The sequence below is a fragment of the Bifidobacterium longum subsp. longum JCM 1217 genome (genome assembly GCF_000196555.1).
In the GTDB taxonomy this organism is placed as follows: Bacteria; Actinomycetota; Actinomycetes; order Actinomycetales; family Bifidobacteriaceae; genus Bifidobacterium; species Bifidobacterium longum.
On record NC_015067.1, the window covers coordinates 1,954,684 to 2,185,369 of the forward strand.

Annotated in this window: 180 protein-coding genes, 7 tRNA genes, 3 rRNA genes and 9 pseudogenes (2 of these 199 running past the window's edge); 56 read left to right on the plus strand and 143 right to left on the minus strand. The window is 60.1% G+C overall.

What is annotated here, in order from left to right; translation table 11 throughout:
• Both BLLJ_RS08435 and BLLJ_RS08440 read left to right on the plus strand, forming a co-directional pair.
• Positions 1-86, plus strand: partial view of an RrF2 family transcriptional regulator gene (locus BLLJ_RS08435; protein WP_007052318.1) — the 3' portion only. The gene continues 337 nt to the left of window position 1, outside the view; only the last 86 of its 423 coding nucleotides appear in the window; its start codon lies off the left edge, out of view; it ends in the stop codon at positions 84-86.
• Between the two features lie 133 nt (positions 87-219).
• Positions 220-1,836 carry an FAD-dependent oxidoreductase gene (locus BLLJ_RS08440; RefSeq protein WP_007055323.1) on the plus strand — a complete coding sequence of 539 codons (1,617 nt, stop codon included), beginning with the start codon at positions 220-222 and terminating at the stop codon, positions 1,834-1,836.
• A 158-nt stretch (positions 1,837-1,994) separates the two neighbouring features.
• On the opposite strand, the gene BLLJ_RS11275 is transcribed toward BLLJ_RS08440, so the two are convergent.
• Complete coding sequence (locus BLLJ_RS11275) at positions 1,995-2,147, minus strand: hypothetical protein (protein ID WP_007056739.1); 153 nt, start codon at positions 2,145-2,147, stop codon at positions 1,995-1,997.
• 375 nt (positions 2,148-2,522) lie between these two features.
• Between BLLJ_RS11275 and BLLJ_RS08450 the strand changes: the two genes are divergently transcribed.
• Together BLLJ_RS08450 and rpiA are read left to right on the plus strand one after the other, a co-directional pair.
• On the plus strand, positions 2,523-3,395 hold the full coding sequence (locus BLLJ_RS08450) for a ribonuclease H family protein (RefSeq protein WP_013582921.1): 873 nt from the start codon (positions 2,523-2,525) through the stop codon (positions 3,393-3,395).
• A gap of 130 nt (positions 3,396-3,525) precedes the next feature.
• Positions 3,526-4,224, plus strand: a complete 699-nt coding sequence (gene rpiA / locus BLLJ_RS08455) for a ribose-5-phosphate isomerase RpiA (protein WP_007052314.1) — start codon at positions 3,526-3,528, stop codon at positions 4,222-4,224.
• Positions 4,225-4,376: 152 nt separating this feature from the next.
• Here the strand turns inward: rpiA and BLLJ_RS10625 are convergent, their stop codons facing one another.
• Together BLLJ_RS10625 and BLLJ_RS08460 are read right to left on the minus strand one after the other, a co-directional pair.
• Complete coding sequence (locus tag BLLJ_RS10625; RefSeq protein ID WP_004268639.1) at positions 4,377-4,466, minus strand: 30S ribosomal protein bS22; 90 nt, start codon at positions 4,464-4,466, stop codon at positions 4,377-4,379.
• Positions 4,467-4,657: 191 nt separating this feature from the next.
• On the minus strand, positions 4,658-5,290 hold the full coding sequence (locus BLLJ_RS08460) for a hypothetical protein (RefSeq protein ID WP_007052313.1): 633 nt from the start codon (positions 5,288-5,290) through the stop codon (positions 4,658-4,660).
• A gap of 127 nt (positions 5,291-5,417) precedes the next feature.
• Here BLLJ_RS08460 and BLLJ_RS08465 point away from each other — a divergent pair, with 127 nt between their 5' ends.
• Complete coding sequence (locus BLLJ_RS08465; protein ID WP_007055359.1) at positions 5,418-6,956, plus strand: DNA repair protein RadA; 1,539 nt, start codon at positions 5,418-5,420, stop codon at positions 6,954-6,956.
• Between the two features lie 14 nt (positions 6,957-6,970).
• Here the strand turns inward: BLLJ_RS08465 and ribF are convergent, their stop codons facing one another.
• The 5 genes from ribF to nusA form a co-directional block, all read right to left on the minus strand.
• On the minus strand, positions 6,971-8,095 hold the full coding sequence (gene ribF / locus BLLJ_RS08470; RefSeq protein ID WP_007055364.1) for a bifunctional riboflavin kinase/FMN adenylyltransferase: 1,125 nt from the start codon (positions 8,093-8,095) through the stop codon (positions 6,971-6,973).
• A 97-nt stretch (positions 8,096-8,192) separates the two neighbouring features.
• Positions 8,193-9,356: a tRNA pseudouridine synthase B gene (locus BLLJ_RS08475; RefSeq protein ID WP_007055328.1), complete on the minus strand. Its 1,164-nt coding sequence runs from the start codon at positions 9,354-9,356 to the stop codon at positions 8,193-8,195.
• 1 nt (position 9,357) lies between these two features.
• The gene (gene rbfA / locus BLLJ_RS08480; protein WP_007052308.1) at positions 9,358-9,831 is read right to left on the minus strand and encodes a 30S ribosome-binding factor RbfA; all 474 of its coding nucleotides are present in this window, start codon (positions 9,829-9,831) and stop codon (positions 9,358-9,360) included.
• Between the two features lie 150 nt (positions 9,832-9,981).
• Positions 9,982-12,909, minus strand: coding sequence for a translation initiation factor IF-2 (infB, locus tag BLLJ_RS08485; protein ID WP_007055370.1), 2,928 nt, complete (start codon positions 12,907-12,909; stop codon positions 9,982-9,984).
• Positions 12,910-13,178: 269 nt separating this feature from the next.
• Positions 13,179-14,246, minus strand: a complete 1,068-nt coding sequence (gene nusA / locus BLLJ_RS08490; protein ID WP_007053813.1) for a transcription termination factor NusA — start codon at positions 14,244-14,246, stop codon at positions 13,179-13,181.
• Between the two features lie 207 nt (positions 14,247-14,453).
• On the opposite strand from nusA, the gene BLLJ_RS08495 reads away from it, so the two are divergent.
• Positions 14,454-15,182, plus strand: a complete 729-nt coding sequence (locus BLLJ_RS08495; RefSeq protein ID WP_013582922.1) for a hypothetical protein — start codon at positions 14,454-14,456, stop codon at positions 15,180-15,182.
• A gap of 40 nt (positions 15,183-15,222) precedes the next feature.
• Here the strand turns inward: BLLJ_RS08495 and BLLJ_RS08500 are convergent, their stop codons facing one another.
• The 5 genes from BLLJ_RS08500 to BLLJ_RS08520 all read right to left on the minus strand — a co-directional run bounded on the left by BLLJ_RS08500 (position 15,223) and on the right by BLLJ_RS08520 (position 22,364).
• Entirely contained in the window at positions 15,223-16,266 is a 1,044-nt protein-coding gene (locus tag BLLJ_RS08500) for a LacI family DNA-binding transcriptional regulator (protein WP_013582923.1), read from the minus strand.
• Between the two features lie 532 nt (positions 16,267-16,798).
• Positions 16,799-18,367, minus strand: coding sequence for an arabinosylfuranosidase ArfA (gene arfA / locus BLLJ_RS08505; protein ID WP_008783615.1), 1,569 nt, complete (start codon positions 18,365-18,367; stop codon positions 16,799-16,801).
• A gap of 327 nt (positions 18,368-18,694) precedes the next feature.
• Positions 18,695-18,779, minus strand: a tRNA-Ser gene (locus BLLJ_RS08510).
• A 397-nt stretch (positions 18,780-19,176) separates the two neighbouring features.
• The gene (locus BLLJ_RS08515) at positions 19,177-19,977 is read right to left on the minus strand and encodes a transglutaminase family protein (protein ID WP_007055304.1); all 801 of its coding nucleotides are present in this window, start codon (positions 19,975-19,977) and stop codon (positions 19,177-19,179) included.
• Positions 19,978-20,183: 206 nt separating this feature from the next.
• A complete protein-coding gene (locus tag BLLJ_RS08520) occupies positions 20,184-22,364 on the minus strand; it encodes a circularly permuted type 2 ATP-grasp protein (protein WP_013582924.1) in 2,181 nt (726 codons plus the stop codon).
• A 135-nt stretch (positions 22,365-22,499) separates the two neighbouring features.
• On the opposite strand from BLLJ_RS08520, the gene BLLJ_RS11465 reads away from it, so the two are divergent.
• Both BLLJ_RS11465 and truA read left to right on the plus strand, forming a co-directional pair.
• Positions 22,500-22,643, plus strand: a complete 144-nt coding sequence (locus BLLJ_RS11465; protein ID WP_230473335.1) for a hypothetical protein — start codon at positions 22,500-22,502, stop codon at positions 22,641-22,643.
• Positions 22,640-23,551, plus strand: coding sequence for a tRNA pseudouridine(38-40) synthase TruA (gene truA, locus BLLJ_RS08525; protein ID WP_013582925.1), 912 nt, complete (start codon positions 22,640-22,642; stop codon positions 23,549-23,551). The genes BLLJ_RS11465 and truA overlap by 4 nt, the downstream gene beginning before the upstream one ends.
• Positions 23,552-23,632: 81 nt before the next feature.
• Here the strand turns inward: truA and rplQ are convergent, their stop codons facing one another.
• The 29 genes from rplQ to rpsJ all read right to left on the minus strand — a co-directional run bounded on the left by rplQ (position 23,633) and on the right by rpsJ (position 38,797).
• Positions 23,633-24,175, minus strand: a complete 543-nt coding sequence (gene rplQ, locus BLLJ_RS08530; protein ID WP_007053049.1) for a 50S ribosomal protein L17 — start codon at positions 24,173-24,175, stop codon at positions 23,633-23,635.
• Positions 24,176-24,274: 99 nt separating this feature from the next.
• Entirely contained in the window at positions 24,275-25,270 is a 996-nt protein-coding gene (locus BLLJ_RS08535; RefSeq protein ID WP_007053048.1) for a DNA-directed RNA polymerase subunit alpha, read from the minus strand.
• Between the two features lie 80 nt (positions 25,271-25,350).
• Positions 25,351-25,749, minus strand: coding sequence for a 30S ribosomal protein S11 (rpsK, locus tag BLLJ_RS08540; protein WP_003829907.1), 399 nt, complete (start codon positions 25,747-25,749; stop codon positions 25,351-25,353).
• 87 nt (positions 25,750-25,836) lie between these two features.
• Positions 25,837-26,214, minus strand: a complete 378-nt coding sequence (gene rpsM, locus BLLJ_RS08545) for a 30S ribosomal protein S13 (RefSeq protein ID WP_007053047.1) — start codon at positions 26,212-26,214, stop codon at positions 25,837-25,839.
• Positions 26,215-26,362: 148 nt separating this feature from the next.
• Entirely contained in the window at positions 26,363-26,476 is a 114-nt protein-coding gene (gene rpmJ, locus BLLJ_RS08550; protein WP_003808136.1) for a 50S ribosomal protein L36, read from the minus strand.
• A gap of 23 nt (positions 26,477-26,499) precedes the next feature.
• Positions 26,500-26,718, minus strand: coding sequence for a translation initiation factor IF-1 (infA, locus tag BLLJ_RS08555; protein WP_003808114.1), 219 nt, complete (start codon positions 26,716-26,718; stop codon positions 26,500-26,502).
• 176 nt (positions 26,719-26,894) lie between these two features.
• Entirely contained in the window at positions 26,895-27,455 is a 561-nt protein-coding gene (locus BLLJ_RS08560; protein WP_013582926.1) for an adenylate kinase, read from the minus strand.
• 169 nt (positions 27,456-27,624) lie between these two features.
• Positions 27,625-28,962, minus strand: a complete 1,338-nt coding sequence (gene secY / locus BLLJ_RS08565; RefSeq protein ID WP_008783621.1) for a preprotein translocase subunit SecY — start codon at positions 28,960-28,962, stop codon at positions 27,625-27,627.
• Between the two features lie 272 nt (positions 28,963-29,234).
• Complete coding sequence (rplO, locus tag BLLJ_RS08570) at positions 29,235-29,687, minus strand: 50S ribosomal protein L15 (protein WP_008783622.1); 453 nt, start codon at positions 29,685-29,687, stop codon at positions 29,235-29,237.
• Between the two features lie 2 nt (positions 29,688-29,689).
• Positions 29,690-29,875 carry a 50S ribosomal protein L30 gene (gene rpmD / locus BLLJ_RS08575; protein ID WP_007053043.1) on the minus strand — a complete coding sequence of 62 codons (186 nt, stop codon included), beginning with the start codon at positions 29,873-29,875 and terminating at the stop codon, positions 29,690-29,692.
• A gap of 5 nt (positions 29,876-29,880) precedes the next feature.
• On the minus strand, positions 29,881-30,612 hold the full coding sequence (gene rpsE / locus BLLJ_RS08580; RefSeq protein ID WP_007053804.1) for a 30S ribosomal protein S5: 732 nt from the start codon (positions 30,610-30,612) through the stop codon (positions 29,881-29,883).
• Positions 30,609-30,980 (minus strand): 50S ribosomal protein L18, encoded by a 372-nt coding sequence (rplR, locus tag BLLJ_RS08585; RefSeq protein ID WP_007053041.1) that lies wholly within the window; start codon positions 30,978-30,980, stop codon positions 30,609-30,611. The genes rpsE and rplR overlap by 4 nt, the downstream gene beginning before the upstream one ends.
• A 1-nt stretch (position 30,981) precedes the next feature.
• Positions 30,982-31,521 (minus strand): 50S ribosomal protein L6, encoded by a 540-nt coding sequence (rplF, locus tag BLLJ_RS08590; protein ID WP_007053040.1) that lies wholly within the window; start codon positions 31,519-31,521, stop codon positions 30,982-30,984.
• Positions 31,522-31,538: 17 nt separating this feature from the next.
• Positions 31,539-31,937, minus strand: a complete 399-nt coding sequence (gene rpsH, locus BLLJ_RS08595) for a 30S ribosomal protein S8 (protein ID WP_003829896.1) — start codon at positions 31,935-31,937, stop codon at positions 31,539-31,541.
• A gap of 89 nt (positions 31,938-32,026) precedes the next feature.
• Entirely contained in the window at positions 32,027-32,212 is a 186-nt protein-coding gene (locus tag BLLJ_RS08600; RefSeq protein ID WP_003814530.1) for a type Z 30S ribosomal protein S14, read from the minus strand.
• 1 nt (position 32,213) lies between these two features.
• Complete coding sequence (gene rplE, locus BLLJ_RS08605) at positions 32,214-32,786, minus strand: 50S ribosomal protein L5 (protein WP_007053039.1); 573 nt, start codon at positions 32,784-32,786, stop codon at positions 32,214-32,216.
• Positions 32,783-33,118, minus strand: a complete 336-nt coding sequence (gene rplX / locus BLLJ_RS08610; RefSeq protein ID WP_007053803.1) for a 50S ribosomal protein L24 — start codon at positions 33,116-33,118, stop codon at positions 32,783-32,785. The genes rplE and rplX overlap by 4 nt, the downstream gene beginning before the upstream one ends.
• Position 33,119: 1 nt before the next feature.
• On the minus strand, positions 33,120-33,488 hold the full coding sequence (gene rplN, locus BLLJ_RS08615; protein WP_003829893.1) for a 50S ribosomal protein L14: 369 nt from the start codon (positions 33,486-33,488) through the stop codon (positions 33,120-33,122).
• A 94-nt stretch (positions 33,489-33,582) separates the two neighbouring features.
• Entirely contained in the window at positions 33,583-33,843 is a 261-nt protein-coding gene (gene rpsQ / locus BLLJ_RS08620) for a 30S ribosomal protein S17 (RefSeq protein WP_007055338.1), read from the minus strand.
• A 2-nt stretch (positions 33,844-33,845) separates the two neighbouring features.
• Positions 33,846-34,097, minus strand: a complete 252-nt coding sequence (gene rpmC / locus BLLJ_RS08625) for a 50S ribosomal protein L29 (protein WP_003829891.1) — start codon at positions 34,095-34,097, stop codon at positions 33,846-33,848.
• On the minus strand, positions 34,097-34,516 hold the full coding sequence (rplP, locus tag BLLJ_RS08630) for a 50S ribosomal protein L16 (protein WP_007053037.1): 420 nt from the start codon (positions 34,514-34,516) through the stop codon (positions 34,097-34,099). Before rplP ends, rpmC begins: the two co-directional genes overlap by 1 nt.
• 6 nt (positions 34,517-34,522) lie before the next feature.
• Positions 34,523-35,326, minus strand: a complete 804-nt coding sequence (gene rpsC / locus BLLJ_RS08635; protein ID WP_007053036.1) for a 30S ribosomal protein S3 — start codon at positions 35,324-35,326, stop codon at positions 34,523-34,525.
• Positions 35,327-35,328: 2 nt separating this feature from the next.
• On the minus strand, positions 35,329-35,688 hold the full coding sequence (gene rplV / locus BLLJ_RS08640; protein WP_007053035.1) for a 50S ribosomal protein L22: 360 nt from the start codon (positions 35,686-35,688) through the stop codon (positions 35,329-35,331).
• A gap of 16 nt (positions 35,689-35,704) precedes the next feature.
• The gene (rpsS, locus tag BLLJ_RS08645) at positions 35,705-35,983 is read right to left on the minus strand and encodes a 30S ribosomal protein S19 (protein WP_003814508.1); all 279 of its coding nucleotides are present in this window, start codon (positions 35,981-35,983) and stop codon (positions 35,705-35,707) included.
• A gap of 15 nt (positions 35,984-35,998) precedes the next feature.
• Complete coding sequence (gene rplB / locus BLLJ_RS08650) at positions 35,999-36,829, minus strand: 50S ribosomal protein L2 (protein WP_007053034.1); 831 nt, start codon at positions 36,827-36,829, stop codon at positions 35,999-36,001.
• Positions 36,830-36,865: 36 nt separating this feature from the next.
• The gene (gene rplW / locus BLLJ_RS08655) at positions 36,866-37,162 is read right to left on the minus strand and encodes a 50S ribosomal protein L23 (protein WP_007053033.1); all 297 of its coding nucleotides are present in this window, start codon (positions 37,160-37,162) and stop codon (positions 36,866-36,868) included.
• A gap of 5 nt (positions 37,163-37,167) precedes the next feature.
• The gene (gene rplD, locus BLLJ_RS08660) at positions 37,168-37,824 is read right to left on the minus strand and encodes a 50S ribosomal protein L4 (RefSeq protein ID WP_007053032.1); all 657 of its coding nucleotides are present in this window, start codon (positions 37,822-37,824) and stop codon (positions 37,168-37,170) included.
• Between the two features lie 6 nt (positions 37,825-37,830).
• Complete coding sequence (gene rplC, locus BLLJ_RS08665; RefSeq protein ID WP_007053031.1) at positions 37,831-38,472, minus strand: 50S ribosomal protein L3; 642 nt, start codon at positions 38,470-38,472, stop codon at positions 37,831-37,833.
• A gap of 16 nt (positions 38,473-38,488) precedes the next feature.
• The gene (gene rpsJ / locus BLLJ_RS08670) at positions 38,489-38,797 is read right to left on the minus strand and encodes a 30S ribosomal protein S10 (protein WP_003827292.1); all 309 of its coding nucleotides are present in this window, start codon (positions 38,795-38,797) and stop codon (positions 38,489-38,491) included.
• A 232-nt stretch (positions 38,798-39,029) separates the two neighbouring features.
• On the opposite strand from rpsJ, the gene BLLJ_RS08675 reads away from it, so the two are divergent.
• Positions 39,030-40,061 (plus strand): YwiC-like family protein, encoded by a 1,032-nt coding sequence (locus BLLJ_RS08675; RefSeq protein WP_013582927.1) that lies wholly within the window; start codon positions 39,030-39,032, stop codon positions 40,059-40,061.
• Between the two features lie 332 nt (positions 40,062-40,393).
• Here the strand turns inward: BLLJ_RS08675 and adhE are convergent, their stop codons facing one another.
• Positions 40,394-43,123 (minus strand): bifunctional acetaldehyde-CoA/alcohol dehydrogenase, encoded by a 2,730-nt coding sequence (gene adhE / locus BLLJ_RS08680; RefSeq protein WP_007055358.1) that lies wholly within the window; start codon positions 43,121-43,123, stop codon positions 40,394-40,396.
• 514 nt (positions 43,124-43,637) lie between these two features.
• On the opposite strand from adhE, the gene BLLJ_RS08685 reads away from it, so the two are divergent.
• A complete protein-coding gene (locus tag BLLJ_RS08685) occupies positions 43,638-44,831 on the plus strand; it encodes an ROK family transcriptional regulator (RefSeq protein ID WP_011068741.1) in 1,194 nt (397 codons plus the stop codon).
• The gene (glgX, locus tag BLLJ_RS08690; RefSeq protein ID WP_007057274.1) at positions 44,828-47,368 is read left to right on the plus strand and encodes a glycogen debranching protein GlgX; all 2,541 of its coding nucleotides are present in this window, start codon (positions 44,828-44,830) and stop codon (positions 47,366-47,368) included. The genes BLLJ_RS08685 and glgX overlap by 4 nt, the downstream gene beginning before the upstream one ends.
• A gap of 90 nt (positions 47,369-47,458) precedes the next feature.
• Here glgX and rpsI read toward each other — a convergent pair whose 3' ends face one another.
• The 9 genes from rpsI to BLLJ_RS08735 all read right to left on the minus strand — a co-directional run bounded on the left by rpsI (position 47,459) and on the right by BLLJ_RS08735 (position 56,520).
• Positions 47,459-47,950, minus strand: a complete 492-nt coding sequence (gene rpsI, locus BLLJ_RS08695) for a 30S ribosomal protein S9 (RefSeq protein WP_003829868.1) — start codon at positions 47,948-47,950, stop codon at positions 47,459-47,461.
• 22 nt (positions 47,951-47,972) lie between these two features.
• The gene (gene rplM, locus BLLJ_RS08700; protein ID WP_007053026.1) at positions 47,973-48,422 is read right to left on the minus strand and encodes a 50S ribosomal protein L13; all 450 of its coding nucleotides are present in this window, start codon (positions 48,420-48,422) and stop codon (positions 47,973-47,975) included.
• A 397-nt stretch (positions 48,423-48,819) separates the two neighbouring features.
• Positions 48,820-50,985, minus strand: coding sequence for a 4-alpha-glucanotransferase (gene malQ / locus BLLJ_RS08705; RefSeq protein ID WP_013582928.1), 2,166 nt, complete (start codon positions 50,983-50,985; stop codon positions 48,820-48,822).
• 167 nt (positions 50,986-51,152) lie between these two features.
• A complete protein-coding gene (locus BLLJ_RS08710) occupies positions 51,153-51,896 on the minus strand; it encodes an AbrB family transcriptional regulator (RefSeq protein ID WP_007053797.1) in 744 nt (247 codons plus the stop codon).
• Between the two features lie 7 nt (positions 51,897-51,903).
• Positions 51,904-52,545 carry an IMPACT family protein gene (locus BLLJ_RS08715; protein WP_007053023.1) on the minus strand — a complete coding sequence of 214 codons (642 nt, stop codon included), beginning with the start codon at positions 52,543-52,545 and terminating at the stop codon, positions 51,904-51,906.
• Between the two features lie 61 nt (positions 52,546-52,606).
• Complete coding sequence (locus tag BLLJ_RS08720) at positions 52,607-53,623, minus strand: D-2-hydroxyacid dehydrogenase family protein (RefSeq protein WP_007053022.1); 1,017 nt, start codon at positions 53,621-53,623, stop codon at positions 52,607-52,609.
• A gap of 73 nt (positions 53,624-53,696) precedes the next feature.
• Positions 53,697-55,040: a CapA family protein gene (locus BLLJ_RS08725; protein WP_013582929.1), complete on the minus strand. Its 1,344-nt coding sequence runs from the start codon at positions 55,038-55,040 to the stop codon at positions 53,697-53,699.
• 374 nt (positions 55,041-55,414) lie between these two features.
• Positions 55,415-55,501: transfer RNA gene (locus tag BLLJ_RS08730), tRNA-Ser, on the minus strand.
• A gap of 71 nt (positions 55,502-55,572) precedes the next feature.
• Entirely contained in the window at positions 55,573-56,520 is a 948-nt protein-coding gene (locus BLLJ_RS08735; protein ID WP_007053020.1) for an EamA family transporter, read from the minus strand.
• 228 nt (positions 56,521-56,748) lie between these two features.
• Between BLLJ_RS08735 and dinB the strand changes: the two genes are divergently transcribed.
• On the plus strand, positions 56,749-58,023 hold the full coding sequence (dinB, locus tag BLLJ_RS08740) for a DNA polymerase IV (RefSeq protein WP_007053794.1): 1,275 nt from the start codon (positions 56,749-56,751) through the stop codon (positions 58,021-58,023).
• A 26-nt stretch (positions 58,024-58,049) separates the two neighbouring features.
• Here dinB and dapC read toward each other — a convergent pair whose 3' ends face one another.
• From dapC to BLLJ_RS08780, 8 genes are all read right to left on the minus strand, one after another.
• Positions 58,050-59,285 carry a succinyldiaminopimelate transaminase gene (gene dapC, locus BLLJ_RS08745; RefSeq protein ID WP_007053017.1) on the minus strand — a complete coding sequence of 412 codons (1,236 nt, stop codon included), beginning with the start codon at positions 59,283-59,285 and terminating at the stop codon, positions 58,050-58,052.
• 114 nt (positions 59,286-59,399) lie between these two features.
• Positions 59,400-59,720, minus strand: a complete 321-nt coding sequence (fdxA, locus tag BLLJ_RS08750; RefSeq protein ID WP_007053016.1) for a ferredoxin — start codon at positions 59,718-59,720, stop codon at positions 59,400-59,402.
• A 60-nt stretch (positions 59,721-59,780) separates the two neighbouring features.
• Positions 59,781-61,307: an amino acid permease gene (locus BLLJ_RS08755; protein ID WP_007053015.1), complete on the minus strand. Its 1,527-nt coding sequence runs from the start codon at positions 61,305-61,307 to the stop codon at positions 59,781-59,783.
• A gap of 151 nt (positions 61,308-61,458) precedes the next feature.
• On the minus strand, positions 61,459-62,682 hold the full coding sequence (locus BLLJ_RS08760) for a UDP-N-acetylmuramate dehydrogenase (protein ID WP_007053014.1): 1,224 nt from the start codon (positions 62,680-62,682) through the stop codon (positions 61,459-61,461).
• Positions 62,683-62,955: 273 nt separating this feature from the next.
• A complete protein-coding gene (gene rpmG, locus BLLJ_RS08765) occupies positions 62,956-63,123 on the minus strand; it encodes a 50S ribosomal protein L33 (RefSeq protein ID WP_007053013.1) in 168 nt (55 codons plus the stop codon).
• 61 nt (positions 63,124-63,184) lie between these two features.
• Positions 63,185-63,258: transfer RNA gene (locus tag BLLJ_RS08770), tRNA-Met, on the minus strand.
• Between the two features lie 4 nt (positions 63,259-63,262).
• A tRNA-Thr gene (locus BLLJ_RS08775) sits at positions 63,263-63,334 on the minus strand.
• 1 nt (position 63,335) lies between these two features.
• Positions 63,336-63,417, minus strand: a tRNA-Tyr gene (locus BLLJ_RS08780).
• A gap of 308 nt (positions 63,418-63,725) precedes the next feature.
• Here BLLJ_RS08780 and BLLJ_RS08785 point away from each other — a divergent pair.
• Positions 63,726-64,277, plus strand: a pseudogene (locus BLLJ_RS08785) (PLP-dependent transferase).
• Between the two features lie 672 nt (positions 64,278-64,949).
• Here BLLJ_RS08785 and groES read toward each other — a convergent pair.
• The 3 genes from groES to BLLJ_RS08800 form a co-directional block, all read right to left on the minus strand.
• A complete protein-coding gene (groES, locus tag BLLJ_RS08790; RefSeq protein WP_007053011.1) occupies positions 64,950-65,243 on the minus strand; it encodes a co-chaperone GroES in 294 nt (97 codons plus the stop codon).
• A gap of 172 nt (positions 65,244-65,415) precedes the next feature.
• Positions 65,416-66,840 (minus strand): hypothetical protein, encoded by a 1,425-nt coding sequence (locus BLLJ_RS08795; protein ID WP_011068733.1) that lies wholly within the window; start codon positions 66,838-66,840, stop codon positions 65,416-65,418.
• Between the two features lie 80 nt (positions 66,841-66,920).
• Positions 66,921-67,586 carry a GNAT family N-acetyltransferase gene (locus tag BLLJ_RS08800; protein WP_007053783.1) on the minus strand — a complete coding sequence of 222 codons (666 nt, stop codon included), beginning with the start codon at positions 67,584-67,586 and terminating at the stop codon, positions 66,921-66,923.
• A 65-nt stretch (positions 67,587-67,651) separates the two neighbouring features.
• On the opposite strand from BLLJ_RS08800, the gene BLLJ_RS08805 reads away from it, so the two are divergent.
• The 3 genes from BLLJ_RS08805 to BLLJ_RS08815 all read left to right on the plus strand — a co-directional run bounded on the left by BLLJ_RS08805 (position 67,652) and on the right by BLLJ_RS08815 (position 69,548).
• Positions 67,652-68,392 carry a 5-formyltetrahydrofolate cyclo-ligase gene (locus tag BLLJ_RS08805; protein ID WP_012472143.1) on the plus strand — a complete coding sequence of 247 codons (741 nt, stop codon included), beginning with the start codon at positions 67,652-67,654 and terminating at the stop codon, positions 68,390-68,392.
• Positions 68,393-68,555: 163 nt separating this feature from the next.
• Positions 68,556-68,741, plus strand: coding sequence for an FmdB family zinc ribbon protein (locus tag BLLJ_RS08810; protein ID WP_007053007.1), 186 nt, complete (start codon positions 68,556-68,558; stop codon positions 68,739-68,741).
• A 237-nt stretch (positions 68,742-68,978) separates the two neighbouring features.
• The gene (locus BLLJ_RS08815; protein ID WP_007057269.1) at positions 68,979-69,548 is read left to right on the plus strand and encodes an SAF domain-containing protein; all 570 of its coding nucleotides are present in this window, start codon (positions 68,979-68,981) and stop codon (positions 69,546-69,548) included.
• A 94-nt stretch (positions 69,549-69,642) separates the two neighbouring features.
• Here the strand turns inward: BLLJ_RS08815 and BLLJ_RS08820 are convergent, their stop codons facing one another.
• The 6 genes from BLLJ_RS08820 to BLLJ_RS08845 all read right to left on the minus strand — a co-directional run bounded on the left by BLLJ_RS08820 (position 69,643) and on the right by BLLJ_RS08845 (position 77,332).
• Positions 69,643-69,843: a hypothetical protein gene (locus BLLJ_RS08820; RefSeq protein ID WP_007053005.1), complete on the minus strand. Its 201-nt coding sequence runs from the start codon at positions 69,841-69,843 to the stop codon at positions 69,643-69,645.
• A 2-nt stretch (positions 69,844-69,845) separates the two neighbouring features.
• Positions 69,846-73,469, minus strand: a complete 3,624-nt coding sequence (locus BLLJ_RS08825; protein ID WP_007055240.1) for a helicase — start codon at positions 73,467-73,469, stop codon at positions 69,846-69,848.
• 8 nt (positions 73,470-73,477) lie between these two features.
• Positions 73,478-74,971: an FHA domain-containing protein gene (locus BLLJ_RS08830; RefSeq protein WP_007053003.1), complete on the minus strand. Its 1,494-nt coding sequence runs from the start codon at positions 74,969-74,971 to the stop codon at positions 73,478-73,480.
• 251 nt (positions 74,972-75,222) lie between these two features.
• Positions 75,223-75,603 carry a 50S ribosomal protein L7/L12 gene (rplL, locus tag BLLJ_RS08835; RefSeq protein WP_007053002.1) on the minus strand — a complete coding sequence of 127 codons (381 nt, stop codon included), beginning with the start codon at positions 75,601-75,603 and terminating at the stop codon, positions 75,223-75,225.
• 108 nt (positions 75,604-75,711) lie between these two features.
• Positions 75,712-76,233, minus strand: coding sequence for a 50S ribosomal protein L10 (gene rplJ / locus BLLJ_RS08840; protein ID WP_007053001.1), 522 nt, complete (start codon positions 76,231-76,233; stop codon positions 75,712-75,714).
• A 268-nt stretch (positions 76,234-76,501) separates the two neighbouring features.
• Positions 76,502-77,332: a hypothetical protein gene (locus BLLJ_RS08845; protein WP_007053000.1), complete on the minus strand. Its 831-nt coding sequence runs from the start codon at positions 77,330-77,332 to the stop codon at positions 76,502-76,504.
• A 255-nt stretch (positions 77,333-77,587) separates the two neighbouring features.
• Between BLLJ_RS08845 and BLLJ_RS08850 the strand changes: the two genes are divergently transcribed.
• On the plus strand, positions 77,588-78,982 hold the full coding sequence (locus BLLJ_RS08850; RefSeq protein ID WP_007052999.1) for an NCS2 family permease: 1,395 nt from the start codon (positions 77,588-77,590) through the stop codon (positions 78,980-78,982).
• 425 nt (positions 78,983-79,407) lie between these two features.
• Here the strand turns inward: BLLJ_RS08850 and BLLJ_RS08855 are convergent, their stop codons facing one another.
• From BLLJ_RS08855 to BLLJ_RS08875, 5 genes and pseudogenes are all read right to left on the minus strand, one after another.
• A complete protein-coding gene (locus BLLJ_RS08855) occupies positions 79,408-82,149 on the minus strand; it encodes a polyribonucleotide nucleotidyltransferase (protein ID WP_007052998.1) in 2,742 nt (913 codons plus the stop codon).
• 275 nt (positions 82,150-82,424) lie between these two features.
• Entirely contained in the window at positions 82,425-82,694 is a 270-nt protein-coding gene (rpsO, locus tag BLLJ_RS08860; protein ID WP_007052997.1) for a 30S ribosomal protein S15, read from the minus strand.
• Between the two features lie 112 nt (positions 82,695-82,806).
• Positions 82,807-83,447: pseudogene (locus BLLJ_RS08865) on the minus strand (teichoic acid transporter).
• Positions 83,448-84,071: 624 nt separating this feature from the next.
• Positions 84,072-86,873 carry a beta-xylosidase family glycoside hydrolase gene (locus BLLJ_RS08870; RefSeq protein WP_013582930.1) on the minus strand — a complete coding sequence of 934 codons (2,802 nt, stop codon included), beginning with the start codon at positions 86,871-86,873 and terminating at the stop codon, positions 84,072-84,074.
• A 297-nt stretch (positions 86,874-87,170) separates the two neighbouring features.
• Positions 87,171-89,723, minus strand: a complete 2,553-nt coding sequence (locus BLLJ_RS08875; protein ID WP_013582931.1) for a family 43 glycosylhydrolase — start codon at positions 89,721-89,723, stop codon at positions 87,171-87,173.
• A 618-nt stretch (positions 89,724-90,341) separates the two neighbouring features.
• On the opposite strand from BLLJ_RS08875, the gene BLLJ_RS08880 reads away from it, so the two are divergent.
• Entirely contained in the window at positions 90,342-91,448 is a 1,107-nt protein-coding gene (locus BLLJ_RS08880) for an IS30 family transposase (RefSeq protein WP_013582932.1), read from the plus strand.
• 83 nt (positions 91,449-91,531) lie between these two features.
• On the opposite strand, the gene BLLJ_RS11470 is transcribed toward BLLJ_RS08880, so the two are convergent.
• Positions 91,532-92,599, minus strand: a complete 1,068-nt coding sequence (locus tag BLLJ_RS11470) for an ATP-binding cassette domain-containing protein (RefSeq protein ID WP_013582933.1) — start codon at positions 92,597-92,599, stop codon at positions 91,532-91,534.
• Here BLLJ_RS11470 and BLLJ_RS08890 point away from each other — a divergent pair.
• Positions 92,549-93,184 (plus strand): annotated as a pseudogene (locus tag BLLJ_RS08890) (IS30 family transposase); the annotation flags it as partial. The gene BLLJ_RS11470 and the pseudogene BLLJ_RS08890 overlap by 51 nt on opposite strands.
• 80 nt (positions 93,185-93,264) lie before the next feature.
• Here the strand turns inward: BLLJ_RS08890 and BLLJ_RS11200 are convergent.
• From BLLJ_RS11200 to BLLJ_RS08925, 8 genes are all read right to left on the minus strand, one after another.
• The gene (locus tag BLLJ_RS11200) at positions 93,265-93,951 is read right to left on the minus strand and encodes a hypothetical protein (RefSeq protein WP_007053774.1); all 687 of its coding nucleotides are present in this window, start codon (positions 93,949-93,951) and stop codon (positions 93,265-93,267) included.
• Positions 93,952-94,084: 133 nt separating this feature from the next.
• Positions 94,085-94,258 (minus strand): hypothetical protein, encoded by a 174-nt coding sequence (locus BLLJ_RS11290; protein ID WP_007055458.1) that lies wholly within the window; start codon positions 94,256-94,258, stop codon positions 94,085-94,087.
• On the minus strand, positions 94,252-94,770 hold the full coding sequence (locus tag BLLJ_RS08900; RefSeq protein ID WP_007058367.1) for a hypothetical protein: 519 nt from the start codon (positions 94,768-94,770) through the stop codon (positions 94,252-94,254). The genes BLLJ_RS11290 and BLLJ_RS08900 overlap by 7 nt, the downstream gene beginning before the upstream one ends.
• Positions 94,771-95,225: 455 nt before the next feature.
• A complete protein-coding gene (locus BLLJ_RS08905; protein ID WP_013582935.1) occupies positions 95,226-96,470 on the minus strand; it encodes a SpaA isopeptide-forming pilin-related protein in 1,245 nt (414 codons plus the stop codon).
• A 196-nt stretch (positions 96,471-96,666) separates the two neighbouring features.
• Positions 96,667-99,051: a DUF7604 domain-containing protein gene (locus BLLJ_RS08910; RefSeq protein ID WP_011068724.1), complete on the minus strand. Its 2,385-nt coding sequence runs from the start codon at positions 99,049-99,051 to the stop codon at positions 96,667-96,669.
• Positions 99,052-99,570: 519 nt separating this feature from the next.
• Positions 99,571-99,644: transfer RNA gene (locus BLLJ_RS08915), tRNA-Gly, on the minus strand.
• Between the two features lie 178 nt (positions 99,645-99,822).
• Positions 99,823-101,874, minus strand: coding sequence for an alpha-amylase family protein (locus BLLJ_RS08920; protein WP_013582936.1), 2,052 nt, complete (start codon positions 101,872-101,874; stop codon positions 99,823-99,825).
• Between the two features lie 112 nt (positions 101,875-101,986).
• Positions 101,987-102,535, minus strand: a complete 549-nt coding sequence (locus tag BLLJ_RS08925; protein WP_007052986.1) for a holo-ACP synthase — start codon at positions 102,533-102,535, stop codon at positions 101,987-101,989.
• Positions 102,536-102,848: 313 nt separating this feature from the next.
• Here BLLJ_RS08925 and BLLJ_RS08930 point away from each other — a divergent pair, with 313 nt between their 5' ends.
• Entirely contained in the window at positions 102,849-103,502 is a 654-nt protein-coding gene (locus BLLJ_RS08930; RefSeq protein ID WP_013582937.1) for a LacI family DNA-binding transcriptional regulator, read from the plus strand.
• Between the two features lie 260 nt (positions 103,503-103,762).
• Here the strand turns inward: BLLJ_RS08930 and BLLJ_RS11630 are convergent.
• From BLLJ_RS11630 to BLLJ_RS08945, 4 genes and pseudogenes are all read right to left on the minus strand, one after another.
• Positions 103,763-109,615, minus strand: a pseudogene (locus tag BLLJ_RS11630) (acyltransferase domain-containing protein); the annotation flags it as partial.
• A gap of 612 nt (positions 109,616-110,227) precedes the next feature.
• Positions 110,228-113,281: pseudogene (locus tag BLLJ_RS11635) on the minus strand (fatty acid synthase subunit beta domain-containing protein); the annotation flags it as partial.
• 38 nt (positions 113,282-113,319) lie between these two features.
• Positions 113,320-114,942, minus strand: coding sequence for an acyl-CoA carboxylase subunit beta (locus BLLJ_RS08940; RefSeq protein ID WP_007052982.1), 1,623 nt, complete (start codon positions 114,940-114,942; stop codon positions 113,320-113,322).
• Complete coding sequence (locus BLLJ_RS08945; RefSeq protein WP_007053766.1) at positions 114,935-116,899, minus strand: ATP-binding protein; 1,965 nt, start codon at positions 116,897-116,899, stop codon at positions 114,935-114,937. Before BLLJ_RS08945 ends, BLLJ_RS08940 begins: the two co-directional genes overlap by 8 nt.
• Before the next feature lie 512 nt (positions 116,900-117,411).
• Here BLLJ_RS08945 and BLLJ_RS08950 point away from each other — a divergent pair.
• The gene (locus BLLJ_RS08950; protein ID WP_007052980.1) at positions 117,412-118,011 is read left to right on the plus strand and encodes a biotin transporter BioY; all 600 of its coding nucleotides are present in this window, start codon (positions 117,412-117,414) and stop codon (positions 118,009-118,011) included.
• A 31-nt stretch (positions 118,012-118,042) separates the two neighbouring features.
• Here BLLJ_RS08950 and BLLJ_RS08955 read toward each other — a convergent pair whose 3' ends face one another.
• Positions 118,043-118,948 (minus strand): biotin--[acetyl-CoA-carboxylase] ligase, encoded by a 906-nt coding sequence (locus tag BLLJ_RS08955; RefSeq protein WP_013582939.1) that lies wholly within the window; start codon positions 118,946-118,948, stop codon positions 118,043-118,045.
• A 232-nt stretch (positions 118,949-119,180) separates the two neighbouring features.
• On the opposite strand from BLLJ_RS08955, the gene BLLJ_RS08960 reads away from it, so the two are divergent.
• Both BLLJ_RS08960 and BLLJ_RS08965 read left to right on the plus strand, forming a co-directional pair.
• The gene (locus tag BLLJ_RS08960) at positions 119,181-121,205 is read left to right on the plus strand and encodes a DUF6020 family protein (RefSeq protein WP_013582940.1); all 2,025 of its coding nucleotides are present in this window, start codon (positions 119,181-119,183) and stop codon (positions 121,203-121,205) included.
• 5 nt (positions 121,206-121,210) lie between these two features.
• Positions 121,211-122,071: a helix-turn-helix domain-containing protein gene (locus BLLJ_RS08965; RefSeq protein ID WP_007053763.1), complete on the plus strand. Its 861-nt coding sequence runs from the start codon at positions 121,211-121,213 to the stop codon at positions 122,069-122,071.
• 106 nt (positions 122,072-122,177) lie between these two features.
• Here the strand turns inward: BLLJ_RS08965 and BLLJ_RS08970 are convergent, their stop codons facing one another.
• The 17 genes from BLLJ_RS08970 to dapE all read right to left on the minus strand — a co-directional run bounded on the left by BLLJ_RS08970 (position 122,178) and on the right by dapE (position 142,271).
• A complete protein-coding gene (locus tag BLLJ_RS08970; protein WP_013582941.1) occupies positions 122,178-122,930 on the minus strand; it encodes an IclR family transcriptional regulator in 753 nt (250 codons plus the stop codon).
• A gap of 43 nt (positions 122,931-122,973) precedes the next feature.
• Positions 122,974-123,807, minus strand: a complete 834-nt coding sequence (locus tag BLLJ_RS08975) for an IclR family transcriptional regulator (protein WP_013582942.1) — start codon at positions 123,805-123,807, stop codon at positions 122,974-122,976.
• Positions 123,808-124,084: 277 nt separating this feature from the next.
• Positions 124,085-124,201 (minus strand): 5S ribosomal RNA (gene rrf, locus BLLJ_RS08980).
• Between the two features lie 169 nt (positions 124,202-124,370).
• Positions 124,371-127,436, minus strand: a 23S ribosomal RNA gene (locus tag BLLJ_RS08985).
• A 433-nt stretch (positions 127,437-127,869) separates the two neighbouring features.
• Positions 127,870-129,394 (minus strand): 16S ribosomal RNA (locus BLLJ_RS08990).
• Together the 16S, 23S and 5S rRNA genes form the textbook arrangement of a ribosomal RNA operon.
• Before the next feature lie 573 nt (positions 129,395-129,967).
• Positions 129,968-130,660 carry a 50S ribosomal protein L1 gene (gene rplA / locus BLLJ_RS08995; protein ID WP_003829786.1) on the minus strand — a complete coding sequence of 231 codons (693 nt, stop codon included), beginning with the start codon at positions 130,658-130,660 and terminating at the stop codon, positions 129,968-129,970.
• 15 nt (positions 130,661-130,675) lie between these two features.
• Entirely contained in the window at positions 130,676-131,107 is a 432-nt protein-coding gene (rplK, locus tag BLLJ_RS09000) for a 50S ribosomal protein L11 (RefSeq protein WP_007053055.1), read from the minus strand.
• A 262-nt stretch (positions 131,108-131,369) separates the two neighbouring features.
• Positions 131,370-132,263, minus strand: coding sequence for a transcription termination/antitermination protein NusG (gene nusG, locus BLLJ_RS09005; protein ID WP_007055071.1), 894 nt, complete (start codon positions 132,261-132,263; stop codon positions 131,370-131,372).
• A gap of 29 nt (positions 132,264-132,292) precedes the next feature.
• A complete protein-coding gene (gene secE / locus BLLJ_RS09010; protein ID WP_007053057.1) occupies positions 132,293-132,520 on the minus strand; it encodes a preprotein translocase subunit SecE in 228 nt (75 codons plus the stop codon).
• A gap of 37 nt (positions 132,521-132,557) precedes the next feature.
• Positions 132,558-132,633 (minus strand) — tRNA-Trp (locus tag BLLJ_RS09015).
• Between the two features lie 130 nt (positions 132,634-132,763).
• Positions 132,764-133,969 (minus strand): pyridoxal phosphate-dependent aminotransferase, encoded by a 1,206-nt coding sequence (locus BLLJ_RS09020; protein WP_007055070.1) that lies wholly within the window; start codon positions 133,967-133,969, stop codon positions 132,764-132,766.
• Between the two features lie 90 nt (positions 133,970-134,059).
• Positions 134,060-135,193 (minus strand): glutamate 5-kinase, encoded by a 1,134-nt coding sequence (gene proB, locus BLLJ_RS09025; RefSeq protein WP_007055074.1) that lies wholly within the window; start codon positions 135,191-135,193, stop codon positions 134,060-134,062.
• A complete protein-coding gene (gene obgE, locus BLLJ_RS09030; protein WP_007053060.1) occupies positions 135,194-136,885 on the minus strand; it encodes a GTPase ObgE in 1,692 nt (563 codons plus the stop codon).
• Positions 136,886-136,953: 68 nt separating this feature from the next.
• On the minus strand, positions 136,954-137,202 hold the full coding sequence (rpmA, locus tag BLLJ_RS09035) for a 50S ribosomal protein L27 (protein WP_007053061.1): 249 nt from the start codon (positions 137,200-137,202) through the stop codon (positions 136,954-136,956).
• Positions 137,203-137,224: 22 nt separating this feature from the next.
• Positions 137,225-137,533, minus strand: a complete 309-nt coding sequence (gene rplU, locus BLLJ_RS09040; RefSeq protein ID WP_007053062.1) for a 50S ribosomal protein L21 — start codon at positions 137,531-137,533, stop codon at positions 137,225-137,227.
• Between the two features lie 151 nt (positions 137,534-137,684).
• On the minus strand, positions 137,685-140,753 hold the full coding sequence (locus BLLJ_RS09045) for an Rne/Rng family ribonuclease (protein WP_013582944.1): 3,069 nt from the start codon (positions 140,751-140,753) through the stop codon (positions 137,685-137,687).
• A gap of 312 nt (positions 140,754-141,065) precedes the next feature.
• Positions 141,066-142,271, minus strand: coding sequence for a succinyl-diaminopimelate desuccinylase (gene dapE, locus BLLJ_RS09050; RefSeq protein WP_007053064.1), 1,206 nt, complete (start codon positions 142,269-142,271; stop codon positions 141,066-141,068).
• 106 nt (positions 142,272-142,377) lie between these two features.
• Here dapE and BLLJ_RS09055 point away from each other — a divergent pair, with 106 nt between their 5' ends.
• Complete coding sequence (locus BLLJ_RS09055) at positions 142,378-143,322, plus strand: AEC family transporter (RefSeq protein ID WP_007053065.1); 945 nt, start codon at positions 142,378-142,380, stop codon at positions 143,320-143,322.
• A 175-nt stretch (positions 143,323-143,497) separates the two neighbouring features.
• Here the strand turns inward: BLLJ_RS09055 and BLLJ_RS09060 are convergent, their stop codons facing one another.
• The 7 genes from BLLJ_RS09060 to argS all read right to left on the minus strand — a co-directional run bounded on the left by BLLJ_RS09060 (position 143,498) and on the right by argS (position 153,938).
• Positions 143,498-144,946, minus strand: a complete 1,449-nt coding sequence (locus tag BLLJ_RS09060) for an FtsX-like permease family protein (protein WP_013582945.1) — start codon at positions 144,944-144,946, stop codon at positions 143,498-143,500.
• Positions 144,943-146,037 (minus strand): ABC transporter ATP-binding protein, encoded by a 1,095-nt coding sequence (locus tag BLLJ_RS09065; RefSeq protein ID WP_007058795.1) that lies wholly within the window; start codon positions 146,035-146,037, stop codon positions 144,943-144,945. The genes BLLJ_RS09060 and BLLJ_RS09065 overlap by 4 nt, the downstream gene beginning before the upstream one ends.
• Before the next feature lie 174 nt (positions 146,038-146,211).
• Entirely contained in the window at positions 146,212-147,660 is a 1,449-nt protein-coding gene (locus tag BLLJ_RS09070) for a Maf family protein (protein WP_013582946.1), read from the minus strand.
• Positions 147,661-147,796: 136 nt separating this feature from the next.
• Positions 147,797-148,909 (minus strand): homoserine kinase, encoded by a 1,113-nt coding sequence (locus BLLJ_RS09075; protein ID WP_007058798.1) that lies wholly within the window; start codon positions 148,907-148,909, stop codon positions 147,797-147,799.
• 94 nt (positions 148,910-149,003) lie between these two features.
• Complete coding sequence (locus BLLJ_RS09080) at positions 149,004-150,320, minus strand: homoserine dehydrogenase (protein ID WP_007056289.1); 1,317 nt, start codon at positions 150,318-150,320, stop codon at positions 149,004-149,006.
• Positions 150,321-150,480: 160 nt separating this feature from the next.
• Positions 150,481-152,073, minus strand: a complete 1,593-nt coding sequence (locus tag BLLJ_RS09085; protein ID WP_032740895.1) for a diaminopimelate decarboxylase family protein — start codon at positions 152,071-152,073, stop codon at positions 150,481-150,483.
• A 2-nt stretch (positions 152,074-152,075) separates the two neighbouring features.
• On the minus strand, positions 152,076-153,938 hold the full coding sequence (argS, locus tag BLLJ_RS09090; RefSeq protein WP_013582948.1) for an arginine--tRNA ligase: 1,863 nt from the start codon (positions 153,936-153,938) through the stop codon (positions 152,076-152,078).
• 213 nt (positions 153,939-154,151) lie between these two features.
• Between argS and BLLJ_RS09095 the strand changes: the two genes are divergently transcribed.
• The 4 genes from BLLJ_RS09095 to BLLJ_RS09110 all read left to right on the plus strand — a co-directional run bounded on the left by BLLJ_RS09095 (position 154,152) and on the right by BLLJ_RS09110 (position 158,457).
• The gene (locus tag BLLJ_RS09095) at positions 154,152-154,817 is read left to right on the plus strand and encodes a TetR/AcrR family transcriptional regulator (protein WP_012472126.1); all 666 of its coding nucleotides are present in this window, start codon (positions 154,152-154,154) and stop codon (positions 154,815-154,817) included.
• An 8-nt stretch (positions 154,818-154,825) separates the two neighbouring features.
• Positions 154,826-156,091: an MFS transporter gene (locus tag BLLJ_RS09100; RefSeq protein WP_007053077.1), complete on the plus strand. Its 1,266-nt coding sequence runs from the start codon at positions 154,826-154,828 to the stop codon at positions 156,089-156,091.
• Between the two features lie 86 nt (positions 156,092-156,177).
• Positions 156,178-157,110, plus strand: coding sequence for a LysR family transcriptional regulator (locus tag BLLJ_RS09105; protein ID WP_007053078.1), 933 nt, complete (start codon positions 156,178-156,180; stop codon positions 157,108-157,110).
• Positions 157,111-157,203: 93 nt separating this feature from the next.
• Positions 157,204-158,457: a MalY/PatB family protein gene (locus tag BLLJ_RS09110; protein ID WP_007056294.1), complete on the plus strand. Its 1,254-nt coding sequence runs from the start codon at positions 157,204-157,206 to the stop codon at positions 158,455-158,457.
• Between the two features lie 48 nt (positions 158,458-158,505).
• Here the strand turns inward: BLLJ_RS09110 and murA are convergent, their stop codons facing one another.
• Positions 158,506-159,831: a UDP-N-acetylglucosamine 1-carboxyvinyltransferase gene (murA, locus tag BLLJ_RS09115; protein WP_013582949.1), complete on the minus strand. Its 1,326-nt coding sequence runs from the start codon at positions 159,829-159,831 to the stop codon at positions 158,506-158,508.
• Positions 159,832-160,080: 249 nt separating this feature from the next.
• On the opposite strand from murA, the gene BLLJ_RS09120 reads away from it, so the two are divergent.
• Positions 160,081-161,427, plus strand: coding sequence for an NAD(P)/FAD-dependent oxidoreductase (locus tag BLLJ_RS09120; protein WP_007053081.1), 1,347 nt, complete (start codon positions 160,081-160,083; stop codon positions 161,425-161,427).
• Positions 161,428-161,636: 209 nt separating this feature from the next.
• On the opposite strand, the gene BLLJ_RS09125 is transcribed toward BLLJ_RS09120, so the two are convergent.
• The 3 genes from BLLJ_RS09125 to leuC all read right to left on the minus strand — a co-directional run bounded on the left by BLLJ_RS09125 (position 161,637) and on the right by leuC (position 165,413).
• Entirely contained in the window at positions 161,637-162,752 is a 1,116-nt protein-coding gene (locus BLLJ_RS09125; protein WP_013582950.1) for a beta/alpha barrel domain-containing protein, read from the minus strand.
• A 482-nt stretch (positions 162,753-163,234) separates the two neighbouring features.
• Positions 163,235-163,927 (minus strand): 3-isopropylmalate dehydratase small subunit, encoded by a 693-nt coding sequence (gene leuD, locus BLLJ_RS09130; RefSeq protein ID WP_007053083.1) that lies wholly within the window; start codon positions 163,925-163,927, stop codon positions 163,235-163,237.
• Positions 163,928-164,009: 82 nt separating this feature from the next.
• The gene (gene leuC / locus BLLJ_RS09135; RefSeq protein ID WP_013582951.1) at positions 164,010-165,413 is read right to left on the minus strand and encodes a 3-isopropylmalate dehydratase large subunit; all 1,404 of its coding nucleotides are present in this window, start codon (positions 165,411-165,413) and stop codon (positions 164,010-164,012) included.
• Positions 165,414-165,706: 293 nt separating this feature from the next.
• Between leuC and BLLJ_RS09140 the strand changes: the two genes are divergently transcribed.
• Positions 165,707-166,507 (plus strand): IclR family transcriptional regulator, encoded by an 801-nt coding sequence (locus tag BLLJ_RS09140; RefSeq protein ID WP_010081262.1) that lies wholly within the window; start codon positions 165,707-165,709, stop codon positions 166,505-166,507.
• A 166-nt stretch (positions 166,508-166,673) separates the two neighbouring features.
• Here BLLJ_RS09140 and BLLJ_RS09145 read toward each other — a convergent pair whose 3' ends face one another.
• Complete coding sequence (locus BLLJ_RS09145; RefSeq protein WP_013582952.1) at positions 166,674-167,969, minus strand: metallophosphoesterase family protein; 1,296 nt, start codon at positions 167,967-167,969, stop codon at positions 166,674-166,676.
• 474 nt (positions 167,970-168,443) lie between these two features.
• Between BLLJ_RS09145 and BLLJ_RS09150 the strand changes: the two genes are divergently transcribed.
• From BLLJ_RS09150 to BLLJ_RS11205, 3 genes are all read left to right on the plus strand, one after another.
• Positions 168,444-170,681: an RNA degradosome polyphosphate kinase gene (locus tag BLLJ_RS09150; protein WP_011068706.1), complete on the plus strand. Its 2,238-nt coding sequence runs from the start codon at positions 168,444-168,446 to the stop codon at positions 170,679-170,681.
• 157 nt (positions 170,682-170,838) lie between these two features.
• Entirely contained in the window at positions 170,839-172,038 is a 1,200-nt protein-coding gene (locus BLLJ_RS09155; protein WP_016507753.1) for an NUDIX hydrolase, read from the plus strand.
• A complete protein-coding gene (locus BLLJ_RS11205) occupies positions 172,028-172,849 on the plus strand; it encodes a hypothetical protein (RefSeq protein ID WP_013582954.1) in 822 nt (273 codons plus the stop codon). The genes BLLJ_RS09155 and BLLJ_RS11205 overlap by 11 nt, the downstream gene beginning before the upstream one ends.
• 258 nt (positions 172,850-173,107) lie before the next feature.
• Here BLLJ_RS11205 and BLLJ_RS09165 read toward each other — a convergent pair whose 3' ends face one another.
• Positions 173,108-174,418, minus strand: a complete 1,311-nt coding sequence (locus tag BLLJ_RS09165) for an ATP-binding protein (RefSeq protein ID WP_013582955.1) — start codon at positions 174,416-174,418, stop codon at positions 173,108-173,110.
• Between the two features lie 303 nt (positions 174,419-174,721).
• Here BLLJ_RS09165 and upp point away from each other — a divergent pair, with 303 nt between their 5' ends.
• Together upp and rlmH are read left to right on the plus strand one after the other, a co-directional pair.
• Positions 174,722-175,363, plus strand: coding sequence for a uracil phosphoribosyltransferase (gene upp / locus BLLJ_RS09170; RefSeq protein WP_007053093.1), 642 nt, complete (start codon positions 174,722-174,724; stop codon positions 175,361-175,363).
• A 47-nt stretch (positions 175,364-175,410) separates the two neighbouring features.
• Complete coding sequence (gene rlmH, locus BLLJ_RS09175) at positions 175,411-175,890, plus strand: 23S rRNA (pseudouridine(1915)-N(3))-methyltransferase RlmH (protein ID WP_007053094.1); 480 nt, start codon at positions 175,411-175,413, stop codon at positions 175,888-175,890.
• Between the two features lie 195 nt (positions 175,891-176,085).
• Here rlmH and BLLJ_RS09180 read toward each other — a convergent pair whose 3' ends face one another.
• The 4 genes from BLLJ_RS09180 to hutH all read right to left on the minus strand — a co-directional run bounded on the left by BLLJ_RS09180 (position 176,086) and on the right by hutH (position 182,918).
• Entirely contained in the window at positions 176,086-177,195 is a 1,110-nt protein-coding gene (locus tag BLLJ_RS09180) for a glycerophosphodiester phosphodiesterase family protein (RefSeq protein WP_007054177.1), read from the minus strand.
• A 25-nt stretch (positions 177,196-177,220) separates the two neighbouring features.
• Positions 177,221-178,330, minus strand: a complete 1,110-nt coding sequence (locus tag BLLJ_RS09185; RefSeq protein WP_007056156.1) for a glutamyl-Q tRNA(Asp) synthetase — start codon at positions 178,328-178,330, stop codon at positions 177,221-177,223.
• A 146-nt stretch (positions 178,331-178,476) separates the two neighbouring features.
• Positions 178,477-181,146 (minus strand): ATP-dependent chaperone ClpB, encoded by a 2,670-nt coding sequence (gene clpB, locus BLLJ_RS09190; protein WP_007057489.1) that lies wholly within the window; start codon positions 181,144-181,146, stop codon positions 178,477-178,479.
• 218 nt (positions 181,147-181,364) lie between these two features.
• Positions 181,365-182,918: a histidine ammonia-lyase gene (gene hutH, locus BLLJ_RS09195; protein WP_007053099.1), complete on the minus strand. Its 1,554-nt coding sequence runs from the start codon at positions 182,916-182,918 to the stop codon at positions 181,365-181,367.
• Positions 182,919-183,163: 245 nt separating this feature from the next.
• Between hutH and BLLJ_RS09200 the strand changes: the two genes are divergently transcribed.
• Both BLLJ_RS09200 and BLLJ_RS11295 read left to right on the plus strand, forming a co-directional pair.
• Positions 183,164-184,039, plus strand: coding sequence for an IclR family transcriptional regulator (locus BLLJ_RS09200; protein ID WP_013582956.1), 876 nt, complete (start codon positions 183,164-183,166; stop codon positions 184,037-184,039).
• Positions 184,036-184,212, plus strand: a complete 177-nt coding sequence (locus BLLJ_RS11295; RefSeq protein ID WP_007053102.1) for a hypothetical protein — start codon at positions 184,036-184,038, stop codon at positions 184,210-184,212. Before BLLJ_RS09200 ends, BLLJ_RS11295 begins: the two co-directional genes overlap by 4 nt.
• Positions 184,213-184,269: 57 nt before the next feature.
• On the opposite strand, the gene BLLJ_RS09205 is transcribed toward BLLJ_RS11295, so the two are convergent.
• The 4 genes from BLLJ_RS09205 to glf form a co-directional block, all read right to left on the minus strand.
• Positions 184,270-185,091 carry a fumarylacetoacetate hydrolase family protein gene (locus BLLJ_RS09205; protein WP_013582957.1) on the minus strand — a complete coding sequence of 274 codons (822 nt, stop codon included), beginning with the start codon at positions 185,089-185,091 and terminating at the stop codon, positions 184,270-184,272.
• A gap of 102 nt (positions 185,092-185,193) precedes the next feature.
• A complete protein-coding gene (locus BLLJ_RS09210) occupies positions 185,194-186,402 on the minus strand; it encodes a DUF4854 domain-containing protein (protein ID WP_013582958.1) in 1,209 nt (402 codons plus the stop codon).
• A 267-nt stretch (positions 186,403-186,669) separates the two neighbouring features.
• Entirely contained in the window at positions 186,670-188,214 is a 1,545-nt protein-coding gene (locus BLLJ_RS09215; protein ID WP_007057474.1) for an RNA-binding domain-containing protein, read from the minus strand.
• Positions 188,215-188,446: 232 nt separating this feature from the next.
• Positions 188,447-189,658 carry a UDP-galactopyranose mutase gene (gene glf / locus BLLJ_RS09220; RefSeq protein WP_013582959.1) on the minus strand — a complete coding sequence of 404 codons (1,212 nt, stop codon included), beginning with the start codon at positions 189,656-189,658 and terminating at the stop codon, positions 188,447-188,449.
• 266 nt (positions 189,659-189,924) lie between these two features.
• Between glf and BLLJ_RS09225 the strand changes: the two genes are divergently transcribed.
• The 3 genes from BLLJ_RS09225 to BLLJ_RS11480 all read left to right on the plus strand — a co-directional run bounded on the left by BLLJ_RS09225 (position 189,925) and on the right by BLLJ_RS11480 (position 192,272).
• Complete coding sequence (locus BLLJ_RS09225; RefSeq protein ID WP_013582960.1) at positions 189,925-190,956, plus strand: glycosyltransferase family 2 protein; 1,032 nt, start codon at positions 189,925-189,927, stop codon at positions 190,954-190,956.
• A 126-nt stretch (positions 190,957-191,082) separates the two neighbouring features.
• Complete coding sequence (locus tag BLLJ_RS11475; protein WP_231837341.1) at positions 191,083-191,604, plus strand: acyltransferase family protein; 522 nt, start codon at positions 191,083-191,085, stop codon at positions 191,602-191,604.
• Positions 191,605-191,636: 32 nt separating this feature from the next.
• Positions 191,637-192,272 (plus strand): hypothetical protein, encoded by a 636-nt coding sequence (locus tag BLLJ_RS11480; protein ID WP_013582961.1) that lies wholly within the window; start codon positions 191,637-191,639, stop codon positions 192,270-192,272.
• Here BLLJ_RS11480 and BLLJ_RS09235 read toward each other — a convergent pair.
• The 4 genes from BLLJ_RS09235 to BLLJ_RS09250 form a co-directional block, all read right to left on the minus strand.
• Entirely contained in the window at positions 192,225-193,811 is a 1,587-nt protein-coding gene (locus BLLJ_RS09235) for a glycosyltransferase family protein (RefSeq protein WP_013582962.1), read from the minus strand. The genes BLLJ_RS11480 and BLLJ_RS09235 overlap by 48 nt on opposite strands.
• A 96-nt stretch (positions 193,812-193,907) precedes the next feature.
• On the minus strand, positions 193,908-194,903 hold the full coding sequence (locus BLLJ_RS09240) for a glycosyltransferase family 2 protein (protein WP_013582963.1): 996 nt from the start codon (positions 194,901-194,903) through the stop codon (positions 193,908-193,910).
• Positions 194,896-195,999 (minus strand): glycosyltransferase family 4 protein, encoded by a 1,104-nt coding sequence (locus BLLJ_RS09245; protein WP_081347137.1) that lies wholly within the window; start codon positions 195,997-195,999, stop codon positions 194,896-194,898. Before BLLJ_RS09245 ends, BLLJ_RS09240 begins: the two co-directional genes overlap by 8 nt.
• Before the next feature lie 143 nt (positions 196,000-196,142).
• Positions 196,143-197,084 (minus strand): glycosyltransferase family 2 protein, encoded by a 942-nt coding sequence (locus BLLJ_RS09250; RefSeq protein ID WP_080557743.1) that lies wholly within the window; start codon positions 197,082-197,084, stop codon positions 196,143-196,145.
• A 147-nt stretch (positions 197,085-197,231) separates the two neighbouring features.
• Between BLLJ_RS09250 and BLLJ_RS09255 the strand changes: the two genes are divergently transcribed.
• From BLLJ_RS09255 to BLLJ_RS10965, 5 genes are all read left to right on the plus strand, one after another.
• Positions 197,232-198,059, plus strand: coding sequence for an ABC transporter permease (locus tag BLLJ_RS09255; protein WP_013582966.1), 828 nt, complete (start codon positions 197,232-197,234; stop codon positions 198,057-198,059).
• Positions 198,059-199,333: an ABC transporter ATP-binding protein gene (locus tag BLLJ_RS09260; protein WP_013582967.1), complete on the plus strand. Its 1,275-nt coding sequence runs from the start codon at positions 198,059-198,061 to the stop codon at positions 199,331-199,333. The genes BLLJ_RS09255 and BLLJ_RS09260 overlap by 1 nt, the downstream gene beginning before the upstream one ends.
• Positions 199,333-200,253 (plus strand): LicD family protein, encoded by a 921-nt coding sequence (locus BLLJ_RS09265; RefSeq protein ID WP_013582968.1) that lies wholly within the window; start codon positions 199,333-199,335, stop codon positions 200,251-200,253. The genes BLLJ_RS09260 and BLLJ_RS09265 overlap by 1 nt, the downstream gene beginning before the upstream one ends.
• Positions 200,254-200,330: 77 nt before the next feature.
• On the plus strand, positions 200,331-201,071 hold the full coding sequence (locus BLLJ_RS09270) for a pentapeptide repeat-containing protein (RefSeq protein ID WP_080557744.1): 741 nt from the start codon (positions 200,331-200,333) through the stop codon (positions 201,069-201,071).
• Between the two features lie 96 nt (positions 201,072-201,167).
• A complete protein-coding gene (locus tag BLLJ_RS10965) occupies positions 201,168-201,437 on the plus strand; it encodes a hypothetical protein (RefSeq protein WP_126623118.1) in 270 nt (89 codons plus the stop codon).
• A gap of 765 nt (positions 201,438-202,202) precedes the next feature.
• Here BLLJ_RS10965 and BLLJ_RS10705 read toward each other — a convergent pair.
• Positions 202,203-202,649 (minus strand): integrase core domain-containing protein, encoded by a 447-nt coding sequence (locus tag BLLJ_RS10705; protein WP_016507756.1) that lies wholly within the window; start codon positions 202,647-202,649, stop codon positions 202,203-202,205.
• 174 nt (positions 202,650-202,823) lie between these two features.
• Here BLLJ_RS10705 and istA point away from each other — a divergent pair, with 174 nt between their 5' ends.
• Both istA and istB read left to right on the plus strand, forming a co-directional pair.
• Positions 202,824-204,281 carry an IS21 family transposase gene (gene istA / locus BLLJ_RS09280; protein ID WP_013582292.1) on the plus strand — a complete coding sequence of 486 codons (1,458 nt, stop codon included), beginning with the start codon at positions 202,824-202,826 and terminating at the stop codon, positions 204,279-204,281.
• Positions 204,278-205,039, plus strand: coding sequence for an IS21-like element helper ATPase IstB (istB, locus tag BLLJ_RS09285; RefSeq protein ID WP_013582291.1), 762 nt, complete (start codon positions 204,278-204,280; stop codon positions 205,037-205,039). The genes istA and istB overlap by 4 nt, the downstream gene beginning before the upstream one ends.
• Before the next feature lie 192 nt (positions 205,040-205,231).
• On the opposite strand, the pseudogene BLLJ_RS11485 reads toward istB, so the two are convergent.
• Positions 205,232-205,778, minus strand: a pseudogene (locus BLLJ_RS11485) (IS3 family transposase); the annotation flags it as partial.
• Between the two features lie 80 nt (positions 205,779-205,858).
• Here BLLJ_RS11485 and BLLJ_RS09300 point away from each other — a divergent pair.
• Positions 205,859-206,340: pseudogene (locus tag BLLJ_RS09300) on the plus strand (IS30 family transposase); the annotation flags it as partial.
• A 36-nt stretch (positions 206,341-206,376) separates the two neighbouring features.
• Here BLLJ_RS09300 and rfbA read toward each other — a convergent pair.
• From rfbA to rfbB, 4 genes are all read right to left on the minus strand, one after another.
• Positions 206,377-207,348 (minus strand): glucose-1-phosphate thymidylyltransferase RfbA, encoded by a 972-nt coding sequence (gene rfbA, locus BLLJ_RS09305; protein ID WP_013582972.1) that lies wholly within the window; start codon positions 207,346-207,348, stop codon positions 206,377-206,379.
• Between the two features lie 156 nt (positions 207,349-207,504).
• Complete coding sequence (locus BLLJ_RS09310) at positions 207,505-208,959, minus strand: sugar nucleotide-binding protein (RefSeq protein ID WP_013582973.1); 1,455 nt, start codon at positions 208,957-208,959, stop codon at positions 207,505-207,507.
• 7 nt (positions 208,960-208,966) lie between these two features.
• Positions 208,967-209,830 carry a hypothetical protein gene (locus tag BLLJ_RS09315; protein ID WP_126623119.1) on the minus strand — a complete coding sequence of 288 codons (864 nt, stop codon included), beginning with the start codon at positions 209,828-209,830 and terminating at the stop codon, positions 208,967-208,969.
• Positions 209,831-209,900: 70 nt separating this feature from the next.
• A complete protein-coding gene (gene rfbB / locus BLLJ_RS09320) occupies positions 209,901-210,923 on the minus strand; it encodes a dTDP-glucose 4,6-dehydratase (protein ID WP_013582975.1) in 1,023 nt (340 codons plus the stop codon).
• Between the two features lie 124 nt (positions 210,924-211,047).
• Between rfbB and BLLJ_RS11665 the strand changes: the two are divergent.
• Together BLLJ_RS11665 and BLLJ_RS09325 are read left to right on the plus strand one after the other, a co-directional pair.
• Positions 211,048-211,122: pseudogene (locus tag BLLJ_RS11665) on the plus strand (hypothetical protein); the annotation flags it as partial.
• Positions 211,123-211,128: 6 nt separating this feature from the next.
• Positions 211,129-211,856: pseudogene (locus BLLJ_RS09325) on the plus strand (IS30 family transposase); the annotation flags it as partial.
• Positions 211,857-211,889: 33 nt separating this feature from the next.
• Here BLLJ_RS09325 and BLLJ_RS09330 read toward each other — a convergent pair.
• Positions 211,890-214,286 (minus strand): GH25 family lysozyme, encoded by a 2,397-nt coding sequence (locus tag BLLJ_RS09330; RefSeq protein ID WP_013582977.1) that lies wholly within the window; start codon positions 214,284-214,286, stop codon positions 211,890-211,892.
• 218 nt (positions 214,287-214,504) lie between these two features.
• Entirely contained in the window at positions 214,505-216,223 is a 1,719-nt protein-coding gene (locus BLLJ_RS09335) for an ATP-binding protein (protein ID WP_032740906.1), read from the minus strand.
• 367 nt (positions 216,224-216,590) lie between these two features.
• Between BLLJ_RS09335 and BLLJ_RS09340 the strand changes: the two genes are divergently transcribed.
• From BLLJ_RS09340 to BLLJ_RS11490, 3 genes are all read left to right on the plus strand, one after another.
• On the plus strand, positions 216,591-217,619 hold the full coding sequence (locus tag BLLJ_RS09340) for a glycosyltransferase family 2 protein (protein WP_013582980.1): 1,029 nt from the start codon (positions 216,591-216,593) through the stop codon (positions 217,617-217,619).
• 131 nt (positions 217,620-217,750) lie between these two features.
• Positions 217,751-218,527 (plus strand): glycosyltransferase, encoded by a 777-nt coding sequence (locus tag BLLJ_RS09345; protein WP_074709944.1) that lies wholly within the window; start codon positions 217,751-217,753, stop codon positions 218,525-218,527.
• 358 nt (positions 218,528-218,885) lie between these two features.
• Entirely contained in the window at positions 218,886-219,065 is a 180-nt protein-coding gene (locus BLLJ_RS11490) for a hypothetical protein (protein WP_124226675.1), read from the plus strand.
• A gap of 415 nt (positions 219,066-219,480) precedes the next feature.
• Here BLLJ_RS11490 and BLLJ_RS10715 read toward each other — a convergent pair whose 3' ends face one another.
• On the minus strand, positions 219,481-220,656 hold the full coding sequence (locus tag BLLJ_RS10715) for an acyltransferase (RefSeq protein WP_016507759.1): 1,176 nt from the start codon (positions 220,654-220,656) through the stop codon (positions 219,481-219,483).
• On the minus strand, positions 220,656-222,761 hold the full coding sequence (locus BLLJ_RS09360; RefSeq protein ID WP_013582983.1) for a DUF4012 domain-containing protein: 2,106 nt from the start codon (positions 222,759-222,761) through the stop codon (positions 220,656-220,658). The genes BLLJ_RS10715 and BLLJ_RS09360 overlap by 1 nt, the downstream gene beginning before the upstream one ends.
• 491 nt (positions 222,762-223,252) lie before the next feature.
• Here BLLJ_RS09360 and BLLJ_RS09365 point away from each other — a divergent pair, with 491 nt between their 5' ends.
• The 3 genes from BLLJ_RS09365 to BLLJ_RS09375 all read left to right on the plus strand — a co-directional run bounded on the left by BLLJ_RS09365 (position 223,253) and on the right by BLLJ_RS09375 (position 226,605).
• Positions 223,253-224,659: an ABC transporter permease gene (locus BLLJ_RS09365; protein WP_013582984.1), complete on the plus strand. Its 1,407-nt coding sequence runs from the start codon at positions 223,253-223,255 to the stop codon at positions 224,657-224,659.
• Positions 224,656-225,777 carry an ATP-binding cassette domain-containing protein gene (locus tag BLLJ_RS09370; protein WP_013582985.1) on the plus strand — a complete coding sequence of 374 codons (1,122 nt, stop codon included), beginning with the start codon at positions 224,656-224,658 and terminating at the stop codon, positions 225,775-225,777. Before BLLJ_RS09365 ends, BLLJ_RS09370 begins: the two co-directional genes overlap by 4 nt.
• 123 nt (positions 225,778-225,900) lie before the next feature.
• Positions 225,901-226,605 (plus strand): HD domain-containing protein, encoded by a 705-nt coding sequence (locus BLLJ_RS09375; RefSeq protein ID WP_007052900.1) that lies wholly within the window; start codon positions 225,901-225,903, stop codon positions 226,603-226,605.
• Positions 226,606-226,679: 74 nt separating this feature from the next.
• Here BLLJ_RS09375 and BLLJ_RS09380 read toward each other — a convergent pair whose 3' ends face one another.
• From BLLJ_RS09380 to BLLJ_RS09390, 3 genes are all read right to left on the minus strand, one after another.
• Entirely contained in the window at positions 226,680-227,540 is an 861-nt protein-coding gene (locus BLLJ_RS09380; protein WP_007058535.1) for a class II glutamine amidotransferase, read from the minus strand.
• 93 nt (positions 227,541-227,633) lie between these two features.
• Entirely contained in the window at positions 227,634-230,147 is a 2,514-nt protein-coding gene (locus tag BLLJ_RS09385; RefSeq protein ID WP_013582986.1) for a KUP/HAK/KT family potassium transporter, read from the minus strand.
• Positions 230,148-230,289: 142 nt separating this feature from the next.
• Positions 230,290-230,686 carry the 3' end of a TatD family hydrolase gene (locus tag BLLJ_RS09390; protein WP_007055571.1) on the minus strand. It continues 563 nt past the right edge of the window, so only the last 397 of its 960 coding nucleotides appear in the window; the start codon falls outside the window, past its right edge; it ends in the stop codon at positions 230,290-230,292.

Sequence of the window (230,686 nt, forward strand, 5' to 3'; positions counted from 1 at the left end):
GGCTCAACCGCACTTGCCTCGAACAACTCGAACACACCACCATCCACGACATCACCGAACAGATATTCAGCGAGCGCAAAGGCTAATAATCCCGCGCGTTTCCCCTAGCCAGCATCAGTCGATAACGCTTCGGCAGTCAAAGAAGAAAACAGACGCCGCACGGCACACAACACATCAGCACAACGCACTCTTATCACTCGAATACGTAAGGAAGTAACCATGTCCATCAGCACACCCAATGCCATCAGCACACCCAGCACCTCCCCCACTATCACCACCGACGCCCTGATCATTGGATTCGGCAAGGGCGGCAAAACCTTGGCTGCCAAGCTCAGTGCAGCCGGCCGCAAGGTCGTCGTCGCCGAGGCAAGCGCCGACATGTACGGCGGCACCTGCATCAATATCGGATGCTTGCCGTCCAAGTCACTGATTTTGTCCGCCGAACAGGCGCGGCGGGATGGCGCGAACAGTACTCCCGAAACCCGCGAAGCAGCGTTCGAGGCTGCTATCAAGGAGAAGCGCCGCGTCACTTCGATGCTGCGCGACAAGAACTATCACAAGCTCGCCGACCAAGACAACATCACCGTAATCACCGGCCGCGCTCACTTCACCGGCCCTCATAGCGTGGAAATCGCCACCGCTGAGGGCCCGGTCGCCGTGACCGCCAGCAAGATCTTCATCAATACCGGTGCCACGCCGCGCATTCCGGATATTCCCGGTATCCACACTACGCCCGGCGTCTACACCAGCACTGGACTGATGGATCTCGACGATATGCCGCAGCGACTGGTGATTATCGGTTCAGGATTCATTGGACTTGAGTTTGCCTCGATGTTTGCCGATTTCGGCACGGCGGTTACCGTGCTGCAGCACAATGCCGAGTTCCTGCCGCGCGAGGATGCGGATGTGGCGGCCGCGATTCGCGCACAGTTGGAAGCGCAGGGCGTCAAGTTCCTGTTCAACGCGGATACCAAGGCCATCGCGCCTGCTGCTGACGGCGGCGTCAGGTTGTCCGTTGCGGTGAAGGGTATGACTCGCGGCGCATCGCAAGCTTGCGATTCCACCCCCGCCGGCACCGGGAACGCTCATACCGATATCACCGGCGCCACCGACACTACAACAACCACCAGCCCCACTAGCAACCCGACCGATCACGCCACGATGTCACACGTTCAAACGAAACCATCAGACGATGGCGAGCCGCGGTTCGCCGAGCCGGCTGAAGCCCGATTCTGCCTGACCACCGACGCGGTACTGGTGGCCACCGGACGTACGCCGAACGTCGAGGGACTGCATCTTGAGGCAGCTGGCGTGGAGCTCACCGAACGCGGTGCCGTGAAAGTCGACGAGCTTCTGCGCACCACAGCAGCCGACATTTGGGCTCTGGGCGATGTGAACGGCGGCCCGCAGCACACGTACATTTCGCTGGATGACTATCGCGTGGTGTGGTCGCAGCTCAATGGTTCCGACCGTCCGTACACGGTGAAGGACCGCAAGCATGTGCCGTCGAGCACATTCCTCGCCACGCCTTACTCGCGCGTGGGATTGAATGAGCGCGAGGCGAAGGCGGCTGGATTGGATTATGTGGTCAAGCGATTGCCGGTGGCCGCTGTGCCGAAGGCCCAGGTAATGCGGCGACCGGATGGTCTGATGAAGGCGATTGTGGAACGCAATACTGGCCGCATTCTGGGTGCGATGCTGCTTTCCGTCGAGTCGCACGAGGTGATCAATATCGTCAAGTTGGCGATGGATCTTGACGCGCCGGCCAGCACGTTGCGCGATATGGTGTTCACGCATCCGACGATTGCCGAGGCACTGAACGACTTGTTCGCGTAGTTTGTTCGCATAGCACGCCCGCGCAGCATGACCCGCGTAGCGCAGCCCGCAACAGACTCCCCTAATGCGCGCGAAGGTCCTCATCGACGTAAACCGATGAGGACCTTCGCGCTGTCGTCATGATCCGTACGTGACAGCAATCACGTCCGAACCAGCCGTTACTTCAAGCCGAGCTTACGGTCCAGAATGTCGGAGGCATCCAATCCTAAGCGGCGTCGGATGAACCAGCCAAGACCGAGCGGCAGGCCGGGAGCCAAGGCCATGCCGCCTGGACCGAGTGCCACGGTTTTGGAGTTGCCTGCGATAAGCATGGTGCCCTTGGATGCGGCCGTGGAGGTCGAACCATCGCTGTCCGCCTCTGGTTTGAGGATTTCGATGTTGCCGTCACTGGTTTTGTACAGTCCCTTATTCTCATTCCAGATACCGGATGCGCCATTGTTGCCGGCCTCACCCGCAGAGAGGAAATGTCTTGTTTTTCTTGTGAGCGCTCACCTATTCACGCGCGATGGCATGTTTTTCAAGCAAAGTCAATAGGTGTGATGTTATTCACACTCTTCACTACGTTGTTTTGCCTCGCACTGGGCAACCCCACTTCAGCAAGAGATTGCACAGCTTGCGTTAGGGTGGAGAACATGACTATCACAGTATCCACAGATGGGTCCGCATTAGGGAATCCAAACGGGCCAATGGGCTGGGCCTGGGCCGATCATGAGCAGAACGCCGGCGGCAAGCCCGGCCATAAGCACGACGACCATGGTTATGATGCGGGCGGCGCGACCAACGGCACCAATCAGATTGGTGAGCTGTGCGCAGTGCTGGAAGCTTTGCGAGCGCACCCGGGCCCTGAGCCATTGCTCATCGAATCGGATTCGCAGTACGCCATCAATTGCTCGACCAAGTGGGTCAAAGGCTGGAAGAAGAACGGCTGGAAAAATTCGCAGAAAAAGCCTGTGAAGAACAAAGAGCTTATTCAGGCGATCGACCGTGAGATCTCACAACGCCCTGGCCCGGTGGATTTCCGATGGGTCAAAGGTCACGCCGGCAACGAGGGCAATGAGTTGGTCGATGAACTGGCACGCACCTATGCGGGCGATTGCCGTTCGGGTGCGCGCGACGGCTATCTACCGATTGAAGGCTGGCAGTCGCTGCTGGGCTCCGAATACGCACATGGCACCGATGTGCCTCCAGACGTGCAATTGGTATTGGACGGCAAAGCGGATGCGGCAAGTTTGCGCAAGCCGGCTGCGGCGACGGATCAGACGGATGCCGCAAGGCCGGAGACCAAGTCTTCGTCACCCTTAGCGGCACAATCAACGCAACCTGTACAATCAACGCAACCTGTACAATCAACGCAACCTGTACAATCAACGCAACCTGTACCCCCCGCAAAGCCCAGCGGGCTGACGGTATCCGGTACGCTGACCTTCTCCCCCGCGCCGAAAACGAGCCCGTATTTCAACGGGCAGCCGATGCCGATCAAAGGCAGCATCGAAATCGAAGGCTATGTGGACGGCGACGGCAACCTGACCATCACCAACGCACCATTCGTACGACACTGACACCCAAACACACGAATATGTACCGCAATCGGACACGATGACACAAAATCGCTCATTCGCGTTAGGATAGGAGATAAGGCTTCACGCCGTTGATCCATGCGGCGGAGGCAAGGATGGCAAAGGAGAAACCATGGATAAGGCACAGCAGGATGCGCTGAAGAAGGCGGCCGGCATCGAAGCCGCCAAGCTCGTTGAAAACGGCATGATCGCAGGCCTCGGCACTGGTTCGACCGTGAAGTTCCTGGTGGACGAGCTCGGCCGCCGTCATCAGGAGGAAGGTCTTGAGTTCACTGGCGTGACCACGTCTCGCCGCACGCAGGCCCAGGCCGAGAGCTACGGCATCAAGATCGTGGACATCGACGACGTGGACCACATCGACGTGACCATTGACGGCGCCGACGAAGTCGACAAGAACTTCAACGGCATCAAGGGCGGCGGCGCTGCTCTGCTGTGGGAGAAGATCGTGGCCACCAACTCCAACCAGATCGTGTGGATCGTGGACGAGTCCAAGGTTGTGGACACCATCGGCAAGTTCCCGCTGCCGGTCGAGGTCATTCCGTTCGGTGCCGGCCAAGTCATCAAGAAGTTCGAGGCCCGCGGCTACAAGCCGGTGCTTCGTCTTGACGCCGACGGCAAGGAAGTGCGCACCGACGAGAACAACTTCGTGGTGGACCTGCACCTGGAGCGCATCGATCACCCGCAGGAGCTGGCCGAAGACCTCATCAACACGGTCGGCGTGGTGGAGCACGGCCTGTTCCTCAACATGGTCGACAAGGTCATCGTCGGCGACCCGAACGGCCCGCGCGTGATGACCAACGCCAACAAGTGATCGTCTCACACCACTAAGCTTTTCCAAGCCCGCATCTGCACATCGCAGGTGCGGGCTTTACTGTTGCCCGAACAAGGCAAAGAGCCAAGCAAAAGAGAAACCCCGCGACCATAACGATCACGGGGTTTCTAATGCCTTGATTGCAGGTAAGACTACTTACGCTGGTGGCGGGTCTTACGCAGCAGTTTGCGGTGCTTCTTCTTGCTCATCCGCTTGCGGCGCTTCTTGATGACAGAACCCATCTGAAGCCTCCATTTCGATTAATCGTAAAAGTTGCAACTCGCACCATAATACACGTGTTGCCAGACAGAGGAAACCAGTATGTTGTCGATAGTCCGCATATGCCCTGAACGCAGTTGGGGCATCCACATCAGCAATGTGGATGCCCCAACGTTCATAAGTTTGTGCAGCAGCTGACAGCCGATACTAGATACTACATCGGGAACTTCTGGTAGAAGCGATCGACCGCTTCCTTGGTGCCGGTAGCTTGGAAGACCACGGTATCGTTCTGCCAGATGGCAACGGCGTTCTTGCTGTTGGAGGCATCGGCCTTCACCACGTACGCGCCCGTGACGTTGCCGGAAACCTTGACGTTGCCGGATGCCGACTCATCGCCGGTCTGCGCAGCGACCAACGCATCGTACTGGGTCTTGGCATTGTCCGCCGACGACCACTGCGCGGCGACCAGCGTGACATCCTTGGCGGCATCACCAGTGGAGTAGGTCAGAGTGTACTCCTCGAGCGGCGACGCGGAATTCCACGTCGTGGAGGCATCCGCCTTGGTACGCGCGTAATTCAGCACGCTGCCCGGCATGGCCTTCAACAGCTCACTGGCATCATCCGGCAAAGCTGTGGCGTCGATGGTCGGCTTGGTCGGCTCGGATGATTCGGTTTTCTGCTGGCTGTTTTGGGTGGTAGTGGAGGTGCCATCATTCTTCTGGATGGCCCAACCCGGCCACACAAAGGCCGAAAGCACTGCCAGGATAATCACAACAGCTGCGGCAACCACCACTGCAATCAACTTGCCATGGGATTGCGTGGTCGAGGAGTTCTCACTATTAGTCATGCCCCGATTCTCTCACAGCCGCGTGACGCTAGGCGGCCGTAATTTTAGTCGTTGTGCGCAAGCCGCGTGAAACTCTTGTGAACGGTAAAAATTTACCGTCCGCTGGTGTTTGGGTTAGGGTGAGACCATGGCGAAATCAAGTGTGCAGTATGTATGTTCCGAATGCGGTTGGAACGGGCCGAAGTGGTACGGCCGTTGCCCCGAGTGTGGTCAGTGGGGCACGGTCGAGGAATTTCACGAGGCTCGGCCGGCGGCAGGCTCTCGCACGGCCGCTCCCGGCCGAACATCACGCACGCAGTCGGTTACGGTTGCCAACAACGCCAGATCTGCAGCCCGTCCGATTACCGAAGTGGGCACGGAAAGCGTCGAGCGGCTCGGTACCGGGTTTTCCGAATTCGACCGTGTGCTCGGCGGTGGCGTGGTGCCGGGTTCAGTAACGCTGATAGCGGGCGAACCGGGTATCGGCAAGTCGACATTGCTGTTGCAGACGGCCGGCAATATCGCGCGCGTTGTGGCGGGAGACAGTACGTTCCGAGGGGCAGGTCAGCGGTCTGCCCAACAGTCGGGCCGGGCGCAGGGCAACGCATCGAACACGGTGCCGATGCGGGGCAACGCATCATCAACACACGCCAACACCGTGCTGTACATTTCCGGCGAGGAATCACAGGCGCAGGTTCGTTTGCGCGCTTCCCGCATCAATGCGGTGGAGCCGAACTTGTTACTGGCCTCCACCACCGACCTGTCCACAGTATTGGGGCTGATCGAACAGAACAAGCCGGCCTTGGCCATTGTGGATTCGGCGCAGACCATCGTCTCGCAGGAGGTCGATGGCATTTCCGGCGGTTCGACTCAGGTGCGCGAAGTGGCAAGCGCGCTGATAGATACCGCTAAGACACTTGACATTCCAGTATTTCTGGTTGGTCATGTGACCAAGGATGGTTCGATTGCAGGCCCGCGCACATTGGAGCATCTGGTCGATGTGGTCTGCCAATTCGAAGGCGACAGCGAGACTGCGCTGAGAATGCTGCGAGCGGTGAAGAATCGTTTTGGCCCGACCGATGAAGTCGGCTGTTTCGACATGAGCGGTGAAGGCATCGAAGAGGTCACCGATCCCGCCGGATTGTTCCTGTCTGGAGACGGCCCTGATGCGGCCAACGCGGCACCCGTGGAAGGCACCTGCGTGACGTTCACATTGGATGGGCATCGCAGTCTGCCTATCGAAGTACAGGCTCTGGTCACCACGTCGGTGCTGCCCACACCCCGTCGTGCGGTCAATGGCGTGGACCCCAGCCGTATCGCCATGCTGGTCGCGGTGCTCTACCGTCACAGCAAGCTCAACCTGCTGTCCAACGACCTGTATATCTCCACTATTGCCGGGGGCCAGGCCAAGGAGCCCGGTTCCGACTTGGCGATAGTGGCGGCACTGGCGAGCGCCGCCACGTCAAAACCCATTGCGCGAGCCACGTGCGCCATTGGTGAGATTTCCCTGACCGGTCAGGTGCGCCCGGTACCGCGTATGGAATATCGCCTTCGCGAGGCCGCACGCCTCGGCTTCACCACGGCGGTCATTCCGCCACTGCGCAAGCCGGTGCATGTCGAGGGACTTCAGCTGGTGGAGTCCAACACATTGTCCGACGCATTAGACGCCTTGGGAGTGCGTAAATAGCCCTGAGATATGCCTCAGGCGGTAAGACGCTTGGTCTCCTCGACGTTGCGCTTGAGTTCGTCGACGAGTTGGTCGGGGCCATCAAACTTGACCTGCGGGCGCAGGAAGCCGACGAATTCGACGCGAACCTTGTGGTCGTACAGGTCGATCCATTCTTCAGTGATGCAGTAGGCCTCCACCACACGTTCGTTGAGCCCTGTTTTCTCGCTGAAGGTGGGTTTGGTGCCAATGGAGATGGCGGCGGGCCAACGGTTTTCACCATCTACCAGCCAACCGGCATAGACGCCGTCGACCGGAATGTAGCCTGCAATGTCGGAGCCAAGATTGGCGGTGGGGAATCCGATGGTGCGGCCACGCTCCTCACCGTGCACCACTTCGCCCTCGATGGAGTGCGGAGCACCCAGAATGGCGTTGGCGTCCTGGATTCGGCCATGAGCCAGCAGGTAGCGCACATTGGTGGAGCTCCATGCGCGCATTGCCTTGGCCTGGTTCTTCTTGCTCCATGCGCGGCGCTCGGCCTTGGTGGCATTGGCCAGCGGGTCGACGGGCTCTCCCCATTCGCTCGGGGCTTCCGGCTTGAAATCGCGCGGAATACGCACTTCACCCGGGCCACGGTCATCGACCACATCAAGTTCGAATACACCGGTGGCGGCGGCAAGATTGGCGATATGCTTCACATCACCTTCTCGACCCTTGCCCATGGCGGCATCCTGCCCAAGGACCAACGTGCGCATACCCAGCTTGCCGGTGAGTCGGCCAAGGAAGAAAATGTATGACATAGCTGCGAAGGCCAGCGTGTAGTGCACCACCAGCACGTGGTCCACGCCGAACTGTTCCATGCGGTGCAGTCGATCATCCACACTGGTCAAGGCTTCGGCATCCACGTTCTGCACCGCGGGTTCTTCGCCATGGTGCGAGATGACCCAGCCGTGCACGAATGCGGGGCGCGGATCAAACAGAATCACCACGGAAAAAGCATCATGCTGGTGCGCGAGTTCCACCACACGCTTGATCACCGCCTGATGACCCAAGTGCATGCCATCAAATGCGCCCAATGTCACCACGGCCTTCTTATCGTTACTGAACGAGGGCCATTCAATCGAACCTTCGGCGTCAGGGGTCAGGTGCGTGATATCCATCAGTGTGCTGTTCCTTTTATCCGTGCGATGTTATTCATGCAATATAGACGTTGTTGTGCGCGGCCTGTATCAAGCTGCACTTTTCACCGCGTCTACTTTACGCGAGGGGGAATACGGTGACCGGCTTGGCCTGATGAGCGTTTGCACGCTCGATAATCGCCGCCACATCATGCGTTTGCGGCACAATGGCGGCAGTGGGCTCGCTGATTGTACGCTCAATACGGCGGCCGAAGCGTAATTCGCTGGCCTCCTCAGGAGTGATGTCAAGCGCCGGCATCGCACCTCGAGCGGCCTGTTCCATGGTAAGGGCATGGTCAAGCAGCCAGTTGCGGCGCTCGTCACCGGCAAGACCTTCAGGAGTGTCCAATACGCACTTGTTGCGCGTGACGGTTTGCCCTTCCCGATTAGTGAACGTCTTCTGATCGGTATGTGCGGTGACGGTATGGGTTCGCGTGTCAAGCATCGCCTCAGGAGCGATAAGTCCGCTGGCATCGTCCGGCAACGCGAATCGGCCGACTCGCGTACGGCGCAAACGGGTCAGGTATCCGCCGACGCCAAGTTCTTTGCCGAGATCGCGGGCGAGCGCGCGGATATAGGTGCCCGATGAACAGCTGATCCGCACGTCAACATCAAGTGCGGGAATCGCTCCCGTGTTCGCGTCTTCCCGCAATGGTTCAGCGGCCTGCTCCCCTGCTACGAATCCGCTGCGGATATCCAGCACGGTGAATTCGCTGATGGTGACCGGGCGGGGTTTGAGTTCCACATCCTTGCCTTCGCGAGCCAAGTCGTAGGCACGCTGGCCGTTGATTTTGATGGCGGAGAACGTATTGGGGACTTGTTCGATATCGCCGGTGAAATTGGTGGCGATGGTGCGTGTGAGCAGGTCTTGCCATGAGGCAGTTGGTAACGCCGTTGGTTCGCCGCTCTGGCCACCCTCAGTCAGCTGCGCTGATAGCGTTTGCCAGCGGGAGCGGGCTTCGTCATCGACAAGCACCTCGCCTTCGGCATCGTCGGTAGTGGTGCGCAGGCCGAGGCGTATGGTAGCCTCGTAGGTTTTGTCATGCGCCACGATGGCGTTGAGCAGTCGTGTGGCGTGGCCGAAGGCGATGACCAGCGTGCCAGTGGCCATGGGGTCAAGGGTGCCGGCGTGACCGACCTTCTTGATGTGCAACGCGCCGCGCACGGCGGCGACGGCGTCGAAACTGGTCACGCCTTGCGGCTTGTCGATGATGAGCAGACCGCTGGGGGTTGTATGAAGCACACTACTCCTCGTCAGAGTCGTCTTCGAAGTCGTCGCTGGGCTCGTCGTCATGCTTGTACGGATCGGCGTCGCCGGCGTACTGGGCGGTGGCGCGAGCACGGGCGAGTTCTTCGTCACGCTTCTTGGCCACGGCGAGAATGTCTTCGATCTCGTGAGCCTCGCCGGGCACTTCATCGAACACGAATTGGAGCTGCGGAGTCAGACGCAGGCCAGCCTTGTGGCCCACCAGAGAACGCAGGTGGCCCTTGGCCTGATCGAGTGCCTGCTGGGCGCGCTTGCGTTCGCCTTCCTCGTGGCCTTCGTGGCCGAGCTGGGTCCAGTAGACCTTGGCGATCTGCAAATCGTTGGTCACACGAACTTCGGTGACGGTGATGCTGGCGAGTCGCTTGTCATGCAGTTCGCGCTCAATGGAGGAGGCGACGACACGCTGAATCAAGGCCGCAATACGTGCGGCGCGCGGGTTGGTTCCTGCCATAGGAATTTCCTTTTCTAGACTTGAGCCCCCTCTGACGAGGGGCTGCCGAACGCAGTGAGGCTGGGGGAGAGAAAATCATGGAACTACCATGTCTCTCCCCCAGTCAGTCTGCGGCTGACAGCCCCCTCGTCAGAGGGGGCTTAACAATGACTACTTGCGCTCGACTTCCCGCATCTCGAAGGTCTCGATGATGTCGCCGAGTTCAATGTCGTTGAAGGTGCCGAGGTTGATACCAGCCTCGTAGCCTTCCTTGACGGACTGAACGTCGTCCTTGAAGCGACGCAGCGAGGAGATCTCGAGGTCGTTGACCGTGGCCACGCCGTTGCGCAGGATACGGCACTTCGTACCACGCTTGACCTCGCCGTCCTGCACCATAACGCCGGCGATGTTGCCGAACTTGGAGGAGCGGAAGATCTCGCGGATCTCGGAGTGAGAGGTGACGACCTCTTCGTATTCCGGCTTGAGCATGCCCTTGAGGGATGCCTCGATGTCTTCGATCGCACGGTAGATGACCGAGTAGTACTTGATCTCCACGCCCTCGCGCTCGGCGAGGTCCGCGACCTGACGGTTCGGACGCACGTTGAAACCGATGATAACGGCCTTGTCGACCGTGGCCAGGTTGACATCATTCTGGGTGATCGCACCGACGCCGCGGTGGATGACCTGGATGCCGACCTCGTCGGATACCTCGATCTTCATCAAGGAATCCTCGAGCGCCTCGACAGAACCGGACGAATCGCCCTTGATGACAATATTGAGCATGTCGATCTCGGACTCGGCGAACTTCTTCTTGAAGTCCTCGAGGGAGACGACCTTGCGACGCTTGGCCAGCTGGGCGGCACGCTCGGTGGCCTGACGCTTCTCGGCAATCTGGCGAGCGGCACGATCATCGGAGGCGACCAGGAAGAGGTCACCGGCGGTGGGCACGGAGGTCAAGCCCAGCACCTGAACAGGTGTGGACGGACCGGCCGCTTCCATCGGCTGACCGTTCTCGTCGAGCATGGCACGCACGCGGCCGTACGAAGTGCCGGCCACGATGGCATCGCCCACGTGGAGCGTACCCTGCTGAACCAGCACAGTGGCCACGGCACCACGACCCTTGTCGAGTCGGGCTTCGACGGTGGCACCACGGGCGTCCATGTCGGGGTTGGCGCGGAGGTCCAGCTCAGCGTCAGCCGTGAGCAGCACGGCTTCGAGCAGCTTGTCGACGTGCAGGTTCTGCTTGGCGGAGATGTCGACGAACATGGTGTCGCCACCATACTCTTCAGGGACCAAGCCGAACTCGGTGAGCTGGCCGCGGACCTTCTCCGGGTTGGCACCGGGCACATCGATCTTGTTGACGGCCACGACGATCGGCACCTTGGCGGCCTGAGCGTGGTTGATGGCCTCAACGGTCTGGGGCATCACACCATCGTCGGCGGCGACCACGAGGATCGCGACGTCAGTGAGCTCGGCACCACGGGCACGCATGGCGGTGAACGCCTCGTGGCCAGGGGTATCGAGGAAGGTGATCTTGCGCGGTTCGCCTTCAAGGTTCACGGTGACCTGGTAGGCACCGATGCGCTGGGTAATGCCGCCGGCCTCACGTGCGATGACGTTGGTCTTGCGGATGGTATCCAGCAGTCGTGTCTTACCGTGGTCGACGTGGCCCATGACGGTAACGACCGGCGGGCGAGGCTTGAGATCCTCGTCATCCTGCAGTTCTTCCTCGTCAAGGTTGATGTCGAACTGCTGGAGCAGTTCCTTGTCTTCCTCTTCTGCGGAGACGAGCTGGATGTTCCAGCCGATCTCTTCGCCCAGAATCTGGAAGGTCTCCTCATCCAAGGACTGGGTGGCGGTAGCCATCTGACCCAGGTGGAAGAGCACGGTGACCAGCGCGGCCTGGTTGACGTTGATCTTCTCCGCAAGATCGGCCAGGGACGCGCCCTGACGCAGACGGATGGTCTGGCCGTTGCCGTTGGGGATGCGAACGCCGCCGATGGTCGGTGCTTTCAGCTCCTCATACTCATGGCGCTTTGCCAGACGGTTCTTACGGGCCTTTGAAGACTTGCCGCCCTGACGTCCGAATGCGCCTGCGGCACCGCCGCGACCGCCGCGACCGCCGCCACGTGCGGGACCGTTGCTCGGTGCACCGCCGCCCTGGAAGTTATTGCCGCCGCCTTGGCCCCCACGGAAGCCGCCGCGTGCGCCGCCCTGACCGGCACCCTGGGAGCCGCCGCCCTGACCCGGACGGTTGTGGCCCCACTGGCCGGGACGCGGACCGCCCTGACCACCTTGGCCCGGACGACCGCCACGGAAGCCGCGGCCCTGCCCCTGGCCTTGGCCGGGACGGCCCGGACGACCGCCACGACCGTTATCAGCAGTCGGACGAGCCATCGGATGCGGACGCGGAATATCACCCGGCGTCGGGGTGTGCATACCCTGCTTGCGGGAGAACGGGTTGTTGCCCGGGCGCGGGCCCTGAGCGTGCGGGCGCGGAATCGCATTTGAAGCGGCATTGCCGCCATTGGCACCGGCGCCGCCCTGAGCGTGCGGGCGCGGAGCCGAAGCATTGCCGCGGTTGTTCTGATGCTGAACCGGCTGGCCATTGTTCGGACGGCCCTGGTTGTTACGACGATCGTTGTTACGGCGATCGTTCGGGCGACTCTGACGACCGTTCTCACGGCCTTCGCGATTATCGCGACCATTCTCACGGTTGTCGTTCTGACCGTGGCGGCCGGGGGTCGGCATGCCGGGGCGTGCGCCGCCCTGCGGACGCGGTGTCGGTGCACCCGGAGTCGGAGCCTGCTGATGTGCCGAGGCAGGCGATGCCTGACGTGCGGGAGCGGCCGGAGTCGGTGCGGAAGATGAAGTGGAAGCCGGGGCCGAAGGTGCGGCCGGGCGGCGCTGCTGCACGGGCTTGGAATCGCCCTTGGCGTTGTCCTTGGCGAACTCTGCCTTCAGACGCCGGGCTACCGGCGGTTCAATCGTAGAAGAAGCGGACTTGACGAATTCTCCCATGTCCTTAAGCTTCTCAAGCACGGTTTTGCTATCGACATTCAAAACCTTAGCCAGTTCGTATACGCGTGGTTTCGCCACTAATTACTCCTATTCTGTGACCACGCGCGTGCATGGGCGTGGTCAGTTGGTGATGACGGCAAGCCTACCCTGTCTCATCGTGCGACCATGATCGTGTTACCTCGTCTCTGGTGTGGGCGATTTCGCGCACACTGCGCCAGCCCACATACGCCAATCAAGCATACTCATAGCGCTGGATAGCGTAGACGCAGCGAGCCGCGCCATTGCTGACGCGGCTCGTATCAGGAAATAATGCGCCCTGAAGATCATTCGCCTTCGAGCCCGGCGGCCTATTCGGCTTCCGGAGCAGCAGCCTCGGCCGCAGCCTGGGCGGCCTTTTCGGCGGCGACTTTCTTGGCATGGGCCTCGGCGGATTCGATGCCGATCTTCCAGCCGGTCAGCTTGGCTGCCAGTCGTGCGTTCTGGCCTTCCTTGCCGATGGCCAAGGACAGCTGGTCGTCGTGGATGAAGGCGATGGCGGTCTTGTTCTTCTCGCTGATCACCTGCACGCCGGTGGCCACAGCCGGGGACAGCGCGGCTGCCACGAACTTGGCCGGATCGTCGGAGTAGTCGACGATGTCGATCTTCTCCGGGCCAAGGTTCTCCATAACGGCACGCACGCGAGCGCCGCCGGGGCCGATCAGCGCGCCCTTCGGGTTCACGCCATCGGTGTTGGCCTTGACCGCGATCTTGGTGCGGGCGCCGGCCTCACGAGCGATGGCCATGATGGACACGGCACCGGAGACCAGTTCCGGCACTTCGCGCTCGAACAGCTTGCGGACCAGCTCCGGGTGGGAGCGGGACACCACGATTTCCGGGCCCTTGATGCCACGGGCCACGTTCACCACGTACACGCGGATGCGTTCGCCGTGGCGGTAACGTTCGCCGGGCACCTGCTCACGGCGAGGCAGAATGGCTTCGACATCGCCCATCGCGACATGCACGTTGGAGGGGTCGGAAGCATCCTGCTGGATGATGCCGGTGATGAGCTTGCCCTTCTGGCCGGAGAACGCACCGAATACCTTCTCATCTTCGGCGCGGCGGAACAGCTGGGTGATGACCTGGCGTGCGGTGGCTGCGGCGAGACGGCCGAAGTCACGCGGGGTGTCATCGTATTCCTCGCCCAGCTTGGGAACGGGGTAAGGGTTGTCTTCGGTGGGTTCGACCGGAATTTCGTCGGCGGCCCACACGGTGAAGTTGCCGGAACGTTCGTCAAGCTCCACGCGCGCGTGCTTGGCGGCGTGCGGGGTCTTGAGGTAGGCGAGGCGCAGGGCCTCTGCCAGCGCATCATCCAGGGTTTCGGGGTCGATTCCTTGCTCGGCGGCGAGCTTGTGTATTCCTGTCAGGTCCAGTTCCATCGATCCGTACCTCCTATGAAGTTATGTGGCGCATGGCCTATGAGTAGTCACAGTTAGCTATTAGTGTATGTTTCCATGCAGACACGCTTCTCTTCAGGACGGTTTACCCGGCGCTTGGCATCCGTACTATGCGCGAGCGCGATGCTGTGTTCGCTTTCGGCGTGTTCGATGCCGCGACTGGCCGGACGGGCCGAGGCGGAAGCTCAAATGACCCCTTGCGAGAAAGCGATGACGTTGGCGAACTACGCCACCCATCCGGCTGAAGGCACACCGTTATTAGAGCAGTATGCCACCGGTCTGGCCGCCCCCCTGGCTTGGATTGACGTTGCCGGGTATTGTTCGGGTCGTTTTGCCGAGGGAACGTTACGTGACGCGCAGACCAAGCAATGGATGGCTTTTCTGGCCGATAAATTCGGGCAGTCCGCGCCTGAGGTGACGCCGGCGCGTCTTGATGGCGTCACGTCCGCCAACGTTGACCGATCGGTATTGGATGCGATGGCCGTGGCCGAGGATCGCGCCGGATTCGCTATCGAGGTCTTGGCCGCACGAGGACAGACCGCTGGGGCTACGTTGGCGTTGAGTGATATGCATAAGACCGCCGGGCAGCAGTTGGTTGCGCTGGCGAACGGCAATTTTGATGATTCCGGCGCACAATCCAGTTCTTCCGGCCAAAGCGACCCCCGCCAAAAGGTCTATGCCATCGACCAACTACTGGCCAACCCCACCACCATCGCCGACAAGGCAAGTGGCCAAACCGTACCGACCGCCGCCGCCATCGAAATGGACTGCGCCCGCGCGCAGATCAAGGCCGTGACCGAATCGAAATCTTCCACCGAGAGCGATATGCTGCTCATCCTCGCCGCACTGGCCGCCAAGCACGCCTACACCGCGTTCCAACTTGGCTACCCAGCGACTGACGCCGAATTGTTCGAGTAGACACACACTCCTCACGAAGCCGATGCGAACTTGTTGGATGCTAGTGGGCAAGTCGAGTTGAGGCACGTTCCACCAATGTGAAATCGGTGGTGTACGTACGGGCCGGGCCTGAGTATCCTTCGATGCGGTCGATAAGCATGTCAACGGCATGCTTGGCATAATCATCGATATGAGGATCGATGGTGGTCAGCGCCGGCACCGAGTACTCGGCTTCCGGCACGTTATCGAAGCCGACCACTTGTACATCGTCAGGTACATGCAAACCACATCGTTGCAATTCATGAATTGCGCCTAAAGCAATGGCATCATTGAGACACACTACAACATCCGGGCATGGGAGCTTGTCTAGCATAGCTTTTGTCACGCGCATACCTTCACGCTGATTCATGCTTTCTGCCGGAATCACATACCGCCAATTTACCGATAATCCGCGCTCTTCAAATGCCTTCACATATCCTTGGGCGCGTAACGCCTGGGTCCCTTCCGTCTGACGACGCAGCACTGCCTCATCCACCAGTTCAGGAAGAACACCCATCAGAGCAACCGTTTGGGCACCTTCATCCAAAAATCTTCCTACAACCGTGGAGATGGATTCAATGTTGGGCATGGTGATCCAATCGCTTTTCCCGTAGGCCAGATGGTCTCCGGTCGTTACAATCGGATATGGCTGCTCCAGAACGGCCCCTTCATCCGCGAGCGGCGACATTACGAACAGAATCCATCCTTCCGTCCCTAAACGATAGAACTCGTCAACGCTGGCAACCAACCCTTCACCGTCGGAACCATATGTGTTGATGACTACACCGTAATGGCGTTCTTTTGCGTATTCAATGACCTTGTCAGTGAAAAAAGGAACGAACGGCTGCGAGAAATCGAAGATGTTGAGTCCAATAAGCTTTGTGCCGCCAGATCGCATTGCACGCGCCGAAATATTGACGGTATATCCAAGCTTACGCATCACCTCTTCCACACGGCGACGTGTATCCGGTCTCATACTGCCAGTGTCATTCAGCACATTGGAAACCGTCTTGATGGAGACGTTCGCCTCACGCGCCACGTCCTTGATAGTTACGCGGTTTCCCATTGTTCGAATCCATTTCTGCTTATTACATGACACACCTTCAACAGCGTCATTATGTTCTTATTATGGTAAGTCACAGTCGGGTCGAGCATCTCCTCCTCATATCGGAATCATCTACCCCTCAACCTCAGAATTCAGCCAAGGAGCTTTCCTCCGTTGGACCCCATGCACCATTAGGCAAATATCCTTCTGACAATACTGCAGGACGATCGAACGTAGAGGTTAAACTTTCTGGTTGAAGAAACGCACGCACGCCATCCGAACAAGGGACTTTCTGACCGCCGGCTTTCAACCTAGCTTTTTACATACCCGTCTTTTCTCCTTATTCCTTTGTTGGGTATCGAATTGTTCCAGTCGATGTGAATGACGGCATTGTCTTCCTTTGACTGGTATGCCACATTACATTAGTGGCGAATCCGAACCTCTCTTTCTGCAATCCGGGCATGTTGATGATTGTTTGGGTATTGCTTGGTGGTTGTACAGGGCACAGCAACCATAAGAGACTGCGCCCTGTCATGCGCCACCGTCACTCGAATCACTTCACGTGCACGGCGGTCCAGGAGACCGGCGGCAAGGTCACACGCACAGTGCCGGTATCGGCGTCGGACGTGATGGTGGTGTTGGGGTGCAGAACGACTCGGTTCTGGTCTTCCAGCGTGTTTTTTGCCAGCAGATCATCCTCGTGCAGGGTTTGCGCCTCGACCGCGGAAAGTGCGAATCCTTCCGGCAGCTTGATGGCAAAGTCATTGGCCGCTTCCATGGAGCGATTGACCACAAACACGCTGATCGTACCGTCCTCACCACGCACGGCTACGGAATTGATCGTCGGCACTTCACCGTATTTGTCGGTTTCATACGTTCCGGAAGCCAGTTTCGGTTCAAGCACCGTGCCGCCCTTGGCGAGCTTTGCGGTCAGCGAGAACGGATAGAACGTGGTCTGACGCCACGCCGGGCCGCCCGGTTCGGTCATAATCGGCGCAATTACGTTGACCAACTGGGCCAGGCTGGCGGCGTGCACGCGGTCGGCGTTCTTGAGCAGGGTAATCATCAAATCACCGAACACCACGGCGTCGGCGGCGCTGTACACATCCTCGAGCAGGCGCGGGGCAACCGGCCAATTGCCGATGCCTTCCGGATTCTTGCTCGGCTCTTCGTTGAGATACCAGACATTCCATTCATCGAACGAGATGAACACGTCGTGCTTGCTCTTCAGCCGGGCCTTGGTTGCATCGATGGCGGCGGCGACATCGTTGATGAAACCGTCCATATCGACGCCCGAGGCAAGGAAGCTCTTCATGTCACGGGTGCCATCAGGCTGAAGTTCCGGATGGTAGTACGCATGGCAGGAGACGAAGTTGACGTTGTCAAACGTCTTCTCAAGTACGGTTTCTTCCCACTTGCCGAAGGTGTCCATCACGTGGCTGGATGAACCACAGACCACCAGTTCAACGTTCGGATCGATGGCGCGCATACCTGCCGCCACCGAGGCCGCCAAGGTGCCGTAATCCTCGGCGGACTTGTGACCGGTCTGCCACGGGCCATCCATCTCATTGCCCAAGCACCACATCTTGATGCCGAACGGCTGATCGGCACCATTGGCGCGACGCTCCTCGGAGAGCTTGGTGCCGCCGGGAATATTCGCGTATTCCAACAGGTCGAGGGCCTCTTCAAGACCACGGGTACCCAGATTTACGGCTTCCATCAGCTCGTTGCCGCCGGTTTTTTCCAGCCATTTCGCCATTTCGTGCAGACCAAACTGATTGGTCTCGGTGGAATGCCATGCCAAGTCCAGGCGACGCGGCCGCTCATCACGAGGACCAACGCCATCCTCCCAGCGATAGCCGGAAACGAAATTGCCGCCAGGATAGCGAATCGTGGTAGCGCCGAGTTCCTTGACCAGTTCGATGACGTCCTTGCGGAAACCGTCTTCATCGGCTTCGGGGTGGCCCGGCTCATAGATGCCGTCGTATACGCAGCGACCCAGATGCTCCACGAACGACCCGAACAGTCTGTCGTTGACCGGAGCTACTTCAAAGTCATTATCGACGACGAGTCGAGATTCCTCCAGCTCCCCCGGTTTATTGTCGTGCGAATGCTCGGACATGTGCTCTCCTTTAATCGTTGTCTTCAATACCGCAAGACAACGTTGTGCTAAATACCAAAAGCAATCGGCCCATCTTCTTGGTTCACCTGTTTTGCGGCATCGCCAATCAGCGGTGAATGTGCGTTCTGGATATTTAATACAACCTTGTACTTCTGTTGATATCGATAATACGATGGTTGTACTTAGTACGCAAGTCCCGCTGAGTACAACGTTATCCTTTTCGCTATTTTCCACCCGACACGCCGTATACGATACAGCACAGGAGCGAATACGGACGTTCGTATCAAAAACAAAAAGGGTTCCGGGACAAACCCGGAACCCTAAAGGCGGATAAGGCGAGATTCGAACTCGCGGAGGCTTTCACCTCACACGCTTTCGAGGCGTGCTCCTTAGACCGCTCGGACACTTATCCATGCTGCCAAAATGGCAACTTGTTCATTATGCCACATTCTGCCGACCTGGCAAATCGGAGTTTCGCTGAGCTCGATTCGGCGTGGGATAATGCGATTTTGTGTGAGATTGCAATGGGTCAGACGATGAGCCGATTAACAGTCCGAATTGATCAACTACCAAAATCCGAATGTTGCAACGACGAAAATCCGAATATTGGTGGTGGTAGAAGCGGTGACGGGGCCACTCTGCATTGAGTGGTCTCTCCCTCGGTCAGCCTTACGGCTGACAGCTCGAACGCAATTAAGGACAGCTTTCCAGCTGCCATTTTATTTGCTCACTGTCGTTCGCCTTCGCCTAAAAACGCCTCCGGCGTTTTCTTCACGGCTCAGCTCATCAGAGGGGGCTTGGAATTTTATTTATGCCACCTGTTCGTGGACGGAGGCGTTGACCCATTGGGACTGCTGGACGTTGTATCCAGAGAAGATGCCGATGTCGAGCATGCAGTCGCGGTAATCGCGGCCGTGGGCGATGGTGATGTAGCTGTCGTCCACCAATCGGTTATGCGTGGGATCCAGTCCGACCCATCGGCCATCCTGATACACCTCGACCCAAGCATGGGTCGCGCCCTCTCCCCCAAGCAAACCGGCAATGTAGCGCGCGGTCAATCCCACATGCCGGCACACGGACAGCATCACGTGCGCATAATCCTGGCATACGCCCTTGCGCTGAGCCAAGGCCTGTTCGGCGGTGGTGCGAATCGTGGTGGAACCGGGCGTATACACAAACGCCTTGTAGACCTCATCCATCACTTCGGCAGCCTGCTGCACCGGAGTGGCGTCGGAAGGCAGCGCCGCCAAGCGTTCGCGGCATACGGCAATCATCGCCTCCACGTTCGGGCCGGGAATGGTGAGCGCTGAATTGAATCGGTACAGCGGTTTATAGGCTTCCTTATGGATATGCGCATTGTCCACGAAGGCGATACCGGTCACCGAGTAGCTGAATATGTCGTGCGGCTCAGGGATGAATCCGGTCATCACCACGGAGTCAAAGGAGTCGATGGTGGTTTCGAGTTCGGTTTCGGGCTGAATCTTCACTTCCACGTCAATCACCTGTTGGCGAGGGCCAGTGGAGGGAATACAGCGAAGCTGGAACCTGTGATCGGTGACCGGTGCGCTGAAGGACAGCCTCATCTCATAGTCGAACACGAGTTTTTTCACAACGTCTCCTGCACTTGCACACGAGCCGGCAACCGGCATATTCTCGGGATAACGACACTACAGCCATGGCTGAGGTATGGTCCGTGCGCTCACAGCCCACGCATATATTCCGGCAATCTGCTGATATGCACAGGCCGGCACTCGGGCGCACGGTTTTTTCGCCATACCACCATAGCATTTGAACCCGTCAGGGTGTCAGGTCGGGATCAGGGACGCTTGGCGTCCATGTTCATGGAGCTCAGTGAGCCCATGTCTTTGATGGCCAGCGCGCTGACACGGCCGGAGTAGTCGTCAAGGTACTTCTTCAGCAGGTCGGCGACTTCCTGATATCCGCGAGACGGCAGCTGACCGACCAGCCAGCTCAGTCCGTCGGCGAAGCAGCTGGGCAGCGGCATGCCGTCCAAGGTCATCGAATAGGCGGCGAGCTTCTTGAGCGGCGCTTCCAGATCCTCCATCGTCAGGCCGAAGCGCGTGTACAGGTCGATGCGTTCCAGATATTTGCCGATGAAGATGAACGCCTTCAGCGTGGGGTCGACCGGCGAATTCTCGATGCCGCCCCAGAAAGCGAGCATGTCATCGGTAATATCGCGCTGCTTGTAGATGTCCTCGGCATCGGCCGCGTATTTGGCGGCATCGGTGATATTGGTCATCGCCAACTCCACGTACTGCAGCAGACGCGAGCTCAATTCCGGGCGCAGAATCACGGCGTTGTTGAATGCGGAAGTTACGGCCGACCGCACCGAATCAGGATTGGACCCGTCGTACAGGAAGCTGTTCACGAACCCGTCGAAGTCCTCGAAATCTTCGGGCAGGTCGAGTGCGTGAGCGAACGGACGGAAGGCGTCCACATCGGTGTCCATCACACGATCGTAGAACGGGAAGAACTGGTTCAGCGTGGTGAAGGCGCGCTCGGTGTATCGACCCAGCCAATACAGGTTGTCTGCCTTGGAAGCGGTAACCAGCGACAACGAATGGTGGCGGGACTGGCTCAGCAGGTTCGCCACCTGCGTTTCGGCACCGTACTCGTGCTCCACGCCGGATTCGGGTGCCAACACCCACGTATCCTTAAATCCGCCACCCTGCGACGAGTTGACAATCATCTGGCCGGGCACCGACGAGTATCGAGTCAAGCCCGAATACCACACGTGCGTATTCTTGCCGGTGACCACGAAGGCACGCAAATCGCACTTGCGCGGCGACATCTCGCCGGTCTTCGGGTCCACCACATCGATATCACGGAACTGAATCACCTCTTGGGCAATGAATCGACGCGGCTCCTCCTTGATCCGGTTGGCGAGCTCCTCACGTGCGGCGGCATCCAGCGACGAACCAAACACCACGCCGTAACCGCCGGCTTCGGCCACATCCTTGATGACCAGCTCGCCCATCCGATTCAGGACTTCCTTGCGGTCGGCCTCGAACATCGGCATGTACGTGGGCGCGTTGTTGAGAATCGGTTCCTCGCCGAGATAGTACTTGATCATCTGCGGCACGAAGTAGTAGATGGCCTTGTCATCGGCCGCGCCGTTGCCCGGCGCGTTGACGATGGCCACGTTGCCCGCGCGGTAGGCGGACAGGATACCGGGCACACCGATCACCGAATCAGGATTGAAGGCGAACGGGTCGAGGAATTCGTCGGACAGGCGGCGGTAGACCACGCCCACACGGTGGCGTTTGCCGGCGTAGTCGAGGAAGTAGACCTTGTTGTCCACCACTTCGAGGTCCTCGGGGAAGGCCAACGCCGCACCGGTTTTCTCCGCCAGATAGGCGTGCTCGAAGAACGCGGAATTGTAGCGGCCGGGAGTCAGTACCACGGCGATGCCCTCGGTGGAGACAAAGTCCATGGCTTTGCGCAACAGGCGCGGGTATTCGCGATTATCGCGAATACGAACGTCGCGGAACAGGCGCGGGGAGATGCGGCGCTCGATGTCGCGCACGAACAGCGGGTAGCTGGCACCCGAGGGAATACGCAGGTTGTCTTCCAGCACCCACCATCGTCCGTCCTCGCCTTGGACCAGGTCCTCGCCGGCGATGTGAGCAAAAATGCCGCCGGGAGGGGTCACGCCGTTGACCTGCGGGAAGTAGCCGGCCGAGGTGTATACGTATTCCTCCGGCACCACGCCGTCATGGATGATGGCCTTGTCGGAGTAGATGTCCTTCAGATAGGCGTTCAGGGCGTTGACGCGCTGCTTCAAGCCCTTCTCCAATTCGTCGTATTCGTCGGATTCGATAATGCGCGGCACAGGGTCGTACGGGAACAGCCGGTCATGGTATTCGCCGTTCTTGTAGATGCCGAAACGCACACCGTTGCGGGACAGCTCTCGATTGATCGCTTCGCGACGGTTTACCAGTTCATGGGCCAGTCTGCGTGCTGCGGATTCGATCATCGTGCCTGCTCCTTGCTGTGGCGGCTTCTGTGGCTTCAAGCGGTTAGGCGTTTTGAGCGCACGCTGACGCCGCAAGCCGTAACCGGGTTTGATGGTTTCAACCTAAGGCGGACCCGTTTCAACAAACGCGCGAGAATGTTACAGGCAGGTCACTTCGCCGGCCGCGTGCATCTTGACGACCGCACTCATCTCGCCGACCACACGCATCTTGCCGACCGCACGCATCTTGACGACCGCACTCGTCTCGCCGACCGCACTCGTTACAATGAATGGCTATGACACGACTGCGCATTGACTTGGCCTACGACGGCGGCGGATTCTATGGCTGGGCCAAACAGCCCAATCTTCGTACGGTGCAAGGCACCATTGAAGATGCGCTGCACAAGGTGCTGCGGGTGCCGGCCGATGACGCGGCCGAACCGTTACGCTTGACGGTGGCTGGACGCACCGACACCGGTGTGCACGCCTCCCACCAAGTGGCGCATCTGGATGTATCCGATGAGGTACTGAATCGCTGCGTAGGTCACATGACCATTCCGGTCACCGAGGCGCTGACTCGCAGACTCAAGGCTGTGCTGCCTTCGGACATCGTCATTCATGGCATTGCCGTAGCTCCGGTCGGCTTCGATGCCAGGTTCTCCGCATTGGAGCGCACTTATGTGTATCGGGTCGCCGATCGTTCGTCTGAGGTCGACCCGCGCCTGCGTGGATGCGTACTTACCGTGGATGAAGCGCTGGATCTGGAGCTTATGAACCGCGCAGCCTCATTGACCATCGGCCTGCACGATTTTGGTTCCTTCGCCACTCCGAATCCGGGAGGCACTACGATCCGTGAAGTCAAGACCGCCTATTGGCGGCGGGTGCCGATCACTCCCCTAGTACCGGATGAGATGGCATCGCATGAAGCATATCGGACTCCGTCGCTGGAGTCCGGCCTGGTAGTGTTCACGATTGTGGCGGACGCCTTTGCCCGCAATATGGTGCGCTCCCTGGTCGGCTCATGCATCAAAGTTGGTTCGGGACGCAAATCACTGGAGTGGTTTGCCGGCAAAATGGCCGAGCCAGTACGTGAAGGCTCAAGCGGGCCGATTGCGCCGCAGGGCCTGACTTTGGAGCATATCGCATATCCCGCCGATGATCAGCTGGCCGCAAGAGCCGAGGCCATTCGGGCCGTACGTACGTTGTAGATTCTATGAAAACAACGCAAAAGGGCTGGAACCCAAACGGATTCCAGCCCTTTCAGCTAGCTTAGCGAAACGCTATTCAGCTCACTCGGCCTTCTCGGCGTCAGCGGCTTCCTCAGCGGGAGCCTCAGCCTCAGCGGCGGCGGTCTCCTCGACCGGAGCCTCAACAGCCTCAGCAGCCTCAGTGGCCTCAGCCTCAACGGCCGGAGCTTCTTCTTCGGCAACCTTGGCGGCGGCTTCAGCTTCCTTCACAACAGCCTTCTTGGCAACCGGCTCGGTGACGAGCTCGATTACAGCGGCCGGAGCGGCATCGCCAACGCGCGGAGCGATCTTGACGATACGGGTGTAGCCACCTTCACGCTGCTCCATCTGCTCGGCAATCTGGGTGAACAGGATGTGCACCACGGACTTGTTGCGGATGACGCGCATCACGCGACGGCGGGAGTGCAGATCACCACGCTTGGCGAAGGTGATCAGGCGCTCTGCCAGCGGACGAAGGCGCTTGGCCTTCGGCAGCGTGGTGGTGATGCGGCCGTTCTGGAACAGGCTGGTCGCCATGTTTGCCAGCATGAGGCGCTCGTGTGCGGGGCTGGAAGCCAGACGCGGGCCCTTCTTAGGTGTAGGCATTGGGTTTACTCCTTATATGTCCGTTCTTCAGGCAAGCAGGTGGGCATATGCCCGAACATCTGCTTGCCTAGTGAACGAACGATTGGTCAAAGAGGCAGATCACTCGTCTTCCGGCGAGAAGAACGTGCCACCTTCGAGATTATTGGTATCGAAGGCCATCGGCGAGGACTTGAGGCTCAGGCCCAAGGTCTGCAGCTTCTCCTTGACCTCATCGATTGACTTCATACCGAAATTGCGGATGTCGAGCAGGTCCTGCTCGGTGTGGGAGACAAGCTCACCGATGGTGTGGATGCCCTCGCGCTTGAGGCAGTTGTAAGAACGCTGCGTCAGGTTGAGGTCCTCAATCGGAACGGCCATCTCGGGGTTGGTCTCCTCGGCCACCGGGGCCGGACCGACCTCGACGCCTTCAGCCTGGGCGTTGAGCTCACGGCACAGGCCGAAGAGCTCCACCAAGGTGGAACCGGCGGAAGCCACCGCGTCACGCGGGGAGATGGCGGGCTTGGTCTCCACGTCCAGGATGAGCTTGTCGAAGTCCGTGCGCTGTTCCACACGGGTGGCCTCGACCTTGTAGCTCACCTTGAGTACCGGGGAGTAGATGGAATCAACCGGAATACGGCCGATCTCATCGTTGTCCTGCTTGTTCATCTGGGCAGGAACATAGCCACGGCCACGCTCGACAGTGAACTCGATCTCGAGTTCGCCATCGTCGGCGAGGGTAGCGATGTGCTGCTCCGGGTTGGCAATGGTGACGCCGGCCGGCGGGGTGATGTCCCCAGCCACGGCTTCGCCCTTGCCGCTCTTGCGCAGATACATGACCACAGGCTCGTCGTATTCGCTGGTGAGCACGATGCCCTTGATGTTCAGCAGGATCTCGGTGACGTCTTCCTGGACACCCGGCAGAGTGGTGAACTCATGCAGGGCACCGGAAATACGCACGGAGGTCACGGCAGCACCCGGGATGGAGCTCAGCAGCGTGCGACGCAGCGAGTTGCCGAGCGTGTAGCCGAAGCCAGGCTCGAGCGGCTCGATGGTGAAGCGGGAGCGCTGCGGATTCAGAGATTCCTCGGTAAGAGTCGGACGCTGTGCAATAAGCACTGTGGTTATCCTTTCAGCTTGAACTCGGTGGTGCACTCACCGGTCAGGCGGTTTTGGATGGATTTGGTATTGCTGAGTGCTCAGACGCGACGACGCTTCGGAGGACGAACGCCGTTGTGGGCTTGCGGGGTGACGTCGGTGATGGAACCAACCTCGAGGCCCGCAGACTGCAGGGAACGGATGGCGGTTTCACGACCGGAACCCGGGCCCTTGACGAACACGTCGACCTTCTTGACGCCGTGTTCCATCGCCTTGCGGGCGGCGGACTCGGCAGCCATACCAGCGGCGTACGGCGTGGACTTACGGGAGCCCTTGAAGCCGACATCGCCACCGGACGCCCAGGACACCACGGCGCCGGACGGATCGGTGATCGAAATGATCGTGTTGTTGAAAGTGGACTTGATGTGAGCCTGGCCGACCGGGACCGACTTGCGGTCGCGACGACGGGGCTTACGAGCGGCTTGCTTAGGCGCTGCCATTGACCCTCGTTTCCTAGTAACGAACTTTGTTGTTGACGTTCGGGCGATGGGATGAAAATCATCCCGTGGCCCGAATCATGCCACCGACTACTTGGTGGCCTTCTTCTTTCCGGCGACCGTGCGCTTCGGGCCCTTGCGGGTACGAGCATTGGTCTTGGTGCGCTGGCCGCGCACAGGAAGTCCCTTACGGTGACGCTGGCCTTGGTAGCAGTTGATCTGAATCTTGCGACGAATATCTGCATCGACTTCACGACGCAGGTCACCCTCGATCTTGTAGTTGGCTTCGAGGTAGTCACGCAGCGTAATCAGCTGCTCGTCGGTGAGATCCTTGACGCGGATGTCCGGACTAATACCGGTCGCGGCAAGCGTTTCCTTGGCACGAGTGCGACCCACACCGAAAATGTAGGTGAGGGCGATCTCGATGCGCTTCTCATTGGGGATGTCGACTCCGGCAAGACGTGCCATTGCGATTCCTTCTTGTTGCCGTAGGTCTTGCACCCGCTCGCCCGGTTACCCGGCACGGGCCTACGTACCCGTGGTTCAGTGTCGTTCCCTTGCGGGAAGCACTGTGAGAGAGTGCCTTATTTACTTAGTGCCGCTGGAGAATCTGCTCTCAGCCCTGACGCTGCTTGTGGCGCGGGTTGACGCAGATCACCATGACGCGGCCGTGACGGCGGATCACGCGGCAGTTTTCGCAGATCCTCTTCACGCTAGGGCTGACCTTCATGGTTATCCTTTTCTTGTGTACCTTTACTTGTAACGGTACGTAATGCGTCCGCGGTTCAGGTCGTAAGGGCTCATTTCGAGCACGACACGATCCTGCGGCAGAATACGAATGTAGTTCTTACGCATTTTGCCGGAAATCGTGGCGAGCACGATGTGCTTGTTTTCGAGTTCAACGCGGAACATCGCGTTAGGCAGTGCTTCCACGACCTGTCCTTCGACTTCAATCACACCGTCTTTTGCCATGTGCCTCTAGTCCTATTCCGTTGGATGATTACTATGGCATATCCGAAGACACACCAACTGTCAACTATATACGCACATACCCCTGTACGAACACTCGGCGTGTCGCACAGGGGTATGGAAACGTTGATGTGGTATTTCGGCATCACTCCGGCTTGTTGCCCGGGCTGCCGAACCTACTACTCGAGGTGGCTGATGATACGGCCGCTGATCTCGTCGATGTCGCCGACGCCGTTGACCACGACGAGCAGGCCACGGGCCTCGTAGATGTCGAGCAGCGGAGCGGTTTCCTTCTCATAGGTCTCCAGGCGCTTGGCGATGGCCTCCGGAGTGTCGTCAGCGCGGCCCTGCTCGGCGGCGCGCTTCTTCATACGCTCCAGCAGCACGTCGCGGGCGGCTTCGAGGGCCACCACGTGGTCGAGCGGAGTGTCAAGGTCGGCGAGCATCTCGTCGAGAGCGATGACCTGGGCGGCGTTACGCGGGTAGCCGTCGAGGATCCAGCCGTTCTTGCAGTCTTCCTTGGCCAGACGATCCTTGACGATCTTGTTGGTCAGGGAGTCCGGAACCAGCTCGCCCTTGTCGGTGTAGCTCATCGCCTCAAGGCCGAGTTCGGTCTTGTTCTTGATGTTGTAGCGGAAGATGTCGCCGGTGGAGATGGTGGGGATGTTGAAGTGTTCGGCGAGCAGAGCAGCCTGGGTGCCCTTGCCCACGCCCTGGGGGCCCATGATGAGCAGACGCATGGTGGTCTCCTTTTATGTCGGTTATTAATACGGTTTTGGCTCCCTTGGTTAAGGGAGCCATTGAGTTATATGCGGAAGAAAGATTGCTCCGTCGTGGAACAGTCCACTGGACTGTTCCACTCCTCGCGCGGCCGCCTGCCCATTGCGGGCGGCCGCTGTCAAGCGGGCGTCAGCCCTCTTTGTGGTCCACGTTTTCGAACAGGAAGCCGGTGTACTGGAACTGTTCGGTCTGGGCCTTGGCCTGGCGCAGGGTGTCGAGGCCCACGCCCGCGATAATCAGGATCGTGGTGCCACCGAACGGCAGCTTGGCGTTGAGGCCGAGGGCCATGATCAGCACGGTCGGGATCAGGGCCACGAACAGCAGGTAGACGGCGCCGACGGTGTTGAGTCGGTTCATCACGTAGGTCAGGTAGCGGCTGGTGGCGTTGCCGGCGCGGATGCCGGGGATGAAGCCGCCGTACTGCTTCATGTTGTCCGCGGTCTCGTCCGGGTTGAACGTGATCGAGGTGTAGAAGAAGCAGAAGAACACGATCATCAGCGCGTACAGGGCGATGTACCACACGGATGTGGTGTTCGCCAGGTTGGCGTTGATCCACTTGACCCACGACTGGTCGGACTTGCCGAACTGGGCGATCAGGGTCGGGATGGCGAGGATCGAGGAGGCGAAGATCGGCGGGATGACGCCGGACATGTTGATCTTCAGCGGCAAGTAGGTGGAGGAGCCGCCGTACATCTTACGGCCGATCATGCGGCGCGTGTACTGGACCGGCACGCGGCGCTGGCACAGTTCGACGAAGTCGACGAAGATGAGGATGACCACGAGCACGCCCACGACGATGCCGAACTTCAGCCAGTCGCCATCGGTGCCGTCGGTGCCGTAGCCGATCTCCCACAGCTGCGGCAGGAAGCCGGAGCAGATGGACATGAAGATCAAGATGGACATGCCCTGGCCGATGCCCTTGTCGGTCACGAGCTCGGCCATCCACATGATCAGGCCGGTGCCGCCGGTCATGATGAGGACCATGACCACGAGGTTGAACACGGAACCGTCCGGGATGACCTGGTCGCACTGGTAATTGAACAGGGCGCCGGAGCGGGCGGTGACCAGGATGGTGGTGGACTGGAGCACGGCCAGGCCGATGGTCAGGTAACGGGTGTACTGGGTGAGCTTGGCCTCGCCGGACTGGCCCTCCTTGTGCAGGGCCTCGAAGCGGGGGATGACCACGCGCAGCAGCTGCACCACGATGGACGCGGTGATGTACGGCATGACGCCCAGCGCGAAGATAGACAGCTGGAGCATGGCGCCACCCGAGAAGAGGTTCACCAGTCCGATGAAGTTCTCCTGGGAGGCGCTGCCGATGGTGGCCATGCACTTGTTCACCACGTTGTAGTCCACGCCAGGGGTCGGAATGAACGAACCGATGCGGTAGACGATGATGATGAACAGGACGAAGAGAATCTTCTTCCTCAACTCTTTGGTTTTCAGGGCCTGGATTAGTGTCCTCACCTAGATTTCCTCCCAATAGCGCGCCAATCGCGCGAAATACACAAACTAACGAACGAGCATAGTCTAAAGTGCCTACTTCGGCCACTTCATGTCTCGCGAATGTTACCTGAATTATGCTCCGTCGTACTGAACGGGGGAAGCATACTCAAAACGATCATTGTGTTGAGACTGCTTCTCTGCACTCAGAACAACAATTTTTTAGAAAAGGGAACCCCCGTCCACCTATTGGCGGGCGGGGGTTGTACAGCCTATTGCGCTCCCCGTAGGACTAATCAGTCCTCGGAAACGGAACCGCCGGCGGCCTCGATCTTGGACTTGGCGGAAGCCGAAGCCTTAACACCCTTGAGGGTGAAAGCCACGGTGGTCTCGCCGTCGCCCAGAACCTTCACCGGAGCGTTGTCACGAACAGCGCCCTTGGCGATCAGGTCGGCCACAGCAACCTCGCCGCCCTCGGGGAAGAGCTCCACGAGACGAGCGATGTTGATGACCTGGAACTCGACCTTGAACGGGTTCTTGAAGCCACGGAGCTTCGGCAGGCGCATGTACAGCGGCAGCTGGCCGCCTTCAAAGCCCGGACGCACGTGGTTGCGCTTCGTCTGGCCCTTGGCGCCACGACCGGAGGTCTTACCCTTGGAGCCTTCACCGCGGCCCACACGGGTGCGGTCCTTCTTGGCACCCGGGGCGGGCTTCAGGTCGTGCATCTGCAGGATTTCGTTATCTGCCATAATCAGTCAACCTCCTCAACGGTGACCAGGTGACGCACGGCGTTCACCAGACCACGGTTGGCCGGGGTGTCCTCGCGGACAACGGTCTTACCGATCTTGTTGAGGCCGAGGGTCTTGACGGTGGCGCGCTGAGCCGGGGTACGGTTCACGATGCCGTGGTGCAGGGTAATCTTCAGGTTCTTAGCCATGAGTATCACTCACCATCCTTCTCTTCGGCGGCCTTAGCGGCAGCAGCCTCTTCGCGAGCCTTGCGAGCCTCGGCAATGCCGGCGGCGCGGGCGCGCAGCAGAGCATCGGGAGCGACCTCGTCGAGCGCCAGGCCACGACGGGCGGCGATCTCCTCGGGCTCTTCGAGCTGCTTGAGGGCGTCGACGGTAGCGCGCACCACGTTAACGGCGGTGGCGGAGCCCATCGACTTGGTCAGGACGTCGGTGATGCCTGCGCATTCCATGACGGCGCGCACGGAGCCACCGGCGATTACACCGGTACCCGGGGCGGCCGGACGCAGCAGGACGGTGCCAGCAGCGTCGTGACCCTGAACCGGGTGGGTGATGGTGCCGCGGACGCGAGGCACAGAGAACATGTGCTTCTTGGCGTCCAGCTGGCCCTTGGCGATGGCGGCCGGGACTTCACGGGACTTGCCGTAGCCGACACCCACGGTGCCGTTGCCGTCGCCGACCACAACCAGTGCGGCGAAGCTGAAGGTACGGCCACCCTTGTGGGTCTTGGACACACGGTTGATGGTCACCACGCGATCGAGCAGCTCGTCGCCGTGGTTTTCTTCACGACGGTTACGACGCTCGCCACGACGGCCTTCACCGCGCTGGCCACGACGACCCTTGCGGTCCTCGTTGTTGGATTCGGTCGCCACAGTGTTCTGAGTTTCTTCAGCCACTTGGGTTTCCTTCGTTTCGTTGTCGCTCACAGTGCAAGACCTCCCTCGCGGGCGCCATCAGCAACGGCTGCGACGCGACCGGTGTACTTGTTGCCACCGCGGTCGAACACGACTGCGGTGATGCCGGCAGCCTTGGCCTTCTCGGCGATCAGCTCGCCGACCTTCTTGGCGGCCTCAGTCTTGGTGCCTTCGAAGCCGGCGAAGTCGGCCTGAAGAGTGGAGGCGGACACCAGGGTAATGCCCTTGGTATCGTCGACCACCTGAGCAACCATGTGACGGTTGGAGCGGGTGACCACCAGGCGCGGACGCTCGGGGGTACCGGAGATGCGCTTGCGGATACGCGCGTGACGGCGCTTGAGAGCTACCTTCTTGCCTTTTCCGAGAATAGCAACGCTCATATCACTTACCAGCCTTTCCAGCCTTGCGCAGGATGCGTTCATCGGAGTACTTGATGCCCTTGCCCTTGTAGGGTTCCGGAGCGCGCAGCTTGCGGATGTTGGCGGCAACCTGGCCCACGACCTGCTTGTCGGTGCCTTCGACAACCACGTGGTTGGCGTCGGTCACCTTCAGGGTGATGCCTTCGGGCGGGTTGACGGTGATGGTGTGGGAGTAGCCGAGGAAGAACTCGATGCCCTGGCCCTTGGCGACGGCGCGGTAACCGGTGCCGACGATCTCAAGAGTCTTGGAGTAGCCATCGTGAACACCCTTGACCATGCCGGCCATGATGGAACGAGCCAGACCGTGCTTGGCACGGGTCGGACGCAGGTCATCAGCGGCGGTCAGGACAATCTCGTTGCCTTCAACGGCAGCGGTGATGCCTTCCGGAACCACGTAGGAGTCAGAACCCTTAGCGCCCTTGGCGGAGAAGTTCTGGCCTTCAATCTTGACTTCAACGCCAGCAGGGATGGCGATGGGGAGCTTACCAATATGCGATGCCATGTTTCAGCTCTCCTTTCTCACCACACGAAGGCGACAATTTCGCCGCCAATGCCTCGGTCGAGGCATTCCTTCTGAGTCAGCAGTCCCGAAGAAGTCGAGATGATGGCGATACCCAGGCCACCGAGCGGCATCGGCAGGGAGTCGGACTTCGCGTAACGACGAAGGCCCGGCTTGGAGATGCGCTTGATACCCTGAATGGAACGCTCACCGTTCGGACCGTACTTGAGGGTGACCTCAAGAGTCTGGCCGACCTTGGCTTCCTTAGCGGTGAAGTCCTTGATGTAGCCTTCACGCTTCAGGATCTCGGCGATGTTCGCCTTGAACTTGGAGTACGGCATATCCACGGTTTCGTGCTTGGCCGCGCTCGCATTACGCAGACGCGTAAGCATGTCTGCGATCGGATCTGTCATTGTCATTTGGGCTTGTTGCCCTTTCTCGCTATGGTTTCCGCCGCCCTCACGCTTCTTCTAGAAGCGTTCGGGCCGCGGACCTTCAGCGTCGATGTTTACCAACTGGACTTCGTAACGCCGGGCAGTTCACCGCGGTGAGCCTTCTCACGAAGGCAGATGCGGCACAGGCCGAACTTGCGGTAGACGGAGTGGGGACGACCGCAGACCTGGCAGCGCGTGTAAGCGCGGACCTTGAACTTCGGCTTGCCGGCCGCCTTGTTCTTAAGAGCGGTTTTTGCCATATCAGTTCTCCTTGAAGGGGAAGCCGAGGTGCTTCAGCAGCGCGTAAGCTTCCTTGTCGTCCTTGGTGGAGGTCACCACAGTGATGTCCATACCGCGCACGTGATCGATCGAATCAGGATCGATCTCGTGGAACATGGACTGCTCGGTGAGACCAAAGTTGTAGTTGCCCTGGCCATCGAACTGGTGGCCGTTGATGCCGCGGAAGTCGCGGATACGGGGCAGCGCGAGGGTCAGCAGACGGTCCAGGAACTCCCACATGCGGTCGCCACGCAGGGTGACGTACGCACCGATGGCCTGGCCTTCACGCAGATGGAACTGCGCGACGGACTTCTTGGCCTTGGTGATCTTCGGCTTCTGGCCGGTGATCAGGGTGAGGTCCTTGACGGCACCTTCGATGAGCTTGGAGTCGCGGGCAGCGGCACCAACACCCATGGAGACGACGACCTTCTGGACACGGGCAACCTGCATCGGGTTGGAGTACTTGAACTCCTTCTCGAGCTCAGGAATGATCTGCTCGTTGTACTTGACCTTCAAGCGCGGGGTGGCCGGCGCTTCGACAGTAGTATCGGTCATGCCAGCTCCTTTCCGGACTTCTTGGCGACGCGCACGCGCACGGTCTTCACCTTGCCGTCACGCGCCTCTTCCTTAACGGTGATGCCAACGCGGGTCGGCTGCTTGGTCTCCGGGTCGATGACCATCACGTTGGAGCGATGGATCGGAGCCTCAGTGGAGACGATGCCAGCCTGCTGGCCCTGCTGCGTTGCACGCACGTGCTTCTTGACGATCTGCACGCCTTCAACGATCAGTCGATCGTTGGAGAGCACCTGCTTGACGGTGCCTTCCTTGCCGCGGTCCTTGCCGCGGATGACCTTGACCAGGTCGCCGCTCTTGATCTTGGCTGCCATGTCAGATCACCTCCGGGGCGAGGGACACGATCTTCATGAACTTGTGCTCACGCAGTTCACGACCGACCGGTCCGAAGATACGAGTGCCCTTCGGTTCACGGCCGGAGCCGAGAATGACGGCGGCGTTCTCGTCGAACTTGATGTAGGAACCATCCGCACGGCGGGATTCCTTGACGGTACGGACGACAACGGCCTTAACCACGTCGCCCTTCTTGACCGACCCGCCAGGAATGGCGTCCTTGACGGAGGCGACGATCACGTCGCCGATGCCGGCATAGCGTCGCTTCGATCCGCCGAGCACGCGGATGGCGAGGAGTTCCTTCGCACCCGTGTTGTCGGCGACATGAAGCCGCGTTTCCTGCTGAATCATTGATTCTCCTTAGCCGAGCTGGTTCTCCCCATTTACCGGGGCATCGTGGTTGCCCATAATGCCCCGGTAAATGGCGAGCCTTGCCGAACTTTACTTACTTGGCGCGCTCGATAATGGATTCGAGACGCCAGCGCTTGGTCTTGCTCAGAGGCCGAGTTTCCATAATACTCACGAGGTCGCCAATGTGGGCGTCGTTGTGTTCATCATGGGCCTTGACCTTGCTGGTGGAACGAACGACCTTGCCGTACAGCGGGTGGGTCGAACGCTGCTCGAGCTCGACGGTAATCGTCTTGTCCATCTTGTCGGACACGACGTAGCCGCGGCGAACCTTACGGAAGTTACGCTCTTCAGCCATAATCACTTCTCCTTGGATTCGGTAGCGGCCGGCTCCTGGCTGATGCCAAGCTCACGCTCGCGAAGCACGGTGTACATGCGGGCGATGTCGCTCTTGACAGCCTTGAGACGGGCGGTGTTCTCGAGCTGACCGGTGGCGTGCTGGAAGCGCAGGTTGAACAGCTCTTCCTTGGACTTCTTCAAGAAGCCTTCGATTTCCGCGTTGGTCTTCTCGTTGAGATTCTTGATGGAGTAATCAGCGGTACCGACTGCCATCAGATATCACCACCTTCACGTGCGATAATGCGGCACTTCATCGGGAGCTTGTCGATAGCGCGGCGGAGGGCTTCCTTAGCGATGTCCTCGGACACACCACCGATTTCGAACATCACGCGACCAGGGCGCACGTTCGCAATCCAGAACTCCGGGGCACCCTTACCGGAACCCATTCGGGCACCGAGCGGGTGCTTGGTCAGCGGACGATCCGGGAAGATCGTGATCCACACGCGGCCACCACGCTTGATGTAGCGGGTCATGGCGATACGCGCGGCTTCGATCTGACGGTTGGTCACGTAGGCCGGGGCGAGGGACTGGATGGCGAAATCACCGAAGTTGATCTCGTTGCCGCCCTTGGACATGCCAGAACGCACAGGGCGGTGCTGCTTGCGGTACTTAGTCCTCTTGGGGATAAGCATTCTTGCTCACTCCTTCGTTTCTGCAGCCGGAGCGGCCTCGGCGGGAGCCTCAGCCTTGGGGGCTTCGGCGGCCTGCGGGGCGGCGGAACGGTTGCCACGGCGCGGGCGGCGATCGCCACCACGACGGCCCGGACGGTTGTTCTGCTGAGCCTGCTGCTCTTCGAACTCGGATTCGGTCATGTCGCCCTTGTAGATCCAGACCTTGACGCCGATACGGCCGTACGTGGTCTTGGCCTCGAAGAAGCCGTAATCGATGAGGGCGCGGAGGGTCTGCAGCGGAACGCGGCCCTCACGGTAGAACTCGGAACGGCTCATTTCCGCACCGCCGAGGCGGCCGGAGAGCTTGATGCGGATACCCTTGGCACCGGCGCGCATGGCGTCCTGCTGGGCCTTACGCATGGCACGACGGAAGGTGACGCGGTTGGTCAGCTGCTCAGCGATGCCCTGAGCGACGAGCTGGGCGTCCAGCGCGGCGTTCTTGACTTCGAAGATGTTGAGCTGGACCTGCTTGCCGGTCAGCTTCTCGAGCTTGGCGCGGACGCGCTCAGCCTCGGCGCCACGACGACCGATCACGATGCCCGGACGGGCGGTGTGAATGTCGACGCGAACGCGGTCGCGGGTGCGCTCGATGACGATGCGGGACACGCCAGCGCGCTCGAGGTCCTTGCTCATCTCCTTGCGGATCTGATCATCCTCAAGCACGAAGTCGCGGTAGCGTTCGCCGGCCTTGTTGGAGTCGGAGAACCACTTGGAGCGGTGGTTCTCAGTGATGCCCAGACGGTAGCCAAACGGATTGATCTTCTGACCCATCTTTAGCGGGCTCCTTCCTTGTTAGCCACGACGACCGTGATGTGGGAGGTGCGCTTGTTGATGCGAGCAGCGCGGCCCTGGGCACGAGCGCGGAAGCGCTTGAGGGTCACACCTTCGTCAACGTAGGTCTCCTTGATGTACAGGTCGTTCTCGCGGAACGGCTCGCCGGCCTTGTCGGCCTTCACACGAGCGTTGGCGATGGCGCTCTCCAGGGTCTTGCGGACCGGCAGGGCCGCAGCCTGAGGGGCGAACTTCAAAATGGTGACGGCTTCGGTCGCCTTCTTGCCGCGGATGAGGTCGACCATGCGGCGAGCCTTGCGCGGCGTCACGCGGACGTGACGAGCGATTGCTTTAGCTTCCATGTTCTATTCCTTATCCTTAGCGACGGGCCTTCTTGTCGTCCTTCACGTGACCCTTGAAGGTCTTCGTGGGGGCGAACTCACCCAGCTTGTGACCAACCATGGCCTCGGTGACGAACACCGGGACATGCTTGCGACCATCATGAACGGCGAAGGTGTGTCCGATGAAATCAGGGGTGATCATCGAACGACGGGACCACGTCTTGATGACGTTCTTGGTGCCCTTCTCGTTCTGCTCGTCGACTTTCTTCTGCAAGTGGGCGTCGACGAAGGGGCCCTTCTTGATGCTACGAGTCATCTTCTCGATACTCCCTTACTTGCGGTTCTTGCCGGACGGACGGCGACGAACAATCATCTTGTTCGAAGCCTTCTTCGGACGACGAGTACGCACCTCGCCCTTGCCCCACGGGGAGACCGGCGGCTTACCACCGCGGGTACGACCGCCGTGCGGGTGGTCGACCGGGTTCATGGACTCACCACGGGTGATCGGACGGCGGCCGATCCAGCGGGCGCGGCCAGCCTTGCCGAGCTGAATGTTGGCGTGGTCCTCGTTGCCGACCTCGCCGACGGTAGCGCGGCAGCGCGCGTCGACGTTGCGGATTTCGCCGGACGGCATACGCAGCTGAGCGTAGGCGCCATCCTTGGCGACGAGCTGAACGGCAGCACCAGCGGAACGAGCGATCTTAGCGCCGCCCAGCGGGCGGAGCTCGATGGCATGAACCACGGTACCGGTCGGGATGTTCTTCAGCGGCAGGTTGTTGCCCGGCTTGATATCAGCCTGAGCACCGGTCTCGATGACGTCGCCCTGCTTGATGCCCTTCGGCGCGATGATGTAGCGCTTCTCGCCATCTGCGAAGTGCAGGAGGGCGATACGGGCGGAGCGGTTCGGATCGTACTCGATCTCGGCAACCTTGGCGGGCACGCCGTCCTTGTCCCAACGCTTGAAATCGATGAGACGGTACTGACGCTTGTGGCCGCCGCCGCGATGACGGGAGGTGATACGGCCGTAAGAGTTACGACCGCCGGTCTTGGACTTCTTGCGAACCAGCGACTTCTCAGGCGTAGAACGAGTCAGCTCGGAGAAATCCGAGACGGACGCGTTGCGGCGGCCTGCGGTCGTCGGCTTATAAACGCGGATAGCCATAATGTAGTTCTTCCTTTAACTTTTCTCGGCTAACCTTCAGTTACCAAAGATGTCGATCGTCTGGCCCTCGGCGACGGTCACGATCGCACGCTTCTGGGAAGCGCGCTGGCCGAAACCGGTGCGAGTGCGCTGCTTCTTGCCAGCGCGGTTGAGGGTGTTGACGTTCGTCACCTTGACCTTGAAGATCTCTTCGATTGCCTGCTTGATCTGCACCTTGTTCGCATCCGGAGCCACCACGAAGGTGTACTGGCCACGGTCGGAAGCGGCGTAGCTCTTCTCGGAGACGACGGGCTTAAGAATCACGTCGTGAGCGGGCTTGTGAATAGCGACCATCTAAATCAGGCCTCCTTCGGCTCGGTCTTGGCAGCCACGAAAGCCTCGAAGGCTTCCTTGGTGAAGACCACGTACTGCGAGGTAATCACGTCGTACGTGTTGAGCTGATCGACGAAAATCGGGTGAACGGTCGGGATGTTGCGCACGGAGAGCCACTCGTTGATGTTGTCGCGAGTGAAGACGACCGTGGTGAACTTGTCCGCGGTAATCGGGGCCAGAGCGGCGACAGCGGCCTTGGTGGACGGCTCGGTGATACCGAACTCCACCACGGCAACGCGACCGGCGTTGGCGCGATCGGACAGGGCGTAGCGCAGAGCTGCGGCCTTCATCTTCTTGGGGGTGCGCTGAGAGTAGTCACGCGGCTGCGGGCCGAACACGGTGCCGCCGTGGTACCACTGCGGTGCACGGATGGAGCCCTGACGAGCACGACCGGTGCCCTTCTGCTTCCACGGCTTCTTGCCGCCGCCGGAAACCATGCCACGAGTCTTGGTGGCGTGGGTGCCCTGACGAGCAGCAGCGAGCTGAGCGGTGACAACCTGGTGGATCAGCGGGATGTGAGCCTGGACATCCTCGGCGGAAACGCCGAAGAGAGCCTCAGGAGCTTCAACGGTGCCGGTGGCCTGGCCCTTGGCGTCGGTGACGTTCAGAGTAACGTTTGCCATGGTTTATCAGGCTCCCTTCACAGCCGAGCGGACGAGAACGATGCCGCCCTTGGGGCCAGGAATGGCGCCCTTGATGGCGAGGATGCCGTTCTCGACATCAGCGGAGACGACGGTCAGGTTCTGGGTAGTGGCGGTCACATGACCCATGCGGCCGGCCATACGCTTGCCCTTGAGAATACGGCTCGGAGTGGCGCATGCGCCCACAGAACCGGGACGGCGCTCGTTCTTGTGAGAACCGTGAGTACGGCGGTAGGACTTGAAGCCCCAACGCTTGATGGTACCGGCGAAGCCCTTACCCTTGGTGGTGCCGGTCACGTCGACCTCAGCACCCTCTTCGAACAGGTCAGCGGCCAGTTCCTGGCCGGCCTCGAACTGATCGACGTCGTCGGTGCGCACCTCGACGAGGTGGCGACGCGGGGTGACACCGGCCTTGGCAAAGTGGCCAGCCAGCGGCTTGGTCACCTTGGTGGGATCGATGGCGCCGTAGCCGAGCTGGACAGCCTTGTAGCCGTCAGATTCCTCGGTCTTCACGGCGGTCACCACGTTGGTGGACACGTCGACAAGAGTGACGGGCACGAAGAAGCCGTTCTCGTCCCACACCTGGGACATGCCGAGCTTCTTGCCCAGCAGAGCCTTGCGATTAGACATAATGCTTCCTCCTCCCTTACAGCTTGATTTCGATGTTGACGTCCGCAGGCAGATCGATGTGCATCAGGGAGTCCACGGCCTTGGGGGTCGGGTCCACGATGTCGATGAGGCGCTTGTGAGTGCGCATCTCGAAGTGCTCGCGAGAATCCTTGTACTTGTGAGGAGAACGGATAACACAGAAGACGTTCTTCTCGGTCGGCAGCGGAACGGGGCCAACAACAGTTGCGCCCGCGTTCGTCACCGTTTCGACGATCTTCTTCGCCGATTGGTCGATGACCTCGTGGTCATAGGACTTAAGCCTGATGCGGATTTTCTGTCCCGCCATTGCCGTCCGCCCTTTCTAGCGATGTTCGTTGTACTGTTTACCAACCTGCTTCTAGGGCACCGGCGCGCATGGCCTCCCTTGGACATACGTCCTCTGGCGGTCATCCGACATCAGTGCGCGGTTTCCGGCTGTCACTTCACTTGAAGTGGCTCCCGGCCCGCGCTCGCTTTTTTAATTCCAATTTGCGAGCCCAAATCAGGCAACTTGTTTATTCAAGCATTGAGGTGGGACAGTGGAGTTCGCGCGTGTCGCGCTCATGCCGTTCGTATTACCTCGCGGCATAGCCGCTCGGCGTCTGTTCGATTGTCGCAATGCAGGTCTCACATCTTTCTTATTGAGAACCATTCGCTGCGATATCATGACAGATATGACTTCCCGCCGCAAGACTCTTAAACGCGATTGGTTCGACAACCAACCTGGCGCATGGGTAATGGTTATGCTGCCCGTTGTGGCTGGCTTCTTTATCGGCGGGCCTAATCTTGATACGCTTTGGCTATTGGCGACGTGGGCCGTGTGCTATTGCGTGCAGTTCAGCGCCGCGCACTGGTTCAAAGCACACTTTTCACGCCGTTATCTGCCGCCGATGCTCACTTATGCCGTAGCGCTCATCGTCATCGGCTTGCCATTCCTGATTACGCATACCGGCATACTGCGTTGGGCTCCCTTATATATAGTGCTGGTTGCGCTGTCGATGCTGTCCTCGTGGCTGAGGAAGGAGCGCTCGCTGTGGGGCAATGCCGTGTCGGTGATTGCCGCGTCGGCCATGGCCACGGTGATCGCGTCGTTTGGCAGCACTGTTGAGACGGCATGTGTTATGCCCATCAACGCAGCACATGCCTCGTGCGCAGCCGCTGATGTCACCGCCGCACGCGCCGCGATTCGGAATATGCCAGATTTGAGCCAGATATTCGACCTTCACGCCTGGTGGCCCGCGGGTTCATTGCCCGTGAGCGGGCTGATTGCCACCGTGCTGTTTGCGCTGACGCAGTATGGGTCGGTTTTAGTGGTCAAAACCATGATCCGGGAACGCGGGAAGCGTTCGTACGTGGCGGCTTCGTGGGTATGGCATGTGGCGCTATTGCTGCTAGCCGCCGTGCCGGCTGGACGCAGCCCGTATCTGATTGCGATGACTGTGCTGCTGTTGGCCCGCGCCGTTGCGTTGCCGGTGGTTACACGGCGCACAACCTTGAAGCCCGTGGTGACCGGCATTACCGAGGCGTTTGCCAGCTTTATTGCTTTTGGCTGCATAATTGCGGCGATTTAGCGACGCTTCAGCGATTCCATGGGGAGGTAATTACCTCATGGGGCGGTAATTGGCCCATGGGGCGGACGGTAAAATTTTACCTTCCGCAGAATAGAGCCGTTTTCGTACACCGCCCCATGGGGGTTTTCACCGCCCCATGGGCAAGTTACCGCCCCATGAGTGGGTTACCACCCCATGGAGGTGTACCTGCTGGCTGAGGGAGCACCACATATGCAAAGGAGCCCGGCCCCTGTAATGGGGTCGGGCTCCTTGTGTCGCGCTATGCAGCCACTAAGCTGCAACACCGCGGTTGGTGGCTACTGATGGTGCCACCAACCACAAACCGCCTGCAATCAACGCTCGGAGGCTTCCTCAGTGGCGGCCTCACCCTCGCGCTCGATGCGCAGCTTGTGGCCTTCCGCCTGGGAGACACCGTAGTAAGCACCGACGGCGATGTCCTTCATGTCGTTGATCAGCGGGATGCGCGGGTTGGCCGGGGTACACTGGTCCTCGTAGGCGCGCATGCCGATCTGATCGAGCACGGACCAGAAGTAGTCCTCGTCCACACCGCAATCCTGGAAGCTCTTGTTCATGCCGAGCTTGTTGTCACGGTAGTCCTCGACGGCCTTCGCCAGGTTCTCCACGGCTTCGGCCGGGGTCTTGCCGGTGTCGATGCCGAGGTTGCGGGCGATGTCCTGGTAGCGCTCCGGGGCGATGTACTTGTTGTACTTCGGCCAAGAGGTGGGCTCCTCAGGAATCTGGCCGTTGTAGCGAATCACGTACGGCAGCAGGATGGAGTTGGTACGGCCGTGGGCGATGTGGCACAGGGCACCGATGGTGTGGGCCATGCCGTGGCACATGCCGAGGAACGCGGAGCCGAATGCCATGCCGGCCATGGTGGCGGCGTTGTGCATCTTCTCCTGAGCGTTGGTCTTGGCCAGGCCGGGCTCGCCATTGACGGACTCAGCCAGGTTGTCCCAGATGAGCTTGGCCGCGTGCAGGGCCATGCCGTCGGTGAAGTCGTTCGCGTACACGGACACGTAGGCTTCCATCGAGTGGGTCAGGGCGTCGAAGCCGGCGTCGGAGGCCAGCTTGCGCGGCTGGGTGCGAGCCAGCACCGGGTCCACGATGGCCACGGACGGGGTCAGCGCGTAGTCGGTGATCGGGTACTTGTAGCCGGTCTTGTGATCGGTGATCACGGCGAACGGGGTGACCTCGGAACCGGTGCCGGAGGAGGTCGGGATGCACACCAGCTTGGCCTTCTTGCCCAGCGGCGGGATCTTGAAGGCGCGCTTACGGATATCGAAGAACTTCTCGCGCACGTCGGAGAAGGCGATTTCCGGGTGCTCGTAGAGCAGCCACATAATCTTGGAGGCATCCATCGGGGAGCCGCCGCCAACCGCGATGATCGTGTCCGGCTCGAACTCCTCGCGCATCATCTCAGCGCCCTTTTCGACGGTCTCGACGGAGGGCTCCGGCTCGACGTAGTCGATGATGCGGAAGGTCACACGGTTGGAGCGGGCGCGCAGCTGGTCGATGATCTTGTCAACAATGCCGAGCTGCTCCATGACCTTATCGCACACGATGACGGCCTTCTCGATGCCGTACATGTCGCGCAGGTACTTGATGGCGTTCGGCTCGAAGTAGGTCTTGGCCGGGATCTTGAACCACTGCATGTTGTTGTTCCTCCGAGCAATGCGCTTGATGTTAACGAGATTCACGGCCTGCACGTTGCCGGACACCGAGTTGCCGCCGTAGGAGCCGCAGCCCAGGGTCAGCGACGGGGCGATGGCGTTGTAGATGTCGCCGATGCCGCCAAGGGAGGAAGGCTGGTTCCAGATGATGCGGCAGGCGTGCATACGGACGCCGTACTCACGCACGAGCTCCTGGTTGTTGGTGTGGATGGCGGCGGTGTGGCCGGCACCCAGCTTGAGCATCTTCTCGCACATCTCGAAGGCCTGCTCCTTGTTGTCGGCCTTGAGCACGGCCTGCACCGGAGCGAGCTTCTCGTGGGTCAGAGGCTCGTCGTCGGAGACTTCCTTGCACTCGGCGGCCAGAATGGTGGCGTCGGACGGAATCTCGAAGCCAGCAGCCTTGGCGATGAACTGCGGGGACTTGCCTGGCACCGCGGAGTTCAGCACGGGCTTGACGCCGGAACCGGCAGTGCAGCCGAACATGTACTGTTCCAGCTTGGCCTTCTCTTCGGCGTTGACGAAGTAGGCCTTACGGACCTTGAGCTCCTTGATGAGCTGGTCGTAGACGTCCTTGTGGGCGATGATGGCCTGCTCGGTGGCGCAGATCATGCCGTAATCGAAGTGCTTGGAGAGCACCAGATCGTTGGCGGCGCGCACGATGTCAACATCGGTGTCAACGTAGGCCGGGGCGTTGCCGGCACCCACGCCGAGGGCGGGCTTGCCGGAGGAGTAAGCGGCCTTGACCATGCCCGGACCACCGGTGGCGAGGATCGTGGCCACGCCCGGATGCTTCATCAGGGCGCCTGTGGCCTGGATGGACGGGTGCTCGATCCACTGGATACAGTTCTCGGGAGCACCGGCTTCGATGGCGGCGTCGCGCACAATCTTGGCGGCCTCGACGGAGCACTTCTGCGCGCCGGGGTGGAAGCCGAAGACGATCGGGCAACGGGTCTTCAGGGCGATGAGGGACTTGAAGATGGCGGTGGAGGTCGGGTTGGTGACCGGGGTGACGCCGGCGACCACGCCGACGGGCTCGGCGACCTCATCGATGCCCATCACATCGTCTTCGCGGATGATGCCGACGGTCTTCTGGCCGGCCAAGTAGTTGGTGACGTGCTCGCAGGCGAAGATGTTCTTGGTGGCCTTGTCTTCCACGAGACCACGGCCGGTCTCGTCGACAGCCATCTTGGCGAGAACGAGGTGCTTGTTCAGAGCGGCGATGGAGGCCTTGGCGACGATACGATCAACTTGCTTCTGGTCGAGGTTCTCGAATTCGACGAGAGCCTTCTTGGCGCGGGCAACCAGCGCGTCAACTTCGGCCTCAGCTGCGGCCTGCTTCTCTTCTGGAGTCGGCTTGGTAGCTTCGACCTTCTTCTTTGCTTCTGCCACTTGGGGTCCTCCTCGATCTTCTTGGGGTATATGGCAAAGTTCTGGGCCATCGCCTCGTCACCTCAGTTGCACCAGCGGGATACCGCCTCAGTAACCGAAAATGACCGGTGATGCGTTGTCACATTGCATATGTGACCTGAGGCACAATATACTGAACGGTCCGGCGCGATGCATACGCACAAAATCGACGGCGTTTCACGTGCGATATTGAACAGTTTTTGTTACGAGTTGTGCGAAATATCGAACAAATCCTCACTCTATCCGGCGATTTGGTACTTTTTGTTCACTTTTTACCGAAAATCACATGCCTGCAAACAACACAATCCGAGAACTTTTTTAAAGTAAGTTTTCAAAAGCAATCATTTTCTCCACATTTCTAGAAAGTTGGTTTAAAAAAGTACCCAAAATCGCCTACAAATATACGATTGTTGCCTCATAACCTCCGCGTCGAGGCACATGAAAGCCACTTTCATAAAGTAAACTTGCATATATCTCATCGCACAAAGGGGTAAACATGAGGGCAATGCCATCGACCGCAGTGAAAGCGCACAACCGCAGTGCCATGGCCCAGTATCTGTATGGCCATAGCCATGTCACCAAGCAGGAACTGGAACGCGAACTCGGCCTCAGCCTGCCCACCATCACCCAAAATCTGCACGCACTAGAAGATGACGGACTCATCCGCAAAGGCGAACTGCAGGATTCCACCGGCGGGCGCAAGGCGCAAAATTATGAGTTCAATCCCGATCATCGCACTGCCATCGGGGTAGTGATGCGGTCCAACGAACTGCGCCTGTGCGCGATTAACCTGTACGGCAACGTCATCGAAAAACGCAACGATGCCCTGCCTTACCGCAACACCAACGTTTACTACCAGCGTATCGGCGGCATCATCAACAACTTCGCCGCCGACGTCGAAAAGAAGCACGGCAAGGTGCTCGGCGTCTCGTTCGCCATCCAAGGCATCCTCTCCCCCGACGCCACCACCATCATCTTCGGCACCATTATGGGCAACACTGGGCTCACGCTCGAAACCATCAGCCAATCGGTCCATTACCCGTGCATGATGATCCACGATTCCGATGCCTCAGCCATGGCCGAACTCTGGTTCGACTCCACGCTCACCGATGCGGTGTGCGTCTATCTGGAGCGACGCCCGGGCGGCGCGGTGATCGCGGGGGGCAAACTGTATCAAGGCCCGAACCAGTGCAACGGCGCCATCGAACACATGACGCTGGTGCCGGGCGGCCGCGAATGCTACTGCGGCCAGCGCGGTTGCATGGACACCTACTGCTCGCCGGAGACCTTGCCCGAGGATTACGAAAGCATTCCCGGCTTCTTCAGCGTGCTTGAGCAGGGCGAACGGCATCATCGCGAGCGCATGGATGAGTGGCTGGATTACGTGGCGCAGGCCATCGTCAACGCGCGATCCATCATCGCGGGCGACGTGATTGTCGGCGGTGAAGCAGCCCAGCATCTTGAAGACAGCGACATCGAGGATCTGAAGACGCGCGTCATCGCACGCAGCCCGTTCGGCACCGACCATTTCAATCTGCGCAAGAGCTACTGCGCCGAAGATCAGAACATCATCGGTGCCGCGTTGCGGTTCGCCGAGAATTATCTCGACGGCATCTGCGGTGCTGCGGAACGCGGCAGGAAATCAAGGGCTTCCACCAAAAGTGACAACACGTCTACAATGGAGGTATGAAAAACCCACCGTTGCATCGTTACGCCACTCGCCCAGGGCTGTACTTCACTGACGACGGTGGGGCTGACGTCGTTGTTCGTTCCGAAACTGCCGATCAGGTTTGGCTATGCGTACTGGAGCCCATTGATGAGCCCAGCGCTTTCTTCCAAGACGCCATCCGCCTGTTCGAGGACCCGAATATCTCCTTTATCCAGCAGATTCATGAGTTCCCGGTATGCACACGCATTATCGAACATTTGTATCTGCGCGAGACCTTGTTCCGCATGACCGGGCCGAACTACGGCCTGTGGTACGTGCACCTGCCCAAAGCATGGGACGGCATGCGTTATGGCTACCGCGTGGACGGCGCATGGGACCCGAAACACGGCGTGCGCTTCAATCCATACAAATTCCTGCTTGACCCGTATGGCAAGGGCATCGACGGCTCCATGGAGCTCACCCCCGCCGCCTTCTCCTATGAATGCGATGTCGTGGACCGCAAGGTAATCGGCTCGGCATACGGTGCCATGAGCACCGTAGACTCGCTCGGCCATATGCCGGTGTCCGTGGCCATCGACGATCGCGATACCCATAAGCATGAGGGCGACCCGCAGCACCCGCATGTGCCGTGGCGCAAAACCGTCATCTATGAGATGCACGTCAAAGGCTTCACCGCCAACGCACCGTGGCTGCCCGAATCATTGCGCGGCACGTACGCCGGACTCGCACACCCCACCACGCTCGCCTATCTGCAGGGTCTAGGCATCACATCCATCGAACTGCTGCCGATTATGGCCAAGCAGGACGAGCTCTTCCTGCAAGAACACGGCCGCAAGAACTACTGGGGCTACTCCACCCTCAGCTACTTCGCCCCCGAACCCTCCTACGCCACTAAAGCCGCCCAGGAGAAGGGCGCGGCCGCCGTGCGCCAAGAAGTCATAGACATGGTGCGCGCACTGCACGAGGCCGGCTTCGAAGTCATCATGGACGTGGTCTACAACCACACATGCGAAGGCGGCGTCGAAGGCCCGACGGTCTGCTGGCGCGGCCTCGACGACCTGGCCTACTATCGCCATCAAAAATCCAATACCGGCCGACTCGAAGACACCACCGGTTGCGGCAATACGCTGGACTTCACCAACACGCATGTGGTCACCTTTGCCATCGACTCATTACGATACTGGGCCAAGCGTATCGGCATAGACGGTTTCCGCTTCGACCTTGGCGTCACGCTGGCCCGCCTGGAAGGCGAATTCACCCATCATCACCCGTTCCTCTACGCCCTGCGTTCCGATCTGCTGCTGGGCAACCTGAAGCTCATTATGGAGCCGTGGGATCTGGGCAACCTCGGCTGGCGCACCGGCCAATTCTCCGTGCCGTTCGCCGAATGGAATGACCGCTTCCGCGATACGGCCCGCACCTTCTGGCTTGAGGATGTGGACGGCGGCTCCGATTTCGGGCGTATCAGTTTGCAGGAGATGGCCACGCGACTCTGCGGCTCGGCCGATCTGTTCGCCACCGAACCAGGGCGTGGCGCTCCGGCCTCCATCAATTTCGTGTCCTGCCACGACGGTTTCACGCTGACGGACCTCACCAGATACCGCTCCAAGCACAATGAAGCCAACGGCGAAAACAATAATGATGGCTCGTCGGTGAACCATTCCGCCAATTTCGGCGTCGAAGGCGTCACCGATGATCCAGACGTCATTGCGGCACGCGAACAGGCGGCCATGAACATGATCGGCATGCTGCTGCTCTCGCTGGGTACGCCGATGATGCTCGCCGGCGACGAATTCCGCAACACGCAGGACGGCAACAACAACGCCTACTGCCAAGACAACGACATCACGTGGCTGAAGTGGGATTGGATGTATTCCACCAACAAGACGCGCGAAATGCGCCGCTTGGAAACCGTGTCTCGACTGGTGGCGCTGCGTAAATCACTGGACCTGTATCACCACGAGGATTTCTTCACCCGACTGACCCAGATCGGCCTACTCAAGCCCTCAAGCCGCGTGCAGTGGTTCCTGCCCGACGGTACCACGCCGATGGAGCGTGACTGGTTCGATCTGGGCGTACGTAGCTTCACCATGCGATTGCTGTCCAACAGTGAGGTGGACGTGTGCATTGTGGTCAACGGCACCGCTGACGACCGCACATTCCGCCTGCCGCCAGACACCCACTGGACGCCTAAATGGTGCTCGGCCGAAATCAACGGCCGCCGAGCCGGGCATGGCACTCAGGTCGAGGAATGCGATTTGAACGGTGACACCACCGTCTGGACGCAGCATGTACCGGACGCCAGCGAGACAGTACTCAAGATGGTCGAAGAAGTGGCCATGCAGCGTACGGAATCCTCGACTGAGAATGAAGCGGATACCATCAAATTCGCGATGCCAGTAACAGATCACGCCGCAAACGGCACCTCGTCCGCGCCTCGGGATGAGGTATCAGCTGATATGCCCGATGCCCCTGTGGATGATACACCGGACACTCCCGTCGACGACAATGTCTGGACCATGCCGGCGCTGAGCATCACGCTGATGAAGCAGGTGTGAGTCACACTCAAGACAGCGCGACACAAACACAAAGGCTCTCCGCGGAATTCCGCGGAGAGCCTTTGTATGCTCGGTACAGGACAAGCGAAATTAACGCTTGGAGAACTGCGGGGCGCGACGTGCCTTGTGCAGACCAGCCTTCTTGCGCTCCACGACGCGAGCGTCGCGGGTCAGGAAGCCAGCCTTCTTCAGGGCGGCGCGGTTGGCATCACGATCGATGGCGTTCAGAGCGCGGGCAACGCCGAGGCGGATGGCGCCGGCCTGGCCGGTGGTGCCGCCGCCGTCAACGAGGACGATAGCGTCGAACTTGCCTTCGAGCTTGAGCAGAACGATCGGGGAGTTGACCTCACGCTGCAGCAGCTTGGAGGGGAAGTACTCCTCCAGAGTGCGGCCGTTGATGGTCCACTTGCCGTCACCCGGAACCAGACGGACACGGGCGACAGCCTCCTTGCGGCGACCGGTGCCGTAGCCCGGCTCAATCGCGGAGGTGCCGGTGCCAGCGCCAGCGTTGGTCTCGGTGGTGTAGTTGGTGAGCTCCTCTTCGGTCTCGACAACCTGGGAGTCGTTGGTGTTTTCAGCCATGATTCTTATCTCCTCTCAGGTTTCACTTGGCCTGCTGCGAGACCTGGGCGATCTCGAAGACCTGGGGCTTCTGCGGGGTGTGCGGGTGCTCGGCGCCACGGAAGATACGCAGGCGGTCGAGCTGCACCTTGGCCAGACGATTCTTCGGCAGCATGCCCTTGACAGCGTTCTTGATGATGCGCTCGGGGTTCTTCTCGAGCAGCTCGGCGTAGGAGTCACGACGCAGACCACCAGGACGGCCGGAGTGCGAGTAGAGTTCCTTGCCCATCTTGTTGCCAGTCAGAGCAATCTTGTCGGCATTGATGATGATCACGTGGTTGCCGGAATCGGCGTGCGGAGCGTAGGTCGGCTTGTTCTTGCCGCGCAGCAGGATTGCAGCCTGGGTGGCGAGACGGCCGAGCACCACGTCGGTGGCGTCGATGACGTACCAGTCATGAGTCAGATCAGCTGGCTTCGGAGTGAAAGTTTTCACTGGATTACCTTTTCTATATTGTGTTCCGGGTCTCAGCTGCTTGGTGTGGCTTGGTCAGGGCCGCATCCAAGAGGCGTCGAACCTCATTATCCGTGGGCTCCCTGAAAGTCCTCGATGGCGAGTGGGATAGCGCTTTGAAGGACCCCTTAGGGAAACACAACAATCCACTAGTATATCGCCGGGCTTGACATAGGGCAACTGGGGACACTCCATTGGGTTTATGGCTTCTCTTCCCCTATTTATGGTTTCTCTCCCACCCACTTCGGCTAACCGACTCACCTACGGTGAGGCAATTCCCTGCCTTCTCTCAGCTATCGCTTCTTTCAGGCCTCGTCTACGGACAGTCCACTGGACTGTCCGCTTAACGACTCGGCTCGTCAGAGGGAGGTAAAGCGGGTCAGGAATTGAAGATTTGGGCGAAGCGTTGGGCACCGGGGGTGTCGAAGAGGGTTTCGAGCGGTACCACGTTGCCCTTGGCGTCGGCCAGTGGGATGCGCCAGTTCGGGTATTCGTTGTTGGTGCCCGGCTGGTTCTGCGCACGCTTCTCCCCCACCGCGTCGGTGATCGAGGCGGCGAGCAGCTTGCACGGCGAACCCTTCAGTGCGTGGTACAGCGCGTCGACGATATCCGCCTCGTGATCCTCACGATGTTCGGCAAAGTCGGCATCAAGATAACCCTGCTCGACCAGCATGGCCAGCATCGCATCCTGCTCGGCCTTGGCGGAGGCTTCGAATTCCTCGGCCGGGCCGGTCAGCAAGCCCAGACGCTCACGAATCTTGACGTGCTCGTATTCCAGGTAACCGGCGGCCGGCGGCAAATCGTGCGTATTCACGGAGGCCAATGCATACGGACGCCACTGGGAGGGGGCGCGGAACACGCCGTCGCACTGCTCGAACCATTCAACGGCGCAACCGAGAATACCGTGGCTCGACAGGGAATCGGCCACATGGTCCGGCACCACGCCGAGGTCCTCACCTACGACCACGCCGCCGGCACGAGAGGCCTCGATGGCCAGAACGCCCAGCATGATGTCTGAGTCGTAGTACACGTAAGCGCCATCCATAGCCGAACGGTTCTCGGGAATCCACCACAGGCGGAACAGACCAAGGATGTGATCGATGCGCACCGCACCGGCACGGGCGAACATGCCATGCACCATATTGCGGTAGGCCTCGTAGCCGGTGGTCTCCAGATTGATCGGGCTCAGCGGCGGCTGGCTCCAGTTCTGGCCTTGCTGGTTGAACATGTCCGGCGGTGCGCCGACCGTGGCTCCCTTGGCGAAGCGCTCGGGATTCCACCACACGTCAGCGCCGGAGGGGTGCACGCCGACGGCCATATCGGACATGATGCCGATATGCATGCCGGCGTCCTTGGCTGCCTGTTGGGCGGAGGACAGCTGCTCGGCGGCAATCCATTCCAGCCAGCGGTAGAAGTCCAAAGTGTCCGGGTACTGCTTGCGCAGATTGGCGATTTCCGGGGAGTTGCGATTGAACTTGCGCTCCCAGTTGCCCTCCTCGCCGTTGGGCGCCCCCCACTTGTCGTAGCACAGGCACCACGTGGCATACGCCTCCAAGTCGGAACCACAGTCCGCCTTGAATTGGTCGAATACGCTTTGGCGTTCGGCGGTACGGCCGGCCTTGAAGATAATCCACAGGGCGTGCATCTTGCTGCGCCACATGGCGTCACGGTCGATGAGCTGGGAATCACCGTTCAGCGGTTCGGTGTCGGCATGCAGTCCGTCGACGGCATTCTTGTCGCCCTCGCTGAGCGTGGCATATTCGGCGATCGCCTCAGGACGGATGTACGTGAAGTTGATCAGGCGACGGCTTACCGGCAGATACGGCGACGGGGTGAGCGGGGACACCGGCTCGGCGGCATGCACCGGATTGATGAGCACGAAGTCGGCACCGGTCTTCTGCTTGGCGTCCACCAGCATGGTCTTCAGATCCTCGTAATCGCCCACGCCCCAGGAGTTGGAGGAGCGAATCGAGTACAGCTGGGCCATCCAGCCCCACAGACTGCCGCCCTTCATCGGGTCAAGCAGATCGACGCGATCAGGTGCACTGATCAAAGTGGCGTCTTGCACACGGTCGGCGACCTTGACGTGCAGCGTATGGTAACCAATCGGCAGATCGGCGGGAATGACCACAGCCGCATTCGAAATGAACGTACCATCCAAGTCGTAGGCCTGGGATCCATCTCCAGGACCAACTTCAATGGTGCCTTGATATGGCTCGCCATTCTCCAGCGTGATGCTCGCCGAAGGCACGTCCAGAATACCGGTGTTCACCAGCACCCGGTCCTCGCTACCGGCGATATGCAGCACGGTGGGTGCCACCAATCGGGCGTAACGCTCGTTCAGAATGCGTCGGATGGCGATGAGTTGGGCGCTCTCGCTGGAGGCGTCGATGCCCAGCGCTGCCAGCACCTCGATCAGGACGTCATCGTCTATCTCGTGGTAGTCATGGCTCATGCCCAAATAACTCGTGCCGACACCGACCAACTTGGCCAGTCGAATCAACGGACGGGCCAGACGCTCTTCACTCTCGGTAATCTCACTCATAGCCCCAGTCTAACGCCGTTTGATTGCGCCACACCGTAAGAAAAATGCCATGATTCCGCCAAATTATGTACTTTTTACCCTCACATAGTGAGATGTGAGCGCTCACAATGGTGGACAGGGGGTGATTGCCGGCCAAATTTGCGCGGCAAAACACAGCAATAGTGTGCTTAGCGGCGGCTTTCCACGGCGTGCCGCACCTCGGCCGAGGGGTCGTTGGCCAATTTGGCAAGCATCGCTTCGGACGTATTGGGGTTCAGTGCCACGGCACGGCGGACCATCGAAGAAAGCACCGCCGGTGCTCCCTCTTCGGATTCGGTGCCAAGTACGCCCAAGAAATCCAATGTCTCCGCATCCGCAGTGGGGTCCTGCGCACCCTCAAGCCGCATCTTCCAGCTGGTGCGCTTGTTTTTCAACGCCGTATCCCGGACCGCAGGCACCGGGTCCTTGGTCAGACGGCCGACCAGCCAATTCTTGTCGTCCCCGTTGGCGGCCACGGCTTGACGCACGGACGGTTCGGGGTCTTCGGAGAGTTTGACCAATACGTTCGGGAACGGCATGGTGTCGGCGAGGAACACACGATCGGCCACCGGGGTGTGCGGGTTGCCGGCCACAGCCTCCAAAAGTGCGGTGGCGCGGGAGAACGCCGCCTGATCGGCACGGTCAGGCAACGGCCGACGGGCGAATTCGGACAGTTCGGCCGGGTCGGTGGAATGGCGCAGACGCTCGTATGTAGCGGTCAGCGGTTCGAAATCCACCGGAGCGGCGGACTCGGCTGCGGACTGCGCGCCTTGGTCCTGCTGCTGGGCGTCCGTGTCGGTTGCAGTCTCGGCCGCGGCCTCGGTTGCGGCCTCGGTGGGCTGGGTCTGCTGGCTGGTGGTGTTCTCGTCGGTCATGATGCCCAGCTTAGTCATACAGGCGTCACGCGAGCGGAACCGGAATGTTGACCATGTCAATCGGAGCCGGCACCACAGCGGCATTGAACGCTTCCCGCACACGCTCCTCGAATCGCGCGCAATCATCCTGCGGCACCACCGCGGTCAACTCGACGTTCACCGCATACGATTCATCCTCCTGACTGCCACCAAGCTGCGCCAGGATCTGCTGGAATCGGGCCAACTGCGGGTATTCGAGGCGAACCCGGTATCGCTTGGCGGTCATGATGCGGGCGGCGCGGGCGGCTTTCATCGCCAATGATGCGGCGGATGAGTACGCGCGGACCAGCCCACCGGAGCCCAGCAGAATACCACCGAAATATCTGGTGACGGCAACCACGCAATCGGTGGTGCCCGACTGCTTGAGTACGTCGAGAATCGGCTTGCCGGCGGTACCGGACGGCTCGCCGTCATCGCTCATGCGTTCGGACAGTCGCCCATCCGCGCCTCCGCACACGGCGGCATACGCCACGTGTCGGGCTTTCGGATGCTGCTCACGGATCGCAGCCACGAACGCGAGCGCCTCGTCGAGCGTATCGACATGGGCGGCGTCGCCGATAAATTCGGACTTTTTTTCGACGAGCGAATCGTGGGCAGGATCGTCGGGCGTGTTGAGAATCGTCTGCATGAGCGTGTTCCGGTGGTCGACTGGCTGGGTGTTCGATTGAGCGCGAGGCTAGGCAGGGCTATCAGCGTTCGGAGACGACGACGTTATAGTCTTCGCCGGCGAAGTAGGCGGTCAGGCAGGCGATCATCTGGCGGGTGAGCTCCTTGAACGCGCCGTCGGCACGCCAGCCGACGTGCGGGGTCAGGACGATGCCGGGCACATGGCAGATGGCGTCGTCGGCGGTCAGCGGCTCATGGTCGAACACGTCGAGTGCGGCGGGAACATCGCCCTTTTGCAGTCGGGCAAGCAGCGCACCGGATTCGATGACTTCGGAGCGGGCGGTGTTGATGAACAGGGTGCCGGGCTTCACATGCGCAAGGTTCTCGGCGGTGACGATGCCGCGCGTGGCGTTGTTCAGCGGCAGATGGACGGAGATGACGTCGCTGGTTTCGATGAGCTTGTTGAGATCGTCGACCGGAGTGGCACCGGAGCGTTCGAAATGCTCGGGCGGCACATGCGAATTCCATGCGGCGACCTCCATGCCGAGGGCGCGGGCGATGCCGGCCACGGTGGAGCCGATGCCGCCCAGTCCGATGATGCCCATGCGACGGCCGGCGAGTTGCAGTCCATCGCCGCTGGCCCACGCCCAGTTGCCGGCCTTGACGTCCTTATCGAGTTGGCCAACGCGGCGGATGAGCTCGAACAGAAGGGCGAAGGTGTGCTCGGCCACGGCGTGATCGCCATAATGTTCGGCGTTGCAGACGCGGATCTTCAGCTCGCGCGCCTTATCGAGATTGAGGTAGCTGGCGACGCCGGTACCGCAGAACACGATGCACTTGACGTGCCCCTGCCCGCTGATGGTGCGCAGCAGATCGTCCGAAATGTGGTAGCCGCCCACCAGCAGGGCGTCGGCATCCTTCAGACGCTCGGCTATGGTCGCCTCGTCGGACGTGAATTCCTCGAACATACGCACGCGGGCAACGTCGTGGAGCGCGGGGAACTGGGCCTTGATGGGCTCGATCATCGAGTCAAGCACGGACGGCATCACGACGAGGGGCAGATCGGTGCGTTCGCTTTGGGTTTCGTAAATCTCGGTCATGGGCTCCACATTAGGAGGCCGGCGGGAAAAGCGTCACCTTGCGGCTTCCCCTCCTTGAGACCAAGCCGAGCAACTATTGCTTTGCCGCCTGCTCCTGCGTGATGTTCCATTCCTTGACGACGTTCTGGTCCGCGCCCATCGAATAGATGACATCCCAGATGCGTTGGCGTATCTGAGCGTCGTAGGCTTCGTCCCAACATGTGACTATGGGATGGTCGCTGGATATCGGGCACCATTGGTAGTTGCCTTGATGCACGTTGGCGGTGGGCACCCAGTCGATGCGGTTGACGCGCCACGACCCCTTGACGCCCTTCTTGCCGGCGAACTGGATGCGTGCGGTCACACCCTGGTTGTTGACCAAGGTTTCCGGCGTGTTCGCCGACTCGGTGACGGCGTTGCCCAGACCGTAGATAATCCACGTGCCGTTATAGTTCTCGATGGGCTGCGCACAATGGCAGCCGGCACCGTAGATAACGTCGAAGGCACCAGTGTCGGCAAGCTCATGGGCTTCCGAAATCTGCCAGGAATCGGCGTAATCAAGGTATTCCTGCACCGAGTGCATGGCGATGGCCACCACATCGGCACCTTGCTCGCGGGCCTTGTTGGCCTTGTCTACCGCGCGCTGGATGTCGCTGCCGTGATTCGGGTCGCCGTCTTCGCGCAGACGATCCACCTGCCAGTCCTCGTCGGCGGTCATGCCGTTGAGGGAGACCGTGCCGGTGACCAGACCCAGCTTGCCGCCGCCGGTCGGGGAATCGATGACTAACGGTTTGGTGGAGTCGGCTTCGGTTTTGTACGAGCCGGTCTGGGCGATGCCATCGGCCTCAAGCGTGTCCCACAGACGGGCGATGCCATCCGCCCCCTGATCCCAGGAATGGTTGGTGGCGTGTGTGCAGGCGTTGTATCCCACGTTGCGGGCGGCATCCGCCACTTCCGGCGGAATGTTGAAGATCGGGTACGCGGCATATGGGCCGCCGCGCTGGGCGATCGGGGTTTCGAATTCGCACACGGCGATGTCCGAAGCCTGAATGTACTGCTTCATCGGCGCGAACAGCGGGTCGAAGTTGAAGGCGGTGCCATCCGTGGCGTTGGGGTTCAGGCCTTGGAAATGGCTCCACAATCCCTCATGGAACAACAAATCGCCGTTGACCAGCATGGCGATGCAGTCCGTATCCGGGCAATCCGGTGAATTGCCGTGATGTTCGGTCACCGGTTTGGGCGTGTTCTTCGCTTTATTCAACGCGACGTCCGACACTCCGGCGCGTGCGGGGCCATTGCCGTCCGTGCGATGGGTTGCGAACCATGCGCCGATGCCCAGCGTAACGGCGAGCGCGATCACGAACACGATAATCAGCGCCGCACGGTTGGTTCGTGTCGAGTTGGAGCGATGTTGCCCCTGCCCAGCGATATGGCTCATCTTTGCCCACCCTTCGGAACTCTTCTTCTCTCTCTAGGGTACCGCCCATCTCAGTCAAACACTGCGGGGAGGAAGGCGATGGGCAAGCGATTGGACAAGCGACATAAACCGGTTAATCTTCAATCACCATTCACGAACACCACGCAAAAGTCTCACTTAGTGGACATTTTTCTTTCGTCGCTCGGACTTTTCCCGACGTGCCGCACTCGTTCGCCCACTAAAATGGCGGTTTGGAGGCGGACGGACAATGGCGTACCTCCGACTCCGCTTACCACAAGCGGAGACCGCCCGTCCTCGGTTATTTCAGGAGTTACTTAACCCGGAGTTTCCGGAAAACAAAAAAGTTCCGAGCTTTCACCCGGAACCTTAATCGGCGGAGTCAGAGGGATTCGAACCCTCGAGCCGTTTACACGACTAACACCTTAGCAGGGTGCCCCTATCGGCCACTCAGGCATGACTCCACGTTACGCAATAATGCGCAACAGCAAATTACTGTACCACGTCCTGCGGATACGGCGTGCCGAACGACACATTATTGAACGTCCGCGGGTGCGGCGTCGCCGGAGAACGTAACGATAACCGCGCAAATCACCAACGCCACACCGACGATTTCACCAACGCTGGGAATCTCGCCGAACGCCAGTCCCACGGCCACCGCCATGGCGGGATTGATGGATTGCATTACCGAAAATGCGCCGGATGTGGTGCGTCGCAGCGTGATCTGCTCCACCACATAGGGAATGAACGAGGCCATCAGGGAAATCACAAACAGCAGAGCCAGCAGCTTCAGCGAGCCGCCGGGCTCAAGCGCCCACGTGGCATCGGCCTTGGGGTGAACCACATGAGCCACAGCCGGCACGCCAAGGAACAGGGACTGGACCAGCCAGCCGATGGTCACGGCGATGCACAGATTATCCAGCGAATTGCCGCCAGCCGCCACGCGCCGGCCGGTGATGATATACATGCCCCACATCGACCCGCCGATCAAAATCGCAATCAGACCATACAAAAACGTGCCATTGCCGGACGGATTGGCCAATGATATGCCAGCTAACAGCACCACACCGACCGCCGCGATACCGATACCGACCCGCTCGCGCCAGCTTTTGCCGGTAATCACCGCCACCGAAAGCGGTCCCAAAAATTCGATAGACACGGCAATGCCCATATCCATATTGCTGATGGCCACATAAAACAGGGTATTCATCAGCACCAGCGAGCAGCCGAGCAGTACGACCAGCCCCCAGCTGCGGGCGTCGCGGTGAAACAGTTGCGCTCGCTTCGCCTTGTTCCAGGGCCTGCGCCACAGCAGCAACAGCACCGCCATGAATCCCACGCGATACCACACCGAGTACAGCGGATCGAGCTGGGTGAACGCAAGTTTGGCGACGGCCGTAGCCAAATAAATCACCAGTGCCTCACCAATCACGATAAGAACCACGGGAACACGGTTGAGGATACCGACCACTGCCTTCTTCATGAGGTTTACGCTACTCGGAGAGCCGGGACAGCGCGCATTGACTTGGAAGGCGTTACGGACAGTGACGCAATGTGGACGATTCCGTGGAATCGCACCCACCATGCGAAACAGCCGCACAGTGCGTAAACCCTTGGAATTCCGGCGATATTCGGCATTATGACAATGAGCGCCGCGTCATGCGCGCCACATAGTGAGCATGACCTCGTTCGGCATTCCTACAATGGTGGCATGAGCACCGCACCGAGACTTGAGGCCGCCAAACGCGATTGGGGCCACGACGAGACCGGATGCACCGTGCTGCATATCGACATGGATGCCTTCTATGCCTCATTGGAGGTGGCGCGCAACCCCGGGCTCAAAGGCAAGCCGGTAATCATCGGCACCGGGCCGCGCGCGGTGGTGTCCGCCGCGAGCTACGAAGCCCGGAAATACGGCATCAATTCGGCGATGCCGGCCGCGCGCGCCCATCGGTTGTGCCCGAACGGCATTTTTCTGCCAGTGGATATGGCGTATTACCGCATGATGTCGCACCGAATCATGCATGAGGTGTTTTTGACCGTCACCGACCGGTTCGAGCAGGTTTCGGTGGACGAGGGCTATATGGATGTGTCCGCCGCACTGCTGGAGTGGGGGCGGCCGAGCGCGATCGGCGCGTGGATTCGCGCTCAGGTGGCCGAGCGCTTCCACGTGACGTGTTCAGTGGGTATCGCCTGTAACAAACTGGTGTCCAAAATGGCCTCGACCAATGCCAAGCCGGACGGCATGCTGCTGATTCCCGCGGCCCGCTCGGCCGAATTCGTGCAGATGATGCCATTGCGTGGTATTCCGGGAATCGGGCCGTCTTTGGAGAAGCGGCTTAATGCTTGGGGCGTGCATTCGGTGGCTGAATTGGCTCAGCTGGATGAGGCTGCATTGACTCGTGCCACTGGCTCCCCGGCTGCGGCACGTGGATTATGGGCGGCCTCGCACGGGTTGGATTCCCGCGAAATTACCACGGTACGCGAGGAGAAATCCATTGGGTCCGAGGAAACCTTGGCCGAGGATACACGCGATATGCGCGTGGTGTGTGGGCTACTGCGTTCGGCCTGCGACGAAGTAACCAGCACGCTGCGGCGCAAGGGGCTGGTGGCGCGCACGCTGACGGTGAAGTTGCGGTTCGCCGACCTGAGCTATCAGACCCGGTCTTTTACGATGGAGCGGCCGACCGATACGGCCGGCGTGCTGTACCCGGAATGCGTGCGGCAGCTGAAAGTCATGCTGGGGCTACCGGCCTCGGCGGAGTCTGCCACTCCCCTGCCCAAAACTATTCGCTTGGCCGGTATGAGCACGTCTTCGCTCAGTAAGGCGGCGGCTACGGCCGTGCAGCCTTCACTGGATGACATGCTCGAAGAGGCCGACAATGCCCGCGGCCAGACCTCACAGGCGCGTTTGCATGATGCCGAGGCCGCACTGGACGCTGTGCGCCGCAAATTCGGCAACAAGGCCGCCCAGTTTGGGGCGTGAACGGCTCAACGCCACTTACGATCTCATTACGCCGTGAGACGTTCGCAGGCGGAACGGATGGCCTCGTCGGTGGCGGTGGCGGAGAAACGCAGGTAGGCGGGAGCGCCGTAGAATTCGCCGGGGCTGGGGATGATGCCGATCTTGGCGAGCTCGGCCATATCGGCCCAGCAGTCGCCGGACTTGGCCTTGACCCATACGTACAGCGCGCCGGAGGGCATTTGTGCCGAATAGCCATATGCCTTCAGTGCGTCAACCAGCGCGGATAGGCGGCGACGGTAACGCCTCCATTGCTCGTGCACAGCGGCTGTGTCCTTCAGGCCTGCGGCCATGGCGGCCTGCACTGGGCCAGGGATAATCTGGCCGATCTGCTTGCGGTATTCGGCCATTTCCTTGACCAGCCGGTAATCGCCGGCAATTAGAGCCGTACGGTAGCCGGCCATGTTGGACTGCTTGGACAGCGAGTAGAGCACCAGGATGCCAGCTGCCGAACCTTCACACACATGTGGATTCAGGGCACATGGCGTGGCGGAGAGACTGAATGCGGTATCGGAGGCGGGCTCGTTGGATTCGGCCACCGGTGCGGCAGGCACAGACGCAGCAGATGCAGACGCGGCAGGCGCAGAGGACGCGGCTGTATTGCGGCGCACCGAACGCCAGTCCATTAACGCATAGCATTCGTCGGAGAGCACCACGGCACCGATGCGACGGGCAGCAGCCACGATGTCGGTCAGCCAGTCAGCGGAGATGACCTCGCCGGAGGGATTACACGGCGAGTTGATCCAGATGGCCTTGACGTTCGGAATATTCACCCAGGAATCGACGTCGGTCACATCATCGACTTTGACCACGGTGGCGCCGGCAAGTTGGGTACCGATTTCGTAAGTCGGGTAGGAGACAGCCGGTTGGACGACCACATCGCCTTCGCCAAGGTGCAGCAGGCTGGCCATCAGCGCCACGGCCTCCTTGGAACCCACGGTGGGTACGGCGGCAGCGTTGATGGATTTCAGATCCACCCCGCGCAGTTCGCGGAACCATGTATCGATAGCGGCCTTAAGGTCGGCGGTGCCGGCGGTGACCGGGTATCCATGGGCGTTGGGGGCGTCTGCGCCGGCAACCAGCGCCTGCTGGACACTGCTCGGCACCGGGTCCACAGGCGAGCCTACGGACAGGTCGATCATGCCACCCGGCACGGTTTTGGCGGTGGCTTTGAAGCCGGCGATACGAGACCAGTCGTATGGCGACGAATATGCGTGGAAGCCCATGAGAACCCCTTTCTTGGACGGTATGTTCCTAAGATACGACGAACCCTCGGCCGTGATAGACCGAGGGTTCAATCCGAACTATGCGCTGTGTGCAGCGCTTATCCGCAAATCAGCTTACTGGTTCTGCGGCGGCAGCGCGGCGACCTGTTCCGGGTCTTTGCCGATTGGACCATTGGCGGAAGCGCCGCCCAAATCGCCGACTTCAGCGAAGAAGTTGACAGCGGCATCCTTGTACCAAGCCCACTCGTCCGGCAGATCATCCTCATAGAAGATGGCCTCGGTGGGACACACCGGTTCGCATGCACCGCAGTCGACGCACTCGTTGGGGTTGATGTACAGCGAGCGGGAACCCTCGTAAATGCAGTCGACGGGGCACTCGTCCACGCAAGCCTTGTCCTTGACATCCACGCAAGGCTGAGCGATTACATATGGCATGGAATCCTCCTTAACAAATACTGATACAAGGGTACGCGCCTGTTGGGACGCTCCTCGCTCTCAGCCGTTAACGGCCTTATCGGTTTCGGCGGACAGCGTTTCGGTCAGGTCGCCCTTGCCGAGGCGCGCATGCCAGTAGCCGTAGCCGAAGTAGATGGCGAAGCCGACCACGAGCCACACCACGAAACGAATCCAGGTGAGCACGGACAGGTTGAGCATCAACCAGAAGTTGGCCACGGCGATGAGGATCGGAATCCACGGGCTGCCGGGCATCTTGAAGGCGCGCGGCAGGTCGGGGCGCTTCTTGCGCATAATCGGGATGGAGATGGCCACCAGCGTGAAGGCGGACAGGGTGCCGATGTTGACCATGTCGGAGAGCACGCCGATGTCGAAGAAGGCGGCCACGAGCGCCACCACCGCGCCGACGACGATCTGCAGAGCGGCCGGGGTGCCATGCTTGCCGGTCTTGGACAGGCCGCGCGGCAGCAGACCATCGCGGCTCATGGCGAAGACGATACGGGTCAGGCCGAGCAACAGCACCATAACCACGGTGGCCAGGCCCAGCACGATGCCGAAGCTGATGATCTTGGCGGCCCAGTCGGCGCCCACCAGTTCGAAGGCGGTGGCCAGCGAGGGGCTGTCTTGCTTGGCGAGATCGGCATAGGAGACCATGCCGGTGGTCACCACGGCCACGAGCATGTACATGACAATGATGAGCAGCATGCCCACGCCGATGCCGAGCGGCACGTTCTTGTGCGGGTTCTTGGTCTCCTCAGAGGCGGTGGCCACCACGTCGAATCCGATGAACGCGAAGAACACGAGCGCCGCGCCCGAGAGGATGCCAGGAACGCCGTACACGGATGGGGTCATGCCGGTGGCGAACTGCCACAACGGCTGGGTCATCACGCCGGTGACGGCGGAGGAGCCTTCCACGGTGGAGGCCGGCTGGCTCGGCGGAATGAACGGGGTGAAGTTGGAGGCCTTGACGTAGAAGAAGCCGACGATCACCACAAAGAACACGATGGCGATCTTGAGCACGGTCATAGCACCGTCCACGCGGGCGCCGATCTTGGTGCCGAATACGAGCAGCGTGGTAAAGAACGCCACGATGATAATCGGGGCGATATCGATGTGGAAGGAGCCGAACGTCAGGTTGGTGTTGGCGTTCCAGCCCATCAGGCGCATGAAATCGTTGAGGTATACGCCCCAATATTTGGAAATCACGGAGCCGGCCATCAGCATTTCCAGGATCAGATCCCAGCCGATGATCCAGGCCATGATCTCGCCGACCGTGGTGTAGGTGAAGGTGTAGGCGGAGCCGGCCACCGGAATCATCGAAGCGAATTCGGCGTAGCACATCACGGCTGCGCCGCACACGATGCCGGCGATCAGGAAGCTGATGATCACGGCCGGGCCGGCGTGGAAGGCGGCGGCCTGCGCGCCCACCGAGAAGATGCCGGCGCCCACGGCTACGGCCACACCCATGATTGACAGATCCCACCAAGTCAGGTTGCGCTTGAGCTTGCGGCCCTCTTCACCGGTTTCGGCAATGGTCTGTTCGACGGATTTTGTACGGAACAGTTGCATAGTGCTCTTCTTTTTTCTCTGTTGTTTGCGCACCGAATGCGCACAATACCGACAATCGAGTATAGAAGAGCCCGCGTGTCTTGTCTATTAATAAGACTCAGAGTCCGCAATATATGGGATTAATAACCCACTCCATCAATCAATAGCGCGATTACAGCACACCGACGCAGACCGGTTCGGGCACCAAGTCCACTCCGAACGCGCTCTTGACTGCCTGCTGAACCGCACGCGCCAAAGCTGCGATATCGGCCGCGCTCGCTCCCCCACGATTGGTCAAGGCCAGCGTGTGCTGCGTGGATAGACTGGCCGGCGCGTCCGCATCGACCTTATATCCCTTATGGCAGCCGGCATGGTCGATGAGCCAGGCGGCGGACGTCTTGGTGCCGGGAGTGCCGTCAGGCAGAGTCGCGTCGAACTTCGGCGCATCTTCGGGCAGGGCCGCCGCTTGGTCGGCGGTCAGAATCGGATTCATAAAGAACGAGCCGCAGCTGTGGCGATTGTAGTCGGGAGCAGGCAGACCGTCATCGCCAACGGGAATGCCGGCGGCCTCATTGAGGGAGGCCAGACGCTCCAGATCGGTCAGGATATTGGCCTCGCGCTTGGCGGTGGCCATGTCAGGCAAGGCGTAGCGAGTAGGGTCCTCGAGCATGCCCTTGGCGGCACGTACTGCGAGCACGGCTTTGCGGATGTCGGCGGTGGCCATACGGTCGCCCACTTCGACGCCAAGCGCTTTGGCAAGCTGTCCGTAACCTACCGTGCCTTCGGCCGAGTGGGTCAGGGCAAAGGTGACGGAAAGCACCACGTAACGTGGCGTCGGGAAGAATCGGCCGGCCGGCCGGCCGGGGCCGGCGTACATGCTGGTCTTCAGTGCGGAGTATCGATAGCCGAATCGAAGATCGGCGGGTGTGAGGTCGCGCGTTGTTTTGGTGTCTCGATCCCAGACTTCCACCGATTCGACCGAAGTGGCGACTTCCTGCCCGTAGGCACCGATGTTCTGCACCACGGAAGCGCCGACTGTGCCGGGAATGCCGGACAGTCCCTCGACGCCCTCGAGCCCGAGCTCTACGGTGAAGGCCACGAAATCATCCCAATTGGCACCGGCCTCGGCATTGACATGCACGGTGCGATCCTCGCCCTCTACCGGTGCAGCCTCGTCCGGCACAGTGATGAGGCGTCGGGCGTCTCGAACCACCACGCCGTCAAAAGGCTTATCGGAAACAAGCAGGTTGGAGCCGCCACCGACGACGACCAAGGGCAGGCCTTTGGAATCGGCTTCCTCCACGGCTTCGATGAGTCCCACGCGCGTGGTCGGCTCGATGAAATGGGCGATGGGGCCGCCCACGCCCATGGTGGTGATGTCTGCAAAGCTTGTCATGGCTTACTATCTTAGTGGCGCAGGTGCGATATCGAGGCAATCATCGGCTGAAACGGCAGAACGCCCGCGTCTGAACGAAGGTGGCGCGGGATTTCTGCCGTTTTGGCGGCCCGAAACGACAGAACGCCCGCGAGGGGTTCGTTCAGACGCGGGATTTCTGCCGTTTCTCACGCGATGCGGATACTGATTCCGCACCCTGCCACTCGCCTCCGGAGGCAATACGCAAAAACCCGGCCGAATGGGCCGGGTTTTGTAAAGCTGTGATACTTGCGATCAACGAGTCTCGCGGTGCACGGTCTGCTTGCCGCAGCGCGGGCAGAACTTCTTGAGCTCAAGACGGTCGGGCGTGTTACGACGGTTCTTAGTCGTAATGTAGTTACGCTCCTTGCACTCGGTGCAGGCCAGCGTGATGCCCGGACGGATGTCGGCGCTCTTAGCCATTGTCATTCACCTCTGTGTTCTTAGGTATAGTGCGCGCCCACCGGTTAGCGGGCGCGATTTGTAGCGAGGAAGAGGCTCGAACTCTTGACCTTACGATTATGAGTCGTACGCTCTAGCCAGCTGAGCTACCCCGCCAGAGAGCCCCGAGTGAGAATTGGACTCACGACCTCTTCCTTACCAAGGAAGTGCTCTACCACTGAGCTATCGGGGCGTGGCGGATAGTGGATTCGAACCACTGAAGCACGAAGCGGCTGATTTACAGTCAGCTCCCTTTGACCGCTTGGGAAATCCGCCAGTCTGTTTCCCGCCGCGGTGTTTGACCTCAACAGGCAACTTGGCTATATAACCACAGATTTTCCAGGTATGCAAATCGGCCCCTACGCGAACCTTGTTTTACCGCGGAATTCTGCGGTTTTATCGGCGTGTCTCACAGCGTGTTTTCAGGGCCCGCTTCGGCCCTGCAAACAGCCCCGACCAAGGCTGCACCCCGCACTTCACCCAATCATTTTTTCTTATATGGTGCTCTAGAACCTTGCAATGGCGCGGTTTTCAAGCGATGTCGCCTGTTTGCGCGGCACGGCGCATGCTGGCATGCTGGGCGCATGGCTTCTGATCTTGTACATCACGGACAATCATTCGACGACCAGCCGCTCGGATTCGGCACGCTGGCCATTCACCTCGGTAACGGGGTCGACGCCGAAACCGGCGCGATCCGTCGCCCCATCACGCTGGCGAACGCCTACGCGCTGCCCTACGACGCCTCGGCCTTGGCGATTGCCAAGCATCTCGAATCGCTGGATGTGGTGCGTTTCGTGGCGTACCCCGGTCTGGAATCGCATCTGCACCACAAGGTGGCGGCCAGCCAGCTGGCCCGCCCGGACTCCGGGTTCGGCGGCGTGCTGTCGTTTGGCCTCGACACCGACCACGACGGGCACACCCGATTCGTTTCCAAGCTCAATGTGATTACGTCTGCCGTCTCGCTCGGCCATGACTAATCGCTGATCGTGTTCCTCGGTGAGGATGACGAGCGCCAGTACCTGTACCCGCCTGAGTTCCACCGCGGCTTCTTCCGTCTGGCCGTGGGTCTGGAGGATACGGACGATTTGATTCGCGACATCGATCACGCGCTGGTGGAGGCCGGATTCGAGGTGTGAGACCGCACCGCGCGCATGATTTCGGCCTCTTCCGCCCTGCTGCCGCCGTCAGTGAGTCACAAGATGGCTCGGTGACGACGATGGCAGGGCTTTTTACGTCAGCACAGGGACAATACCTGGCGGTCTGCCGACGATGACGGCACTTATCGTCGGCAGACCGCCAGTTTTTGGACCGTCGCCGACACAAAACGCCGATTTGCCGTCGGCAATGGTCCAAAAACTGGCCCTATAACGACGCCAACGCGGCTCAGCATCGGCGCATCGCCATTTCGTGGCCCACTGCCGACGCTGGCCTCATGCCACGGCACTCAGCGTCGGTAGAGAGACAACCATTGGCACAGCGACGACACCACGAACCTGCGACACGGAAAAAAACAACATACCGTCGACCTACTGCCGTCTTGTGCAAAATGTCTTAAGCCGCTCGGCCAAGTCGCCAACTGAGCCTCTTCCATAGGGACCCCAATCCGTTACCCAGTGTAGATGCGGTGCAACGCCGAACTCAACTACGTTGCGCGCATGCACCTTTATGCATAGCAGGCATGGCTGGGCGTTTGGTGGGAGCAGCTTTCGGCTCCCCTCTCTGAGGGGGAGCCCCTTTCCGCCTAGCAAGAGAAAACCCCGACTATCCGCGGGAACAGTCGGGGTTGTTGAAGTTCGCTAGGCGACTAATCAGCCGAGGATGGCGAGAATGTCGCGGGCGCCGACGATGAGGTAGTCCTCACCCTCGTAATGGACTTCGGTGCCGCCGTACTTGGAGTACAGCACCTTGTCGCCGACCTTGACATCCATCGGGATGCGCTCGCCCTTGTCGTCACGACGGCCCGGGCCAACGGCCAGGACTTCACCCTGCTGAGGCTTCTCCTTGGCATTGTCCGGAATGTACAGACCGGAAGCGGTCTGGGTCTGGGCCTCGGCCTGCTTGACGATGATCTTGTCTTCCAACGGTGTGAGCTTAATCGACACTGTGGGTCACCTCGTATCTACTTGTAGTTCGATAATGCCGCGCCAGAACGCCTCAAGAGGCTGACGATCACTTGCGTTGTCCCTTTGCGCTAGGACACATCGTAGCGCGATTATTAGCACTCTGCCAACTCGAGTGCTAACGCTGTGAGAGAAAATCGTCGAATCGCAACGCTCAGTTGCCGCGGCGGGCAAGAATGGAGTCCAGGCCTGCGCCCAACGAATCGGTGGTCGCCGCTGGCGCTTCGACGTCGGCACGCTCCTCGGATTCGTGGAATGCGGCTCGCTGGGCGGCGTTTGCAGCCTCGTCATCGGCGTCCGTATCGGCATCATCGCGCTGCTCCGGCTCAGTGTCTACAGCGTTTCCGGCGCTGACAGCCTTGGCGTCGTCCGCGGCCTTGACGGCTCGGGCCTCGTCAATCAACTTTTCCGCCACTGCGGGTTCGACAGGTTCCGCCTTGGACACCTGACGGGTCGACTTGATCTCCAAGCTTTCCGGAGCGTTGTCGGCGTTATGTTCCCCACCCAAAGTGAAGGAGATGAGATCCTGCGAGGTGGACATATCGAAGACGTCCAGTGCTCGGGCAGGGCGTACGCTGACCAGTTCCGACGTGGCATCGGCAGCGGCAGCGGCATCGTCGCGCTCATCGCGCTCGTCACGCACCGTAAGCGATGGTTCAACTCGAGGGGCGACGGACTTGTCCGACTCAATCGACTTGTCTGTGCGAACGGAGGCATCAGGTGTGGCGGAAGATTCGCTGGTTTCGGCAGCGGACTTACGGTCGGCGGATTCATCGACCATAGCAGACGGCTCGGCGGCAGGCTTATCGGCGGCGGACTGTGCAATATCAGACTTCTCAGACTGTTTGGCGTGCTCTTCCGCGGCCTGATATGCGGCGGCGGACTGACGCAACGCCTTGGCCTTGGCCTGCTCAATCTCGGCATCGCGTAACGCGCGGCGAATCTGCCGCTGTTCCATGACCTCGGTGGCAGCATCCTCAATCTGCTCGGCAGGCTTCTCGGCAGGCGCAGTTACGGCCGCAACCGGTTCGGCCTTGTTCACACGCTTGCTGTCCTTGGACTCGGCAGACGGTTTCTTGGACCAGCCCGTACCGCTATGAGCCCGCTCGTAGCGGACCACCTTGCGCTCCCATTGCCGGGCCTGGCGTGAGGCATTGGCTCCCAGCACCAGCACCAGCAGCAACAGCACGAACGGAATAAGAGCAAGCAGCGGACTGAAATGCAGGGGGAACGATACGGCAAACACCAACACGGTTATGGCAAGCAGGCATACGGCGAGAATCTGCCGGCGGCGGATGGCCGCGCGGCGCAGTTCCCGCACATGGGCGATGTGCTCAGATGTCAGCCTCGCTGACGGTGTTGATGCTGGCATTGCTGCCCCTTTCGCCTTATGCGGCTTGATGTCTCCGAATCGTCTGCCGTTCTCTGCATCAACGATATGCAGGGAAGGCGAATAACGATCCTGCCGGTGCTCGTCCACACGTTTCATGCCGTTGGCCGTACGTACGGGCAGCCATACAACGATAATAATCGCCACAATCACCAGCACGACGACAGTGCTCAGTGACTCATAACCCATAGAGTCAAGGATAGGAGACGTGCCGACGAACTGGGGCTTTCCGTCCGGGCGTGTCGGAGCGGAATTCTTCCGGTCGACGCTTATCTGGAACCGGCGGCGGCGAGTCTAGCGGCGAACCCTTGCCCCATATCTTCAGCCAACAGCGCAAACGTTACGTGGTCACGCCACTGGCCATTGACATACATATACCGCTCGCGCAGTCCCTCATGATGGGCTCCGACCTTACGCACCACAGCCAAAGAACGCGCATTATCCGGCAGAATGGCGATTTCCAGCCGATGCAACGCGGGCCCGAATGGGTCTCCGAGCGCCCAATCGGCAAGCATGGCCAGTGCCATTGGCGCGAATCCGCGGCCGGCGCACCGTTGATCGACCCAATAACCAACCACGCCGGTACGCATGGCACCATACACGATGGCTCCCAACGAAATCTGGCCGACGATACGCATCTGGTATTCGATGGCGAAGATCACGCCGACGCCATGCTGCTCGTTACGGCGCTGCCGCTGCACCCATTGATTGAATGTGATGGAGCCGCCATGCATCGGGTCACCGGATTCCCAAGGTGCCAGCCAGTCGTTGTTGCGCCAGCGCACTTCGTTCCAGCCGTCCTCATCATCCATGGTCAGGGGGCGCAGGACTATCGGAAAACCGGGATGGGTGAGACGTGGCGGGCGGATCTGGTGGTCCAGCTTGAACGCCTCTTTAATCGACTGGAAAACTGACACGGCCTTTATTGTAGCCATATGAAGGTCTTGCGCCGCTACCGTGGCCACTTTCGTTTTACGATGGAAACACTAGATTGTGCGGTATGAGCGAAGTGGGCAGTGGCATGAATATCGGCAGCGACTACAGCGGCACAGAGAAAACAGAGAAGACGGATAAAGCGACGCTGCGCCACCATATACTGTCTCGGCGCAAGCGCGTTCCAGCGGAAGAACGCGGAGCGGCCGGTGAATTGCTGGTGCGACGGTTCCCAGCACACATGATTCAGGATGGTCCCACAGTGGCGGCATATGTGTCGATGGGTTCGGAAATCGAAACCCGGCCACTGTTGCGATGGCTGCGGGCTCATGGCTGCCACGTGTTGGTGCCAAGGTTGGGGTCTGGGTTGGAAATTGGCTGGAGTGTGCTGGATTCATTGGAATCATTGCGCTCGATGGATGCAGTGGGTGGCGCGAACAATGCCGGTAGCTGCAGCTCTCCCAGCACCGTCCATCACAGACCCGATGAGCCAACTGGCGCAGTTCTACCGCCCGAAGCGTTGGAGAAGGCCGATCTGGTCATCGCTCCGGCTTTGGCAGTGGACCCGCAGGGCAATCGTCTGGGGCGTGGAGCCGGCTGGTATGACCGGGCCTTGGCTCGCCGCAAGCCCGCATGTCCCCTGATTGCGGTGTGCTGGCCGTGGGAGGTGTTGGACATTGATTTGCCGGCCGAACCACATGATGTGCCGGCCGACGGAGTGCTGACGCCGGAGGGATACCGGCGGCTTAGCTCATCGGGCCTGTTGAGCTGGCCGGCCGGCCAAGATACTCGGCGCAAGCCAGACTGACCAACCAGCCACGCACACTGGCCGATGGAACCAGAGTGGCAACAGCAAGCTGGCTAGTAAGACCGTAACGCCAATGTGTCAGGGCGGCGACTAGGATATGAACGGTTGCGTGGCATGGCGTTTGGGCCATCCGCGAGAAATATGACTTTGTTGGAGGAATCCGTTGCCTACCTATCATTACCGTTGCAAGAACTGCGGCTATGACTTCACCGAACAGCAGTCGTTCAATGACGACCCGATTACCGTGTGCCCCAAGTGCTCGCAGGAGCAGGTGCGCAAGGTGTATTCCGCCGTGCCGATTGAGTTCAAGGGTCACGGCTTCTACCGCACCGACAAATCCGGCAAGTAAGGTCTGTACACCCGCTTTTCCTCTGTAAACGACGGTGTCGACGGCGGTATGCCGCGGATATTGGCACTACGGGCACTGTCTGTTGCACGGGTTTGAAGCGTTGTGGATAACTTGGCAAGCTAGAACCACATAGGTCGATTTGGCTTGCGCTTACGAAAAACTTCAGGTCACCATGGTTGCATGGTGACCTTTTCGTTTATTAAGCCGCCTGCGCGCGGCTCATTGCGGCGACGGCGCATGGCGGATGCCTTGCGCCGACTCACTGCTGCGTTGTGCGTGGGACTCGCAGTGCTGTTTGGGATTGAAGCCGTATTGGCCGTGGTGGAGACCGAGCCGATGGTGGTGGCCGCCCGCTCGATTCGACGGGGTGACATTATTCTGGCCGCCGACGTTCAGTTGGCTGATATGCCGGTATCTGCGGCAGGCCCGTCTTGGACAGGCAATATTGAGGATGTGGTGGGCAAGGTAGCGCAAATCGATATCGAAGCAGCCGATCCCATTTCCACGCATATGGCCAGAGATGCGCCCGTAGCACCGACCGGCACTACGGTGATTGAAGTCCGCTTGGCCAGTAGCGTCGACGATGTATTGGCCGGCGATCAGGTGAGACTGGTTTCCGCCGTCGGTTGCGAAGGCGCTGATTGCACGCTGGCCGAGAACGCCACGGTGATGAATGTCGGCAAACCGGATGCGATTGGTGCATTGGGAGGCAACGACCGACTGGTGTCGTTCGCAATGCCGCCGGAGGCCGCGGCCAAGGTTATGGAGCTGCAACAGGCCGGAGCGATTATGGCCGTTGTGCGGTAGGAAGCGGAATCGGCCTTCGGCCGATACTGTGTTTTCCGCAGCCGACAGGCTGCGGAAAACACAGTGTTGGGGCGCACAGAGTGCGCCCCAACTCCTACTCGCGCTCGTTAAAAACGGCCCAATGCGGCGGCAGTTCGCCGAGGATGCGTTTGTCGTCGTCGGATTGCCGTTGTTGGTCGGTCTGCATGTCTCCGGGCTCGAGTTTGACACCGTCAGCGTCAAACTGCTCAGTGCCCTTCATCACCACGCGCTTGTGCTTGCGCGGTGTGCGCCGTGTAGCCGAGTATTCCGCCATGGTTATTCAACCTCGCGATAGATCTCACCGATACGGCTGACGATACGGTCGACTTCCTTATCGGGGTTTACGAAGGCGGCGACACTCCAGACGGTCATCACATTCCAGCCCAAGGAAATGAGATCCTGTGCCGACAAACGATGACGCCTACGCGTGGATTGCACGGACATAAAGTTCGCGTCATCGGTCTGCACGGCCAAGGCAAACGGCTTGTCCTTCAATCCCACCACGAGCGGAATCTTCACGCCCTTGTCGAATCCATAATCAACAGCAGCGTTCAGTCCTCGCGCGCGCAACCTGTCGGCGATATCGTCGAACAGCACGTTGCCGCCTGCCGCATCACGCAACGGAAGCACCGGACGGTCGTCAAGCTGTTCGGCCCACGTCAACATGGTCTTCAGGAACCGAGGACCGGACTGGTGCAGTCGTTCTTCATCCAAATCTTCGGAACCAAAGGCCGACACAATATCCAAGCTGTGGTCCGCCAATGCCAGGGCATCCAGCAACAGTCCGCGACCGCCTGTGCTTTCGAGCGGACCGAACTGCTGAAGCAGACGTCCGTGCGTGGTTTTCGCATAGCACATCGACAGAATCACGTCAGTGGCACGACCTCCGGCCACGTCACGCAAGGAAACCAACCGCACATGGCGCAGGAATCGGCCCATCGCCTTGGATTTGCCTGCCAACGACTTCAATTCGGCACCCAAGCGTGTGCGGAATGCGTCGGTCAACATCACGACCACAAGTCGATAGCTGGAAGGAACCACGGCAAAACCGGCGGCACGTTGCGTAATCAGACGCACCACTTCATCAATCTCCGGCTGGCTGGATTCCACCAGACCAGAAGACATAACCGGCACACCGCTCGCTTCCACACGGTGGAATCGCACCTCACCGGCAGCCGGCTCGGTGGCCACATCATAGCGAACAGGACCATATCCCTCGGATTCAAGGAATGCGGACAGGCGCGGCGCACGGCGAGACGGGGCAGCATCCACCTCGATATGAGGCAACGTGTCGATCAGCTGCTTGACGCTTTCGCTGGTTACCGTCGCGCAGTGGGCGATCACCACCACCTGCTGCACGCGGCCGATGATGGACAGCAACTCGATAGCGGGAATGTGCGCGCACGCATCGAGAATCGCCACATCAGCCAGCACACCCGGCTCGGTGAGTGCGGCGAGCGTACCCGGCGCGGCCACCAGAATCGGCTTGGCCGCGGCCAGAATCTCCGGATGATCACGGCGAATCCTGCTCAGCGACACACTGGCGCGCCCTGCCAGCACGGTGTGCATCTGGTTGGCTTCCTGAGTGCGGGAGAACAGCATGTCGCACAGGCGGCGCATGGATTCCTGCGACACCATCGGTCCGATGGAGCGCACGTGCTCCACATCGACCTGCGCAAAGCGGTCGGATGCGGCCTGCAGCGCGGCACCATCCTGGTTGGAGATGATGGCGGACGAACGCACAATGTCCTCAAACACGGTGGTCCACCAGGCCAGCTGCACTTCGCCGCGCACCTGCTCCACGCTCACTCGGCGAGCGTTGAGATCGGCGACCAGTTCGTTCAGTCCGGCAGAGGCGAATTCCTGCTCCAGCAGGCAACGCTCCGGCAAGGTGTCCAGTGCCTTGCGATCATCCAGCAGTGCTTTCAGGCGTGCTTCCACCTTCTCGAAATCGGCGGTTTCCAGATTGCCACCAGCGGGTGTGGTGGAAAGCACGGTATCCAGCGCGGTCATATTGCTGACCAGCGCCTCTTGGGTGGAGATGATCTCGTCGAGCTTGCTGGGCAGCACCGGCCAACCGCCGTGAGGCACGAACTGATGCCACTGCTCCCCTTGCTTGGCGACTACCTTCAACGCTTCGTGCAAGTCCTCGACCTGCGCGCCGACGCGCAGCAGATCCTTGGCTTCCTTGATGTGGCGGCGGCGCTCCCAGAATCCCATCGACGTGCCCTCGGCCTTGCGCTGGCTCTTCGGCTTGGTGGCCTCGATCATGGAGCTGATGTCTCGCTCGAAAATCTCCGGCTGGAACACGTCAAGCACTCGTCGCAGATTCTTCAAAACCGTAACCTGACGCTCCCACTCGCGGGTGGTGGGAGGAACCGGGAATCCGCAGGTCTGCACGGTGCGTGCCACCTGCTCACGGGTGGCGGGCAGGAAGCGACGCAGCAAATCGTCCACGCGCTGGTAGGCGGTTACTGCCTGTTCTTCAGTGGTGATGGACGCCTTGTACCATGCGGTGTCTTCCGGGCCGATGGTGTATTCGCCGAGCTCGCCGGCGCGTTCCATCTTGCCGATCCATGTGTCAATATCGTTGGCGATGCTCAGGGCACTTGACTCGTCAAGTCGAACGTGGGTGGCAGGGTGCGTCGGGAGCACGGAGATACGGGCCAGATTCTGAATGGTCTCGTATGCGGACACATTCCACTTATCATTGCCCCCGTGCAGGTCGCCCAGATAGCGGGTCAAGCGCGAGCGCACGCCCACGAGTTCGTCGGCCAACTGGTCGAATCGCTGGGTGGCGACTCCCGGTTGGAATCCGACTGCGGCAATCAGCTGCTTATCAAGCGCGGCGTTGGCGTGTTCATCGGATACATCCAGTACCTGCGCCTTCATCTCATTGGCGGAAGCCGTCTGGATGAACAGACGCTTCTGCTCGGCCACGCCGGGCACGTACAGCACGGAACGACCATTCATCAGGCAGCGCGATGCGATGGCCACAGCCTGCTCCGCGGTGCCCTTCGGGAAGGTGCCGTCGACCACGATGCTATGGCCATTGGCAGCAAGTGACGCGGCATATCGCACCGTATTGTCCACATCGCCGACTTCGTACTCGGCATGCGGGTCTACGTCGAAAGGACTGTATTGCGGAATATTGGCATCTTTGAGCGCGGTGCGGGCGGATTCGTCGCCGGCAAGCGCGTCCAACAGCACATTGCCGGTGGGGCCGTTCTCCAGCTGGTCGATGAACTGTCGGCTTTCGCTGATCATCTGCGACGAGGGGTCCATGAAGCATCCGAGCACAATCTGGCGCTCGATGGCGAAGTCGGAGATACGCTCCGACGCTTCGGACGAAATACGGGCGAACATCGCGGAAGTTTCGGGAGTGCCACTGTCATAGCTGGCACCGTCAAACAGGGAATCCTCATCCAGGAACACCCCCTGCTCACGCAATGTATTGACGAACGCGACGTTCAGGGCCACGCGACCGGTGAATCGAATGGTGGTCGACAAGCCATCATCCTCGATCGTGACGCTCACCGGGTACAACAGCACCGGCAGCGCGTTGCCCTTCCATGTGGCCACGCCGACCACGAGCGACAACTCCGCCACGCCGGAAATCCTGCGTTTGGCGGCCTGGTCATCCAGCACGCGCCCAATATGGCGTTCGGCGGCCTTAAGCACACCCGTGTCGCGGAACAACGAATCCAACCGGACATGGCCGGAAGCGAACAGCTGGGCGATGCCGGAGGGATGGGCATGGGTCATCTCCAGCTTCGCGGCCAGTTGATTCACATCCTCGAGCGGCGATGGCGGCTGCATGCTGCGGTATTGGTCACGCCAGCGACGGATGCGATTCAGACCTTCCGTGAGATTCTGGTTCTGAGTCTGGCTCTGGGTCATCTCTCGACTCACTTTCCAACCGCTTCGCGGTATTCCTGATAGCCCTTGTTGTGAGACAGGGCTTCGTCAATATCGGCCTCGCCACGGGCGGCGAGCCAAGAATACATGTCGTCGTACAGGTACGGATTCATGGCGAGGAACGCCAGCAATTCGGGATGACGGGCGACTTCGAATTGAACATTGAAATCTTGCGTGGTTTTTGCCTCGTCAGAGGTCAGGCCATCGACTTCGACTGCCGGCTCCTGTGCTTTCAGCTCGCCCTTGGCCACACGCTCGAACACCGAGCCGGGCTCGAAGACCGGAGTGTGTACGCCCGTGGAGTCGATATCATATGCTTCGGATACCGACTGCTGGGCGGTTTCGGCAGCCGGCTGCTGGTCTGCTACGCCTGCTGCGGTGGCTTCTTGATATGCTTCGGCTGCGGTCCGCTGCTGATCGTCCGGTACGTCAGCTGCCGGCTGGTCGGTTTCAGACTGGGCGGTTGCCGGCTGAGCGGTCTCAGGCTGGGTGTTTTCAGATTGAGCGGCTTCGGCTTCCCGGGCGGCTTCAGGCTGGGCAACTTCAGCATGCTGTTCGACAGTGTCCGCCGGCTGAGAATCGCCGGCATTCCTGGTATTCGGAGCGGACTGAACGTTTTCGGCTGACTTGCTTGCGCCAGCCACCACATCGGATTCAACAACCGCCGCCGACGCCACTGCCGGCTCGCTTGTGCTGGGAGCGTGCTTAACAACGGCATGGGCGATGGCATCTACTGGAACAATACCGGAGATCCTGCTGTGCTTGGATGCAGGCGTTACAATCGTCGACTCAGGTTCGGTCTGCTGCTTCGGCAGTGCCACGGAGTTCATGGCCTGCTGGTTTTTGCGTTCGGTCTCCTGCTCGGCATGCTGGGCCAACGCATCCGCGAACAGATCACGGGGTATGGCCGGCTCATCGTTTTTCGTCACTGGCTGCGTGATATTCAGCGAGCCAAGTTCAAGCTCGTCGACCTTGCGTCGAACATTATCCGCGCTGAAGATGGCGGTCGGCTCGCCGGCCCGTAAATCAAGAATATCGTCGACGGACATATCCGCCGCATCCGGCTCCTGCGGTGCTTCGTGAACCGCATAGCCAAACAAATCAGGCACCTTGAGGTCGAGCGGCTTTGCCACTGGATCGTCGACACGAATGAAGTCCGCAGGCACATCGCCGAACTGCATGCGCATGGGAGACGTCGGCAACAGGAACTCGGCATTGGCCGGCAAGCGCAACAAATCGCCATTTTCCCGCACCACATACGATCCATTGGTCGATCCAAGATCACGGACCGAGGCCGTGCCATTGCTTTTTACCGTGAACATGGCGTGCCGTTTGGACATCGATTTGGTTTGATCGGCGACGTCAAGGCGGGTGTTGCCATCATCGGCAAGGGGGCGTAACGGCTTACGGCCGATTTCCACGCACTCCCCCGGCTTGACGCTGATCCGGTCGACACCGTTGATCTTCACCGTCCACTCGCTCACCGTGACCGCCTTCCTGGACACACTATTTGACCACACTACGTGCCATTGTGTCATCTTTTACCGGCTTTTGGCGGATTACTGGGCACAGAATTGACAACTTTCGCTCATTGCCAGCTTTGTGTTTCCACGCCGGATCGCGTTCTCCGCCTCGTCCTCGTCAACTAGTCTACTCAGTATGCGGAAACCCCGCAGCCTGAAACACAGGTGCGGGGTTCCTCGAAAAGCTGTGATTGCGGCTTATGCCGCACAAATCACTTGAGCTCGACGCTGGCGCCAGCCTCTTCCAGCTGAGCCTTGGCCTTCTCGGCATCTTCCTTCTTGGCCTTCTCGAGGACGGCCTTCGGAGCGCCGTCGACAAGAGCCTTGGCCTCGGCCAGGCCGAGGTTGGTGATGGCGCGGACAGCCTTGATGACCTGGATCTTCTTGTCGCCGACGGCGGAGAGGATGACGTCGAACTCATCCTTCTCTTCCTCAGCCGGAGCAGCAGCGCCAGCAACAGCGGCAACAGCGGCAACCGGAGCGGCAGCCTCGACGTCGAACTTCTCCTCGAAGGCCTTCACGAACTCGGAGAGCTCGACCAGGGTCATCTCGCCGAAGGCTTCCAGCAGCTCATCGTTGGTGTACTTAGCCATTATGGCTTCCTTTCAATCTTGGCGGCGGACGAAGTGGTAGATCCGCTGCCTAATAAACCTTATTGTTTAAATTATCGAAGCGACTGATTCATGCCGTGAGGGCGTAAATCAGGCAGCCTTCTCCTGCTTTTCGCGCAGGGCGTCGATCGTGCGCACAGCCTTGGTAGGCAGAGCGTTGAACAGGTACGCGGCCTTGGCCATCGATGCCTTGATGTCGCCGGCGAATTCGGCAAGCAGCTGCGGGCGGGACTTGAGGTCTGCCAGCTTCTTGGCGCCCTCGGCATCGTAGACAGTGCCGTCAGCGGCGGCACCCTTGATGACAAGAGCCTTGTTGTCCTTGGCGAAGTCACGGATGACCTTCGCAGCCTCGATGAAGTCGCCCTTCACGAAGGTGATGGCGGTCGGGCCGGAGAGAATCTCGTCGAGACCCTCAATGCCCGCTTCCTTGGCGGCGATGCGTGCCAGCGTGTTCTTTGCCACGGTGTAGGAAGTATCGCGGCCTAGCTTTTCACGCAGATCGGAAATCTGCGGAACGGTAAGCCCGCGGTACTCGGTCAGGTAGACGGCGTCAGCGTTACGGAATTCTTCCGTAAGCTGAGCGACTACCGCTTCCTTTTCGGGCCTCTTCATGGCGTTCCTTCCTAAGTCGGCCGTTGACTTGGAGTTCGGAACTTTCGGCCGGGCAACAAAAAAGCCCTGCGCACAGGCAGAGCAATATAATCTCGCGAAGCGACCTTCGCCGGCCCTTGACGGGCTTATATCTCTCAACCTGCGCTGGCTTGGCGAACCAAACTTCGGAAATGCACTCGCGCGCACTTCAACCAACGGTCTGTGGTTTACGGATGATTAGATTACGGATGGTCAGCGACATTGCAGAATTCGGGCGTGTCGCGGGGCATTACAGCGTGGCGGCGTACTGGGCTACGGACGCGGTGACTTCCTTCAGATAGTCGAGCGAGCGACGCCAGTGGCCGGGCACCTCGATCGAATGGTTGGCATCCGGGTATTCGTGCACGTGCGGGGTGAGCGCGTTGGCGCGGGCTTGATCGTAGAACGGGTCGGCGGTGCCGGCGCAGATCAGCGGTGCCGGGCCGGAGTATCGGGAGCTGGCGGCGTGCGACTGGCCGGCCTGTTCCGCGCGGATGATCGCCCTTGCTTCGGCCACGCTCGGGGCCTCGGATTCGGCGACGATATCATCGCCGACAGCCGGCACCGGAATCACCCGGGCGGATGGATCGAAGTCGGCGTGATGCAGCACCGGGGTCAGCAGCACGAACGGCAGACCGTAGTGTGAGGCCACATGTGGGTAGGTCATCGTCGTCAGCGACTTGCCGATCAGCAACAGGCGAGGGCCGGACGGGGTGTCGGAATCACGGTTCGGCGAGCCAGCTGCGCCATCGGCCAGCACGGTAGCAGAATCATCGGCGGCAACGCCATCCCCGGAATCACCGGCTTTACCCGCGCCGGACTCGCGCGCGGCGGCCACCCAGCCGTCAATCGCCTGATTGAGGACCGGAATCACCGTGGACAGGTCGTCGGAAGCGTTGCGTACGTTCATGCGGTCGATTCGCCAGCCGGCCTCGACCAGAGCCTGGGCCGACCAGTAGAGCAGCGGACGGTCGCAGTTGTAGCCGGTGCCGGGCATCAGCAGTACGCGGCCGTACTCCTGACCGGGCTTGACGACATTCTTCTTCCAAGAGGTGATGCTGACTTCGACGGCCGGTTTCATCGCGCGCCTTCCTTCCACGGGTGTGTCCTGCGTGTCCCCCTGAGTTGTTCCGAATTATTCTGGCAGTCAGTCTACTCCCGGACCCGTTCACGTTGCCTCCACAAGCTATAATCGGCCACGGTTCTGATTGGGTGCGCAGCGCCTGACGCGCGTTGGGCAGGCCGATCAGGGCGAGTCGCAATTCTCGCCGGGGCCAGCCGCAGCATTATGCACGCGGTGCGCAGCCCCGCATAAACCCAAGGAAGTAGAGAGTAAATGGAGAAGTTCTTCCATTTGAAGGAAAACGGCACGACCGTCTCGACTGAGATTCTGGCCGGCCTGACCACGTTCTTCGCGATGGCTTACATCATCGTCGTCAACCCGCAGATCCTGTCGCAGACGGGTATGCCGTGGGGCGGCGTGTTCCTGGCCACCATCATCGCGGCCATCATCGGCACCCTGGTCATGGGCCTGTTCGCCAACGTGCCGTACGCCCAGGCCGCCGGCATGGGCCTCAACGCGTTCTTCACCTACACCGTGTGCTTCGGCCTCGGCTTCAGCTGGCAGCAGACCATGTGCATGGTGTTCCTGTGCGGCCTGATCAACATCCTCATCACCGTCACCAAGATCCGCAAGATGATCATCCTGGCCATCCCGGAGTCCCTGCAACACGCCATCGGCGGCGGCATCGGCCTGTTCGTGGCCTACGTGGGCATGCTGAACGTCGGCCTGATCAAGTTCACTCCCGGCGATCCGAAGGCCGCCGCCAAGGGCGGTGCCGTTGCGGCTACCCCGGGTCTGGCCAACTTCAACGACAAGGTGCTGTGGGTCTTCCTGATCGGCCTCGTACTGGCCATTGTGTTCACCGTGATGAAGGTTAAGGGCGGCATGCTGCTGGCCATCGCCATCACCACCGTAATCGGCATCCCGTTCGGCGTGACCACCTGGTCCAACTCGCAGTCCATCAGCGAGACCTTCTCCCAGCTGCCGCAGACCTTCGGCGCGATCTTCTCCGCCGAGGGCTTCCCGGCACTGTTCTCTGATCCGACCAAGCTGCCGCTGGTCATCGTGACCATCTTCGCCTTCTCCATGTCCGATACGTTCGACACCCTGGGCACTTTCATCGGCACCGGCCGCCGCACCGGCATCTTCTCCGCCGAGGATGAGAAGGCTCTGGAGAACGGCCACGGCTTCTCCTCCAAGATGGACAAGGCCCTGTTCGCCGACTCCATCGCCACCTCCATCGGCGCCATCTGCGGCACCTCGAACACCACCACCTACGTCGAGTCTTCCGCCGGCATCGCCGCAGGCGGCCGAACCGGCCTGACCTCCGTGGTTGTGGCGATCTGCTTCGCCTTGTCCGCGTTCCTGGCCCCGGTCGTCTCCGCCGTGCCGTCCGCCGCAACCGCCGGCGTGCTGGTGATCGTCGGCTGCATGATGGCCGCTTCCCTGAAGGAAGTCAAGTGGGACGACATCGCCGAAGCCATTCCGGCGTTCTTCGCCGCCGTGTTCATGGCCTTCTCCTACTCCATCTCCTACGGCATCGCCGGAGGCTTCATCATGTACTGCATCGTGAAGACCTGCAAGGGCAAGGCCAAGGAGGTTCACCCGATCATCTGGACTGTGGCCGCGCTGTTCATTCTGGACTTCGTGTGCATGGCGATTCTGTAACGCTGATTGACAACGGATTAGCCTTTAAGGATTAATCCGCCGCCATACGGCATAAAGGCCGGGCTCTCACAAGGGCCCGGCCTTTGTTGTTGCCACAGTGATCAACGCCCATGAGTACCTTCGATGATCATCCGCCATTCTTGATGCATGGGAATAGTTGTCAACCGACAACTAAACGTACATGGCGGCAGCACGAGTGCCTTATTCAACATCGAAATATGCAGCGCGAAGAAGCCGAAAAACCAAAAAGGCTTCTATACCGAATGAAACGGTATAGAAGCCTTTTGGTTTGCGATCAAGCCCTTCTCGCCCGAGAGAAGCTAGAGAACGATCAGTCCTCGAATGCCGAACCGTTAAGCGGGAAGCCCTACGGGCTTCCCGTAGGTGAGGGAGCGGCTATGCCGCGACCGATCCGTGAGAGGGCTTTAGTCCTCGAACGGATCAAAGTCGCGACGGACGCGGCGACGCGGGCGCTCAGTACGCTCTTCGCGGTCGGCGCGGTAGTCGTCGTAGTTGTCGTCGGTGGCGTAGCGCGGGTTACGGTCCGAGCCACGGCCACGGCCACGGGAACCGCCACGGCGGTCATCACGATCGCCACGGTCATCGCGATCGGAAGAGCGACGGCGACGCGGACGATCATCATCACGGGAGTCGCGAGCATCACGGTCATCGCGATCGTCGAAGTCACGGTCGGCAGAACGACGGCGACGCGGACGATCATCATCGCGATCATCGCGATCGAAGTCACGGTCATCGGAGCGACGGCGACGCGGACGGTCGTCGTAATCATCCTCGAAGTCATCGGAGCGACGGCGACGCGGACGGTCGTCACGATCGTCGAAGTCACGGTCATCGCGATCGGAGCGACGGCCACGGCCGCCACGGCGATCGTCACGGTCACCACGGCCACGGCCGCCACGGCGGTCATCGCGATCGCCACGGCTCGGGCGGGCGTTGTTCTCCTGATCCTCGAAACCAGGAATGGCCAGGGAGATCTTGCCGCGATCATCGACACCCTGAACGATCACCTCAACGGTGTCGCCTTCCTTGAGCACGTCTTCGACAGCGTCAATACGCTCGCCGTTGGCCAGGTTGCGGATCTGGGAGATGTGCAGCAGGCCGTCAGTGCCGGGGGTGAGGTTCACGAAAGCGCCGAACGACGTGGTCTTGACGACCTTGCCGTTGTAGGTTTCGCCGGCCTCGGGCACGTGCGGGTTGGCGATGGAATCGATGATGGACTTGGCCTTCTTAGCGGCCTCGCCACCCTCGGAGGAGATGAAGACGGTACCGTCATCCTCGATGGCAATTTCAGCGCCGGTATCTTCCTGAATCTGGTTGATCATCTTGCCCTTCGGGCCGATGACCTCGCCGATCTTCTCGACCGGAACGGTGGTGGTGATGATGCGCGGAGCGAACTCGCTCATCTCAGCCGGGCCGTCGATGCACTCGTTAATGACCTCGAGAATCGTGGCGCGGGCTTCCTTGGCCTGCTGCAAAGCGGCGGCCAGGATGTCGGCGGGGATGCCGTCGAGCTTGGTGTCGAGCTGCAGGGCAGTGATGAACTCGGAAGTACCGGCCACCTTGAAGTCCATGTCGCCGAAGGCATCCTCGGCACCCAGGATATCGGTGAGGGTCTTGAAGATGTGCTTGCCATCAACGTCGCCGGACACGAGGCCCATGGCGATGCCGGCAACCGGGGCCTTCAGCGGCACGCCGGCAGCCAAAAGGCTCAGCGTGGAGGCGCACACGGAACCCATCGAAGTGGAACCGTTGGAACCGATGGCCTCGGAGACCTGGCGGATGGCGTAGGGGAACTCTTCACGGCTCGGCAGCACCGGCACGAGAGCCTTCTCGGCGAGGGCGCCGTGGCCGATCTCACGACGCTTCGGGGAGCCGACGCGGCCGGTCTCGCCAGTGGAGTACGGCGGCATCTCGTAGTTGTGCATGTAGCGCTTGGACTGCGGACCGGACAGCGCGTCGATCTGCTGCTCCATCTTGAGCATGTTCAGGGTGGTGACGCCCAGAATCTGGGTCTCGCCACGCTGGAACAGGGCGGAGCCGTGCACGCGAGGCACAATGTCCACCTCGGCGGACAGGGTGCGGATGTCGCGCAGGCCACGGCCGTCGATGCGGTAGTCCTCGGTCAGGATGCGGCGGCGCACGATCTGGCGCTGCAGCTCCTTGAAGGCGTTGCCCAGCTCCTTGTCCTTCTCGGCGTCGTCCATATCGGTGAACTCGTTCGCGAGCACCTCGCGCACGTGCTCCTTGATCTCATGGATGCGATCCTGACGCGGCAGCTTCTCGGCGATGGAGAGCGCCTCGTCCAGATCCTTGTGAGCGATCTCGTCGATACGGGCATACAGCTCGTCGGTGTACTCCGGGAAGAGCTGGAATTCCTTGGTCTCCTTGGCGGCGATCTTCTTGAGCTCATCCTGAGCCTCGCAGATCACCTTGATGAACGGCTTGGCGGCTTCAAGACCACCGGCCACGACCTCCTCATCGGGCTTGGTCTGACCCTCGTCATAGATGAGGTGCCAGGCGTTCTTGCCGGCACCCGCCTCGATCATGGCGATGGCAACATCACCGTTCTCGATCACGCGGCCAGCGACCACAATCTCGAACACGGCGCGCTCACGCTCACTCCAACGCGGGAAGGCGACCCACTGGCCGTCGATCAGCGCCAGACGCACACCGGAGACCGGGCCTTCGAACGGCAGGCCGGAGATCATAGTGGAGGCGGAAGCGGCGTTCAGGGCGATGACATCGTAAGCGTCATCAGGGTTCACGGCGAGCACGGTCTCGACGACCTGCACTTCGTTGCGCAGGGTGTGCGGGAACAGCGGGCGCAGCGGGCGGTCGATGATGCGGCAGGCGAGGATGGCCTCGGAGCTCGGGCGGCCTTCACGGCGGAAGAACGAGCCCGGAATCTTGCCGGCAGCGTACATCTTCTCTTCAACATCAACGGTCAGCGGGAAGAAGTCGTAGTTCTCCTTCGGGCTGGAACCGGCGGTGGTGGTGGACAGAATCATGGAATCGTCGTCGAGGTAGGCGGCCACAGCGCCATCGGCCTGCTGGGCGAGGCGGCCGGTCTCGAAGCGCAGCGTGCGCTTGCCAAACGATCCATTGTCGATTACGGCCTCAACGGCCTTGATTTCGGGACCCTCCATAGGGTTCCTCCTTCTTTAATTTTCTAATTATTCCTACATACTGTGCTGCGGTTCGGCGACTCGCTTGAACCGCAACTGTCCTCTTCAGCGGACGTCACATACCTTGTTTCGACTGACCCCTTGGCCGTCGTTCCTCGTGTCAACCCCTTCATTCGGGTTCTCCTGTCGGCCTTACCTGCTGGCCTATCCTCTAACCCTCTTGCCGTTGTTGCCGTTGGCTGGCGATATGTAAAACGCCCGAGCACCATCCTAGGTACTCGGGCGGAAGTCTTCAATTATCGACGCAGACCCAGACGCTCGATGAGGGAACGGTAACGGTTGATGTCAACGCGCTTGAGGTAGTCAAGCAGGCGACGACGGTCACCGATCATCAGCTGCATACCACGACGGGAGTGGTGGTCGTGCTTGTGCTCCTTGAGGTGCTCGGTCAGATCAGCGATACGCTTGCTCAGCAGAGCAACCTGGACCTCCGGAGAGCCGGTGTCACCTTCATGGGTCGCGTACTTAGCGATGATTTCCTGCTTTTCTTCAGCCGTCAGTGCCACGGCATCCTCCTTATATTGCTGCGCGGTGCTACCGGCCCGATGCCGGCGCGCTCTCTATCCGCGGGCGAAATACGCCAAGGGTCAATTATACAGGAGCACCAGACACCACGAATCAGACCAACGTCAGCAGGCCGCCAAACATCACAACAAGCAAAGCAATCGTCTCAATCACAAAAAAAAGATAAACGACGCCCAACTGCGCGTCAGCACATTCAACGGCGACTCTTTTTTAATCGTCACCAACAATCCCACCCACAGCACCGCGAAAACGGCAACGCCAATACCAACTGAAATAATGCCAAGATTCGCCGCATTCGCCAATGCCGACGACTCTCCGTACACCACATATGTCGCATACCAAAAATCAATTTTCAGAATGCGCAGGCCGGCAATGAGTTGCTCCGCCGCCAAGCCAATCACAAAAACCGCGCCCCACAAGCGCCGATGGGCGTCAACAACCAGCAGACCAAGGCCGGAAACGGCAATCAGCGTCACCGTCCAGGCAACAAACGCGGCGCCGCGCGGCTCAAGCGCGCTCAAATTATCAAGCAGCCACTGCGTATCGTTCACCGCAATCGCACGCCCCCACCAATACGGCACCACAATGGCCGCAATCACCAGCAGCGCATAAGCCAGCCACAATGCAGGATGCGAGCGCTTACGCTCAATATCGGCCAGCGACAGCGTCGATTCGGGAATGGACGCCACCGGATGCTTGGAAACATCGTTATGTTTGGAAACATCGTTGGGCATGGGCGAAACACCATCGGACCGCGTATCGATTTCAGCCTGCACCTCACCGCTCGCCTGCTGGTCGACCGGCTGTTTCTCCACGCTGGAATTCACCGCCATCTACGTTTACCTCGCGTTCGTTGTTCGACGCCACACCTGTCTGCACAATGCGTCGTCTCATGCCGCGACGCCCATGCTAGGACGGTATTGTATCGTGAGTGCGCCATACGATAATGACATGGCGCCGGACATAACGCCGCAATACCTGATTTTCGCTAATCGCAACCATGCTTCGGCGGACGACATAAGCCATACATATGTTCATAAGGGCGAACCATATCCGAATTACTCACTCCGCTAACATCACCACATAACGGCAACATAGATACACAGCCATACTTGATATCAGGAGAACGCCGTCGATTCGAAATGAAAACTGCCAGCCGCCCACACACCAGCTCCTTTGTTTCCAAAATCGCACATTCTACGCCGATGTCATGCTCCACCATGTCTCACGCCGCGGTCTCAACATAACAGGATGGGTTGTACGAATCCACGTTGCCGAGCATTCGCACAACCCACCATTGCGACACATCACTGATTCCGCACATTCAATCGCTGCAACCAACAGGCTGCGGCGATATTTCAGCGCGAAGAGCGGCGTATCCGAATGACACTGATGCCAGCCAGCATCAGGGCAATTGCAGACAGCACCATCGGTGTTACGGACGAACCAGTTGATGACAGTTCAGATGAATTATCATCAGCAGTAGAAGACTGTTGCTGGCCGCCATCACCGGTCTGATCGCCGTTACCCGACTGGTTACCGTCACCGGTCTGATCACCACCACCAGGATTTCCGCCATCACCAGACTGACGGTCAACCGCCAATTGCGCGAGCTGCAAACTCAGTGCACGCTGCGGGGCATCCACCTCATTTTGCGTGGAAGGATCGGATGCCAACGCCTGCTTTGCCTTATCAAGTAGCGTGAGCATCTTATCCCACTCATCCATAGGATATTCCGCAGACTGCAGAGAGTCAGCCTGATCAATGGCCGAACGCAGCTTAGACGTATCCACAGCTTTGCCGTCAGAAGTCAACACGTCGCTCAAGTCATAGTAATCAAAATCGACATAACCACCCGTATTCTCCTTGGCGTAATTGAACAAGCCGATTCGATACCCCTTAAAGTGCGACAAGCTCCAATCGTAAGTCAGCGGCCCCTGCTCGTCGCCAAGCTTGGACCATTGCTTACCGTCCAGACTGTACCAATACTGAATCGTCAACTTACCACTCGCATTATCCAGTGTGTTGTCCGACTTGATCCACACATTGGTCGCATCATCTGGCAATGTCACTGTGCCGCCCGATACAAAGGCCTCTTCAGCGTCACGATCAATCGTATCGTCAACGATATTACCGTCCGCGTCCTTCACGCCATTGTCGTAGACACGCTTGACCACGCCCAACGTTCGCTGTCCATTTTCTTGACGCACAGCGGCATAGGCAAAACTACGGGTATATGTAGCGAGGCCTGCGGTGTCTCCATCCTTCATATGACTGACATCCATGTGGGTTTCCACAGACATGGATCCGCCAAAGGTACGCTGCGACAAAACGTTACGGGCGGTTTCAAAATATGTCAGGTCGCCATAAGTGCCTTTCATATATTTGGCCGTGGCGGAAACCTTGTGCCCATTGGTCAAACGCAACCAGCCTTCACGATCAGTGAGAGACCAATATCGGTTATCTGGATTATGTCCCCATTCCCATACCAAATCAAGATTCGAACCATTGGGTTGGTATTCTTCGGCGACCGGATATTCCTTCTCATCAGCAAGACCGATCAGGGAAATATCGTCGATGACGTAATCCATGCACGTGCCTTCCGCACCCCACGCGGTTTCGACAATGAGTTTGGAACCTTCCACATTAGCGTCGGATGGGATGGAGAACTCACCTGTGATAGTAGTCGTCTCCCCACGTTTCACTGTTCCTGTGGCCACACGATTAATTGTGCCGTCTGCATATTGAATCGCCACATAAAACAGGTGGGAAGTCACAGCCGATGAATCGACGCCGTCCATCTCATGGTCGTATCGAATCGTTGCACTGGCACGATATGTCACGCCCTGCTGCAATTTTCCATCCATAGATTGACCCGGGCCAGCGCCATTGTATTCGCCACGATTCGTCACAGCAAGACTCGTGGTTCCAGAAAGAGAACCATCCGTAATCGCGGTAAGCGTACCATTCCACTGAGGGGTCCACGATTCAGTCCCGTTTTCGAAATCGCCATTGTCCACCAGCTCGATTCCAATCAGAGAATCGTCAACCTGAGGAGGCTCCTCCAGAGTCCACCAATCCTGATCCTGATAAGACTGATGAGGCGCGTCATTATCAAAATCGTCCGAATTGACCAGGGAACGCTGGCGAACCAGATTCTCCAAATCAGCAGGCAAATCAATCAGTTTGTCGTAGGTGTCCGACGCGCTTACCTGATTATTGTCCCCAAACACAGGCCATCCGTCATCACCCCACGTTGCAGGAATCAAACCGGGAATACGTCCGGTCGGATATGTGTCTCGGAAGAAGAATCCATGCCAAGACGTCGTGCCATCACCGTTGTCGACTTCAACAAGGCTACCTTGTGCGAAAGCACCTAGATAATACTTTTTGGCTTCGTATTTGGAGCCATCAAGCAAATCAGTGGTGCGCAGCAGCATCACCATACGACCGTCTTTGCCCCAGTAAATCGTTGGAGTATAGAAATAATCACCGATTTTGAAAGTCTGAGATCCTTCAAATCCGGTAGGAGTCTCACCAAGATCATCAGTGAACTGTTCGGCAGAGATGATATTCTCATGGCTCTCCACCACCGTGGTTAAATCATCGGACAGCCTATATTGGTTGACGCCGGAGATAATCCAAGGACTCCCTTGCTCATCAAAATACAATGACGGATCATGGAATCCCCGATTAAGGGCAATCTTCGTCCAAGGACCATTCTCAATATCATCGGTGTAGTAGATATAAGCGCCATTAAGGTTGTTCGTATTGAATAACACGTAGAAGCGGCCATTGTGATAGCGCAGCGACGGAGCCCACTCGCCTTCGCCATACGAGCTAGCTCCATTGCGCAAGGATGAAGCATCGCTCATAGAAATGCGATCATACACGTACGTGACTATCCACCAATTGACCAGATCATAGGATTTCATAATTGGAGATCCGGGACTGAGCTCCATAGTGGTACTCACCATGTAATACACATCACGACCGTCTTTGTTATTCGGATCGTCCTTCGACACACGAATAACACTGATATCCGGAACATCCGTGTTCAACATGGGAATGGAATACGTGCCATCACCGCTATCAGTCGTGGTGTAACTGCCATCCGATGGCGTTGAAGATGGCGTTGAATCATCCGCAAAGACCGGCATTGGCGCCAAAATCAACCCACAAGTCGACAACACCGCGATAGCACTAGCCGAAATTTTTTGTCGTAAATAATTCATAAGTCTTTTAAACTTTCATGATAAGCACTCAACATCGAGTGCGTATTCCAATAGCATGTCCGCACAAATCAGCAATGAATGACGATAAGACATTCCCGCATATGGATAAGTGATGGACATTACCACTGCCAAAACTTACGCTTGAACAAGTACCAGTTCTAGGTTTCATGTGCGGTCATCCCGAGGCTGCCGCTACGGGATGACCGCATTACCAAGAGGTAACTAGCGCATCTCGCGACGCACTCGCGCTACGATCACACCAGTGAGAGCCAAGCAAGCGACAATCACAGCACCAGGCAAGACAGAGGAACCGGTTTGTGCCAAATCCACGCCATCCGTGTCATCAACGGCATCGGAAGCATTGTCATTGGAGCCGTCGGCATTGCCATCAGTGGAATCATCAGCCAGCTTCAGACCGGCACGTGCACTATTCAATGCAGCAAGCGCATCTTGAACCTGCTGTTCAGTAGCGGATTCATCCTGCAATACCGCCTGAGCCTTCTGCAATGCGTCAGCAAACACCTTCCAGCTCTCTTCCGTGTAATCGGAAGCGTTCAGGCTGGAATTCTCATTCACTGCGCTCTGCAAATCAGACTTGTCCACCGGAGTCGAAGGAGTTTCATCCTGCGACTCCGTGAAAGTGTACGTAGTGATGTCGTACAGCTCATCCTGAGCATTCGCACCACCATCGGATTTGAAGGAGAACACCACATGATGCACCCCTGTCACACCCTCAAGGGTGGTCGTGTAATCGGCGTACTCGGATCCATCACCGGCAGGAATCGAAATAGAAGCCACAGGTTCGGAATCCGGATCATCAAGACGAATCTCAAGGATGCCTCCGGCTTTGCCAGCTGCAGTCACAGTCAGCGAAGAGGCGCCGTTATTCCCGAAATCGACATTCGCCAAAGACGTCCACTCACCATTATTAATATTGCTGAGCTTCTGACCTTCGGAATTGTCTGTAGTCATATCGACCACGCGCACACCAGAAGTCAGGTCATATGCGTTCTGAATGCCGGAATCCCATGCAATGGTGGAAGCTGGAATGCCTCCATCTTGATACGCGTCCAGATTCTTCACCGAAGAGAGACCCTCATATGTCATTGCAATATCGGCAATGGAACCATCCTCGTTAACCGTAATCGGATCGAGATGAGTATTTCGGTAGCCATGCGCCGCGTCAAGATTACCGCCGTTCATCAATTCCTTTGCCACCGTTTGCGCATGGTAGGTCATATACCACTGGTCGCCAAGTTGAACCATCGCGTGATGATTGTTGCCGCCAACACCGAAATACGTGCTCGGATTCTTCAGAATCTCACCCTGATAAGTGAACGGCCCCATCGGGTTGTCTGAAGTCATATACGCGATATTGCCGTAACCGACCGTGTTACCATCAATTACGTTGTCATGGCTGAAATTAGTGCAATACGAGTAGTAATAAGTACCACCTATCTTGGCAATCCCGGAGTCCTCAAACATGGCAGGTGCGTCTATGGCCTGAGCCTCACCTTCGGTATGCAGCATGTCATCGGACAGTTTAATAACGCGAGCCGTGTTCGGATGTTCTTCCTCGCCTGTCGGAACACCACCTCCGTAATACAGGTAGCCCTGCCCGTCATCATCCACGAACACCGCGGGATCAAACAGCCAGACCACACCAGCGGATTCAGGAGTACCGCCCTTAATCAACAGCTCACCGGTTTCGTCCTTCCACGGACCAACAGGAGAATCCGAGGTCAGCACACCGATACCGCTGCCGCCATTGGCGAAATACAGGAAGAACTTCTCTTTACCGTTGATGGTCTTATGAGCGACGGCAGGAGCCCAGGAATTGCTGGCCCAGGTGGCCACCCCCTGTTCTCCAGCCACACGAATGTAACCCTCATTACGCCAATTGACCATGTCATCACTGGACAGAACATTGATGGTCTTTACTTGAGCGAACGAATTGTCCTTGATCTGCCCAGTACTGTCATATTCATAGTCATAATTCAACGAGCCATCAGCATTCACAGAAGTGCCATCACCCGTAGTGTAGATATATACGCGTCCGTTGTATTCCATAGCCCACGGATCGGCGCCATACCAATAATCGATAATCGGGTTTGAATAGTCGCCGAAAGCCTTGGCTGCCGTTGCCGTACCCGTAGTCGGCGGCACGAATGAGGAACCAGAATCCGAACCGGTTACGGAAATGTCGTCGACAATGAAGTCGGCATTGCTCGTGCCATACTTGTTTTCAATCACCAGCGAGGGACTGGTGAAATCACCACTACCACCTAACGTTCCAGTACCTGAAATTTGTGTCCACTCACCCGCTTTCGCCGTTCCGGTCGCAATCTGGTCACATCCGGAACCATTACCCGAACAAACAGTGATATTGAATTCACCGTCTTCCGTGGCCTTGACCCACATACTTCCGGTATATGTCTGTCCTTTTTCCACCTTGCCATCAAGAGACTGGATTGCACCAGCATCAGAGGATGTACGATCAGTAACGCTCAAGGCGCCACTGCCACCATGCACATCATCCGCAGTGACGGCAATGGACGATGCGGAGCTATTCCACACCGTTCCAGACTTCCAACCATTAAGATCGTCTTCGAATCCGCCGTTGACGACCAATTCGACGGGTTCATCGGCCGACGCCGCAGTCACTCCGATAGTCGCTGGAAATACAGCCCCCATGCAACACAGCACGGATGCAGCCGCAGCAGCAACCACACGACCGGTTTTCCTTGTTTGCAATATGTGAATGTTATAAACCATTCAGTTCCCTTTCCTGAATGATGGAGGGCGACTCCCCCCCCCCATCATTTTTTCTTCGCCGCACAATCGAATCCCACGTTGGTTACGACCACATCGCGGCTCATTGCAAAGCCATGCCAGAGGAACGTCCCTCAAGGGCAGCCATGCAACAGCCATTGTATAAATGAGCGCATTTCACTCGCGATCGTCCTTGATAACAAATTGATAACGATATGCACAATGAAAATAAGTTCACATAAACGCAACGCAACACATCAAATATGACAGTTTCATATGCCAATTACACACTTTGCATAACATATTTCAACAAAGAATGGAGACGTACAAGCGAACTCATCTGATGCCACCACTCATCGCCTATAAAGCTGGCGTGTCGCGCCACAATAACATCACAGCCGATAAAACGACACCCCGAAGTTGAGACTCATTCAACAATGCGGCCAGCTTAGACACACAACCAACGCTTCGCTTCATAGCACCGAACATTGATTCCAGCACAGTCACGACCATCTTCTTTGAAGGCAATCGTGTTTACGCCCCGGGTTCTAAATAGAAGTGCAACACCTTGTCTAGGGTTGGAAGTGTTCGAAGTTTCTAACTTAAGAAGGTGTTGCACTCATGGGTCAACAGTATTCGCACCTGTCGTCCGAGGAGAGGATCCTGATCGAGAAGCTGCATTGCGAACAGCATCTGAGCGTCCGGAAGATCGCGGAGGAAATCGGTCGGGACAAGTCCACGGTGTCACGCGAGCTGAGGCGCGGCCTGTGGTTCGCGTCCAACGAGAACGGGTCGTACCGTCCCTACCGGCCGAAACGGCTGAAGACCGGGCCGTGGACCTCGGGTCCGTTCTATTCGGCGCTGGCCGCGCAGAGGAAGGCGGACCTGCGCCGGCGCGGATCCCGCAAGCCGCGTCGCATGGACTCGGACCGGCTTCGCGCCTGGGTGCTGGACTCGCTGCGCAGGGGGTGGAGCCCGGAACTGATCGAGGGACGGTTGAAGGCCCAGTACGCCGGCGACCCGTCGATGCGGATCAGCCACGAGTGCCTCTGCCAGTGGATCTACGCCAAGCCGCAGCGGGCGCTGGACCTGCGCCAGTACCTGGCGCGCGGCAGGAAACGCCGGACGAGGAAAAAGGGCAGGAAGGCGAAAGGGCCGCGCATCCCGATGCGCGTGCCCATCGCGGACCGGCCCGAGGCGGTCGGATCCAGGAAGGGGTTCGGCCATTTCGAGTCGGACACGGTGGTCGGCGCCGCGCCGTCGAGGCGCTGCATGAACACGCAGGTGGAGCGCAGGAGCCGCAGGCTGTTCGCCCGGCTCGTCGACGACAAGAGCGCGTCCGCCACGGCCAGGGCCGAATACGAGATCTTCAAGGACATCCCGCCGGCCGCGCGCGTCGACCGCACGTGGGACAACGGCACGGAGGCGAGCCTGCACATGCTGGTGGACGAGGCGCTGGGCATGCTCACGTACTTCGCCGACCCGTACAGTTCCTGGCAGCGTGGCAGCAACGAGAACAGGAACGGCAGGATCCGCCGCTATCTGCCCAAAGGAACCGGGTTCGAGGACTTGGCCCAGGAGGACCTCGACGCGATCGTCGGGGAGATCAACGACACCCCCATGAAGCTCCTCGGCTACAAAACGCCCAACGAGGTATGGGACGAGGAGATCGCCAAGCTACAATCGAAGGCAGCCAGCCCGAACACAAGCGTTGCGCTTACAAATTGAATCCGGGGGCCTCATGAGCCGAGGGTGTAAGGGATAAGGTGTAAAGGGTAAGGGTTTAAAGGCGTAAGGGTGTAAGGGGACACTCACTCCTGCCGGTACAGCCGCGAATACAATCCGCCGGCCTGCAGCAGTTCGTCATGCGTACCGGATTCGACGATCTGCCCATGATCCATGACATGGATGCGGTCGAAATCCCGAATCGATGCGAGTCTGTGCGCCACGACGATGCACGCATTGTCGGAGTCGAGCAACGCCGTCATGACATGTCGCTCGGTATCGTTGTCCAGAGCACTGGTGGGTTCGTCCATAAGTAGGAAGTCCGGTCTTCCGACGACCGGATCCATCATCCCCTCGTTGATGCCGGCAACCTCGCACGCCCTGACGATGTCGTCATCCGTCAGCCACGGACGGTGCAGCGTGATATTGTCGCGCAAGGTTTCGTTGAACACCGTGGATTCCTGATGCACATACGCCAGCCTGTCGGCCTTCCATCGGCTGTCCGCGTCGTAAATCCGGCATCCGCCGTCGTTGATGGTCACCGTGCCACAGACGGGTTCGATGAGTCCGGCGAGCAGTTTCAGCAGCGTGCTTTTGCCCGAGCCAGTGGGGCCGACGATGGCGATCTTGTCGCCTTCACCGGCGGGAATCATCTCGCAAATCTTGCGCATATAGGTGGCGAACGCCATGATCTGGCTGATGACGCCGACGATGCCGGAGAAGGTTTCGATGAAGGCGCGTTGCACGTCAGCCTGCGCGACGGTCGCACGCTCGACCAGCGTCCTGTTGCGCAGGGAATAAATGACGGATACGACGAGCACCGCCGCGCACACCGTCAGGGTCAGCATCGTCAATGGCGCTGAATAGGCGATCATCATGATCAGGTAGACCACGAGGAACACCATCGACACGACCGTCGACGGCAGACTGCCGGTCACGATCTGTTCGACGACCATGACCAGGTTCGCGCGGTAGATCAGGTCACCACTGGAACGGTTCACGAAGAACGGGAACTCCCGATCGAGCACGCCGGTCATGTATCGGCGGGACAGGTATCGTCCGAATCGCACCTGCACGCGGGTGAGCATCATGGTGTTCAACGCGCCGACCGCCATCGCCGTGAACGCCGGGCGCGCTGCCTTCCACGCGGCCACGGGAGGCGTCGCAGGCGTGGCGGCGGGAGGACGTCGCGTTTCCCGATTCCCGGACGGGTTCCCATCTCCGAGCGTCCGCCGGAGGCCGGCGACCGCAGCGGTTTCGGCCATTGGGAGGCCGACGGCGTGATCGGCGCCGGATGCGACCTGCACACTGAGGTCGAGAGGAAGACCAGGTTCCTCATGGCCGGGATCGTGCCCGGCAGGACCGCCGGGGAAAGCGTCGGGGTGCGGCTGGCGATGTTCTCGCCGCTGCCGGCCGGCGCGCGCGTCAGCGTCACGCACGACAACGGCGCCGGGTTCGCCCGCCACACGCGCCTGCGCGACGGGCTGGGCATGGACACGTACTTCGCCGACCCGTACTCCAGCCGGCGGCGGGGAAGCAACGAGAACCGGAACGGCATGATCCGCCGGTATCTGCCCAAACGCAGCGAGATCCGGATGGGCATGGCCGGGGAACTGCGGGAGATTGTCGACGAGGCCGACAACCGTCCCATGCGCGTGCTGGACTACCGGACGCCCGCCGAGGCATTCGCCGACGAACTGCTAGAATTGCAGGACCAACAGGGGGTGTTGCACCTCTAAATAGACATCGGGCACACGGTTTGCGCGGTGGTGAGCAGTGAGCGGTGAGTATTGAGCGACGTACGGCGACTCACGTGCGCTCACACAGTGGTGAGTAATCCGCCAAACAACACCACGAGCAGGGCGATGGTTTCAATCACGAAGTACAGAATGAAACTCGCCCAGCTTTTGGTCAGTACGTTCAGCGGCGAGGTCTTCCGGATAATCACCAGCAGACCAACAAACACCAGGGCGTATACGGCGATGCCGATCGCCGCCCCCATAATGCCCAGATTCGCGGCATTTGCCAGACCGGCCTGCTTGCCGTAGACCACGTACGTGGAATACCAGAAGTTGAGATTGAGCATGCTGAGTCCCGCGATGAACTGCTCACAGGCCAGCCCGAGCACGAACACGATCAGCCATGGCCAGGACGGCGAGACGACCACCGCCATCGCCAATCCGACGTACGTGATCACCACGGCCACCCAACCGACCAGTGCGATACCTTGCGGAGACACTCCCCCGAGCACGGCCACAATGGAGTCAGTATTATTCACCGCCAGCGAGCGACCGAACCAGTATGGCGCGATGATGGCGCACAGTACGGCAAGAATAATCAACGCCCAACGCAACGGATGGGAGCGACGGCGCTCGATATCAGCCAAAGACAAATCGGTCTCGGGTATGGAAGCCTCGGGGTGCCTGGAAACCTCGACGGTCTCTACTTTGCCGCCTACGATTTCCGTCGCCTCGTTAGGTTCTTGCTCGTTGGATTCCTGCTCCATGCACCGCCTCGCCGATTACCTGCTTATTGCCATGTATTGCCATGCCGATTATTGCGATGCCTATCTTAGCGTGCGTGTTGGGCAAGTACCTGATGTTCCCTGTGGTTTCGCGCACTGATTGGATACAGACAGGCTACTGCTGTTGCCCGTCTGTATCCGGCGACTTGTCCGCCGCTGTATCCGTCTGTTCCTCAGGCAACGTATTGGCAGCCTGTTCCTTACGCCGCCTGCCGTGCAGCAGGGCCTCGAGCATGTCGACCTGACGCTCCAGTTCGTCGATACGACGTACCTGCTGCGAAATCAGCAAGTCGCGTAGGTCATTGTTCTGCTCTTTGCGGGAGACGGGGAAGATGATGGCGCGACGTTCGGGCGATACGTGGAAATCGGATTCGCTGCCGGTACCAGCCGGAAGTGACGATTCCGCCGAGTCGCGCCAAGCTCTCGCTGCTCGCGCACTCTCCGGAATGTTTGGTGCGCCCGCGGCTCCCGAGCGGAAAAGCTCCGAATCTGAAGCCCCCCCCCCAGCTTATTTTCCACGCCGGCTTTGGCATTGCCGGAGTTCAGGATTTCGTCTTGCGATTCACGCCAGCGGGCAAGGCAACGTTCGATGCGCTTGTACCCGATTAGAGCCGGATCCAATCCGGCTTCACGGAACATGCGCACGGGTGAGGCACCTTCGTTGTAGTGGACTACACAGTAACGCTTGAAATCATCGGTATAGGTGATGCGCTTCGCCGTGGCTTCCGCCACTGCCGACAACGACTTCAGATACTTGATCTCCTCGGGGCTAAAAGTCCCTCCACCACTGGTCATCCTCATCCCTTACACTCGTTGGAAGGCTCATTGCACACCCCCCTTGATTATGGGGTGAATGCCATAGTTCGGGATAGTAATACTTATAATTCGGACATGCCTAACCCCTAGTAGGGTCGTTTTTATCCCCGTTTAAGTGGAGCCTGAGTAGTGGCTGGACGGCAACTGAACGATAATCGGCCCACGAATGGGGTATACAGGCCCATCCTTCACCTCCCCTACGATTGTGTTCGCTTGGCGATTGTTACCGAGCCTGCGTGAAACGTTTGTTGTGGTGAAACACAAGTTATTTTCGATGCCCGGCCCCATTACATTCAAATCAAAATGCCATACATTGCCCATAAGATTCGGAGATGGTCCACAAGTCATCCGTCTGAGATGCCGCCAATATGACAAATGGCCGATCTGAATAATCAGATCGGCCATTGTTATAGCTGCTCAGTTATAAGCAGCAGTCAAGCTCACGCGTTGAGAGCGCGCTTGGTGGAACGGGACTTGACGAACACGGTCACCGCGGCACCCGCGATCAGCAGACCGATCACGGAGAACAGCATGGTTCCGGCGGCACCGGTGAGCGGCAGCTGGGTGATGTTCTTGACGTTGGTGACCTGGAAGGTGCCCTTGTTGTCCTTGGACAGGTTCCAGGCATCCTTACCAGCGAAGGTGGCAGCAGCATCTGCGGTTGCACCGGTAGTGATCGTGAACTTGCCAACGAAGGTGCCGTTGTAGCCAGTCGGGACCTTCGTCTCAATCACGGTGTAGGTGGTGTTGAGCTTAAGACCGTTCAGAGTGTACTTACCCTCAGCGTTGGATTGCAGTGTGTCCGTGGCGCCTTCAGGGTAAGTGCCATCAGCATTGGCGGTCGGCAGAGAATACGCACCGTTAGAGCCATTGAACTTAAGCGGAGTCTTCGCTTTGAGCTCGTCAGCGGACAGACCGCTAACATCGCCTTCGTACACTTGGAACTCAGCACCAGTCAGAGCAGCAGCGTTCTTGTCGACTTTCTGCCAAGTCACGGCACCAGCCTTGGTGGTTTCTTCCTTGCTGCTCTTCAGGTCGACAACGCCGGCAGCGGCGAGAACGCCAGTGGCGTTGTTCACGGACGGCGCGGCGCCCGTGATAGCAGTGCCAGCGAGAATCGGAGCATTGCCATTCCACACGAGCTTGTGAGTGTCATTATCTTCGACGACCAGCTTTCCACTCTGGTCGACAATCAAGTACAGACCACCCTCAGCGAAGGTGAAGGTCTGGGTCTTGCCACCGTTAGAAGCCGTCGGGGTAATGTCCGTGACAGCCAGATCCTTAAGCGCGTTCACAAAAGCGGTGGTCTGCGCGGCGGTCAGGGTAGTGTTGCCCAGCCAGGCCCACTCGTTCAGGGAATCACCCTTGGTCTGGTCGTTGTAACCAGCAGCAGCGAAAGCAGCATCCACTGCCTCACCGGAGACCAAACCCTCCAGCTCAACGCCAGTGTTGCCATCAGACACATACTTGGCGAGCTCAACGTACTTGAACATGCGCAGGTTAGCCTGCAGGTCAGCGGTGTCAACCGGCTTGGTGTAGAACTGGTTTGCATCCGTGGCGTTGACTGTGATAGTCGTGCTGGAGATGATGGCCTCAGCCGCGTTGGCGGTGGTGGCGCCGAACGCCATGCCACCAAGCAGGGTGGCCGCAGCAGCGACACCCGCGAAAAGCTTCCTCAACTTCATGAGAAACCCTCTCTTCCTTATTGTGATTGATTTTCTTGCAATCGCGGAGGCTGCAACCCCACAGCAAGGCCTCCGCAATCCGCAAATCCTTATTGTTTTTTCGGGGAGGGAAGCCTTCATCGACTCCCCTCAGTCCGCCTTCGGCGGCCAGCTCCCCTCAGCGAGGGAAGCCAAAACCACCTCAAGTTTCTTGAAATCAGACCAGCTGACGCTTACGCCAGACCGTGTAGCCCGCAGCAGCCAGCAGGGCCAGCAGGCCCAGGCCACCGCCGAACACCATCCAGTCACGACCAGTCGTGCCACCGGTCAGCGGCAGACTGGAGATAGCCACATACTTGTTCGTGAACTGTGCCGACTCCGTATTCGTTCGGTCGGAATCGTTCTCGCCGTACTCGTAAGAGACAACGGCATCCGTCCTGGAGACCGTGACCTTGACGGTCACCTTATCGTTGTCATACTTCCAACCGGCAGCAGGCTTTTCGGTGTCCTCCGAAGCCTCGAACGTGTAGACCAAATTGTCAGCACCGGTCGGAACCCTGAACTTCAGGTCCCCATTGCCGAAGCCAACCGTCGCGCTCGCGCCGCTAGCAGTCAATTCGTCCTTGGACACAGTCGTAGTCAGTCCATTGTTGGCCAAGCCGGTAACGTCAGCGCACTTACCAGCATTCGCATCCGTGCTATCCACACACTTCAGGTTGAAGCCGAAGTCCGAATTAGCAGCATGTCCCTGCACAACCTTCGTCACCTTGACATCCGAAGCGGGCAAGGTCACGTAAGAAGGCGTGTTGGTTACCGTGAAGGCACCGGATTGTGCGGTCAAACCTTGTAGCTTGAGGTCAGTCTTATCAACCTTGGAGTCATAGCCTTCAACCTTGACCTCGGAAACCGAGTATGTGTGCCCCTCAGGGCCGGCAGGCACCGTGAACTCGTGAGTCCAGTTGCCGGCGGCATTCAGAGTTGCTGAACCGTTGGCATAATCCTCGCCGTCCTGCTTGAGCTGGACCTGCACGGAATCATTCGCGTGATTCTCGTTGTCGTCGGACCAAGTCTTCGTCACCGTAATCTTGGAGACCGGAAGGGTGATGGTCGGCTTCTGCGGGTAGGCGGCGGTCTGCGGATCGCTCGTCGTCGTGCCGCCCTGCGAGGAGGTCACCACGGTCTTGTAGTCGACAGTGGCGCTGGAGTTGTCGTTCGTGTAGAAGTTGTTGTCGCCGGAGGCATTGGCATCGTCCTTGTGGTTCTTAACAGCCTCGTCGAACGCAGCCTGCGTCGGCTTGACATTGAAGCTCACCGTGTAGGTGACGCCGTCCTCAAGCGTGTCGTCGTTGGACGTGACCGGCCAAGACACGGTGCCATCAGCCGCAACCGTCGCCTCCGGGGCGTCAGCCCACGCCGTGGTCTGGCCTTTCCGGGTCTTCGTGTACGTGAAGCCCGCGGGCTCTCCATTCTCGGAGGCGCTGTCGGAGCTCACGACCCAGCTGGACAGCCTGTCGTGAATCGTCACGTCGGCATACTCAGCCGTCTTGGTGATCTCCTGATAAATGGACTCGAAGATGTTGTTCAGCTGGCCGGCATCCGTGGCGGCCTTGTAGTAGCTGCTGGTCTCGGCGCGGTCACCGAGGTTGGCGTTCCAAGACTTTCCCCACAAATGCTCACTGCTCGTTGCAGTGGCATCCGGGTAGTTGCTGGAGATGCCGTGCATGTACTTGTTCAGGTTGCTCGAGGTGTCGCCGGGGTTGGCACCGCTGACGACGCCGATCGAGTAGATGGTCGTCCCGGCGTCCTTCAGGCTCTTCGCCTTGTTCACCGCGGTGGCGGCGACGGTGGGGTCAAACCCGCTGCCGTGGTTCGGCTCGCCGTCGGTGAAGAAGATGACGACCTTCTTCGCGTTGGCGCGAGGCTGATACGTTAGCGCCGCCTGGGCGCGGTTGAAGGCGTAGTCGGCGGAGGTCGCGCCGGACGCGCTCAGGCCGTTAACCGTGCTCGTCAGTCCGGAGACGTCGTACGTCAGGTTGCTGACGATCTGCGTGTAGTTGTAGGAGGACCAGCCTTCGCGGTAAAAGTCATTGCCGACGCTGGTCTTCTCGGTGCCGGCGAACTTCACCAGGGCGATGCGGTTCCGCTGGCTCTGGTCGGTAATCTTCGCGTTCTCTGCAGCCGTCGCATTGATGAATTTATTGACCGCGGTCTTGAGCGAGTCAATCTTCGTAGGCTGGTTCCAACCGCTAGCGATCTTTTCGGCCATCGAACCGGACACATCCAACACCAGCACGATGTCGAGTGGCTGGTTCGTCACGATCTCGCCCGTACCCGCGCTCTTCGCACCGGTGACGTTCAACGCCACCGTGTACGTGCCGTCTTCATTGGCGGTAACGGTCTTCTCGCGGGCCGGAGCAGACAACGTCGGATCATCCGGCACGCCGTTTGTTCCCTCGGTGGAAAGAGGAGCAGGCGCGCTGGCGGCCGCCTTCTCATCGGTGGTCTGCGATTGTGTCGTGGAGGCATTCCCATCGTCCGCCATGGCGGTTGCGCTCACACCGGCGACGCCACCGAGCATCGCCACGGCGGCAACGATCGCCACTAACCGTTTGCCTTTCCTGCCCGCCGCGGCCCCTACCGCTGCGAACCATTCTGCAATTCTCTTCATAACCTTGCCTGTCTCTTACGATCACGTACGCCAAAACCCGGCGTTACGCTTATAAGGCGTTACGGTATTAAGCAAAAAGCACGAATGCGTACACCCGGGTAGAGGGAATTTTTTACCCGACATTGAAAAGAACCTTGGAATTTTTGAAAAGTGGCACCCTCGTCATCCACCCTGCGATAACGCACTTTTCTTCTCGACGGGGCGTGCCGGTCCCACCATCTGGGAACTGAGGCGGATTTGCCGCCGCTGCGCGGGGACCGGAGTTACTGACGACCGTCAGTATGCCACTGCTCCGCATGTGTGCAGTATCACATACCGCTACGCATACACGGAGACATACTACATGCAATTTCTGTGAACGCAAACATACGACTCACCAAGGCCGTGTTCTGTTGCGGGCGGTGGTGTTACGGGCAATGTTGTGGGTAGTACCCTAGCCACAAACCTATATAGTGGAGCGGATGACGGGAATCGAACCCGCGTAATCAGTTTGGAAGACTGAGGCTCTACCATTGAGCTACATCCGCGTTAAGCGTCGCTTTTGGCGACTTGAGTTATTATACATATTTCTTCGGGGATGGCAAACGCGTGTGGCTGCAGCAGGACCAGCCAATCTAGTTGATGGATTGCGGCTTTGCCGAGGACTCCCCTCAGTCGCCTACGGCGACAGCTCCCCTCAAAGAGGGGAGCTAGAAACCGTCGAAATCACAAATGGATGAGCTGGGACTCGTATGGTTGGAGGTCGGCGTCCATCGCGTTCAGAATGCCGTTGCAGGCGTTGAGGTGGGCGTGCTGCGGGTCGGGCGAGAAGTTGAACAGGCCGACCAGCGTCTTGCCTTCGTGCTGACGAATCACAGCGAGCACCGAATCGTTGAACGTATCCCACGTGGACACCCAAGCGTCAGGCGCGAAGCAGGGATCGTTGCGCATCGCGCGCAAATCTTCCATGCCCTTCCACAGCTGGTTCTGCAACGTACCGGACTTCTTGCGCAGAGCGGCCTTGGTCCAGTCGAACTTACTACGGTGCAGATTGCGGCTGTCTTCCACGCGATCCGGGTCTTCCTTGTAATCCCAGCCGTTGAGCTGGGCGATTTCGTCGCCGCAGTTGAGCATCGGGAAACCGCGCAGGAAGCTCATGGCGTGGTGCATCATGAGGTCGCGATCCACCGAGGTCTCTAGCAGTGGCTTGTCGTGCGTGATGATGGCCTTTTCGATGCCGCACAGGCTGGCGGTGGTGCCGCAACTGCGGGCGTCGCGCGTGGCTTCGTCGTAGTTGTAGAGTTCGCCCATCGACCAGCTGCCGGGGGTTGCGCCCTCGTAGAAGTGGTACAGGAATTCCTTGTGCTTGAGCGGGTCGATGTCGAGGTAACGCTCCACGTCTTCGTCCAAGCCCCAGCCGATGTCGTCATGGCAGCGCAAATAATTCACGAACCAGCAGTTTTCGGGCAGCGAGTTGAGCTTGTCGATCTGGTTCTTGAGCAGACGCACGTCGCGGCTGGCGAGCGCGCTCCACAGGTTGACCATGATGGAGACGTTGTACAGCATGTGGCACTCGGGGGCCTCGGGCGTACCGAAGTAGGCGGCGAGCTCCTTGGGGGCCATGACCACCTCGCCCTTAAGCACCACGGCCGGGCAGACGCATTCCAAAATGATGCGCAGCATGCGCACGATGGTGTGGACCTGCGGCAGGTTGCGGCAATTGGTGCCAAGCTGCTTCCAGATGTACGGCACGGCGTCGATGCGGAACACCTCGACACCGAGGTTGGCCAGGCGCATCACGCTGCCCATCATGGCTACGAGCACCTTCGGGTTGCGGTAGTTGAGGTCCCACTGGAACGGGTAGAACTGGGTCATCACCCACTTGTTCATCTTCTCATTCCAAGTGAAGTTGCCGGGCGCGGTGTTCGGGAAGACCTGCGGCACATCCCGGTCGTAGCGGTCGGGGATGGTGCGGTCCGGGTAGCAGAAGTAATAGTCCTGATACTCGGGATCGCCGGCTTCGGCTGCCTTGGCCCAGCGGTGGGTGGAGGCGGTGTGGTTCATCACGAAGTCGATGCACAGACTGATGCCGGCGCGGCGCAGCTTCTTGGCCAGCGCGGCGAGGTCTTCGTTGGTGCCGAGCTTCGGGTCCACGGTGTCGAAGTCCTGGACCGCATAGCCACCGTCGTTGTTCGGGTGCGGCATGTCAAGCAGCGGCATCAAGTGCAGGTAGGTGAGCTTCTGCTCCTTCAAGTACGGAATCTTGTCGGCAAGTTTCTTGAGGTCGCCGGCGAACAGGTCGGTGTACATGGTCATGCCGAACATATCGCCGCGCTTGTACCAGCCCGGGTCCTGCTCGCGGGTTTTGTCGAGACGCTTCAAATCGGCGGGACGGTCAGCGTAGGCTGCGGCCATGCTTGCGACGAGTGCGTCGAAGGCGTCGTGATCGTTATATAGGCTCATGAAGAGCTGTTCGAGTTCGTCTTGATGAGCAGCAAGGCGAGCGTTGAACACGGCGCTCGAAGCGGGACGCTTGGCGGTTGCGGACTTGGTCGCCGCTGCCTTGGAGGTACGGGCCGAACGGACGGCAGTCGTCGCCTTAGTCGCTGTGGTTCTGGCCGTACGAGACGTCGTGCGCTTGGTTGCGGTTGTCTTGGTTGCCGTGGAAGTCGTAGCGGTTTTGGCCGCTCGGGTTGATGCTGTCTTGGCAGCCTTCTTCGCCACCTCGGTCTTCTCGACCGATTCCACTGCCTGTGCCGACTGGTTGCTTTGAGCCACCGGAAACTCCTTTGTCTCTATCCGTTGCCCGCGTCAATCGTTTGACGCTTTGTATTACAAAACATCAAACCGGTTCGACAATCGCAACCCAAGACTCGCCGAGCCACCGGCGCTATTCCACAGAAATCGTCACCACCGCGGAGGCAATCGGACCATCGTGGCTCAGGGAAATATGGATATGCGGCATCGACCCCGCACCGAAAGCCGAGCGCTGCGCCGAACGCGCATTCCGCCGCTCCTGCATCACTGCATAAGGCCCGTTATCGGAAGCAGGGGAATAAGCAGAGGAATAGCGAGCGCCTGCAGCCGAATTCGCGTAATCAGTTTGGAAGACTGACGCCGTCCCCTTACCCAGAGACACATGCGGCACACCACGGGAATCATCCAAGATCTCGATTTCAGGCCACGGGAAATTATCAAGCGTGAACGGATAGGGGGCATCGCCAAGATAATCGCACCACGCTTTGAGGAACGCCTCCTTGCCTGCCCACTTGGCGGACAGATGCACGGCCTCGTCATCGTTCTTCAGCCGTGCACGATCCGCCGCCTGACGTACCTCACGAACGGAAAACAGCGAGCGCATGCGCGAGCCGGGTTCAGACAGCTGCTCGGCGAATGCGGCGACGTCAACCACGTCATGACCTAAACCAAATGTGCCCATAGCACCTATTATCAGCCATTCAACACGTTGACAACACATCCAGAATAACGAGGTTCACACGGAACGCGGCATCCACAAACGGAAACCCTCGGCCGCTCCGCAAGCCGAATCCTGAAAGTCAACACCAAGTCAAACTGTTGACTAACGGTGGACACGGCGTAAAATGTCGATATTCCGCCCGACACTCCAATACGTAAATCGATTGACGTCAAACGTTTGACTTTTTAACGCGGTTAACACAATGATCCAATGAAGGATAACTTCACAACAACCAACCACAACCAGCCAATGAAGCCAGCAAGGAGGTAGAACCGTGGTCACGATGAAGCAAATCGCCAACCGCGCCGGCGTTTCCATCTCCACCGTCTCTCTGGTGCTCAACAACCGCGATATCGGCCGCGTCAGCCCCGATGTCGCCGAGCGAGTCCGCGACATCGCCGCCGAACTCGGTTACCTGACCAACCGTCTGGCCAGCGGGCTGCGCACCAGCAGTACCCGCACCATCGGATTCCTCAGCGACGAAGTGGCCACCACGCCGTTTGCCGGCCGCATGATTGAGGGCGCGCAAGACGTCGCCCGCATGCCCGCGTTCTTCGACAAGCACCCGGATGTCGACGGCTTCTTCTGCTTCAACGACACCCGCGCTTGGGCCATCTACACCGAGGCCACCCGTCGCGGGCTGATTATCGGCAAAGATATCGCGGTGGTTGGCGTCGACAACCACCAGGTTGTGGCCGAAGCGCTGGATCCGCCGCTTTCCACTGTGGAACTGCCGCATTACGAGATGGGCTACTGGGCAGTCGGTAAGCTGGTCTCGCTCATCGAAGGCGAGGCACCCGATCCCTTTCCTCGTGCCGGATACCCGGTCGAGAAGGTTCAGCCGCCGCCACTGAGCGAGCAGTCACCCCAGCTTGAATGCCAGCTGCGCATCAAGCAATCCTGGGTCCGGCCCCGCTCCCAGCGATAGCCTGCCCAAAAATCACGCATCTATCCTACTTGACCCGGTTTCGACTGTATATCGAAGGCGCTATTGCTGTTTTCGTGGGTGGTGGTTCGTTGTTGAACCGTTGCGGGAGTAAGAGACGACGAACCGACATCCACGAAAACAGCAATAGCGTCAAAAAACAATAGGGTCGGGAAGAACACCGTAAATGACGTTCTTCCCGACCCTAATCGCGAGACACTCCCCTCAGCCGGCATTCACCGACCGGGGGGAGCCAGAGAATATCAGGCCTCGTAGTAGCCGTCGGCACCGAGGCGGGCGTCCGGGTTGAGGAGCATCGCCTTTTCGACCTCGTGGTGGTCGTAGCCACGGTGATCCTCGCGGAAGCGACGGTTGTCGATCGGCTCGTAGAGCGCGGCGCGACCCATCATGCCTTCCTCAAGGTGACGCTGGCCGGCAGCCAGGCGGGCGTTGGCACGCTCACGCCAAGCTTCCAGTGCGGCCTCACCATCGGCCTTGGCCACGGCCGCCTCGAAGGCACCCGGATGGACCAGAGCCACGAAGCCGGAAACATGTCCGAAGCCGAGCGAGGTGGCCAGACCGGCCTTGACCGGGCGACCAGCGGTCTCGCGACCGAACTCGTCCTCACCACCGCCGATGCGCAGGGGCTTCCTAACCCAGACCATGTGGTCGTCGCGCTGGAGCTTCGGATCCACGCAGTCGAGCGCCGCGTTCGCCGGAATCACGCCGGACTTGAACAGCTGCGTCAGACCGTTGACCTGGAAGATGCAGGCACCACCCTTGGCGTGGCCGGTAAGCGTCTTCTGCGAGATCACGAACAGCGGGTTGCCGTCGGTGCGGCCGATGGCGTGGGCCAGCGTGTTGTGCAGCTCGGATTCGTTCGGGTCGTTGGCGTTGGTGGACGTGTCGTGCTTGGAGACCACGGCGATGTCGTCGGCTGAGACGCCGAGCTTAGCCAGGTCGTGCACGAGCTTGGAGTCCTTGCCGCCGAGGCCGGCAGCCAGGGCACCGAGGCCCGGAGCCGGGATCGAGGTGTGAGCGCCATCCGCGTAGGAGTGGATGAAGCCGACCACGGCCGCAACCGGCAGGCCGAGCTTTTCGGCGATGTCACCGCGGGTCACGAGGATCGTGCCGCCGCCCTGGGATTCCAGGAAGCCGCCACGGCGACGATCGTTCGCGCGGCTGAAGAAGCGCGCGTCGATACCCTTGCCATACATTTCCTCCGAGTTGGCGGTGGCGTTCATGTTGCCGAAACCGATCACGGATTCCACGCCGATGTCGTCGATCGCACCGGTGACCACGAAGTCGGCCTTGCCGAGGGCGATCTTGTCGACGCCCTCTTCAAGGGAGACGGCTGCGGTGGCGCAGGCGGAGACCGGCTGAATCATGTTGCCGTAGCCGCCGATGTAGGACTGCATCACGTGAGCCGCGACCACGTTCGGCAGGGCTTCCTGCAGGATGTCGGTCGGGATCTCGTGGTTGAGGAAGCGGTCGAGGTACAGCTTGCGCATCGACATCATGCCACCGAAGCCGGTGCCCTGGGTCGAAGCCACCAGCGAGGGGTGGATGGACTCGAGGATTTCGGCCGGGGTGAAGCCGGCGCCCAGGTAGGCGTCCACAGTGGTGACGATGTTCCACAGGGCGATCTTGTCGACGTCGCCGACCATCGAGGCGGGAATGCCCCATCGGGTCGGGTCGAAGCCCTTCGGGAACTGGCCGCCGACTGTGCGGGTCATGGTGGCGCGGCGCGGCACGCGGATCATCGAGCCGGCGTGGCGGGTCACGTTCCATTCGCCGGATTCCTCATCCGGGGCGATGGTGGTGTGAGCCTCGTCCAACTTGACGTATTCGGCGGCGACTTCGCGGGTGGGCACAGAGAAGGTGACGTCGTGGTCGAGGAAGACCTCGGCTTCCTCTTCGTCAGCACCGTCCTTGTAGTCGTTGCCCATGCCTTCCTCGAACGGGCGGATGCCGGAGCGGGCCACGACCTCGTCGTGGTAGCGCTCGGCGATGTCCTCTTCGGGCACGAGGTTGCCGTCGGTGTCGTACCAGCCGGGCTTCGGGCTGTCGGCCCAAGTCAGCAGGCCCATGTTCCACGCGAGTTCGAGCACTGCGCCGGCGCTGAGGTCGACGGTGCCGTCCGAGTGGATGCCGAGCTCGGCCTGGGCGCGCGTACGACCGGAGCCCCACGGGCCCAGCTCACCGACGGAAACGATGACGATTTCGTCTTCCGGCTTGGCAGTGACGTTGGTCCAATCGTTCAAGTCGACCGGAGCCTGCTTGGTGACGATCGGTGTGGGCAGCGCCTTGATTTGCTGCCCACGCGAGGAGTCGGACAGTCCAGTGGACTTTCCGGCGACGGAGCCATCCGTTTCCTGAGACGAGGCCGCAGCAGCTTCCTTCTCGGCGTCGGCCATGGCCTCCGCACGCAGGGCCTTGATGTCGATGGGCTCGGAGCCGAGGCCACCGGTCAGGTCCACATCGAGCGGGGCCTTGAGGGCCTGCTCGCGCGATTCGGCAGTGCACAGGTCGAGCAGCTTGGCCGCAATCTGTGCGGTGGAGTAGGTGCGGATGCCGTGACGCTCAACGACGGCGACCAGCGGGTCGTTACCGACCATCAGGCCGGTGCCACGCACCCAGCCGATCTTCGGGTGAGCGAAGGTGACGCGGCTCGACCACACCTTTTCAGCGCGGGCACGGTTGACGATGGCGTCAAAGGCGCTCTTGACTTCGCCGTAGGCACCGTCGCCGCCGAATACGCCGCGGTTCGGGGAACCGGGCAGCACCACGTGGAGCTTGTGCTGCACGTTGGTGTCGGCACCGATGTGGCTGAAGCCGGCGATGGCGCGTTCCACGCCCCACAGCATCAGTCGGGCCTGCGATTCGAACAGGTCGCCGGAGTCGGCGAGCGTGCCATGGACCGGCGGAGCGGCGAACGGGAAGAACAGAGTCGGCTCCCACGCGGGCTTCAGAATCGTGGTGGTAGCACCGGAGGTCTTCTTCTGCTCGTGGCCCACCCAGTCGACCAGTGCGTCGACGTCGCGGTAGCTGGAGAGGTTGGCCGGAACCAGCCACAGCTTGGCGTTGCCGGTAGCGTGCTCGCGGTAGGCCTGCTTAGCCCAAGCCTTAATGGACGGCTTGAAGCTGTGCGAGGTGGCCACCACAGTGGCACCGCCTGCGAGCAGGCCTTCGACCACCTGAGCGGCAATCGAGTTCGGGCTCACGCCGGTGACGATGGCGATATCATTCGCGTAACGGGAGGCGTTCTTGTTGGACGCAACCTGTTCGAGGGCCTCGGAGCCGGCCTTCTGGAAGGCGGCCTTGAGTTCTTCGCTCTCCGACTCGTTGGCGAACCACTGGGCTTCGGCGGCGATGGTCTTGCCAAGGCCGATGAAGCTGCCGTTCAAGGCGGCGGGATCGTTGTCGTAGTAGGCGCGGGCGAGGTCTTCACGGGCGGAGGCCCACCGATCATCGAAGAGGATGGCCTTGTTGGCGTCGAAGCGCGGAGCGACCTGCTTAGGCCAGTCGGAGCCAAGTTCGGCTTCAACCGCGGCCACGACGGCGGCGTTCTCGTCCTCGGATTCTTCCGGAGCCGGAGCGGCCACGCCGAGCTCGTTCAGCACGAAGCGGGCGGTGGCGGCGAGCACGCCGTTGGAACCGGTGACCTTCTCGGCGAAGGCGTCGAGCGCGGCGGAATCGACCACAGCGCCACCAGCGGCACCACCGGCGGACGGCAGGGCCACGGCAACACCCTTGAGCTGGGCGACGACCTCAACGGCCGCATCAATCAGCTTGTCGGCTTCCGGCTTGTTCTGCACGGCGGCGGTGGGCAGCTTGGCCAGGTCGCCGCCACGGGAGCTGGCACCCTCGCGAGTGTCGAGCAGCAGTGCGGCGAGCACGCTGGCCACCCAACCTTCACCGAGCTGCCATACGTTGGTCACGCGGTCGCGGATGTACTGCTGCTTGACGCCGGCGGCACCGAACAGCGAGCGCAGGCGGTCGCGCAGCGCCTCGGAGAGCACGGCACCGAACGGCTTGTAGTTCGGGGCGGCCTTGTTGACGATTTGGGCGAGCTTGTCGAGCGTCGCTTCAGCAGCACCGTCCACGCTGGCGACTCCCAGCTCGGAGCTGATGTCCATGAGCAGCTGGTTGCGGCGAGAAGAGACACCGTTGGTCAGGGTGTCAGTGGTGTCGTTGCTGCCGATCTGGTCGATGCGCACCTTGGCGGAGTAGGCCATGAGCACGCCGATGGCATCGGAAGCCTTGAAGGGCAGGTCGGCGACGGCGGCACCGGACGGTGCGCCGGCCGCGGCCTGCCCTGATTGCAGGCCGCGCGAGGAGTCGGACAGTCCAGTGGACTGTCCGGCGACGGAGCCATCCGTTGTCTGAGCAGCCTCAGTCACGGCATTTGCCGGAGCGGCACCGGAACCGAGCTTGGCGACGGCGGAACCACCGGCAGGAGCGGTTTCGACCGGGGCCGAGGCCGCAGCCTCTTCCGGCTCATCGTCGGGAACCAGCGAATCGGTGTCGGTCATGTAGACGCGGCCTTCATCGCGGCCGACGTTGTAGACGACCGTATCGTTGCCGGCGAACTCGGGTAGACGCAGGGTCTTGGCACCGAGGTTGGCCAGGGTCGGGGCGTTGCCGAGGCCGACTTCGACGTATTCCTCCACGCCGAGGCCGCCCTGTTCGCGCTGACCGAAGAGCAGCGCCTGGGTTTCAATCCAACGCACCGGGGAGGCGAACTGCCAGGAGAGCAGTTCGGTCAAGAGCAGACGGCCGAGCTTCTGGTCGTCATCGGCGTAGGAATCCCACACGGCCGGGTCGTCGAGCACGGCCTTGATACGCTCGGACGGCACGACTTCGAGGATCTTGGCGGCGAATTCCTTGGTCATCTCGAACGGGGTGGCCACCAGGTTCGGGATGTAGCGGTCCACCAGACGGCCACGGTAGTCGATGTAAGCGGGAAGCAGCGCGTCGAGCTTGTCGCGGAATTCCGGCACGCCCTTGCGCAGCAGTGTGGAGTGGAACGGCACATCGATGCCGGGCACCAGCATGAACGCGGGCTTGCCACCGAATGCGGCCACGCGGCGGGCGGAATCGGCCTTCAGAGCCTTGAGTCCGGCGATCGTACCGGCGATGGCGTACTGCTGGCCGGCGAGGTTGTAGTTCACGATCTCCAGGAATTCGCCGGACGCCTTGGCCACGGATTCCACGTATTCCTTGACGTGCGCGTCGTCCACACCGAACTGGTTCGGGCGCAGGGCACCCATGCGGTAGTTGGAGCGACCCTGTGCGTCACGCTCGATGAGGTGGTGCATGGTGGAACCACGGTGGAACACGAGCTCCAGCACGGTTTCCAGCGGAATCACGTCGGCGAACGCGGACAGCGCGTTGTATTCGCCGAGCGAGTGGCCGGCGAAGTAGGCGGGCCAGATGTCGGCGCCGGCTTCGCGCAGACGAGCGGTCTGGGCGAAGGCCACGGTGGCGAGCGCCACCTGCGTGAACTGCGTCAGGTTGAGCAGGCCTTCGGGGTGGCGATAGGTCACGCCGTTGGCGGTGAGCTCCTTCGGGTTATCGCGCACGAGGCCCAGGATCGAGAAGCCGAGCTTGGAGCGGGTGAGCTTGTCGGCGCGCTCCCACACGTCGCGGGCGGCGGCGGACTTGGCACGCTCGTCCAGAACCATGCCCTGCTTCTGGATGCCCTGGCCGGGGTAGACGAAGGCGGCGCGCGGCGCGCGGACCAGTGCGGTGCCGCGGGAGACGAGCTGGCCGTCGATACGGCAGGTGACTTCGAGGGTCATGCCGCCGTGGCGCACCTTGCCGACGCGCTCGACGGAGATTTCGACGGTGTCGTCAAGCTGAACCATGCCGTACATGTTGTAGGTCCAGCCGGCAATCTCGTAGTGGGCACCCTTCTCGTCCAGCGCCTGCACGGCGTGCTGGGCGGTGGCGGACAGCCACATGCCGTGCACAAGCGGAGCGGCCAAACCGGAGATGCGAGCGCCACGAGTGGAGGTGTGGATCGGGTTGAAGTCGCCGGAAGTGCGGGCGAAGGCGGTCATGTCGTGTGGGGCGACGACCTTCACGCGGCGCAGCAGACGGCGCGGCGTGGGCGCGATCTCCTCGTGCTCGGCGTCGCCGAACTCGGGGGCGTCTGCCGGCAAAGCATCGGAGTAGACGCGGCCGCGAATCGCGAAACGCTCGGTTTCGCGGGCAAGCAGCGTGCCGTCGGCAGCGGTGTGGGTCACGTGGATGGTGACCACGCGGCCGGAGGCGGACTCGAAGTAATCCTCAGCCCAAGACTTCAGGGTGATGGTTTCACCGGTGTGCTTAAGCAGGTCCTCCTCGTTCACCTCAAGTTCGATGAGGTGGTCGAGGTGAACGGCGTTGAGCAGGCCTTCAATCACCGGGTAGCCCTTGACGTACACGGAGCCGAGCGCCGTGTAAATCGCCGGCCAGGCCGGGCCGACCAGCGCATCGGGAGCGATGCGGCTGGGCTGCAGGGTCGTCGGCAGAGCGGCGCCGGTGGCCGCTTCGTGGTCGAAGCCGAGGTTGGCGGAGAGGGTGTAGGCGGCGGTGGCGGTAGCAAACGGACGCTCGTCAGAGGTCTTGCCGTCAAGCTGCGGCATCTCGGTGAGCTTGTCGCCGGTGATGGCGGTGTTGCCGATGCCTGCGGTGGCGGCGAGCATCGCGTAGACGTCCGGAATCAGGCGTTCGCGGTCCACGACCGGCACACGGCCGGGCTCGGCGCCTTCCACGATGAGCGGGATGACGATATCGCGCACGGCGTGCTTGGAGGTGCCGCCGTCCGGGTCGTTGTCCCAGTAGGTGTCGAGGTGGATGTCCAGATCGTACTTGCCGGCCGCGGCGTCAAACGCGCGGATCTCGTAGTACTGGTCGCCCAGGGCGGTGCCGTAGGCCGGGTTGTCGGTGATGTGGCCGACCCAGGAGATGTTCGGGGACTTGCGGATGAAGTCTTCGGCGCTGGTGGCCTCGCCAAGTGCGGCGAAATCGTCGTTCTCAGCGGCATCGGCGGCCTGCTGTTCGTCCTGCACGCGCTTGATGGCGGCGGTTTCGAAGCGGCCGAGGATGTCGGCGATCGGCTCGTCGATGGTGGTGATGCCGGCAACGGAGATCGGGCCGGGGATGGCACGCACGGAATCGGCGGAGTAGCGCTGGTCTTCGGACTGCCAGAGCTGGTCCTGCCCCCACCAACGCAGCAGGTCGTTGTCGATGACGGGCACGAACGGCATGGGCTTGGGGTATTCGCGCACGAGCACCGGGAACCAAGCCACGTCGGTCGGGACCACCTTGAGTTCGGCGGTCTGCGGGTAGGCCAGTGCGAGCTTTTCGAGCGCGGGGGCCGGGTCGGCGAGAATGTCGTCGTGGGTCAGCAGGCCAGCGGCAGCTGCCTCTTCAGCAGAAACGCCATCAGCGGCGAACAACTTGGAGGTGAATTCGCCGGAGTCCGTGTCGTTCACACGGGCTTCGATGCGCTGCAGCAGGTGCTGGAAGCGGTCGGCGTAAGTCGGGTCGACCCACGGGAAGGCGAGTTCGGCGAAGCGCTGCGCCCACTCAAGGTAGGTCATGGAGGCCAGGTCGCCGAAGTAAGGCTTGGCGGTCTTGTTCAGGGCTTCGATGATTTCCTTGCGGCGGGAGTCGAGCTCTTCGGGGTGCTTCATGACGCGCACGAGCAGACGGCCGCATTCGGCGGAGTCGTTCTCGAGCTCGTAAATGTCGGCGTGCAGGTGGCTCAGGCCGGAGGACATGCCACCGACGGACTTGCCGGACGGCACCCAGTGGGCGGCCTGCGGGGCGAACACGTCGTCGGACTTGGCGTCGGCCGGAATACCGGGCGTCTTGACGAGCAGCTGCTTGACTTCGGGGCTGGTGTGAGCCTCCTTGGCGGTCATCGCGGCGGTACCGATAAGCACGCCGTCGACCGGCATGTCGGGCAGGCCGTAGGCGTGGGCCCACTGGCCGGAAATGTAGTCGGCCGCGCGTTCGGGAGTGCCGATGCCGCCGCCGGCGACCAGCACGAGGTTGTCACAGGCGCGCACTTCGGCGTAGGTGGCGGCAAGCAGGTCATCCAGCGCTTCCCAGCTGTGGTGGCCGCCGGCTTCACCGCCCTCGACCTGAACCATGATGGTGGTGGGGGCCACGGCCTTGGCGATGCGCACGACCTGACGAATCTGGTCCACGGTGCCGGGCTTGAAGCTCACGTACGGCAGGCCGTCCGCCTGCAGCGACTTGATCAGGGCCACGGCTTCGTCCAGCTCGGGGATGCCGGCGGAGACGACCACGCCGTCGATCGGCGCGCCGGATGCGCGCTTCTTGGGCACGATGCGGGAGGAGCCGAACTGCAGGTTCCACAGGTAACGGTCCATGAACATCGCGTTGAATTCGACCGTGCGGCCTTCCTCCAGCTCGTCTTCGAGGGTGGCGATGTGGCGGTCGAACACTTCGGCGGTCACCTGGCCGCCGCCGGCGAGCTCGGCCCAGTAGCCGGCGTTGGCCGCGGCGGCCACGATTTCCGGTTCCACGGTGGTGGGGGTCATGCCGGGCAACAGTACCGGCGGCTTGCCGGTGAGCTTGGAGAACTTGGTGACCAGCTTGGCGCCGGCCGGGGTGTTGATGACGCGCGGGGCGAATGCCTTCCAGTTCTGGGTGCGCTCAGGCTCGCTTTCCAGCGTGGAGAGCGTGGAGCGCTCGGCCAGCGTGGTGGCTTCGACCACGCCGATGCCGGTGCCTTGCACCACATTGCCGATCAGCTTGCCGAGCGTGTTGCCGGGGCCGAGGTCCACGATCCACAGCTTGGACGGGTCGGCGGCGTCGAACAGCGCCTTGACGCGGGCGTTCCAGTCCACATGGTTCAGAAGCACTTCCTCGGCAAGCGCACGGGTGCGCTTCTGGTCGAAGCCGCAGGCGCCGGCCCAGGCCACGGTCTGCTCGACGGCGTCGGCCATGAGCGGCGAGTGGAAGGGCAGGGTGACCTCAAGGTATTCGAGGGTCGGGTTGAACACGGTGCCGCCGTGGAGCTTCTGCTCGCGCAGCTTGGCCTGATGCTGGTGTTCGCGCTCGGCTTCGAGGGCGAAGGCAGACAGGTCCTCCGGGTAGCCGGAAAGCACGTGGTGGTTGTCGGAGTTGGTGACGGCGATGGAGATCGGGCCGCGAGCGTTGTTGACGCGGGCCACCAGAGCCTCAACCTGTTCGCGGGTGGCGCCCTTGACGGAGAGCATCGGACTGGCTTCGCCATACTTGGGGTTCAGGCCCAGTTCGCGCACGCGGCGAGTGCCGGCTGCACCGATCAGGGCGGCGACGGCCAGAATCTCGTCAAGGGTCTTGCCGGCGGCCTCGATGGAGCCGGCGGCCTCGATGGCGCGGGCCATGTGCACGGCGAGCACGCCCTGGGAGTGGCCGAGCACGGCGAGCGGCTTGGCCTGGGCCACGCTGTAGCCGAGGTGTTCGAGGTCGAGCAGGGCGCCGAGCTGGGTCAGTGCCACGCCTTCCACGGACGCGGTGGCGTCGGCTGCGGCGCCGAGGCGGGCCGGGTTCGGAGTGAAGCCGAACAGGTCGACCGGACGGCCGGTGGTGGTCAGCAGGTCGGCGGCGACCGGGGTGAGCAGTCGGTTGGATGCGGCGATGTGGCCGCGCAGGGCCTCGTCAAGGCTGGGATCGGTGGTCTGGTCTGCCAGGGCTACCGGCCACGGGGTGGACTGGCCGGCGAAGGCGAGCGCATGGGGCTCGGTGGCTAGGCGATTGAGGAAGAAGGTGGTCATTGCTTTCCTTACTTGTGTTTGGTTGACGTCTTCAAAAATCAGAGGGGCTGGTTGCCGTGGTGTTTGGTGGTGCGCTTGACGCGCCGCTTGGTGGCGAGCGTGGCCAGCGATTCGACAATCACCTCACGGGTCTGTTCGGGGTCGATCATGCCGTCGATCTGCCCGATTTCCAGTGACAGGTTCGCGTTGACGGTGCTGGTCTCGTACTCCTTGATGTACTTGGCCCGCAGCGCATCGACGTCCTGTCCGGAGGCCTTGGCCTTGGCCAGGTCGTGGCGGTGGATGATGTTCACCGCGCCGGCCGCGCCGAGCACCGCGATCTGGGAGGAGGGCCACGCGAAGTTCAGGTCCGCGCCGATGGCCTTGGATCCCATCACGATGTACGCGCCGCCGAACGCCTTGCGCAACACCACGGTCACCATCGGTACCTGTGCGTTGGCGTAGGCGTAGATCACCTTGGCGCCGCGGCGGATGATGCCGGCGTGTTCCTGGTCGGAGCCGGGCTTGTAGCCGGGCACATCCACGAGGGTGACCACGGGCAGGTTGAACGCGTCGCACAGGCGTACGAATCGGGCGACTTTCTCGGACGAGTCGACGTCCAGGATGCCGGCGAGCACGTTCGGCTGGTTCGCCACGATGCCGACCGGCTTGCCGTCGATGCAGGCGAAGCCGACGAGCGCGGAGGCGCCGAACAGTTCCTGCACCTGCACGAATTCGCCGTAATCGACGATGCAACGAATCACTTCGAGCATGTCGTAGGGCTGACGTTCGTTGGTGGGCACGATGGTGGCAAGTCGCTTGGCGGTCTCGCGTTCGGCGCGGGTGACGGCGTAGGCGTAGACCGGCGGCTTGCTTTCGCTGTTGGACGGCAGGTAGGCGAGCACGGTGCGCGCATAGTCGATGGCGTCGGATTCGTCCTCGCCGAGGTAGTGGGCCACGCCGGACACCCGGTTGTGCACTTCGCCGCCGCCGAGGTCGGCCATGGAGATGGTCTCGCCGGTCGAGGCCTTGACCACGTCCGGTCCGGTGACGAACATGTTCGAGTTCTCACGGGTCATGATGATGAGGTCCGTCAGGGCCGGGCAGTAGACGGCACCGCCGGCGCAGGGGCCGAGAATCAGGCTCAGTTGGGGCACGAAGCCGCTGGCCTCGCAAGTCTTGCGGAAGATGCGACCGTACTGGGTCAGGGCGGCCACGCCCTCCTGGATGCGGGCGCCGCCGGAGTCCACGATGGCCACGATCGGCACTTTGAGGTCGATGGCCATGTCCATCAGTCGGCAGATCTTCTCGCCTTCGGCGGTGCCGAGGGTGCCGCCCTTGACGGAGAAGTCCTGGGCGTAGACGGCCACTTTGCGGCCGTAGACCTGGCCGAAGCCGGTGATGACGGCCGCACCGGCGTTGCCGCCGGCGATATTGCCGCCCTGGAAGCGGCCGATCTCCTCGAACGTGCCGGTGTCGAAGAGCAGGTCGAGGCGTTCGCGCGCGGTTTTCTTGCCTTTGGCGTGCTGCTTGTCGCGGGCGCGCTCTTCGGCGGCGCGGGCCAGTTCGGCGGCCTTGACCACAGCGGTGCGCAGCGGCTGGTGGGCCGAAGGCTGTGCGGCGTTGGCGGCCGAGGCCGCAGCCGCGGCCTTCACGGCCTGCGAATCCATGATGTCAGTCATTGCCACCCTCCTTCTTGGCGTCGGTGGCCTTATCGGCTCCTTCTGACGAGGGAGCTGTCGACGCAGCCGCCTGAGGGAGAGATCCCGGCGCAGCCGCAGCAGCCTTGGCCTTGCCGGCGTTCACGTCCAGCGTGACCAGCGTGTCGCCGGCCTCCACGCCGTCGGCCGGGCCAACGAAAATCTTCTTCACTTCGCCGGCGGCTGGCGCGTACACGTAGTTCTCCATCTTCATGGATTCGAGCACCACCAGAAGGTCGCCCTTGGCCACTTGCTGGCCTTCGGACACGTTGATGCGCGTGACCACGGCCTGCATCGGGGAGGCGATGACGCCGGATTTGGCGCCGTCGTTGGCCGCAGCGGCACTGGAGGCCACGTTGTGCAGTCCCGCACCGCGCAACGGCTGGGTGGGTCGCTTGGCACCGCGGGCGCGGGCCGAGCCGGTGATGTTCTCCACGATGTCGAGTGGCACGGTGAGCTTGACGCGGCGGTTGTTCATCTCGATGACGAACGTCTCCGACTTGGACTTGTCGGGCGCGGCCGGGGCAGCGGCACCCGGGGCGGCGGCCAAGGAGGCCGGCTGGCCGGAGGCGGCGGAAGCCGGTGTGCGGTTCAGGTACGTGCGCTCCAGCCACTTGGTGGACACAGCGAACGGGTGGCCATGCTCGGCGGTGAAGTCGTCGTTGCGGAAGATTTCCTTGAACAGCGGAATCGGCGTGGGCACGCCTTCGATCACAAGCTCATCGAGCACGCGGCGCACACGGGCCACGGCGTCGAGACGGTTCTGGGCGGTGACGATGACCTTGCCCATCATCGAATCGAACTTCGGGGAGATGGTGTCGCCCTGTTCCACACCGGTATCGATGCGCACGCCGGGGCCGGCCGGCCACTGGATCTTCTCCAAGGTGCCGGAGCCGGGGGTCAGGTTGGTGGCCGGGTCTTCGCTGGTGATGCGCAGTTCGAAGCTGTGGCCGCGCAGTTCGGGGGCGCGGGTGAGCTCGCCACCGGCGGCGATATTGAGCTGTTCGCGCACCAGGTCGAGGCCGCTGACCTCTTCGGAGACGGTGTGCTCCACCTGCAAGCGCGGGTTGACTTCCAGGAAGTACACCTTGCCGTTCGGGGTCACCATGAATTCGCAGGTGCCCAGGCCCACGTAGCCGACCGTGGTGAACAGGCGGCGGGAGTATTCCTCGAGCGTGCTGATGATTTCCTCGGACAGGAAGGGCGCGGGTGCCTCTTCCACGAGTTTCTGGTTGCGGCGCTGCAGCGAGCAGTCACGGGTGGAGTACACGGTGAAGTTGCCGTGCGAGTCGCGCCCGGACTGGGTCTCGACGTGGCGTGCCTTGTCCACGAACTTCTCGATGAAGTATTCCTTCAGATCGCCGCCTTGCAGCGCGTCGTGGTTCATGTAGAAGCGGCGCAGCTCCTCGTCGTCATGCACCACGGTGATGCCGTGGCCGCCACCGCCATCAGTGCGCTTCATCATGATCGGGTAGCCGTGGGTGTGTGCGAAGTCGAGCAGCGTGCGCACGTCGGTCACCGGTTCGGACAGGCCGGGCACTGGCGGCACTTTGGCGCGTAGGGCCACGCGGCGGGCGGTAATCTTGTCGCCCAAATCCACCAGCGCGGTGTGGTGCGGGCCCACCCAGATGGCACCGGCATCCTCGACCTTCTGCGCGAAGCTCGGCACTTCGGAAAGGAATCCGTAGCCGGGGTGCACGGCATTCGCACCGGTCTTGTGCAGGATGTCAATCAGCAGATCCTCGTTGAGGTACGTGTCCTTGTAGGTGTCGCCGGAGAGCAGGTATGCCTCGTCGGCCATGTCCACATAGCGGCTATTGCGGTCCTGTTCGGAGTAGACGGCCACGGTGGAGATACCCATCTCCTTGGCCGTGCGCACCACGCGAAGCGCAATCTCGCCTCGGTTCGCAATCAGCAGTTTTTTGACGATAGAAGCCATAGTGTCAAATTGTGCTCTCTATATAGAGGAGAGGGCAAGCTGCGTTCACACAAAAGCTTTCACGCCCTTTTGTAGGCTACGAACAAACGCGCGCGTAGGTTCCGGCAACGTAACCGTTGGCGCCTGCTATCAAAAACGTTGCAAATCCGCCGATTGCACATCCTTGCGCGCCGGCTCAAGAAGTTGACGTTACGGTTGTGTTCGTCAACTTATGACAAATCGAAATCGACAATTTTGTAAATTGGTACGAAACCGCACGAAATCGAACACCTCTACGATGGCAACCGTAAGTTCGGGGGAAGGCTCATCTGCGGGCGAACGGAAGGTGACCGGACCGGCATCGGTCCATCGCCGCACGATTCGCCCGCACAGGGTCGGATTCATTTGGGACCGTCCACCATATGGACGGTTCGGACTGTCGGGGATACCGCACGACCCGCCGGAACCTCCCCTCATCCATCGCATACCGCCCGCCGTTCACGGCGATATCACGCAACATAGGGGTCATTGATATGCAGACTTCACACACCACCGCATCCGCTGCGGCCACCACATCGCTCGCCCGTCGTATCGTCGCCGCATCCTGGAAGCCGGTGCTGTTCGCCGTGCTGATGTGGCTGTCCGCGGCCGCCGGCGAGATTCCGATTCCGGGCACGCCGGTGCCGATCACGCTGCAAACGTTCGTGGTGATGCTCGCCGGTCTTATGCTGCCGTGGCGTCAGGCCGGCGCCGCCGTCGCCACCTATCTGGCGGCCGGTGCGGTCGGCCTGCCGGTGTTTGCCGGCGGCACCTCCACGCTGGCCCTGGTCGGCCCGAGCGCCGGCTTCCTCTTCGGCTTCCTGCCGGGTGTGGTGGTCATCGCCCTGCTGCGCGGCAAGTCCGACACTTCGTCCTTCGCGGCCGCCGCGCGCACCGCGGGCCGCTACCTGCTGGCCGCGCTGGTCGGCGGCGTCGTGGTGGTGTACGCCTTCGGCTTCGTCATCCAGTCCGCGCTGACCGGTGCGCCGCTCGCCGCCGTGGCCCTGGCCTCCATGGGCTTCGTGGTTGGCGACGCCATCAAGGCCGTGGTGGCCTCTCTGGCCGCCGCCGGCCTGTCCAAGCTCGGTCGCTGACCTGAGCTACTAGCTAGCTACTGGCCGGCTATTACAGCACTCCCACATCGGCGGTGCGGACCGTATGGTCCGTGCCGTCTTGTGTTCTCAGGATCAGTGAGGCGTCTTCGTTGAGGCCGATGGCTTCGCCGGTCAGCGTGGTGCCGTCCGTGAAGTGCGCCTCGACCTGACGGCCGCGCGCCCAGCACACCGCCTTCACCTCCTCGCGCAACGACTCGGCCTGGCCCTTCGGGTCGGCGATGAACTTCACCAACCGCTCGCGGAAGCCCTCGACCTGACGTTCGGCCACCGCATCGCGCATCTCGCCGAACGACGGCAGCCCGGAGACATGCAGCTGCAGCGAGGTCGATTGCGGCGTGGGCAGCCGACAGGCGCCCAAGGCCAGGTTCAGGCCGACGCCGAACACGATGACGACGTCGTCATCGACATCAGCATCAGTACCGGTACCGGACGACGGCGGAATCACCAGTTCCGAGAGCAGCCCGCCCAGCTTGAGCCCGTGGCAGAACACGTCGTTCGGCCATTTGAGTTCCAGCGAGCAGTCCGGCTGGTTCGGCGCGGCACCGTATTCCTCGATCATGCCGTTCAGGGCGTCCAGCGTGACCAGTCCGGCGATCATCTGCAGCCAGCCATTGACGGATTCGTCGGTGGCGATCGCGCGCGGAATGCGCACGGCATAGGACATCGTCGAGCAACGGCCGGGCTGACTGACCCACTTGTGACCATTGCGCCCACGGCCGGCGGTCTGCCGGTCGGCGGCCACCACGGCCACCGCCAGTTCGCCATCCTGGTGGTCGGGCAACGTCAACGACCCGTCGCCAATCATCTGTACGGCCAGCGCGTTGGTCGAATCGGTTTCGTCCACGGCGACCACATGATCTGCGACGGCTGTAGTTCTGGGTAGCTGCGGCGTTGCAGCTTTCAACGCAATCATCATGGGCACTACGTTACCTCGATTTTGGCGCGATATGCCCGCGTTATTCCATGGAAAAGCGCGCAAAATCAACTATTTTCACCCACATAGCCCATGTTAACGTTCACAACTTCGGAAATTCCGCATTCGCCGACCCCACGCATGCACCCGGCCGTCATATTGGCTTGCGAACAATGGCGATGCCCGGCAGACATCGAATATCAACCGTTGACCTGTGCGGCTACCATATATTGTCATGACGTCACCAGCCACCGCGAAGCTTGCCGCCGTATCCAGCCGCCAGTCCCACCCGCATCTTGCGCGCGCGGGCGCTGCCGCGCGCTGGACACTGGCCGTGCTGGCCGGCCTGTGGCTTGCACTGTGCACGGCGGTCGGCCCGCTGTACTGGGACGAGGAGAACGGCACCCTCGCCCATTGGAACTGGGCCAATACCGCAATATTCGTCGTGTCATTCCTGATATATCTCGGAATCATCACGCTGATGGTGCGATTCGCAGCAGGCCAGCGCATACTGCCGAGGGCTATCGGCGAGCGACTACGTCAACATCAGCAGAATAGCGAAACATCACGGCCCGCCGCCGATCAGCAGGCCAGCCAACCAGCCAAGACCCGTCGTACCGTTCGCGCTATCGTCACGTCCACCGTCACTGTTCTGGACCGCTGGATCACACGCGGCACGAACCGGTTCTGGAAGCTTATGCTGGTGTTTTTTGTCGGCTGGCTCTGGGTGCCGACCACTCTGCTGGCCGCATTCGGTGCGGACCTCCGCTCACAGATCCGTGAATTCAGCTGGGCCTGGAACCAGTGGACCGGCCTGAAACAGCCCTATATCGGCTTCTTCTCCTTCGTGCCGATGGACATCTACCCCACTGCGCACTACATGTGGCCGTCCGATCCCACGTATCTGACCGACCAGCACAATGTGGTACTCACTGTGTTCTATGGCGCGATGGTCACGTTTGCGAGGCATCTGACCGGCTCAAACGATGCCGGTATCGTGACGTTGGCTGCCCTGCAGACGCTGTTCGCCGTGTTCTGCTGCGCTGCCGCCGCCAATCGATTCCTGAACCGGCCTTGGATAGGAAAAACGGCAACGGATTCCGCCGCTCCCCCACAGGCCGGAGGATTGGCTCGATTCCTGATTCTGCTGTTCTTTATGGTCTGCCCGCTGGCCGTGTTTTCCACTATCTCCATCACCAAATCGCCGCTGTTCGCGTTCTCGTTCGTCTGGTGGTTCAGCGTCTGGTATGAACTCGTCCAGACCTGGCACCCCGCCGGCACCCGCAAACATCCTCAGACCCCTGCCATCGCCACGCCCGTCCACTTGCCGCGTCACAGTTTCATCGCCTTTATCCTGGCCACGTCGGTAATGCTGATTTCCGCGAAATATGCGTGGTACATCATCGCCCTACAAATCGTGCTGGCTCTGATCGCCGACCGCAAGCGCTGGGCGACTTACGTCGTGGCGCTGCTCATCCCCACCGTACTGATTCACGGCGGCATCTCCTTCGCCATCTCCTCTGGTGCGATCATCGGCGGCGACCCAATCGAAAGCCGCGGCGTACAGCTGCAAATGATCGCCCGCGTGGCTCAGCGCAATCCGGACGGTATTTCAGACGAAGCCAAAAAGAACCTCGCGCCCGTCTTCAATCTCGATCAGATGGCCGACGCTTACTCCCAGCAGGATGCCGACCCGGTGAAATCCTCCGGTATTCAGGCCAAGAAGGTCAGCTACAAGTGGCGCACGGTGACGCCCGAGGATATGACCAATTTCAACAAGGCATGGTTCGAAATCGTCAAGGACAATCCGATCATCGCGCTGGATGCGTTGCTGGCCAAATGCTTCGGATACTTCAATGTGAACGATCAGCCGTACGTATCGATGGATTATTACGTGGCCAGCGATTACGTGCAGAAAAACTCCACATGGATCAAGGATTACAACCATGACTGGCGTGAGCACATCGCCGGCTTCACTCGCGTATGGGGCAGTATTCCCGTGCTCGGCTGGCCTACGCACGGCAATTTCTACGTGGTGATGACATTGCTGATCGGCGCGGCCGAGGTGATTCGCCGACGTTGGCTCACCCTCATGACCCATATTCCGCTGCTACTGCTGATGGGCGTGATGATTACCGCGCCGGCCAATAATTTCGAGCGGCACATGTTGCCGGTTGCGTTTGTATTCGGATTCGTGGTGCTGACGTATTGGCGAGAGTCTTTGGCTGAAAGGCAACGCCAATCAGCGACGCTACACTAGTGACTATGTCAGATTTTCTCGAACTTCTTGCTGCCGACGTTGCCGATTCGTCCGGTGCATCCGGTATGCCGGGTGCGCCCGATTCATCCGATTCGGCCGCACCCGGCATCACCGCGACCAACCGCGTACGCACCGTGCTGTTCGAGTGCCTGTTCAATCATCTGGCCGACGAACGAGTGGAGTCCCTGTTCACCATCCTCGGTTTCGAGCATGACTTCGATTGTTACACCATCGCCGGATACCCTGCCCGGTCCGCCGCACGTACGGCCAAGGAAATCGAGAAAATCGTGGCCGATTTCGGCGGTATGTGTCTGACCGCCAAGCGCCCGATCGGCAACAGCACCGCCGTAGTGGCGTTGATTCGTCCGGTCGGTGCGGCCACGCCGGAAATCATCTGCAATACCATCGCCCCGTCGTTCGCCGCCGATCGGCCAATCGCCTTGGGTCCACAGCGCACCGGTGCCGATGGCGCGATGCGTTCGATTCAGGCCACGCTCTACTGTCTTCAGGCCGCGCCGGCCCTGGCCGCCACCGTGCAGCCATTGCCGCGCCCGTTACGCACCGACGACGCCCTGCCCGAACGTGCGTTGATCGGCGACGCGGACGCCCGTGACGAACTGGTCCGCGTGGTCTACGGAAGCCTGACAGCAGCAGGCCCTGATGATCCGACGCTGCTCACCGTCTCCACATTCCTGAAGTTCGGCGGTTCGCTCGAGACCACGGCCAAGGAGCTCAACGTACATCCCAATACGATCCGCTACCGTTTGAAGCGTGCCGCCGAATCCACCGGCTGGGATGCCACCGACCCGCGCGAGGCGTACGTGCTGATCACCGCCATCGCGTTGGGTCGTGTGGCCGAAGCGTAACGGACCGCAGCGTAGTCGGGCAGAAGCATAACCAGCAGAACCGTAGCCGTCAAAGGCCATAGCTGACCGGACATAACCGTCCAGCCCGACAGCCTAGCGGGCCGAATCAGGCTGCCTGAATTTCGCGTACGCCATCGCGCAGTAACGCGGCCAAGGATTCTTGAGTGGCTAACACTTCGTCCACGAATCCACCGGCGGACAGGCTGGCGATCACGCGACCGGACTCGTTGTCCACAATCGGTACACCGACGGCACCGACACCCAACGTCACATCCTCATCCGACAGTGCATATCCACGTTCGCGAGTCAAGCGAATATCCTCGCGCAACTGTTCCACACTGACCAGCGTGTTCTCGTTATATGCCGGAAACGGCACTCCTGCAAGATAGCGTTCGACATCGGCATCCTCGAAATACGCCAAGGCCACGCGGCCGGCCGCGCCAGCATGCAGAGGCAGCACGCGGCCCGGGCGCAGGATCAGCGAATCGATGGCATGACCTTGCGCGCATTCCACGCATACCAATTCAGTGCCGGAGACCACACTGAGGAATGAGGTCATGCCGGTTTGCGCGGTGATGGCATGCATGACCGCAATCGCAGGCTGCCATTCGGTACGAGACGTGCGAGCGGCATCAGCCAATCGCAGCCAGTCCAGCGATAATGAGTAGTTGCCATCCGTATCCGTTACGGCCCACCCCACATCGACCAGTCCATCCAGCACACGGTATACGGAGGATCGCGGGATATCACAGGCGTCGGCGATATCTGCCGGAGACAGGCCATTCTCCGCCGCCAATGCGTCCATCACACGACTCGCCTTGTCTAAAGCGCGGGTCGGTTCACGTTTGTCTTCCGCCATCGCCGACGTTCCTTCCCCCTGACTTATCCCTGACTCATCGTATTCAACTGCTCAGGCCAAGATAATCACCGCTGTATCCAAGGCCTCGCGACACCTCGCGGCCGACAGTCTGCACCAATTGCACCATGTCTTGAGCCGATGCCGTTGCCGGTTTCCCATCTACCAGACAGGCCAGCTCAGGTTCCAAGGAGCGGGAAAGGCCACTCAGGGCGATTGCCGCCTGAATCTCTCCGGCGTGATTGAATACCGGTACGCTGATAGTCACGGAGCCGGCCATGGTCTGGCCGACATCATAGGTGAAGCCGCATTCACGTATATGACGAGCCTGTCCCATTGCTGTGGTACGCATCGTGGAGAATGTGCCGCCGAGCTCGTTGTTATAGGCATAGTGTTCCAACAGCTGCTCGTAGCGAGCCGGGGGAAGCCAGGCCGTCAGTACATGAGAGGGAGCGCTCATGCTCAGAGGCAAGCTATTGCCCACCAGCTGTGCATAGCTTTGCAATGCCTCACGGGTGCGTGTCTCGATACACACCGTGCGCAATCGCCTCCGAACGAACAGACCCCAGATGCCGAACTGGCCACGATGGGCGCGGAAGGTACGGCGAGCGATCTGCTGAATGTCCAGTCTGCTTTCGATTTGGCCGCCGATCCGTACGCAATCGATGCCAAGCCGATACTCGCCACGATTGATGCCGCGTTCCACCCAACCGACTGCGGCGAGATTATCCAGCAAACGATACGTTGAGCTTACGGGTTCACCAGTACGTTCGCTTATGGTTTTTGCAGTGCTTGGTCCCAGTTCCGCCAATACATCAAGTACTGCCTTGGATTTCACCAATGCATCTACGCTACGGTCATCACGGCTTGGCGCCACCATGCGCGTCACCTCCTGGCCTGTATGTTGATACCTCAGCCATCTTACCGGGTATTCAGCGGGTTGCCGCCCAAAACGCACTGGGCCCCGGCAGGAGTATCCCGTCGGGGCCCAAGAGGTTTCTGGCTCCCCTCTTTGAGGGGGAGCCGTCCGCGCGGCGGACCGGGGGAGATCCGAGACGCTAAGGCCCAAGGACGCGAGAAACACCCCGACGCGCGGGTGTCCTGATATGGGGAAAGCCCCTTGGGGCGTGTGCTCCAAGGGGCTTCCTGTACGTGTGATGCGGCGGCGTGCTACTCTCCCACACCCTGTCGGGTGCAGTACCATCGCCGTGCCAGGCCTTAGCTTCCGGGTTCGGAATGGGACCGGGCGTCTCACCTGGGCCATGGCCGCCGCAAATCTTCTCTTATACGGTCAGACGCTGGGGTCTGCCGGCCTGTGGCGGCCTGGGAACCGGACAGCGGACGCGGATATGTCGATGTTTCGTCTTGTGGCCAGACAATGCTCATTGCCGTCTGGTGTCGTTTGCAGGAGGAAGATGCGGTCCCCGAAGGAATCGGGGAATGTTAGTGTTGCCTTTCGTCCGTTAGTACCGGTCGGCTCCACCCCTCGCGGGGCTTCCACGTCCGGCCTATCGACCACGTGTTCTGCATGGGGACTACAGGAACTCGAAGGTTCCACGGAATGCTTATCTTGGAGCAGGCTTCCCGCTTAGATGCTTTCAGCGGTTATCCCTTCCGAACGTAGCCAACCGGCCGTGCCACTGGCGTGACAACCGGCATACCAGAGGTTCGTCCACCCAGGTCCTCTCGTACTATGGGCAGGCCTCCTCAGCATTCCAACGAGCGCAGAGGATAGAGACCAAACTGTCTCACGACGTTCTGAACCCAGCTCGCGTGCCGCTTTAATCGGCGAACAGCCGAACCCTTGGGACCTGCTCCAGCCCCAGGATGCGACGAGCCGACATCGAGGTGCCAAACCATCCCGTCGATATGGACTCTTGGGAATGATCAGCCTGTTATCCCCGGGGTACCTTTTATCCGTTGAGCGATGCCGCGTCCGTACACCGGCACCGGATCACTAGTCCCGACTTTCGTCCCTGCTCGGACCGTCGTCCTCGCAGTCAAGCCCGCTTGTGCACTTGCACTCGCCACCCGATTGCCAACCGGGCTGAGCGGACCTTTGGGCGCCTCCGTTACTCTTTGGGAGGCAACCGCCCCAGTTAAACTACCCGCCAGGCACTGTCCCTGAACAGGATGACTGTTCGAGGTTAGACATCCAATGCGAACAGAGCGGTATTTCACCTTACGGCTCCGCGCGATCTGGCGACCGCGCCTCTCGGCCTCCCGCCTATGCTACACAATCCACACCGAATGCCAATACCAAGGTATAGTAAAGGTCCCGGGGTCTTTTCGTCCTTCTGCGCTTAACGAGCATCTTTACTCGTACTGCAATTTCGCCGAGCTCCTGGTCGAGACAGTGGGGAAGTCGTTACGCCATTCGTGCAGGTCGGAACTTACCCGACAAGGAATTTCGCTACCTTAGGATGGTTATAGTTACCACCGCCGTTTACCGGGGCTTGAATTCACCGCTTCACCCGAAGGCTGACGGATCCTCTTAACCTTCCGGCACCGGGCAGGCGTCAGTGCATATACAGCGGCTTGCGCCTTCGCATGCACCTGTGTTTTTGGTAAACAGTCGCTACCCCCTGGTCTGTGCCACCCCCAAAAGCTCCCACAGCAAGTGTGTTCACCATCGGGGGTCTCCCTTAAACCGAAGGAACGGGAGTGATTTGCCGAGTTCCTTGACCAGGATTCGCTCGATCGCTTTGGTATTCTCTACCTGACCACCAGTGTCGGTTTGGGGTACGGGCGGCTTTGAGCCTGACGCCGAAGCTTTTCTCGGCAGCCGGGATCACCGGATATCGGGCCATAAGGCCCCCATCATCGCACCTCGGACCCATGCGGGACGGATTTGCCTGTCCCACGCCCTGCGTGCTTGACCACGGAAGACCACCTCCGCGGCCGGCTACCCTTCTGCGTCACTCCTGCGCTGACCTACTACAAGGATCGGTCCCAACAGGCCAGGGCATCCCGCCCCCGAAGGAGCAGTAAGCCCGGACCCGGAGGTTAGTACTCCAAGCCTCGGTTTTGGCGGCTGAAAGCCGGTACGGGAATATCGACCCGTTCATCCATTCGACTACGCCTGTCGGCCTCGCCTTAGGACCCGACTCACCCAGGGACGATGAACGTGGCCCTGGAACCCTTGGTCATCCAGCGGACGGGATCTTCACCCGTCTCTCGCTACTCATGTCTGCATTCTCACTCCCATGAAGTCCACGGCGCGTTCACACGGCCGCTTCGCCCCTCATGGGACGCTCTCCTACCCAGTACAAAATACTGCCGCGTCTTCGGTGGTGTGCTTGAGCCCCGCTACATTGTCGGCGCGGAACCACTAGACCAGTGAGCTGTTACGCACTCTTTCAAGGGTGGCTGCTTCTGAGCCAACCTCCTGGCTGTCTATGCGACTCCACATCCTTTCCCACTTAGCACACGCTTCGGGACCTTAGACGACGGTCTGGGCTGTTTCCCTTTCGACGACGAAGCTTATCCCCCGCCGACTCACTGCCGGGATACGCGTCACCGGTATTCGGAGTTTGGTTGCTGTTGGTACCCGATACGGGCCCGCAAGCATCCAGTAGCTCTACCCCCGGGACGTAATGACCCGACGCTGCACCCAAATGCATTTCGGAGAGAACCAGCTATCACGGAATTTGATTGGCCTTTCACCCCTAGCCCCAAGTCATCCCCCCGGTTTTCAACCCAGGTGGGTTCGGTCCTCCACGCGGTCTTACCCGCGCTTCAACCTGCTCAGGGCTAGATCATCCCGCTTCGGGTCCAGGACACGCGACTCAAACGCCTTTTAAGACTCGCCTTCGCTACGCATACCCCACACGGGTTATGCTCGCCACATGCCACTGACTCGCAGACTCATTTTTCGATAGGCACGCCGTCACCCCACAAAAGGGCTCCGACGGATTGTAGGCGCACGGTTTCAGAGACTGTTTCACTCCCCTCCCGGGGTACTTTTCACCTTTCCCTCACGGTACTCGTTCGCTATCGGTCAGACAGGAATATTCAGGCTTACCCAACGGTCTGGGCGGATTCGCACGGGGTTCCACGGGACCCGTGCTACTTGGGAGACGCGATCGGCAGACCATGCGCGTTCAGGTACGGGGCCCTCACCCTCTGCGGCCCGGTATTCAACCCGGTTCCCCTGACACATGGTTTTCTGCAACTGCCGGCCGGCCCGTCGGAGCCGGCGCACGCGATCCCGCAACACCCCGCGCGCAACCCCCGACGGGTATCACACGCGCAAGGTTTGGCCATCATCCGCTTTCGCTCGCCACTACTCACGGAATATCCTTTCCTGCAGGTACTGAGATGTTTCACTTCCCTGCGTACCCCCCGGCCGAAGCCGGTACCGACCCATGACGGTCGGTGGGTTCCCCCATTCGGAAATCCTCGGATCAAAGCCCTGTTGGCGGCTCCCCGAGGCATATCGCAGCCTCAAACGTCCTTCATCGGTCCTGTCTGCCAAGGCATCCACCATACGCCCTTGCAAGCAACACACACCACGAAAGTGCATGGCCGCAAGATTCCTCTAGCAAATTCCCAGACGACAAATCATCACACTAAAAATGATCACAAAACGATCGAAACGAACAATAGAGTTCGATTCGAAATCAACAGCAAAACAAAGATTCAAAAACTCTTGTTTTGCTCGCGTCCACTATCCAGTTCTCAAGCCACCACGCACCGCCACGCCGACCAGACCGGCACACGGCCGGCCCGCAGGCACGACGGGCATCGAATCGCGCCAGGCAAAAAGCCTGGGGTGGCGATCCGGGAGCCCAAAAGCGCATCCATACCACCCCGGCACCCACCGCACGACCGGCAGGGCAAAGCCAACGACGTCTTCCACACCAGCAACCCCGCCGCCATCGCACCATGCGACGCGCGGGGCGCACACCGTCGGACGAACATCCGACTGAATTCTCCGTAGAAAGGAGGTGATCCAGCCGCACCTTCCGGTACGGCTACCTTGTTACGACTTAGTCCCAATCACGAGCCTCACCTTAGACGGCTCCATCCCACAAGAGGTTAGGCCACCGGCTTCGGGTGCTGCCCACTTTCATGACTTGACGGGCGGTGTGTACAAGGCCCGGGAACGCATTCACCGCGACGTTGCTGATTCGCGATTACTAGCGACTCCGCCTTCACGCAGTCGAGTTGCAGACTGCGATCCGAACTGAGACCGGTTTTCAGGGATCCGCTCCGCGTCGCCGCGTCGCATCCCGTTGTACCGGCCATTGTAGCATGCGTGAAGCCCTGGACGTAAGGGGCATGATGATCTGACGTCATCCCCACCTTCCTCCGAGTTAACCCCGGCGGTCCCCCGTGAGTTCCCGGCATAATCCGCTGGCAACACGGGGCGAGGGTTGCGCTCGTTGCGGGACTTAACCCAACATCTCACGACACGAGCTGACGACGACCATGCACCACCTGTGAACCCGCCCCGAAGGGAAGCCGTATCTCTACGACCGTCGGGAACATGTCAAGCCCAGGTAAGGTTCTTCGCGTTGCATCGAATTAATCCGCATGCTCCGCCGCTTGTGCGGGCCCCCGTCAATTTCTTTGAGTTTTAGCCTTGCGGCCGTACTCCCCAGGCGGGATGCTTAACGCGTTAGCTCCGACACGGAACCCGTGGAACGGGCCCCACATCCAGCATCCACCGTTTACGGCGTGGACTACCAGGGTATCTAATCCTGTTCGCTCCCCACGCTTTCGCTCCTCAGCGTCAGTAACGGCCCAGAGACCTGCCTTCGCCATTGGTGTTCTTCCCGATATCTACACATTCCACCGTTACACCGGGAATTCCAGTCTCCCCTACCGCACTCAAGCCCGCCCGTACCCGGCGCGGATCCACCGTTAAGCGATGGACTTTCACACCGGACGCGACGAACCGCCTACGAGCCCTTTACGCCCAATAATTCCGGATAACGCTTGCACCCTACGTATTACCGCGGCTGCTGGCACGTAGTTAGCCGGTGCTTATTCAACGGGTAAACTCACTCTCGCTTGCTCCCCGATAAAAGAGGTTTACAACCCGAAGGCCTCCATCCCTCACGCGGCGTCGCTGCATCAGGCTTGCGCCCATTGTGCAATATTCCCCACTGCTGCCTCCCGTAGGAGTCTGGGCCGTATCTCAGTCCCAATGTGGCCGGTCGCCCTCTCAGGCCGGCTACCCGTCGAAGCCACGGTGGGCCGTTACCCCGCCGTCAAGCTGATAGGACGCGACCCCATCCCATACCGCGAAAGCTTTCCCAGAAGACCATGCGATCAACTGGAACATCCGGCATTACCACCCGTTTCCAGGAGCTATTCCGGTGTATGGGGCAGGTCGGTCACGCATTACTCACCCGTTCGCCACTCTCACCACCAAGCAAGCTTGATGGATCCCGTTCGACTTGCATGTGTTAAGCACGCCGCCAGCGTTCATCCTGAGCCAGAATCGAACCCTCCACAAAAAAACTTCATGAAAAGCATCCGAATAGATGACTCTCAAAACAAAAATTGACGAGCACGTCCTTAAGGAAGGACGCCCTCAAAAAACCTCACCCCTCATCAAACCCTCCCGGGTACCCAACCACCACGACAGGCAATCAGGCGAGGAATGAACTGGCAATCATTGACTATAAAGAAGTAGTACAAACACGCTCTTGAGTTCTCAAACCACCACCACACCAGCCAGACGGGAAACCAACCAGAGGAAGGAACCCGCCGCGCTGAGCGGCAACAGGTGAATAACTTACACGCATGTCCGGATTCACGCAAATCAAGGCGCACAAAAACCCCAGGAATCGTTGCAATCACACGGTTCCCTCGGCGTGTCGCAAACAGCCTATTTGCGCTGTTCTGATATCAGAATAATCCGTTTTGCATTGCCGATGCGTAACAAATTCATGTGTTCATCGGCGTGTTGCAAGAATTCGATTGCGTGACCATCCAGGTTCACCTTCTCGCAACCGGTCATCGCATATGCAAAAAGGGACTTCCCTTTACGGGAAGTCCCTTTCAGTAGCTATTGAAGCTCGCTAGCTTCAGGCCAGGGTGTTCGGGTCAACCGGAACGCCCGGGTTCATCGTGGAGGTGATGGTTGCCTTGGTCAGGTAACGGCCCTTCACGGTGGACGGCTTCAGACGCTTGACTTCGTCGGCCACAGCCTTGAAGTTCTCGTCCAGAGCGGACTCATCGAAGCTCATCTTGCCGATGAGGAAGCTCAGGTTGCCGTTCTTGTCGACACGGAACTCGATCTTGCCGCCCTTGATGTCCTTGACAGCCTTGGTGACATCCATGGTCACGGTGCCGGTCTTGGGGTTCGGCATCAGGCCACGCGGACCGAGCACACGGCCCAGACGGCCGACCTTGCCCATCATGTCCGGAGTAGCAACCACGGCGTCGAAGTCGAGGAAGCCGCCCTGAACCTTTGCGATCAGGTCGTCATCACCGACGATGTCGGCGCCAGCCTCGGTAGCCTCGGTAGCCTTCGGGCCACGGGCGAACACGAGGACCTTGGCGGTCTTACCAGTGCCGTGAGGCAGGTTGACGGTACCACGCACGAGCTGGTCGGCCTTACGCGGGTCAACGCTCAGACGGAACACAGCCTCGACGGTCTGGTCGAAGTTGTAGGAGGGCATGCTCTTGAGCAGAGCGATGGCCTCGTTGGCGGTGTAGAGGTTGTTGCGATCGACGCGCTCAGCGGCTTCGCGGTACTTCTTGGAACGCTTTACCATCTGTCCTTCTCCTTATCAGTCCGTAACCGTGATGCCCATCGAGCGAGCGGTGCCCTCGATGATCTTCATGCCGGCCTCGATATCGCGAGCAGACAGATCTTCCATCTTGATCTCGGCGATTTCGCGAACCTGCGCCTTGGTGACAGAGCCGACCTTGTGGGTCAGCGGGTTCTCGGTGCCCTTCTCAACGCCAGCGGCCTTCTTCAGCAGAGCTGCAGCCGGCGGGGTCTTGAGCACGAAGGTGAAGGAACGATCTTCGTAAACGGTGATCTCGACAGGGATGACCTGACCCATCTTGTCCTGCGTCTGGGCATTGTATGCCTTGCAGAAGTCCATGATGTTCACGCCATGCGAACCCAGAGCCGGGCCCAGCGGCGGGGCCGGGTTGGCCTTGCCAGCCTGGATCTGGAGCTTAATCAGCGCCGAGACTTTCTTCTTGGGAGCCATATTATGGTTCTTCTTTCTATAACGCGGTTCGAATGGTCGCCGTCCTCAGGTTCGGCTGTCTGCCATCATGCTCGGTCTTGACTCATTATTTATCCGTGCATGCTGTAGGCAATCGGCCTGTGGTCGGTCTCCTCCCGCAACTTATATTGCTGTGCTGTGCTAGCGAGTCTCCTCTCCAGACACAAGCTTTCCTATTATGCAAATCCACCCGGACAACACAAAAAGCCCGACCACGATGGTCGGGCTCTGCAAAGTTTGGGAGTTAATCTAGCTTCTGAACCTGGTGGAAGCCAAGCTCCACCGGCGTATCACGGCCGAAGATGGACACGAGCACGGTGAGCTTCTGAGTGGTGGGCTCCACGTCGGAAACAACGGCGGCCATGGTGGCGAAAGGCCCATCGGTGACGGTGACCTGATCGCCAACGGCGTAGGAGACCTCGACCCTGCGCTTCTTGGCGGCGGCGGGCTTGTCGCCGGCGGCCTTGAGTGCCTCGGAAGCAATCATCGGAGCCATCATCGCCACGACTTCCTTGCGGGAGAGCGGCGCCGGATCCTTGGTCGGGCCAACGAAGCCGGTCACGCCTTCGGTCTCACGAACGATACGGCGGGCGTTCTCATCCGGCCACATACGAATCAGCACGTAGCCAGGAACACGCACGCGGGTGATGACCTTCTTGCCCTTCTCGGTGTGCTTCTCGACTTCTTCCATCGGCACCTCGACCTGGAAGATCTGGTCTTCCATGCCGAAGGAGGCGACGCGGGACTCGATGTTGGTCTTCACGCGCTTCTCGTAGCCGGAGTAGGTGTGCAGCACGTACCACTTGCCATCAAGGGAACGCAGGGACTTGGAGAATTCGTCAACGGCCTGCTGACCGGCATCGGTCTCCTCGGCCTGCTCGGATTCGTTGACTTCTTCCTCGTCCTCATCCAGAGAAACGGTCTCGGTCTGAGTGGAAGCAACGGGAGCGGATTCAGTCGCCGCCGGAGCGTCGGACTCAACATCTGCATTGTCGACGGATGCGTCAGATTCTGCGGAAAGGTCAGCGACCGGTTCGACCGGGGCAGCTGCCTCATCGGCAGCAGCTTCGGAAGCCTCGACAACAGGCTCCTCAGCCGGGACGGCGTCGAGGTTCTCGAGATTCAGTTCATCACTCATGCGTTGTTATTCACCTTAGGTTGTGCGGATCAGCCGAACACCCACAGCGTGGCCTTGCCTAGACCGAAGTCCATGCCAGTCACGAGGGCCATCAGCAGCAGCACGAAGATGAATACGGCCAGAGACCAGAAGAACAGTTCCTTGGCGGTAGGGGTCACGACCTTGCGAAGCTCGTCGATGATCTGCTTGATGAACAGACCGATACGCATGAAGACATTCGGCTTGACTGCCTTTTCACTCTTGCTCGTCTTAGCCATTCCGTACCTCGCGTCAGCTGCTTGATTATTAGAAACTTGGCAGGGAAGGCGGGACTCGAACCCACAACCTACGGTTTTGGAGACCGTTGCGCTACCAATTGCGCCACTTCCCTAGGTGAAAATCCACCTCGGCGTGCGTTCCGTAGAGAACGCTTCGCCACGGCGAAACCGCCAAGTCGTTATAGTAACGGCTCCGGTGGATTATCGCAAATCGCGTGTCGCGCGCGTAGCACGCGACTCTTCTCAGTTAGCCCATTCCTTGAATCGACGCATGCCTTCGGCTAGGTCTTCGTCGGCCAGTGCGTAGGAGAAACGCAGGTAACCGGGAGCACCAAAGGCCTCGCCGGGGACGGCGGCCACGTGGGCCTCATCCAACAGTGCAGCGGCAAAGTCAGCGGACGTATCGGACACTGTGCCCTTGGGACCCAGCGGCTTGCCAAGCAAAGCGGTGATGTCCGCAAAAACGTAGAACGCGCCGGTCGGAGTCGGGCAGTTGACGCCCTCGATATCGTTCAAGGCGGTCACAATCGCACGGCGGCGCGCGTCGAAGGCCTTACGCATCTCGTGCACCTCATCCAGCGGGCCGGCCACAGCAGCCAAAGCAGCACGCTGGGAGATGTTGGCCACATTGGAGGTCATATGACCCTGCAGCTTGGCGGCGGCCTTGGCCACCTCAAGCGGAGCGACCATCCAGCCGACACGCCAGCCCGGCATCGCATAGGTCTTGGCCACGCCGTTCAGCACCAGCAACTGCCCGCGGCATTCCGGCACGGCGGCACCGATGTAGGTGGTGTGCGCATCGTCATAGTTCAGGTGCTCGTAGATCTCGTCGGAGATAACCCAAATGTGGTGCTCGACGGCCCAACGACCGATCGCTTCCACGGTTTCCGGCTTCCAGACGGCTCCGGTCGGGTTGTTCGGGGAGTTGACGATGATTGCCTTCGTATGCTCGGTACGGGCCGCTTCCAGCGCCTCAAGCGAGGGCTCGAAGTTCACGTCGGCACCGGCGAATACTTCGACCGGCACACCACCGGCAAGCTTCACAGCCTCGGGGTAGCTGGTCCAGTACGGAGCGGGAATGATGACCTCATCGCCATCGTTGAGCAAGATCTGGAAGGATTCATACACGGCCTGCTTGCCGCCGTTGGTCACCACGACCTGATCGGCATTGACCTCATAGCCGGAATCGCGCAGCATCTTAGCCGCAATCGCTTCGCGCAGCTCGGGCAGGCCCGGCGTAGGCGTGTACTTGTAATTCTTCGGGTCAAGGCAGGCATCTGCCGCAGCCTTGACCACGTTTGCGGGGGTCGGGAAATTCGGTTCACCTGCGCCGAAGCCGACAACGTCAAGTCCGGCGGCCTTCATGGCCTTGGCCTTGGAATCGACGGCGAGCGTAGCGCTCGGTGCCACAGTGTTGATACGGTCGGAAAGAGTCTGCCATTGCGCCATAGTCATGGCTCCCATGCTAAACCTACAGCACGAAAAATCGCCAGAGCCGCACTATGGTGATGGAATCTGTCGTGTGACAGATTCCATCAGTCACACGAGCACGAGATTGTCGCGATGAACCAGTGGGTGGGCGTACTGGGGGCCGAGGAAACGCTTGAGTTGGGCGGTGTTACGCCCGAGCATCTGCGGAATTTCTTCGGAATCGAAGCCGGCGAGGCCTCGGGCCAGGTGTTCACCGCTTTCGGCATCGATCCAGACCGGATCGCCGGCGGAAAAATCGCCATGTACTTCGAGCGCGCCGGCCGCCAGCAGCGAGGCACGCCCGCCGCGAATCGCCTGGCCGGCACCCGCATCGACCACAATCGTGCCGCGCGGGTCGGCGGCGAAGCCGATCCACAGACGGCGTGAGGAGCCGCGGGCCTTAACCGGTGCGAACACGGTGCCCACCGGATCGCCCATCATCGCAGGGCCCGCGTTCGAGGCGCAGGTGAGTACCGTGGGGATGCCCGAGACGGCCGCCACGCGCGCGGCCTCGAGTTTGGTGACCATGCCGCCGGTGCCGACCTTGGAGCCGGAGCCGGAGACTTGGATGTCGCCCAGCGCATCAATCACGTTGGGCACATATTCCACACGGCGGGAGCCGGGCTGCGAGGGCGGCGCAGTGTACAGCGCGTCCACGTCGGTCAGTAGCACCAAGGCTTCGGCCCGCACCAGGTTGGCCACCAACGCGGAGAGTCGATCGTTGTCGCCGAAGCGAATCTCGTTCGAGGCCAACGAATCGTTTTCGTTGATGATCGGCACCACGCCGAGGTCAAGCAGACGGTCCAGCGTGCGTTCCACATTGCGGTACTGGGTGGCACGAATCGTATCTTCGGCAGTGATCAGAATCTGGCCGACGCGAATACCGAATCGACCGAACGCAGTCTCGTAGCGGGCCATCAGTAGCCCTTGGCCGACGGCTGCGGTGGCCTGCTGAGTGGCCACGTCCACCGGCCGCGAGTCAAAGCCCAGAGGCCCGAAACCGGCGGCGATAGCACCGGACGAGACCAGCACCACACGTCCGCCCATCAATCGGACCTGAGCCAAGGCCGCGGCCAACGCGTCGAGCTTGTCCGGGTCGAGGTGACCGCTCGGCTGGGTCAGCGAGCTGGAGCCGACTTTCACGACAATGGTTCCGGCTGCGGCGATCATGCGCCGCACCTCGGCCTGACTCGGAGTGCTCATTTATTCCTCGGTTTCACCATCTTCGCTGGACTCACCGTGGCCGAACAGGCTGGTTTCGTCATGGCGATCGTCGTCAACGGTCGGGTCGGCCCAGTGGCCGGCCTTGCGTTCGGCCATCATCGCGTCGCGCACGGCGGCACGGGCGTCCATCATCTCGTGGTATTGGGCACGACGTTCGGCGTTGGAGCGGCGGTGCGTGCGCGGGTCCAGCTCTTCGAGACGCAGATCCTTGCCTCGGGCACCGAGGTTGGAGCCGTCGAGCATTTCGGCACCAGCGGAGATGGTCGGATCCCAATCGAATTCGACCATACGGGCACCACGACCGATGCGCACTTCGTCGCCGGGGTGAGCACCCTTGCGGCGCAGCTCGTCCTCCACGCCCAGCTTGGCCAAGCGGTCAGCCAGGTAGCCCACGGCCTCGTCGTTGTCGAAGTTGGTCTGCATGACCCAGCGCTCCGGCTTGACGCCACGCACCTCGAAGAACACTTCGCCATTGCCGAGTTCGCGGCGCTCGACCGTGAACTCAAGCGCACTGCCGCCCTCGTCAGCACGACGCGGACGGCGGCCCTTGGTCTCCAATGGCTTGATGACCACGCGAGCCTCCTCTTCGGCCTGCTCGCGGTTGGCCACTTCCTCACGCATCTCGTGCACCAGCGCAGACAACGCGAAGTTGAGCTCCTTTAGACCCTCGTGCGAGGCAGTGGAGATCTCAAAGACCTTCAGCCCGAGTTTCTCGAACTCCGGACGCACGAACTCAGCCAATTCCTTGGCCTCGGGCACATCGATCTTGTTCAGAATCACGATGCGCGGGCGTTCGGGAATCGGGATGGCACCCAACGGCAGCTCGAGCTTGTCGGCGTAGAGCGCCAACTCGTTTTCCAGCGCGTGGTAGTCGGACATCGGGTCGCGGTCCGGTTCAAGCGTGGCGCAATCGATCACATGGGCGATGATTTCGGTACGTTCGATGTGGCGCAGGAACTCCAGTCCCAGGCCCTTGCCTTCGGAGGCGCCCGGAATCAGGCCCGGCACGTCGGCGATGGTGTATCGAGAGTCGCCGGCGATAACGACGCCGAGATTCGGCACCAGCGTGGTGAACGGGTAGTCGGCGATCTTCGGCTTGGCGGAACTCATCGCCGCAATCAGGGACGACTTTCCGGCCGAGGGGAAACCGACCAACGCCACGTCGGCGATGGACTTCAATTCCAAAATCACGTCGCGCTCTTCACCGAGTTCGCCGAGCAGGGCGAAGCCGGGGGCGCGGCGGGTCTTGTTAGCCAGGGCGATGTTGCCGAGGCCGCCGGCACCGCCTTGGGCGACGACGCAGCGGTCGCCCTCGTGGCGCAGGTCGGCGAGCTGCGCGCCGGGATGCTTGGCTTTGCCCTGTTCGCCGCGCGCCTCAAAGACGACGGTGCCGCAGGGCACGGGCAGAATCAGGTCCTCGCCCTTGGAGCCGTCCTTATTGTCGCCCAAACCCATGGTGCCGCTGCCGGCGACACGATGCGGCATGAAACGATAGTCGAGCAGGCTGGTGGCGTTACGGTCGGCCACGAACACCACGGAACCACCGTCGCCGCCATTGCCACCGTTCGGGCCGGCCAACGGCTTGTATTTCTCACGACGGATGCCGGCCGAACCGTTGCCCCCATCGCCGCCCTTGACATGGACGGTTACTCGATCCACAAAATCACTCATATTGATTACCTTACAAAAAAGCCGCGTCCTTACGGGCGCGGCTTGAAAAAAGCTTGACGCTATATCGCTCAGGCGATGACGTCGACAACCTTGCGGTCGCGACGCACACCGAACTTCACGGAGCCATCGGTGAGGGCGAACAGCGTGTGATCCTTGCCCATGCCGACGTTGTGGCCCGGGTGGAAGTTGGTGCCACGCTGGCGAACGATGATGTTGCCGGCCACGACGGCTTCGCCGCCGAACTTCTTCACGCCGAGGTATTGCGGGTTAGAATCGCGACCGTTGCGAGAGCTGGACGCACCCTTCTTATGTGCCATGATTCATGGTCCTTTCTATAACTCAGGCAATCGCCGTGATCTTGACGATAGTCAGCTTCTGGCGATGACCCTTACGGCGAGCAACACCAGTCTTGTTCTTGTACTTCTGGATGCTAATCTTCGGGCCCTTGGCTTCGTCGTTCACAACCTCAGCCTTGACGGACACCTTGGCCAGATCGGCGGCGGCAAGGGTGACCTTGTCACCATCGACAACGAGGGAGACCGGGAATTCCACGGTATCGCCCTTCTTAGCGTCGAGACGGTTCACGAGGATGACGTCGCCAACCTCGACCTTTTCCTGATGGCCACCGGCCTTCACAATCGCGTACATTATCGTTCCTTTTATGTTTTGGAAAGCTACCTTGCCTAACACGCACCGAGCTTGCGGTCAGACACCGAGTTTCGAATCTACACCACCATGCGGACTAAATCAAATGATTTTTGCCCGCGTGTCAAGCACGACACACCTGTTACTCTTCCGCTTACTCTTCCGCCGTGTTGTTGGCAGCGACGGCAGCGGCGGCAATCTGAGCCAGTTTGGCTTTGACGTCGGCGCTGGAACCAGCCGGTTCGGGAGCGGGAGCGGTGCCGCGACCGTGCTTGTTGGTTTTGACGAACGGGTCGCCACCGCGAAGCGCGTAGGGATCGTCGTAGTCGGCCGAAACGGTCGGCTGATCATGCAGGATGAAACCACGGCCCTTGCAGGTCGGGCATTCCTCGGAGAACGCCTCGACCAGACCCTGGCCGATGCGCTTGCGGGTCATCTGCACCAAACCGAGCGAGGTGACTTCGGCCACCTGATGCTTGGTGCGGTCGCGTGCCAAGCATTCGACCAAGCGGCGCAGCACCAGATCGCGGTTGGCGGGCATGACCATATCCACATAGTCGATCATCACCATGCCACCGATATCGCGCAGGCGCAGCTGGCGGGCGATCTCTTCAGACGCCTCCAGGTTGCAACGCGTCACCGTTTCTTCCAAGGACTTGCCCTTGCCGATAAAGCGGCCGGTGTTCACGTCAATGGTGGTCATGGCTTCGGTGCGATCGATGACAATCGAGCCGCCGGACGGCAGGTAGACCTGACGCTCCATGCCCTTACGCAGCTGGGAGTCGATGGACCACTTGTCGAACACGTCCTTGCCTTCATGCTCGGCCGGGTCCCACTTCTCCAGCTTGTCCTTCAAGTCGGGGGCCATGGTGTCAAGGTATTCCTCGATACGGTCGTAGACCTTGTCACCTTCCACGATGAGCTTGCTGAAGTCGTCGTTGAAGATGTCGCGCACCACGCGGATGGCCACGTCGGGCTCGCCCTGCAGGAGCTTCGGGCGCTTACCGTGCCAGAATTCCTCGCGCTTGGCGTTGATGCGCTCCCACTGGCGGACCAGTGATTCGAGATCCTTGACGATGGCGTCTTCGGATGCGCCCTCGGCTGCGGTACGGATGATCACGCCCATGTCTTTCGGGGCGATCTTGGAGACGATGTTCTTCAGACGGCTGCGTTCGCGCTCCGAAAGCTTGCGGCTCACGCCGGTCATGCCGCCGGATGGCACGAGCACCAGGAAGCGGCCGGCGAGCGTGACCTGAGAGGTCAGGCGGGCACCCTTGTGGCCGATCGGGTCCTTAGTGACCTGCACGAGCACCGGGTCGCCGGACTTGAACGCCAGCTCGATGCGGCGCGGCTGGCCTTCGAGACGAGCGGCATCCCAGTTGACCTCGCCGGCGTAGAGCACGCCGTTGCGGGCCTGGCCGATGTCCACAAATGCGGCCTCCATGCTGGGCAGCACGTTCTGCACGCGGCCAAGGTAGATGTTGCCGACGGTCTGTACTTCCTGAATGTCGGAGACGTAATGCTCGACCAGAACATTGTCTTCCACCACGGAAATCTGGGTGTGATGTTCCTTCTCACGCACCACCATCAGGCGGTCCACGTTCTCGCGGCGTGCGAGGAAGTCCTGTTCCATGAGCTGGCTCTGGCGGCTGCGCTCACGGCGGTTGTCACGGCGGCGCTGCTTCTTGGCCTCGAGACGAGTGGAGCCCTCCACATCAGTGATCTCGTCGATGTACTGCTGCTTGCGGGAGCGTCGGACCAGCGGCTGTTCGCTGTTCTGACTCTGGTCGTCGGTGCCCTCGCCGTTCTTGCCGCCACGACGGCGACGGCGACGGCGAGTAATGGTCTGCTCCTCATCGTCCTCATCGCGATCACGGTCATGATCATCGCGATCGTCACGACGGCGGGAACGCGTATCTTCGGCATCGTTCTCGGCGGTATCGTGCTCGCCGTTGGCACCGGTTTCGCCGCGTGAGCCGCGACGGCGGCGACGGCGCGAACGGGTGCGGGTGGCGTCGGATTCTTCGTCGCCCTCCTCTTCGGCAATCGGCGAGTAGGCGATATCGTCCAGCTCGAGGTCTTCCTCAATCTGCTCGACTTCGGCGGCTGCACGGCGCTCCTGGGCGTTCAGGCGGCGGGAGCGACGGGAACGGCGAGAGTCGGAAGCGTCATCGGAATCGAAATCATCATGGTCCGTGTTGGCGCTGGCATTGGCGTCACCGGCGGCAGCGTTGCGGGAAGCGTCACGAGACGCATCACGGTCGGCGGCATTGCGGCCACGATCGTCACGGTCGTCACGGCGGCGGCTGCGCGGCTGCGCGTCGTCATCATCGTGGCTGCGCGAGCGGCGGGAGCGACGCGACGGACGTTCGTCGTCGTCAACATCGTCATCACGAGTGTCAGCGGTATCGTGCGCATCCACAGCGGCGGGCAGTACCGGTTCCTGGAAGAGCAGGGACGTCATCGGCTTGCCGCGACGCACGGCCTCGTGGCCAGAGGGCAGGGATTCGACCGCGTCGAACAGGCGCTCATCCGGGGTGTCCTCGTGCGTATCCGCAACTGCACGGCGAGAACGACGGCGAACCGGACGGTCCTCGTCATCATCATCCATATCCATAGACGCACGGCGAGAGCGGGAGCGAACCGGCCGATCCTCGTAGTCATCATCGTCGGACTGGCGGGAGCGAGAGCGGCGGCGAACCGGGCGGTCCTCGTCGTAATCGTCATCGTCCACAACCGAACGGCGGCGGGAACGTGGGGCGTCATCGTCATCGAAATCATCGGCACTGACAGTGCGGCGCGAACGACGAGGACGATCATCCTCGCTATCCGAGTCGGCCACTGCGGAAGCGGCGCGGCGCGAACGGCGGCGGGTTGGACGTTCGGCGGAATCCTGGGAATCGCTGGATTCATCGGAATCGCTGGAATCGGCTGACTTGGAATCGGCCGCAGTGCCGGCATCGGGAAGCGCGGGGGCTTCGAACAGCGGGGCGCGTTCCTGCACTTGCAGTTCCAGAGAAGCGCCGGCAGCACCGGTGCCGCGGACCACGCGGCGGCCGCCACGACGACGGCGAACAGGTTCGGCGGGCTGGGAGGCGGCGGCAGGCGCAGCGTTCACGGCTGCAGCCGAATCGGCATTGGATACGGTTGAATTATCGGTTCCGTCGTTGACGAAACCTTCACGGTTGTCAGTGGGCACAATGCTCCTCGCGGCGCGCTGCATCACGACGCCTATTTCCAGGCCTATACGCTTGTCTCACACCACGCTCTCACCGTGGCCGCACGAAAACGCGCCGCGTAAAGGCAACTTCGTCTCAAGTCTGTCCTGCGGGTGGCGGACACCGGCGCTTGCGTTGTCTCATTCTCAAGAGCCGCAAGGGGATCGACGCCATCTCGCACGCTGATGGTTATGCAGAACCACCATCCTTTAGTATGCCACATATTTTGTGCGGGCGTGGCCCGGCGAGGCTGACGTTCTCTCGGCTCCCCTCCCCCGCGGTGACAGCTCCCCTCAGGGAGGGGAGCTAGAGAGGTGTCAGACCAGCCAGTCGGTAAGGATTGCGGCCATGGCGGTCAGGTCGGATTCAGGCACCTGCTCGTCGTGCTTGTGAGCCAGCAGCGGATCGCCGGCACCGAGGTTGACGGCCGGGATACCGAGCTGAGAGAAGCGTGCCACGTCGGTCCAGCCGAGCTTGGCCAGCGGGTCGCGGCCAGTGCGCTCCTTAACCAGTCGGACCAGATCCTGGGCGAGCGGGGCGTTCAGGCCCGGGCGCGCGGAGGGGCTTTCGTCCTTCATTTCGATGCCGTAGCCCTCGAACACGCCGCCGGTAGCCACATGCTCGCCATTGCCGAGTTCGGCACCGGCGTCCGCGCCCATCATCAGAGCCTTGGCCTCGGCCAACGACTTGTCCGGGGCGAAGCGGTAGTTGACGTGTACGCGGCATTCATCCGGAATGACGTTCGTGCCTTTGCCGCCGGAGATCAGCGTGGCGTTGAGGCCCTCGCGATAATCGAGCCCGTCCACGTTCACGGTGGCCGGCTCGTAGGCGTTGAGTCGGTTCAGAATGTCGGCCGCCTTGTGGATGGCGTTCTCCCCCATCCATGCACGGGCGGAGTGCGCGGCCACGCCGTGGGTTACGACGTCGAAGCGAATCGTACCGTTGCAACCGCCCTCGATGCCGCTGTTGGTGGGCTCGCCGATGATGGCGAAATCGCCGGTGATCCAATCGGGATGGGCCTCGACGACTTTGCGTAGGCCATTCTTTTCGGCGACGACTTCCTCATGGTCGTAGAAGACGTAGGTGAGGTCGACTTTCGGGGTGGTTTCCGGCGTGCGGCCGTCGAGCGTGGCGGCGAGGTAGAGCATCACCGCGTCGGAGGCCTTCATATCGGTGGCACCGCGGCCCCACAGCACGCGGTCTTCGGGATGAGCGTGGGCGATTTCTTCGCGAATCAGCGAATCGCCGGGCTCCAGCCACTTTGGTGGGAAATTGTCGATGACCGGCACAGTATCGAGGTGCCCGGCCAAGATCACACGGCTCGGCTTGCCGAAGTCGGTGCTGGCCACCACTGTGTCGCCGTGACGGCGGACGGTCAGGTGCTCTTGCTCGTTAAGGAAGGCCTCGACCTCGTCGGTGAGGGGGCCCTCGTGGTCGGACACGGAGAAGTTCTCCATGATCTGGGTGAGCAGGCTGTTCAGCTGCTCGGCAGTGGATGCGGTGCGGTTCAATTCAAGCGTCATGTGAACAGCGTACCGCGTGGGCGGCGGGCCCAGCACACTCACTACATGAGATTTTGCGGCCGAATACATTTTTATGTGCCACACTGGGGTGGCGAAAGGGAGGATTATGCCAGGTCTAATCAGCGCCATGCAAGGCTTCTGCGTTATCGGCATCGTAATCGCGGTGGGATATGTTGCCGCACGAATGCGAATCGGCGGGCCGTCCGCTCAGATGGTGCTCAACCGGTTCTCCTTCTTCGTATCGAGCCCGTGCCTGATGTTCGCGATTCTCTCCAAGGAGCCGATTTTCGACATCTTCCACCCCTCGATTATCGTGGCGTTCTTCTCCGCCGTGCTGGTAGGCGTGGTGTTTTTGGTGCTCAACCGTATGTTCTTCCACCTGAATGCCCCGGACGCCACCATCGGTGCCCTGAATTCGCTGTACCTCAATTCCAATAACATCGGCCTGCCAATCGCCACCTACATTCTGGGCAATCCGGCTCTTGTGGCACCGATTCTGGTCATGCAGCAGGCCATCTTCACACCGGTGGGCCTGACAGTGCTGGACGTGACCACCAAGGGCAAGGTCTCCATCAAGGAAATCGCCAAGCAGCCACTGCATCAGCCGCTGCTTATCGGCTCGCTGCTGGGCATTGTGGTCTCTGCGATTTCCGCTAAAAGCGGCTGGTTCCCAGTGCCGAAATTCATTTTCGACCCGATCGACATGATCGGCGATTCGGCTGTGCCAATGATCCTGATGGCGTTCGGCATGTCCCTGCACGGCACCAAGCCGCTACAGCAGAAGGGCGATCGCCCGGCCATCTTCACGGTCGCGGTCCTCAAGAACATCATCATGCCAATTATCGCGTTCCTGCTCGCCTACTTCGTGATGGGCTTCCGCGGCTCCGAGCTGTACGCCTGCGTGGTACTCGCCGCTCTGCCCACCGGCCAGAACGTATACAACTACGCGGCCCGCTACAACGTGGGTCTCACCTTCGCGCGCGACGGCATTCTGATGAGCACCATGACCAGCCCGGTGTTTATCGCGATCATCGCGGCGCTGCTGTCGTGATGGGTGCGCAGAGAAGCGTTCTCAATAGTATCCGTGCGCGCAAATGCACAGATATCGCACAAACGAACATTTGCTCATCCGCATATTTGCGGTGATTTCAGCGTTTCTACGTTCGATTTGCGTATACGAAAGTACGCACAGTTGTTATTGAGAACGATTCGCTGCGCAGCTCGGCTCAGTCATCAGCCCGATAATCGGTCAGATTCAAGCTGGCCGCCACATGATTGGACGCGAACGCGCCGATGGAAACCAGCGCATAGCACAACACAAGCCCGCCGAAGAAGCTGGCCAGCGTGGCCGGTTCGGTCATCGAAGCGGCGAACAGAGGGGCCATAAGCAGCATGGAACAGCCGCCGGCCACGATCACCACGATGTTGAGCGGGGTGAGTACCTCGATGAATCGCGCACGGTTCAAGGTCTTGACATCAGTGCCCTCCAACACCAGCATGCGATATTCGCCGGCCTGATCGTACACGCTGCCGGCCTGCATCACACCGGAGCTGACCGCGGCAAGCACAGCGGCGAACACTAGCGTCAGGATGCCGCCGGTGCCGATGTCGCGAATGAACACGGTGGACGGGTCGTTGGCGTCATCGACCACGGCGGCCGATCCGAAGAATCCGCAGATCGACGTGATGCCGGCGATGAACACGGCCAACGCAATGCCGGACACATTGCGCCAGGCGCGCTTAGGGTTGTCGAGAATACGGCGCATGGCAATCATCGTGGCCGCATCCTTGGGGCGCTTGGCCTTGGCCTTGGCGCGAGCGGTGACCACCCACGTGCCGATAAGATTCACCAGTGCGAAGCACAGCAGCATGAAACCGATGATCACGGCGTCCATCACCGCCTGGCCGGCCTGAGGCAGCATGGCCGGGTTCTTGAAGACGATCACAGCCGCCACCATGACCACCACGAACAGCACCATACGGGTGCCCGAGGGCAGTGCGGTGGCGGTGCGCGAGGTGACGCCCAATGGGGTGATTGCCACGCGGCGCAAGGTGACCAGCGACGATATCAGCGCCAAGATGGCCACGCCCGCCAAGGTGATTACCAGCGCCAGCGGGCCGACCCATAGCTGTTCGAAGGTGAACCGCTGCTCCTGGAAGGGAATCAGCATGACTGCCGGCATCAGGGCGCAATAGCCGGCAATGCCGATAAGCGCGCCGATCAGCGCCTGTCCGGCGGCGTCAAGCGCGGTGAGACGCACCACCTGACCGGTGGTCGCGCCGGCCAGACGCAGGGCGGCGAGACGGGCGTCGCGGCGGGATGCGGCCAGTCGTGCGGCGGAACCGGCGAGCGCCACGAACGGCACGACGAGCAGCATGCAGGCGAATACCGCCAACGCCACATAGGCGGTGGAGAATTGGGCCAGGCTCGTCGGGTCGCTGATCTGCCGTTTCCACGCGGCCACCGTATCGGGCCGGCAGGCACCGAAGTCGAACGCGCAGGCGACGGTATGATCGGCCGAAGCCCGCCAGATGAAACCGTGTACGCCGCCGAGCACGGTGAGGAAGATGGTGGTGGCTGCGGCGAAGGCGATGATTGCCAGCATCGAGGTGTGGCCGGCGCTGCCGCGCAAGCCGGGGCGGTGAAACAGCCGCCAGAGGGCGAACGTGCTCATCGCGCGCCTCCTGCGGTGGTTTCGCTCCCGCCGGCTGGAGCTGCCGAGCGTAGCGAGGCTGAGGGTGGTTCAGCGCCCTCGGGCCACCCCCAGTCAGCCTGCGGCTGACAGCCCCCGCCAGCGGGGGCGGAGTTGGGGTTGGCGTCTGTCTGGTGCAGACGGCCGTCCTGCATCATTACGGTACGGCCGCAGAACGAAGCGACGTTGGGGTCGTGGGTGACGACGACCACGGCGGAACCGTTGTCCCGCGCGGCGGCCATGAGAATGCCCATGACCTCGCGGCCGGTGGCTTGGTCGAGCGCGCCGGTCGGCTCGTCGGCGAAGACCACGGCAGGTTTGACGGCGAGTGCACGGGCGATGGCGATGCGCTGCATCTGTCCGCCGCTCATCTCCCCCGGCCGGTGCGTGGCGAGCGCGCGCAATCCCATGCGTTCCAGCCACAGGATCGCCGTGTCGGTGGCGGTGCGGTAGGGCATGCCGTCAAGCATCATCGGCAGGGCGATGTTTTCGACCGCCGGCAGTTCGGGCAGCAGCTGGCCGGACTGGAAGACGAAGCCGAAGTCGTTGCGGCGCAGTTTGGTGCGCTCGGCGTCGCTCATGCGGCTCAGGTCGGCACCACGGAAGATGACGGTGCCGGCGGTCGGCTTAATGATGCCGGCGAGCGCGTGCAGCAAAGTGGATTTGCCGGAGCCGGACGGGCCCATCACGGCTACCGTCTCGCCCTCCCGGAGCGTGAAGTTCACGTGGTTCAGGGCGAGCGTGTGCATGGTCGGCATGGCGAAGCCGGGCTGGGCTGGCTGGGATGGCTGGCCGGCCTGAATGGCACCCGGTCCGGCCGCAGCGGGATTCGCCGACGCATAACCGGCTCCCGTGCCGGCTGGTATCACGCCGGTGACGCCGTGCCCGGCCTGTGCGCGGGCCATGCTGGCGGTGTAGTCCATGACCAGGTCGTGCGCCTCGATGACCGGGGCCCACTGCTGGGTGTGCGATGCCGGCTGCTGGAACTGTTGGGGTTGCTGAGACTGCTGAGGCTGAGCCGCCGGTCCCGGCGCCGGCTGAGGCTGCTGCAATTGCGATGCTGCTGTATTCATACTCCCGAGCGTACGGAGCGAACGCCCAGCCGACCATCGGGCTGCGGTATGAACCTTTCTGGATTACCGGCCCGCTCCTCATCCGCAAGGATTAGAGATACGCAAATGATTAATGACCGGCAACCACTATTCGGTGCCGGTCATTATGAGCATTGCATTCAGGCGCTACGCGCATTATTGCGCGGTAGCCAACTCGTCCAGGCGGGCGGCGAAGCGGGGCCAGTCGGTCTTCATAGCGGTGAGGAGCTTGCGGTTGGGCACGTCGTCAATCGGGACCCAGCAGATTTCCATGCTTTCGTCGTCGTTTGCCTTGGGCTCGACGGTGTGGCCGGGCTTTTCGAAGGCAAACACGGTGGTGTAGGCCCACGGGCCGTGGTCCTCGCGGTAGGAGCCGACCACCTCGATGTCTTCGGGGGTGATGTTGGCTTCCTCGTAGCTTTCGCGCAGCGCGCCTTCGATGGACGATTCGCCGTCCGCAGTGGCACCGCCGGGGATACCCCACGTGCCACCTTCGGCGCTCCACGCGGCACGGTGCTGCATGACCACGTGAGTCACCTTGCCGCTCGCCGGGTCGCGGCGAGCCAGCAGAATGCCGGACGCACCGTTGGTGCCCCAATGCTTGCGGCCGCAGGCGCAGTCCACCCAGCCATCGCCGGGCTGGTGTACGTTTTCGACCGGCGGCAGAATGCCAGCGTGCTGGTTGCCCGATGCCTTGCTTTCCGGTTCCAGTTCACCACGGCCGACATTCCACAGGTCAGTCCACGTGATGCCCAGTTCGCCGGCCAGATGCCGGGCCAGCGGCAAGCTGAGGCCGATGATGCCGTGCGGATCGCCCTCAATACTGTCGATGAACGCACCACCGAAGCCTTCCAGCGTGAACGATCCGGCGACTTCCAGCGGCTCGCCAGTGGCAATGTACCGTTCGACGTCGGCATCGGTGAATTCGCCGAAATGGACTTTGGCGTGGCTTGCGCCGCGCACGGTACGCCCGGTCGCGAAATCGATCAGGCAGTGGCCGGTCCACAGTTCGCCGGTCGCGCCGCTCATGCGCTTCAGTCGTTCGCGGGCCACGGCTTCGCTGTGCGGCTTGCCGTAGCATTCGCCGCCCAAGAGGAACATCGAATCACAGCCGAGAATCAGCGGGCCGACTGTCGCCTCGGTCAGTCCCGGCTGTCCGGCAATAGCGGTGGCGATGGGTTCGGTGACGGTCGGCATATCGATGCCGGAGAAGTCGCGCGTGGTGGCGATTTCCGCCTTGGAATAGTCAATGGGCTTGCCAGCGGCGGCTTCACGCAAGTCTTCGACGGCAGCTTCGCGTTCCGAATCCTTGATTTCCTTGGCCTTGAGCGGGTAGGCGATCACGCGGTCACCGGTCGCAGCGGCGGCAGTATCGGCCACATCACGATACGCACGATGAACGGCCTCGGCCTTGGCCGCGGCCAGAATCATCACGCGCTGCTTGATGCTCAAATCGTCGACGGTGACGCCTTCTTCACGGGCGGCCGCTTCCAGCGCAGCAGGCTCATCCACATGCGAGACGCGAATTGTGGGGCAGATACCCGCCGAATACAGCACGTCACGGCGAGGCTTGGACTTGGAAGCAAGAATTAGTGGAATGGGCATGACTTAAGTCCTTATGCTCCCGCTGGCGGGAGCTGTCGAACGAAGTGAGACTGAGGGTGGTCTCTGCCGGTATGGCGGACCACCCTCAGACCGCCTGCGGCGGCCAGCTCCCGCCAGCGGGAGCCTTCTCCTCGACTTAGCGACGCTCGATTTCGACGCCGGCGGTGTTGATGGGCAGGTGAAGCACACGCCAATGGCCGGAAGCAAGCTGCTCCGATGCGATCTGGTCGATGGCTTCGCGGGCGTTGCCGTAATGCAGCACGAGCACGCAGGGGCCGGCACCGGAGACTGCGGCGGCATAGCCCTTGGAGCGGAAGAGCGCAATGAGCTCGGTGGACGGCGGCATCAGGGCACCGCGATACGGCTGGTGCAGTTTGTCCTGCGTGGCGGTGAACAGCAGCGCGTTGGACTGGGCCTGAGCGGCCGCAAGCTCGTCGGCGAACGCCGATTCACGGGTTCCGCCAGAGCAAGCGCACGTATCGGCATCCTGAGCCGGGGCAGCGGCGACGCCGGACTTGCCCTGCTGGGCGGCCTGAGCCAGCACCACGGGATTCATCGCAGCGGGCAGCAGCCCCACGCGAGACACGTTGTAGACGGCGTCCTTGTATGGCAGTTCCCTAGGCAGCGCCTGACGGGCCTTCTCAGTGGACAGCTCATAGTCGGGCACGAACACGGCGGCGGTGATGGACGGGTCCACCGGGTAGTTGACGGCGTGGAATCCGCCGTGCAGCGGTTCACCACCAGGAACGGCGACCGAGCCGACGCCTTCTGCGGTTTCGAAGTCCCAAGAGACGGTCAGGCCACCGAACACAGCCGGGGCCACATTGTCCGGGTGTCCTTCAATCTGGGCGGCCATATCGAAGACGGCCGGACGGTTGAGGTCACCGGTCTGGGCGAAGGCCGCGGCGGCGGCGATGCCGGCCACAATGGCCTCGGCGGAAGAGCCCATGCCACGAGCCTGAGGGATGTTGTTGGTCGCTTCCAGCGTGAAGCCGAGTCGGCCGAGGCCGAACGTGGCACAGGCACGGCGGAAGGTGGAGACCACGAGGTGGGTTTCGTCGCATGGGAGGGCGTCGGCACCCTCGCCGTGGATGATCACGTGGGCAATGCCGTCGTTCGGGTCGTCGTTGAGCGTGAAAGTGAGCTCGTCATGGTAGTCGAGCGCCAGACCCACGGTATCGAAGCCGGAGCCGAGGTTGGCGGACGTGGCGGGCACGCGCACGTGAACGCTATTGCAGATTGGATTCATGGTTGTTCCTTAAAAAGGAGCTCCCTCATCAGAGGGAGCTTGGGTATTCAGCTTTCACCGTTCGACCGCCTCATCAGAGGGAGCTTAGGTCTTGTCAGTCCAGCACGCGCAGGATGGACGGGTCGCCGGTGACGAAGTCGAGCGCCTGCACGGCCTTGACGGTGTTGCGCAGGGTTTCCTCGTCGGTCAGGTGGGTCACGACGCGCAACTGCTGAATCTCGCCGTCGTAGCCGGGATCGGTCATGGTGGGCTTCAGGTCCTGGTTCACACCGTTGATGGAGACACCGTTCTTGGCGAACTCAGCGGCGATGGCGGCCAGCACGCCCGGCTTGTCGTGAATCAGGAAGCGCACGGCGAATGCAGCCTTGGAGGCGGTAATCGGAGCCTTCGGCAGATTCTTGTACAGCGGGATGGACGGGCCGGTGCAGCCAGCAGCAATGTGGCGGGCTTCGGTCACCACGTCGCCCACGACGGCGGAGGCGGTCGGAGCGCCGCCGGCGCCACGGCCGTAGAACATGAGGTCGTCGGCGGCCTCGGCCTTGACGAACACGGCGTTGAAGGAGCCGTGCACGGAGGCCAGCGGGTGGTTCTCGTCGATCAGGGCCGGGTAGACGCGGGCGGAGACGCCGGCCTCGCCGTTCTCGACCACGGCGAGCAGCTTGATGACCTTGTGTTCGGCGGTGGCTGCGGCGATGTCGTCGGCGGTGATCTTGGTGATGCCCTCAACGGACACATCGTCGATGGTCACGGAGGTGTGGAAGCCGAGGGTGGCCATGATGGCGGCCTTGTTGGCAGCATCGTAGCCTTCGATGTCGCCGGTCGGGTCGGCTTCGGCGTAGCCCTTGGCCTGGGCGTCCTTGAGCACGTCGTCAAACTGGAGACCCTTGGTGGTCATCTCGTCGAGGATGTAGTTGGTGGTGCCGTTGACGATGCCGAGCATGCTGGTCACCTTGTCGCCGACCAAGGACTCGCGCAGCGGGCGCAGGAACGGAATCGCGCCACCCACAGCGGCCTCGAAGTAGATGTCGACGCCCTTGGCCTCGGCGGCGGAGTAGATCTCCGGGCCGTACTTGGCCAGCAGCGCCTTGTTGGCGGTGACCACGGAAGCACCGGATTCGATGGCGGCAAGCACGAACTTGCGGGCCACGGTGGTGCCGCCGATGAGCTCGATGACGATGTCCGAGTTGGTGGCCACGCTCAAAGTATCGGTGGTGACGATGGACTGGTCGATCCACGGGAACTTCTCAGTTTCCTTCGGGTCGAGGCAGGCGACGCCGGTCAGTTCGACCGGGCGGCCGATACGAGCGGACAGTTCGTCCTTCTGCTCGACAATCAGGCGGGCGGTCTGGGAGCCGACGGTGCCGGCACCAAGCAGGCCTACGCGAATCGGGGTTTCGTTGTTGCGAGCCAATTCAGGGTCCTTCCAAAAAGTTTTCTATATCCCACCGCTATTTTACGGATTATTTCCGACAGCAGACCGAAAGTACTCATCAAAGCTGACGGTCCTTTTCGTATTATGACGGATTTGGCCGCACATTACAGACTGTCAGGCGCTCGCCTCTGCACGTGGATCACTCGCTGACGTCGAGGTTGAGTAGGTCGTCTACGGTCTGGCGGCGGAGCATGACGTGCGCACCGGACTCGCTGACAGCAACCACCACCGGAATCAGCGCTTGGTTGTAGTTGCTGGCCATGGTGCGGCCGTATGCGCCGGTAACCGGCACGGCGAGAATGTCACCGCGCTTCAAATCGGCGGGCAACTGCACCTCGTGAACCACGATGTCGCCGGATTCGCAGTGCATACCGCACACACGGGCAAGCATCGTTTCAGCGGAACCGGTGCGATTCGCCAGACGCGCGGTGTAGTCGGCACCGTAGAGTGCCGGGCGAATGTTGTCGGACATGCCGCCATCCACAGACACATACACGCGCTCGGCAATCGGGTTGCCGTCACTGTCTTTGGCATCGGACAAGTGCACGTGCTTGATGGTGCCCACGCGGTACAGGGTTACGCCGGCGGGCGCCACGATGTAGCGGCCGGGCTCGAAGCTGATGGCCGGGGCGGGCATGCCGAGCGCACGGTTGGTGCTGTTGACCGCATCCGCCAAGCGAGTGAGTTCCACGTCAATGTCCATTGAATCTTCGCCATCGGTGTAGGCCACGGAGTAGCCGCCGCCGAGGTCGATTTCGGGCAGGATGTAGGCGTCGGTGGCCCACAGGGTCTTGCGCAGCAGCATCATGCGCTTGGCCGCGTGAATGAAGGCGTCCGCATCGTGGATGTTGGAGCCGATGTGCGAGTGGGCTCCGACCAGTTCGAGTACGTCCTGGTTGGCGAGGATGGTCTTGAGCACGGCGATGGACGGACCGTCCGCAATGGCTTCCATCGCGGCGGCCAGCGCCTTGTCTGTGTCGGAGACTTCCTCGTGGCTCAGGTCGTACGGGTACTTGACGTCGTAGTGCAGCTCGCGCTCTGATTTCTCGGTCTTTTCCGCGCCATTTTCCGGGGAATGCGTCGCAGAGATACGCGCGTTGGTAGCGGCAGGCGTCACGTCTTTGAGGTCGTTCAGCACGTCGAGCACGGCGGCGTCGGCCCCGGCGGCCAGCAGCGGCACGCCGAACTTCTGGTCCTCGTGAGCAGTGGAGATGTACTCGTGGCCGCCGGCGTGGACACCGACGGTGACGCGCAGCATCACACGGGCGCGTTTGCCGAGCTTGCGGGCGATGGCAGCAACGCGCTCCGGCTCGTCGGGCTCGTCGATCACGATTTTGGCGAAGCCCTGTTCGATGGCCAGCGCGATTTCCTCATCGGACTTGTTGTTGCCGTGCAGCACCAGACGACGTCCGGGAACGCCAGCGGCGAGGGCGATTTTCATCTCGCCCATCGTGCAAGTGTCCACAAACATGCCGGCCTCGGTGACCAATCGCACGACTTCTTTGGACAAGAACGCCTTGCCGGCAAAGCTCACGTGCGTAGTGGAGGTGTTGAATGCTTCGGCGGCAGCGCGCACGAAGTGCCTAGCACGTGCGACTACTTCATCAGTGTCGATGAGATAGAGCGGCGAGCCGAACTCGTCAAGCAGCGATTCGGCGGTACGACCATGAAATTCGATGGAGCCTTCGGCATTCACAGCCGTAGCGGCCGGCCAAATTGGAGAAATAGGCATAATCACATCTTTTCGGGGGCGGTGACGCCGAGGAGGTCGAGGCCGTTGGCGATGACCTGCTGGACGGCGTCATTGAGCTTCAGGCGGGCGGCGGCACGGGCCGGCTCCGGGTTCTTGGCGATCTCCAAGGCCTTGCGAGCTTCGTCGTCGCCACGGGTTTCCGGATCAGTCAGGGCCATCGGCACCACGCGCTCCACGTTGTACCACTTGTGATAGGTGGCGGCCAGTTCTTCGAGGTAACGGGCCACCTTGTGCGGCTGGCGGTCGTCGGCCGCAGTGGCGATCACGCTCGGGAACTGGGCGAGGGCGGCAAGTACCTCGCCGTCGGCCTCGGTGTCGAGCAGGGCCAAGTCGGCACCCTCGTAGCTGATGCCGGCAACGGCTGCGTTGCGGTCCACGTTCTTGGAGCGGGCGTGCGCATACTGCACGTAGTACACCGGGTTGTCGTTGGTGTGCGAGGCGAGCAGGGCCAGGTCGATGTCGAAGTTCTGGTTGTAGTCGGAGCGGGCCAGCGAGTAGCGGGCGGCGTCCACGCCGACCACGGAGACCAGATCGTCGATGGTCACGACGTTGCCGGCGCGCTTGGACATGCGCACGGGCTTGCCGTCCTTCATCACGTTGACCAGCTGGCCGATGAGAATCTGCATGTTCTTGCCGGGCTCGTCGCCGAAGGCCGCGCACATGGCCATCATGCGGCCGATGTAGCCGTGGTGGTCGGCGCCAAGCATGTAGATGGCCACGTCAGCCGGGTTTTCGGCGCGATGGCGCTTGTCCCAGTAGTAGGCGATGTCGGCGGCGAAGTAGGCGAACTCACCATTGGACTTGATGATCACACGGTCCTTGTCGTCGCCGTGCTTGGTGGATTCAAACCAAGTGGCGCCGTCCTTGTCGAAGATGTCGCCGCGGGACTTGAGCTCTTCGATGGCGGCGTCGACCTTGCCGTCGGCGTACAGGCTGTTCTCATGGAACCAGACGTCGAAGTTCACGCGGAAGTCCTTCATGGACTTCTGAATCTCATCGAACATCATCGGCACAGCGCGCTTGCGGAATTCCTCGCGCACTTCGGTGTCGGCCTCGCCGAGCGGTTCGCCGTCGTCGTTGAGGCCTTGATCCTGGTGGGCCAGTGCGGTCAGGTCCACGCCGTCGGACTCGGCTTCGGCCTGAACACGGGCGGCGATCTCGTTGATGTAGGCACCCTTGTAGCCGTCGCACGGGGTTTCGGTCTGGTAACCGGCCTCGCCGAGGTTGTTGGCCTCAGCCCAAGCGGCGACCAGCGACTTGGCGAAGCGGTTGATCTGCTCGCCGTGGTCGTTGAAATAATATTCGCGCACCACCTTGGCACCGTTGGCCTCGAGCACGCGGGCCATGGCGTCGCCGACGGCAGCCCAACGAGTGCCGCCGATGTGAATCGGACCGGTGGGGTTGGCGGAGACGAACTCGAGATTCAGGGTCTGGCCGCCCAGATGGGCGTTGCGGCCGTATTCGTTGACCTTGTTGAGATGCTTGTCGGTGTCGGTCATGGCACCGGCGGCGAGTACGGTGTCCACCACGGCGGCGGCCGAGGCGGAGTCGAGCGTGATGTTGATGAAGCCGGGGCCTGCCACCTCGACCTTGGCGATGCCGTCGGCTTCGGCGAGCGCGGCGGCGAACGGCTCGGCCAGATCGCGCGGCTTCATGCCGGCCTTCTTGGCCAGCTGCATGGCGATGTTGGAGGCCCAGTCGCCATGCGCGCGGTCCTTCGGGCGCATCACGGCGAGCTTGTCGACGGGCGGAATCAGCTCGTCGGTCAACGCGCCGGCCTGGCCGGCGGCGACGAGGTTGTGGGCAATGCTGGAAATCAGTTCACTTAAGGCTTCAGGACTCATTCTTCTAAGGATACTGAGAACGGCGACACTTGCGCCCTGGTATGCCTATATGCTGCCCCTGCTGGCGGGGGCAAGCACACAGCCGAAAGATACCAAGCGAAAAAGGGTAGGCGACAATCGCCGGAATCGTTGGAGGCTCGCCGAAACCGCTATACATACCGTCGGTCGGTATCTATAGTGATCTGCAACATCAAGCACAGTAGGGAGGCCACCATGGCACGTAACGCTCACCCCGAGGTGACGCGCACCCGCATCCTCGACGCCGCACAACGGCTGTTCATGGCCCAGGGCTATGAGCACACCTCCATCCAGAACATCGTGGACGAGCTCGGCGACCTCTCCAAAGGCGCGATCTACCATCACTTCAAATCCAAGGAAGCCATCCTCGAAGAGCTCACCAACCGAGACAACAATATGCAGGACGACTTCAACGAATCCGTCATGAATCGCACTGACCTTACCGCCCTCGAAAAGTTCCGCGTGCTATGGCGGCATTCGATGACCAAGCAAGACCACGTGCAGATCATGCGAGCCGCCATGCCGATGCTGAGCGATCCGGTTTCGTTCGCCGCGAATATGCAGGTATGGAGCAAGCATCTGCCCGAACGCTTCCTGCCGCTGATCGAGGCGGGCGTCAAGGATGGCTCCATCCCCACCGAGTATCCGCGCGAGGCCGCAGAGCTGCTTTCGTTGCTGCCGAATTATTGGCTGATGCCGTATTTCTACCCGGTGACCCTGCCCGAAATGGAGCATCGCATCCGCTGCTTGGCCACCATGCTCGACGCGATCGGCGTGCCGATTTTCGATGACGAGCTCATCACGGTCGCCGCGAAGGGCATGATGACGTTCGCAGGGGAGCCGGAGAAAGGCTCAGAATGAATAGCACAGTGAAACCCGAGAATGACATCGCCGGCACCGCCACCCAACGCCCGCTGCTGTCCCGCGACTTCGTGCTGCTGGTCGCCGGACAAGGCATCTCGCTGTTCGGCAATGTGATGCTGCGATTCGCGATGTCGATGTGGGTGCTGGACGAAACCGGCTCAGCCACCATCTTCGCCTCGGTGCTGGCCATCTCCATCGTGCCGACCATCCTGCTCTCCCCGTTCGGAGGCGTGCTGGCCGATCGCGTCAACCGCCGCACCATCATGGTGGCGCTCGACGCCATCTCCGCCGTGCTCGTGCTGGCGAGCGCCATCGTCTTCGCCACCACGGGCTTCCATATCGTAGCCATCGCCACCATGCAGGTGCTGCTCGCCGTGCTCGGCGCCTTCGAAACCCCGACCGTGCAGGCCGCACTCCCCCAGATGTTCCGGCAGTACGGCCCGGCCACCATGCGCCAAGGCATGGCCGTGATCAATCAGGTCCAACAACTAAGCAGTCTGCTGCCGAGCTTCCTCGGCGGCGTGCTGTATGCGATGTTCGGCATCCGTCTCATGATGATCATCGCCATCGCAAGCTTCGCCGGCGCAGCCGCGCTCGAATGCTTCATCCGCCTCAGTGCCCCGGATCGCGGCGACGAGGAGCTGCCCACCCCACTTGAAGACCTCAAGGCAGGCGTGCGATTCCTCATCAAGGACCGGCCGAACGTGTTCAGACTGCTGTTGTTCGCGGCGGCGCTCAACTTTGTGCTTATCGGCTATTCCGGCGTCGGCTTCCCGTACACGATTCGTACAGTGCTCGGCTTCGACGCCACTGTCTACGGCATCGCCGACGGCCTGATCGGTGTTTCCGGCGTGGCGGGCGCATTCATCGCCGGCCTGTTCGCCGCCAAGCTCACGATGCGCTGGCTGCCGGGGCTGATGGCGACGCTTACGCTGGCCATGGTCCCACAGGGTATTGTGTTCCTGCTGCCGGTCGACGCATGGACCAAACTCGTGGTGCTGATCGTATTCACCTGCGGCACGATGGTCGCCAGTTGCTTCACGAATCTCATCGCCGTGCCCGCCATCCAGCTCAGTACGCCCGAGGCAATGGCCGGCAAAGTGATGTCCATGGCCGCGGCCGTGAGCATGTGCGCCCAGCCGCTCGGCCAGATGGTGTACGGCTGGGCCTACGACCAAATGCCGGTCGCCATCGTGCTGTTCATCACCACCGCCCTGTTCGCCGTGCTCACCGTGCTGATGGTTCCGCTCGCCAAGCAGTTCGAGGACTGACGATCGGCGCGCACGCCACATCCTGCCGCCCGGCCATAATTGAATCACCGCACGAAAAGGCACGAAAAGGCACGAAAGAGGTACCTATGGCCACGCTCAACCCCCAATCATTGGTCACGTTGTGGCAAATCGAACAGTATGGTTCGTTCTCCGCCACGGCCAAGGCCACGGGTTGGTCGCAGCCGGCCATCAGCCAGCAGATCAAAAAGCTGGAGGCACAGTGCGGTTCGACTCTGGTGCAACGCACCTCGCATGGCGTGGAACTCACCGCCACCGGTTCGATGCTCGCCCGCCACGGCGAGGCCATCGCCGATCGGCTGGAGCGGGCGGCCCGTGAAGTCGAGGATTATCGGCATCATCGGTTTGATCACCTGCATTTGGTGGCCCCACCGTCAATCTGCTCTACTATCGCGGCCCGTACCGTGGTCAAGCTCAGTATGTTCACGGACATCGAGCTGAGCCTGATTCAGATGGAGCCGCCGGAGGCGATCGGTCTGATTTCCCAAGGCAAGGCCGATACCGCCGCCGTGTTCCGCTACAGCAGCATCCCGAACTTCCTGCACATCGGCGACGACCTGACCTTCCATTCGCTGGGTTACGATCCGATGCGACTGCTGGTGCGCCGCTCCAGCGGCATCGCCAAACGATTCGAGGAGACCGGCGAACCTGTGCCGCTGTCCGCCGCCAAAGACGAGCATTGGATCGCCGGCTGCCCCACCTGCCGCGCAAATTTGGTGAAACTGGCCACCCGTGCCGGATTCAAGCCGGATATCCGCCACTGCACGGATGATTACTGGGCCACGCAGAACCTGGTCGAGGTTGGTATGGGCGTCTCGCTGGTGCCGGCGCTCGATACGCATATCAACTTGCAGGGCGATCTGGTGGCCTGTCCCATTGCCGACGATTTTGCGGCGCGCGAGGTCGGCATCGTGACTCGTGCCGGCGACCATCGCCCCGCGCTTGGTTCATTGCTCGAGGAGCTCGAGCGCACGTCACTCAAATATTTGAGTGCCAAGTAGTCGCACAGCGATAAGCAAGCTTGCGAGCGCCATCACGATTTCGGGGAGCCAGACCGTTGAGCAGCCCTTCTGCACCGGGAACAATGACATGTTATGAGCATGAACAACATTCCCCAGTCAACGACTTTGAGCAACACAACCGCCGGCACCTCTTGCTTTGATGCCAATCACATCGACGTGACGACCATCGAGGATCTGGAGCAGGTCGGTTCGGATAAATGGACCCGTTACCCCGGCTGCATCGGCGCATTCATCGCCGAGATGGATTACGGTCTGGCACCGTGCGTGGCCGAAGCCATCGAAGAGGCTACTGAACGTGGCGCGCTCGGCTACATTCCCGACCCGTGGAAGAAGGAGGTCGCCCGCTCGTGCGCCGCATGGCAGCGCCGCTACGGCTGGGAGGTGGATCCAACGTGCATCCGCCCGGTGCCGGACGTGCTGGAGGCGTTCGAAGTGTTCCTGCGCGAGATCGTGCGCGCCGGTAACTCCATCGTGGTACCGACTCCGGCCTATATGCCGTTCCTAAGTGTGCCGCGTCTGTATGGCGTGGAGGTCCTTGAGATTCCGATGCTGTGCGCGGGCGCCGGCGAGAGCAGCGGGCGCAATGATGAATGGCTGTTCGATTTCGACGCCATTGAGCAGGCGTTCGCGAACGGCTGCCATGCCTTCGTGCTGTGCAACCCGCACAACCCGATCGGCAAGGTATTGACGCGCGAAGAAATGCTGCGATTGTCCGATCTGGCCGCCAAGTACGACGTGCGTATATTCTCCGATGAGATTCACGCGCCGTTCGTCTACCAAGGCCACACGCATGTGCCATTCGCCTCAATCAACCGGCAGACGGCCATGCAGGCTTTCACCTCCACTTCAGCCTCGAAGTCGTTCAACATTCCCGGCACCAAGTGCGCGCAGGTGATTCTCACCAATCCGGACGATCTGGAACTATGGATGAGGAACGCGGAATGGTCCGAGCACCAGACGGCCACCATCGGTGCCATAGCCACCACTGCGGCCTATGACGGCGGCGCGGCATGGTTCGAGGGCGTGATGGCATATATCGAGCGCAATATCGCGCTGGTCAACGAGCAGATGCGCACGAGATTCGCCAAGGTGCGCTATGTGGAGCCGCAGGGCACGTATATCGCGTGGCTGGATTTCTCGCCACTGGGCATCGGCGACCCGGCCAACTATTTCTTTAAGAAGGCCAACGTGGCGTTGACAGACGGCCGTGAATGCGGCGAGGTCGGGCGCGGTTGCGTGCGTATGAACTTCGCCATGCCCTACCCGCTACTGGAGGAATGCTTCGACCGCATGGCCGCCGCACTTGAGGCGGACGGGTTGTTGTAGAACAGAATTGCGGCTCCCCTCAAAGAGGGGAGCCGAGGAACGGCCGAATTAGTCGAAGTCGGCACCGAGGGCTTCGAGTTTGCCGCGGAAGTCGGCATAGCCTCGGTCGATCAGGCTGATGCCGTGCACGTCCGAGGGGCCTGACGCGGCCAAGGCCGCGATCAGATGGCTGAACCCACCACGCAGGTCCGGCACGTCGATGTCGCGTCCGGTCAGCGGGGTCGGTCCGAAGATCACGGCGGAATGCTTGTAGTTGCGCTGCCGGAAACGGCACGGCAGCGAGCCCAGGCACTCGCGGTACAACTGGATGGTGGCACCCATCTCGACCAGCGGCTTGGTGAAGCCGAAACGGTTCTCGTACACGGTCTCGTGCACGATCGACAGGCCGTTGGCCTGGGTCAGGGCCACCACGAGCGGCTGCTGCCAGTCGGTCATGAACCCGGGATGCACGTCCGTCTCGATCGCCACGGGCTTCAAGTCCCCGCCCGGATGCCAGAAACGAATGCCCTTGTCCGTCACCTCGAATTTGCCGCCCACCTTGCGGAACACGTTGAGGAACGTGATCATCTCCGGCTGGGTGGCACCCTTGACGAAAATGTCACCGTGCGTGGCGAGCGCGGCGGACGCCCAGGACGCCGCCTCGATGCGATCCGTCAGCGACGTGTGCGTGTACCCCTGCAGTTCCTTGACACCCTCGATGCGGAAGGTGCGATCAACGTCCACAGAAATGATTGCACCCATCTTCTGCAGCACGCACACCAGATCCATGATCTCCGGCTCAGTGGCCGCGCCCGACAGTTCGGTCTTGCCCTCGGCCAGCACGGCCGCCAGTAAAGTCTGCTCGGTGGCGCCCACCGACGGGTAGGGCAGGTGGATCTTCGCGCCGTGCAGGCCGTTGGGCGCGGTGATGTGGATGCCGTCCTTGTGTTCCTTGTCCACCGTGGCGCCCAGCTTGCGCAGCGTCTCCAGATGGAAGTCAATCGGACGTCCGCCAATCGCGCAGCCGCCCAACGCGGGAATGAACGCTTCACCCAAACGGTGCACGAGCGGGCCGGAAAACAGGATCGGGATGCGCGACGAACCGGACAGTGTATCCACGTCGGCCACATCGGCCAGCTGCACACGCGAGGCGTCGACGGTCACAATGCCGTTCGCACCGTCCACATCCACGTCCACGCCGTGCAGACGTAGCAAATCGGACACCACATGCACGTCACGAATCTCCGGCACGTTCTTCAGCACCGACTTGCCCGGTGCCAGCAACGCGGCGACCATCGCCTTGCTCACGAAGTTCTTCGCGCCACGCACCTTGATCGTGCCATTCAAAGGCTTGCCGCCCTCGACATGCAACACGTCATCCGGATTCTCAGCCACGCCACTCTCCTCAATCAATCAAGATTCAAAAAATGCTACCGTCCAGTTTGCCATAAGCCATGTGCCGACTCCGTGAAATGCACCCCAGCCGAACTTTGATCACCGTGCACAACGGATCCCATACCCCCCGTCGAATCAAACCGATAACGTGATCTTCCTCACATTTGCCGCCACGGTGTTCTCCATACTTCTACGCTACGATTCAGGGCAATGGCATCAGACGCCATGGCCACAAGCAAAGGAGCATTCATGACCACAGTCGCCGTCATCGGCTGCACGCACGCCGGCACGTTCGCCACCACCTCGATTCTCGCCGAGCACCCCGATTGGACCGTCCATGTTTTCGAGCGCAACGGTACGCTGTCCTTCCTCTCCTGCGGCATCGCCCTGTGGGTGGGCGACCACGTATCCGACCCGAAGAAAATGTTCTACTCCTCCCCTGCCGCTCTGGCCGAAGCCGGCGCGACCATGCATATGCGCACCGACGTGACGTCCGTGGACCTCGACGCCAGAACCCTCACCTACCGCGCGCTGGACGAGGCCGGAGACCCCGCCGAACAGACCCTCGCTTTCGACAAACTGGTCGTGACCACCGGCTCGCGCCCGGTCATCCCGCCGATCCCCGGCATCGACAGCCCGCATGTGCTGCTGTGCAAGAACTGGGATCACGCCATCGCCATCAAGGAAAAGGCGAAAACCGCCAAGTCGGCAGTGGTGATCGGGTCGGGCTATATCGGCGCGGAAATCGCCGAGCAGTTCAGCGTCACCGGCGTCAAGACCACGCTGGTCGACGGCCTTGATCGCCCGCTGGCCAATAATTTCGATAAGACCATCACCGATCAGGTGGCGGCCGCGTTCGAGGAGCACGGCGTCACGCTCGCGCTCGGCCAGAAGGTGGTCGAGTTCCGCGACAATGACGACGACACCGTCACTGTGGTCACCGAAAAGGGCGAGTACACGGCCGAAATGGCGATTCTGGCCGTCGGCTTCCTGCCGAACACCGACCTGCTCAAGGGCAAGGTGGACATGCTGCCGAACGGCGCGATCGTGGTCGACGACTACATGCAGGCGTCCGCGCCGGGCGTGTACGCCGCCGGCGACTCCGCCACCGTGTTCTACAACCCCACCGGCCAGCACGATTACATTCCGCTGGCCACCAACGCGGTGCGCCAGGGCCTGCTGGTGGGCCGCAACATCGAGACGCCGACCGTGAAGTACATGGGCACGCAGGCCACGTCCGCCGTGCAGCTGTACGATCTCTCGCTCGCCGCCTCCGGCCTGACCCGCGCCGGTGCCGAACGCCGCGGGCTCACGGTCCGCGAGACCTCGCTCACCGAGGATTATCGCCCGGACTTCATGCTCACCACCACCCCAGTCACGTCGATTCTGACCTGGGACCCGGAAACCCGCAAGGTCAAGGGCGGCCAGTTCTGTTCCAAGGCCGATATCTCCGGCGCGGCAAACGTGATTTCCATGGCGATTCAGGCCGGCTTCACCATCGACCAGCTCGCCAACGTGGACTTCCTGTTCCAGCCGAACTTCGACAAGCCCGTCTATTACGTGGGTGCCGTGGCCATGAAGGCGGCGGCTGAGTAAGACGGCTGTACTCACCGCAAAAAGAAACCCCGGCGTGATGGGCGCCGGGGAGAGAAAGGAGAGAAGAAGAAGAAGAAAGAGGTTAAGTTATGCAGCTTGTTCGGCCGTGATTACATATAACAACACCAGTTTCAATGCAACGTGGGCACTGGCTGGGAATTGTCTGGGAATCACGGCCCGTACAGGCTGTTTCTTGTTTTGGAGCCGATTTACCGGCTCGCCTTGATCTTGTGGGCCAGCTCGGCGTCCCACATCGCGCCGGTTGCGGACATCACCGAATCCGCGCCGGCGTTTCTGTATGCCTGATAGTCGGCCGGCGAAACCACGCCGCCCACGCCATTGATCTTGAAATCAAGACCGAGCTTCTCGCGGATCGCGGCCAGACGGGCGACCATGTCGAGGCCGGCACCACGAATCGCATTGCCACACACGCCGGAGCGATCACGGCCTGCACCGGGCAGGGCCTGATTGCCATTGGCATCGACCAGTTTGGCGGAAATCGTATTGATGGTGCTGAATCCCTGCACAGTGCCGTGGCCCACGGTGGAACGCACCATGAGTTCAAGGTCGCCGTCGCTGGGGATGTAGGCGAGCTTGACCATCAGCGGGATGTCGCCGATCTCCTGCTTCACGGCCTCGGTGATGCGGCCCACGAGCAGCGGATTGTGGCATAGCAGGCGGTTGTGGCCCTCGTTGGGGCAGCTGGTGTTCATCACCATGAGCTTGGCACCGGTCTCCTTGACCAGGCGGGCGGTAGTGGCATGGTCGGCGATGTATTCCTCCTCGCTCATGCCCTCCACACGCGAGCCTTGGAAGCTCGGGACCAGCACTTGACCGGGACCGGCGGCCTCGATGGCGGCGCGCATGTCCGGCTGCCAGACGTCAGGGCTCTGCGAGGGCACACCGAAGCTGTTGGAGATGGAAATCGGCTGTTCATAGTTGGTGTCGGCCAGCACGCCTTCGTCCAGTTCGGCGCTGCCCGGCGTCAGTGAACCGTCCGCCGACTTGGGGTGTACGGCGAGCACGTTCGGGAACGGGTTGCAGCCCCAGGCGCGCGAACGCACGGTTTTGTAGGTCGCCAGATCGAAGCCCATGCGGAAGGCGGCCGTGGTGAAGCGGCTGTTGAGCAGCGGGCCTGCGGGAATGCCGAAAGGCAGGTTGACCGGCTGGCCCAGGAAGGAGGCCGAGGCACCCTCGCTGGTGGTTCCGGCGGCATCGGCACCGTTGCCATCCTTCAGCGCCTCGGCGAACGCGCCGAACGGCCCTTGCTCATAGTTGTCTTCGTAGCTGCGGCTGACGTCGTAAAACGGCTCAAAATCACTCATGCTTCAACGATAAGCCAACCTACATGCGTACACGCACACTCAACCCACCATCGCGCCGTCAAACGAAATAATGGCGAAAGCGGCATTGGCTACCACAAAGATGATGAACGTCGGAGCTGCCCAGCCAAAGTACGTGTCTGGAATACTACGATTCGTACGGTGATATTGGCGCAAACTTAAATAGTGCAAACACACCCTAGAAGAGATAGGAGGGAATGGCACTTTCTCGCGTTGTTGGTGGAAGTATTTGGGATGCTAAGCGAGTTGCCGCATTGGAACCAGACGATTGCGTGAAGTGACCCTATACGTAAAAGGTCTCACTGGCGAGAGCCAGTGAGACCTTTGTCTGATGCGATGCGAGCGACCCAATAATCTCAATCAGACACAGAGCCAACGGCCCTGGGCCTGCAATTATGGACTCGCCTTTCGGCGAGGCTCAATGCTGGCCTCGCTGCTGTCGCAGCTCGGCAGGCCGATCGCGGCTAAATAATGCCGCGATCGGCCAACGGCCCTGTCCAGTCTGCGTCCTCAGGCTCGCGGGCGGACTCGATTCTTTCTTCGGCCCAGTGTTTGGCGGGGATGGTCTTGGGCTTGAAGGGAAACTTTTCGGCGCGCATCTTTTCGTAGGCGGCGATGTCGTCCTCGTGCTGCAGCGTCAGATCGATATCGTCGTAGCCGTTCATCAGACGCCAACGCACGTAATCGTTGACCTCGAACGGCAGGGTCACGTCGCCGCAAGTGACAGTGCGGGTCTCCAGCGAGACAGTCATCTCACGACCAGGCTCTTCCTCCAGTAGCTTCCACAGGAGTTCGACGGACTCCTGCGGCATAATCGCGGCCAGCACGCCGTTCTTGGCGGTGTTGCCGTAGAAGATGTCGGCGAAGCTCGGCGCGATGACCACGCGGAAACCGTAATCGTGCAGCGCCCACACGGCGTGCTCGCGGGAGGAGCCGATGCCGAATTCGGGGCCGGCGACCAGAATCTGGCCCTTACCGGCGTATTCCGGCTTGTTGAGCACGAAGTTCGGGTCTCGGCGCCATGCGTAGAACAGGGCGTCATCGAAGCCGGACTTGGTCACGCGCTTCAAGAACACAGCGGGAATGATCTGGTCGGTATCGACGTTGGAGCGGCGCAGCGGCACGCCCACGCCGGTCAGTGTGGTGAGTTTTTCCATAACAATTTTCCTTTCGGGGATCTCTCCCCCAGTCAGTCTTCGACTGACAGCCCCTCGTCAGAGGGGGCTCACGTGTATTGACTCAGAGATCGGCGGGAGACGAGATTGTGCCGCGGATGGCGGTGGCGGCGGCTACGGCCGGCGACGCCAGATGCGTGCGCGAGCCCTTGCCTTGGCGGCCCTCGAAGTTACGGTTCGAAGTGGAAATCGAGCGCTCGTTCGGCACCAGCTTGTCCGGGTTCATGCCCAGGCACATCGAGCAGCCGGCGTTACGCCATTCGGCGCCAAAGTCCTTGAACACCTTATCGAGGCCTTCCTTCTCCGCCTGCAAACGCACGCGGGAGGAGGCCGGCACCACCAGCACGCGGTGGATGTTCTCGGCCTTGCGGTGGCCCTTCATAATCGCGGCGGCCTGGCGCAAATCGTCGATACGACCGTTGGTGCACGAACCAATGAACACGGTGTCCACGGCGATGTCCTTGATCGGCATGCCTGGCTTCAAACCCATGTATGTAATCGCACGTTCGGCGGCGGCGCGCTTGGTGGCGTCGGCGATCTTGCCCGGCTCCGGCACGGCGGCGGTGATCGGCAGACCTTGGCCGGGGTTGGTGCCCCACGTCACATATGGACCGAGCTTGGTGGCGTCGATGTCCACCACCTTGTCGAATACGGCATCGTCATCGGTCTTCAGCGTCTTCCAGTACGCCACGGCCTGATCCCACAGCTCGCCTTCCGGCGCGTGCGGACGGCCCTTCAGGTACTCGAACGTGGTCTCGTCCGGCGCGATCATGCCGGCACGCGCACCGGCCTCGATGGACATATTGCACACGGTCATACGTTCGTCCATGGTGAGGTTGCGAATCGCCTCACCACGGTATTCGATCACGTAACCCTGGCCGCCGCCGGTGCCGATCTTGGCGATGATCGCCAGAATGATGTCCTTGGCCGTCGCGTCCGCGGGCAGCTTGCCGTTGACGTTGACGGCCATGGTCTTGAACGGCTTCAGGGACAGCGTCTGTGTGGCCATCACGTGTTCGACTTCGGAAGTGCCGATGCCGAACGCCAGCGCGCCGAACGCGCCGTGCGTCGACGTATGCGAATCACCGCACACGATGGTCATGCCCGGCTGGGTCAGGCCCAGAATCGGGGCGAACGCGTGGACGATGCCCTGATCGGCGTCGCCCAGCGGGTGCAGGCGCACGCCGAACTCCTTGCAGTTCTTCTCCAAAGTCGTCAACTGCAACGCGCTCGTCTCATCCGGGTTCGGGCGATCGATATCAACGGTCGGCGTGTTGTGATCCTCGGTGGCAATGAGCTGATCCACGTGACGCGGCTTGCGGCCGGCCAAGCGCAGGCCCTCAAACGCCTGCGGGCTGGTGACCTCATGCATGAGCATCAGATCGATGTACAGCAAATCAGGGGCTCCGTCGCTGCCCTTGCGCACCAGATGATCGGCCCAGACCTTCTCGGCCAGTGTCGTTCCCATAGTGATTCCTCCAAAAAATTCCGCGCGAGGCATTGTGTTCGCGCCTTGTTCGTGGTATTAGCCTATGTGCTTGCGATGGGCCCGGCCATGAGCATGCCGGATATTGAGATACGGTCAAATGATGGCCTCAATATGACTCGGACCCGACTCGAACATGACCTAGTCATGACTCGGTTCCGCTCCAGACATGTCTCTTCGGCATCCACGAACGCCCTTTCAACTTCATGGCCACCCTGTGAGACACTTCCCCAATTTGCCATTTCACTATGTGAGATGGCATAATCGCCCTTATTATGACTGATTCCCGGGAAGAACCATTGAACAACAGCTTGACCGAGTCCGAGCCGGTTGAAGACACCACCGCCAAGGACGATGGGGAAATCCATTCCGGCGTTGGCGTCCTTGATAAAACCGTAAAGATTCTTGACGCACTGGAATCCGGCCCGTCTACGCTGGGCCAGCTTGTGGCCGCCACCGGTCTCGCTCGACCGACCGCACATCGTTTGGCTATTGCACTGGAACGCCACCGTTTCGTACTGCGCGACCAGCATGGCCGATTCGTACTCGGCTCCCGTTTCGCCGAACTTGCCGCCGCAGCAGGCGAGGATCGTCTGCTGACCGCCGCCGGCCCGATCCTGCAGACCCTGCTCGATCGCACTGGCGAGTCTGCGCAGATTTACCGCCGCCAAGGCGATCAGCGCGTGTGCATCGCCGCTGTGGAACGCACCTCCGGCCTACGTGATTCCATTCCGGTGGGTGCCATGCTGTCGATGGAAGCCGGTTCCGCCGCCCAGATTCTTCTGGCTTGGGAGGATTCCGACCGTCTGCACCAGGGATTGCGCCACGCCAAGTTCACCGCCACCAAGCTGGCCGCCGTACGCAAGCGCGGCTGGTCCGAGTCCGTGAACGAACGCGAAGAGGGCGTGTGCTCGATTTCCGCCCCGATCCGCAACGCCTCCGGCCAGGTCATCGCCGCCATCTCGATTTCCGGCCCGACCGGCCGCATGGGTGCCGCCCCCGGACGCCGCTATGCGCCGCTGGTGATGGCCGCCGGCAAGTACCTCACCGAGGCACTGGTCAAAGCCGTTCGCTGAAACATACCAGTCAATCCAACCGATAGCCCAACCGGCAGAAATCCCGCGTCACAACGAAAGAGACGCGGGATTTCTGCCACTAATACACAGCGGAAGGCCACCGAAACCTCGAATACTTCGCGCCGCTTTCCGCCTCTATCAGGAACAGTTACCTGAATAAACCGGGTTACCTGAATAAACCGGACAGTTGACTCCATAGCGACGGCTTGCGCAGCAAATCATCACCCTCGCCCTCGCCAGGCGCGGTTTGGTTCACCGCATAGGTATAGGCGCGTTTGGAACTGGGCTTGCCCACCAGTTCGCCAAACTCCAGCAATTGCGTACGCGGCTCGTAAGGGTGACGGATATCAAATTCGATCAATCGCGTGGCACGTTTGGCCGGAGCCGGTCCGTACGTATTGAATCCGCAGGTTGGCGTAGCGATAAGCAACAGACCCTCATGTTCGCCGACGAAACCGTTGCGATGATCATGACCAGCTACGACGCCGAAATACCCCTCGCGCAGCAATTCGAATTCGCCTGACGTATCAGGGCAGGATATGCCTTCTCCCAAATATCCGCCGGGCTGGGTTTGCAATTCGTCCAGCACGTAGTAGGTATCGGCGTGCGAACGATAGCCCTGCATGGCAAACGCCGCGTTGGCCGCCACCGGCTTCAGCACGTTGTAATACTCGGGCATCGGCATGTGCTGGAACACCATTGATTTCGCACCGATACGGTCGGGCACGGCGTTCAGGAAGGCGAGCGCTGCGGGCGATGGTGCGCCGAAGCCGCCGCCATGCACGTAATCGCCGGAGTCAAGAATGACCAGACCCAGCACATTGCGCGTATGGTCAACGTCCATAACCGGCAGCGCGAAGGTGCCTGGTTCACCGGAACCAGTGGCACCAGACAGCGTCTGCACAGCACCACCCGCTCCACAGGTGTATGCAATCTGGTTCGGCAAGGTCTCACTCGGCGGATTGACACAACCGGGGAACTCACGATAGATACCGTCCAGTTCCGCATTGCTTAGCCCGCATTGGAAATCATGGTTGCCATACGTCACAGCCCACGGAATGCCGCGCGCCGCCAACGGCTCAGTGAACTGGCCAATGGCCTTGCGCACCAGCGCTCGGGTATGGTTCAGCGCGGATTCGGCAATAGGTTCGTCACACCAGCGACGTTTACGGAATGAATCGGCGAACGCCGGATCGTAGCCGGCGATCTGGTTGCCGGAGAAAATCACCAGATCAGGCCGTGTGGCATCAAGGCTGGCCTCAATCAGGGTGATGGTGTCTTTGGAGACTTTCGGCCCATCCTGAATGTCGGCAATCTGCAGCACGCGGAACTTGCCGGAATAGTGGAATTGCAGTCGTCCGAGACGCGCAGAGATAGAGACCGGACGGCCGTCTTCGGCATCGGCCGGCTTGATACGAGGTTTCGACGACATCCCCTCTGGCGTACGCTGTGTTTCCGTCATGCCCTCCACTGTACACACAAACGAAAAGGCCCGCCGGAGCGGGCCTTTTCTACAAGTTCAACTACTGGAGCAGAATCTCTGCACAACATCATCGTTGTAACGGTAAGTCTTTCCAATGCCCGTCCAACGTAACAGTCCTCGTGACCATACACTATTTGTGGGCTCTGCTCTGTTCAGTTGTTCTTGTACCTCATAATCTATTCATCACTCCCGTTTCTCGCAACCTGCAGAGAGTCGTTGTGCGTTTTTTATCACAACTGTTCAATCGCACTTTCTGGCTATCGGAAAACGAGCTGAACCGTTCACATCGAACCCGTCCGATGTTCGATTTCGTTCGTTTCACCGCCGCTCACGGCGTGTCGCGAGCGACGCTAGCACACTCAAAACCAACCAACACCGAACTAACATGAACACCCGTTGAATTCTGGCGCGTTCAGTCGTTTTCCGGCCACGCCAAAGCTTACGATATAAGCTATGGCACAGATATTTGACGCACCCTCGAAGGCAATTCTGCGCAGCCAAATCGCAGAGCATATTGCCGAAAACGACAACAACGACCGCCGCGTCGATCAGGAAGGCGAGGCACCGCTGCCCAAGGACCGTTTCTTCGACCGCGAGCTCAGCTGGCTCAAGTTCAACCAGCGCGTGCTCGAATGTGCGGAGAACGAAGACATGCCCCTGCTCGAGCGCGCCAACTTCGCCGCGATCTTCGCCTCGAACCTTGACGAGTTCTTCATGGTCCGCGTCGCCGGCCTGAAGCGCCGTATCGACTCGGGCATCGCCGTGCCGTCTGCCGCCGGCCTGAGCCCGCGTCAGCAGCTGCGCGCGATCAGCGAGACCGCACACCGTCTGCAAGACGAGCACGCACATTACACGATCGACACCATTCTGCCGGAATTGGAGAAGGAGCGCATCGTCCTGCTGACGTGGGACAAGCTCACATCCTCCGAGCAGGAGCGCCTCTCGCGCTACTACCGCCAGCAGGTGTTCCCGGTCCTGACGCCGCTCGCCGTCGACCCGGCCCACCCGTTCCCCTACATCTCCGGCGGCTCCATCAACCTGGCCGTGATTGTGGAGAACCCGGCCTCCGGCAAGTCGCACTTCGCCCGCGTCAAGATCCCGGGCAACCTGCCGCGCCTGGTGCCGGTGGACGACATGACCGACGAGGAGTCCAAGGACGAGCGTTACGGCTTCATCGCCATGGAAAAGCTCATCGCCGCGCATCTGGAATCCCTGTTCCCGGGCATGATCATCAAGGAAGCCCGCTCCTTCCGCGTGACTCGTAACGAGGACATCGACGTGGAAGAGGATGACGCCGAGAACCTGCTCAACGCCATGGAGAAGGAGCTGCTGCGCCGCCGCTTCGGACCGCCGATCCGTCTGGAGATCACGGACACCACTAGCCCGTTCCTCTCCCAGCTGCTCGCCGACCAGCTCGGCGTGAGCCAGGACGAGGTATACCGTCTGCCCAGCCCGCTGGACCTGACCGTGCTCTTTGAGCTCGGCAGCGTGGACCGCCCGGACCTGAAGAACCGTCCGTTCGTGCCGACCACGAACCGTCAGATCGCCGAGGTCGAGTCCTCCCGTGCGCAGGACATTTTCGCCGCCATCCGCGAGCGCGACATCCTGCTGCATCACCCCTATGACTCCTTCTCCACTTCCGTGCAGGCCTTCCTTGCGCAGGCCGCCGCGGACCCGAAGGTGCTGGCCATCAAGCAGACCCTGTACCGCACCAGCTCCAACTCGCCGATCATCGACGCCCTGATCGACGCCGCTCATGCCGGCAAGCAGGTGCTGGCTTTGGTGGAAATCAAGGCTCGTTTCGACGAGGACGCCAACATCGCGTGGGCCCGCAAGCTCGAACGCGCCGGCGTGCACGTGGTGTACGGCATCGTGGGCTTGAAGACCCACTGCAAGCTCATCGAGGTCGTGCGTCAGGAAGCGGACGGTCTACGCCGCTACTGCCACGTAGGCACCGGTAACTACAACCCGAAGACCGCGCGACTGTACACCGATCTGGGTCTGCTGACCTGCGACCCGGTGGTCGGCCAGGATCTGACTCGTCTGTTCAACCAGCTCTCCGGTTACGCGCCAAAGTCCAGCTTCCACCGTCTGCTGGTGGCCCCGCGCACCGTGCGCACCGGTCTAATCCAGCGCATCCGCCGCGAGGAGGACGCCGCCCGCGCCGGCAAGGAGGCCTGGATCAAGATCAAGGTCAACTCCATCGTGGACGAGAAGACCATCGACGCCTTGTACCGTGCCTCTCAGGCCGGCGTGAAGATCGACATCGTCGAACGCGGCATCTGCGCTCTGAAGCCCGGCGTTCCCGGCCTGTCCGAGAACATCCGCGTGCGTTCGATTCTCGGCCGCTTCCTGGAGCACTCCCGCATCTACGCCTTCTGCAACGCGGACGGCCCGCAGATCGGCGAGGGTCCGGCTTCCGGCCCGGAGGTCTACATCGGTTCGGCTGACCTCATGCACCGTAACCTTGACCGCCGTGTGGAGGCTCTGGTGCGTGTCACCGCCCCGGAGCAGGTCGACGGGCTCATCAAGTACGTGGACCTGCAGATGGCCGACTCCACCATGAGCTGGCACATGCAGCCCGACGGCACGTATGTGCTGCACACCAAGGACGACGAGGGCCGCCCGCTGGTCGACAGTCAGGAATATCTGATTCGCAAGCACCAGCGCCGCCCCAATTCGCACAACTGATTTCATTCGATGCTCCCTGTCAGCACGAGCTGACTGAGGGTGGTTACGATGCCCGGCTCCTCTTTCGAGAGGATGCCGGGCATCGTTGTTCAGCGCGCAAAAACTACGTAGCAGCGGTCCAACGTGACCTACAATACAAGAGATGGGTACGAACAGTATGAGACGAATCGTGGAAGCCGCCGGCGGTATTCTGTACCGGTGGAAGGATGATGCCGAGCCGACGCGGGCATCATCTCCATCAGTGAAATCCAATATTGCCACCGATGGCACCATCATCGCGAACACCACGGATTCTGACGGCGAGACCACGGCAGCACCCGGCGCATCGGACGCGGCTTCCACCCCGGACCCGGCGCAGGCCGACAGCCCAGCCACAGCGGACAACGTACTCAACCGCATCGAACTGTGCGTCGTGCATCGCCCGAAATACGACGACTGGAGCTGGCCGAAAGGCAAGGTCGACCCGAACGAATCGCACCGGCATGCCGCCGTACGCGAGATCGGCGAGGAATCGGGCCTGCCCGTGGAACTTGGCCCCTATCTGGGCGACATCGAGTACCCGCTGTCCGAAGAAGGCAGCAAACAGCGCCATACCAAGGATCGGTCGGCGGATACCAAGCATATCCAGTTCTGGATGGCCACGCCGATCAGCGCCATCGACAACCTGCGGCGTACCCATGCGTTTGGCCCGGTGCATCGGGCGGACATCGGCGAAATCGACGAAGTTTTGTGGCTGACGCCGGCCGAGGCCCGCAAGAAGCTCAGCCATTCCACCGATAAGGACATCCTCGCGCTATTCGTTGATCGGGTGCAGGAGGGCGCGCTTGACGCCGTGCCGGTGATTATCGTGCGCCACGGCAAAGCGGAAGCGCGCAAGCTGTGGAAGGGTTCGGACGCGAACCGTCCGATCACGCCGCGCGGCGCGGCTGCGGCATACGCGCTGAACCGCGAGCTGGCGTGTTTCAATCCGACCCGACTGGCCACGTCGCCTTGGGTGCGCTGCCAGGAGACGTTGGAGATGTTCGCGTGGCAGACCGGACGAGACATGGTTCATCTCGATCCGCTCACCGAAGATGCATACGCCGCTGCGCCGGACACCGCATGGGAGTGTCTACTCAGCGAAATCGAGTTCGCACTTGAGCGCCGTCAGCCCATAGCGATATGCATGCACCGGCCGGTGATTGGTGGTATGTTCGGACACCTGCGCAGCATGTGCGTTGCGCCGTCTCTGAGCAAACGCCTGATCGCCAAGACACCGTTCATGCCGACCGGCACGGCGGTGGCGCTGTTCGTCACTCCGACGCCTCATGGTCCCAAAATCATCGATATTCAGAAGGTTCAACCGCTTGTCTACTAGACCCGCATTCCCTGATTCATCCAACTCCTCGGCCGCTGCCGCCGCAGCTCATGCCGCGCACAATGGTGCCGCCGGCAGTCTGGGCCCAGGCTTCGGCTCGTTGCGTGCGGCCGGAGCGGCATTCGGACCTGCTCGCATGGGTTCTTCGCGTCCTTCGCGCCCGGCTCAGCTCGACCCGGCTGTGGCCGATGGATTGGCCGGCGGCATGGACCCGCAAGCGTTGAGCGAGATGAGCCATCTGTCCGCTGCCGCATTGCTGGATCGTGTGCGCCATAGCGAAGACCCGGCGGTTGTCGAGCGGGTGCTCACGTTGGTGGAGACGGTCGGCGTGGATGAAATCGCCGAACTATGGAGCGATGCTGAGCCGGATTCGCTGCCTGGTGTGCTGTGGCGACTGTATATGTTGCGTACGTGGATGCGATCGAATCGCGACTCAATCGCGCATCTGTGGCGCTTGGGTGAGCCGGTGGCCACTACCGCCTCCGCCATCGCCGGCGTGGATCAGGCTCCCAATGAAGATGACATCGTGCGATTGGCCGATTCGATTCTCTCCGGTGCTTTTGTGGGCGATTTTGCCGTGGCGCTTGAGCGTGCGGCGGCGTTTACCGATGTGGTGGCGTTGGGATTGCGCGTGGAGGCGCGGCGCATGGTGACCCGGGCCGAGGCCAACGGCGGCTTCTCCTCGGATGTCGATGAGAAGGCCGTGCGCACCAAAGCCGCCCGCCTTATGCACACCGCCGGCAGCCTCATGGCCACCGCCAAGGATTTCCAACACGGTGCCAACCTCTGGCGTCGCGGACGGTTGGAGTAACCCCGCTCCAGGCTCCCTCTGATGAGGGAGCCGTCACGGGCGATGCCCGTGACTGAGGGAGAAACCCACCGACCGCACCCCAACAATCAGCTACCGCCCAACACCACCCCTTCCCCGGCGCGGCGAGACCTATCGCAAGCTATACTAAGTATCCGCGTCGGACCGTGCTTAAGCCCCGGGCTCCATTTTTTGCCGCCGCGAGCGGCCCTTGCGCCGACAGGCGCTTTCGCGGTTCGGCGCTTCTTTTTTTTACCAGATTCACGCCCCGAGCGTTGCGATGGGCACGACCAGTATGCCGTCATTGCGGCGATAGGCCTTCCCACCTCGGCCGGTAAGGAACATCATGAACTCTGGTTCGCGAACTTGGGCCATGGGATTGCCGCAGATTTTGTTGCGGAAGGATTTGAGCTTATCCGCATTGTCATCGTTCACCTTAAGGTCACTGAGTTTTATTTCGATGGCACCCCACCTGCCGTCAGACAACTCGATAATGACATCAACTTCAAGCCCCTTGTCATCGCGGTAGTAGGCGATGCGATTGTTCGCGCCCGGCATGGCCGACAGATATACATTCAAATCACGAATGCACAGCGTTTCAAACAGATCGCCGAGCGTCTGTGTATCCCGCATCAGCGTCTTCGGCGACGCACCTAAAACCGCAGCAGGCAACGAAGGATCCACGAAATATCGCTTGGGCTTGGTTCGCACACGACTCTTTGCGCGGAGTGGCGGTTCCCAACCCTCCAAATCCGTCAGCAGATACAAGTCCTTGAACATTTCCAAATAGCTCTTCACCGTCTGCGTATCCGGCTCGCGCCGCTCATCGCCATATGCCATATCCGCAGCCAGCGTCGCATATTTTGGTGCCTGCGAGATGTTCACGGCAAGAGCTCGCATCAAAGCTCGTGCAGTTTCAGGATTCTTCTTCATCTTCGGCACGCTGATATCCAGCACACTTGCGATATATTCGCCCGGGATTTCCAAGGCGAATTCATCGTCTAGCTCAAGATTTGCGGGCCAACCGCCACGGCAACACCATCTGGCGATGTCTTCGATACTCGTATTGCATTCGGCAGGCTCGAATTTCCCCTCGAACAAATCGGATAGGCTGACCGCGCCCGTGGATTCTCCGGATTCAGCCAAGCTCATGGGCCACATGCGCAGACGAGCAATGCGACCAGTGCCGCTGTGATGAATGGCGTCACGATCCTTTGGAATAGCCGAACCTGTAAGAATCAGCTGCCCCTTGCGGTTCGCATTGTCATCTATATGGCGACGAGCGGCATCCCAAATTTGCGGTACATCTTGCCATTCGTCCACCAGATGGGGCTCCTCCCCCATCAGCACCAATGCAGGATCGGTTTGGGCGGCCGCGAAAACTGCCACATCATCCAGACGGTCAACGCTTCGAGACCGGGAGAGCGCGGTCCATGTCTTGCCGCACCATTTCGGCCCAACGATTTCCACCGCACCGAACGCCTTGAGCAGTTTGCTTAATCTGCTATCTACCACGCGTGAACGATAATCAGGCCTGGTCAAGGTACCATCGCGACCACTCAAATCGTTCATATTGCAGCCTTTCCCAGTTCTATCGTTCTAACAATATAGATTTTACACCAGTTTCATTCCCGATTTTACACCTATCTCATTCCCGGTTTTACACCAGTTTCATTCCCTGTTTTACACCGTGTTGTTTTTTACGCTTTACCCTCTCAGAGGTATCAGAGGCAGATCTCGGCACGGACAGGGCATTGTCCTGCTGCAACTGGCCTATCGCAGCAAAAAGTCGAATCACCCACAAATCCAATCCGATAAGCAAGCCGCGCCATTACCAATTCGGCAGGTCGGCAAACTTGGACTAGGCTGGGAATCATGGAACTCCATGTTTTGAATCATCCGCTGGTCGAGCACAAGCTCACCGTGCTGCGCGACAAGAACACCCCCTCCTCCACCTTCCGCGAGCTCGTCTCCGAACTCGTGATGCTTGAGGCCTACGAGGCCACCCGCAACCTGTCCGTGGTGGCCGCGCCGATCGAGACGCCGGTCGCCCCGATGACCGGCAAGAAGCTCGCCTCCCCGCGCCCGATCATCGTGCCGGTGCTGCGCGCTGGCTTGGGCATGCTCGACGGCATGACCCGCCTGATTCCGACTGCTGAAGTCGGCTTCCTGGGCATGAAGCGCGACGAGGAGCACCCCACCCAGCAGGTGACGTACGCGAACCGTCTGCCCGAGGACCTGTCCGGCCGCCAGTGCTTCCTCATCGACCCGATGCTCGCCACCGGCGGAACGCTGGTCGCCGCCACGCACTACCTGGCCGAGCGCGGCGCCAAGGACGTGACCGCGATCAACATCATCGCGGCCCCCGAAGGCATCAAGTACGTCGAGGAGCACATCGACCCGTCCATCGACTTCAAGGTCGTGGTGTGCGCGGTCGACGAACGTCTTAACGACAAGTGCTACATCGTGCCGGGACTCGGCGACGCCGGTGACCGTCTCTATGGCGTAATTGACTGATTTCCCTGGCTCCCCTCCCCGAGGGGAGCCAACATAACGGAACATCTATGCAAATCGACATTATTGCGCCGGGGCGCGTGAAGGAGCGTTACCTTCGCGACGCCATTGACGAGTATTCCAAGCGACTTTCGCGCTACTGCAAGCTCAACATCATTGAAGTGGCAGATGAGAAAACGCCTGACCATGCCTCCGAAGGCGTTGACCGACAGATCAAGGCCAGAGAAGGCGAACGCATCGCCAAGCATCTGAAGGACGGCGCGTTTGTTATTGCCCTTGCCATCAATGGCAAGCAGCTGTCCAGTGAAGAATTGGCCGCCAAAATCAACGACCTTGGATTGCGTGGCACCAGCCATATTCAGCTGGTCATCGGCGGTTCAATCGGCCTTGACGACGCGATTCTGCGTCGTGCTGATTTTCTGCTGAGTTTCTCGAAGATGACGTTCCCGCATCAGCTTATGCGCGTGATTCTGCTGGAGCAGATCTATCGCGCTTATAAAATCAACGCTGGCGAGCCGTATCACAAGTAAAACGCCATACCTCATGGGGCGGGAAATCCCCCATGGGGCGGTAATTGCCCCATGAGGCGGCAAAATCCTCATGGGGCGGTATGCCAAAATGGCTTAATTCCGCGGTTTCACATATTCTTCAAACCGCCCCATGGGCAAGTTACCGCCCGATGAGCCTGTAACCACCCCATGGGCGCATCAATAACGCCCTCAACCTCACACTGCGTCGGGGACGAACGCTTCGAAGATGTGGCGGTCGAAGTAGGGGGCGCACTGGGCGAGTTCATCGCTGCTGCGCACGGTCCATGAAACCGGCATCGCACCCATCGAACGAGCGAGCTTGACTTGCGGCGAAGCGCCACCAGTCCAGTCATAAGCCACGAAATCAGGACGAGACAGCCAGTCGAACGCCAGTAAGCCGGCGGCCCATTCAGCCGCACCATTCTTGCTCAGCTTCGCCGGCCAGCTCAGCTGACCGCGGCACACCTCAGGGTGATGCTCCTTGTACCAATTCACCGCGCCCGGGTGGAAGGATTCGATCACGTACGGGCCGTCATACGCCTCAAGCAAGGCGTGGCCCTTTTCCATGAGCTCTTCGCTACGCTCATCCCAAGCCCTGTTGTTGCTGAACTTGTATTCCACAATCAGCGGAGCCCGGCCGGCCACCACGTCCAGCACATCGGAGAACAGCGGCACATGCTGGTAGTACCCCTTCGGCGCGGCGGACGGCGTGACCACCAGCGGCGGGTTCGCGTCGGCACCCGGCAACGGTTCGGCCTTCAAATCGCCTGACTCGCCGTTCGGGAAGAGCGGAATACGGGCGAGTTCGTCGTAAGTCAGGTCTTCGATGCGGCGCGGATCGCCGGCCACGCGCAACAAATCGGCGTCATGGACCACGACCACTTGGCCGTCGAGCGTAAGCTGCACGTCGAGTTCGATGCCATAGCCAGCCTCGCAGGCGGCGGCGAACGCGGCCAGCGAGTTTTCGGGAGCAATCGGACCGGTCATATCCGCACTGCCGTAGCCGGCCTTGACAGCCATGCGACGGGCAAGCGACACATAATCATCGTTTTCGGCGATGGATCGCTCAGTGGTATCGGCTTGGGCGCTAACCGGATTATCCCCACCATAATCAGCGATATCGGTATAGCCGACCAAACCAGAACCCGCATCATGCAAGCCACGATGGGCATACCATACCTCCGGAATGGAGGGCACGAAATTACGACGCTTGTCATTGAACGTGCGCGGGGCCACGGCCCACACGGCAGCACCGGCGGCGGCCACGCCTGCCAGCGCCACGTTTCTCCAGAGCTTCGACGACATTGGAATCCTTCCTGTTGGGCTGCCTCTAGCCTAACGCTTCTGCCAGCCATTGTGGAGTGGTTGGATCATCCGGTTTCAGCGCGCGGTCCAGGTGGTTGGCGCGCAGTGGCTCCCAGCTGAAATCTGCCAGCAGATCGGCGGGTTTGCAAGGAATTGGAGTGGGTTGCAGACGCAGCAGCCAGGCGCAGTATCCGATGATTTGCTCGGGGGTTACGTTGCGGGCGCGCAAGGCTCCCATATCCAGCGAACGTTCGCGCTTGGCTAAACGCCGGCCGGCCGCATTGTCGATAAGCGGCAGGTGCGCATACTCGGGGTGCTCGGCGAGAGGCTTTTCCGTGTTGCCGCATTCCGGCTCAAAGCCGCCAGCCAACAGACACTGGCGAATCCACATTTGCAGCGCGGTGGAGCGCAGCAGATCACGGCCGCGCACGATATCATCAACACCCATATCGAGGTCATCCACGACCACGACCAGTTGATAGCCGAACAGTCCATCGGCTCGGCGAATCACGGAATCGCCTACCTCGCGGGCCAAATCGTAGTGCTGTGGACTATAGACACGGTCGTTAAAGCATGCGACACCATCAACGATTCCGGCATCGCCCTGCTGTTCCGGCGGCACGGCTCCCGACAGCGCAGCGGAATCGTCAGGCACTGTACGTTGCTTTTCTCCCGCTGCCGATTCCGGCATGGCGATACGGATGGAATGCTGGTCGCCGCGAACCAAACGGGCACGGACCTCGTCGGGATGGTCGTGCAGCAGGCGGCGGCACGTGCCGGGGTACACCATGAAGCCGTCGCCCTCGTTGGGGGCCGAGGCGGCGCGAATGTCGGCACGCGAGCAGAAACAGGGGTACAGCACACCTTGCGAGCGCAGGCATTCGAGAGCGTATTCGTATCGTTCAGTGCGCTGGGATTGGAACATCGGTTCGCCATCCCAGTCGAGGCCGAGCCAATGCAGGTCATCCATCATGAGCTGGTCCGCACCGGCGACCACACGCGGCTTGTCCACGTCCTCGATACGCATCAGCATGCGGTCGCCACGCGAGCGGGCCGAAAGCCATGCACCCAACATGGCGTACACGTTGCCGATATGCATGCGCCCCGACGGCGTCGGCGCGAATCGTCCAGTCACTGGCCCTCCTCGTATGAAGTTCAGCACCATGGTAGCGAAAAGGCTCTCCTCCTCAGAGGAGAGCCAATATAGTGAAGCTCGCCAGCCCGAACTCCCCTCAGTCAGCTTCGCTGACAGCTTTGCTCAGAGAGGGGAGCCAGTGATTGTCACTTGTCTTCGGTGACGTTGTCCACGCTCACGTCCGGATTGTCGGAGACAATCTGGTCGCTCGCCCAAGCGGAGAGCTCCAGATGTTCGCCGCCGGTCTGGTCGACGAGCACGGTGTCACCGTCGTGGACCTTGCCGGCCAGCAGCATACGGGCCAGCTGGTCGCCCACTTCGGTCTGTACCAGGCGGCGCAGCGGACGAGCGCCATAAGCCGGGTCGTAACCGGTGTTGGCCAGCCATTCGCGAGCCGAGTCGGTGACGTCCAGCGTGATGCGGCGATCGGTCAGACGCTGGGACACGCCAGCCACCTGGATATCCACGATGCCGCCAAGCTCCTCGCGCGTAAGCGGGTGGAACATGACGATGTCGTCCAGACGGTTCAGGAACTCCGGCTTGAAGTTCATGTGGACAGCGTCCATCACGGCCTTTTTCTTGGCGTCGGCGTCCATGTCCTCGTTCACGAGGAACTGCGAGCCGAGGTTAGAGGTCATAATCAGGATCGTGTTCTTGAAGTCCACGGTCCTTCCCTGGCCATCGGTCAGGCGACCATCGTCAAGTACCTGCAGCAGCACGTCGAAGATCTCCGGGTTGGCCTTCTCGACCTCGTCGAACAGCACCACGGAATACGGGCGACGGCGCACGGCCTCGGTCAGCTGGCCGCCCTGCTCGTAGCCCACGTAGCCCGGCGCCGCGCCAATCAGGCGCGAGACCGAAGCCTTCTCCATGTATTCGGACATGTCGATGCGGACCATGGCCTTCTCGTCGTCGAACAGGAAGTCGGCGAGCGCCTTGGCCAGTTCGGTCTTGCCCACACCGGTGGGGCCGAGGAACAGGAACGATCCGGTCGGACGGTTCGGGTCGGAGATGCCGGCACGCGAACGGCGCACCGCGTCGGACACGGCGGCGATGGCTTCCTTCTGGCCGATCACACGCTTGCCGAGGTAGTCCTCCATGTGCAGCAGCTTCTCGTTTTCGCCCTGCATCAGGCGGCCGACGGGAATGCCGGTCCAGTCGGAGACGATCTCAGCCACCGAGTCGGCGTCCACACGGTCCGGGACCATCGGCTCATCGGCCGGGTTGGCCGCGCTGGCATCGGCAGATTCGGCATCCGCGCTCTCCGCGGCGGCAAGCTCCTTCTGAATGGACGGAATCTCGCCGTACAGAATCTTCGAGGCCTCCGCCAAGTTGCCTTCACGGGTATACTTATCCGCCTGCACGCGCAGGTCGTCGAGCTTGGCACGCAGGTCGCCGACCTTGTTGTGGCCAGCCTGTTCCGCATCCCAACGCGCCTTGAGACCGCTGAGCTTCTCACGGGTGTCCGCAAGTTCGGCTTGCAGCTTGCCCAGACGCTCCTTGGACGCAGGATCCTCGGCCTTCTTGAGCTGCATTTCCTCCATTTCAAGACGGGTCACCTTGCGCTGCAGCTCATCGATCTCCTCAGGCGAGGAGTCGAGCTCCATACGCAGGTGAGCGGCCGCCTCATCGACCAGATCGATGGCCTTGTCCGGCAGCTGACGACCCGAAATGTAACGGTTCGAGAGGGTCGCGGCGGCAACCAGCGCGTCGTCGCCGATCGTTACCTTATGGTGCGCCTCGTAACGCTGCTTCAGACCACGCAGAATGGCGATGGTGTCTTCCACGCTCGGCTCACCCACGAACACCTGCTGGAAACGACGCTCCAGCGCCGGATCCTTCTCGATGTTCTCGCGGTACTCGTCCAGCGTGGTCGCGCCGATCAGGCGCAGCTCGCCACGGGCCAGCATGGGCTTCAACATATTGCCGGCATCCATCGAGCCTTCGGCCGCACCCGCGCCGACGATGGTGTGGATCTCATCGATGAAGGTGATGATCTGACCATCCGCATTCTTGATTTCGTTCAGGACGCTCTTCAGGCGCTCCTCGAACTCGCCACGGTACTTCGAACCGGCCACCATGGAGCCCAAGTCAAGGGAGATGAGCTTCTTGCCTTGCAGGGTGGTGGGCACGTCGCCCGCCACGATACGCTGGGCCAAACCCTCCACGACGGCGGTCTTGCCGACGCCGGGCTCGCCAATCAGCACCGGGTTGTTCTTGGTACGACGGGAGAGGATCTGAATCACGCGGCGGATTTCCTGGTCACGTCCGATGACCGGGTCCAGCTTGCCTTCCTTGGCGGCGGCCGTCAGGTCGGTGGAGTACTTCTCTAGGGCCTTGTACGAGCCTTCCGCGTCCGGGCTGGTGACCTTCGCGCCACCACGCACGCCGGGTACGGCCTTGCGCAGGGAGGCTGCGGTGACGCCGTTCTTCTCCAAGATTTCGGCCGACTGGTTCGGCTTGCTGGCCGCGATGCCGATAAGCAGATGTTCGGTGGAGACGTATTCGTCGCCCATCTGCTGCATTTCCTTCTCAGCCTGGGCGATGGCGGCGGTCAGCTGGCGGCTGGCCTGTGGCTGCGAGGTGCTGGATCCGGATGCGCTCGGCAGCGCGACCAAAGCGTTGCGCACCGCCGCGCCGATGGCCTGCGGGTCCCCGCCCGCGGCCTCGATCAGAGAGCGCGCCACGCCGTTTTCCTGGCGCAGCAGCGCATCCATGACGTGCAGGGTCTCGACCTGCGCGTTTCCTGCGGCGGACGCACTCTGAATCGCGTCGCCGACGGCTTCTTGGGCCATAGTGGTGAACTTCTGTTCCATATCGTATTCCTCCATATCATGCGGTCTGCGCAGTGCGGCTCGCGGGCTTCGAAAGCCCTGCGAGCGTTGCGACAGACCGCAGCTTGTCGTTGTCTGATATGGTCAACCGACCTGGAACCCATTCTATTCCCAAAACTTGAGTGCATATGACTCAAGTTTTGGATTTTGGTGGGGAGGGTGACTAGTAGCCCCCTCTGATGAGGAAGCTTGGGCAGCCGCTACTTCAGTGCGCCGACGGCGGATTCGGCGGCGGCGAGGACTTCGCCGGAGAGAATCGCCTCGGCCACGCCCTCAATCTGCGGGGTGGTCCAGGTATCGCGTACGTCGGGGCCGATTTCGTTGGCGTACTGGCGCACCACGCGGTATACGGCGGCGCCCGCCGCACCCGGACGGTACGGCTTGCGGAAGTCGAAGGAGCGGCAGGAGCACAGCAGTTCCACGGCCAGCACGCGCGCAAAGGCCGGAATCGACCGGCGCAGCTTGCGGGCGGCGGCCCAACCCATCGACACGTGATCTTCCTGCATGGCGGAGCTTGGAATCGAATCGACCGAGGCAGGCACGGCGTTACGCTTCATTTCGGAGACGATGCCGGCAGCGGTGTATTGGGCGATCATGAAACCGGAGTCCACGCCCGGGTCACCAGCCAGGAACGCCGGCAGGCCGCGGTTGCGCGCCACGTCAAGGAAGCGGTCGGTACGACGCTCGGAGATAGAGGCTACGTCGGCGGTCGGAATCGCCAGGAAATCGAGCACATAGGCCAGCGGCGCGCCATGGAAGTTGCCGTTGGACTCCACACGGCCGTCCAGCGTGACGCACGGGTTATCGATGGCGGAGGCGAGTTCCACGCCCGCCACGGAGGCCGCGTATTCCACGGTGTCGCGGGCGGCGCCGTGCACCTGCGGGGTGCAGCGCAGCGAGTAGGCGTCCTGCACACGCACGGTGGAGCCCGGGCGGCCGGCCTCAATCAGACCAGAGTCCTTGAGCATGCGGGCGATGTTCGCGGCGGAATCGCCTTGGCCGCGATGCGGGCGCAGCGCCTGCAAGTCGGCGGCGAATACGCGGTCGTTGCCGAGCATGCCTTCCACGCTCATCGCGGCGGCGACATCCGCGGTCTTGAGCAGCAGGCGCAGATCGGTGATGGCCATACACAACATGCCGAGCATGCCGTCGGTGCCGTTGACCAGCGCCAGTCCTTCCTTCTCTTTCAAATCGACGGGCGTGATGCCGGCCGCACGCAGCGCTTCGCCGCCGCCGATCTTGAGGCCGTCAGCGTTGCGGGCCTCGCCTTCACCCATCGCCACCAAAGCACAGGCTGCGAGCGGCGCCAGATCACCGGAGCATCCGAGTGAACCGTATTCGTAGACCACCGGGGTGATGCCGGCGTTCAGCATATCGGCGTAGACCTGCGCGGTTTCCGGGCGCACACCGGTGCGTCCGGTGCACAGGGTGCTCAGGCGCAGCACCAGCAGGCCGCGCACCACCTCACGCTCCACTTCCGGTCCGGCACCGGCGGCATGCGAGCGGATCAGACTTTTCTGCAGCTGCGCGCGCTGTTCCTTGGGGATGGAGGTGGAGGCGAGCGCGCCGAATCCGGTGGAGATGCCGTAATGCGGCACGGTGTCGTCGGCCAAATGATCGATAACCGCGCGACTCAGCGCCATCTCATGCTTCGATTCGTCCGAAATCGCCACTTTGGCGCCGCCGCGCGCTACGGCGATAACGTCCTCGATGCTCAGCGCTCCAACACCTACGGTGACCGTCTGCTCTGCCATGCTCATACCTTTCTATATACGTGCCGCATTCCGCATATACGGCATATGCGGCACATGCTTCGCCGGGGATCCGCGACTGCCCGCATTCGCTCACCGCACCTGCCCACCAACAGCAGGCGACGCAAACGCGACCAATCGCTCCCCGAGTAATCAAACCTTGGCCATTTCACCTCAGTCGGATGCCCGCCATAAGCCACTTCGTCCATCTTGTGTCTGAAATCTCAGACATGTAAGGTGATGGAAATATGAGCCATGCCTCGCAGCAATACGCCTTCACCGAGCCACGTACCGTCAAGCGGGCGCAGGTGAAGCCATCAGAACGGGAACATCAGACATCATCATCCGCGCCACGTGTCTCGCTGGCTCCGGCGGCCGACCGTACGCTCGACATCCTCGAGTTCATCGCGAGCAATGGTCAGACGCAAGCCGCCACGCTCGCTCGCGAACTCGGCATTCCGCGCTCCACGGTGTACCAATTGTTGGAGATTTTGGAGCGTCACGGACTGGTCACCCGCCTTGCCGAGCAGCGCGCGTACGGCATCGGACTCAAGACTTTCGAGCTGGGATCGGCCTATTCTCGCCAACATCGTGTATCGCAGGTCGCGCATCCGGTGTTGGCGCGTCTTGTTGACGAGACCGGCGAAAACGGACATCTGGCCGTGCTGCACGGCAACGAAATCATTTATGTGATTGAGGAGCGCGCCGCGCATCGCCCGCCGCTAGTGTCAGGCGTGGGCGTGCGCCTACCCAGTCACCTGACCGCCACCGGGCGGGCCATTCTGTCCGCACTCCCCCGCAATCAGGTCCGCGCGCTATATCCCAATCGTCAGGCGTTCACCGACCGCACCGGCATCGGCCCCAAATCGCCCAAGGAGCTGGAGGCGACGCTCGCCGAAACCCGGCGCACCGGTTTTGCCGAGGAACACGGCGACGTGACGCCCGGCTTCGATTCATACGCCGTCGCTGTGCGCGACTACAACGATTTCCCCATCGCCGGGCTGGCTCTCACTTTCGTGAGCGGATCGCTGCGCTCCGAACAGGAGCGGTCTCTTAAGACCAAGCTGCGGCTTGCCGGCGCGGAACTGTCCCGGCGTCTCGGCGCGGTCGGCAGTTTGACATGAGGATTCGCGAGATCATCGTGTTGGGCTCCTTCGCCCCGATCACGATTTTCTCAACTAAGTTCACCGATTCGCTGACCGGCAACGCCAAGCTCGCCGGCTTCTCGCTGACAGTGACGGCCATCATCAGCCTGGTGGTGATGACCGCCCTGCACGCACTTCTGCCGGGAGCGTAAGGCGCGTTCTTGTTCTCCGCCTGGACGGTTCCCCTCAGAGAGGGGAACCAGAACGAGTCACGCCCGAACGATTACGTTGCGCAGATCACCGATGCCTTCGACGTGCACGATGGTCTCGTCGCCTGGGTCGAGGTGGCCAGAGGCGTTCGGGGTGCCGGTCATGATGACGTCGCCAGGCAGCAGCGTGGAGAACGACGAAATCGCGGCAATCTGCTCGGGGATGCCGTGAATCAGGTTCGCGGTGGTGCCAGACGCCATCGGCACATCCTCGCCGTTCAGCGTGAAGGAAATCTTGGCGTCCTTCCAGTCGAGGTCGTCACGCATCACGATCCACGGGCCAAGCGGGCAGGAGGTGTCGAAGCCCTTGGCTCGCGTCCACGTGGGGTCGATGCCCTGCAGATCGCGCAACGTCACGTCGTTCACGCAGGTGAAGCCGAGCACGTAATCCATCGCGTTTTCAACGGACACGTTCTTGGCGATGCGTCCCATCACCACGGCCACTTCCGGCTCGAAGTTCATGTCCTTGGAGCAGGCCGGGTACACAATCGGGTCGTCGGGGCCGATTACCGAGGTGGACGGCTTGGTGAAGATCACCATGTCCTCCGGCGCGTGGGCGATTTCGGAGTGGCCGGCCTCGTGCATGAACTGGGCGTGGGCCTCGTAGTTCTTGGCCAGACCGTAAACCTTGGAGGGGATCACCGGGGAAAGCAGGCGGATGCCGTCGCCGTCGACCGGGTAACGAGTGCCGGTGGGCTTGACCTGGTCGCCGGCCAGCGGATGACCGTCGAGTTCGATGAGGTAGTCCTTGCCGTCCGTTTCGTCCTTTTGTACGAAGGCGTAGCGCGGCGAATCATTCAAAGAAAAACGTGCGAGTCTCATGCCTGTAAGCCTACTCCTTGGCGGTTCCTTCCGCAGAAGCATCCGTCCAAGGAGCAAGCAGACCGGCCTTCAATCGACCAAAACGCACGTTCGCTGGGATTGCTACTTTTCGGTCCAGGTTTTGTCATACAGCGACTGGCCGCTTTGCGTGTGCATGATGACGCGCAATGATGCCTTGCCGCTGGAGGTCTTGCACATCGAGCCCAGCAGATTCGCGGTGGATTGATAGGTGCTGTCCATAGCATCCAGTGAGGAAGCGAAGGTATCGCCTAGCGAGGCGTAGCTGTCGTCGAGCACGTACTCGTACACCAAGGTGTCACCGTCGACACGGTAGTTGAAGGTGATGCCGGTGTCTGCAAACGTATCCGCTTCGGATTCAATGGAGTCCTTGAATTCCAAAGAGTCGACGAAATCCTGAATCGAATCGTACAGCCCATAATCGCCGTCGGTTAGATCGTCATGGGTTTCGCCCAACGTGTCGTCCAGCACATCGTCAAGATTATCTTGAGCTTTGCTCTTATCGCTGCTATCACCGTTGCCCGAAGAGGACTGACTATAGAAGGAATCGGTTTTCGCCTCATCTATAGCCTTGCTGGCATACGAGGCACCGCCGACGATCAGCGCGATGACCAGTATTACCTGTATCACCATGCCCGCCGCACTGATGATGATGCCGGCGATGGCCAAGCCCTTGCCCTTGCCGCCCTGTTTCTTAATCTGGTTGAGGCCCACGATGCTCAGGATCAGACCGAGGAGTGAGACAAGGAACGAGCAGATAAAACCGGCAATAGCCAGACCGTTGTACTTCTGGTTCGCTTCAGGCGGCACACTGCCGTAAGAACCAGACCATCCCGGCTGGCCGTTCGGTTGGCCGCCTTGCATATACGGGTTATAGGGCGTTTGCGGAGGCACGGCCCCGCCGCCCGGATATACCGGAGCACTGACGCTGCCGTAGACCGGAGGAACCGATCCGCCTGCCGGAGCCGCCCCCGGATAGGGCGCGGGCGCTGCCGGTGCGGGCGCGGGCGCAGCGGCAGGAGTCACTGGTGGCAAAGCCTGCGTAGGCGGTACCGGCTGATTGGCCGGTGCAAAAGGCTGGGTGGGCTGCTCGGCAGGTGTAAACGCCTGTGTAGGCTGCTCAACAGGAGTGAACGCTTGAGTGGACTGTTCGCCCGCTGCGATTGCTTGGGTTGGAGCATTGTTGGCGGCGGTTCCCGTTTCCGCCGTCATCGCATTTAACGGCTCAGTCGGATTGGCGTCAGCTTGCTGCCACGGCACCTGGCCGTTCGGATTGACATTCGGATCAGTCATGACATGCACTCCTTCAACTGCATCGCACCCCACTTGCGAGATGCGCCCCTCGTCTTACGCGCCACATTGTGCGTTACAGACAACTGTACTCCTCGTGGCGAGCCTTAAGTACCCCAGGAAATTTGTCCCCGTCATCGACGCGACGTGGCACTTTACCAATTCAGTCAAATAATTGCTTCACGAACACCAATCACGCTCAAACTTTGTGCATTTGGCGCGGTCTCCAAACCAGCTGTTCAAACCACTCTCTGCGGAGCGATTCTTGCGTCAGAAGACGGGCAGCCCCTCGACTGGCTCGTAGCGCGTGGCGCGGCCACGACCACGAGATTGCGCAAAGCCGTCTTCAACGAGACTTTTCAGCAGTGCCCGAGCACGCGAGACCCCTAATTCCATATGCTCCGCTAATTCGGAAGTTGATATGCTGCCTTGACTCACAAGATACTGTAGCGCTTCTGATTCCGATTTGGAGAGGTGTCCCACGGAAGTCCAGGATTTCATGGACTCGCTATTTGCTGGCGTCATAACAGATCCGCCAAGGTTTGTGTACCGTACTACAAGTTTTACGCGATCAGGACGAGTTAGCACTTCCAGCAGTGGATGCGGCGCGCCAACAGAATCACAACCAGCTCGCATCACATCAAAGCCACTTCCTGCTTTTTCACCGATACCGATGAGAAAAAACATTTTCATGAGGATAGGATTGCGTGCATCAGATATTCCACCTTGCTCCGCCTCGGCCTTTGTAACACGGAGCCGCCCAGGATTGGTGAACTCGATGGTTGATTGGCGCCTAATAATCACAGTGCCTCTTCTACCCATATAGTCCGCATGAACGATAGCGTTGGTTAACGCCTCGCGAATAGTGATTTCCATGGGATTTTCATCCATACGTCGCGCTTCTCCGTCCAAACGGAATGGGCGCGGCACCGCCTGCCGCAGCCTACCATATACTGACTGCCAAAAATCGTATAAGTTGCCGGACCAAATTCCGTCAGTAGAGGTAATGCGATCATCCCAACGATCGAGTCCAATTTCTTCACGATAGTCAAGGAAATAATTTGCGAATTCCCGCACGATATCATATTCGCGCCCAAACATCAGCAATCCAGCAATAGTTGGATGCAACTGATTATCTTTGGTAGAACGAGCGAGCGCCTGCAGACGCACGAGAAAATCTTCGTCATTGAGGTTACGCCACGGATGGTTCGGGCGAATCCTTTGAAAATAAGAACGGTACGAGGCAATCGTGCCTGAATCCAATGCGGCACTACCCAAATCTTCCACGATACGAAGATCCTGAGGAGTGTCACTGCCATCGCGAAACATTGCTTTGACTTCATCCCGGTCGCAATGGTAGTCACCCTCGTTATTCCTTCTGAAGGTGCCCCTATGCTGTTCCCGGCTAAAAGGATCAGCGCCCACATATATAGGCATGATCTCCCGCCCTGCACGAGGGACATGAATCACGATGAAATCACCGGACGATCCATGTCGAATCACAACATCTTGGTCGGAAAGTACTGTGGCGTTGACCTTGGAACGGTCATTGACAGTATTCCAAAAATCCCGTTTGAGCTTTTCTGCATCCGTTACCCCTGTTACATTCAATTCTCGTCGCGAGTTCTCTGAAACACCAAGAAGAATAAGACCGCCATCAGAGTTGGCAAATGCACTATACGTATCCCATAGACTGTCTGGTAATTTGTCTTTGGCCTTTTTCGCCTCAATACAATTATCTTCTCGAAGTAGCCTCACATCCGACTCGGAAAGGCTGGCAAGAGAAATCAACTCAATAACGTCAGAATTCGCCACTTTATACGCCTTTCCGCCAGTCTACCGCCACTTTATACGCCTTTCCGCCAGTCTACCGCCACTTTATACGCCTTTCCGCCAGTTTTTCATTCTGGGGAAGCCGAGCCATGTTCAAGCAGCGTCATCCCCCCACTTGCAACGTTAAAAACACAAAAGCCTGAAACCGGCTATTGCCTCAGCAATATTCAGTCGGTTTCAGGCTCAATCGTTAATCCTCTGGCGAAACGACGGTCTACTTCTTCAGTAGCGGTGCGACTTGCTCCTCGTAAGCGGTCAGGGCGGTGTCGATCACGTTGTGCATGTCGTAGTACTTGTACGTGCCCAGACGACCGCCGAACACGGTGTTCGGCTCGGCCTTGGCCTTGGCCTCGTACTGGGCGTACAGTGCCTTGTCCGCATCCGTGTTGACCGGGTAGTACGGCTCGTCGCCGCGTTCGGCGAAACGGCTGTATTCCTCCCACACCACGGTCTTGTTCGGGTTCTGGGCATCGCGGCGCTCCGGGTTGAAGTTCTTGAACTCGATGGCGCGCGTGTACGGCACGTCCGCGTCGGAGAAGTTCATCACCGGGCAGCCGAAGTGGTCGCCCTCATCGTAGCGGACCTCCTTGAAGTCCACCGTGCGCCACTTGAGGTCGCCGAGCTCATAGTCGAAGTAACGGTCCACCGGGCCCGTGTACACGACGGGCACGCCAGCCGCCTGCAGCGCCTTCTTGTTGTACGGCTGGGACTCGTCGAAGAAGTCCACGCCGAGCTCCACGGTGATGCGCGGGTCGTCGATCATCTTCTCCATCCACGCGGTGTAGCCGTCGGCGGGCAGGCCCTCCCACGTGTCCTTGAAGTAGCGGTTGTCGTAGTTAAAGCGCACGGGCAGGCGCTTGATGATGTCGGCCGGCAGCTCGGAGGGGTCGGTCTGCCACTGCTTGCCGGTGTAGTTCTTGATGAACGCCTCGTACAGCGGGCGGCCGATGAGCTGAATGCCCTTGTCGTTCAGGTTGGCCGGATCGGTGCCGGCCAGCTCGCCCGCCTGCTCTGCGATGAGCTTCTGCGCCTCGGACGGCGTGTAATGCGCGTGGAAGAACTGGTTGATGGTGCCGAGGTTGATGGGCAGCGGGTAGACCTCGCCGTCATGCGTGGCGTACACGCGGTGCACGTAGTTCGTGAACGAGGTGAAACGGTTCACGTAGTCCCACACGCGCTTGTTGGAGGTGTGGAACAAGTGCGCGCCGTACTTGTGGATCTCCGCGCCGGTCTCCTCGTCCATATACGAGTAGGCGTTGCCGCCGATGTGGTCACGGATATCGATGATGTGCACGCGGGCGCCGGTGTGCTCCACCGCCTGCTGCGCCACCGTCAGGCCAAACAGGCCCGCGCCGACGATGACCAAATCCGGGTACTGCGCGCCCTCCGACGGGCCGTGCTGCGTATTCTCCGCCGCATTTGCCATGACTCAAAACCTTTCAACCGGCATGTGCGATTCCACACGCGTTTCATTGTCCACCAGTGTAGCGAGAAGCACCTATGTACACATGCGATTCCGAATTCAGCGGCTCCTATAGGCTTCGGGCTTCCGGCTTGCGCAGGCTGGGTTTCGGCTTTACTTGGTTCACGCGCGACGTGCGCCTACCCTGTGACATACTGTTCATGTCCGCATAAACAGGGCGGCCTGCCGGCTACGACCGCAGGGCGCAGACACGTGAAGAAGGATTCGCCATGACGCAGGTTTCGCCGCTTGTCTCGATCATCGTGCCGGTGTACAACGCCGAGAGATACCTGCGTTACTGCGTGGACTCGATTCTTCAGCAGTCGTATGAGCATCTGGAGATCATCCTCGTGGACGACGGCGCCACCGATTCCAGCCCGATGATTCTGGACGAATACCAGCGGCGAGACAATCGCGTGCGCGTTATCCACCAGACGAATGGTGGCATCGCGAAGGCGCAGAACGCCGGATTGGATGCGGCGCACGGCGATTACATCGCGTTCGCCGACAACGACGACATCCTCGACCGCCGCAACATCGAACTGCTGCTGCACGCGCTGATTTCGACCGGCGCGGACATGAGCAAGGCCCGCTGGAGGCAGTTCGGCGTCTCCCAAATCGAGGAAGTCGCGATGAAAGCCCGTGAAGGCGCCGCCGAACCTGAACATGTGAGCGTGTTCACGAATCCGCTGAACGCCTACCAGACCGTATTCTGCAAGAGCCTGCGCCTGATCGGCGACAAGCTTGGCCACAACACGGAGGCCCGCTATTTCAACGAGGCGAACTGGTGCCGCCTGTACAAGCGCGAACTATGGGACGGCGTGCGATTCCCGGAAGGCATGTACGCGCAGGACACAGCTATCGCAGGACACCTGTACGTGCGTATGAACAAAGTGGCGGATATTGACGTGAACCTGTACAACTGGCTTCAGCGCCCGGAATCCGTAACACACCAAAAGCGTGACTTCGCGTTCCACCACGACCACATCACTGCGGCATCAGATAATTTCCGTCTCTGTCTTGACCGAGGCGTCCTCCCCATGCGTAGCTACTACACGTTGATCGGCGAACTGGAAGCCGAGAGGGAATCTCCTAACTTCCATATTCCAGAAAACCAGCAGCAGTACGAAACCGACCGTCAGGAAATTAATACCCTACTAGCCAATCTCACCCGCGCACAGCGCATACGGTGCGCCGTCATCCAGCGCATTCGTCTGTTTGAGAAGTATATCTACGACCGCAGAATCAAAAATATGCGATAAACATTCTTTACTGTACAGTCCTCCTCGTCCAATAAAACAGAGCCCGTTGTCTAGATGGAAGTGCGATACCCTTTAAATTGGAGATTGTCCAGATAACCAGTGAAAGGGTGTCGCACCTTGGGTCAAGTGCATTCGCACCTTGGGTCAAGTGCATTCGCATCTGTCGGAAGAGGAGGTAGTGGGGTGCGCACAGATATCAAGTCGGGAAGAACGGTTCGTCAATCAGGTATCGAATTGCTTCGTATCATCGCCATGTATCTTATCGTCGCCCACCATATGGTCAATCACAACAGTTTCGATTTTCTCGGACAGGACAATTCGTTCAGAAAAGTAATTCTCTCCTTATTTGAGTATATTCCGGGAAAAATCGGCATTGCATTGTTCTTTATAGCTTCGGCATGGTTCCTTTCCTCAGGCAATCAAAGTTTGAAGAAATCCTGCAGGAAAATATGGAAACTGGAACGCGCTATCGTATTCTGGAGTCTTACCGCGTTGATCCTGCAATACCATCTTGACCCGGGGACCATACATCTTCAACAGATCATCAGCGCTTTATTCCCTACTGTCACACAATTATGGTGGTACACAACCTGCTACGTCCTGTTTCTCATTTTCTTACCGTTCCTTAATCTCAGTTTTAAAAAATAGGACAACATGATCACAAAATCCTGGCATTTGTCATGATCATGGTCTGGGGCGCATCATCGTTAATTCCCTACGAGGCGTTGAATATCGGCCTGAACATCATTGGATTCATCTACGTATATACGTTGATCACCTACTATCGCTGGTATATGCAACCGCTATCGACAAAAACCGCCCTGATTATCGCGACTGCCTGCACTCTGCTGTTGCTCGCATGGAACGTTTCGTTTGAGCTGTTATACACCGATAAGCACGCCGGAGAGTATCAGGCTCTGATGTACATCATGGACAGAGAGTGGTCGCTGCCGATACTCGGCTTGAGCTTGGGTATGTTCATCATATTTTCCCGCATGCAGTTCCGCTCCCGGATAATCAACACGATCGCTTCATGGACGTTAGGTGTATATCTAATCACAGACCACAGTTACATACGAGACTTACTGTGGACCCAGTGGTTCGCCTTCGACAAGTACTACCAATCACACTTCCCGGTTGTTATTATGCTGGCAATATCCATGCTGGTATTCACAGCAGGACTGGCCCTTGAGGCTGTTCGCAAGATGATGTTTCAACTTATACCGATGGGAGACGGAGTATTTAACTGGTTGTGGAATAGATGCAGACTATTCGTCGCCCATTCCACCGGACAGAACGATTCCTCTCTTGACTAGCACTGCATTCATCTGGAGAACGATACGGTCCAGCGATACGGCAAAGATGACAACAAAAATGGGAAGGAAGGAATACAGGTAGCGCGCCCTAGTCTCGAATAGCATCAGGAAGCATGTCAATCCGATAAAGGATAGGCGAAGAAACACCGCATAATCATCAGTATTTTTCCTTGGTAGCAGTAAAGCGGCGCACAACAACAGAATCATCCACAGCAGCTGCTGCAGTGACCCAAAAACGGAAGGCGTATTGTTTTCCATGTAGTACAGCTTTTTCAGCGAATTAGGCAGATTCCTCTCACTGGGCACCTCAGGGAATCCCTTACCCTCATGTCCGATGCCAAATGTTCCATCACCATATGTAGTGACGAGTTTTACGGCATAAAAATGGATTGCGGAATCAGCGTTCATTGCCTGCAAACGCCGTAATGCTACATCAAGATCTTTCGCTTGACGATCGGTTTTATCTGGAATGCCCGCAGAAATCTTCACATCGTTCAAATTGAACGCACCATATGACTGCGGGTTCGCCCCCATCATCAAATAATGATGATAGGAAAACGCCATTTCTGGATTTGGATTGACATGAAGGTGTTTCTTTAACAGAGGAGAAGCAACACCGTAGATAAGGGTAGCCGACACAAGAATCGAAAGGAATATGCAGAGAATGTCTTTCAGGACGCCTTCCCTTCTGGCATAACGGAGTATGCAATCAATGACTAACGCAACTACAAGAACCAATACCGTCGGCTTGAACAAGCTGCCGACGAAAGCGGAAAACACCATTACCACAAGCACAATATAGGTAATAGGTGCGGCAGAATTCCGATAAATAAGATATAGCGATATGACGGTGGCTACGAAGGGGAACAGGAACGTATCCGTATAAGGTGTTCCGATCCAAAACGAAAGAGAACCTAATATTGTTGCAATAATCCAAGATGCATAGACTATGCATGCCTTGCCGATAGCACTGCCTATCCCTAAAGCCAGGATAAGACATCCCAAGTTGACACCCAGTGCTCCCACAGACGCTGTAAACATCGCTGGATCCAGCTTAAGGACGAAGCTCACGCGCACAAGAAACTGCATCAGGACAGCCAGCCCATAATTGTTGGGGAACATATCAAAATACGGTTGAAATGCCCCTAAATCCCCTCCCCTTACGGCGGCTACAGCATAATTGAATATCGTGTCAGGATCCCAATTGGCAACATATGGCGTATATCTGATAACCGCATTTTGGAATACCAATACCGCGACACTCAACAGGGGAAGCACATAGCAGTAGCTATTGCCACCTTTACAGGAATACTTCAGCAATGCATATGTCAGCAATACAACAAAAAGCAACGCGACAACGAAAAACACGGGCATAGGCAAGGCATACTTCGGTCGCAATCCATAGGGATTTTCCAGCGATGAGTACCCGAACGACACCAGGAACAATATCATAACGGCAATAACGCTGTAGATAGCATATACTGTGTAGGTCAGATAGACGCCCAATCGAGCCAAACCCATATCTATGGTGTCACGCATCGTTTCCCTATCAATCCGAATTCTTCATTCATCCCATGCTGATCTGTGCATGCTGCAATGCAGTTCGCACCCCATGCATTGCAGCATACTCACCGCTCAGCTTTCGTGCTTCTGCTGTTCGCTGCTTTCCAGCGACTGCGCAGCAATCGCCTGTTCGTCCTCCAAATTGACGGCGATGGCGGCACGAACGCCTTTCCATTTCTCGATAACGAACAACGGATTGAGAGCAAGCCAATACAACTTGCGCTTCCATGTATATTGCCGGTCACGCAGGATGAACAACGAACCCAACGTGAAGGCACGCACGACCTGCTTGACAACGAACGCGATGGAAATCGGATCCATGGTTTTGCCTACGCGACGAACTCCCACGATCTCGTCGAACATACGCTTCCTGTAGTCACGTAGCTTAATCTCGTTGGTGTGCCACACATTTGCACGAGGGGCATAGGCCTTCACGTACCCATGCCGGATGAGGTCCTCGCCGAACTTCTGGTCCTCGGCATAGGGAATATCCTGATAGGGGACGTCGCACAACAGCACGGATTTGCGCGCGGCCGAGTTCACGTCCGAGTAGAACGTGACGAGGTCGAAGAGCTGTTGCGAGTCAATAAAGTCATCATCATAGAACAGTGTGGTACCGAAGTCCGGGCCGAACTGCTTGAACGTGCGGATGATCTCCTCCTTCAGCAGCGGTAGCGCGGTGGCACGCGGATCCTGCTTACCCATCACGCCCACGACCTGTGGGAAACGCTCCAGCGGCTGAATGATCTCGTACAGCCAACGATCATGGGCGGGAGTGGCATCCTGCGTGAGGTAGATGACATATTCGCCACGCGCCTTCTCCGCAGCCTGCTGACGCACCCTGCCGTGGGAAAATTCCGGTTTGGTGATGGTTTCGTACCGGAAATGCCGGAATTTCGGCGCCCAGGATCTGATGATCTCGGGCGTGCGATCCTTGGAGCTGGTGTCAATGACGAGAATCTCGTATTCGAAGTCCACCTTCTGCTTATGCAATGCAGTGAACAACTCATCCAGATTATCCTCGCCGTAATAGGTGGGAATGAAGACGGTGGCTTTGATGTCAGTCATGATTCTGTACGGTGGCCTCTCTAAGAATGATACGTTCGAACTTCTCATAGGAGGCATCCCAGGAAGAGCTTTCCGCTCTCTTGGAGATGCGTTGGCAGCGCGCTTCGATGTCCGAATCGTTGACGACCTTGTCAAGCCCGTGGGCAAGTTCGATCGGAGAATTGAGCGTGTACACGATGTCCGGGTTCTCTCCGATGACCATGCGGTTGTTGTCGCCGTCATTCATCACCGGAACGCAACCGGCGGCAAGCAGCTCAAGCGGCAACAGGGACGCATTGGTGAGAGAGAGCACGAGACACGCCTCGGACTCATGATAGATTTCGGCGAGCTGCGCGGGGTTGACGATGCCGCGGTTCTCGTACGGGAAGGGGATGTCGTAGTCAGACACGTCCCATCCGAAAAACACGATCTTGTAGTCAGGGTGCATCTGGTGGAATTTCGCCAAGGCGAGCACACCGATCTCGAAAGCCCGGCGTTCGGTAACGGGGCGGCCGTAGAAGCAAATCTGCTTCTTCTTGGTTACATCACCTTTCGGCTTGTAGATGTCGAGGTCGGCACCGAAGTCGAAGTAGTCGGCGGGCATATCGAATTCACCGACCTTCTTGGTGAGCCAACGGCCGGCGGTGATGCCGTAGAAACCGAACCTATACGTGTTTTCGGCGAGCACCGACTTGGACCCCATACCGTAGAAGAGCGGCTCGTAATCCTGCACAAAATACATCTTGTGTGCATTGGTCTTCATGTTGAAGACCGGATATGCAGTCTCCCATCCCGTGGCGAAAAGCACGTCAAGATCGATGTTGCTGATGTCCTTGACCGGCACGCAAGTCACATCGATATCGAAATGCTCCTTGAGCAGCTGGTGGGAGTATTCGGCCGGCTGTTTGGCGATACTCTCATATATAAAGAACGTAACGTTATGCCCGCGTTCCTGCAAGGATTTGGCGAAGCGTGCGATGGTATGTTGTCCTCCACTGCCGACGCTGATGGGAGACAGCACCCAACCAATATTGAGCTTGCTCTTCTCCACCTTCACCGGAGCGTGATATGGATGCGCCACGAAATCCGCCGCCACGACATCTTCGGCAGAAGTCATAACATCCAACGGACGCTTAGCAACCAGATTTCCTGAAGCCGCTTGCTGTTGCAGCCTACGGTTCAGGTAATCCAACGAGCGAAGTAGCGTGACTCGAATACCACTCTTCCTGAGATACTGTGCAAAAGCACCGATTTTTGACATCATTTCGCCTTCCCTAGCAGACGACGCATATAACGAACTGGAGCGAGGATAGCACCACCTATCTTCCACTGGAGAGAAGCATACACAGATTCCCTGAAAGCAATCGATTCCCGGACGGTCCGTTCCTTCTCTTCGAGAGAGTGAATAGTGTTCAGCAGCAAATCGATTTCCGCGCTGAAGTACCGGAATTCATCAGGATACTGAGCGTTATACTTCTGCCAGATATGATGACGCACTAGCAACAGCTTTAACAAATCAGCTTCCTGTTGATCGTTGCGCGAATCGGCATTCTCATGTTTCCGGTAGTAGTACAACGGCTCATCAAGCAGAACAGGCGACGCACCTGTCAGGCATAGTCCCAATGCAAAATCCCAATCTTCATATCCAACACCGTTAAGATACGAGTCATATTTCACACCGGATTGACGCAAATATGGTACGGAAATCATTGCATACGCACCGATGTAGTTTTCATGTTTCAACTTTTCGAGATTGTACTGAGGGTACAACGAGTCGAAATTCACTCGTCCGAAATACTTGACCTGACAGTAGACAATATTAGCTCGACTTTCGGTCGCAGCATTAACTGCCTTCCGTACATAGTCAGCATCAAGATAATCATCCGCATCAAGCTGAATGAGATAATCGCCTTCGGCTAGCCCAAGTACCTTGTTGCGCGTGGCGACAACACCCATATTCTTCTGGGTGACGAGTTCGACGGAATCTCCATATGTGTTCCTGATAAGGTCCACCGACCCGTCCGTGGAGCCATCATCTACAACGAGAACCTCGATGTTGCGGTAGGTCTGGTTCAGGACGCTGTCAATCGCCTCGCACACATACTGCGAGTAGTTGTGGTTGATTACCGCAACCGATACGAGCGGCTCAGCGGTCACTGGACCGGGTTCCTTTGGATACATGGCTTGAGGCTTCTCTGGCATCACAAACGGCTATCCTAACAGAACCAACACCTAGACTGGCACCGGTGAATGTCGTGAAAAGACAGTAGCATGTCCCCAAGTGCGGCAAACGGCGAATACTACGCTGCCGCAGGGCAACATGTAGTTTGAGCGATAGGATAGGTTCTCGTGTCAGAGCTCATTCGTCGGTTCCAAGCACGGTACCGTTATGGCCTCATCGTGCTGAAGGAACTCGTCAAGACCGATTTCAAGCTTCGCTATCAGGGATCGATTCTCGGCATGGCTTGGTCTGTGGTCAAGCCGTTGATGCTTTTCGGCGTCATGTACATGGTGTTCGTCCGGTTCCTTAAGTTCTCCGACGGCACGCCGACATTCACCATCTCGCTGCTGTGTGGCACCTGCCTGTGGAGTTTCTTCTCCGAAGCCACTTCTGTCGGCATGCAGTCCATTGTCGGCCGCGGCGATCTGCTGAGAAAGGTACACTTCCCCAATTACATCATCGTTGCTTCCACCACGATGGGGTCGCTGATTTCTCTGGGTATCAACCTGATTGTGGTCATCGTGTTTGGCTTCTTCTCCAACGCGCAATACACATGGCATGTCCTGCTCGTTCCGTTCAATGTCGCCCAGTTGTACCTGCTGGCACTAGCGTGCGCGCTGATTCTTTCCACGATGTACGTCTACTTCCATGATGTCGCGCACATCTGGGAGGTCGTGCTGCAGGCAATGTTCTACTCCATCCCGATTATCTATCCGCTCAGCATGGTTTCGAATCGTTACCCGGTTATCGCCAAGTTGATGCTGATGAATCCCGCCGCCCAGGCCATCATGGACATTCGCCATAACCTTGTGGCACCTGATTATGTTCCCACGGTTTGGACGATGATTGCCAATCCGTTCATCGCACTGTTGCCGTATCTGATGACGGTGGTTCTGCTCGTCATCGGTATTCACGTTTTCCGTAAGCACAGTCGTAAGTTCGCGGAGGTCATGTAATGGTCGATCACACCAACACTACTCACGGGGAAGTTGCCGACGCCTCGTTGAACGAAGACAAGCCGGTCGTACTGTCCGTCGAACATGTCTCCAAGTCGTTCCGTCTTCCAACCGAACAGGCCAGCGGTTTAAAGCAGGCATTCATCAACTGGACCAAGGGTATCAAAGGCTACACTGAACAATCTGTGCTCCGCGATATCAATTTCGAGGTTCATCAGGGTGATTTCTTCGGCATCGTCGGGCGCAACGGATCCGGTAAATCCACGCTTCTGAAAATCATTTCCGGCATCTATGTTCCTGAAACAGGCAAGGTATCGATCAACGGCAAGCTGGTTCCGTTCATCGAGCTTGGTGTCGGATTCAATCCAGAACTCACCGGTCGTGAGAACGTTTACCTCAATGGTGCGCTGTTGGGCTTCTCACGTGACGAGATCGATGCCATGTACGACGACATCGTCGAGTTCGCAGAGCTGGGCGATTTTATGGACCAGAAGCTGAAGAACTACTCCTCTGGCATGCAGGTGCGTCTCGCCTTTTCCGTCGCCATCAAAGCGCAGGGTGACATTCTCGTTCTCGATGAGGTGCTGGCAGTCGGCGACGAGGCGTTCCAAACGAAATGCAACGACTTCTTCACGGAGATTAAGAAGGATCCCACGAAGACGGTCATTCTCGTCACGCACGCCATGGATTCGGTGAAGAAGTACTGCAACAAGGCTATTCTTATCCGTGATGGTGAGGTCATCGTCAACGGCGACAAGAACGATGCCGCGAACACGTACACCGAAGAGAATCTGAAGAGTCTGCAGAAGAAAGCCGCCGAAACAGTCGAGGAAGGCGAGTATCCCACCGGTCTGAATGGAACGGTACCAATGCTGCGGTGTGTCCCTACATCGAAGATGGTGCTGACCAGCAAAGATACGTTTGAATTTGACGTTGAATTCGAATACACCAAGACTGACGAGTATTTCTTGGCTGTCTCCATGCTCGACACCCGTCGTGGTGGCATTCCCTATGATTCCGGCTCCATTAAGATGGGCGTAGGCGGGAATGGCAAACAATCCGTTCACTTCTCTCTACCGCTTAATATATTCAACAACGGTACTTATAAGATTACCGCGTCCTTGCGCAAGCAGGATCCCGCAGATCCACACCACACTTTGTTGGCAGGTTTCTCCAATGATGAGAATTCATGTCTGTTCTCCATCAATGAGGATGCCAAGGGCACGGATTATGCGTTGCTCAAATATGACGCTGTTGATTTGAGGAGAAGCTAATGTTCTCGAAGAACGAAGATATTCGCGATATCCAGAAAACCGCCCTGTCTATCTTTAAAGAGTTCCGGCGAATCTGCGAAGAGAATAATCTTCGTTTCTATACTTCGGGAGGCACCACTATTGGTGCCCTGCTGTACAAAGGATTCATCCCCTTTGATGATGACATCGACATCAATATGCCGAGGCCGGATTATGAGCGGTTCAAACAGCTCGCTCCGGCCGTCCTGCCTCGCCACTTAGCCGTATTCGATGGTTTAGAAAGCACTCATGCGGATTTCCATTTTTTAAAGCTGCACGATACACGAACCATGTTCACCGCAAATCTACTATTGCCGTACCCTGACTGTTATACAGGTGCGTTCATTGATATCGAACCTATTGACGGAGTTCCGAGTAATCAAGAGGAACGTGAGCAATGGTATTTTCAGATAGATAAGCTGTACTGTTATGACTTGCTCCGCAAGTTCGGCAAGAAATACCTGTATCCGGATACCATCGCATGGCTGTACCCGAATCGTCTGATTCGCGCCATTGCGTATGCTTGGATTCAACTTCATCCACTGCGTTATTACGCAGAAAAGTATGAACAACTGCAGCGGCATTATGCTGAACAATATCCTTTTGATGAGTCCGAATACATTTCTTATCCACGTTATGGCATGTATCGAACCAAGTCCATGTGGAATACAAAACGCGCCAGCTGGGATTCTTATATTGAGATTCCGTTCGAGGATACCACCATACGAGTTCCCAAAGGCTACGAAAATGTCCTGACTAACCAGTACGGCTTCATGCCCACATGGGAGACTCAGAAGCGCTACGAACAAGACACCGACTCCCACCACATCACCACAGCTCTGGTAGATTTGGTAAAACCATTGCACAGTTACAGGACTTCAAAATCACTTGATAGAGAATAAGTTGATTATCAACTCTGCATTTCTCATAATACTACTCGTTATATTAGCAGCAGTCACGGCGCTGACTGTCATTTGCTATGCTTTTTGTAACATCAGCACAAGCAAAGAAACAACGGATTTCACGTATGAAATACCGACAAAAAAACGGTAGTACAATACATCACGTAATCAAATCTCAGACAAACAATAGAGGAGCAAAAAGATTAATATCACTAGGAATTAAAAACTTAGGATATTTAGTCACCCTTATCACTGCTCTCATTACTGCATTGACTGTCATCAATGGCGCAAATCAAACTTTAATCGACGCAAAGGAAACTCGAATGCGGTCAGAATCTGACTCCGCGGTGAGCAAACTGGCCAACGAGAGCGCAGCAGAAAGAATGGCGGGAGTTAATTCGCTGGTCGCCCTGGCTGATGATTGGGGAAGTGATTCAGACCTTCAATCACATGAATATCATCAAAAAACATGTGCATATGCACTCCTTACATACCTAAAAACAAAACCGACGATGAAGAATGCCTCATCAATGACGGATGACGAGGCCATAATACGCGATAGCATCCAAAAGGGTTTCTCCGACCATCTTCAAGTCGATAAAGCTGCCACTTCATGGGATGAAATTCCTCTCAGCTTTTCCGGATCATACTTTTACAATTTCAACTTATCTGACGTTTCGTTTAAAGAAACGGCATTATTTGACAATTGCACTTTTTATGGAAATGAAACAAGTTTTAATCATACCAAGTTTCTACAGGATGGCATTTTCACTGGGAGCACATTTTACAATAATGTTGATTTCACGGGTAGCTTATGAAGATTCCGCTCTGTTTTCGATAAGGCCAAATTCATTGATTCACATGATTATTCTAAATTCTCCGAGTTCTCTCAGGCATCATTTGAAGATGCACGTATGAAACAAGGGCTTCTTTTCAACAATGTAACCATCGAGAATAGAATGGATTTTGGCATGCTCTTCAACGACCAGCACTATTCTTCTGCCCATATTGATGGAGAAATACTAGCTAATGATATTACCATCAATAATACAACGGTTGACTTAGACGGAGCAGTAGCTCAGGATTATCAGGGGAGCATTTTATCAGCACAAAATGGTTCATTGACCATAGGAGGAACCACCTATTCAACTGCAGGAGCGACCTTCAAGGGAAGTCTAAAGTAGGATGTCACCCATTGTGTTTCAAATTGAGGCTCTTCGGGTGTTTGTGCGGATGTGAATCACCTGTCTGGCTTACTGCCTATTAGCGTCCGGGGAGGCGGAGGTTGAGTCCGCCGCATTTGAGCATGACGAAACCGATGAGGTTGTCGAGGTTCCTGTATCCGTAGCCGATTGGAAAATAATCCGGCTTGGTAATGGGGTCTCCTGAAAATGGTACCGGGTGTAGCGTCTGGCTGGTACTGGTGTGCTGTTTCCCGTAGCGTCTTTCAGTGAAGCGGTCCGATGGCGGGCCGCCTTATCGAAAGGAGGCCGATGATGGCCGTGAATTGGAAACAGATCATGATCATGCGTCTCAAGGGGGTGAGCCAGGACCGGGTGGCAGGCGCGGCACGGTGCAGCAAGCGCGACGTGGCGCGTGCGTCCAGGGTCATCCGCGAGCATGGCGTGACCATGGAGACGCTCATGGGCATGGGCGACGCGCAGGTGCGTGAGCGTTGGTTCCCCGCCAAGCCGCGCGAGGCGGACGGTTCTTACGCGCAACCAGACATGGACTCGTACGTGGAGCGCAAGGGCACGTACCGCAAGCTGCCGGTCAAGTTCCTGTGGTACGACTACCGGCGCAAGGCCGAGACGACCGGTCTGAGGACGTATTCGTACCAGGCGTTCTGCCGCATGTTCGCCCTGCGCTGCGAGCAATTGGACGCCACCGCCCGTCTGGAGCACCAACCCGGGGAGAAGGTGGATTGGCAACGGTGTGTTGGACTGTTTCTAGAGGGTTTTTCCTTGTTGTGTGAACTCCACGGGGCTCAGGTACCCGAGGGTCGAGTGGAGCCGTTGGTGGTTGTACCACCACACGTACCGGTTGACGTCCGAGCGCAGTTGCTCCACGTTCGTGTAGACGTTCCTGTGGATGAGCTCCTTCCTGACGAGCCGGTTGGTGGATTCGACCACCGCGCTGTCGTACGGGTTGCCCGGCCTGGAAAGGGAACGCGTGACGCCGAACACGTCGAGCACGCGTTCGACGCGTTCCCCGGCGAACCCGCCGCCGCGATCCGTGTGGAACACCTCGATCTCATCCAGCGGGAAGCGCAGCGCGGCGAACGCGGCCAACACGAGATCGGCGTCGTGCCCGACGCCGACCGAATGGCCGGCGATCTGCCGGCTGGCCAGGTCGCCGGGCAGGCAGACGTACGCCCACGAACTGCCGACCCTCACGTAGGCCGGGTCGGAGGCCAGATGGGTGCGCTGTATGTGTTCAATAGGGAGTTGAGGTTTTAGTCACGTAGTTTTTTCGGGTTTAGGCAGAAAGGCATGCCGACCACCCGTGGGCCTTAGCCTGATGGTGCTTCGAATCCATTCGGGAAAGGGCCGGAAAGGCAAATGATCAGCATGCCCAAAATACAGTCTATCCGTCAGAGGCGCAGGAATGGGGAGTCCGTCGCCTCGATCGCGCGCGGCGAGAAGGTCAGCGAGCCGACCGTGCGCAAGTATCTCAAGGCCGACGACCTGTCGGCCAGGCCTCCGGTAAGGAGACGCCGTGGCTCGGTGCTCGACGAGTGGATTCCCGTGATCGAGGGCATGCTCGCCGAGGACCGGGAGACCTGGCACAAGCAACGTCACACGGCGACGCGCATCCACGAGCGGTTGCGTGACGAGTACGGGGTGGAGGCGTCGTTGTCGACGGTGACCCGGACGGTGGCCCGGTTGAAGCGTGAGTTCATGGCGGAGCGCGAGATGGGTTTCCTGGACCTGTCGTGGCATCCGGGCGAATGCCAGGCGGACTTCGGCCAGGTCGACGTGCGCTACCGGGGCGTCGTGACGCGGATGCGGCATTTCGTGTTGGATTTCCCGTACTCGAACATCTCGCCGTGCCAGCTGATGCCCGGGGAGAACGCGGAATGCACGTGTCAGGCTTTGCTTAACCTGTTCGAATGGCTGGGCGGGGTGCCCCGGCGCATCGTGTACGACAATGCCGCCGGCGTGGGCCGCCGACGGTTCGACGAGATCCGCCTGACCCGCCTGTTCCAGGCGTTCCAGGCCCATTACGGGTTCGAATACTCGTTCTGCAACCCGTACTCGGGCCACGAGAAGGGCGCGGTCGAGGCCAGGGTCGGGGCCGTGCGCCGAAGGCTGTTCGTGCCGGTGCCCAGCGTGTGGAGCCTCGACAACTTCAACCTGCGCCTTCCCGACCGCTGTCTCGAGCTGGGGGACAAGGACCATTACAGGAAGGGCGAGAGCCAGGCCGGCCTGTTCGAGGATGATCGCAAGGCGCTGCTGCCCCTGCCCGCCAAGCCGTTCGACGTGGTCACGTGGACGAGGATGAAGGCCGACAAATACGGAAACGTCACCGTCCAGGGCCGCCACCGGTACGCGGCCGGACCCGAACACGCCGGCCATGAGATGATCGTCGGCCTGAGGGCCCTGGAGGTGGAGATCCTCGATGCCGAAGGCAAACGCGTGATCACGCATCCGAGGTCCTACGGGGACAAGCCGACCGACAGCGGCGACCCGTCGAGCCAGCTCGGGCTGTTGTGCGACCGGCCGGCGGCCTGGCGCAACAGCCGGGTGCGCGACGCGATGCCCGACCCGCTTCGCGAATGGATCGACGCGCAGGACGAGGCCACGCGGCGCGACAGCCTGCGTGCCCTGCTGCACGCCGACGGCGAGAGCGGCTGGCGGGCGGCCGTGGCCGGCATGCTCGAGATCCTCGAATCCACCGGAGGCACGGACCGGGCCGGGGTATGTCTGGCCGCGGCACGCCACGCCTCGGGCCTGGGACCCGTGGCCTACGACGACCCCGTGGACCTGAGCGAATACGACATCGCCTACACCAAGGAGGACGAGTGAACCAGAAGAACGGACGGACCGACCCCGGCCCGCTGCGCGAGCGGGCGAGGAGCCTGTTCATCTCGCAGGCCACCATCGACGAAACGCTCGAATGGGCCACGCCCCGCCAACTGGACGCCATCGACCGCATGCTCGCCACGGAACTGGCCAACAGGGAGGCCTCCAAACGGGCAAGGCTCATGCGCCAGGCCCGGTTCCCGGTGCCCAAAAGCCTCGACGGCTACGACTTCGCGAACGTGCGCCTGCCCGACGGATACACCAAGGAGCAGCTGACCGGCCTCGATTTCGTGGCCAAGGCGCAGGACCTCGTGTTCTACGGCAAGACGGGACGCGGCAAGACCCACCTGGCCACCGCCCTGGGCATGCTCGCCATCGAGCAAGGCAGGAGCGTGAGGTTCCGGCAGACCGCGGAGCTCGTGCTCCAGCTCGGCAAGGCCAAACGCGACGGCGCCCTCGACAACCTGCTCAAAGACCTCGCCCGTGCCGACCTGATCATCCTCGACGAGTTCGGCTACGTGCCCTTCGACATCGACGGGGCCCGCCTCCTCTACCAGATCATCGCCGGCAGCTACGAGCGGCGCAGCATCATCTTCACCACGAACATCGAGTTCAGCAAATGGGGGACGATCTTCGCCGACGACAAACTCGCCGCCGCGATCATCGACCGCATCGTCCACCACGGACGCCTCATCGAATTCACCGGCCCCAGCCGACGCGTCAGCCAGGCCCTCATGTTCGGCAAGACGGACAACCAGTAAAACAAACCACCGGCCGGCACTCCTCATGCCGAAAACCGAAAAAAATTAGTGACGAAACACGAAACACCGACTTGACTAAATACAGGGTGCGCGGCGCATAGCCATTGAACTCGCGGGCGAGGATGTTGGGAGCCGGGTCGTCGTCCGGCCTGGCCGGGCGTGGCCTATAGGCGGCCTTGGAATAGGAGCCGGCCATGCCGTTCCCCTTCATGATCCGGTTGATGCGGCGGCGGGACAGCGTCACGCCCTCGTGCCCCAGGGCGTGCCTGATCTTCCTGGCCCCGTACACCTTGCCGCTGTCCCTCCACACGCGCTCCACATCCTTCTCGTAAGGGTCGGCGCGCTCGGCCTCGGGGTGTTCGAGCATCCAGTGGCAGGTCGACTTGGCAACGCCCAGGATCCCGCACTGCGCCGATACCGGGCAGCGGCCGGCGTCGGACCGTATCACGCCTGCTTTCGTGCGAATACCGGCGCCGCTTGTTCTGAAACATCGACCTCCATCTCCAGCTGCCTGTCGCGTTTCCGCAATTCGATCAGCTCGTTCTCCTCGGGAGTGCGGTTGTCGACCGCTTTCGTGGAGCCGCTGTTACGTATCCCCTGCACCCAACGCCGCAGCGTGGAACGCGGGATGCCGTACTCCGCCCTGATCTGCGACGACGGCTTGCCGTTCCCGTTACGACTGCACGATCTGCCTCTTGAACTCCTCCTCGTAATGACGGGGACGATTCGGATCGGCCATGATGATCAACTCCTTCGTTGTCATGTCCCGCATGAACCAGTCCAATACATTGTAGCCAATCCAGTGCCGCGCCGGCCGGTGGCGAGTGGGAGGCCGACGGCGTCATCGGCGTGGGATGTAGCCCGCACACCGAGGTCGAAAGGCGCACGCGTTTCCTTATGGCGCGCATCGTGCCCGACAAGACCGCCCGCGAAAGCATCGGAGCGCGGTTCCTCATGTTCTCCGCGCTGCCGGCTGGGGCCGGGACCGGCGTCACGCACGACGACGGCACCGAGTCCGCCCGCCACGCGGAACTGCGCGAACGGCTCGGCATGGCCACCTACTTCGCCGACCCGTACTCGTCGTACCGGCGCGGCGGCAACGAGAACCGCAACGGCGCGATCCACCGCCACCTGCCCAAACGCACGCGCATCGACCCGTCCATGACCGACGAGATACAGGCCATCGTGGACAGATCAACAACCGTCCCATGCGCGTGCTCGGCTACCGCACCCCGGCCGAGGCATTCGCCGACGAACTGCTACCATTAACCAAACAACAAGGATGTTGCACTTCTAAATAGACAACGGGGGGGCGAAACCCCGCAAGCCGACGAGGACTAGGATTTCGCGCTCACCACCGGTGAGGCACCACTCCGGGCTTCGCGCTCATTTTCAAATGAGGCACCTCGGGCATTCTTCTGTTTCAAGATAATCTTGTCGTCGGACACATCCTTAAGGTGCTTGCCGTACGGGCTCTTGCCGTACTTCTCGGCGGCCTCAAGCAGCTGCTCGCGGGTAATCCAGCCGTTCTCATAGGCGATTTCCTCGGCCACGGCGATGGGCAGGCCCTGCGCGCGCTGCACGGTGCGCACGAACTCGCCCGCCTCGTACAGGGAGTCCATCGTGCCCGTGTCCAGCCACGCGTAGCCGCGGCCCAACGTGCGCACGTTCAACGCGCCCGCCTCCAGGTACATCTTGTTCAGGTCGGTGATCTCCAACTCGCCTCGCGCGGACGGTTTCACCTGCTTGGCGAACTCCACCACGCGCTCGTCATAAAAGTACAGGCCCGTCACCGCGTAGTTCGACTTCGGACGCTTGGGTTTCTCCTCGATGGACACGGCCTTCTTGTCCGCGTCGAACTCGACCACGCCGTAACGCTCCGGATCGTCCACGTAGTAGCCGAACACGGACGCGCCCTCACCGTTCTCCGCCTTCGCCTTCGCCTTGCGCAACGTGGCGCCCAGACCGTTGCCGTAGAAGATGTTGTCGCCCAGCACGAGCGCACACGGCTCACCCGCGATGAACTCCTCGCCCAACAGGAACGCCTGCGCCAGACCATCCGGGGACGGCTGCACCACATAGGAGAATTTCACGCCATACTGGCTGCCGTCGCCAAGCAGTCGCTCGAAGTTCGGCAGGTCCTTCGGCGTGGAGATGATAAGGATGTCACGGATGCCGGCCATCATGAGCACGCTCAGCGGATAGTAGATCATCGGCTTGTCGTACACCGGAAGCAGCTGCTTCGATGTCACCGTCGTCAACGGATACAGCCTCGTACCCGAGCCACCGGCGAGAATGATACCTTTCATAAGGACCTGCTTTCTTCACAGTCGTAATCAGCTCACACCAGCTTAGCCAAGACAGTGGCGAAACAGAAAACCGCGCAGGTCATTCTGCGCGGTTTTCACACTGACATCAGGCCGTCGGAATGGGCTGACAGACCTTTCCGGTTTGTCCTATCTGTCCTACTTGCCGAGTTCCTTGTTCACGTATGCTTCGAGGGTTTCCTCCCAGTCGGCGGGCGTGTAGCCGGCGGCCTTGATCTTGGACAGGTCGAGCGCGGAATGCTCGGGACGCGGGCTGACCGGCGCCTTCGCGTTCGCGAAGTACTCGGCCGTGCTGATCGGCTTGACCTTCTCCCCGTTGCCGTTCGTCAGTTCGAACACGCGGGACGCGATCTGCGCCCAGTTCCTCACCGCGCCGGAACCGGTCAAGTTGTACGTACCGTACGGGGCATGCGAGTCCAGCAGGTGGAAGATCGCCTCGGCCATGTCCTTCGTGAACGTGAGGCGCCCGTACTGGTCGTCCACCACCGTCACCTGCTCCAGCTGGTCGTCCGGGTTCGCGACACGGTCCGACAGCATCATCATCGTCTTCACGAAGTTGCGGCCCTCGCCGATCACCCAGCTGGAACGCAGGATGTAGTGCTCCGGCGCGTTCGCCACCGCGATGTCGCCCGCAGCCTTCGTCTGCCCGTACACGCCCAACGGCGCGAACGCCTCATCCTCCGAATGCAGGTCCGCGGTGCCGTCGAACACGTAGTCGGAGCTCACATGCACCAGCGTGATGTGATGGTCCTTCGCGACCCTCGCGAGCAGGGCCGGGCCCTGCGCGTTCGCCTTCCACGCCACCGGACGGCCCTCCGCGGTCTCCGCCCTGTCCACGGCCGTGTACGCGCCCGCGTTGATGATCGTGCCGTACAGGCTCCAATCGTACTTGTCGTACGCGGTCGGATCGGAGAAGTCGAACTCGTCGATGTCCGTGTACTCGAAACCACGCAGACCATGCGCCTCCGCGTACGCGCGGACCGCACGGCCCAACTGGCCGTTGCAGCCCGTCACCAGCGTGCGCTTCGGCTCCATCGGCTTCGCATCCCTGAGCATCGGATGATGCAGGTCCGCCTCGGAGCGTTCGGACTCCTCCAACGGGATCGGCCACTCGATGCCCAGCTCCGGGTCCGCGAGGTTCACGAACGTGTACGTCTTCTTCTGTTCCAGCGACCAATGCGCGTTCACCAGATACGTGTACACGGTCCCGTCCTGCAAGGCCTGGAAGCTGTTGCCCACGCCGCGAGGCACGTAGATCGCCTTGGACGGGTCCAAACGGGTCGTGTACACCTGGCCGAAGCTCTCGCCCGGGCGCAGGTCCACCCACGCGCCGAAGATCTCACCCGCCGCGATCGAGATGTACTTGTCCCACGGCTCCGCATGGATGCCGCGCGTCACGCCCTTCGTCGCGTTGAAGCTGATGTTGTTCTGCACCGGACCGAAATCCGGCAGGCCCAACGCGGTCATCTTCGCCCGCTGCCAGTTCTCCTTGAACCAGCCACGATTGTCACCATGTACCGGCAGGTCGAACACCAACAGGCCCGGGATGTTCGTCTCCTCGACCTTCAAGTCCTTCTCGAATTCGAACGACATACGTTCCCTACTTTCTATCTTCAGAATCGTTTTGCCACGTTGCTATGCAGCGTGCAGGATTAAGCGTTTTCAAGGCCTCCCCTTTATCGGGGAAAGCCCAATTCGGGCATTCGGGGCCCAAGGCATCGAGGATGAAGAACATGTCGTATCTCAGTTTCGCGAACTCGACCCGCAGAAGGTTCTCATCATGACCGATACGGTTGCGGATGGTACGAACCGATTTGAGGCGGTCCACCAGTTCCTTGCGCAGCCTGTCCTCAAACGGGTCGCCGTCGTTGCCGGGAAGCCTTCCCTTCGGCATACGACGCAGTTCCGACGCCCATGCATCCGCGATGTTGGGGAACGCGCCCATGAGGACATGGGCGAGTTCAGGGTCCTTGCCGGAACGGGACAACATGCCATCCCACGTGCCCAACGTCAATTGGGAGAACACGTCGTCGCGGGTGATCGCATCCCCGTGCCTTGGATGCGTCTGGTCGGAACGCCAATGCCGTTGCTTGCGCAATGCCGTGTTCCGGGCCTCCGCGATATAGTCGCGCTCGGGGCTGTTGATCAAAGCCCGTATCCTCCCGATCGGATCGCTTTTGCCGGCTTCAAGCCAGTCCGGGATGCCCGTTATCTGCTGCCCGGACACCCATTCGCAAAGCCGGTAATCGATTGCATTTCTGACGAATATCTCGATATAGCCGATATAACCGATTGTGATGGCGGATGCCTCCACGTTCCAGCGGTACAGCCTCACCGCCAGATCAACCAGCCGTTCCCGATCGACCGTATCCACATGCCGTCTTGCATAATCGAGATACACCTGGAACCGCGCGTCAGCAAGAAAACGACTCGCCATCACGGCATTGTCCGCTTGCTTTTTCACATTCATATGTGTATCTTTCATAGTGCTATAGGGGCCACACCTTCGAGGTGTGGCCATTTTCATATTCCGCTCACTGACCCTGCTGCTTGTATTTGGCTTCGGTGGCGGCCTTGGCCGGCTCCCACCAGGCGCGGTTGTCCGTGTACCACTTGATGGTCTGCTCCAGGCCCTTCTGGAAGTCCGTGTGCGTCGGCTTCCAGCCGAGCTCGGTCTGCAGCTTGGTGGAATCGATCGCGTAGCGGCGGTCGTGGCCGGGACGGTCCTTCACCCAGTCGAAGTCGTCCGGGCTCTTGCCCATCACGGTCAGGATGTCGCGCAGCACCGTGATGTTGTTGCGTTCGCCGTTCGCGCCGATCAGATACGTCTCGCCCAAGCGTCCCTTGGTCAGGATGGTCCACACGCCCGTGGAGTGGTCGTCCGTGTGGATCCAGTCACGCACGTTCAGGCCGTTGCCGTACAGCTTCGGGCGCAGGCCCTCGAGGATGTTCGTGATCTGACGGGGGATGAACTTCTCCACATGCTGGAAGGGGCCGTAGTTGTTCGAGCAGTTGGAGATGGTGGCGCGGATGCCGAACGTGCGGTGCCAGGCGCGCACCAGCAGGTCGGAGCTCGCCTTAGTGGAGCTGTACGGGCTGGACGGATGGTACGGGGTCTGCTCCGTGAACTTGGCCGGATCATCCAGGGCCAGATCGCCGTACACCTCGTCCGTGCTCACGTGGTGGTAGCGCACGTCGTACTTGCGGGCCGCCTCCAGCAGGCGGAACGTGCCCTCCACGTTGGTCTTCAGGAACGGCTCCGGGTTCGCGATCGAGTTGTCGTTGTGGGATTCCGCCGCGTAGTGCACGATCGCGTCATGGCCCGGCACGATTTTGTCGAGCAGCTCGTCGTCGCAGATGTTGCCGTGCACGAACTCCACGCGGTCGCCCAGGATCGGACGGATGTTCTCCAAGTTGCCCGCATACGTCAACGCATCCAACACCGTCACATGAACATCGGGATGATTGTTGTACACGTAATGCACGAAATTCGACCCGATGAAACCACAGCCACCGGTCACAATGATGTTATGAGGAGTAAACACTTCATCAGCCATACGGGCAATCATACCGTCGCGGCCGTACGGCCACTGAGACCCCGGGTTCTAGATAGAAGTGCAACGCCTGTCTACGGTTGGAAGTGTTCAGGTTCATAACCGAAGAGAAAGCGTTGCACTCATCATGAAAGCTTATTCCCACCTGTCGGCACAGGAATATGTCCGGATCGACGAGTTGAGGAACCGTGACGGGCTCGGGGTCCGTCAAATCGCCCTGAGGATCGGCCACGACAAGTCCGCCGTCAGCCACGAATGCCTCTACCAGTGGATCCACGTGAAACCGCAGAAGGCATTGGACCTCAGGCGGTACCTGCCGCGGGGCAAACGACATCGCACGCGGGCGAAGGGACGCCGGTCGAAGGGGCCGCGCATCGGGATGCGCGTGCCGATCACCGAACGTCCCAAACGCGTGGGCTCGCGCCGCGAGTTCGGCCATTATGAGTCCGACACGGTCGTCGGCGCGTCCCCGTCGAGACGGTGCGTCGACACGCAGGTCGAACGCAAGAGCCGCCGCCTGTTCGCCAGGTTCATCGACGACAAGAGCGCGCTGGCCACCGCGCGCCGAATACGACATCCACAAGGACATCCCCGCGCCGGCGAGGATCGACCGGACCTGGGACAACGGCACCGAATCCTCCTGCCACCTGCTCGTGGACGAGGCGCTGGGCATGCTCACCTATCTCGCGGACCCGTACTCCTCCCACCAGCGCGGGTCGAACGAGAACCGCAACGGGCGCATCCCCGCTACCTGCCCAAGAGGACCGGCTTCGACGACCTCACGGACGCGGACCTGCAGGCCATCGTCCAGGAGATCAACGACACCCCCATGAAGGTCCTGGCTGAGAAACGCCCAACGAGGTTTGGTACCGCGAACTCGGCAAGGTAATGTCGAGGGCAAGCCACCCAAGGACGAGCGTTGCACTTACAAATTGAATCTGGGGACACTTGCGCCGCAGGAATCCATGTTTACCGCTTCGCTCCAGTGACTGAGTCAAAGTAGTACAACCTTCCATTGATGTATTGAGTACCATACAGCATCTTCCCATCGGCACCGTAGTACACCGTCTTACCGCCATTCGAGTTCAGACGCTGCCAGCCGGACTTCCGCGCACCAGTCACCGGATCCAAGTAGTACCAAGCGCCATCAATATGCTGCTCGCCATACAGCATAACGCCCAATCCCTGCTGGTAATACACCCACTTGCCGCCGCTCGATGACAAATACTTCCAGCCGTATACCACTTGCCCATTCGACGAAGACGAATCGTCATCAAAGAAATACCAATGTCCTCTCACCTGCGACTCACCATGCACCATTGCTCCGTTCGCACCATAGTAAACCCATTTGCCGCCGCTAGGCTCGTTCGTGATCTTTGTGCGTCGCCAACCCGATAAACGCGCCCCCGTCATCGAATCCAAGAAATACTGCTTCCCGTCGATAGTTTTCTCGCCGTACTGCATCTTCCCATCGGCACCGTAGTACACCGTCTTACCGCCATTCGAGTTCAGACGCTGCCAGCCCTGCTTGCGAGCGCCGGTCACCGGATTCAGGTAATACCAAGCACCATTAATCTTCTGCTCGCCATACAGCATGTACGGCGCATAATACACGTTCCTGTCATCCGGCAAAACGACCCAGCCGGTCATCCTCGCTCCGCTATCGGGATTCAGGTAATACCATTTACCAGCAATGTTTTGTTCGCCGTACAGCATTGCACCGTCCGAACCATAGTAGACCCACTTATTCGCACCGACTTTGAGATATACCCAACCCGTTGCGCGCGCGCCTGTACCCGGATTCAGGTAATACCATTTACCGCCAATTTGCTGCTCTCCGTACAGCATATGCCCATCGGAAAGATCGTAATACACCCACTTGCCGCCGCTCGACGAAAGCCGCTGCCAACCGGTAGCCTTTTTGCCGGTTGCAGTATCGACGTAGTACCACTTTCCGTCCTTTTCCACCTCAACATATTGCGTTACAGGGGTCTTATTACCGAACGCGTTCATATCCACGCGGCCGGAAATGCCGCTGATGGAGCCGCCGCTCGTGTACTGCCAGCCGCGGTCGTTGGTGGGGAACGCGGTGTACTGCATGGTGGAGCCATACTGCGCCACCCAGCGGGTCTTGCCGTGGATGTTGCCGCTGTTGAGCGCACTGTTCAGGTAGCTTGTGTACGAGTAGACGCTCAGATTGTTGTAACCGGCCGCCTGCAGTTTGCCGTACCAGGAGTTGACGATGCCGTCGTACACGCTCGGACTCGTCGGGCTCCTATGCCCCGTGTACGTCCAGTTCTCTAGATCGTAGAACACCGGGTAGCTCAGGTCGCCCGGGTTCACGCCCGCCTGGCGCAGCAGGTTCACCACGTCCGCGCCCTCGGACGCACCGTCGGCCGCACTTTCCGCATACGAGAAGACGTACACGCCGAACGGGATGCCGAGACGCTTGCATTCGCTGATGTTGCGCTTCGCCTGCGCGTCGAAACCATTGCCCCAGCCGTAGCTCAGACGGATGATCGCGCCCTCGACGCCCGCGTTCTTCACCGCCTGCCAGTCAATCGTGTTCTGCCACACGGACACGTCGATCACGCCCTTCGCCTGCTGGGCGAACAGGTTGTTGCGCGCGTCGAAGAACGCCTGCGTACCGTTGTACGTGCCCCAGTGCGCACCGTACTCATTGTTCTGCAACGCGGCGAGCTTCACCGACGCGTTGGTCGCGCGCGTCTTCGAGGAGACCGCGTTCACGTCACCGCCGTTCGCAGCGACCTTCTCCTTCACATCCGCGGCACTCACCGGAATGAACGACTCACCATCCGTCTTCGCCAACGGATCGGGCTGCTTGCTCTCCGTGCCCACGATCTTCGGATCGGTGACCGTCTCGCCCGTCTTGATGTCCTTCAACTCGCCTTCCGGCGTAGCCGCATATTGCTCGGACACCACCGTCGCGTCATCGGAGATCTCGGCGGACACCTTGTCCGGCAGCTCGGCATCCGGATTGTCCGGCATCGCGTCGGCAGCCGTCTCATCGGCGACCATCACACCGTTCGCGACCGGACGCGTCGCGGAAGTCGCGGACCGCGCCTGCGAGCGCGCGTCGGATGAGGTTCCGTCCGAGGCGGCCGCGGAGGCCGTCACGGAGGCCGCGGACCGGACGCCGGACGCGTCCGCGTCGGCGTTCACATCCGCGAGCGCGCTGGCCGGAGTGACGCACACCGCGCCCAACATCGCCATCGCCGCGACGGACGCCATCGCCGCAGTCACACCGCGCACCGCGCCGGATGCCGTTGCACGCGCACGCAACGCACGCAGCATGCCCGTCGCACCCTTCGCATCCGCGCCGTCGAACCGCTTCTTTTCCACCATGCGTAACTCCTTGACGCACCCATCCCGCGCACCCGCACACCGCCACGCGTTCCGATGGTCGACCGGACTCTCACACGCGGGAACAGGCAGGCGCAAACAGGCGCAATCACAACGTTTTCAACCGTGCTCCAGTCTAATGAGCAAGGCGGATAAGACAGACGGAGCGAAGCGGGCAAAATCGGCGGAGCTCCGCCATACATTCCGGCGACGGCATCATCCTATCTTTTGAGAAGATACTTCCTGTTTCTACTGCGCGGCGGCGCAGTGGCGAGAACGAGTCCACGTTTAACGAGCCGGCTCAACGCCTTACGCGTCGTAGGAAGGCCCCTCCCCGAGCGACGGCCGATTTCGTGGACATCAAGTGGCTTATCCGCCGACAATACGGACAGTATCGCGGATTCCGATGCCGTAAGACCCTTACGGCCCCCACTCGGCTCCTCACCATCGACCTTCTCCGCTAGTGCGTACCGATCAGGGCCGATTTCATCGGCCAGCCTCGCTTGGACCAATCTATGCAAAATCACCCTGATGTCGTCGGAATCCAGATACAGCGCGACATGCAACTGCGGAACCGTCATATCGCCATGCCTCTTCAACAAGAGCAACGCCATACGTTCATGACGAGTCAAGGGGACGCCCACATGATCAAGCCAGTCACGGTTCTCCTGCTGCTCCACGCCGTAGCGTCCAAGAACGACCGTGAACCGATCGGGAGTTGCGCGGAACACAGGTTCCCCCAGTGCACGGGATTTCATCTCGCGAATCACCAGAGGGATGCCGGAGCCACCGCCTTCCACGGTCACATCATTCGCATCGTCATACGGTATCTGATGAAGCAGCTGCATCAACGTCGCATTGCGGCAGCATGACACGCCGCTGCCGATCGTGGCCAGCGTGACCCCACCCCATAATCCGCCAGGATTCGACACCTCCACCCGATCGGGGTAGATGTCCACGGTCACGGATTCTCCGAGGAATTGCGCATCATATTCCCTGTGAACCACGGCATTGGCGACGACCTCGCGCAGCACCTCCTTTGGAATCTCGCTATCGGTACGGGCTCCGACCCCCACGACGAACGTGGGAGCCCGCAGGTTTTTGGCGATGGCCTCCACCGCCTGTTCGATTGCCTCCGGCATATTGCCGTCGCATTGCACACGATCCACGAAACGCGGACCCTCAACCGCCGATTTCTCGACACCCGGATGTGCGACGACGTCAATGATCAGCTTGGGATAGTACTGCTGCGGGTACTGTCCGGCGGCCAACAGTCCCGCAAGACGCACCTCTCCAACCTTGTTCACCATATTCAATCTGGTCATGCGCTCAAGACGAGTATCAGTCCCGCGCAACGCCTTGGAATTACGATGCTCGGCAAGCACCCTGTCCACCGCCTCGGCATTCAGATCGGAGACGTCGGCTTCAGGGACAACCATACGATCCGCGGAACTGGGCGTCAGGGCATGGGTCATTTCGAACACTTCGGTTGGCGACAATCTCAAATCCTTGTCGTCCATACGGCGGTACCCACCGGTTTGCGGCCCTCTCGCCGTAAGATAGCAGGGTTTGTGCTGAATGCCGTTTTCATGGATGTCGATGACCAGGAACGACAAGCCGTTCTGCTCGCATCGGGAAACGTCATACTCCGGAGGATTCGTCAACCGTGCTCCTTGCGGATTGCCATCTCCCATACCATCCATGAACTGCGATGCAATATGGTTGGCGTCGAATCCCGGAACAGGCGAGAAATCCCCGTCCTCGCTGATTCCCAACAACAGCACGCCGCCCTTGGTGTTGGCGAACGCGCTCACACTCTCCCACACGCTGGTGCCGATGGTCCGCGCACAGGATTTCGCCTCGAAACGGGCGTCATCGTTGCCTTGGACACGTAGATGTTCCAGCACCTCGGCGATATCGTCATTCGTCCACATCATCATCCCCCTTGATCAGCTTATTTGTCTTACTTGTTGCGACCACATGGATCCAAGCAGTCGCCTCCAATCGACCCCAAACCCACGTCTGAAATCTCATGATAACGTGAAGATAAATACTCTGTCATGAGCTTATCATGATTGCATCATGATAAGCTCATGACATCAAGAACCGGTTTATGACAAGCGACACGAATACGCATGCCGAACAGCAACAGGAACCTGAACGCAAGCATCAACATGTAAATATCGAAATTGACCGAACCGAGAAAATCACGCACGACATTACGCAAACAGCTAAACTATCTATAGCACATGAGCATGGGCCGGAACCGGGATGAGACGGCTTCGAACTGAGTATGAGGATGGGAAGATGATCTTCGAGACAAACACGCAGAAAGCGGGCATCACGAGCGCCGGTGGCGATGGTTCCGGCGAGCGCGCCGACCGCCGCGACCAGCCGGTCGTGTATTTTGTGCTTCCCTGCTACAACGAGGCGGAAGGGCTCGTGCACACGGCCGACGTGCTGGCCGCCAAAGTCGCACATCTTACCGAAACCGGACGGATCAGCAAACAAAGCCGCATCCTGTTCGTCGACGACGGTTCCAAAGACGACACCTGGAGCATCATCCGCAATCTGCACGAACGCGACGCACACTTGTTCGGCGGCGTAAAGCTCTCCCACAACCGTGGCCATCAGAACGCGCTCCTCGCCGGGCTCATGACCGCGCGCGCCTACGGCTGTGACGCCGCCATCTCCATGGACGCCGACCTGCAGGACGATGTGAACGCGGTCGACGAGTTCATCGACGGATTCTGCAACGGCAACGAGATTGTCTACGGAGTGCGTTCCGCACGCAAGAAGGACACATGGTTCAAGCGCACCACCGCCGAAGCCTTCTACAAGGTGTTCGAGTGGATGGGTGCCGAGACGGTACCCGATCACGCCGATTACCGTCTCATGAGCCGCGAGACGCTCGACGCGCTCAGCGAATACCACGAAGTCAACCTGTTCCTGCGTGGCATCGTGCCCACACTCGGCTACCAGACCAGCAAAGTCTACTACGAGCGCGGCGAACGCGAGGCGGGCGAATCCAAATACCCGTTGAAGAAGATGATCGCCTTCGCGATTCAGGGCATCACCTCGTTCTCCACGAAGCCGCTGAGCTTCGTCACCGGCGCCGGACTGCTGTCTATCCTGGTAGCGATTGGCATGTTCGTGTACGTGCTCGTCTCGCTCGGGTTCGGCCACGCCATCGCCGGCTGGGGGTCCATGATGATCTCCATCTGGCTCATCGGCGGACTCATCATGCTCTCCCTCGGCATCGTCGGCGAATACGTCGGCAAGATTTATATGGAATCCAAACATCGCCCCCGTTACCGCATCGAAACCACGCTGTAGGAGGGACCGGCGGCCAGCGTGACGGCCCCTCCTACAGTGCTTGGATTGTATCTATTTTGTCCTCATCATACGAGTCAACGCGTATAGCAATGCCCCTTGCTTGAGGCGAAAATGAGACCGTCGCCGTTCTCCTGCCTTGTTATAACGAAGAGGTGACCATCGGCAAGGTGGTGCGCGACTTCCGTGCGGCGCTGCCCGACGCGGCCATCTACGTGTACGACAACAACTCCACCGACCGCACGGCCGAAATCGCCGCCGCGCCCGACATAGTCGCCAAGGTGCTCGAAGGCTATGACATGGTGATCGGCGACCGCCTCTCATCCACTTATTTCCAAGAGAACAAGCGCCCGTTCCACAACTTCGGCAACCGACTTGTGCGCGGCTCCATCAACCACCTGTTCCGCGCGCACGTCACCGACATCATGACCGGATACCGCGCGTTCAGCTTCACCTTCGTCAAAACCTACCCCGTGCTCTCGCGCGGCTTCGAGGTCGAGACCGAGATGACCATCCACTCGCTGAACAACAACCTGCGACTCTACGAGATGCCAATCCAGTACCGTGACCGCCCCGAAGGCTCAGTGTCCAAGCTGGACACCGTAGGTGACGGCATCAAGGTCATGAGCACCATCTTCCGCATGATCCGCGAATACAAGCCCCTTCCCTTCTTCGGAGGGTTGGGCCTGATCATTGGCATCGTCGGCATCGTGCTGTGCGGCACAGTTACCTTCGAATTCGCCAAAACCGGCGTGGTCACGCACTTCCCCACGCTGATCGGCGCGGTGATGCTGGTCATCACGGGGCTTCTGTTCATCATCGCCGGTATTATCCTGGATGTCATGGCCAAGAATGACCGCAAGACCTTCGTCATTGACACCAACAAAATCGCATACAACAAGAGGCACTGACAGCGACGTACTAAAAGATGGGGCGCAACCGTGAGTCGCACCCCATCTTTTAGTGTCAGCCCAAACCGCAAAATATGAAGGTGGGCAAATCATTTACCTGGTATCTGCCATGCTTTCTTGAACGTCAACAATGACACCCCCACTCATCTTCAGCTGGTTCGACCACACACTCAATACGCGCACCAACCTCAAGCGCATAATCGGTATCCGTCCACATACGACAAGCCGATTGAATCGATATACCGTTCTCCCTCCCCTACCATTAAGCATCCTTTCGGAGTCCCTCATTATCCTTTTCCAGCCACAGGTACCACAAATCTCTCATACCTTGGATAAGCAAGGATATTTCCCCTCTGATTTGGCACGCATCAAAATGCCTTTCCAGTGGGAGGATTCGCGCATGCTGTACGGGCTACAGATGATTGACATGGCTCTTTTCATGTGTGGACGTGCGAGCGGCATCGATAGCGCCAAGAAATTAAATGACGGAGACAAAGCCGTGCTAAAAATCGTTGATGTTATTCGCCCTCCATCATAAATGTGGACACGGGTTCAAGGCTTCTCATCAGATGAAGTCATGCTCATCAAACCTACTTACGCAACATCCAACGCCGGGCATTAGTACCGTTGCTGGAATAGAGCTGAACGTTGGCACCATTAATGGTGGAACCGTTCTCCAAATCATACGTCTAGGACCCTTCCAGAACTGCCTTCAAATATCGCTCAATCACCACCAACACCTCATATATATAGTGGGACATATGTCTGATGCTTCCGATGCCTCTGATGCTGTTTCTACTCCTTCGACCGTGTTCTCACGAGTGGCGGCGAGCGCTGCGTGGAAGCGGCTGAACCGTTTGATGCCGGCCTTGGCATGTCGAAATTCACGTTCACCCCGCTTCTGCTGCTGGGATTCCTGGCTTTGATACCGTGGCATAGCGCCGTATCCGAATCTACAGCCGTACCTTCCGCAGCAGACGCTGCACGGGCTTAAGCACCACGGTATCGGCTATCACCGCGAATACCAGCGCCGCCAGCAACGTAGCGCCAAACATCAGCACACTGATACCCGCATACGACCATCCGTTCGTCGGCGTGGGCATCCTCGGGCCAATCAGCACCTTGGACAGCGGCGAGTGCACCAAGTAAATCGTGTAGGAATATCCGGCAAGCCAAATAATCGCCTTACGCAACCGTGCTGACGTAATGTGCACGTCGTAGCGGAAAAACAGGAACACCGTCATCACCACTATCGCAAAGGCAACCGTAAGCGTGCGGCCGACCTGAACCTGCTGACCGGTGAACAGATGCGGCGTGGCGACGGTCCAGGCCAAGGCGAATGGTGCCAACGCATACAAACCATACCGTGCGCGTGCGGAAGGTGGGTAGTATTCCAGCACAAAGCCCAGCAGATAGTAAACCAGCAGTCCACGCCATGGGAATGACTGCAAGAACACCAGCGGATATCCGGCAAGATTACAGATTTGTTCGGCAGCGGCCACGGCGGCGGCCAGCCCGACCAGCAACCAGGCGCCCGATCGGCCTATCGTACGCATCATCGCGGCCAGGAACGGCGTTGCCAGCACGAAACCGGCGAGCATGAACACGAACCAATAGACGGAATCGTCATACCCGGAGAACAGATCGAACAACGTTCCAGACACAGCGCCGCCAACCGAACGATGATCAATCACCAGGTAGGCGACGAATCCCATGCCACCCGCATACAGCAGATACGGCACAATCAGCGAGACAAAGCGTTTGTAGTAGTAGCGCGCGTACGGCGCGAGGCTGCTGGGATCGGCTTGGCCCGCACCGCCGCCTGCCCGGGCATCAGAGCCAGAGCCCGGCAGACGGCCCGCTGAGTGGGTGCTCACCGGCCGGTCGGCATCGAATGTCAGGTTGAACCGGCCCGATACCATAATGAACAGCGGATTGCAGACCATGAACAGCGCGAACAGCACGGATCGCGTCACTTCCGCGCTGCCGGCGAGGGTCATCTTGACGGGCATGTAGTTGTTGATCACGTGGACGCCGATGACCAGGCACATCGCCACCACGCGCAGCAGATCGTAGTTCACGTCGCGCGGCTTGCCGGCGACGCCGGAAACGGAATCGGGCATGGTCATCACATGGATCCCGCCAGGGACTTCAGATCGACCGGGCAGCTGATCTGACTCTTCAACTTGTCCAAGGCGTCCAGGCCGGCCGAGGGATCGGAGGACGCGTCCTTATGCGCGTCGTTCTTGCCGCCGTCCGCGCCGCCGTTCGCGCCATCGGCACCGTTCGCACCATCGGCGCCGTTCGTATCGGCCGGGCACTCATCGGTCACATTACCGTTGGAGCCCGTCTCGACGCCATCCGCATTCACCACCGGCGTGGTTACCACGTTCAGTGGATGTGTGGCATCGCTGCTGACCCGAACGGTATAAGCAATCGTCAATTCTTTTCCGGGCTCGATCCACTGCTGGTTGAACATAATGTACTGACGGTCATACAGGCTCGCGGTGTTGGTACCCCATGAATCTATATCAGCCTGCACAGCGGTGATCTCGCCACCGTACGGAGCGGTAAGCACCACGCGGTACAACATGCCGCCGAGCACTGGATTCTCCGAGCCGCCATTAACGAAATCAGGCAACGATTCGGCCTTAGCCTTAGTCAGCGTGTTCTTCATGGTGAAGGTGACCGTGTATTCGTCACCGAGCTGATCTTCCGTAAACTGACCCAGATGCGTGTTACGCACGGCTGTCGTGATGCGCTTATCCAGCACGCCAGAATACAGGGCGTTCTGGCTGGCTGAGGCGTCGCCGCAGGTTTTTGTGACCGTGGTGGAGGTCTTCAGATACCAATCCTGCTTGCCTTGCTGCAGCTCCGAAAGATAGATGCCGGCTTCGGGCACCTGACTGTCAGCAGACAACTCGCCACTGGCCTTATCGTCGATAAGTCCGGTGGCAATCAGCGCCTCCTGCTCATCCGGATCAGCCATCCATAGCTTGAAATGACCGCTAGCGCTGGTATCTCTAATTGCCTTCAACAGCGGGGATGCGGTAGAGGCATTCGCGTTGCCAAGCACATGGTTCATAATTGCTTGAGCCGCTTCGGAAACGAAGTTGTTCTGCTGCTCGAAGTCCGGGTAATCCGTGTACAGGTCTGAAGCGAAGAACGGCACCGTGGTGGTGCTATCCAGCACTCGGCCGTCCGAAAGTTTGACCTCGCCTGTGGCTCCCAGCAATGCCTGGAGAAATACGGGATCGAGTGACAATACACCCGCTACGTTCTCGTCTTCGTTGCCTTTCTGATACAGCCACATGTATTTGTTCATCTGTGCCACACGCTGGAATTCGGGGTCGATGGTCGTGGTGGCCGGGTACTGGTCAAAAGTGCCACCAAATACCTGGCGCTCCTTCAGCACCGTATCATCCATTGGCTCCTCAGGAATGTCCCAACCAGAAGTGGTGGCGAAATCACCGATGGTAATCGTGCCCTTATCTGCCGTGATTGCGGCGATGGTGCCTACCATGCCGCCCGCCGAACGTAGCTCGGCCGGGTTCTGCACCATCACCAAATACGTGCGCTTGCCGTCCTCGCCAAGCAGTTGCGGTAGCAAGTTAATGAGGCCATCGTATTCGCCGATCATCGAATCCACGGTCTTGAGCGCAGCCTTTTCGGTTTCGAGCACGGTGGCCACCTTGGCGACGCTCGGAGTCGGCACCTTGTTGAGCTTGGTGAGCTGCTGCGAGATATCCTTATGCGCCTGCTTGACGATATCCGGCATATCCATCAGGGCGCTGACGTCCACCGAGCCATTCTTCAGGGAGAAGCCCTGCAATCGTTTGGACAGGTTCAGCAGATCAGTGAACGGACCGTTGACCAGCGTATCCACGGAAGCCAGCATTTCGCGGGCGGCGGTGATGTCGCTTCCGAATCGCGAATGGTCGCGGAAGAAGTCCCACTGTGGGCCGTTCAGCTCCGCATTGAGATCATTGGTGGCATTGACCAGCTCTTGGGAGATGTCCGACAGACTCTTATCGCTGCCACAGCCAAGTGCCGAATTGGCCAGACTTTCGGCGGATGTCAGCACGCGCTGCGCATCCGTGGCCATTCTCGAGACGGATGCCGCGTAGAGCGTGCCCACACAGGTGACGCTGGCCAGCAACGTCAGCAGCAGTACAACCACCACTCGCGCCCATATCGGCGTACGGCTGATCAGCGAACGGCCGTTACCACCCACGTGCTGGGGAGTCTTCAGGTTTACGGGACCCGTCTGCTGATTCACAGCGCTATTCGTAGATGCGGAGCGATTGAATTTTCCGTTACCGGCATGACGTCTTCTCCTACGCCCCACAGCCTTATGGCTCGAATGCCCTGAAGTGAATCGCATACTTACCCTGCCCGAAAATCTGCTCAGCTCATACTCTTATCCAGCGGCGCGAGGCCACGCTTCCGGATGCCGGACTCCGGGCAAATCCGGAATCGCAGACATGCCGGAGCACACGTGACGCCACGCATATCTCATGCCAGTGTACCGATGCCACCGAAATAGACCGAGGATTTATCCCATACTGGGTGCAAATCCCCGCATGACCACCACATCGCTGTCAGAATGTTCTCAGACTTCATTGAGGGGTATAACAGTATTGCGCAAGAAAACGGTCACTAAACGCAACAATAGTTAGAGCCGTATTGATTTGTTCGGCTTAGGAGAACGGGAGAGGTAATTACATGTTCGTCCTCAGCAACGCCTGGCGGGCCCTGACACGTTCTAAAGGACGTACGGCCCTGACCGCGTTCATCACCTTGGCGGTCACCTTCGGCACAGTCGCCGGACTGGCCATCATTCAAGAAGATACCAACGCACACACCACCGCGTACGATCAGCAGAAGGCCACGTTGGCCATTCGCCCGACTGCGGCTACGTGGAAGAAGGTCTCCGCTACGGACTCGGCTTCCACCAAGCATTACATGACGTGGACCTCATACACCGAATACGCCACGCTCGTCCAGTCGGCCACCAACTCGTTGAACTTCACGGTTACCGAAACCGTGCCGGCCCGCGTGAGCGGTGATTTGAAGGCCCTGGACGGCGGATCGCTGGGCTCGGCCTCCGATGACGAGACCGGCGGCCAGCTCATTTGGCGAGCCTTCTGGACCAAGGATTCCGCCAAGGCCAGCGACCTCGGCACCTTCGAAATCGTGGACGGCAAGGACCTGAGCTACAACAACCAGTCCTCCAACCCGAACACCACCGGCGCACTGGTCTCTGAAGCGTTTGCCTCCGCCAACAACCTGAAGGTGGGCGATACGCTCGAGGTGGCGGCCGCCTCGGACGCCAAGACCACGGCCAAACTCAAGGTGCGCGGCATCTACAAGTACACATCCGAATCCGCCGTCGCCAATCCGGTGACGGCCGCCCGCAACCGCGAGAACGCGATCTTCACCAACTATCAGACCTTCGCCAAGGCCGGACTCGACCCACAGTCCACCGACAAGACCGTCTCCGGCTGGGCAGTCCCGGATCTGGACGTGGTGTTCGACGCCGGTGATTCCGCTACATACAAGTCCTTGGTATCCACCCTCAAGAAGTCCAAGCTGCCCGCCAAGGGTTACGAGTTCTCTTCCCCCTCGCTGGAATCCTACAACGCTTCTCTGGAGCCGCTGGATACGCTATCCTCGCGCGCGAAGACCGGCACCATTGTGTTGGTTGCCGTGGGCGGCGTGCTGTTGCTCATCCTCGTGCTGTCGGGCGTGTGGGCGTCCAAGCGTGACGACGAGATCGGCATGGCACTGGTGTCCGGCGTCACTCGCGGGCGTTTGGGATGGCAGTTCATGCTGGAAGTGTTCATCGTCACCCTGCCCTTCTACGTGATTGGTCTGGTCGGAGGCGCGTTCGCCGCCAAGCCGATCGGACCTGCTCTGGCATCCGGCCATGCCATCCCGGTGACATCGGACCTGATTTGGACCATGGTCTGGTATGGACTGGGTTCAATCCTGATCCTGGCGATTCTTGCCGCCCTGCGCCTTGCGTTCTTCAGCGCGAACAAACTGTTCGCCGCCGATGGCGACTGGGGCACCGTGAGCGAGACCAACAAGACGACCACCACAACCGACGATGCGGAGGCACAGGCATGAGCGACAGGAACAACGATCAGGAACTCGAGAAGACCACTGACGCAACGGCTGACGAAGTGACTTCTGAGACTGAGACGAACGACACCATTGAATCCGTTCCAGCTGACTCCGTGCAGTTCAGCGTGACCTTCGATGACGTTGATGACGAAGGCACTGTTGACGATGGTATTTACAGCGCACTGGCATCTGCCGAAACCGGAGAAACCGACGAGACCAGCGAGGCCGAAGCAGACGCCATCGCTTCGGTCAACGCATCCGCCGAAGTGACCGAGCGCAATGCCGCCCGCGTCAACGAAACACTCCGACTGGCCAAAACCGATCACAAAGACGCATTGGCCGAGCATGCGGAGCCTCAGGGCAAAGCGTCCGAACCCACCATGACGCTGGCCTCGCGTATCGATCGCGTGTTGGTGGGCGGCGGTTCCGACGACATTCTGCTCAAGACCTACCCGACCTTTGCCCTGAACAAGGTGACGGTCGCCGGCCCCAAGGGCAAGGTCAACATCCTCGATGGCGCGAATTTCTTCTGCTATTCCGGACACGCATACGCGCTGCTGATCAGCGACGACCCCGATTCGGGCATCACCGCCGACGCCAAACGTCGCGCGCTGATGGGCGTGATGAGCGGTTTGGCCACGCCGGCGTCTGGCACGGTGATGAACAAGAGCGCCAACATTGTTGAGCTCGAGCCCGTGGAACTGCGCGGCCACCGTCTGGGCATCGTACCGCAGCTGCACGCCGTGCAGCCGAAGCTCGACGCCGAACAAAACGTGCTGTACGCCATGAATGCGTCCAACCGCAACTTCCTGAAGCCCAAGCCGGTGATCGCCCGCGAACTGCTGGCCAAGGTCGGCTTCTCTGAGGCCACCAGCGGCGTGGCTGTCGGCACATTGCCTTTGGTGCAGCAGCGTTTGGTGGCCATCGCCCGTGCAATCAGCACCGAGGCCGAGGTGCTGATCCTCGACGAGCCGACACGAGGGCTGAACGCGGATGACGAGGTGACCGTGTTCGCCGCGCTGGCCAAGCTGGCGCACACCGGTGACCCGAAGCACTGCGTTATCGTGCTCACTGCGTCGCGCGAGATCGCCGAAGCAGCCGACACACTCTTCGAAATCTGATGTTCAGACCATAGAGCCCCCTGTGATTCGTATTGCCGAATCGCAGGGGTTTTTCAATGCTGCGGCTCATTGCCGCGCTAATCTGAGGATAAATCTGACCGTACGAGGCGAAACCTGATAATTATGACCGGATATATTCCCACACTGGAGCAGATCGACGAGTTGCACCGCAAAATCGCGCCGTCCAAGGCGGCGTACGAGCTGGTGCACACGCATTGCGTGATTGTAGCGACCATCGGCTGCCAGATCGTGCGCCGGCAGAACGCGCTGTTCACGCGCCGCTGCACATTACCGAAGGACGCGGAGGTACCGCCCACCGCAGGCGTCACCGGCGGCCATGTGCCGCCGCGTCTGCTCGACGAGCATTTGGTACTCATCGGCGGACTGCTGCATGACATCGGCACCTACCGCGTGTTCAAGCATGACGGCTCTGACGGCGAACCGCTCAAATTCAGCAAGAAACGCTACATTCTGCACGGTCTTAAGGGCTACGAGTATCTGCTCGACGAGGGCGTGGACGAGTCCATCGCCCAGTTCTGCCGCAACCATACCGGCGTGGGACTTACGCGCGAGGATGTGGTGCGCCAGGAGCTGCCGTTGCCACCAGCCGACTATGTGCCGATGAATCTCGAGCAGGAAGTGGTGATGTACGCCGACAAGTTCCATAGCAAGTCAGTGCCGCCGAAGTTCCTGCAGGTCGAGGCGTATACGGCCCGAGCCGAGCGATTTGGCGGAGAGAACAAACAGCGATGGCTGGATCTGGTAGCCAAGTATGGCGTGCCGGATATTCCGGCGTTGGCGGAGAAGTATGGGATGCGGATGATTTGAGGCTCTAGGGGTCTCCCCCCAAGTCAGCCTGTCGGCTGACAGCCCCCTCGTCAGAGGGGGCTTATGAAGGTATTTCAGATGGAACGGAGACGGTAGGTGCCGTTGCGGTTGGAGACGATGATCATCTGGTCGTTCTCCAGCACGTTCCAGCCTTCCTGCTTGTAGCCGGAAGAGGAGACCACGACACCGGCGGAGTCGCCGTTGTCGTCGCGCAGCTCACGGTAGCGCATCACACGGTAGTCGGCGGCCTGCTCGCCACGGCCGTACTCATCGTAGATTTCCACGATGCGCGGGCTGGTCTTCTCACGACCGGCGGCGCACAGGGCGATGAGCTGGTCCTCGGACTGAATCATGCAGTTGTAGCTGGACTTCGGGTAGGCTTGGCGCAGTTCGCGCACGGCCTGGGCCACGGCCTCGTCGAGCGAGAAGCCGAAGCCGATGTATTCCAGAATCACCGCGAAGAAGATGGCGGAGTCGGAACGGCCGCCGGTGGAGAGGAACACGCTGTGGTTCACCGGGTATGAGCGGTTGGTGACGATGTTGCGGCCATTGGCGTCCGAGATATCGCCGTTGTGGATGAAGCTCAGGCCGTTCGCATAGAACGGGTGCTGGTTCTCCATGATGAGCGGCAGATTGGAACTTGCCAAGCGCAGGTGCCAGATGGCACCGCGAGACGGTTCGTCGGCCAGCGCCTCAAACGTGCTGTCATGACGGGCCGCGATGGTCGACTTGTAGATTCGGGTGCCGGTTTCCGGGGTGGGTGCGCCACCGTCGCGCACGTGCGGTGCTTCGGCAGGATCGGAAAGCTGGGCTACACCCCAGCCATCATTGTGGATTTCAGACAGTTCACGGAAATCCTCGACATTGTCTTGCCCCAACACAGCGTTGAGACTCAGGTTGAAGCCTGCCGTCGCGTATCCCAGTAATCTGCACATGGTATTTCAACTTACCGAAACCGTGTGGCGACGTGCGGCGACCGTTATAGGCATTCTTTATAGAGCGCATCAGCGCCGCTGCAAACTGGTATGTTATCGCTTCTGTTTGGCGGAGCGCTGAGGCTTGGCGGCGGGTTTGCCGTTCTCGGCCTTGCCCTTATCGCCCTTATCGCCCTGCTCAGCGGGCGCATCGGCGGCAGCGGCCTCAGCGGTCTTCCGCGCCTCGGCCGATACGGCGGCATCGAGCTCCTGTACCAATCGCCCAAGCCCGGACGTGGTGTCCATCGGGTCAGGGACGGCGGCCGGGTCGGCCACTGCACGAGTCGGCGTGGGCGTCGGGATGGTCTTGGCCGTATCGGTGCGCTTCAGACGCGGTGGGCGGCGGGTGGAGACGAACAGCGGCTGCACCTCGACCAACGGGTTGTAAGGTGCCAGACCGAACCACTTAACCGGCGAGCCGGCCATGTGGCGGATTGCGTACTTGGCTTGCAACGACAGGGCACCGCGTGCGGAAACCTTGGATTCCGGCATCAGGGCCTTGTGAATCAGCACGTAACGGATGGTGCCGATGTCCGGATCGGCGTCGACCTTGGGGTAAATCGACTTCTGCTTAGGCAGTTCGCCGGTTTTGGACAGGTCGTGCATGATCTGGTGGATGTACGCCGGGATGGACTGCGAAACCTTGAATCCCAGACGGAAGCGCACGCGGTAGATGTAGTTCGTGCCGAAGTCCTCCACCGAGTATTCACGGGTGAACGGCTCGTCGGTGGTTTCCACGCTGACTGCCCACCAAGCACGGGCGCGCTTGGGGTGGTCGGCGAAGATGGAGAAGAAGATGTCCGTGTCGAGTCGCTTGGTCTCCGAGTCGGAGGTCAGGTACACGATGTTGTCCGCAAAATACGGGATGCGGAAATCACTGTGCAGCTTGTCGAGCGCGGGTAGGAAGTCGTTGGGCCGCATGTGACGGCGTTGCGCACGTTCGAGCTTGGTGCCCTCATTCCACGTGTACATGACGAACAGAATCGCGGCGGTCAGCAACATGGTGAACCAACCACCATGCAGGAATTTGGCCATAGACGCGATGAAGAACATAGCCTGAATCGCCAAGAACAGCACGGTGAACACGATGGCACCGACCCGCTTGCCGGAATGCCATAGGTGGACGCCGAGCAACACGGTGGTGGTGATCATCGTAATGGTCAACGCCAGTCCATATGCGGCAGAGATGTGTTCCGAATCCTTGAAGATGGCGAGTACGGCCAGCGTGGAGATGCACAGCACGCCGTTGACCACCGGAATGTACAGCTGGCCACGCGTGCGGGCCGGGTACCGCACCTGCAGATGAGGCATCCAATTGAGGCGGGTGGCTTCGGAGACCATGGTGAACGCGCCGGTAATCAGGGCCTGGGAAGCGATCACGCCGGCCGAAACAGACAGAATCACGGCCAGATAACGTACGTTCGGAGACATCATCTGGAAGAACGGGTTGAGTGACTCCATCGCAGTGTATTGCGGGTTATCGCTATTGGCCAGCATCCACGCGCCTTGGCCGAAGTAGTTGAGCACCAGCGCAACCTTGATGAATGGCCAAGTGAAGTAGATGTTGCCGCGCCCCACGTGGCCCATGTCGGAGTACAGCGCCTCGGCACCGGTGGTCGAGAGGAACACGGTGCCCATAAGGGCGATGCCGGCAGCATTGTTCGGGCTGAACAGGAATTTGATGCCGTACACCGGGTTCAGGGCCTCGAACACAGACCAGTCGTTAGAGAGATTCGTGACGCCCACGATGGCGAGGAAGCCGAACCAGACCAGCACCATCGAGCCGAATACTTTGCCGATGCTTTCGGTGCCGCGCGACTGCACGGAGAAGAGAATCACGATGATCACGACGGTGATCATCAGGGTCAGGCTTGGGTTTTCGTCGAACAACCCTTCCAATGGCGGCAGGGTCTGCAAGCCTTCGACTGCGGAACTGATGGAAACCGCCGGGGTAAGTACCGAATCCGCGAGGAATGCCGCGCCGCCGAGCATGGCGGGAATCGCGAGCCATGCGCCGTACTTGCGAATCAACGAGTACAGTGCGAAGATGCCGCCTTCGCCATTGTTGTCGATGCGCATGGCGATGAGCACATATTTGACGGTAGTGATCAGCGTAATCGACCAGAAGACCAGCGACAGCATGCCGAGCACGGCCTCTCGGTCTACGCTGCCAAGCCCTCCCTGACCGGCAAGGAAGGTCTGCGCGGTGTACAAGGGCGAGGTGCCGATGTCGCCGTACACCACGCCGAGCGCCACGATTGCCATGCCCCAGGTGACCTTGTCTGGGCTGGATTGCAGGCGGGCCCACCATCGACCGAGGCCGCCTTTCGACCATGCGCTGGCGATTTTCTCGGCTTCTTTGGTTTCAGCTTCCCTCTGCTTGGCGAGTGCCTCGCGCTCCTCCTTGGTGAGAGTGCGGCGGGACACCTTGGGAGCGTTGGTAAAGGTGTCGGCCCTCAGCAGTGCTTCTTCTTCCTGTCGGGCCTTGGCTTTGGCGGCACCAGACTGGGCTTTCTGGGCCTTTGAGGCTTTTTGGGCACGTGCGGTCCTTTGGTTCGACTCAGCCATACGTTCAGTCCTCCATTGAGGTGGAGATCATCCCCCTCGCTTATGTCAAACACATCATGATAGACCTCGTTCACAATTCTGACAAATTTTACAAGTCAACACATCGTCTCTACACGCGCCGCGACGGCCGCACACCCGGCCCTCACAGTCCGTATACGGCGCGGGCGGTATCGCGGGTGCCGCGCGCCACATCCGCGATGGGCAAGTCGAGCGTATCGGCCATGGCCCGCAAGGTGTAGGGAATCATGTACGGCGCGTTGGTGCGGCCACGATACGGCATGGGCGTCAGATACGGCGCGTCGGTTTCGACCATCGCATGGTCCAGCCCCACAATCCGTAGCGATTCGCGGATACCGTCATTGCCTTTGTAGCTCACGGTGCCGGAGAAGCTCAGATACCAGCCATGTTCGCGCGCGATCTCGGCCATCTCACGGTCGCCGGAATACGAGTGGAATACGGTGCGTTCGGGCGCGCCGTCGGCCAGCAGGGTTTCGATGACCTCGCGATGGGAGTCGCGGTCGTGAATCTGCATGGGCAGG

Excerpts from the sequence above, each read along its gene's own strand:
- BLLJ_RS08440 (WP_007055323.1), top strand. The coding sequence starts at position 220 with ATGTCCATCAGCACACCCAATGCCATCAGCACACCCAGCACCTCCCCC.
- BLLJ_RS11275 (WP_007056739.1), bottom strand. The coding sequence starts at position 2,147 with ATGCTTATCGCAGGCAACTCCAAAACCGTGGCACTCGGTCCAGGCGGC.
- BLLJ_RS08450 (WP_013582921.1), top strand. The coding sequence starts at position 2,523 with ATGGGCTGGGCCTGGGCCGATCATGAGCAGAACGCCGGCGGCAAGCCC.
- rpiA (WP_007052314.1), top strand. The coding sequence starts at position 3,526 with ATGGATAAGGCACAGCAGGATGCGCTGAAGAAGGCGGCCGGCATCGAA.
- BLLJ_RS10625 (WP_004268639.1), bottom strand. The coding sequence starts at position 4,466 with ATGGGTTCTGTCATCAAGAAGCGCCGCAAGCGGATGAGCAAGAAGAAG.
- BLLJ_RS08460 (WP_007052313.1), bottom strand. The coding sequence starts at position 5,290 with ATGACTAATAGTGAGAACTCCTCGACCACGCAATCCCATGGCAAGTTG.
- BLLJ_RS08465 (WP_007055359.1), top strand. The coding sequence starts at position 5,418 with ATGGCGAAATCAAGTGTGCAGTATGTATGTTCCGAATGCGGTTGGAAC.
- ribF (WP_007055364.1), bottom strand. The coding sequence starts at position 8,095 with ATGGATATCACGCACCTGACCCCTGACGCCGAAGGTTCGATTGAATGG.
- rbfA (WP_007052308.1), bottom strand. The coding sequence starts at position 9,831 with ATGGCAGGAACCAACCCGCGCGCCGCACGTATTGCGGCCTTGATTCAG.
- nusA (WP_007053813.1), bottom strand. The coding sequence starts at position 14,246 with ATGGAACTGGACCTGACAGGAATACACAAGCTCGCCGCCGAGCAAGGA.
- BLLJ_RS08495 (WP_013582922.1), top strand. The coding sequence starts at position 14,454 with ATGACCCCTTGCGAGAAAGCGATGACGTTGGCGAACTACGCCACCCAT.
- BLLJ_RS08500 (WP_013582923.1), bottom strand. The coding sequence starts at position 16,266 with ATGGGAAACCGCGTAACTATCAAGGACGTGGCGCGTGAGGCGAACGTC.
- arfA (WP_008783615.1), bottom strand. The coding sequence starts at position 18,367 with ATGTCCGAGCATTCGCACGACAATAAACCGGGGGAGCTGGAGGAATCT.
- BLLJ_RS08520 (WP_013582924.1), bottom strand. The coding sequence starts at position 22,364 with ATGATCGAATCCGCAGCACGCAGACTGGCCCATGAACTGGTAAACCGT.
- BLLJ_RS11465 (WP_230473335.1), top strand. The coding sequence starts at position 22,500 with ATGTTACAGGCAGGTCACTTCGCCGGCCGCGTGCATCTTGACGACCGC.
- truA (WP_013582925.1), top strand. The coding sequence starts at position 22,640 with ATGACACGACTGCGCATTGACTTGGCCTACGACGGCGGCGGATTCTAT.
- rplQ (WP_007053049.1), bottom strand. The coding sequence starts at position 24,175 with ATGCCTACACCTAAGAAGGGCCCGCGTCTGGCTTCCAGCCCCGCACAC.
- rpsK (WP_003829907.1), bottom strand. The coding sequence starts at position 25,749 with ATGGCAGCGCCTAAGCAAGCCGCTCGTAAGCCCCGTCGTCGCGACCGC.
- rpsM (WP_007053047.1), bottom strand. The coding sequence starts at position 26,214 with ATGGCACGTCTTGCCGGAGTCGACATCCCCAATGAGAAGCGCATCGAG.
- rpmJ (WP_003808136.1), bottom strand. The coding sequence starts at position 26,476 with ATGAAGGTCAGCCCTAGCGTGAAGAGGATCTGCGAAAACTGCCGCGTG.
- infA (WP_003808114.1), bottom strand. The coding sequence starts at position 26,718 with ATGGCAAAAGACGGTGTGATTGAAGTCGAAGGACAGGTCGTGGAAGCA.
- BLLJ_RS08560 (WP_013582926.1), bottom strand. The coding sequence starts at position 27,455 with ATGCGTCTGCTCATCATGGGCCCCCAGGGCGTGGGCAAGGGCACCCAG.
- rplO (WP_008783622.1), bottom strand. The coding sequence starts at position 29,687 with ATGGCAGATAACGAAATCCTGCAGATGCACGACCTGAAGCCCGCCCCG.
- rpmD (WP_007053043.1), bottom strand. The coding sequence starts at position 29,875 with ATGGCTAAGAACCTGAAGATTACCCTGCACCACGGCATCGTGAACCGT.
- rplR (WP_007053041.1), bottom strand. The coding sequence starts at position 30,980 with ATGAGCGTTGCTATTCTCGGAAAAGGCAAGAAGGTAGCTCTCAAGCGC.
- rplF (WP_007053040.1), bottom strand. The coding sequence starts at position 31,521 with ATGGCATCGCATATTGGTAAGCTCCCCATCGCCATCCCTGCTGGCGTT.
- rpsH (WP_003829896.1), bottom strand. The coding sequence starts at position 31,937 with ATGACAATGACAGATCCGATCGCAGACATGCTTACGCGTCTGCGTAAT.
- BLLJ_RS08600 (WP_003814530.1), bottom strand. The coding sequence starts at position 32,212 with ATGGCAAAAACCGCTCTTAAGAACAAGGCGGCCGGCAAGCCGAAGTTC.
- rplE (WP_007053039.1), bottom strand. The coding sequence starts at position 32,786 with ATGACCGATACTACTGTCGAAGCGCCGGCCACCCCGCGCTTGAAGGTC.
- rplX (WP_007053803.1), bottom strand. The coding sequence starts at position 33,118 with ATGGCAGCCAAGATCAAGAGCGGCGACCTGGTCAAGGTCATCCGCGGC.
- rplN (WP_003829893.1), bottom strand. The coding sequence starts at position 33,488 with ATGATTCAGCAGGAAACGCGGCTTCATGTCGCCGACAACACGGGTGCG.
- rpsQ (WP_007055338.1), bottom strand. The coding sequence starts at position 33,843 with ATGGCTGAAGAGCGTAACTTCCGTAAGGTTCGCCGCGGCTACGTCGTG.
- rpmC (WP_003829891.1), bottom strand. The coding sequence starts at position 34,097 with ATGGCAGTCGGTACCGCTGATTACTCCATCAAGAATCTCAACGAGAAG.
- rplP (WP_007053037.1), bottom strand. The coding sequence starts at position 34,516 with ATGCTTATCCCCAAGAGGACTAAGTACCGCAAGCAGCACCGCCCTGTG.
- rpsC (WP_007053036.1), bottom strand. The coding sequence starts at position 35,326 with ATGGGTCAGAAGATCAATCCGTTTGGCTACCGTCTGGGCATCACTGAG.
- rplV (WP_007053035.1), bottom strand. The coding sequence starts at position 35,688 with ATGGAAGCTAAAGCAATCGCTCGTCACGTCCGCGTGACGCCGCGCAAG.
- rpsS (WP_003814508.1), bottom strand. The coding sequence starts at position 35,983 with ATGACTCGTAGCATCAAGAAGGGCCCCTTCGTCGACGCCCACTTGCAG.
- rplB (WP_007053034.1), bottom strand. The coding sequence starts at position 36,829 with ATGGCTATCCGCGTTTATAAGCCGACGACCGCAGGCCGCCGCAACGCG.
- rplW (WP_007053033.1), bottom strand. The coding sequence starts at position 37,162 with ATGGTCGCTATTCACAAGCCCGCTCACGACGTGATTCTTAAGCCCGTC.
- rplD (WP_007053032.1), bottom strand. The coding sequence starts at position 37,824 with ATGGCAAACGTTACTCTGAACGTCACCGACGCCAAGGGCCAGGCCACC.
- rplC (WP_007053031.1), bottom strand. The coding sequence starts at position 38,472 with ATGTCTAATCGCAAGGCTCTGCTGGGCAAGAAGCTCGGCATGTCCCAG.
- rpsJ (WP_003827292.1), bottom strand. The coding sequence starts at position 38,797 with ATGGCGGGACAGAAAATCCGCATCAGGCTTAAGTCCTATGACCACGAG.
- BLLJ_RS08685 (WP_011068741.1), top strand. The coding sequence starts at position 43,638 with ATGAGGGCAATGCCATCGACCGCAGTGAAAGCGCACAACCGCAGTGCC.
- glgX (WP_007057274.1), top strand. The coding sequence starts at position 44,828 with ATGAAAAACCCACCGTTGCATCGTTACGCCACTCGCCCAGGGCTGTAC.
- rpsI (WP_003829868.1), bottom strand. The coding sequence starts at position 47,950 with ATGGCTGAAAACACCAACGACTCCCAGGTTGTCGAGACCGAAGAGGAG.
- malQ (WP_013582928.1), bottom strand. The coding sequence starts at position 50,985 with ATGAGTGAGATTACCGAGAGTGAAGAGCGTCTGGCCCGTCCGTTGATT.
- BLLJ_RS08710 (WP_007053797.1), bottom strand. The coding sequence starts at position 51,896 with ATGACTAAGCTGGGCATCATGACCGACGAGAACACCACCAGCCAGCAG.
- BLLJ_RS08715 (WP_007053023.1), bottom strand. The coding sequence starts at position 52,545 with ATGCAGACGATTCTCAACACGCCCGACGATCCTGCCCACGATTCGCTC.
- BLLJ_RS08720 (WP_007053022.1), bottom strand. The coding sequence starts at position 53,623 with ATGACCGAGATTTACGAAACCCAAAGCGAACGCACCGATCTGCCCCTC.
- BLLJ_RS08725 (WP_013582929.1), bottom strand. The coding sequence starts at position 55,040 with ATGAGCCATATCGCTGGGCAGGGGCAACATCGCTCCAACTCGACACGA.
- BLLJ_RS08735 (WP_007053020.1), bottom strand. The coding sequence starts at position 56,520 with ATGAAGAAGGCAGTGGTCGGTATCCTCAACCGTGTTCCCGTGGTTCTT.
- dinB (WP_007053794.1), top strand. The coding sequence starts at position 56,749 with ATGAGCACCGCACCGAGACTTGAGGCCGCCAAACGCGATTGGGGCCAC.
- dapC (WP_007053017.1), bottom strand. The coding sequence starts at position 59,285 with ATGGGCTTCCACGCATATTCGTCGCCATACGACTGGTCTCGTATCGCC.
- fdxA (WP_007053016.1), bottom strand. The coding sequence starts at position 59,720 with ATGCCATATGTAATCGCTCAGCCTTGCGTGGATGTCAAGGACAAGGCT.
- BLLJ_RS08755 (WP_007053015.1), bottom strand. The coding sequence starts at position 61,307 with ATGCAACTGTTCCGTACAAAATCCGTCGAACAGACCATTGCCGAAACC.
- BLLJ_RS08760 (WP_007053014.1), bottom strand. The coding sequence starts at position 62,682 with ATGACAAGCTTTGCAGACATCACCACCATGGGCGTGGGCGGCCCCATC.
- rpmG (WP_007053013.1), bottom strand. The coding sequence starts at position 63,123 with ATGGCTAAGAGCGCCGACATCCGTCCGGGCATCACGCTGGCCTGCACC.
- BLLJ_RS08795 (WP_011068733.1), bottom strand. The coding sequence starts at position 66,840 with ATGGGTTATGAGTCACTGAGCACTGTCGTCGTGCTGGTGATTGTGGCG.
- BLLJ_RS08800 (WP_007053783.1), bottom strand. The coding sequence starts at position 67,586 with ATGGCTACAATAAAGGCCGTGTCAGTTTTCCAGTCGATTAAAGAGGCG.
- BLLJ_RS08805 (WP_012472143.1), top strand. The coding sequence starts at position 67,652 with ATGAGCGAAGTGGGCAGTGGCATGAATATCGGCAGCGACTACAGCGGC.
- BLLJ_RS08815 (WP_007057269.1), top strand. The coding sequence starts at position 68,979 with ATGGCGGATGCCTTGCGCCGACTCACTGCTGCGTTGTGCGTGGGACTC.
- BLLJ_RS08820 (WP_007053005.1), bottom strand. The coding sequence starts at position 69,843 with ATGGCGGAATACTCGGCTACACGGCGCACACCGCGCAAGCACAAGCGC.
- BLLJ_RS08825 (WP_007055240.1), bottom strand. The coding sequence starts at position 73,469 with ATGACCCAGAGCCAGACTCAGAACCAGAATCTCACGGAAGGTCTGAAT.
- rplL (WP_007053002.1), bottom strand. The coding sequence starts at position 75,603 with ATGGCTAAGTACACCAACGATGAGCTGCTGGAAGCCTTCGGCGAGATG.
- rplJ (WP_007053001.1), bottom strand. The coding sequence starts at position 76,233 with ATGAAGAGGCCCGAAAAGGAAGCGGTAGTCGCTCAGCTTACGGAAGAA.
- BLLJ_RS08845 (WP_007053000.1), bottom strand. The coding sequence starts at position 77,332 with ATGAAACCGGCCGTCGAAGTCAGCATCACCTCTTGGAAGAAGAATGTC.
- BLLJ_RS08850 (WP_007052999.1), top strand. The coding sequence starts at position 77,588 with ATGGAGAAGTTCTTCCATTTGAAGGAAAACGGCACGACCGTCTCGACT.
- BLLJ_RS08855 (WP_007052998.1), bottom strand. The coding sequence starts at position 82,149 with ATGGAGGGTCCCGAAATCAAGGCCGTTGAGGCCGTAATCGACAATGGA.
- BLLJ_RS08870 (WP_013582930.1), bottom strand. The coding sequence starts at position 86,873 with ATGCCGGTCTTTGCGGATGATTCAACGCCATCTTCAACGCCATCGGAT.
- BLLJ_RS08875 (WP_013582931.1), bottom strand. The coding sequence starts at position 89,723 with ATGGTTTATAACATTCACATATTGCAAACAAGGAAAACCGGTCGTGTG.
- BLLJ_RS08880 (WP_013582932.1), top strand. The coding sequence starts at position 90,342 with ATGGGTCAACAGTATTCGCACCTGTCGTCCGAGGAGAGGATCCTGATC.
- BLLJ_RS11200 (WP_007053774.1), bottom strand. The coding sequence starts at position 93,951 with ATGGAGCAGGAATCCAACGAGCAAGAACCTAACGAGGCGACGGAAATC.
- BLLJ_RS08900 (WP_007058367.1), bottom strand. The coding sequence starts at position 94,770 with ATGAGGATGACCAGTGGTGGAGGGACTTTTAGCCCCGAGGAGATCAAG.
- BLLJ_RS08905 (WP_013582935.1), bottom strand. The coding sequence starts at position 96,470 with ATGAAGTTGAGGAAGCTTTTCGCGGGTGTCGCTGCTGCGGCCACCCTG.
- BLLJ_RS08925 (WP_007052986.1), bottom strand. The coding sequence starts at position 102,535 with ATGGGCACATTTGGTTTAGGTCATGACGTGGTTGACGTCGCCGCATTC.
- BLLJ_RS08940 (WP_007052982.1), bottom strand. The coding sequence starts at position 114,942 with ATGACTGACATCATGGATTCGCAGGCCGTGAAGGCCGCGGCTGCGGCC.
- BLLJ_RS08945 (WP_007053766.1), bottom strand. The coding sequence starts at position 116,899 with ATGGCTTCTATCGTCAAAAAACTGCTGATTGCGAACCGAGGCGAGATT.
- BLLJ_RS08950 (WP_007052980.1), top strand. The coding sequence starts at position 117,412 with ATGCAGACTTCACACACCACCGCATCCGCTGCGGCCACCACATCGCTC.
- BLLJ_RS08955 (WP_013582939.1), bottom strand. The coding sequence starts at position 118,948 with ATGATGATTGCGTTGAAAGCTGCAACGCCGCAGCTACCCAGAACTACA.
- BLLJ_RS08960 (WP_013582940.1), top strand. The coding sequence starts at position 119,181 with ATGACGTCACCAGCCACCGCGAAGCTTGCCGCCGTATCCAGCCGCCAG.
- BLLJ_RS08965 (WP_007053763.1), top strand. The coding sequence starts at position 121,211 with ATGTCAGATTTTCTCGAACTTCTTGCTGCCGACGTTGCCGATTCGTCC.
- BLLJ_RS08970 (WP_013582941.1), bottom strand. The coding sequence starts at position 122,930 with ATGGCGGAAGACAAACGTGAACCGACCCGCGCTTTAGACAAGGCGAGT.
- BLLJ_RS08975 (WP_013582942.1), bottom strand. The coding sequence starts at position 123,807 with ATGGTGGCGCCAAGCCGTGATGACCGTAGCGTAGATGCATTGGTGAAA.
- rplA (WP_003829786.1), bottom strand. The coding sequence starts at position 130,660 with ATGGTAAAGCGTTCCAAGAAGTACCGCGAAGCCGCTGAGCGCGTCGAT.
- rplK (WP_007053055.1), bottom strand. The coding sequence starts at position 131,107 with ATGGCTCCCAAGAAGAAAGTCTCGGCGCTGATTAAGCTCCAGATCCAG.
- nusG (WP_007055071.1), bottom strand. The coding sequence starts at position 132,263 with ATGAGTGATGAACTGAATCTCGAGAACCTCGACGCCGTCCCGGCTGAG.
- secE (WP_007053057.1), bottom strand. The coding sequence starts at position 132,520 with ATGGCTAAGACGAGCAAGAGTGAAAAGGCAGTCAAGCCGAATGTCTTC.
- BLLJ_RS09020 (WP_007055070.1), bottom strand. The coding sequence starts at position 133,969 with ATGGCGCAATGGCAGACTCTTTCCGACCGTATCAACACTGTGGCACCG.
- proB (WP_007055074.1), bottom strand. The coding sequence starts at position 135,193 with ATGAGCACTCCGAGTCAGGCCGAGGTGCGGCGCATGATCGCCGCAGCC.
- obgE (WP_007053060.1), bottom strand. The coding sequence starts at position 136,885 with ATGAGTGATTTTGTGGATCGAGTAACCGTCCATGTCAAGGGCGGCGAT.
- rpmA (WP_007053061.1), bottom strand. The coding sequence starts at position 137,202 with ATGGCACATAAGAAGGGTGCGTCCAGCTCTCGCAACGGTCGCGATTCT.
- rplU (WP_007053062.1), bottom strand. The coding sequence starts at position 137,533 with ATGTACGCGATTGTGAAGGCCGGTGGCCATCAGGAAAAGGTCGAGGTT.
- BLLJ_RS09045 (WP_013582944.1), bottom strand. The coding sequence starts at position 140,753 with ATGCAGCGCGCCGCGAGGAGCATTGTGCCCACTGACAACCGTGAAGGT.
- dapE (WP_007053064.1), bottom strand. The coding sequence starts at position 142,271 with ATGACGCTTGAATTGAACCGCACCGCATCCACTGCCGAGCAGCTGAAC.
- BLLJ_RS09055 (WP_007053065.1), top strand. The coding sequence starts at position 142,378 with ATGCCAGGTCTAATCAGCGCCATGCAAGGCTTCTGCGTTATCGGCATC.
- BLLJ_RS09060 (WP_013582945.1), bottom strand. The coding sequence starts at position 144,946 with ATGAGCACGTTCGCCCTCTGGCGGCTGTTTCACCGCCCCGGCTTGCGC.
- BLLJ_RS09065 (WP_007058795.1), bottom strand. The coding sequence starts at position 146,037 with ATGAATACAGCAGCATCGCAATTGCAGCAGCCTCAGCCGGCGCCGGGA.
- BLLJ_RS09070 (WP_013582946.1), bottom strand. The coding sequence starts at position 147,660 with ATGCCCATTCCACTAATTCTTGCTTCCAAGTCCAAGCCTCGCCGTGAC.
- BLLJ_RS09075 (WP_007058798.1), bottom strand. The coding sequence starts at position 148,909 with ATGAATCCAATCTGCAATAGCGTTCACGTGCGCGTGCCCGCCACGTCC.
- BLLJ_RS09085 (WP_032740895.1), bottom strand. The coding sequence starts at position 152,073 with ATGCCTATTTCTCCAATTTGGCCGGCCGCTACGGCTGTGAATGCCGAA.
- argS (WP_013582948.1), bottom strand. The coding sequence starts at position 153,938 with ATGAGTCCTGAAGCCTTAAGTGAACTGATTTCCAGCATTGCCCACAAC.
- BLLJ_RS09095 (WP_012472126.1), top strand. The coding sequence starts at position 154,152 with ATGGCACGTAACGCTCACCCCGAGGTGACGCGCACCCGCATCCTCGAC.
- BLLJ_RS09105 (WP_007053078.1), top strand. The coding sequence starts at position 156,178 with ATGGCCACGCTCAACCCCCAATCATTGGTCACGTTGTGGCAAATCGAA.
- BLLJ_RS09110 (WP_007056294.1), top strand. The coding sequence starts at position 157,204 with ATGAGCATGAACAACATTCCCCAGTCAACGACTTTGAGCAACACAACC.
- BLLJ_RS09120 (WP_007053081.1), top strand. The coding sequence starts at position 160,081 with ATGACCACAGTCGCCGTCATCGGCTGCACGCACGCCGGCACGTTCGCC.
- BLLJ_RS09125 (WP_013582950.1), bottom strand. The coding sequence starts at position 162,752 with ATGAGTGATTTTGAGCCGTTTTACGACGTCAGCCGCAGCTACGAAGAC.
- leuD (WP_007053083.1), bottom strand. The coding sequence starts at position 163,927 with ATGGAAAAACTCACCACACTGACCGGCGTGGGCGTGCCGCTGCGCCGC.
- leuC (WP_013582951.1), bottom strand. The coding sequence starts at position 165,413 with ATGGGAACGACACTGGCCGAGAAGGTCTGGGCCGATCATCTGGTGCGC.
- BLLJ_RS09140 (WP_010081262.1), top strand. The coding sequence starts at position 165,707 with ATGACTGATTCCCGGGAAGAACCATTGAACAACAGCTTGACCGAGTCC.
- BLLJ_RS09145 (WP_013582952.1), bottom strand. The coding sequence starts at position 167,969 with ATGACGGAAACACAGCGTACGCCAGAGGGGATGTCGTCGAAACCTCGT.
- BLLJ_RS09150 (WP_011068706.1), top strand. The coding sequence starts at position 168,444 with ATGGCACAGATATTTGACGCACCCTCGAAGGCAATTCTGCGCAGCCAA.
- BLLJ_RS09155 (WP_016507753.1), top strand. The coding sequence starts at position 170,839 with ATGAGACGAATCGTGGAAGCCGCCGGCGGTATTCTGTACCGGTGGAAG.
- BLLJ_RS09165 (WP_013582955.1), bottom strand. The coding sequence starts at position 174,418 with ATGAACGATTTGAGTGGTCGCGATGGTACCTTGACCAGGCCTGATTAT.
- upp (WP_007053093.1), top strand. The coding sequence starts at position 174,722 with ATGGAACTCCATGTTTTGAATCATCCGCTGGTCGAGCACAAGCTCACC.
- rlmH (WP_007053094.1), top strand. The coding sequence starts at position 175,411 with ATGCAAATCGACATTATTGCGCCGGGGCGCGTGAAGGAGCGTTACCTT.
- BLLJ_RS09180 (WP_007054177.1), bottom strand. The coding sequence starts at position 177,195 with ATGTCGTCGAAGCTCTGGAGAAACGTGGCGCTGGCAGGCGTGGCCGCC.
- clpB (WP_007057489.1), bottom strand. The coding sequence starts at position 181,146 with ATGGAACAGAAGTTCACCACTATGGCCCAAGAAGCCGTCGGCGACGCG.
- hutH (WP_007053099.1), bottom strand. The coding sequence starts at position 182,918 with ATGGCAGAGCAGACGGTCACCGTAGGTGTTGGAGCGCTGAGCATCGAG.
- BLLJ_RS09200 (WP_013582956.1), top strand. The coding sequence starts at position 183,164 with ATGAGCCATGCCTCGCAGCAATACGCCTTCACCGAGCCACGTACCGTC.
- BLLJ_RS11295 (WP_007053102.1), top strand. The coding sequence starts at position 184,036 with ATGAGGATTCGCGAGATCATCGTGTTGGGCTCCTTCGCCCCGATCACG.
- BLLJ_RS09205 (WP_013582957.1), bottom strand. The coding sequence starts at position 185,091 with ATGAGACTCGCACGTTTTTCTTTGAATGATTCGCCGCGCTACGCCTTC.
- BLLJ_RS09210 (WP_013582958.1), bottom strand. The coding sequence starts at position 186,402 with ATGACTGATCCGAATGTCAATCCGAACGGCCAGGTGCCGTGGCAGCAA.
- glf (WP_013582959.1), bottom strand. The coding sequence starts at position 189,658 with ATGGCAAATGCGGCGGAGAATACGCAGCACGGCCCGTCGGAGGGCGCG.
- BLLJ_RS09225 (WP_013582960.1), top strand. The coding sequence starts at position 189,925 with ATGACGCAGGTTTCGCCGCTTGTCTCGATCATCGTGCCGGTGTACAAC.
- BLLJ_RS11480 (WP_013582961.1), top strand. The coding sequence starts at position 191,637 with ATGATCATGGTCTGGGGCGCATCATCGTTAATTCCCTACGAGGCGTTG.
- BLLJ_RS09235 (WP_013582962.1), bottom strand. The coding sequence starts at position 193,811 with ATGCGTGACACCATAGATATGGGTTTGGCTCGATTGGGCGTCTATCTG.
- BLLJ_RS09240 (WP_013582963.1), bottom strand. The coding sequence starts at position 194,903 with ATGACTGACATCAAAGCCACCGTCTTCATTCCCACCTATTACGGCGAG.
- BLLJ_RS09245 (WP_081347137.1), bottom strand. The coding sequence starts at position 195,999 with ATGACTTCTGCCGAAGATGTCGTGGCGGCGGATTTCGTGGCGCATCCA.
- BLLJ_RS09250 (WP_080557743.1), bottom strand. The coding sequence starts at position 197,084 with ATGCCAGAGAAGCCTCAAGCCATGTATCCAAAGGAACCCGGTCCAGTG.
- BLLJ_RS09260 (WP_013582967.1), top strand. The coding sequence starts at position 198,059 with ATGGTCGATCACACCAACACTACTCACGGGGAAGTTGCCGACGCCTCG.
- BLLJ_RS09265 (WP_013582968.1), top strand. The coding sequence starts at position 199,333 with ATGTTCTCGAAGAACGAAGATATTCGCGATATCCAGAAAACCGCCCTG.
- BLLJ_RS09270 (WP_080557744.1), top strand. The coding sequence starts at position 200,331 with ATGCTTTTTGTAACATCAGCACAAGCAAAGAAACAACGGATTTCACGT.
- BLLJ_RS10965 (WP_126623118.1), top strand. The coding sequence starts at position 201,168 with ATGAAACAAGGGCTTCTTTTCAACAATGTAACCATCGAGAATAGAATG.
- istA (WP_013582292.1), top strand. The coding sequence starts at position 202,824 with ATGCCCAAAATACAGTCTATCCGTCAGAGGCGCAGGAATGGGGAGTCC.
- rfbA (WP_013582972.1), bottom strand. The coding sequence starts at position 207,348 with ATGAAAGGTATCATTCTCGCCGGTGGCTCGGGTACGAGGCTGTATCCG.
- BLLJ_RS09310 (WP_013582973.1), bottom strand. The coding sequence starts at position 208,959 with ATGTCGTTCGAATTCGAGAAGGACTTGAAGGTCGAGGAGACGAACATC.
- rfbB (WP_013582975.1), bottom strand. The coding sequence starts at position 210,923 with ATGGCTGATGAAGTGTTTACTCCTCATAACATCATTGTGACCGGTGGC.
- BLLJ_RS09330 (WP_013582977.1), bottom strand. The coding sequence starts at position 214,286 with ATGGTGGAAAAGAAGCGGTTCGACGGCGCGGATGCGAAGGGTGCGACG.
- BLLJ_RS09335 (WP_032740906.1), bottom strand. The coding sequence starts at position 216,223 with ATGATGATGTGGACGAATGACGATATCGCCGAGGTGCTGGAACATCTA.
- BLLJ_RS09340 (WP_013582980.1), top strand. The coding sequence starts at position 216,591 with ATGATCTTCGAGACAAACACGCAGAAAGCGGGCATCACGAGCGCCGGT.
- BLLJ_RS10715 (WP_016507759.1), bottom strand. The coding sequence starts at position 220,656 with ATGACCATGCCCGATTCCGTTTCCGGCGTCGCCGGCAAGCCGCGCGAC.
- BLLJ_RS09365 (WP_013582984.1), top strand. The coding sequence starts at position 223,253 with ATGTTCGTCCTCAGCAACGCCTGGCGGGCCCTGACACGTTCTAAAGGA.
- BLLJ_RS09370 (WP_013582985.1), top strand. The coding sequence starts at position 224,656 with ATGAGCGACAGGAACAACGATCAGGAACTCGAGAAGACCACTGACGCA.
- BLLJ_RS09375 (WP_007052900.1), top strand. The coding sequence starts at position 225,901 with ATGACCGGATATATTCCCACACTGGAGCAGATCGACGAGTTGCACCGC.
- BLLJ_RS09380 (WP_007058535.1), bottom strand. The coding sequence starts at position 227,540 with ATGTGCAGATTACTGGGATACGCGACGGCAGGCTTCAACCTGAGTCTC.
- BLLJ_RS09385 (WP_013582986.1), bottom strand. The coding sequence starts at position 230,147 with ATGGCTGAGTCGAACCAAAGGACCGCACGTGCCCAAAAAGCCTCAAAG.